At 60.1% G+C, this 226,963-nt stretch carries 212 protein-coding genes and 3 pseudogenes (2 of these 215 cut by a window edge); 105 read left to right on the top strand and 110 right to left on the bottom strand.

The window, feature by feature from the left end:
- The 7 genes from xerD to ffh all read right to left on the bottom strand — a co-directional run.
- Positions 1-141, bottom strand: the start of a protein-coding gene (gene xerD / locus AC1Z1G_RS05440) for a site-specific tyrosine recombinase XerD (protein ID WP_483625499.1). Its footprint begins 756 nt before the window's first position; 141 of the gene's 897 nt are visible here — the first part of the coding sequence; it begins with the start codon at positions 139-141; the stop codon falls past the left edge of the window.
- A 238-nt stretch (positions 142-379) separates the two neighbouring features.
- A complete protein-coding gene (locus AC1Z1G_RS05435; protein ID WP_483625497.1) occupies positions 380-793 on the bottom strand; it encodes an acyl-CoA thioesterase in 414 nt (137 codons plus the stop codon).
- A gap of 91 nt (positions 794-884) precedes the next feature.
- The gene (gene rplS, locus AC1Z1G_RS05430; RefSeq protein WP_003175895.1) at positions 885-1,235 is read right to left on the bottom strand and encodes a 50S ribosomal protein L19; all 351 of its coding nucleotides are present in this window, start codon (positions 1,233-1,235) and stop codon (positions 885-887) included.
- A 45-nt stretch (positions 1,236-1,280) separates the two neighbouring features.
- Positions 1,281-2,033, bottom strand: coding sequence for a tRNA (guanosine(37)-N1)-methyltransferase TrmD (gene trmD / locus AC1Z1G_RS05425; protein WP_347904333.1), 753 nt, complete (start codon positions 2,031-2,033; stop codon positions 1,281-1,283).
- Between the two features lie 2 nt (positions 2,034-2,035).
- Positions 2,036-2,575 carry a ribosome maturation factor RimM gene (gene rimM, locus AC1Z1G_RS05420; protein ID WP_019692016.1) on the bottom strand — a complete coding sequence of 180 codons (540 nt, stop codon included), beginning with the start codon at positions 2,573-2,575 and terminating at the stop codon, positions 2,036-2,038.
- 5 nt (positions 2,576-2,580) lie between these two features.
- Positions 2,581-2,832 (bottom strand): 30S ribosomal protein S16, encoded by a 252-nt coding sequence (rpsP, locus tag AC1Z1G_RS05415; protein WP_003198088.1) that lies wholly within the window; start codon positions 2,830-2,832, stop codon positions 2,581-2,583.
- 251 nt (positions 2,833-3,083) lie between these two features.
- Positions 3,084-4,460 (bottom strand): signal recognition particle protein, encoded by a 1,377-nt coding sequence (gene ffh / locus AC1Z1G_RS05410; RefSeq protein WP_003209589.1) that lies wholly within the window; start codon positions 4,458-4,460, stop codon positions 3,084-3,086.
- 208 nt (positions 4,461-4,668) lie between these two features.
- Between ffh and AC1Z1G_RS05405 the strand changes: the two genes are divergently transcribed.
- The 3 genes from AC1Z1G_RS05405 to AC1Z1G_RS05395 all read left to right on the top strand — a co-directional run bounded on the left by AC1Z1G_RS05405 (position 4,669) and on the right by AC1Z1G_RS05395 (position 8,363).
- Positions 4,669-5,481, top strand: coding sequence for a cytochrome C assembly family protein (locus tag AC1Z1G_RS05405; RefSeq protein ID WP_483625495.1), 813 nt, complete (start codon positions 4,669-4,671; stop codon positions 5,479-5,481).
- 12 nt (positions 5,482-5,493) lie between these two features.
- A complete protein-coding gene (locus AC1Z1G_RS05400) occupies positions 5,494-6,741 on the top strand; it encodes a transporter associated domain-containing protein (protein WP_483625493.1) in 1,248 nt (415 codons plus the stop codon).
- Positions 6,742-7,049: 308 nt separating this feature from the next.
- The gene (locus tag AC1Z1G_RS05395; RefSeq protein WP_483625491.1) at positions 7,050-8,363 is read left to right on the top strand and encodes an MFS transporter; all 1,314 of its coding nucleotides are present in this window, start codon (positions 7,050-7,052) and stop codon (positions 8,361-8,363) included.
- Between the two features lie 118 nt (positions 8,364-8,481).
- On the opposite strand, the gene purT is transcribed toward AC1Z1G_RS05395, so the two are convergent.
- The 5 genes from purT to AC1Z1G_RS05370 all read right to left on the bottom strand — a co-directional run bounded on the left by purT (position 8,482) and on the right by AC1Z1G_RS05370 (position 11,742).
- Entirely contained in the window at positions 8,482-9,663 is a 1,182-nt protein-coding gene (gene purT / locus AC1Z1G_RS05390; protein ID WP_483625490.1) for a formate-dependent phosphoribosylglycinamide formyltransferase, read from the bottom strand.
- A 96-nt stretch (positions 9,664-9,759) separates the two neighbouring features.
- Positions 9,760-10,227, bottom strand: a complete 468-nt coding sequence (locus tag AC1Z1G_RS05385) for a preQ0 transporter (RefSeq protein WP_483625488.1) — start codon at positions 10,225-10,227, stop codon at positions 9,760-9,762.
- Positions 10,228-10,335: 108 nt separating this feature from the next.
- A complete protein-coding gene (locus AC1Z1G_RS05380) occupies positions 10,336-10,551 on the bottom strand; it encodes a DUF1289 domain-containing protein (RefSeq protein WP_483625486.1) in 216 nt (71 codons plus the stop codon).
- Positions 10,548-11,072: a gamma carbonic anhydrase family protein gene (locus AC1Z1G_RS05375; RefSeq protein WP_483625484.1), complete on the bottom strand. Its 525-nt coding sequence runs from the start codon at positions 11,070-11,072 to the stop codon at positions 10,548-10,550. The genes AC1Z1G_RS05380 and AC1Z1G_RS05375 overlap by 4 nt, the downstream gene beginning before the upstream one ends.
- Positions 11,073-11,142: 70 nt before the next feature.
- A complete protein-coding gene (locus AC1Z1G_RS05370) occupies positions 11,143-11,742 on the bottom strand; it encodes a CoA pyrophosphatase (protein WP_483625482.1) in 600 nt (199 codons plus the stop codon).
- Positions 11,743-11,888: 146 nt separating this feature from the next.
- Between AC1Z1G_RS05370 and AC1Z1G_RS05365 the strand changes: the two genes are divergently transcribed.
- From AC1Z1G_RS05365 to nagE, 7 genes are all read left to right on the top strand, one after another.
- Positions 11,889-12,440 (top strand): NUDIX hydrolase, encoded by a 552-nt coding sequence (locus tag AC1Z1G_RS05365; protein ID WP_483625481.1) that lies wholly within the window; start codon positions 11,889-11,891, stop codon positions 12,438-12,440.
- Between the two features lie 39 nt (positions 12,441-12,479).
- Entirely contained in the window at positions 12,480-12,983 is a 504-nt protein-coding gene (locus AC1Z1G_RS05360; protein ID WP_483625479.1) for a L,D-transpeptidase family protein, read from the top strand.
- A gap of 466 nt (positions 12,984-13,449) precedes the next feature.
- Complete coding sequence (locus AC1Z1G_RS05355) at positions 13,450-14,181, top strand: GntR family transcriptional regulator (RefSeq protein WP_483625478.1); 732 nt, start codon at positions 13,450-13,452, stop codon at positions 14,179-14,181.
- Between the two features lie 16 nt (positions 14,182-14,197).
- The gene (gene nagA / locus AC1Z1G_RS05350) at positions 14,198-15,304 is read left to right on the top strand and encodes an N-acetylglucosamine-6-phosphate deacetylase (protein ID WP_483625476.1); all 1,107 of its coding nucleotides are present in this window, start codon (positions 14,198-14,200) and stop codon (positions 15,302-15,304) included.
- Positions 15,297-16,307 (top strand): SIS domain-containing protein, encoded by a 1,011-nt coding sequence (locus AC1Z1G_RS05345; RefSeq protein WP_483627755.1) that lies wholly within the window; start codon positions 15,297-15,299, stop codon positions 16,305-16,307. The genes nagA and AC1Z1G_RS05345 overlap by 8 nt, the downstream gene beginning before the upstream one ends.
- A gap of 24 nt (positions 16,308-16,331) precedes the next feature.
- Complete coding sequence (ptsP, locus tag AC1Z1G_RS05340; protein WP_483625474.1) at positions 16,332-18,848, top strand: phosphoenolpyruvate--protein phosphotransferase; 2,517 nt, start codon at positions 16,332-16,334, stop codon at positions 18,846-18,848.
- A gap of 43 nt (positions 18,849-18,891) precedes the next feature.
- A complete protein-coding gene (gene nagE / locus AC1Z1G_RS05335) occupies positions 18,892-20,607 on the top strand; it encodes an N-acetylglucosamine-specific PTS transporter subunit IIBC (protein ID WP_483625472.1) in 1,716 nt (571 codons plus the stop codon).
- Between the two features lie 72 nt (positions 20,608-20,679).
- Here nagE and AC1Z1G_RS05330 read toward each other — a convergent pair whose 3' ends face one another.
- The 3 genes from AC1Z1G_RS05330 to purL all read right to left on the bottom strand — a co-directional run bounded on the left by AC1Z1G_RS05330 (position 20,680) and on the right by purL (position 26,266).
- Entirely contained in the window at positions 20,680-21,054 is a 375-nt protein-coding gene (locus AC1Z1G_RS05330; protein WP_483625471.1) for a DUF6124 family protein, read from the bottom strand.
- Positions 21,055-22,052: 998 nt separating this feature from the next.
- Positions 22,053-22,364 carry an NGG1p interacting factor NIF3 gene (locus AC1Z1G_RS05325; protein ID WP_483625469.1) on the bottom strand — a complete coding sequence of 104 codons (312 nt, stop codon included), beginning with the start codon at positions 22,362-22,364 and terminating at the stop codon, positions 22,053-22,055.
- Between the two features lie 5 nt (positions 22,365-22,369).
- Complete coding sequence (gene purL, locus AC1Z1G_RS05320; protein ID WP_483625467.1) at positions 22,370-26,266, bottom strand: phosphoribosylformylglycinamidine synthase; 3,897 nt, start codon at positions 26,264-26,266, stop codon at positions 22,370-22,372.
- A gap of 286 nt (positions 26,267-26,552) precedes the next feature.
- Here purL and mltF point away from each other — a divergent pair, with 286 nt between their 5' ends.
- Complete coding sequence (mltF, locus tag AC1Z1G_RS05315) at positions 26,553-28,013, top strand: membrane-bound lytic murein transglycosylase MltF (protein WP_483625465.1); 1,461 nt, start codon at positions 26,553-26,555, stop codon at positions 28,011-28,013.
- A gap of 127 nt (positions 28,014-28,140) precedes the next feature.
- Here the strand turns inward: mltF and pdxJ are convergent, their stop codons facing one another.
- From pdxJ to lptF, 8 genes are all read right to left on the bottom strand, one after another.
- Positions 28,141-28,884 (bottom strand): pyridoxine 5'-phosphate synthase, encoded by a 744-nt coding sequence (pdxJ, locus tag AC1Z1G_RS05310; RefSeq protein WP_483625463.1) that lies wholly within the window; start codon positions 28,882-28,884, stop codon positions 28,141-28,143.
- A gap of 49 nt (positions 28,885-28,933) precedes the next feature.
- Entirely contained in the window at positions 28,934-29,623 is a 690-nt protein-coding gene (gene recO, locus AC1Z1G_RS05305) for a DNA repair protein RecO (RefSeq protein ID WP_483625461.1), read from the bottom strand.
- A 172-nt stretch (positions 29,624-29,795) separates the two neighbouring features.
- The gene (gene era / locus AC1Z1G_RS05300) at positions 29,796-30,698 is read right to left on the bottom strand and encodes a GTPase Era (protein ID WP_007944847.1); all 903 of its coding nucleotides are present in this window, start codon (positions 30,696-30,698) and stop codon (positions 29,796-29,798) included.
- On the bottom strand, positions 30,691-31,380 hold the full coding sequence (rnc, locus tag AC1Z1G_RS05295; RefSeq protein WP_483625460.1) for a ribonuclease III: 690 nt from the start codon (positions 31,378-31,380) through the stop codon (positions 30,691-30,693). Before rnc ends, era begins: the two co-directional genes overlap by 8 nt.
- Positions 31,381-31,556: 176 nt before the next feature.
- Positions 31,557-32,411, bottom strand: coding sequence for a signal peptidase I (gene lepB / locus AC1Z1G_RS05290; RefSeq protein WP_483625458.1), 855 nt, complete (start codon positions 32,409-32,411; stop codon positions 31,557-31,559).
- A 5-nt stretch (positions 32,412-32,416) separates the two neighbouring features.
- The gene (gene lepA, locus AC1Z1G_RS05285) at positions 32,417-34,216 is read right to left on the bottom strand and encodes a translation elongation factor 4 (RefSeq protein ID WP_347904307.1); all 1,800 of its coding nucleotides are present in this window, start codon (positions 34,214-34,216) and stop codon (positions 32,417-32,419) included.
- A gap of 172 nt (positions 34,217-34,388) precedes the next feature.
- A complete protein-coding gene (gene lptG, locus AC1Z1G_RS05280; RefSeq protein WP_483625457.1) occupies positions 34,389-35,450 on the bottom strand; it encodes an LPS export ABC transporter permease LptG in 1,062 nt (353 codons plus the stop codon).
- Complete coding sequence (gene lptF, locus AC1Z1G_RS05275; RefSeq protein ID WP_483625455.1) at positions 35,443-36,564, bottom strand: LPS export ABC transporter permease LptF; 1,122 nt, start codon at positions 36,562-36,564, stop codon at positions 35,443-35,445. The genes lptG and lptF overlap by 8 nt, the downstream gene beginning before the upstream one ends.
- A gap of 306 nt (positions 36,565-36,870) precedes the next feature.
- Between lptF and AC1Z1G_RS05270 the strand changes: the two genes are divergently transcribed.
- The 5 genes from AC1Z1G_RS05270 to rlmF all read left to right on the top strand — a co-directional run bounded on the left by AC1Z1G_RS05270 (position 36,871) and on the right by rlmF (position 43,615).
- The gene (locus AC1Z1G_RS05270) at positions 36,871-38,361 is read left to right on the top strand and encodes a leucyl aminopeptidase (RefSeq protein ID WP_483625454.1); all 1,491 of its coding nucleotides are present in this window, start codon (positions 36,871-36,873) and stop codon (positions 38,359-38,361) included.
- Positions 38,362-38,420: 59 nt separating this feature from the next.
- On the top strand, positions 38,421-38,849 hold the full coding sequence (locus tag AC1Z1G_RS05265; protein ID WP_483625453.1) for a DNA polymerase III subunit chi: 429 nt from the start codon (positions 38,421-38,423) through the stop codon (positions 38,847-38,849).
- Between the two features lie 7 nt (positions 38,850-38,856).
- Entirely contained in the window at positions 38,857-39,276 is a 420-nt protein-coding gene (locus tag AC1Z1G_RS05260) for a DNA polymerase III subunit chi (protein ID WP_483625451.1), read from the top strand.
- 200 nt (positions 39,277-39,476) lie between these two features.
- A complete protein-coding gene (locus AC1Z1G_RS05255; RefSeq protein WP_483625449.1) occupies positions 39,477-42,323 on the top strand; it encodes a valine--tRNA ligase in 2,847 nt (948 codons plus the stop codon).
- Positions 42,324-42,592: 269 nt separating this feature from the next.
- Positions 42,593-43,615, top strand: a complete 1,023-nt coding sequence (gene rlmF, locus AC1Z1G_RS05250; RefSeq protein WP_483625447.1) for a 23S rRNA (adenine(1618)-N(6))-methyltransferase RlmF — start codon at positions 42,593-42,595, stop codon at positions 43,613-43,615.
- Between the two features lie 198 nt (positions 43,616-43,813).
- On the opposite strand, the gene AC1Z1G_RS05245 is transcribed toward rlmF, so the two are convergent.
- Positions 43,814-44,095, bottom strand: coding sequence for an HU family DNA-binding protein (locus AC1Z1G_RS05245; protein WP_007905514.1), 282 nt, complete (start codon positions 44,093-44,095; stop codon positions 43,814-43,816).
- A 395-nt stretch (positions 44,096-44,490) separates the two neighbouring features.
- Here AC1Z1G_RS05245 and yejK point away from each other — a divergent pair, with 395 nt between their 5' ends.
- Positions 44,491-45,495: a nucleoid-associated protein YejK gene (gene yejK / locus AC1Z1G_RS05240; protein WP_483625444.1), complete on the top strand. Its 1,005-nt coding sequence runs from the start codon at positions 44,491-44,493 to the stop codon at positions 45,493-45,495.
- Complete coding sequence (locus AC1Z1G_RS05235; RefSeq protein ID WP_483625442.1) at positions 45,495-45,845, top strand: glutaredoxin family protein; 351 nt, start codon at positions 45,495-45,497, stop codon at positions 45,843-45,845. The genes yejK and AC1Z1G_RS05235 overlap by 1 nt, the downstream gene beginning before the upstream one ends.
- 171 nt (positions 45,846-46,016) lie before the next feature.
- Here AC1Z1G_RS05235 and AC1Z1G_RS05230 read toward each other — a convergent pair whose 3' ends face one another.
- The 5 genes from AC1Z1G_RS05230 to AC1Z1G_RS05210 all read right to left on the bottom strand — a co-directional run bounded on the left by AC1Z1G_RS05230 (position 46,017) and on the right by AC1Z1G_RS05210 (position 49,937).
- On the bottom strand, positions 46,017-46,952 hold the full coding sequence (locus AC1Z1G_RS05230) for a glutathione S-transferase family protein (protein ID WP_483625440.1): 936 nt from the start codon (positions 46,950-46,952) through the stop codon (positions 46,017-46,019).
- Between the two features lie 88 nt (positions 46,953-47,040).
- Positions 47,041-47,361, bottom strand: a complete 321-nt coding sequence (locus AC1Z1G_RS05225; RefSeq protein ID WP_483625439.1) for a GIY-YIG nuclease family protein — start codon at positions 47,359-47,361, stop codon at positions 47,041-47,043.
- 40 nt (positions 47,362-47,401) lie between these two features.
- Positions 47,402-47,872, bottom strand: coding sequence for a nuclear transport factor 2 family protein (locus AC1Z1G_RS05220; RefSeq protein ID WP_483625438.1), 471 nt, complete (start codon positions 47,870-47,872; stop codon positions 47,402-47,404).
- Positions 47,873-47,974: 102 nt separating this feature from the next.
- On the bottom strand, positions 47,975-49,288 hold the full coding sequence (locus AC1Z1G_RS05215; protein ID WP_483625436.1) for a CynX/NimT family MFS transporter: 1,314 nt from the start codon (positions 49,286-49,288) through the stop codon (positions 47,975-47,977).
- Positions 49,278-49,937 (bottom strand): FadR/GntR family transcriptional regulator, encoded by a 660-nt coding sequence (locus tag AC1Z1G_RS05210; RefSeq protein ID WP_483625434.1) that lies wholly within the window; start codon positions 49,935-49,937, stop codon positions 49,278-49,280. The genes AC1Z1G_RS05215 and AC1Z1G_RS05210 overlap by 11 nt, the downstream gene beginning before the upstream one ends.
- 167 nt (positions 49,938-50,104) lie before the next feature.
- On the opposite strand from AC1Z1G_RS05210, the gene AC1Z1G_RS05205 reads away from it, so the two are divergent.
- Both AC1Z1G_RS05205 and AC1Z1G_RS05200 read left to right on the top strand, forming a co-directional pair.
- The gene (locus AC1Z1G_RS05205) at positions 50,105-50,416 is read left to right on the top strand and encodes a type II toxin-antitoxin system MqsR family toxin (RefSeq protein ID WP_483625432.1); all 312 of its coding nucleotides are present in this window, start codon (positions 50,105-50,107) and stop codon (positions 50,414-50,416) included.
- On the top strand, positions 50,413-50,901 hold the full coding sequence (locus AC1Z1G_RS05200) for a type II toxin-antitoxin system MqsA family antitoxin (RefSeq protein ID WP_483625431.1): 489 nt from the start codon (positions 50,413-50,415) through the stop codon (positions 50,899-50,901). The genes AC1Z1G_RS05205 and AC1Z1G_RS05200 overlap by 4 nt, the downstream gene beginning before the upstream one ends.
- 64 nt (positions 50,902-50,965) lie before the next feature.
- On the opposite strand, the gene AC1Z1G_RS05195 is transcribed toward AC1Z1G_RS05200, so the two are convergent.
- The 4 genes from AC1Z1G_RS05195 to AC1Z1G_RS05180 all read right to left on the bottom strand — a co-directional run bounded on the left by AC1Z1G_RS05195 (position 50,966) and on the right by AC1Z1G_RS05180 (position 55,144).
- A complete protein-coding gene (locus AC1Z1G_RS05195; RefSeq protein ID WP_483625429.1) occupies positions 50,966-51,730 on the bottom strand; it encodes an amino acid ABC transporter ATP-binding protein in 765 nt (254 codons plus the stop codon).
- A 30-nt stretch (positions 51,731-51,760) separates the two neighbouring features.
- A complete protein-coding gene (locus AC1Z1G_RS05190; RefSeq protein ID WP_483625427.1) occupies positions 51,761-52,858 on the bottom strand; it encodes an amino acid ABC transporter permease in 1,098 nt (365 codons plus the stop codon).
- A gap of 10 nt (positions 52,859-52,868) precedes the next feature.
- On the bottom strand, positions 52,869-54,050 hold the full coding sequence (locus AC1Z1G_RS05185) for an amino acid ABC transporter permease (RefSeq protein WP_483625425.1): 1,182 nt from the start codon (positions 54,048-54,050) through the stop codon (positions 52,869-52,871).
- A 65-nt stretch (positions 54,051-54,115) separates the two neighbouring features.
- Complete coding sequence (locus AC1Z1G_RS05180) at positions 54,116-55,144, bottom strand: amino acid ABC transporter substrate-binding protein (RefSeq protein ID WP_483625424.1); 1,029 nt, start codon at positions 55,142-55,144, stop codon at positions 54,116-54,118.
- A 468-nt stretch (positions 55,145-55,612) separates the two neighbouring features.
- Here AC1Z1G_RS05180 and AC1Z1G_RS05175 point away from each other — a divergent pair, with 468 nt between their 5' ends.
- From AC1Z1G_RS05175 to AC1Z1G_RS05155, 5 genes are all read left to right on the top strand, one after another.
- A complete protein-coding gene (locus AC1Z1G_RS05175; RefSeq protein ID WP_483625422.1) occupies positions 55,613-56,269 on the top strand; it encodes an alpha/beta hydrolase in 657 nt (218 codons plus the stop codon).
- A 96-nt stretch (positions 56,270-56,365) separates the two neighbouring features.
- The gene (rhlB, locus tag AC1Z1G_RS05170) at positions 56,366-57,853 is read left to right on the top strand and encodes an ATP-dependent RNA helicase RhlB (RefSeq protein WP_483625421.1); all 1,488 of its coding nucleotides are present in this window, start codon (positions 56,366-56,368) and stop codon (positions 57,851-57,853) included.
- 127 nt (positions 57,854-57,980) lie between these two features.
- Positions 57,981-58,934, top strand: coding sequence for an ornithine cyclodeaminase family protein (locus tag AC1Z1G_RS05165; RefSeq protein WP_483625419.1), 954 nt, complete (start codon positions 57,981-57,983; stop codon positions 58,932-58,934).
- A 188-nt stretch (positions 58,935-59,122) separates the two neighbouring features.
- The gene (locus AC1Z1G_RS05160; protein ID WP_483625417.1) at positions 59,123-60,250 is read left to right on the top strand and encodes an NAD(P)/FAD-dependent oxidoreductase; all 1,128 of its coding nucleotides are present in this window, start codon (positions 59,123-59,125) and stop codon (positions 60,248-60,250) included.
- An 88-nt stretch (positions 60,251-60,338) separates the two neighbouring features.
- On the top strand, positions 60,339-60,965 hold the full coding sequence (locus AC1Z1G_RS05155; protein ID WP_483625416.1) for a helix-turn-helix transcriptional regulator: 627 nt from the start codon (positions 60,339-60,341) through the stop codon (positions 60,963-60,965).
- 151 nt (positions 60,966-61,116) lie between these two features.
- On the opposite strand, the gene AC1Z1G_RS05150 is transcribed toward AC1Z1G_RS05155, so the two are convergent.
- The 6 genes from AC1Z1G_RS05150 to AC1Z1G_RS05125 form a co-directional block, all read right to left on the bottom strand.
- Positions 61,117-61,893 (bottom strand): ABC transporter substrate-binding protein, encoded by a 777-nt coding sequence (locus AC1Z1G_RS05150; protein ID WP_483625414.1) that lies wholly within the window; start codon positions 61,891-61,893, stop codon positions 61,117-61,119.
- A gap of 309 nt (positions 61,894-62,202) precedes the next feature.
- A complete protein-coding gene (moaE, locus tag AC1Z1G_RS05145) occupies positions 62,203-62,655 on the bottom strand; it encodes a molybdopterin synthase catalytic subunit MoaE (RefSeq protein ID WP_483625413.1) in 453 nt (150 codons plus the stop codon).
- Between the two features lies 1 nt (position 62,656).
- On the bottom strand, positions 62,657-62,899 hold the full coding sequence (locus AC1Z1G_RS05140; RefSeq protein ID WP_483625411.1) for a MoaD/ThiS family protein: 243 nt from the start codon (positions 62,897-62,899) through the stop codon (positions 62,657-62,659).
- On the bottom strand, positions 62,896-63,369 hold the full coding sequence (gene moaC, locus AC1Z1G_RS05135) for a cyclic pyranopterin monophosphate synthase MoaC (protein ID WP_483625409.1): 474 nt from the start codon (positions 63,367-63,369) through the stop codon (positions 62,896-62,898). Before moaC ends, AC1Z1G_RS05140 begins: the two co-directional genes overlap by 4 nt.
- A 235-nt stretch (positions 63,370-63,604) precedes the next feature.
- Positions 63,605-64,999 (bottom strand): PhoH family protein, encoded by a 1,395-nt coding sequence (locus AC1Z1G_RS05130; RefSeq protein WP_483625408.1) that lies wholly within the window; start codon positions 64,997-64,999, stop codon positions 63,605-63,607.
- Between the two features lie 325 nt (positions 65,000-65,324).
- The gene (locus tag AC1Z1G_RS05125; protein ID WP_483625407.1) at positions 65,325-66,449 is read right to left on the bottom strand and encodes a polysaccharide deacetylase family protein; all 1,125 of its coding nucleotides are present in this window, start codon (positions 66,447-66,449) and stop codon (positions 65,325-65,327) included.
- 311 nt (positions 66,450-66,760) lie between these two features.
- Between AC1Z1G_RS05125 and yaaA the strand changes: the two genes are divergently transcribed.
- From yaaA to AC1Z1G_RS05060, 13 genes are all read left to right on the top strand, one after another.
- Positions 66,761-67,540 (top strand): peroxide stress protein YaaA, encoded by a 780-nt coding sequence (gene yaaA, locus AC1Z1G_RS05120; protein WP_483625405.1) that lies wholly within the window; start codon positions 66,761-66,763, stop codon positions 67,538-67,540.
- Positions 67,541-68,366: 826 nt separating this feature from the next.
- Positions 68,367-69,683 (top strand): nucleotide sugar dehydrogenase, encoded by a 1,317-nt coding sequence (locus AC1Z1G_RS05115; RefSeq protein WP_483625403.1) that lies wholly within the window; start codon positions 68,367-68,369, stop codon positions 69,681-69,683.
- A 102-nt stretch (positions 69,684-69,785) separates the two neighbouring features.
- A complete protein-coding gene (alg8, locus tag AC1Z1G_RS05110; RefSeq protein ID WP_483625401.1) occupies positions 69,786-71,255 on the top strand; it encodes a mannuronan synthase in 1,470 nt (489 codons plus the stop codon).
- 35 nt (positions 71,256-71,290) lie between these two features.
- Positions 71,291-72,463 carry a PilZ domain-containing protein gene (locus tag AC1Z1G_RS05105; protein ID WP_483625399.1) on the top strand — a complete coding sequence of 391 codons (1,173 nt, stop codon included), beginning with the start codon at positions 71,291-71,293 and terminating at the stop codon, positions 72,461-72,463.
- 9 nt (positions 72,464-72,472) lie between these two features.
- Positions 72,473-73,984 (top strand): alginate biosynthesis TPR repeat lipoprotein AlgK, encoded by a 1,512-nt coding sequence (gene algK / locus AC1Z1G_RS05100; RefSeq protein WP_483625397.1) that lies wholly within the window; start codon positions 72,473-72,475, stop codon positions 73,982-73,984.
- On the top strand, positions 73,981-75,480 hold the full coding sequence (locus AC1Z1G_RS05095; RefSeq protein WP_483625395.1) for an alginate export family protein: 1,500 nt from the start codon (positions 73,981-73,983) through the stop codon (positions 75,478-75,480). The genes algK and AC1Z1G_RS05095 overlap by 4 nt, the downstream gene beginning before the upstream one ends.
- A 26-nt stretch (positions 75,481-75,506) precedes the next feature.
- Positions 75,507-77,099 (top strand): mannuronan 5-epimerase AlgG, encoded by a 1,593-nt coding sequence (algG, locus tag AC1Z1G_RS05090; RefSeq protein ID WP_483625393.1) that lies wholly within the window; start codon positions 75,507-75,509, stop codon positions 77,097-77,099.
- A gap of 10 nt (positions 77,100-77,109) precedes the next feature.
- Complete coding sequence (locus tag AC1Z1G_RS05085; RefSeq protein WP_483625391.1) at positions 77,110-78,558, top strand: alginate O-acetyltransferase; 1,449 nt, start codon at positions 77,110-77,112, stop codon at positions 78,556-78,558.
- Positions 78,559-78,566: 8 nt separating this feature from the next.
- Positions 78,567-79,688, top strand: coding sequence for a mannuronate-specific alginate lyase (locus AC1Z1G_RS05080; RefSeq protein ID WP_483625389.1), 1,122 nt, complete (start codon positions 78,567-78,569; stop codon positions 79,686-79,688).
- A gap of 213 nt (positions 79,689-79,901) precedes the next feature.
- Positions 79,902-81,458 carry an MBOAT family O-acyltransferase gene (locus tag AC1Z1G_RS05075; protein WP_483625388.1) on the top strand — a complete coding sequence of 519 codons (1,557 nt, stop codon included), beginning with the start codon at positions 79,902-79,904 and terminating at the stop codon, positions 81,456-81,458.
- An 11-nt stretch (positions 81,459-81,469) separates the two neighbouring features.
- Positions 81,470-82,645, top strand: coding sequence for an alginate O-acetyltransferase (locus tag AC1Z1G_RS05070; RefSeq protein WP_483625386.1), 1,176 nt, complete (start codon positions 81,470-81,472; stop codon positions 82,643-82,645).
- A gap of 14 nt (positions 82,646-82,659) precedes the next feature.
- On the top strand, positions 82,660-83,313 hold the full coding sequence (locus tag AC1Z1G_RS05065; RefSeq protein WP_483625384.1) for an alginate O-acetyltransferase AlgF: 654 nt from the start codon (positions 82,660-82,662) through the stop codon (positions 83,311-83,313).
- A gap of 213 nt (positions 83,314-83,526) precedes the next feature.
- A complete protein-coding gene (locus AC1Z1G_RS05060; RefSeq protein WP_483625382.1) occupies positions 83,527-84,978 on the top strand; it encodes a mannose-1-phosphate guanylyltransferase/mannose-6-phosphate isomerase in 1,452 nt (483 codons plus the stop codon).
- Positions 84,979-85,069: 91 nt separating this feature from the next.
- On the opposite strand, the gene AC1Z1G_RS05055 is transcribed toward AC1Z1G_RS05060, so the two are convergent.
- The gene (locus AC1Z1G_RS05055) at positions 85,070-87,856 is read right to left on the bottom strand and encodes an RHS repeat domain-containing protein (RefSeq protein WP_483627753.1); all 2,787 of its coding nucleotides are present in this window, start codon (positions 87,854-87,856) and stop codon (positions 85,070-85,072) included.
- Between the two features lie 181 nt (positions 87,857-88,037).
- On the opposite strand from AC1Z1G_RS05055, the gene AC1Z1G_RS05050 reads away from it, so the two are divergent.
- Together AC1Z1G_RS05050 and AC1Z1G_RS05045 are read left to right on the top strand one after the other, a co-directional pair.
- Positions 88,038-88,502, top strand: coding sequence for a multidrug transporter (locus tag AC1Z1G_RS05050; RefSeq protein WP_483625380.1), 465 nt, complete (start codon positions 88,038-88,040; stop codon positions 88,500-88,502).
- 39 nt (positions 88,503-88,541) lie between these two features.
- Entirely contained in the window at positions 88,542-89,366 is an 825-nt protein-coding gene (locus tag AC1Z1G_RS05045; RefSeq protein ID WP_483625379.1) for an SDR family oxidoreductase, read from the top strand.
- Between the two features lie 50 nt (positions 89,367-89,416).
- On the opposite strand, the gene AC1Z1G_RS05040 is transcribed toward AC1Z1G_RS05045, so the two are convergent.
- The gene (locus AC1Z1G_RS05040) at positions 89,417-90,298 is read right to left on the bottom strand and encodes a LysR family transcriptional regulator (protein ID WP_483625378.1); all 882 of its coding nucleotides are present in this window, start codon (positions 90,296-90,298) and stop codon (positions 89,417-89,419) included.
- 110 nt (positions 90,299-90,408) lie between these two features.
- On the opposite strand from AC1Z1G_RS05040, the gene AC1Z1G_RS05035 reads away from it, so the two are divergent.
- The 3 genes from AC1Z1G_RS05035 to AC1Z1G_RS05025 all read left to right on the top strand — a co-directional run bounded on the left by AC1Z1G_RS05035 (position 90,409) and on the right by AC1Z1G_RS05025 (position 93,516).
- The gene (locus tag AC1Z1G_RS05035; protein WP_483625376.1) at positions 90,409-91,788 is read left to right on the top strand and encodes an MFS transporter; all 1,380 of its coding nucleotides are present in this window, start codon (positions 90,409-90,411) and stop codon (positions 91,786-91,788) included.
- Positions 91,785-92,183, top strand: coding sequence for a DUF4440 domain-containing protein (locus AC1Z1G_RS05030; RefSeq protein ID WP_483625374.1), 399 nt, complete (start codon positions 91,785-91,787; stop codon positions 92,181-92,183). Before AC1Z1G_RS05035 ends, AC1Z1G_RS05030 begins: the two co-directional genes overlap by 4 nt.
- Positions 92,184-92,502: 319 nt before the next feature.
- Positions 92,503-93,516 (top strand): SEL1-like repeat protein, encoded by a 1,014-nt coding sequence (locus AC1Z1G_RS05025; protein ID WP_483625372.1) that lies wholly within the window; start codon positions 92,503-92,505, stop codon positions 93,514-93,516.
- A gap of 155 nt (positions 93,517-93,671) precedes the next feature.
- Here AC1Z1G_RS05025 and AC1Z1G_RS05020 read toward each other — a convergent pair whose 3' ends face one another.
- From AC1Z1G_RS05020 to AC1Z1G_RS05005, 4 genes are all read right to left on the bottom strand, one after another.
- Positions 93,672-94,535, bottom strand: coding sequence for an efflux RND transporter periplasmic adaptor subunit (locus AC1Z1G_RS05020; RefSeq protein WP_483625370.1), 864 nt, complete (start codon positions 94,533-94,535; stop codon positions 93,672-93,674).
- A gap of 10 nt (positions 94,536-94,545) precedes the next feature.
- Positions 94,546-94,746 carry a DUF1656 domain-containing protein gene (locus AC1Z1G_RS05015; protein ID WP_483625369.1) on the bottom strand — a complete coding sequence of 67 codons (201 nt, stop codon included), beginning with the start codon at positions 94,744-94,746 and terminating at the stop codon, positions 94,546-94,548.
- Positions 94,736-96,922, bottom strand: coding sequence for an FUSC family protein (locus AC1Z1G_RS05010; RefSeq protein WP_483625367.1), 2,187 nt, complete (start codon positions 96,920-96,922; stop codon positions 94,736-94,738). Before AC1Z1G_RS05010 ends, AC1Z1G_RS05015 begins: the two co-directional genes overlap by 11 nt.
- A gap of 130 nt (positions 96,923-97,052) precedes the next feature.
- Positions 97,053-98,564 (bottom strand): efflux transporter outer membrane subunit, encoded by a 1,512-nt coding sequence (locus tag AC1Z1G_RS05005; protein ID WP_483625365.1) that lies wholly within the window; start codon positions 98,562-98,564, stop codon positions 97,053-97,055.
- A gap of 310 nt (positions 98,565-98,874) precedes the next feature.
- Between AC1Z1G_RS05005 and AC1Z1G_RS05000 the strand changes: the two genes are divergently transcribed.
- From AC1Z1G_RS05000 to AC1Z1G_RS04990, 3 genes are all read left to right on the top strand, one after another.
- On the top strand, positions 98,875-99,843 hold the full coding sequence (locus tag AC1Z1G_RS05000; protein WP_483625363.1) for a LysR family transcriptional regulator: 969 nt from the start codon (positions 98,875-98,877) through the stop codon (positions 99,841-99,843).
- Positions 99,844-100,075: 232 nt separating this feature from the next.
- Complete coding sequence (locus AC1Z1G_RS04995) at positions 100,076-101,050, top strand: 2-hydroxyacid dehydrogenase (RefSeq protein WP_483625361.1); 975 nt, start codon at positions 100,076-100,078, stop codon at positions 101,048-101,050.
- 246 nt (positions 101,051-101,296) lie between these two features.
- Positions 101,297-101,806, top strand: a complete 510-nt coding sequence (locus tag AC1Z1G_RS04990; RefSeq protein ID WP_483625360.1) for a DUF2165 family protein — start codon at positions 101,297-101,299, stop codon at positions 101,804-101,806.
- A 14-nt stretch (positions 101,807-101,820) separates the two neighbouring features.
- On the opposite strand, the gene AC1Z1G_RS04985 is transcribed toward AC1Z1G_RS04990, so the two are convergent.
- Complete coding sequence (locus tag AC1Z1G_RS04985; RefSeq protein WP_483625359.1) at positions 101,821-102,723, bottom strand: DMT family transporter; 903 nt, start codon at positions 102,721-102,723, stop codon at positions 101,821-101,823.
- Positions 102,724-102,861: 138 nt separating this feature from the next.
- Between AC1Z1G_RS04985 and AC1Z1G_RS04980 the strand changes: the two genes are divergently transcribed.
- Positions 102,862-103,737: a helix-turn-helix domain-containing protein gene (locus AC1Z1G_RS04980; RefSeq protein WP_483625357.1), complete on the top strand. Its 876-nt coding sequence runs from the start codon at positions 102,862-102,864 to the stop codon at positions 103,735-103,737.
- A 3-nt stretch (positions 103,738-103,740) separates the two neighbouring features.
- On the opposite strand, the gene AC1Z1G_RS04975 is transcribed toward AC1Z1G_RS04980, so the two are convergent.
- From AC1Z1G_RS04975 to AC1Z1G_RS04925, 11 genes are all read right to left on the bottom strand, one after another.
- Positions 103,741-106,182 carry a TonB-dependent siderophore receptor gene (locus AC1Z1G_RS04975; protein ID WP_483625355.1) on the bottom strand — a complete coding sequence of 814 codons (2,442 nt, stop codon included), beginning with the start codon at positions 106,180-106,182 and terminating at the stop codon, positions 103,741-103,743.
- Between the two features lie 175 nt (positions 106,183-106,357).
- Complete coding sequence (locus AC1Z1G_RS04970; RefSeq protein WP_483625353.1) at positions 106,358-108,061, bottom strand: bifunctional metallophosphatase/5'-nucleotidase; 1,704 nt, start codon at positions 108,059-108,061, stop codon at positions 106,358-106,360.
- A 122-nt stretch (positions 108,062-108,183) separates the two neighbouring features.
- Entirely contained in the window at positions 108,184-108,828 is a 645-nt protein-coding gene (locus AC1Z1G_RS04965; protein WP_347904223.1) for a MotA/TolQ/ExbB proton channel family protein, read from the bottom strand.
- A gap of 36 nt (positions 108,829-108,864) precedes the next feature.
- Positions 108,865-111,108: a TonB-dependent receptor family protein gene (locus tag AC1Z1G_RS04960; protein WP_483625352.1), complete on the bottom strand. Its 2,244-nt coding sequence runs from the start codon at positions 111,106-111,108 to the stop codon at positions 108,865-108,867.
- A gap of 57 nt (positions 111,109-111,165) precedes the next feature.
- Positions 111,166-111,906, bottom strand: coding sequence for an energy transducer TonB family protein (locus AC1Z1G_RS04955; protein WP_483625351.1), 741 nt, complete (start codon positions 111,904-111,906; stop codon positions 111,166-111,168).
- A gap of 4 nt (positions 111,907-111,910) precedes the next feature.
- Positions 111,911-112,318: an ExbD/TolR family protein gene (locus AC1Z1G_RS04950; RefSeq protein WP_347904217.1), complete on the bottom strand. Its 408-nt coding sequence runs from the start codon at positions 112,316-112,318 to the stop codon at positions 111,911-111,913.
- Positions 112,319-112,483: 165 nt separating this feature from the next.
- Positions 112,484-113,473, bottom strand: coding sequence for a FecR family protein (locus AC1Z1G_RS04945; RefSeq protein ID WP_483625349.1), 990 nt, complete (start codon positions 113,471-113,473; stop codon positions 112,484-112,486).
- On the bottom strand, positions 113,470-114,042 hold the full coding sequence (locus AC1Z1G_RS04940) for an RNA polymerase sigma factor (protein ID WP_483625347.1): 573 nt from the start codon (positions 114,040-114,042) through the stop codon (positions 113,470-113,472). The genes AC1Z1G_RS04945 and AC1Z1G_RS04940 overlap by 4 nt, the downstream gene beginning before the upstream one ends.
- Before the next feature lie 15 nt (positions 114,043-114,057).
- Positions 114,058-114,384, bottom strand: coding sequence for a DUF3325 domain-containing protein (locus AC1Z1G_RS04935; protein ID WP_483625345.1), 327 nt, complete (start codon positions 114,382-114,384; stop codon positions 114,058-114,060).
- Positions 114,385-115,971 (bottom strand): PepSY-associated TM helix domain-containing protein, encoded by a 1,587-nt coding sequence (locus AC1Z1G_RS04930; protein ID WP_483625343.1) that lies wholly within the window; start codon positions 115,969-115,971, stop codon positions 114,385-114,387. It abuts the gene before it with no gap.
- A complete protein-coding gene (locus AC1Z1G_RS04925) occupies positions 115,968-116,273 on the bottom strand; it encodes a DUF3649 domain-containing protein (RefSeq protein WP_483625341.1) in 306 nt (101 codons plus the stop codon). The genes AC1Z1G_RS04930 and AC1Z1G_RS04925 overlap by 4 nt, the downstream gene beginning before the upstream one ends.
- Positions 116,274-116,439: 166 nt before the next feature.
- Between AC1Z1G_RS04925 and AC1Z1G_RS04920 the strand changes: the two genes are divergently transcribed.
- From AC1Z1G_RS04920 to fecA, 3 genes are all read left to right on the top strand, one after another.
- Entirely contained in the window at positions 116,440-116,976 is a 537-nt protein-coding gene (locus AC1Z1G_RS04920) for a sigma-70 family RNA polymerase sigma factor (RefSeq protein WP_483625339.1), read from the top strand.
- Positions 116,973-117,935, top strand: coding sequence for a FecR domain-containing protein (locus AC1Z1G_RS04915; protein WP_483625337.1), 963 nt, complete (start codon positions 116,973-116,975; stop codon positions 117,933-117,935). Before AC1Z1G_RS04920 ends, AC1Z1G_RS04915 begins: the two co-directional genes overlap by 4 nt.
- Positions 117,936-118,052: 117 nt before the next feature.
- Positions 118,053-120,395: a TonB-dependent Fe(3+) dicitrate receptor FecA gene (gene fecA / locus AC1Z1G_RS04910; RefSeq protein ID WP_483625335.1), complete on the top strand. Its 2,343-nt coding sequence runs from the start codon at positions 118,053-118,055 to the stop codon at positions 120,393-120,395.
- 418 nt (positions 120,396-120,813) lie between these two features.
- Here fecA and AC1Z1G_RS04905 read toward each other — a convergent pair whose 3' ends face one another.
- Positions 120,814-121,221, bottom strand: a complete 408-nt coding sequence (locus AC1Z1G_RS04905) for an HPF/RaiA family ribosome-associated protein (protein WP_483625333.1) — start codon at positions 121,219-121,221, stop codon at positions 120,814-120,816.
- Between the two features lie 212 nt (positions 121,222-121,433).
- The gene (locus tag AC1Z1G_RS04900) at positions 121,434-122,381 is read right to left on the bottom strand and encodes a LysR substrate-binding domain-containing protein (RefSeq protein WP_483625331.1); all 948 of its coding nucleotides are present in this window, start codon (positions 122,379-122,381) and stop codon (positions 121,434-121,436) included.
- Between the two features lie 135 nt (positions 122,382-122,516).
- Here AC1Z1G_RS04900 and AC1Z1G_RS04895 point away from each other — a divergent pair, with 135 nt between their 5' ends.
- The 3 genes from AC1Z1G_RS04895 to AC1Z1G_RS04885 all read left to right on the top strand — a co-directional run bounded on the left by AC1Z1G_RS04895 (position 122,517) and on the right by AC1Z1G_RS04885 (position 125,932).
- The gene (locus tag AC1Z1G_RS04895; protein ID WP_483625329.1) at positions 122,517-123,893 is read left to right on the top strand and encodes an L-serine ammonia-lyase; all 1,377 of its coding nucleotides are present in this window, start codon (positions 122,517-122,519) and stop codon (positions 123,891-123,893) included.
- 207 nt (positions 123,894-124,100) lie between these two features.
- Positions 124,101-125,393, top strand: a complete 1,293-nt coding sequence (locus AC1Z1G_RS04890) for an HAAAP family serine/threonine permease (RefSeq protein ID WP_483625327.1) — start codon at positions 124,101-124,103, stop codon at positions 125,391-125,393.
- A gap of 221 nt (positions 125,394-125,614) precedes the next feature.
- Positions 125,615-125,932 (top strand): DUF3509 domain-containing protein, encoded by a 318-nt coding sequence (locus tag AC1Z1G_RS04885; RefSeq protein ID WP_483625325.1) that lies wholly within the window; start codon positions 125,615-125,617, stop codon positions 125,930-125,932.
- Here the strand turns inward: AC1Z1G_RS04885 and AC1Z1G_RS04880 are convergent.
- On the bottom strand, positions 125,929-126,429 hold the full coding sequence (locus AC1Z1G_RS04880; RefSeq protein WP_483625323.1) for a phosphate-starvation-inducible protein PsiE: 501 nt from the start codon (positions 126,427-126,429) through the stop codon (positions 125,929-125,931). The genes AC1Z1G_RS04885 and AC1Z1G_RS04880 overlap by 4 nt on opposite strands.
- Positions 126,430-126,715: 286 nt before the next feature.
- On the opposite strand from AC1Z1G_RS04880, the pseudogene AC1Z1G_RS04875 reads away from it, so the two are divergent.
- Positions 126,716-126,955 (top strand): annotated as a pseudogene (locus AC1Z1G_RS04875) (YebG family protein); the annotation flags it as partial.
- Positions 126,956-127,109: 154 nt separating this feature from the next.
- Here the strand turns inward: AC1Z1G_RS04875 and AC1Z1G_RS04870 are convergent.
- The 4 genes from AC1Z1G_RS04870 to AC1Z1G_RS04855 all read right to left on the bottom strand — a co-directional run bounded on the left by AC1Z1G_RS04870 (position 127,110) and on the right by AC1Z1G_RS04855 (position 131,447).
- Positions 127,110-128,219 carry a dihydrolipoamide acetyltransferase family protein gene (locus AC1Z1G_RS04870; RefSeq protein ID WP_483625321.1) on the bottom strand — a complete coding sequence of 370 codons (1,110 nt, stop codon included), beginning with the start codon at positions 128,217-128,219 and terminating at the stop codon, positions 127,110-127,112.
- Between the two features lie 28 nt (positions 128,220-128,247).
- Positions 128,248-129,237, bottom strand: a complete 990-nt coding sequence (locus AC1Z1G_RS04865) for an alpha-ketoacid dehydrogenase subunit beta (protein ID WP_483625319.1) — start codon at positions 129,235-129,237, stop codon at positions 128,248-128,250.
- On the bottom strand, positions 129,230-130,324 hold the full coding sequence (gene pdhA / locus AC1Z1G_RS04860) for a pyruvate dehydrogenase (acetyl-transferring) E1 component subunit alpha (RefSeq protein ID WP_483625318.1): 1,095 nt from the start codon (positions 130,322-130,324) through the stop codon (positions 129,230-129,232). The genes AC1Z1G_RS04865 and pdhA overlap by 8 nt, the downstream gene beginning before the upstream one ends.
- Positions 130,325-130,427: 103 nt before the next feature.
- Positions 130,428-131,447 carry a Leu/Phe/Val dehydrogenase gene (locus AC1Z1G_RS04855; protein ID WP_483625316.1) on the bottom strand — a complete coding sequence of 340 codons (1,020 nt, stop codon included), beginning with the start codon at positions 131,445-131,447 and terminating at the stop codon, positions 130,428-130,430.
- A 183-nt stretch (positions 131,448-131,630) separates the two neighbouring features.
- On the opposite strand from AC1Z1G_RS04855, the gene AC1Z1G_RS04850 reads away from it, so the two are divergent.
- Together AC1Z1G_RS04850 and AC1Z1G_RS04845 are read left to right on the top strand one after the other, a co-directional pair.
- Entirely contained in the window at positions 131,631-132,434 is an 804-nt protein-coding gene (locus tag AC1Z1G_RS04850; RefSeq protein WP_483625314.1) for a SirB1 family protein, read from the top strand.
- A 57-nt stretch (positions 132,435-132,491) separates the two neighbouring features.
- On the top strand, positions 132,492-133,316 hold the full coding sequence (locus AC1Z1G_RS04845; protein ID WP_483625312.1) for a class I SAM-dependent methyltransferase: 825 nt from the start codon (positions 132,492-132,494) through the stop codon (positions 133,314-133,316).
- 21 nt (positions 133,317-133,337) lie between these two features.
- On the opposite strand, the gene AC1Z1G_RS04840 is transcribed toward AC1Z1G_RS04845, so the two are convergent.
- From AC1Z1G_RS04840 to hmgA, 4 genes are all read right to left on the bottom strand, one after another.
- Positions 133,338-134,708 (bottom strand): MFS transporter, encoded by a 1,371-nt coding sequence (locus tag AC1Z1G_RS04840; protein ID WP_483625310.1) that lies wholly within the window; start codon positions 134,706-134,708, stop codon positions 133,338-133,340.
- A 177-nt stretch (positions 134,709-134,885) separates the two neighbouring features.
- The gene (gene maiA, locus AC1Z1G_RS04835; protein WP_483625308.1) at positions 134,886-135,521 is read right to left on the bottom strand and encodes a maleylacetoacetate isomerase; all 636 of its coding nucleotides are present in this window, start codon (positions 135,519-135,521) and stop codon (positions 134,886-134,888) included.
- A 12-nt stretch (positions 135,522-135,533) separates the two neighbouring features.
- A complete protein-coding gene (fahA, locus tag AC1Z1G_RS04830; RefSeq protein WP_483625306.1) occupies positions 135,534-136,838 on the bottom strand; it encodes a fumarylacetoacetase in 1,305 nt (434 codons plus the stop codon).
- 3 nt (positions 136,839-136,841) lie between these two features.
- Complete coding sequence (gene hmgA, locus AC1Z1G_RS04825; protein WP_483625304.1) at positions 136,842-138,146, bottom strand: homogentisate 1,2-dioxygenase; 1,305 nt, start codon at positions 138,144-138,146, stop codon at positions 136,842-136,844.
- Positions 138,147-138,310: 164 nt separating this feature from the next.
- On the opposite strand from hmgA, the gene AC1Z1G_RS04820 reads away from it, so the two are divergent.
- Positions 138,311-139,105: an IclR family transcriptional regulator gene (locus AC1Z1G_RS04820; RefSeq protein ID WP_483625302.1), complete on the top strand. Its 795-nt coding sequence runs from the start codon at positions 138,311-138,313 to the stop codon at positions 139,103-139,105.
- Positions 139,106-139,604: 499 nt separating this feature from the next.
- Here the strand turns inward: AC1Z1G_RS04820 and AC1Z1G_RS04815 are convergent, their stop codons facing one another.
- From AC1Z1G_RS04815 to AC1Z1G_RS04795, 5 genes are all read right to left on the bottom strand, one after another.
- Complete coding sequence (locus tag AC1Z1G_RS04815; protein WP_483625300.1) at positions 139,605-140,516, bottom strand: SDR family oxidoreductase; 912 nt, start codon at positions 140,514-140,516, stop codon at positions 139,605-139,607.
- A gap of 131 nt (positions 140,517-140,647) precedes the next feature.
- Positions 140,648-141,550 carry an alpha/beta fold hydrolase gene (locus AC1Z1G_RS04810; RefSeq protein WP_483625298.1) on the bottom strand — a complete coding sequence of 301 codons (903 nt, stop codon included), beginning with the start codon at positions 141,548-141,550 and terminating at the stop codon, positions 140,648-140,650.
- Positions 141,550-142,332 (bottom strand): class II aldolase/adducin family protein, encoded by a 783-nt coding sequence (locus tag AC1Z1G_RS04805; RefSeq protein WP_483625296.1) that lies wholly within the window; start codon positions 142,330-142,332, stop codon positions 141,550-141,552. Before AC1Z1G_RS04805 ends, AC1Z1G_RS04810 begins: the two co-directional genes overlap by 1 nt.
- Before the next feature lie 130 nt (positions 142,333-142,462).
- A complete protein-coding gene (locus AC1Z1G_RS04800) occupies positions 142,463-143,149 on the bottom strand; it encodes an LrgB family protein (RefSeq protein ID WP_483625295.1) in 687 nt (228 codons plus the stop codon).
- Positions 143,139-143,525 (bottom strand): CidA/LrgA family protein, encoded by a 387-nt coding sequence (locus AC1Z1G_RS04795; RefSeq protein WP_483625293.1) that lies wholly within the window; start codon positions 143,523-143,525, stop codon positions 143,139-143,141. Before AC1Z1G_RS04795 ends, AC1Z1G_RS04800 begins: the two co-directional genes overlap by 11 nt.
- A gap of 95 nt (positions 143,526-143,620) precedes the next feature.
- Between AC1Z1G_RS04795 and AC1Z1G_RS04790 the strand changes: the two genes are divergently transcribed.
- On the top strand, positions 143,621-144,517 hold the full coding sequence (locus AC1Z1G_RS04790; protein WP_483625291.1) for a LysR family transcriptional regulator: 897 nt from the start codon (positions 143,621-143,623) through the stop codon (positions 144,515-144,517).
- Here the strand turns inward: AC1Z1G_RS04790 and AC1Z1G_RS04785 are convergent.
- On the bottom strand, positions 144,498-144,953 hold the full coding sequence (locus AC1Z1G_RS04785; RefSeq protein WP_483625289.1) for a flavodoxin: 456 nt from the start codon (positions 144,951-144,953) through the stop codon (positions 144,498-144,500). The two genes, AC1Z1G_RS04790 and AC1Z1G_RS04785, sit on opposite strands and share 20 nt — an antisense overlap.
- A gap of 153 nt (positions 144,954-145,106) precedes the next feature.
- Here AC1Z1G_RS04785 and AC1Z1G_RS04780 point away from each other — a divergent pair.
- Positions 145,107-145,580, top strand: a pseudogene (locus tag AC1Z1G_RS04780) (PAS domain-containing protein).
- A gap of 54 nt (positions 145,581-145,634) precedes the next feature.
- On the top strand, positions 145,635-146,240 hold the full coding sequence (locus tag AC1Z1G_RS04775) for a hypothetical protein (RefSeq protein WP_347904160.1): 606 nt from the start codon (positions 145,635-145,637) through the stop codon (positions 146,238-146,240).
- Positions 146,241-146,243: 3 nt separating this feature from the next.
- On the opposite strand, the gene AC1Z1G_RS04770 is transcribed toward AC1Z1G_RS04775, so the two are convergent.
- Positions 146,244-147,203 (bottom strand): MerR family transcriptional regulator, encoded by a 960-nt coding sequence (locus AC1Z1G_RS04770; protein ID WP_483625287.1) that lies wholly within the window; start codon positions 147,201-147,203, stop codon positions 146,244-146,246.
- 211 nt (positions 147,204-147,414) lie between these two features.
- Here AC1Z1G_RS04770 and AC1Z1G_RS04765 point away from each other — a divergent pair, with 211 nt between their 5' ends.
- The 6 genes from AC1Z1G_RS04765 to AC1Z1G_RS04740 all read left to right on the top strand — a co-directional run bounded on the left by AC1Z1G_RS04765 (position 147,415) and on the right by AC1Z1G_RS04740 (position 150,471).
- A complete protein-coding gene (locus AC1Z1G_RS04765; protein WP_483625285.1) occupies positions 147,415-147,984 on the top strand; it encodes an antibiotic biosynthesis monooxygenase in 570 nt (189 codons plus the stop codon).
- 80 nt (positions 147,985-148,064) lie between these two features.
- On the top strand, positions 148,065-148,775 hold the full coding sequence (gene folM / locus AC1Z1G_RS04760; RefSeq protein ID WP_483625283.1) for a dihydromonapterin reductase: 711 nt from the start codon (positions 148,065-148,067) through the stop codon (positions 148,773-148,775).
- 21 nt (positions 148,776-148,796) lie between these two features.
- The gene (folE, locus tag AC1Z1G_RS04755; protein ID WP_483625281.1) at positions 148,797-149,372 is read left to right on the top strand and encodes a GTP cyclohydrolase I FolE; all 576 of its coding nucleotides are present in this window, start codon (positions 148,797-148,799) and stop codon (positions 149,370-149,372) included.
- 2 nt (positions 149,373-149,374) lie between these two features.
- Positions 149,375-149,746, top strand: coding sequence for a dihydroneopterin triphosphate 2'-epimerase (folX, locus tag AC1Z1G_RS04750; protein WP_105340102.1), 372 nt, complete (start codon positions 149,375-149,377; stop codon positions 149,744-149,746).
- 97 nt (positions 149,747-149,843) lie between these two features.
- Positions 149,844-150,140 carry a DUF1244 domain-containing protein gene (locus AC1Z1G_RS04745; RefSeq protein WP_483625279.1) on the top strand — a complete coding sequence of 99 codons (297 nt, stop codon included), beginning with the start codon at positions 149,844-149,846 and terminating at the stop codon, positions 150,138-150,140.
- Positions 150,133-150,471, top strand: coding sequence for a HopJ type III effector protein (locus AC1Z1G_RS04740; protein WP_483625277.1), 339 nt, complete (start codon positions 150,133-150,135; stop codon positions 150,469-150,471). The genes AC1Z1G_RS04745 and AC1Z1G_RS04740 overlap by 8 nt, the downstream gene beginning before the upstream one ends.
- Positions 150,472-150,663: 192 nt before the next feature.
- Here AC1Z1G_RS04740 and trxB read toward each other — a convergent pair whose 3' ends face one another.
- Entirely contained in the window at positions 150,664-151,620 is a 957-nt protein-coding gene (trxB, locus tag AC1Z1G_RS04735) for a thioredoxin-disulfide reductase (protein ID WP_347904150.1), read from the bottom strand.
- Positions 151,621-151,935: 315 nt separating this feature from the next.
- On the opposite strand from trxB, the gene cysZ reads away from it, so the two are divergent.
- Together cysZ and AC1Z1G_RS04725 are read left to right on the top strand one after the other, a co-directional pair.
- A complete protein-coding gene (gene cysZ / locus AC1Z1G_RS04730) occupies positions 151,936-152,691 on the top strand; it encodes a sulfate transporter CysZ (protein WP_483625275.1) in 756 nt (251 codons plus the stop codon).
- A 40-nt stretch (positions 152,692-152,731) separates the two neighbouring features.
- A complete protein-coding gene (locus AC1Z1G_RS04725; protein ID WP_483625273.1) occupies positions 152,732-153,931 on the top strand; it encodes a glycosyltransferase family 4 protein in 1,200 nt (399 codons plus the stop codon).
- Positions 153,932-154,051: 120 nt separating this feature from the next.
- Here the strand turns inward: AC1Z1G_RS04725 and AC1Z1G_RS04720 are convergent, their stop codons facing one another.
- The 3 genes from AC1Z1G_RS04720 to AC1Z1G_RS04710 all read right to left on the bottom strand — a co-directional run bounded on the left by AC1Z1G_RS04720 (position 154,052) and on the right by AC1Z1G_RS04710 (position 156,408).
- The gene (locus AC1Z1G_RS04720) at positions 154,052-155,155 is read right to left on the bottom strand and encodes an NADH:flavin oxidoreductase (protein ID WP_483625272.1); all 1,104 of its coding nucleotides are present in this window, start codon (positions 155,153-155,155) and stop codon (positions 154,052-154,054) included.
- 160 nt (positions 155,156-155,315) lie between these two features.
- Positions 155,316-155,798 carry a glutathione peroxidase gene (locus tag AC1Z1G_RS04715; RefSeq protein WP_483625270.1) on the bottom strand — a complete coding sequence of 161 codons (483 nt, stop codon included), beginning with the start codon at positions 155,796-155,798 and terminating at the stop codon, positions 155,316-155,318.
- A 124-nt stretch (positions 155,799-155,922) separates the two neighbouring features.
- Entirely contained in the window at positions 155,923-156,408 is a 486-nt protein-coding gene (locus AC1Z1G_RS04710; RefSeq protein ID WP_095169371.1) for an FKBP-type peptidyl-prolyl cis-trans isomerase, read from the bottom strand.
- Between AC1Z1G_RS04710 and AC1Z1G_RS04705 the strand changes: the two genes are divergently transcribed.
- The 3 genes from AC1Z1G_RS04705 to AC1Z1G_RS04695 are packed head-to-tail and all read left to right on the top strand — an operon-like array spanning position 156,377 to position 159,781.
- Positions 156,377-156,715: a DUF3565 domain-containing protein gene (locus tag AC1Z1G_RS04705; RefSeq protein ID WP_483625268.1), complete on the top strand. Its 339-nt coding sequence runs from the start codon at positions 156,377-156,379 to the stop codon at positions 156,713-156,715. The two genes, AC1Z1G_RS04710 and AC1Z1G_RS04705, sit on opposite strands and share 32 nt — an antisense overlap.
- A gap of 60 nt (positions 156,716-156,775) precedes the next feature.
- Entirely contained in the window at positions 156,776-158,875 is a 2,100-nt protein-coding gene (gene pta, locus AC1Z1G_RS04700; protein ID WP_483625266.1) for a phosphate acetyltransferase, read from the top strand.
- Complete coding sequence (locus tag AC1Z1G_RS04695) at positions 158,876-159,781, top strand: acyltransferase (protein WP_483625264.1); 906 nt, start codon at positions 158,876-158,878, stop codon at positions 159,779-159,781.
- Between the two features lie 192 nt (positions 159,782-159,973).
- On the opposite strand, the gene cysN is transcribed toward AC1Z1G_RS04695, so the two are convergent.
- From cysN to AC1Z1G_RS04680, 3 genes are all read right to left on the bottom strand, one after another.
- The gene (cysN, locus tag AC1Z1G_RS04690; RefSeq protein WP_483625262.1) at positions 159,974-161,872 is read right to left on the bottom strand and encodes a sulfate adenylyltransferase subunit CysN; all 1,899 of its coding nucleotides are present in this window, start codon (positions 161,870-161,872) and stop codon (positions 159,974-159,976) included.
- Positions 161,873-161,881: 9 nt separating this feature from the next.
- Complete coding sequence (gene cysD / locus AC1Z1G_RS04685) at positions 161,882-162,799, bottom strand: sulfate adenylyltransferase subunit CysD (protein ID WP_347904139.1); 918 nt, start codon at positions 162,797-162,799, stop codon at positions 161,882-161,884.
- A gap of 250 nt (positions 162,800-163,049) precedes the next feature.
- A complete protein-coding gene (locus AC1Z1G_RS04680; RefSeq protein WP_483625260.1) occupies positions 163,050-163,808 on the bottom strand; it encodes a Nif3-like dinuclear metal center hexameric protein in 759 nt (252 codons plus the stop codon).
- A gap of 102 nt (positions 163,809-163,910) precedes the next feature.
- On the opposite strand from AC1Z1G_RS04680, the gene algW reads away from it, so the two are divergent.
- The 3 genes from algW (at position 163,911) to AC1Z1G_RS04665 (ending at position 167,998) form a co-directional block, all read left to right on the top strand.
- Positions 163,911-165,065, top strand: coding sequence for a Do family serine endopeptidase AlgW (algW, locus tag AC1Z1G_RS04675; protein WP_483625258.1), 1,155 nt, complete (start codon positions 163,911-163,913; stop codon positions 165,063-165,065).
- 86 nt (positions 165,066-165,151) lie between these two features.
- Complete coding sequence (locus tag AC1Z1G_RS04670) at positions 165,152-167,257, top strand: TonB-dependent siderophore receptor (protein WP_483625256.1); 2,106 nt, start codon at positions 165,152-165,154, stop codon at positions 167,255-167,257.
- A gap of 12 nt (positions 167,258-167,269) precedes the next feature.
- The gene (locus AC1Z1G_RS04665) at positions 167,270-167,998 is read left to right on the top strand and encodes a DUF4198 domain-containing protein (RefSeq protein ID WP_483625254.1); all 729 of its coding nucleotides are present in this window, start codon (positions 167,270-167,272) and stop codon (positions 167,996-167,998) included.
- A 193-nt stretch (positions 167,999-168,191) separates the two neighbouring features.
- Here AC1Z1G_RS04665 and hisC read toward each other — a convergent pair whose 3' ends face one another.
- The 10 genes from hisC to AC1Z1G_RS04615 form a co-directional block, all read right to left on the bottom strand.
- A complete protein-coding gene (gene hisC, locus AC1Z1G_RS04660; protein WP_483625252.1) occupies positions 168,192-169,244 on the bottom strand; it encodes a histidinol-phosphate transaminase in 1,053 nt (350 codons plus the stop codon).
- Between the two features lie 2 nt (positions 169,245-169,246).
- The gene (gene hisD, locus AC1Z1G_RS04655) at positions 169,247-170,584 is read right to left on the bottom strand and encodes a histidinol dehydrogenase (RefSeq protein ID WP_483625250.1); all 1,338 of its coding nucleotides are present in this window, start codon (positions 170,582-170,584) and stop codon (positions 169,247-169,249) included.
- 123 nt (positions 170,585-170,707) lie between these two features.
- Entirely contained in the window at positions 170,708-171,343 is a 636-nt protein-coding gene (gene hisG / locus AC1Z1G_RS04650; protein ID WP_007941260.1) for an ATP phosphoribosyltransferase, read from the bottom strand.
- A 168-nt stretch (positions 171,344-171,511) separates the two neighbouring features.
- Positions 171,512-172,777 (bottom strand): UDP-N-acetylglucosamine 1-carboxyvinyltransferase, encoded by a 1,266-nt coding sequence (murA, locus tag AC1Z1G_RS04645; protein WP_347904132.1) that lies wholly within the window; start codon positions 172,775-172,777, stop codon positions 171,512-171,514.
- Between the two features lie 22 nt (positions 172,778-172,799).
- Positions 172,800-173,051 (bottom strand): BolA family protein, encoded by a 252-nt coding sequence (locus AC1Z1G_RS04640; protein WP_347904131.1) that lies wholly within the window; start codon positions 173,049-173,051, stop codon positions 172,800-172,802.
- Positions 173,052-173,165: 114 nt separating this feature from the next.
- On the bottom strand, positions 173,166-173,471 hold the full coding sequence (locus AC1Z1G_RS04635) for an STAS domain-containing protein (protein WP_483625247.1): 306 nt from the start codon (positions 173,469-173,471) through the stop codon (positions 173,166-173,168).
- Positions 173,468-174,121, bottom strand: coding sequence for an MlaC/ttg2D family ABC transporter substrate-binding protein (locus AC1Z1G_RS04630; protein WP_483625245.1), 654 nt, complete (start codon positions 174,119-174,121; stop codon positions 173,468-173,470). The genes AC1Z1G_RS04635 and AC1Z1G_RS04630 overlap by 4 nt, the downstream gene beginning before the upstream one ends.
- Before the next feature lie 11 nt (positions 174,122-174,132).
- Positions 174,133-174,600, bottom strand: coding sequence for an outer membrane lipid asymmetry maintenance protein MlaD (gene mlaD, locus AC1Z1G_RS04625; protein ID WP_347904126.1), 468 nt, complete (start codon positions 174,598-174,600; stop codon positions 174,133-174,135).
- Complete coding sequence (gene mlaE, locus AC1Z1G_RS04620; RefSeq protein ID WP_347904125.1) at positions 174,600-175,397, bottom strand: lipid asymmetry maintenance ABC transporter permease subunit MlaE; 798 nt, start codon at positions 175,395-175,397, stop codon at positions 174,600-174,602. Before mlaE ends, mlaD begins: the two co-directional genes overlap by 1 nt.
- Complete coding sequence (locus tag AC1Z1G_RS04615) at positions 175,397-176,206, bottom strand: ATP-binding cassette domain-containing protein (RefSeq protein WP_347904124.1); 810 nt, start codon at positions 176,204-176,206, stop codon at positions 175,397-175,399. Before AC1Z1G_RS04615 ends, mlaE begins: the two co-directional genes overlap by 1 nt.
- Before the next feature lie 275 nt (positions 176,207-176,481).
- On the opposite strand from AC1Z1G_RS04615, the gene AC1Z1G_RS04610 reads away from it, so the two are divergent.
- The 10 genes from AC1Z1G_RS04610 to AC1Z1G_RS04565 all read left to right on the top strand — a co-directional run bounded on the left by AC1Z1G_RS04610 (position 176,482) and on the right by AC1Z1G_RS04565 (position 183,637).
- Positions 176,482-177,456, top strand: a complete 975-nt coding sequence (locus AC1Z1G_RS04610; protein ID WP_483625243.1) for a KpsF/GutQ family sugar-phosphate isomerase — start codon at positions 176,482-176,484, stop codon at positions 177,454-177,456.
- A complete protein-coding gene (locus AC1Z1G_RS04605; RefSeq protein ID WP_483625241.1) occupies positions 177,456-177,980 on the top strand; it encodes a KdsC family phosphatase in 525 nt (174 codons plus the stop codon). Before AC1Z1G_RS04610 ends, AC1Z1G_RS04605 begins: the two co-directional genes overlap by 1 nt.
- Positions 177,981-177,987: 7 nt before the next feature.
- On the top strand, positions 177,988-178,560 hold the full coding sequence (gene lptC, locus AC1Z1G_RS04600; RefSeq protein WP_483625239.1) for an LPS export ABC transporter periplasmic protein LptC: 573 nt from the start codon (positions 177,988-177,990) through the stop codon (positions 178,558-178,560).
- Positions 178,547-179,092, top strand: coding sequence for a lipopolysaccharide transport periplasmic protein LptA (lptA, locus tag AC1Z1G_RS04595; protein ID WP_347904119.1), 546 nt, complete (start codon positions 178,547-178,549; stop codon positions 179,090-179,092). The genes lptC and lptA overlap by 14 nt, the downstream gene beginning before the upstream one ends.
- Entirely contained in the window at positions 179,092-179,817 is a 726-nt protein-coding gene (gene lptB, locus AC1Z1G_RS04590) for an LPS export ABC transporter ATP-binding protein (RefSeq protein ID WP_347904117.1), read from the top strand. Before lptA ends, lptB begins: the two co-directional genes overlap by 1 nt.
- A 273-nt stretch (positions 179,818-180,090) precedes the next feature.
- Positions 180,091-181,584 (top strand): RNA polymerase factor sigma-54, encoded by a 1,494-nt coding sequence (locus AC1Z1G_RS04585; protein WP_483625236.1) that lies wholly within the window; start codon positions 180,091-180,093, stop codon positions 181,582-181,584.
- Positions 181,585-181,706: 122 nt separating this feature from the next.
- On the top strand, positions 181,707-182,012 hold the full coding sequence (gene hpf, locus AC1Z1G_RS04580) for a ribosome hibernation-promoting factor, HPF/YfiA family (protein ID WP_347904115.1): 306 nt from the start codon (positions 181,707-181,709) through the stop codon (positions 182,010-182,012).
- A 12-nt stretch (positions 182,013-182,024) separates the two neighbouring features.
- Entirely contained in the window at positions 182,025-182,489 is a 465-nt protein-coding gene (gene ptsN, locus AC1Z1G_RS04575) for a PTS IIA-like nitrogen regulatory protein PtsN (RefSeq protein WP_483625234.1), read from the top strand.
- A gap of 2 nt (positions 182,490-182,491) precedes the next feature.
- Positions 182,492-183,349, top strand: coding sequence for an RNase adapter RapZ (gene rapZ / locus AC1Z1G_RS04570; RefSeq protein ID WP_483625232.1), 858 nt, complete (start codon positions 182,492-182,494; stop codon positions 183,347-183,349).
- A 15-nt stretch (positions 183,350-183,364) separates the two neighbouring features.
- Positions 183,365-183,637: an HPr family phosphocarrier protein gene (locus AC1Z1G_RS04565; protein ID WP_483625230.1), complete on the top strand. Its 273-nt coding sequence runs from the start codon at positions 183,365-183,367 to the stop codon at positions 183,635-183,637.
- 173 nt (positions 183,638-183,810) lie between these two features.
- On the opposite strand, the gene AC1Z1G_RS04560 is transcribed toward AC1Z1G_RS04565, so the two are convergent.
- The 6 genes from AC1Z1G_RS04560 to pmbA all read right to left on the bottom strand — a co-directional run bounded on the left by AC1Z1G_RS04560 (position 183,811) and on the right by pmbA (position 189,208).
- The gene (locus AC1Z1G_RS04560) at positions 183,811-184,704 is read right to left on the bottom strand and encodes a ZIP family metal transporter (RefSeq protein ID WP_483625229.1); all 894 of its coding nucleotides are present in this window, start codon (positions 184,702-184,704) and stop codon (positions 183,811-183,813) included.
- Between the two features lie 31 nt (positions 184,705-184,735).
- Positions 184,736-185,347 (bottom strand): superoxide dismutase, encoded by a 612-nt coding sequence (locus AC1Z1G_RS04555; protein ID WP_483625227.1) that lies wholly within the window; start codon positions 185,345-185,347, stop codon positions 184,736-184,738.
- Position 185,348: 1 nt separating this feature from the next.
- On the bottom strand, positions 185,349-185,816 hold the full coding sequence (locus AC1Z1G_RS04550; RefSeq protein ID WP_483625225.1) for a hypothetical protein: 468 nt from the start codon (positions 185,814-185,816) through the stop codon (positions 185,349-185,351).
- A gap of 27 nt (positions 185,817-185,843) precedes the next feature.
- Positions 185,844-187,226 carry a class II fumarate hydratase gene (locus AC1Z1G_RS04545; RefSeq protein ID WP_483625224.1) on the bottom strand — a complete coding sequence of 461 codons (1,383 nt, stop codon included), beginning with the start codon at positions 187,224-187,226 and terminating at the stop codon, positions 185,844-185,846.
- On the bottom strand, positions 187,213-187,614 hold the full coding sequence (locus AC1Z1G_RS04540) for a FagA protein (RefSeq protein WP_483625223.1): 402 nt from the start codon (positions 187,612-187,614) through the stop codon (positions 187,213-187,215). The genes AC1Z1G_RS04545 and AC1Z1G_RS04540 overlap by 14 nt, the downstream gene beginning before the upstream one ends.
- A 247-nt stretch (positions 187,615-187,861) precedes the next feature.
- A complete protein-coding gene (pmbA, locus tag AC1Z1G_RS04535; RefSeq protein WP_483625221.1) occupies positions 187,862-189,208 on the bottom strand; it encodes a metalloprotease PmbA in 1,347 nt (448 codons plus the stop codon).
- A gap of 108 nt (positions 189,209-189,316) precedes the next feature.
- Here pmbA and yjgA point away from each other — a divergent pair, with 108 nt between their 5' ends.
- Positions 189,317-189,841, top strand: a complete 525-nt coding sequence (yjgA, locus tag AC1Z1G_RS04530; RefSeq protein ID WP_483625219.1) for a ribosome biogenesis factor YjgA — start codon at positions 189,317-189,319, stop codon at positions 189,839-189,841.
- A gap of 62 nt (positions 189,842-189,903) precedes the next feature.
- Here yjgA and tldD read toward each other — a convergent pair whose 3' ends face one another.
- From tldD to mreB, 8 genes are all read right to left on the bottom strand, one after another.
- Positions 189,904-191,346 carry a metalloprotease TldD gene (tldD, locus tag AC1Z1G_RS04525; protein ID WP_483625217.1) on the bottom strand — a complete coding sequence of 481 codons (1,443 nt, stop codon included), beginning with the start codon at positions 191,344-191,346 and terminating at the stop codon, positions 189,904-189,906.
- A 17-nt stretch (positions 191,347-191,363) separates the two neighbouring features.
- Complete coding sequence (locus tag AC1Z1G_RS04520; RefSeq protein ID WP_483625215.1) at positions 191,364-192,212, bottom strand: carbon-nitrogen hydrolase family protein; 849 nt, start codon at positions 192,210-192,212, stop codon at positions 191,364-191,366.
- Positions 192,213-192,282: 70 nt separating this feature from the next.
- A complete protein-coding gene (locus AC1Z1G_RS04515) occupies positions 192,283-196,086 on the bottom strand; it encodes a YhdP family protein (RefSeq protein ID WP_483625213.1) in 3,804 nt (1,267 codons plus the stop codon).
- 75 nt (positions 196,087-196,161) lie between these two features.
- Positions 196,162-197,619 (bottom strand): ribonuclease G, encoded by a 1,458-nt coding sequence (gene rng, locus AC1Z1G_RS04510; RefSeq protein ID WP_483625211.1) that lies wholly within the window; start codon positions 197,617-197,619, stop codon positions 196,162-196,164.
- A 45-nt stretch (positions 197,620-197,664) separates the two neighbouring features.
- Positions 197,665-198,282, bottom strand: a complete 618-nt coding sequence (locus AC1Z1G_RS04505) for a Maf family protein (protein WP_483625209.1) — start codon at positions 198,280-198,282, stop codon at positions 197,665-197,667.
- A 43-nt stretch (positions 198,283-198,325) separates the two neighbouring features.
- On the bottom strand, positions 198,326-198,808 hold the full coding sequence (mreD, locus tag AC1Z1G_RS04500; protein WP_483625208.1) for a rod shape-determining protein MreD: 483 nt from the start codon (positions 198,806-198,808) through the stop codon (positions 198,326-198,328).
- The gene (gene mreC / locus AC1Z1G_RS04495; protein ID WP_483627751.1) at positions 198,808-199,932 is read right to left on the bottom strand and encodes a rod shape-determining protein MreC; all 1,125 of its coding nucleotides are present in this window, start codon (positions 199,930-199,932) and stop codon (positions 198,808-198,810) included. Before mreC ends, mreD begins: the two co-directional genes overlap by 1 nt.
- Positions 199,933-200,217: 285 nt before the next feature.
- Entirely contained in the window at positions 200,218-201,255 is a 1,038-nt protein-coding gene (mreB, locus tag AC1Z1G_RS04490; protein WP_002555108.1) for a rod shape-determining protein MreB, read from the bottom strand.
- 210 nt (positions 201,256-201,465) lie between these two features.
- Here mreB and gatC point away from each other — a divergent pair, with 210 nt between their 5' ends.
- The 6 genes and pseudogenes from gatC (at position 201,466) to AC1Z1G_RS04460 (ending at position 206,840) form a co-directional block, all read left to right on the top strand.
- Positions 201,466-201,753, top strand: a complete 288-nt coding sequence (gatC, locus tag AC1Z1G_RS04485; protein ID WP_007901429.1) for an Asp-tRNA(Asn)/Glu-tRNA(Gln) amidotransferase subunit GatC — start codon at positions 201,466-201,468, stop codon at positions 201,751-201,753.
- A 16-nt stretch (positions 201,754-201,769) separates the two neighbouring features.
- A complete protein-coding gene (gene gatA / locus AC1Z1G_RS04480; RefSeq protein WP_483625206.1) occupies positions 201,770-203,221 on the top strand; it encodes an Asp-tRNA(Asn)/Glu-tRNA(Gln) amidotransferase subunit GatA in 1,452 nt (483 codons plus the stop codon).
- A gap of 146 nt (positions 203,222-203,367) precedes the next feature.
- Positions 203,368-204,816 (top strand): annotated as a pseudogene (gene gatB / locus AC1Z1G_RS04475) (Asp-tRNA(Asn)/Glu-tRNA(Gln) amidotransferase subunit GatB); the annotation flags it as partial.
- 148 nt (positions 204,817-204,964) lie between these two features.
- Entirely contained in the window at positions 204,965-205,339 is a 375-nt protein-coding gene (locus AC1Z1G_RS04470) for a septal ring lytic transglycosylase RlpA family protein (protein ID WP_483625204.1), read from the top strand.
- A 50-nt stretch (positions 205,340-205,389) separates the two neighbouring features.
- Positions 205,390-206,460: a calcium/sodium antiporter gene (locus tag AC1Z1G_RS04465; RefSeq protein WP_483627749.1), complete on the top strand. Its 1,071-nt coding sequence runs from the start codon at positions 205,390-205,392 to the stop codon at positions 206,458-206,460.
- Positions 206,457-206,840 carry a carboxymuconolactone decarboxylase family protein gene (locus AC1Z1G_RS04460; RefSeq protein ID WP_483625202.1) on the top strand — a complete coding sequence of 128 codons (384 nt, stop codon included), beginning with the start codon at positions 206,457-206,459 and terminating at the stop codon, positions 206,838-206,840. Before AC1Z1G_RS04465 ends, AC1Z1G_RS04460 begins: the two co-directional genes overlap by 4 nt.
- Before the next feature lie 83 nt (positions 206,841-206,923).
- Here the strand turns inward: AC1Z1G_RS04460 and AC1Z1G_RS04455 are convergent, their stop codons facing one another.
- Complete coding sequence (locus AC1Z1G_RS04455) at positions 206,924-207,865, bottom strand: AEC family transporter (protein WP_483625200.1); 942 nt, start codon at positions 207,863-207,865, stop codon at positions 206,924-206,926.
- A 261-nt stretch (positions 207,866-208,126) separates the two neighbouring features.
- Here AC1Z1G_RS04455 and AC1Z1G_RS04450 point away from each other — a divergent pair, with 261 nt between their 5' ends.
- From AC1Z1G_RS04450 to AC1Z1G_RS04440, 3 genes are all read left to right on the top strand, one after another.
- Positions 208,127-209,758 (top strand): phospholipase, encoded by a 1,632-nt coding sequence (locus AC1Z1G_RS04450; RefSeq protein WP_483625198.1) that lies wholly within the window; start codon positions 208,127-208,129, stop codon positions 209,756-209,758.
- A gap of 14 nt (positions 209,759-209,772) precedes the next feature.
- Positions 209,773-209,964, top strand: a complete 192-nt coding sequence (locus AC1Z1G_RS04445) for a hypothetical protein (RefSeq protein ID WP_483625196.1) — start codon at positions 209,773-209,775, stop codon at positions 209,962-209,964.
- Between the two features lie 186 nt (positions 209,965-210,150).
- Positions 210,151-210,378: a hypothetical protein gene (locus AC1Z1G_RS04440; protein ID WP_483625194.1), complete on the top strand. Its 228-nt coding sequence runs from the start codon at positions 210,151-210,153 to the stop codon at positions 210,376-210,378.
- A 108-nt stretch (positions 210,379-210,486) separates the two neighbouring features.
- Here the strand turns inward: AC1Z1G_RS04440 and AC1Z1G_RS04435 are convergent, their stop codons facing one another.
- On the bottom strand, positions 210,487-212,214 hold the full coding sequence (locus tag AC1Z1G_RS04435; protein ID WP_483625192.1) for an ABC transporter ATP-binding protein/permease: 1,728 nt from the start codon (positions 212,212-212,214) through the stop codon (positions 210,487-210,489).
- A 272-nt stretch (positions 212,215-212,486) separates the two neighbouring features.
- On the opposite strand from AC1Z1G_RS04435, the gene AC1Z1G_RS04430 reads away from it, so the two are divergent.
- On the top strand, positions 212,487-212,813 hold the full coding sequence (locus AC1Z1G_RS04430) for a hypothetical protein (protein ID WP_483625190.1): 327 nt from the start codon (positions 212,487-212,489) through the stop codon (positions 212,811-212,813).
- A gap of 71 nt (positions 212,814-212,884) precedes the next feature.
- Here AC1Z1G_RS04430 and AC1Z1G_RS04425 read toward each other — a convergent pair whose 3' ends face one another.
- Together AC1Z1G_RS04425 and AC1Z1G_RS04420 are read right to left on the bottom strand one after the other, a co-directional pair.
- Complete coding sequence (locus tag AC1Z1G_RS04425; RefSeq protein WP_483625188.1) at positions 212,885-213,445, bottom strand: response regulator transcription factor; 561 nt, start codon at positions 213,443-213,445, stop codon at positions 212,885-212,887.
- A complete protein-coding gene (locus AC1Z1G_RS04420; protein ID WP_483625186.1) occupies positions 213,438-214,700 on the bottom strand; it encodes an ATP-binding protein in 1,263 nt (420 codons plus the stop codon). Before AC1Z1G_RS04420 ends, AC1Z1G_RS04425 begins: the two co-directional genes overlap by 8 nt.
- Positions 214,701-215,080: 380 nt before the next feature.
- Between AC1Z1G_RS04420 and AC1Z1G_RS04415 the strand changes: the two genes are divergently transcribed.
- The 10 genes from AC1Z1G_RS04415 to AC1Z1G_RS04370 form a co-directional block, all read left to right on the top strand.
- On the top strand, positions 215,081-215,797 hold the full coding sequence (locus AC1Z1G_RS04415) for an SIMPL domain-containing protein (protein ID WP_483625184.1): 717 nt from the start codon (positions 215,081-215,083) through the stop codon (positions 215,795-215,797).
- Positions 215,798-215,963: 166 nt separating this feature from the next.
- Positions 215,964-216,302: a hypothetical protein gene (locus AC1Z1G_RS04410; RefSeq protein WP_483625182.1), complete on the top strand. Its 339-nt coding sequence runs from the start codon at positions 215,964-215,966 to the stop codon at positions 216,300-216,302.
- A gap of 609 nt (positions 216,303-216,911) precedes the next feature.
- Positions 216,912-218,537, top strand: a complete 1,626-nt coding sequence (locus tag AC1Z1G_RS04405; protein WP_483625181.1) for an ABC transporter substrate-binding protein — start codon at positions 216,912-216,914, stop codon at positions 218,535-218,537.
- Positions 218,538-218,840: 303 nt separating this feature from the next.
- Positions 218,841-220,442: an ABC transporter substrate-binding protein gene (locus tag AC1Z1G_RS04400; RefSeq protein WP_483625179.1), complete on the top strand. Its 1,602-nt coding sequence runs from the start codon at positions 218,841-218,843 to the stop codon at positions 220,440-220,442.
- Positions 220,443-220,612: 170 nt separating this feature from the next.
- Positions 220,613-222,019, top strand: coding sequence for an OprD family porin (locus AC1Z1G_RS04395; protein ID WP_483625178.1), 1,407 nt, complete (start codon positions 220,613-220,615; stop codon positions 222,017-222,019).
- Between the two features lie 76 nt (positions 222,020-222,095).
- Positions 222,096-223,691, top strand: a complete 1,596-nt coding sequence (locus tag AC1Z1G_RS04390; protein WP_483625176.1) for an ABC transporter substrate-binding protein — start codon at positions 222,096-222,098, stop codon at positions 223,689-223,691.
- A gap of 73 nt (positions 223,692-223,764) precedes the next feature.
- A complete protein-coding gene (locus AC1Z1G_RS04385) occupies positions 223,765-224,775 on the top strand; it encodes an ABC transporter permease subunit (RefSeq protein WP_483625174.1) in 1,011 nt (336 codons plus the stop codon).
- A gap of 10 nt (positions 224,776-224,785) precedes the next feature.
- Positions 224,786-225,697, top strand: coding sequence for an ABC transporter permease subunit (locus AC1Z1G_RS04380; RefSeq protein ID WP_483625172.1), 912 nt, complete (start codon positions 224,786-224,788; stop codon positions 225,695-225,697).
- Positions 225,698-225,707: 10 nt separating this feature from the next.
- Complete coding sequence (locus AC1Z1G_RS04375; protein ID WP_483625170.1) at positions 225,708-226,676, top strand: ABC transporter ATP-binding protein; 969 nt, start codon at positions 225,708-225,710, stop codon at positions 226,674-226,676.
- Positions 226,676-226,963: the 5' portion of a peptide ABC transporter ATP-binding protein gene (locus tag AC1Z1G_RS04370; protein WP_483625168.1), read on the top strand. The gene runs 684 nt beyond the window's last position; the window shows 288 of its 972 coding nt (coding positions 1-288); its start codon is at positions 226,676-226,678; the stop codon falls past the right edge of the window. Before AC1Z1G_RS04375 ends, AC1Z1G_RS04370 begins: the two co-directional genes overlap by 1 nt.

Genomic DNA, 226,963 nt, shown 5'->3' with positions numbered 1-226,963 from the left:
CTCCAGACCTTTTTCCTGCACCCAGCCGTTAAACAGCGCCAGGTCACTGCGATAGGCGTCGCGGGTGTTATCGGAAAGGCCTTTCTCCAACCAGAGGGCGTCGAGAAACTGATCAATCAAGGGGTGGTCGATGGCAGGCATGGGCACTCAAGACACGCAGGCTCAGGGCCTGCGTTTAAAAATAATGGGCTGGAGGAAGCGCCACTAGTCTTTCATAGCCTGCGGGATCAAGGAACAGAGAGCGTGAATGAACGGACAGCAAATTTTGTTGGCCTTTGGCGGTATTGGCGCAACAGCACTGGATTGCCAACGGCTGGCGGATCACATCGCAAGCAGGCGAAGCGGCGCCTGCTCGCGATGGCCGCAACCCGGTCTTGTGTCAGGCAGAAAACCCTGGAAGTACCGGCACCGGTCGCTTGTCGTCGTCAATCGCGACAAAGCTGAACTGCCCATGAATGGCCTTTTCGCGACCGTCACAACTCATGCTCTCGACGAAGACCTCAACCTCGACCTTGAGGCTGGTGTTACCGACCTTGATCACTCGCCCGACCAACTCAACGATAGAGCCGGCCGGGATCGCGTGATTGAAGTCGATACGGTCGGTGGACACGGTCACCAGCGGCAAACGGCAGAACCGAGTGGCGGTGATGAAGGACACTTCGTCCATCCACGCCAGCGCAGTGCCGCCAAACAGCGTGTTGTGGTGATTGGTGGTCGGCGGAAAAACAGCCTTGGTCACGCGGGTCACCGAAAGTTCGGTACGGCGTTCGATTTCCTGGTCACGGGGTGTCATGAGTCTGGCCTGAAACAAAAATGCTGTGGATAAATGACGGGCAACAAAAAAGCAGCCCGTAGGCTGCTTTTTTCTGCATCGGAAGCTGGACTTAAGCCAGTTTTTCCTTGATGCGAGCTGCTTTACCCGACAGGTCACGCAGGTAGTACAGCTTGGCTTTACGTACGTCACCGCGACGCTTGACAGCCATGCTGTCGATTTGCGGGCTGTAGGTCTGGAAAGTACGCTCTACGCCAACACCGTTGGAGATTTTACGAACAGTGAAAGCACTGTTCACACCACGGTTACGCTTGGCGATTACAACGCCTTCGAACGCTTGCAGACGCGAACGGTCGCCTTCCTTCACTTTCACCTGAACGACAATGGTGTCGCCCGGGGCAAAGGTAGGGATCTCTTTGGTCATCTGCTCTGCTTCGAGTGCAAGGATGATTTTGTTAGTCATGCTGTGCTCCTAAGGTAAATCGTCGGATCTACCATCGATACGTTGTTAACTATCGTCCCGCTCGCGGATGTATTCCTCGAGCAGCTTCTTCTCTTCTCCAGAAAGCGAGCGGCTTTCCAGAAGATCGGCGCGTCGTTCAAAGGTCCTACCAAGGGACTGCTGTAAACGCCAACGCCGGATATGCGCGTGATTGCCACTTAGCAACACGTCGGGAACACGCTGATCCGCATACACCTCCGGTCGGGTGTAGTGCGGGCAATCCAGCAGACCATCCGTAAAGGAATCTTCCTCGGCGGAGTCCGCATGCCCTAAAGCTCCAGGCAGCAGTCGTGTAACCGCGTCAATCAGGACCATCGCCGGCAGCTCGCCACCAGACAGTACATAGTCACCAATCGACCACTCTTCATCGACATGAGCATCAATAAAACGCTCGTCAATGCCTTCATAGCGGCCGGCAATCAGGATTAGTGCACCCTCATTCGCCAACTCGCGTACCGCCGACTGAGTCAGTTGACGGCCTTGGGGCGACAGGTAAATTACCTTCGCCGCCTCCCCGGCTGCTGCCTTGGCCTGAACCAGAGCGTCTTCCAGGGGCTTGATCTTCATCACCATGCCCGGGCCACCGCCAAATGGGCGATCGTCCACAGTGTGATGTCGATCCGTTGTGTAGTCTCGCGGATTCCAACAGGTCAGCTGCAAGAGCCCCTGTTTCACCGCGCGACTGGTGATGCCGTAGTCGCTGATGGCGGAAAACATCTCGGGAAACAAACTGATCACTTCTACGCGCAAGTTAGCCACGCTTAGAAGTCCGCGTCCCAATCCACCTTCATCTCGCCTGCTGCGAGGTCGACAGCCAACACGCATTGCTCCGTATAGGGCAACAGGCGTTCGCGATCATCCAGGCTGCCAGCGCAAGGCTTGACCACCATGACATCGTTCGAGCCAGTCTCCAGCAGGTGATCGATCTTCCCGAGCAATTGCCCGAGGTGGTCGATAACCTTCAGACCTTCCAGCTGGTACCAGTAGTACTCGCCGTCGGTCAGATCAGGAAACAGGTTACGCGGCACGCAGATTTCAAAACCGGCCAGAAGACGAGCTTCTTCACGGTCATCGAGACCTTTGAGCTTTGTGACCAGGAACTTGCCGTTATGTACACGGCCGCTGACCAGCTCTACCTGCCGTACGTCGCCTTCGCGCTTGAGCGTCCAGGTTTTGTAGTCCAACAGGTTTCCAATCGGATCAGTAAAGGAAAAGACCTTCACTTCGCCGCGAACGCCGTGGATCGAATAAATCTTGCCGATAACGATCAAATCATCAGCATTGGCGGGCGTGGCGTTCATATTGCTCAGGCCGCAGCCTTAGCAGATTCCTTCAGCAACTGAGCAACGCGCTCAGAAGGTTGTGCACCAACGCTCAGCCAGTAGGCTACGCGCTCTTGGTTCACGGACAGACGGACTTCTTGACCACGAGCAACAGGGTTGAAGAAACCAACCTGTTCTTTGTGCGAACCGTCGCGCGGGTTGCGGCTGTCGGTTACGGTCAAGTGGTAGAACGGGCGCTTTTTGGAGCCGCCAAGGGCAAGACGGATTGTTAGCATGTGAACATAGTTCCTGTAGTCGGTGCTGCAAATCTAAATGCACAGCGGGCATAGGTGCCCGAAAGGCCGCATATTCTAAGGAATATCCGGACTTTTGCAAATGTCTTTTTCCGGCGCCTATCGGCGTGCCATCCAGATTTGCTATAGAGCCGTTGCGAACAACGGCGAGTCAGCGCCCCGCCAATGCGGGCCTGCTGTGTGCCCCACGTCCGTGTGGGGACCGCGTCGACATGACTGCCAACGCGAAATCTTTACATTTTCGGCATGCCGCCGCCGGGCAACATACCGCCCATGCCGCGCATCATTTTGGCCATTCCGCCCTTGGCGGAGAATTTCTTCATCATCTTCTGCATCTGCTTGTGCTGCTTGATCAAGCGACCGATGTCCTGCACCTGGGTGCCGGAACCCATGGCGATCCGGCGTTTGCGCGAACCGCTGATCAGCTCAGGGTCGCGCCGCTCGGCCGGGGTCATGGAGTTGATGATGGCTTCCATCTGCTTGAACTGTTTCTCTGCCGCGCCCTGGGCATTGCCCATTTGCGCCAGGTTCACGCCACCGATGTTCGGCAGTTTGTCCATGAGCCCGCCGAGGCCGCCCATGTTCTTCATTTGTTGCAACTGATCGCGGAAGTCTTCGAGGTCGAAGCCCTTGCCCTTTTTCAGCTTCTTGGCCAGTTTGTCGGCCTTGTCCTTGTCGAGCGTCGCCTCAGCCTGCTCGATCAGGCTGAGCACGTCGCCCATGCCCAGGATGCGCGAAGCGATACGCTCAGGGTGGAACGGTTCGAGCGCTTCGCTCTTCTCGCCCATACCGATGAACTTGATCGGCTTGCCGGTGATCGCACGTACCGACAGCGCGGCACCGCCACGGGCGTCGCCGTCGACCTTGGTCAGGATCACACCGGTCAGCGGCAACGCATCACCGAAGGCCTTGGCCGTGTTGGCGGCGTCCTGGCCGGTCATGGCGTCGACCACGAACAGCGTTTCAACCGGGTTGATCGCCGCATGCAGGGCCTTGATCTCGCCCATCATCTCTTCGTCGATGTGCAGGCGACCGGCGGTATCGACGATGACCACATCGATGAATTTCAGCTTTGCTTCTTTAATAGCCGCTTGTGCGATGTCGACCGGCTTCTGGCTCAGGTCGGACGGGAAGAAGGTAACGCCCACTTCACCGGCCAGCATTTCCAGCTGCTTGATCGCCGCTGGACGGTAAACGTCCGCGGAAACCACCATGACCGACTTCTTCTTGCGCTCTTTAAGGAAGCGCGCCAGTTTGCCGGCAGTGGTGGTTTTACCCGCACCTTGCAGACCGGCCATCAAAACGACGGCCGGCGGCACGGCGCTCAGGTTCAAATCTTCGTTGGCCGCGCCCATCAGGCTTTCGAGTTCGGCCTGGACGATCTTCACGAAGGCCTGGCCCGGTGTCAGGCTGCGCGACACCTCGGTGCCGACAGCGCGCTCCTTGACCGAATTGACGAAGTCTTTGACCACCGGCAGGGCGACGTCGGCTTCGAGCAACGCCATGCGCACTTCACGCAGGGTGTCTTTGATATTGTCCTCGGTCAGCTTGGCCTTGCCGGTGACATGGCGCAGCGTCTGCGAGAGACGGTCGGTTAAGTTTTCAAACATGCGCGATCCTTTCAGGCCCTATGGAGACCGAGGTAATGGCGGCCCAGACCGTGAAAAACATGTGCTCGGCGAGCCTGCGGCGTGGGCAGGTCGCGGATTATAGCGAAGACTGCGTCTGGCGCACACCCGCCGTCTGGTTCTACAGTCTTTCGTGCTGCGCCGGTTCTATGCCAAACTCAGCCCCTTTCGGGTCTGCCTAACAGGATTTATGCTCCCCTTGTCACCCAGCTTGCTCACCACCCTCGCCGCCGCCTGCTTGTATGCCGCTGCGACTGTCTACCAAGGCACACGTCTGGCCAAAGGCGCCAAGGCGAACAAACGCCTGCTGGTCACGCTTGGCGTTCTCGCCTTGCTGGCCCACAGCGCCAGCCTTCTCACGCACCTGATGATGCCTGCGGGGCTCGGTCTGGACTTTTTCAACGCCGCCAGCCTGATCGCCGTCGCAGTGATTGCCCTGACGTTGCTGGCCTGCTCGCGCATCCCGGTGGAGAACCTGCTGGTGTTGCTATTCCCGCTGGGATTGGCGACGGTGCTGCTGGCGCAGTTCGCGCCGACGGGCACGGTGCAGGTAATCGACGAGGAACCGGGCATTCTCGCCCACATCCTGTTGTCGATCCTGGCCTACGGCATGTTCACTATCGCGGTGTTCCAGGCCTTGCTGCTGCTGGTGCAGGATCATCAGCTCAAGCACAAGCACCCGTCCGGGCTGATCAAGAACTTTCCGCCGCTGCAAACCATGGAAAGCCTGTTGTTCGGCTTCCTATGGGCCGGCTGGACGTTGCTCTCACTGTCGCTGATCTCCGGCTGGTTGTTCGTCGAAAACCTGTTTGCCCAGCATCTGGTGCACAAGACCCTGCTGGCGTGCCTGGCCTGGATCGTGTTCAGCGTGCTGCTGTGGGGGCGTAATCATCTTGGCTGGCGCGGCCACAAGGCGATTCGCTGGACCCTCGCCGGTTTCTGCCTGCTGATGCTGGCCTATTTCGGCAGCAAGCTGGTCCGCGAATTCATTCTGCACATCTGACGGGCGTTTGTTATGGATAACTTGCCCCTGGGGCCGCTCCTCGCCGTGCTGGCCCTGCTGATTTTATGGTCGGGGCTGTTTACCGCCATCGAAACCGCCCAGCAACTGCTGCTGGCCCAGCGCACCGCATCGCGCTCTGGCGACAAACCGGTCGCCAGGCTGAGCTTCCCGCTCAATAGCCTGATCCTTTGCAATACCTTGTGCCGCACGCTGGTGGTGGTCATCAGCACGTTGCTGGCGGTATTCAGTTGGGCCGAAAACGGCCCGTGGCTGGCCTGCCTGAGCGCGGGTAGCGCGTTGCTGGTGTTTGCCGATTACCTGCCCCGAACCCTCGCCAATCGTTACCCGGAAGCCATTCTGGCGCTGGGCAACGGCCTGCTCGGCGTTCCGCTGAAAATCATCTACCCGGCCGCATGGCTGTTCAACGGCATCAGCCAGTTGCTGCTCAAGCCGCTGGCGCGCAAGGCCAAGGTCGTCCAGCAAAGCGACGACGAGCCGCCAGCCCCTCAAGGCAACGAGGCCGATCACGAACACGCGAGCTGCCGCCCACACGCCCTCTCGGGCATACATGCGCTGGACAACATCACGGTCAACGACATTCTAGTGCCACGCAGCGAAGTGGACGGCATCAACCTTGATGACCCGATCACCGAAATCATCGAGCAACTGCGCGCCACCAAACGCACGCGGCTGCCGGTGTTTCACAGTGACATCAACCAGGTCGAAGCCGTGCTTAACACCCGGCAGATCCGTCACTTGCTACCCGACGCCAGCCTGACCCCGCAAGCCTTGCTCGCAGCCTGCCACGAACCGTATTTCGTGCCTGAAAGCACGCCGCTGCAACTGCAATTGCTGAACTTCCACAAGCAGCAGCGGCGCCTGGGCATGGTGGTCGACGAATACGGCGAAGTACTGGGCATCGTGACGCTGGAAGACATTCTGGAAGAGATCGTCGGCGAATTCGAAAGCGAGCACAGCCTCGACAACCCGCACATTCACCCCCAGGCCGACGGCCGACTGGTGATCGACGGCGCGGCGTCCATTCGCGAGCTGAACAAGAGCCTTGGCTGGCACCTGCCCAGCGACGGCCCGAAAACCCTCAACGGGCTGGTGACCGAAGCACTGGAAACCATCCCCGATTGCGCGGTTTGCCTGAAAATTGGCCGTTATCGTCTGGAAATCCTCGAAACCGAGGACAATCGTGTCAGCCGGGTGCTGATCTGGCATACCTCTTCGGTGCCGACCGCCTCCAAAATCTGACACCGTTTTCTGTGGCAAGGGAGCTTGCTCCCGCTGGGCTATCACAGACACCGCGACGCCCTTCAAAGAACGCATTCAACCGCTTTGCCGCCGCTGCGCGCCCGAGCGGGAGCAAGCTCCCTCGCCACACAATCCATCGCCATTCCTTGCCCCTTGTTGAATCGTTAGCCGCCTTCCTATAATCGAGCTGCTTACCCAAGCCCCGCCCTACCCCGTGCTACCCGCACGATGCGCCAAACCCACATCCCTGGGTGTTTCAACCATAATAATTCGCTCCACGGGAGCACATGACTGTCAGGGATAACTGCATGACGACGAGCACTTACAGCGACACTGCGCCCACCCAACCGACAAACTCCGCCACGCGCGTCGCCACGGCGAGTTTTATCGGCACCGCCATCGAGTTCTACGACTTCTATGTCTACGCCACCGCCGCTGCACTGGTGATCGGCCCGGTGTTCTTCCCCCAGACCTCCGGCACCGCCCAGATGCTCTCGGCCTTCCTGACCTTCGGTATCGCCTTCCTGGCTCGGCCATTGGGCTCAGCCCTGTTCGGCCACTTCGGCGACCGCATCGGGCGCAAATCGACCTTGGTCGCGTCCTTACTGTTGATGGGCGTCTGCACCACATTGATCGGCGTACTGCCGGGTTACGACAGCATTGGCGCCTGGGCCCCGATCCTGCTGTGCGTGCTGCGTTTCGGCCAAGGGCTTGGACTGGGCGGTGAATGGGGCGGCGCAGCATTGCTCGCCACCGAAAACGCCCCCAAGGGCAAACGCGCCTGGTTTGGCATGTTCCCGCAGCTCGGCCCTTCGATCGGTTTTCTCGCCGCCAACGGGCTGTTCCTGACCCTGGCCATGACCCTCGACGACGAGCAGTTCCGCTCGTGGGGCTGGCGGATTCCGTTCCTGCTCAGCGCGGCGCTGGTGATGGTTGGCCTGTATGTGCGCCTGAAACTGCACGAAACCCCGGTGTTCGCCAACGCAGTGGCCCGTCAGGAACGGGTGAAAATCCCGCTGGTCGAGCTGTTCAGCCAATATTGGGCGCCGATGCTGCTGGGCGCAGCGGCGATGGTGGTGTGCTACGCACTGTTCTACATCTCGACGGTATTTTCCCTGAGCTACGGCGTTTCAACCCTGGGTTACAGCCGTGAAACCTTCCTCGGCCTGCTGTGCTTTGCGGTGTTGTTCATGGCAGCGGCCACCCCGTTGTCGGCCTGGGCCAGCGACCGTTTCGGGCGCAAACCGGTGCTGATCATCGGTGGTGTGCTGGCGATTCTCTCGGGCTTCACCATGGAACCGCTGCTGACCCATGGTTCGACCTGGGGTGTGGCGCTGTTCCTGTGCATCGAGCTGTTTTTGATGGGCGTGACATTCGCGCCGATGGGCGCACTGTTGCCGGAACTGTTCCCGACCCACGTGCGGTATACCGGCGCATCGGCGGCCTACAACCTGGGCGGTATTGTCGGGGCGTCGGCGGCACCGTTCTTCGCGCAGAAACTGGTGGCGATGGGCGGCTTGAGTTGGGTAGGCGGGTATGTGTCAGCGGCAGCGGTGCTCAGCTTAATTGCTGTGCTGTGCCTGAAAGAAACGCGGCATAACGATCTGAATCGGGTGGCCTGAAGTAAAAGCAAAAGCTTCGCGAGCAAGCCCGCTCCCACATTTGACCGATGTGAACACAGATTTTGTGTACCACTGAAATCCAATGTGGGCGAGCTTGCTCGCGATAGCCGCGACGCGGTTAGAGCTCTACAACGACAGCTTGCGAGGCACGGGTCGCCTTGGCGCGGGCGGCCTCGATGGATTCGTCACGCGCCAGGGCAACACCCATGCGGCGCTGACCGTTGACTTCCGGTTTGCCGAACAGACGCAACGCCGTATCCGGCTCGCTCAACGCTGCCCCCAGGTTGGCAAAAGCAGTCTGGGTCGACTTCCCTTCCACCAGAATCACTGCCGACGCCGACGGGCCGAACTGACGGATCAGCGGGATCGGCAAACCGAGAATGGCGCGTGCGTGCAAGGCGAACTGCGACAGGTCCTGAGAAATCAGGGTCACCAGGCCAGTGTCATGCGGGCGCGGGGAGACTTCGCTGAACCACACCTGATCGCCCTTGATGAACAACTCCACGCCAAACAGACCACGACCACCCAGGGCCTCGGTCACGGCTTTAGCCACGCGCTCGGATTCCGCCAGGGCAATCGGGCTCATGGCTTGCGGCTGCCAGGATTCCTGATAGTCGCCCTTCTCCTGACGATGGCCGACCGGCGCGCAGAAGGTGGTGCCGCCGACATGACGAACGGTGAGCAAGGTGATTTCGTAGTCGAAGTCGATGAAGCCTTCGATGATCACCCGGCCTTTGCCGGCACGACCGCCTTCCTGGGCGTAATCCCAGGCCTTCTGCACATCATCGACGCTGCGCAGCAGGCTCTGGCCTTTGCCCGAGGAACTCATGACCGGTTTGACCACGCACGGGAAACCCAGGTCATCGACCGCCTTGCGGTAGTCCTCGAAGGTATCGGCAAAGTGGTACGGCGAGGTCGGCAGGTCCAGCTCTTCAGCGGCCAGACGACGAATGCCTTCACGGTTCATGGTCAGCAACGCAGCGCGGGCCGTCGGAATCACGGTGAAGCCTTCGGCTTCCAGCTCGACCAGCGTGGCGGTGGCGATGGCTTCGATTTCCGGCACGATGAAGTGCGGCTTCTCGGCTTCGATGACGGCACGCAGGGCCGCGCCGTCGAGCATGTTGACCACGTGGCTGCGATGCGCCACCTGCATGGCCGGCGCGTTGGCGTAACGATCCACGGCAATCACTTCAACGCCCAGGCGTTGCAGTTCGATCACCACTTCCTTGCCCAACTCACCACAGCCACAGAGCAAAACGCGGGTCGCGGTTGGCGACAATGGAGTTCCGATACGGGTCATCTCAGGTCCTCAGAAGGAGCGGATCATCAAGGGCAGCCAAGCGGGCGACCCATGGGGAGAAAGCGCGGCATTTTACATGAACCCGAGGGTTTGGCTTCAGCTGACGATGGCCTGTTTACGCAAACGCCAGGCCATGATCAGCCACACGGCGGTCACACCGGCGAACTTCGAACCCAGGGCCGTCAGGATCACGCCCGGTGTCAGAGCATCGATCATGCCGAAAAAGATAAAGGTATCCAGCGGAATACTCAGCGCCGAACTGATCCATAAACGGTCATGCAGCGGGCGCTTGGTAATGCTGAACACCAGCCAGTCGATGCACTCCGACACCGCGAACGCCGTGGCGCTGGCCAGGGCGATGGACGGATCAGACGTAATGTAGGACAGCGCCAGCGCTGCCAGCATGGCGACAATCGAGCCGTGACCGAAGCGGATTTGCACCATGTCGCGCAGCACAAACACCAATCCACCCCAGGCTGACCAGATGATGTCCAGGTGCGGAGCGGTGGAAAAGGCGTAGTTGATCAGCACGACGCTGCCGATGTAGGAAATCAGGAAGAACATGGGGCGTGGGGATACCTGTCAGATTGGCGCACAGATTACTTCATCTCGGGTTTACAAATAACCTGTGGCGAGGGAGCTTGCTCCCTCACCACAAAAGCCCCGCACTATTCAATTATTGGATTTAGACGGCAACATCCAAAGCAACCCACTCGATTTGGCCCGTTCATGGCACAACCCCAACACCTGGCGGCGTTCGTCGTTGTCCATGCGGCTCCAACGGGTAATTTCCTCCACCGTGCGCTGGCACCCCGTACAGATATCATCCTCATCCAGCGCGCAAATGCTCACACAGGGCGAGGGCACCGGTCTTTCGATGACGTTCATTCTGCCTGCTCGACCAGATCGCGGGCATAGCGCTGGGAGTTATGCACGTAATGGGCGGCGCTGGCCTCGAGCATTTTCTTTTGCGCCTCGGTCAACTCGCGCACGACTTTGCCCGGCGACCCCATGACCAGCGAGCCGTCCGGAATTTCCTTGCCTTCGCCGATCAGCGAATTGGCGCCGATGATGCAGTTCTTGCCGATCTTTGCGCCGTTGAGGATCACTGCATTGATACCGATCAGGCTGTAATCGCCCACCGTGCACCCGTGCAGCATGGCGTTGTGGCCGATGGTCACGCCGGTGCCGATGGTCAACGGGTAGCCCATGTCGGTGTGCATCACGGTGCCGTCCTGTACGTTGCTGTTCTTGCCGATCAGAATCAGCTCGTTGTCACCGCGCAATACCGCGTTGAACCAGACGTTGGCGCCCTCCTCCAGTTTGACCTTGCCCACCAGCACGGCGTTGGGTGCAACCCAGCTCTGCGGGTGGGTTTCGACGCGGGCGTCGCCCAGGCGATATTTCATCGTTATTGTCCTCACGGCTCAGGCAGGCTTTCAACTGCAACAACAGGTTCACGCCATACGAGCGATGGCTTCAAATATTGATAAAGCTTTTGGGCGGGTGGTGCAGGCTGATCTTCGCGTCATAGAGCAGGTTGATCAACTCGACGATCATGATCGCCGTCAGGCCCCAGATCTTGTACTCGCCATAACGGTAGCTCGGCACGTACCAACTGCGGCCCTGGTAATCGATGCGGTGGGTATGTTCACGCGGGTCTTTGCGGAAGAACTCCAGCGGTACATTGAACACCGCGGCAATCTCGGCGTCATTGGCCTGGTATTCGACGAAGTCCGGGATCACCCCGACGTAAGGCGTGACCTTGATGCCATGCAGGGAGATCAACGGGCTGAGCGGGCCGATGATTTCCACCAGCCCCGGCGGCAGGCCGATTTCCTCTTCGGCTTCGCGCAGCGCGGTGAAGATCAGGTCCGGGTCCTCGGGATCACGGCGCCCGCCCGGGAAAGCCACTTCGCCGCCGTGGGTCGAGAGCCCGCTGGCGCGCAGGGTCAGGACAAGCTCCGGCTCCTCACTGCGAGTGATCGGCACCAGCACCGCGGCCTCCGGAAAGCGTTGGTCGGTCTCCAACGTACGCGGTATGTGATTGCTTACCCGATGCAGTAGCTCATCCAGCATGAGTGATCTCGATGTGTTCACTGTCTTGCATCATGCACCAAACCCATCGACCGCCCAACCCCCGAACTGCTGCGTGTCGCTAAACGACAACTTGCCGACAGACACCGCTGCACGCCAAGATAGGCGCAGCCTTCAGGAATCCCAGCATGAAATTCTGCAGCCACTGCGGTAACCCGGTCTCCCAGCGTATTCCCGAAGGCGATTCGCGCCTGCGGTTCGTCTGCGACACCTGCCACACCGTCCATTACCAAAACCCCAATATCGTCGCCGGGTGCGTCCCGACCTGGGGCACTCGGGTGCTGCTGTGCCGACGCGCCATCGAGCCGCGCCGCGGCTTCTGGACCTTGCCGGCCGGCTTCATGGAAAACGGCGAAACCGTCGAACAGGCCGCCATCCGCGAAACCGCCGAAGAAGCCTGCGCCCGAGTGCGCAACCTGAACCTCTACACGCTGATCGACGTGCCGCACATCAGCCAGGTGCATGTGTTCTTTCGTGCGGAGCTTGCGGACCTGGACTTTGCAGCGGGCGAAGAGAGCCTGGAAGTGCAGCTTTTCGAGGAAGCCGACATCCCTTGGTCAGAGCTGGCTTTCCGCACGGTCGGGCGTACCCTAGAATGCTTCTTCGCCGACCGCCGGACAGAGGACTACCCGGTGCGTTGCGAATCCATTCCCCCACTCGCTCAGCCTGCGATCACTTAAACAATAAAAGTACGCCGTACTCTCAGGGATATCGTTTCAATGCGTTGGTTGCTCGCGTTCCTCTGCCTGTCGTTTGTTGCTGTATCACAGGCCTCCACGGTAGAAACCCTGGACGGCAAAATCATCGAAAAAGTGCTGGTGCTCAAATCCGCTCATCAGTTGCAACTGATCAATGACGGCAAGCCCCTCAAGACCTATCGCATTTCACTGGGCAAAAAGCCTGTCGGCCCAAAACTGATGGAAGGCGACAAGCGCACCCCCGAAGGGCTGTACTGGCTGGACTGGCGCAAGACCAGCGACCGCTTCAACCTGGCGATGCACATCTCCTACCCGAACATCAGCGACTCTGCCCGTTCGCGCCGCGAAGGCGTGGAGCCCGGCGGCATGATCATGATTCACGGCACGCCGGATTCCGAAGACTACCCCGAGCAATACTTCCACACCCTGGACTGGACCGACGGCTGCATTGCCATGCGTAACGTGGACATGCGCGAAGTCTGGGGCCTGGTGCCCGACGGCACGATGATCGAAATCCGCCCATAGCCCGTAAACACACCACTCACTATCTGTAGTGAGGGAACTTTTGTGGCGAGGGAGCTTGCTCCCGCTGGGCTGCGAAGCGGCCCAAAACCCTCTGCAAATTGGTTTACCTGATAAACCTCGACAACCGACATCAGGGCCGCTTCGCGCCCCAACGGGAGCAAGCTCCCTCGCCACAAGGGCTGCTTTGCCTGAAAGATCGAAAATATTTTAAAAAAATTGTCGCCGTCAGCAGCCCCCCAGCTTGAATACCACTTCACACCACGAGCACTGTCGCAGACTGCGATTTCAACTTCAGCCCCCACCTCCCCTAATACCACTTCAAACCCAGCACCGCTGCGCTTTCCAGCAAGGCTCGCTTTCGCTCGTCCCGGGCAGACCACCGCCGTTGACATGGTATTTAAGTGGTATTAGTTTTGCGCCATTACCGGGCGACAACATTCCAATATCCGCATCGGAACCTCATCAGATGAACCACATCCTGGCCCTGCGCCCTGACGACACCCAACCCACGCCTTTGTACCTGCAACTGGCACGCAACCTGGAAGCGGCGATTCATGCCGGCCTCTGGAAAGCCGAGCAGGCGCTGCCATCGGAACGCAACCTCAGTGAAACGCTGAACATCTCCCGCGTGACCGCCCGCAAAGCCCTGGAAGTGCTGTTCGATCAAGGCCTGATCCGTCGCAGCCAAGGCTCCGGGACGTTCATCACCCCACGCCTGGAACAACCACTGTCACGGCTCTCCGGGTTCAGCGAAATGCTTCGCCTCAAGGGCTTTGTGCCGAGTTCGCAATGGCTGGAACGGGAAATCACCCAGCCGACCCACGAAGAATTGATCCGTCTCGCGCTCTCGCCCTACGACAAAGTCGCGCGCCTCAAGCGCCTGCGTAAAGCCGATGACACCGTCATGGCCATCGAGATGAGCACCCTGCCCGCCTCGATCATCACCCAGCCGCAAGCCATCGGCGCCTCGCTGTACGAATACCTAGACGGCATCGGCAAACCGGTGGTGCGCGCCCTGCAACACATCCAGGCAATCAACGCCTCGGACGAATTCGCCGCGCTGGTGGGCATCGCTCCCGGCACCGCCATGCTGCGCATGACCCGGGTCGGTTATCTCGAAGACAACACCCCGATCGAAGTCACCGACACCTATTGCCGCAACGACTACTACGACTTTGTCGCAGAGCTTCGACGCTGAAGCCGGAGAACCCTTCATGTCCGAAAACAACATCCTCACCGCCCAAGGCTGGGTTCGCGGCCGACTGGTCCATGAACACGGCAAGATCGTGCGCATTGAAGGCCAGGCGTGCGACCCGGCAGACAATGACCTGCCTTACCTGCTACCGGGTTTCATCGACTTGCACGTCCACGGCGGTGGCGGCCGGGACCTGATGGAAGGCACGCCAGCCTTCGAAACCATCACCAGAACCCATGTGCGCTTCGGCACCACCTCGCTGCTGGCCACCACCATGACCGCGCCGAGCGAAGAGATATCCCGCGTACTGGAACAGGTCGGCGAGTTCTGCGAGCGGCGCCCTCAAGGCTGCGCCAGGGTACTTGGGGTGCACCTCGAAGGGCCGTACATCAACCCCGGCAAACTCGGCGCCCAACCGAACTTCGCCCACACCGCGTTGATGACGGAAGTCGAAGCCTACATGGCATTGGCGCCGATCCGGGTGATCACCATTGCCCCGGAAATCGCCGGTCACGACAAACTGATCCGCGCCCTGAGCGAGCGTGGCGTGCGCATGCAGATCGGCCACACCCTGGGCAGTTACGAGGAAGGTGTCGCGGCGCTTGAGGCCGGGGCCACCAGCTTCACCCACCTCTACAACGCCATGAGCCCGCTGCATCACCGCGAACCCGGGATCGTCGGCGCGGCACTGGCCCACGCCAAATACGCCGAACTGATTCCGGACTTGCTGCACGTACACCCCGGCGCCATCCGCGTAGCCCTGCGTTCGATCCCGTGCCTGTATTGCGTCACTGATTCCAGCGCCGCCGCCGGTATGCCGGACGGTGAATACAAGCTCGGCAGCCACACCGTGACCAAATGCCTGGGCGGCGTGCGCCTGCCCGACGGCACGCTGGCCGGCAGCACCCTGACCATGGATCAAGCGCTGCGCAACCTGGTGAAAATCGGCCTGCCACTGTGCGACGCCTCCCAACGTCTTTCGCAATTCCCTGCCGACTACCTCGGCCTCAACGAGCGCGGCCGTCTGCAACCCGGCGCCTGGGCCGACTGCGTGCGCCTGGATCGCTCACTCACACTGACCGCCGTGATGGTCGAAGGAGAAGACATTGACTTCAAAAATGCTTGAAGAGGCGCTGTCCTCGTACAAAGCCGTCGAGACCCAATTGCAGCAACTCGACCCACAGATGATCGAGATCGCCGGGCGCCTCAACCGTCAGCCCCCCCAAGTGGTAATGACCGTCGCCCGTGGCAGCTCTGATCACGCCGCGAGCTACTTTGCCTACCTGACCATGCAACACGTGGGCGTTCCGGTGGCATCGCTGCCGATGTCAGTGGTGACCATGCAGCAAGCGCCGCTGAAGGTCAGCGGCCAGGTGGCATTTGCCTTCTCGCAGTCCGGGCAAAGCCCTGACCTGGTCAACAGCCTGCGCCTGCTGCGCAAACGCGGTGCCCTGAGCATTGCCATGGTCAACGCCGAAAACTCGCCACTGGAGGCCGCGTGCGAGTTCAGCCTGCCATTGTGTGCCGGGACCGAAAGCAGCGTCGCCGCGACCAAAAGCTTCATCGCCACCCTCAGCGCCAGCGCACGCTTGATTGCCCACTGGAAGCAAGACCCCGAGTTGCTGGAAGCCGGCCTCGCCTTGCCGGAAGGCCTGCGTGAAGCTGCGAAACAGGACTGGAGCCTGGCCATCGACGTCTTGCGTGATTGCCAGCGGTTGATGGTGATCGGCCGTGGCGCAGGGTTCGCCATCGCCCAGGAAGCAGCGCTGAAACTCAAGGAAACCTCGGCGATCCAGGCCGAAGCGTTCAGCAGCGCCGAAGTGAAACACGGGCCCATGGCCCTGATTAATAACAACTACCCGCTGCTGGTATTCGCCCCTCGCGGCGCCGAACAGGCAGGCCTGCTGAGCCTGGCGACCGAAATGCGTCAACGCGGCGCCCGTGTGTTGCTGGCCGCCCCCGATGACGTAGCCGAACGCGACCTGACGCTGAGCCGCGCCGAACACCCGGCGCTGGACCCGATCCTGGCGATCCAGAGTTTCTACGTCATGGCTGCCGGCCTCGCCGAGGCACGCGGCATGGACCCGGACCAGCCGCGTCACCTGAGCAAAGTGACCCGCACCCACTAACGCACCCGAATCGAGTACCGAGCCATGCATAACAACAATAATGACCTGACTCTCAGCGCCCCGCTCAGCGGCCCGGTGCTGATACTCGCCAAGGTGCCCGACCCGGTGTTCGCCAGCGGCGCCATGGGCGACGGGATCGCCATCGACCCGCTCAACAACACCTTGCACGCGCCGTGCGCCGGAGTGGTGGTGCATGTCGCCCGCACCGGCCACGCCGTGACCCTGCGCGCCGACAACGGCGCCGAACTGTTGCTGCATCTGGGCCTGGACACCGTCGACTTGCAGGGCAAAGGGTTCTCGATGCTGGTCAAGGAAGGCACCCGCGTCAGCAATGGCCAGGCGCTGGTGCGTTTTGACCTGGACACGGTCGCCCTGGGCTGCAAAAGCCTGGTCAGCCTGCTGATCCTGACCAATAGCCAGGACTTTCAGGCGCGGCCGATCACCCTCAAATCGGTCAAGGTTGGCGAGCCGCTGCTGCACATCGTGCCAAGAGCCGCGAACGGCGCGCAGGTCGAGGTGGATCACTCGACCACCGAAGCCCACGGGCAGATTCGCATCAACCATCACGGGGGCTTGCACGCACGGCCAGCAGCACTGATCCGCCAGACCGCGCAACGGTTCACCAGCCAATCGCGACTGCATTTCGCCGGTCAATCGGCGTCGTGCGACAGCTTGATCGGGTTGATGGGCCTGGGGATTGGCGAGCAGGACGAAGTTCAAGTCAGTTGCCGTGGTGCAGACGCCGACGCGGCGCTGCACGCCTTGCTCAACGCCCTGTCCACAGCGCTCAACGACGACAGCCACAGCGACGCACCGACGCCGATTGCCCAGCGCCCGCGCGTCGCTGAAGCCGGCGTGTTGCACGGTGTCTGCGCCGCACCTGGGCTGATCGGCGGGCCGTTGTTCCAACTGGCCGCCATCCACCTGCCCGACGACACCGGCAACCACCACCCCGAAGAACAACTGCAAGCGCTGGACCGGGCGCTGGAGCAGGTGCGTGGCGAAATCCGCGTCACCCTCGCCCACGCCCAAAAGCACAGGCACACCGACGAAGAACAGATCTTCGCCGCCCACCTCGCCCTGCTCGAAGACCCGGCGCTGCTCGACACGGCCAGCCAGTCAATCGATCAGGGCAGCGCGGCGACCCACGCCTGGAGCCAGTCGATAGAGGTCCAGTGCACAGTTCTGCAAACACTCGGCAGCCCGCTGCTGGCCGAACGCGCCAACGACCTGCGAGACCTCAAGCAACGGGTGCTGCGTGCCTTGCTCGGGCAGGATTGGCACTACGACGTACCGGCCGGCGCCATCGTCGCGGCCCATGAACTGACCCCCTCCGATTTGCTGCAACTGAGCCTGCAAGGCGTCGCGGGCCTGTGCATGGCCGAGGGCGGCGCGACTTCCCACGTGGCCATTCTGGCTCGCGGCAAAGGCCTGCCGTGCATCGTCGCCCTCGGATCATCGCTGCTTGATCAACCTCAAGGTCAGTCGGTGGTACTGGACGCAGACGGCGGACGCCTCGAACTGACACCCGACAGCGACCGTCTGGAGCAAGTGGCGCAGGCCCAACGTGAACACCTGCAACGCCGCGAGCGTCAGCAAGCGCAAGCCCACAACCCGGCGCACACCCGCGATGGCCTGCGCATCGAAGTCGCCGCCAACGTCGCGTCCAGCAGCGAAGCCGCCGACGCCTTGAAAGGTGGCGCCGATGGCGTCGGCCTGCTGCGCACCGAGTTTCTGTTCGTCGATCGCCAGACCGCGCCGGACGAACAGGAACAGCGCCAGGCCTACCAAGCCGTGCTCGATGCCATGGGCGACAAGTCAGTGATCATCCGCACCATCGACGTCGGGGGCGACAAACAGCTCGACTACTTGCCGCTGCCCGCCGAAGCCAACCCGGTGCTGGGCCTGCGCGGGATTCGTCTTGCACAAGTACGCCCGGAGCTCCTCGACCAGCAACTGCGGGCGCTGTTGCAGGTCAGCCCGTTGCAGCGCTGCCGGATTCTGCTGCCGATGGTCAGCGAGGTCGATGAACTGCTGCACATCCGCCAACGCCTCGATGCCCTGTGCGCCGAGCTTGAGCTAACGCAGCGCCCGGAGCTGGGAGTCATGATCGAAGTCCCCGCCGCCGCGCTGCTCGCCGAGCAATTGGCCGAGCACGCGGACTTCCTGTCCATCGGCACCAACGACCTGTCCCAGTACACCCTGGCCATGGACCGCGACCACGCAGGCCTCGCCGCCCGGGTCGATGCCTTGCACCCCGCGCTGTTGCGGCTGATCGCCCAGACCTGCGCCGGTGCCGCCAAACATCAGCGCTGGGTTGGCGTGTGCGGGGCGCTGGCCTCCGATCCGCTGGCCACGCCGGTACTGATTGGCCTGGGCATCAGTGAGCTATCGGTCAGCCCGCCCCAGGTCGGAGAAATCAAGGAACGCGTCCGCCAACTGGACGCCACCGAATGCCGACGCCTGAGCACCAGCCTGCTCAACCTGAGCAGTGCAGCCGCAGTACGTAACGCCTGTCATCAACATTGGCCTCTGAGCTGAATAACAACAGCGCTAAAACAAAAAGAACACAAGGAGAACCGCCATGTACCAACTCTTCATCGAAGGCTTGCAGCGTCTCGGACGGGCGTTGATGCTGCCCATCGCGATCCTGCCGATTGCCGGCCTGTTGCTGCGCCTGGGCGATACCGACCTGCTGAACATCGCGATCATCCACGACGCCGGGCAAGTGATCTTCGCCAACCTGGCGATGATCTTCGCCATCGGCATCGCGGTCGGTTTCGCCAGGGACAACAACGGCACCGCAGGCCTCGCCGGGGTCATTGGTTACCTGGTGATGATCTCCACGCTCAAGGTGCTCGACGCGAGCATCAATATGGGGATGCTCGCCGGGATCGTCAGCGGCCTGACGGCCGGTGCGCTGTACAACCGCTTCAAGGACATCAAACTGCCCGAATACCTGGCGTTCTTCGGCGGTCGGCGCTTCGTGCCGATCATCACCGGGTTCGTCGCCGTGGGCCTGGGCGTGATCTTCGGTTTGATCTGGCCGCCGATCCAGCACGGCATCAACAGCTTCGGCGCAATGATGCTCGACAGCGGCCCTATCGGCGCCTTCATCTTCGGCACACTCAACCGCCTGCTGATCGTCACCGGCCTGCACCACATCATCAACAACATGGCGTGGTTCGTCTTCGGCAACTTCATCGACCCGACCACGGGCGCCCTGGTGACCGGCGACATCTCGCGCTACTTTGCCGGCGACCCGAAGGGCGGCCAATTCACCACGGGCATGTTCCCGATGATGCTGTTCGGCCTGCCGGCCGCGTGCCTGGCGATGTACCGCAACGCCCTGCCGGAGCGACGCAAGGTGATGGGCGGGATCTTCCTATCGATGGCCCTGACCTCATTCCTGACCGGCGTTACCGAACCGGTCGAGTTCGCCTTCATGTTCCTCGCGCCGTTGCTCTTTGTGCTGCACGCCCTGCTGACCGGCCTGTCGCTGGCGGTCACCAACGCGCTGAACATCCATTTGGGCTTCACCTTCTCCGGCGGCGCCATCGACATGGCCCTGGGCTGGGGCAAGTCCACCAACGGCTGGCTGGTGTTCCCGGTGGGCCTGGCGTATGCGGTGATCTATTACACCGTGTTCGACTTCTGCATCCGGCGCTTCAACCTGAAAACTCCGGGGCGCGAAGACATCGCGGTCGGTGAGAAAACGGTCATCGCTGAAAACGAACGGGCCGGGGCTTACATCAAGGCGCTGGGCGGGGCCGAGAACCTGATCACGGTCGGCGCCTGTACGACACGGCTGCGGCTGGACATGGTGGATCGCAACAAAGCGTCGGATGCGGACTTGAAGGCGCTGGGCGCCATGGCCGTGGTTCGCCCCGGCAAGGGCGGCAGTTTGCAGGTGGTGGTCGGACCACTGGCCGACAGCATTGCCGACGAAATTCGGCATGCGTTGCCGACGGCCGGAAAAGTCGTGGCAGCCGCCGCTGTGGTTGCCGAGGCAGTGCCTGAAGTAACGCCGGTGTCCACCTCGCTGGCACACAAATGGCTGAGCGCCCTGGGCGGCAGCGACAACGTACTGCAACTGGATTGCGTAGCGATGACCCGGATTCGCCTGCAACTGGCAGACGGCAAAGCCCTGTCGGAGTACCAACTCAAGGCACTGGGTTGCCAGGGTGTGAGTGCGCTGGACGGTGGCGTTTGGCACCTGTTGATCGGCGACAATGCGCCGAGTTTGAGTGAGGCGCTTGAAGGGTTGGTGAGTCGCAGCGAGGCCAGTGTGAAGGTCTAAAACCGCCCTCAATTCCACAGTTCGACAAAAAACCGCTGACCGTTTTCGGCCCAGCGGTTTTTTTGTTGCCCGTTACTCAGCCGAATCGGGCGGATCGAGCTGATCCAGCACACGGTTCACCGACAACTGCGCCAGGGAAATCATCTGCTGGATCGCCAGCGCCATGTTGCATGCAGGACCAGTCAGGTCGAACGCCAGATCACTGGCCATGACATTGGCCGACGCCAGGGTTTCACAGGCATGGGCCAACAGGCTTTCGGACTCGACACCGGGGACAATCATGAAAATCGTACCGGGACGCCGATCAGGCAGCGCATGACGATTGCCGGGCGGCGTCAGGTAGTGATCGAGGGCGCGATGGGCTGCGTCGTGGAGCTTTTTTGAGTTGAGGGATTGGTAGGGGGAGACGTCGTCGTGCTTTGGGGGATCGGGGATCAACTTATCCATGCTTTTGCTCCTACTGTAGTGGGAGCCACGACTTGCCGGTCTCACTCGGCGAAGAGGTGGCAGCTGTGAACGGGGTGAGAATACCGGTAGTAGGGACCCGGCCAGACCGAAGTCTGCCCGCACACAGCCGCCATAACACATGGCGCCGACGAAAAACGTCGGCGAGGATTATGGTAGAGCTAGCGCGTAGCGCCTACTAAATTTCCAGGGTTCTCACACCCGGTCGCTGTTTTATTTGCAGCGACGGGCAAAGACTAGGCCCGACCGAAAATCGCCGCAACCGCCGCAACTTGTCAGAGAATTCCTCGTATTTCCAAGATCTGTAGGCTGTCAGCAAGGGAATTGCTGGCCTGAAAGATCCACCCCTCACCCTAACCCTCTCCCCAAGGGGTAGAGGGGACTGACCGAGGTGTTTATACGAAGTACCGCGACCTGAAAGAGCGCGTTGAACTCAGGCCATGAAAGCGACGACTCCCCACCAATCCAAAGCCGTACACGCCCCAACCACTCAGGCCGACCGGCAGGTCGCCGTGCTTTAGCTTTTGACTTTGATCCACCCGCCCCTTCGGGAGGCCGAGTGGAGGTGTTCAGCAGGGGGTGGGCGCGCAGCGCCGTACGGCGCAGCCGGACACATCGAGAGGAGGTCGTCGCGAAGCAGACCGTAGGCGATGCCCCCTGATGGACACCGGAGCGAGGGAACGCCGAGCCTTGGCGAGGTGCCGTACGCTTGGGGCGAGACTTTTTGGTTCCTTTTGTGGCGTCTGACAAAAGGGACTCGCTGTAAGAGCGAAACCCTAAGCGGCCGTGACCGCAGAAATGGATATGTACACCTGAAAAAGATTGGTCGGCTGTCAGGCCGCCTTCGCGAGCAAGCCCGCTCCCACAGGTGAACTGTGTACATCTACAAGAGATAGGCCGGCTGTCAGGCCGCCTCGCCATAAAAAAACCCGCAGAACCAATAACGGTTCTGCGGGTTTCTCACTTCAACGGCGGGAAAATCAGAAATCCTCCAACCGCCACACCTCATAAGCCGGCGTTTCATAGGGATGGCTCTGCTTCAGAGCCTCCACCACCGCACGAATCAACTCATCGCTGACCACCAGCTCAACCTTCCACTCCTCCACCTGCTCGACCAGCCCCGCCTGCCCAATGAACGGCTGACTGCCGTCCAACGGACGAAACTGGCCCAAGCCAAGCACCTGCCATGCGCAGTGATCATAAGCACCGATCCGTCCACCACCGGCGGCGAATACGGCACTTTTGACCTGTTCCACATGACTGGCCGGAACAAAAAAACTGAGCTTGTACACAGCGCTTAGTTCACCCACACACGAGCGTTACGGAACATGCGCATCCAAGGAGCGTCTTCGTTCCAGTCTTCCGAACGCCACGAGTTCTGCACCGCGCGGAACACCCGCTCCGGGTGCGGCATCATGATGGTCACGCGACCGTCACGGCTGGTCAGACCGGTGATCCCGCGCGGCGAACCGTTCGGGTTGGCCGGGTAACGCTCGGTGACCTTGCCGTGGTTGTCGACGAAACGCATCGCCACGCAACCCGACAGATCGGCTTCCAGCAGTGCTTCTTCGCTTTCGAACTCGGCATGACCTTCACCGTGCGCGATGGCGATTGGCATGCGCGAACCGGCCATGCCCTGCAGGAAGATCGAGTTCGACTCCTGAACCTGAACCATCGCCACACGGGCTTCGAACTGCTCGGAACGGTTACGCACGAAGTGCGGCCAGAACTCGCTGCCCGGGATCAGCTCGTGCAGGTTGGACATCATCTGGCAACCGTTGCACACGCCGAGGGTGAAGCTGTCGGTACGTTCGAAGAAGCCCTGGAACGCATCGCGAGCGCGGCTGTTGAACAGCGCCGACTTGGCCCAGCCTTCACCGGCACCCAGTACGTCGCCGTAGGAGAAACCGCCGCACGCTACCAGGCCTTTGAACTCGTTCAGGTCGACACGGCCGGCCAGAATGTCGCTCATGTGCACGTCGATCGCGTTGAAACCGGCGCGGTCGAACGCGGCCGCCATTTCCACCTGACCGTTGACGCCCTGCTCACGCAGTACGGCAACCTGTGGGCGAATGCCTTTCTTGATGTAAGGCGCGGCGACGTCCTGGTTGACGTCGTAGCTCAGCTTGGCGCTCAGGCCCGGGTTGTCTTCTTCCAGCAGCACGTCGAATTCCTGGTCGGCGCAGTCGGCGTTGTCACGCAGACGCTGGATCTGGTAGCTGGTTTCAGCCCACTGACGTTGCAGCAGACCACGCTGACCTTCGAACACGGTTTCGCCGTTGAAGGTGATGCTGATTTCACTGTTGTTCATCGGCTGACCGACCACCGACACGCAGTCGCCCAGGCCAGCGGCGCTGAATTGCGCGAGGATGTCCGGGGTGGCGTCCTGACGAACCTGGATCACCGCACCCAGTTCTTCGTTGAACAGGATCGCGGCGATGTCGGCCGAGGTTTCTGCCAGGCCGTCGAGGTTCAGGCTCAGACCGCAGTGGCCGGCAAAGGCCATTTCCACCACGCTGGTCAGCAAACCACCGTCGGAACGGTCGTGGTAAGCCAGCAGGTGACCATCGGCGTTGAGGCCCTGGATCACCGCGAAGAAGGCTTTCAGGTCTTCAGCGTCATCAACGTCCGGAGCCTGTTTGCCGAGCTTGCCGTGAACCTGTGCCAGGATCGAGGCGCCCATGCGGTTCTGGCCACGGCCCAGGTCGATCAGGATCAGGTCAGTGGTGCCCTTGTCCATGCGCAGTTGCGGGGTCAGGGTCTGACGGATGTCAGCCACTGGCGCGAAACCGGTCACGATCAGGGATAGCGGCGAGGTCACGCTCTTGTCCACGCCTTCGTCGTTCCAGCGAGTGGCCATGGACATCGAGTCCTTGCCCACCGGAATGGTGATGCCCAGTTCCGGGCACAGCTCCATGCCGACCGCTTTGACGGTGTCGTACAGACGCGCGTCTTCGCCCGGGTGACCAGCCGCCGACATCCAGTTCGCCGACAGTTTGATGTCGGAGATCTTGTTGATGCGTGAAGCGGCGATGTTGGTCAGGGTTTCGCCGATGGCCATGCGGCCCGACGCCGGGGCGTCCAGCAAGGCCAGCGGAGTGCGCTCGCCCATCGCCATGGCTTCACCGGTGTAAACGTCGAAACTGGTGGCGGTGACGGCAACGTCAGCCACCGGAACCTGCCACGGGCCAACCATTTGGTCACGGGCCACCAAGCCTGTGATGGTGCGGTCGCCAATGGTGATCAGGAAGCTTTTGCTCGCGACAGCCGGGTGATGCAGAACACGCTCGACGCAGTCGGCAATGGCCAGCGTCGACGGGTCGAAGTCGTCGCCCAGTTCGTTTTCACGAACGGCCGAACGGTGCATGCGCGGGGCTTTGCCCAGCAGCACTTCGAGCGGCATGTCCACCGGGCTGTTGCCGAAGTGGCTATCTGTGACAGTAAGCTGTGGCTCGGCGGTGGCTTCACCGACGACGGCGAACGGGCAACGCTCACGTTCGCAGATCGCTTTGAAACGCTCGAAGTCGGCCGGGCCGACCGCCAGAACGTAGCGCTCCTGGGATTCGTTACTCCAGATTTCGTGCGGGGCCATGCCCGGCTCGTCGTTTGGAATGTTGCGCAGTTCGAAACGGCCACCACGGTCGCCGTCGTTGACCAGCTCCGGGAAGGCGTTGGACAGACCGCCCGCGCCGACGTCATGGATGAAGCTGATCGGGTTGTGCTCACCCAACTGCCAGCAACGGTCGATGACTTCCTGGCAACGGCGCTCCATTTCCGGGTTTTCGCGTTGTACCGATGCAAAGTCCAGGTCTGCCGAGCTGGTGCCGGTGGCCATGGAGGAAGCCGCGCCGCCGCCCAGGCCGATCAGCATCGCCGGGCCGCCGAGCACGATCAGCTTGGAGCCAACGAGGATTTCGCCTTTCTGTACGTGTTCGGCGCGGATGTTGCCCATGCCGCCCGCCAACATGATTGGCTTGTGGTAACCGCGCACTTCATCGCCACGCGGGGTGGTGATCGATTGTTCGAAGGTCCGGAAGTAACCGGTCAGCGCCGGACGGCCGAATTCGTTGTTGAATGCAGCGCCGCCCAATGGGCCTTCGATCATGATGTCCAGCGCGGTAACGATGCGCTCAGGCTTGCCGTACGGCACTTCCCACGGTTGTTCGAAGCCCGGGATCTGCAGGTTGGACACGGTGAAGCCGGTCAGGCCAGCCTTCGGCTTGGCACCGCGACCGGTGGCGCCCTCGTCGCGAATCTCGCCACCGGAACCGGTGGATGCGCCCGGGAACGGGGCAATCGCGGTCGGGTGGTTGTGGGTTTCGACTTTCATCAGGATGTGCACCGGTTCCTGCACCGCGCCGTACTGGCGGGTTTCAGGGTCCGGGAAGAAACGGCCGGCCACGTTGCCGACGATCACCGAAGCGTTATCTTTATAAGCCGACAGAACGCCTTCGCTGTGCATCACGTAGGTGTTCTTGATCATGCCGAACAGGCTTTTTTCCTGGCTTTCGCCGTCGATGTCCCAACTGGCGTTGAAGATTTTGTGACGGCAATGCTCGGAGTTCGCCTGGGCGAACATCATCAGTTCGATGTCATGCGGGTTGCGCTTCAAACCGACAAAGGCGTTGACCAGGTAATCGATCTCGTCTTCGGCCAGGGCCAGGCCCAATTCGACGTTGGCTTTTTCCAGCGCGGCGCGACCGCCACCCAATACGTCGATAGCGGTGAGCGGCTTGGGCTCGGCGTGACTGAACAGGCCAGCCGCCTGCTCGAGGTTTTCCAGCACGATCTGGGTCATGCGGTCGTGCAGCGCTTCAGCAACAAGCCGGGCCTGCGCGTCGGTGAATTCACCGGTCACGTAGAAAGCGATACCGCGCTCCAGGCGCTGGATTTTCGCCAGGCCGCAGTTGCGGGCGATGTCGCTGGCCTTGCTCGACCATGGCGAGATGGTGCCAAACCGCGGCAACACCAGGAACAGACGGCCGGTCGGCTCTTGTACCGGAACGCTTGGGCCGTACTTCAGAAGGCGCGCAAGCACCTGCTGTTCATCGCCGGTCAGGACGCCGGTGACTTCGGCGAAGTGAGCGAATTCAGCATACAAGCCAGTGACAGCCGGAACCTTTTGGCTCAGTTGCTCAAGGAGTTTGCTGTGGCGAAAGGCAGAAAGGGCAGGAGCGCCGCGCAGGATCAACATCTTCGGGACAGCCTCGGGAAGGGGTGTGCTTTGAGGCCGTGCATTCTAGCCTAAACCGCCCGCGACATCACTCGAAACGCTACGCCTGGCTGCGGCCGAACGTCGGCCGGGGGGCCAGAGCCTATAACCAGGGGCGATCAAGGCCAGTGCAAAGGGTTATTTGAAGTGTCACACAAAGGGCTGAACGCCCATTCCTGAGGGCTTGGCGGCGGTTTTGAAACCTCTAGCAGACAAGCCCTTTGCTGTCGAGATATGGCGGCCGTGGTCCTTTGCGTATACTGCGCAGATGTTTTCCCCAACGGCTTTGCGTCCGCGATACGCCAAATGGCTCTTCGCAACCGGACTCTTCCTGATGCTCAGTGGCTGTGTTGATAAACCCAACACACTGGAGCGCGTAAAGGAGGATGGCGTGCTGCGGGTGGTTACCCGTAACAGCCCCGCCACCTACTTCCAGGATCGTAACGGTGAAACCGGCTTCGAATACGAGCTGGTGAAGCGCTTTGCCGAAGACCTGGGGGTGGAGCTGAAAATTGAAACCGCCGACAACCTGGATGACCTTTATGGTCAGCTCGGCAAACCCAACGGCCCGGTGCTGGCTGCTGCCGGTCTGGTCAGCAGCGAAAAACGCAAGGCACAAGTCAGGTTTTCCCACCCGTACCTGGAAGTCACCCCACAGATCATCTACCGCAACGGTCAGTCGCGGCCTACCAAACCCGCCGACCTGGCGGGCAAAAAGATCATGGTGCTCAAGGGCAGCACCCACGCCGAACAATTGGCGGAGCTGAAACAGAAAAATCCCGGCATTGAATACGAAGAGTCCGACGCGGTTGAAGTCGTCGACCTGCTGCGCATGGTCGATGAAGGTCAGATTGATCTGACACTGGTCGACTCCAACGAAGTGGCGATGAACCAGGTCTACTTCCCTAATGTGCGGGTCGCCTTCGACCTGGGTGACGCCAGCAACCAGAGCTGGGCCGTCGCCGCCGGTGATGACAACAGCCTGCTCAACGAGATCAACACCTACCTCGACAAGGTGCAGAAGAACGGCACCCTGCAACGGCTCAAGGATCGCTATTACGGGCACGTCGATGTACTCGGCTACATGGGCGCCACCACCTTCGCGCAGCACTTGCAGCAACGGCTGCCCAAGTACGAACAGCACTTCAAGACATTCGCCAAGAAAGAACAGGTCGACTGGCGCCTGCTGGCGGCGATTGGTTATCAAGAGTCGTTATGGCAACCGGCGGTTACCTCCAAGACCGGTGTTCGTGGCCTGATGATGCTGACCCAGAACACCGCGCAGGCCATGGGCGTGTCCAATCGACTGGACGCCAAACAAAGCATCATGGGCGGCGCAAAGTACCTGGCGTACATGAAGGATCAACTGGACGACTCGATCCAGGAACCGGATCGCACGTGGTTTGCACTGGCAGCCTACAACGTCGGCAGCGGTCACCTGGATGACGCACGCAAACTGGCGGCCAAGGAAGGGCTGAACCCGAACAAGTGGCTGGATGTGAAAAAGATCCTGCCGCGCCTGTCGCAGAAACAGTGGTACAGCAAAACGCGCTACGGTTATGCCCGTGGCGGTGAACCCGTGCACTTTGTGGCGAACATCCGTCGCTACTACGACATTCTGACGTGGGTTACGCAGCCGCAGCTTGAAGGCAACCAGGTGGCCGAGGGCAGCCTGCATGTGCCGGGCATCGACAAGACCAAGCCGCCGGAAGAAAACCGACCGCTTTAAAACCCGACACCAGTCAAATGTGGGAGCGGGCTTGCTCGCGAAGGCGGTCTGACAGTCACCATCAATGTTGACTGAAAGGCCCTCTTCGCGAGCAAGCCCGCTCCCACAGTAGTTTTGTGTTTGGTGCTTAGGCTTTGGCAGCGGCGAGAATCAGCGCTTTCATCTCCGAAACAGCCGACTTGAACCCGACGAACAATGCGTGCGCCACCAGCGCGTGGCCGATGTTCAGTTCGTTGATGCCCTTGATGGCCGCGACTGCTTCGACGTTGTGGTAGTGCAGGCCATGGCCCGCGTTGACGATCAAGCCTTGAGTCAGGCCAAACGCCACACCATCCGCCACACGCTTCAACTCTTCAGCCACGTCAGTCGGCGTTTGCGCGTCTGCGTAGCGGCCGGTGTGCAGCTCGATAGCGGGTGCGCCGACACGGCGGGAGGCTTCGATCTGCCGCTCATCAGCGTCGATGAACAGCGACACTTCGCAACCGATTTTCGCCAGACGCTCCACCGCTGCCTTGATCCGCGCTTCCTGCCCCGCCACGTCCAGACCGCCTTCGGTGGTCAGCTCCTGACGGGTTTCCGGAACCAGGCAAATGTGCGCTGGACGGATGCGTTCAGCGAACACCATCATTTCCTCGGTGACACCCATTTCGAAGTTCATGCGGGTTTGCAGCACGTCCTTGAGCAACAGTACGTCGCGCTCCTGGATGTGCCGACGGTCTTCACGCAAATGCACGGTGATGCCATCGGCACCCGCCTCTTCCGCGTCCAGCGCTGCCTTGACCGGATCAGGGTAACGAGTACCCCGGGCCTGACGCAGGGTGGCAACGTGGTCGATGTTCACGCCAAGAAGAATGCGATTGCTGGTGGTCACGGAAGCGCTCCTGAAGAAGAGAAAGTTCGGTGCACAGCATACGGGGTGATCAGGGCTTGCGAAACAACTCGCGACTGACCAGAGGGCGGCCACCCAGGTGAACGGCCAGTGCCTGGCGCATCAAACGCTTGGCGGCAGACAATGCGCCCGGCGCGCTCCAGTCAGCGTCGGCCATGGCCAACAGCTCGGCGCCGTTGAACAGGCCGGGTTGCAGCAGGTAGACCCGCTCCAGGCCCGCATCCACTTGCAAACGGTACAGACCGTCCGGGGCAATCGGCTCGTCGTGGATATCTGCGTTTAATGCGAAGCCGTAACCCAGGTCATCAAGCAAGCGCCATTCGAACGATCGCAACAACGGCTCCAGCGGTCGTCCTTCGGCGAGGGCCAGCAAGGTCGCAGCGTAGTGATCGAACACAGCGGGGTGAGGATCTTCGGCGGGCAACAGGCGAATCAGCAGTTCATTGAGGTAGAGACCACTGAACAGCGCTTCGCCATTGAGCCAGGTCGAGACGCCAGCACTTTCCATGCGGCCGACGTTCTTCAGTTCACCCCGACCACGAAACTCGACTTCGAGCGGCACGAACGGTCGCGCCAGCGTCCCGGCCTTGCCCCGCGCACTGCGCAACACCGCCCGCAATCGACCTTGCGGTGTGAGGAAATCCACCAACGCGCTGCTTTCGCGGTAGGCGCGACTGTGGAGCACGTAGGCGGGTTGGCCAGGGGGTGGCGATTGGGGCATGGGAATCGCAGTTCTCAATGAGGGGGCGCGGTTTTACAAACAACCCAAAACCAATGTGGGAGCGTGCTTGCTCGCGAAAGCGGTGTGACAGTCAACATCAATGCTGAATGTTACATCGTCTTCGCGAGCAAGCCCGCTCCCACAGTTGATCCATGTACAACCGGATTCCTGATTACAGGTCGCCATAACCCAGCGAACGCAAGGCGCGCTCGTCATCGGACCAGCCGCCTTTCACTTTGACCCACAGGTTGAGCATGATCTTGGAGTCGAACAGCAGCTCCATGTCCTTGCGCGCCTCGGTGCCGATACGCTTGATGCGCTCACCCTTGTCGCCAATGATTATTTTCTTCTGGCCGTCACGTTCGACGAGGATCAAGGCATGGATGTGCAGGGTTTTGCCCTGCTGCTTGAACTCTTCGATTTCGACAGTGATCTGGTACGGCAGCTCGGCGCCCATCTGACGCATGATTTTTTCGCGCACCAGTTCAGCGGCGAGGAAACGGCTGCTGCGGTCGGTGATCTGGTCTTCAGGGAAGAAGTGATCGTTTTCTGGCAGGTAACCGGCGATCACTCGCTCCAGCGCTTCGAGGTTATGCCCGTGCTGGGCCGAGATCGGCATGATTTGCGCGTTCGGCAGCTGCTCCTGCAACCAGGTCAGGTGCGGCATCAGCTCGGCTTTGTCTTCGATGCGATCGGTCTTGTTCAGCGCCACGATCAGCGGGCCGGTCACGTACTGGACGCGCTCGAGGACCATCTGGTCTTCGTCGGTCCACTTGGTGCGGTCAACCACGAAAATCACCACGTCGACGTCTTTCAACGCCGCCGAAGCGGTCTTGTTCATGTAGCGGTTCAGCGCTTTCTCGCCACCTTTGTGCATACCGGGGGTGTCGACGTAGATCGCCTGAACGGCGCCTTCGGTCTTGATCCCGAGCATGTTGTGACGGGTGGTTTGCGGCTTGCGCGAGGTGATTGCCAGCTTCTGACCCAGGATGTGGTTCAGCAGCGTGGATTTGCCCACGTTCGGACGGCCGACGATGGCGACATAGCCACAGCGAGTTGCAGTTGAATCAGTCATGGCCATTCTCCACGCCCAGGGCTATCAGTGCTGCGGCGGCCGCTACCTGTTCGGCAATACGACGACTCACACCCTGACCTCGGCTTTTTTCGTTCAGTAAGGTGATTTCGCATTCGACGAAGAACGTCCGGCAATGCGGCTCACCCTGGATATCCACCACTTCGTAACGCGGCAGCTCACAGGCACGCGACTGCAAGAACTCTTGCAGGCGGGTCTTTGGATCCTTATTGGTGTCGACCAGCGTCAGGCTGTCGAACTCGGACGTCAGCCAGGCCAGCACGCGTTCGCGCGCCATGTCCATGCCGGCGTCCAGATAGATCGCACCGATCAGCGCTTCAAGGGCATCGGCAAGAATCGACTCGCGGCGGAAACCACCGCTCTTCAACTCACCGGAGCCAAGGCGCAGGTACTCACCCAGATCGAAACCACGGGCCAGTACGGCCAGCGTCTCACCTTTCACCAGGCGTGCGCGCAAACGCGACAACTGACCTTCGCGGGCCAGCGGGAAGCGATCAAACAACGCTTCACCGGCGACGAAGTTGAGAATGGCATCACCGAGGAACTCCAGGCGTTCGTTGTTGCGCCCGGCAAAGCTGCGGTGAGTCAGGGCCAGGATCATCAGTTCCTGGTCCTTGAAGGTGTAACCGAGCTGACGCTCGAGACGGCTTAAGGAGTCGCTCACGGTTTACCCACGCTGAGTTCGTGGTCGACGCCCAGCACAGCCATGCTGCTAGGTTCTGGGACAATTAACGCTGTGTTCAAAAATTACATCCTGAATATCGTGGCAAATGCTACCCGGCGACCTTATGCAGGCTCCAGAAATGCATTCGGCGCTGTGTTCAACAGCGCCGTGTGTGATTACTTGATCAGGCCAACCCGCGAGAAATTCGGCAGGTGGCTGAGTTTGGGTTCCGGCCAGCTCATCCAGACTGCGAAGGCCTTACCGACGATATTCTTGTCGGGAACCATGCCCAGCATGTCTTTGGGAATACTTGGATCATCCCAGTAGCGACTGTCGTTGGAGTCGTCGCGGTTGTCGCCCATCATGAAGTAGTGCCCGGCAGGCACGGTCCATTGATGGTCCGGGATTGCGCGGTTACGGCTCATTTCCTTGCGGATCATGTGCTCGACAACGCCGAGTTTTTCCTTGTAGAGCTCGGCAGTTCCCAGCATTCCCGGCTCGGAGCCAACCAGCAACTCGGCAACCGATTCGCCATTGACGAACAAACGCTTGTCGACGGTGTAGCGAATCTGGTCACCCGGCAGGCCCACCACACGCTTGATGTAGTTGATGTTCGGGTCGCTTGGGTAGCGGAACACCATCACATCGCCGCGCTGCGGATCACCGACTTCGATGACTTTCTTGTCGATCACCGGCAAGCGGATCCCGTAAGAAAACTTGTTCACCAGAATAAAATCGCCAACGTTCAGGGTCGGTTTCATCGAGCCGGACGGAATCTGGAACGGTTCCACCAGGAACGAACGCAGCACCAGCACGATGAACAACACCGGGAAGAACGACTTGCCGTATTCAACCAGCATCGGTTCTTTGTTGAGTTTCTCGATCACCATCCCGTCCGGCTGGCTGACGCTGCCCTGATAAGAGGCAATGGCGGCACGCCGACGTGGCGCCAGGAAAATCAGATCGAGCAACGCCAACGCACCACAGACGGCGACGGCGATAACCAGCAACAGCGGGAAATTTAGTGACATAGGACCTAACTATCCAACCTGAGCACAGCGAGGAAGGCTTCCTGTGGAATTTCCACGTTACCGACCTGCTTCATGCGTTTTTTACCGGCCTTCTGCTTTTCCAACAGCTTGCGCTTACGGCTAACGTCACCACCGTAGCATTTGGCCAATACGTTCTTTCTGAGTGCCTTGACGGAGGTTCGCGCAATAATCTGCCCGCCAATGGCGGCCTGGATTGCGACGTCGAACATCTGACGCGGAATCAGTTCTTTCATCTTCTCGGTCAACTGGCGACCTTTGTAGTGCGCATTGTCACGGTGCACGATCAGCGCCAGGGCGTCGACCTTGTCACCGTTGATCAGCACATCCAGTTTCACCAGACTAGCCGATTGATAACGATCGAAATGATAATCCAGCGAAGCATAGCCGCGACTGGTGGATTTCAGACGGTCGAAGAAGTCCAGGACCACTTCGTTCATCGGTATATCGTAGGTCACCTGGACCTGGGAACCGAGGAACAGCATGTCGTGCTGTACGCCACGCTTTTCGATGCACAGGGTAATGACGTTACCCAAGTGCTCTTGCGGCACAAGAATGTTGGCCCGCACGATCGGCTCGCGCATGTCTTCGATCGAGGACACGTCCGGGAGCTTGGACGGGTTGTCGACGTAAATCGTTTCACCGGTTTTCAGCACCAGCTCGAAAATAACCGTCGGCGCGGTGGTGATCAGGTCCAGGTCGTACTCGCGCTCCAGGCGCTCCTGGATGATTTCCATGTGCAGCATGCCGAGGAACCCGCAACGGAAGCCGAAGCCCAGGGCGTCGGAGCTTTCCGGGGTGTACTGCAGCGACGAGTCGTTCAGGGTCAGCTTTTGCAGGGCTTCACGGAAGTCTTCGAAGTCGTCGGAGCTGACCGGGAACAGACCGGCATAGACCTGCGGCTGAATGCGCTTGAAACCTGGCAGCACATCGACGTCCGGCGTCGAGCTCAAGGTCAGGGTGTCACCCACTGGCGCACCATGAATGTCCTTGATGCCAGCGATGATGAAACCTACTTCGCCTGCTTTCAGGTCAACGGTGGCGGTGTGTTTCGGGTTGAACACACCGACGCTGTCCACCAGGTGGATCTTGCCGGTGGATTTGACCAGAATCTTGTCGCCCTTCTTCACGCGACCATGGCGCACGCGAACCAGGGAGACAACGCCCAGGTAGTTGTCGAACCAGGAGTCGATGATCAACGCTTGCAGCGGATCTTCGATGTTACCGGTCGGCGCAGGAATGGTCTTGACTAGGCGCTCAAGCACTTCGTCAACGCCCAGACCGGTCTTGGCACTGCACTCGACCGCGTCGGTGGCATCGATGCCGATGATTTTCTCGATTTCTTCCTTGACGCGGTCCGGGTCGGCCTGTGGCAGGTCGATCTTGTTCAGGACCGGCATCACTTCCAGGCCCTGCTCGATGGCCGTGTAGCAGTTGGCAACGGATTGCGCTTCAACGCCTTGACCGGCATCGACCACCAGCAACGCACCTTCACAGGCCGCCAGCGACCGGCTGACTTCGTAGGTGAAGTCAACGTGGCCTGGGGTGTCAATGAAGTTCAGCTGGTACTTGATGCCATCTTTGGCGGTGTAATACAGGGTAACGCTATGCGCCTTGATGGTGATCCCGCGCTCACGCTCAAGGTCCATGGAGTCCAGCACCTGGGCTTCCATCTCGCGCTCGGCCAGGCCGCCGCACATCTGGATGAAGCGATCGGCCAGCGTCGACTTGCCATGGTCAATGTGGGCGATGATGGAGAAATTGCGGATATGACTCAAATCACTCACGGATCAACACTCAAAAAGGCTGCAGGCATAGCCCGCCGAAAAATAGCCGGGAATTGTACCTGATACACGACGCAAGCGTCACGTTTGCAGGTCACCGACATTGAATACGAAAACGCCCCGATCTTGCGACCGGGGCGTTTTTACTGAGCGAACAACGCGAAAATACTCGCGATCAACCCGCCCGACGCAAGAGCCAGACCCCTGCCAATGCACAGATACCCGCTGGAACCAACACCGCAAACAGTGGCGAGAAACCGAACACCAGGCTCGACGGCCCCAGCAAATCCTGAACAATTCGGAAAGTGAAGCCCACCAGCACGCCGGTAAACACTCGCTGCCCCAAGGTCACCGAGCGCAGCGGGCCGAAGATGAAGGAGATCGCCATCAGAACCAGCGCCGCCGTGACCAGCGGCTGCAATACCTTGACCCAAAAGGCCAGCCAGTAACGGCCGTTGTTCAGACCCTGGTCAGCCAGGTAGTGGATATAACCCCACAGGCCGGTAATCGACAGTGACTCAGGCGCCATCACCACGGTATTGAGCAATTCCGGGCTCAAGGCGACATCCCAACGCACTACCGGCTCGCTGACCAGCTCGGTGCTGCGGCCATGGAACAGCGTGGTGCTGACGTCGGTGAGCTGCCAGTGATCCTGCTCGAACTGCGCGCGCTTGGCGAAGCTCGAAGACAGCATGTGCCGCTCATTGTCGAAACGATAACGGGTCACGCCATACAGCACACCGTTAGGCTGCACCGAATTGACGTGAATGAACTCGTCACCCTGGCGGTGCCACAAACCATGCTTGGCACTCTGGGCCTCCCCGCCCCCCTGAGCCAGCGAGCGATTGGCCTGCGCCTGGTTTTCCGTGGCCGGGGCGACGTATTCGCCGACCAGCACGCCGGCCAGCATCAGCACCAGCATCGGCTTCATGACCGCCCAGACGATCCGACCGATGGACACACCGGCGGCGCGCATGATGGTCAGCTCACTGTTGCTGGCCAGGCTGCCCAGACCGATCAGGCAACCGATCAGTGCAGCCATCGGCAGCATGTCGTAGACACGACGCGGCGCGGTCAATGCAACGAAGCTCAAGACGTCGACCAGCGTATAAGTATCGCTGACATCGCCCATTTCATCGATGAAGGCAAACAGCGACGCCAGGCCCAGGATAATCCCCAATACCGCGACAATCGCCATGAAAACACTGCTACCAATGTAGCGATCGAGCTTAACCACGGGTCACCTCCAGCGCACTGCGGCGACTCGCCATCTTCAAGCGTAACGGTTCCCAGTAGAGCAAGCCCAGGCCAATGGCCAGGAATATCCCGTGAACCCACCACAAGCCCAGGGCCGGCGGGATCGTGCCTTTCTCCAGCGCGCCACGGGCGGCGATCAGGATGGTCAGGTAAGCCATATAAAGAAGAATCGCCGGCAGCAGCTTGAGGAAACGCCCCTGACGCGGGTTGACCCGCGACAGCGGAACGGCCATCAGCGTGACGATGAATACCAGAAGCGGCAGCGACAGACGCCATTGCAGCTCGGTACGTGCACGGATGTCATCGCTTTCAAGCAGGGAACGGGTGGTCATCGCATCGCGATCAGTCACTTCATCGCTGACATCGGGCTTGGGCAGCAGCACGCCATAGGTGTCGTATTTGATCGCCCGATAGTCCGCCTGCCCCGGATTACCGTCATAACGGTAGCCGTTGTCGAGGATCAGGTAGCGGTTGCCGTCTTCGCGGACTTCCTGACGGCCCTTTTCAGCCACCAGCACAGAAATCCCGCGATCCTTGCTCTTGTCGCCCGACAAGCGTTTTTCCGAAATGAACACGCCCGCCAGGTTGATCCGGTCATCGGAGAGCTGCTCGGTGTAGGTCACCCGAGTGCCGTCGCGCAACGCCTGGAAGCGTCCTGGCACCAGGGTGTCGAATTCGGTCATCGCGTCTTGCTGGTTGATCAGCAACTGGAAGCGGTTGGCGCCCTGAGGCGCCAGGCTCAAGGCCAGCCAGGCCACGAGCAGCGCAACCAGCGTGGCCGGAAACAGGGTCATGCCCAGCAGCCGTTGCTGGCTCATGCCGGTGGCCGACAGCACGGTCATTTCGCTTTCAAGGTAAAGCCGACCGTAAGCCAGCAGGATCCCGAGAAACAGCCCCAAGGGCAGGATCAGTTGCAGGAAACCCGGCAGGCGAAAACCCATGATCAGGAACAGCGAGCCTGGATCCAGGGCGCCGGAGGCAGCCTGAGCCAGGTACTTGATGAAGCGTCCGCTCATGATGATGACCAGCAGCACAGCGCTGACGGCGCTCAAGGTCAACAGGACTTCGCGGGATAGATAACGGAAGACGATCAAACCAGACACTCCAGGGTTGTCAGGCTAAGGCGGCCAAACAAGCAAACATATCGAGCGGCCCATAGGGCTGGGCCACCGAAAAAGATGTCGCATTATCCTGTGATTGCACGCGCCTGTCACTGCGCACGCTCAAGCGGGTGCGTAATGGCGCAAAGATCGTCCATACAAGGGTTGTCAGCCTCGACCGGCGAGGTTCAAACTGCGGCCTTTGTCGCTGCACCCAGCAGCGTCTGCCGCTCTTGTAAGCAAGCTTGCGCAAGCCCCTTTGGCGCGGCGTACTTTGACTATTTATTCAGGGACCCGGACATGGAACTGGTTGTAAAAAGCGTCAGCCCAGAAACGTTGAAAACCGCCACTCTGGTGGTCGCCGTCGGCGAAGACCGCAAGCTTGGCACCGTTGCCAAACAGCTCGATGAACTCAGCGGCGGCGCGATCAGCGCGGTCCTCAAGCGCGGCGACCTGGCCGGTAAAGTCGGCCAGAGCCTGCTGCTGCATAGCCTGCCAAACCTCAAAGCCGAACGCGTGCTGCTGGTGGGCACCGGTAAAGAAGCAGAACTGGGCGACCGCCCCTTCCGCAAAATCATTGCCGGCGTACTCAATACCCTCAAAGGCCTGGGCGGCACCGACGCCGTGCTGGCGCTGGACGAAGTGGTGGTCAAGGGTCGCGACAGCTACGGCAAAACCCGCCTGCTGGCCGAAACCCTGGTGGACGGCGAATACACCTTCGATCAGTTCAAGAGCCAGAAAGCCGAACCCCGCACCCTGAAGAAAATCACCCTGGTGACCATCAAGGCCGCGCAAGCCGAAGTCGAACGCGCCGTGACCCACGCCACCGCAATCGCCAACGGCATGGCGTTCACCCGCGACCTGGGCAACCTGCCGCCAAACATCTGCCACCCAAGCTTCCTTGCCGAACAGGCGAAAAACCTCGGCAAGGAATTCAAGGGCCTGAAAGTCGAGATCCTTGACGAGAAAAAAATCAAGGAACTGGGAATGGGTTCCTTCTACGCCGTCGGCCAGGGCAGCGCCCAGCCGCCACGCCTGATCGTCATGCAGTACAACGGCGGCAAGAAATCCGAGAAGCCGTATGCGCTGGTCGGCAAGGGCATTACCTTCGACACCGGCGGCATCAGCCTCAAGCCGGGCGCCGGCATGGATGAAATGAAGTACGACATGGGCGGCGCCGCCAGCGTGTTCGGCACCCTGCGCGCCGTGCTCGAGCTGAAGCTGCCGATCAACCTGGTGTGCATCCTGGCCTGCGCCGAGAACATGCCGAGCGGCAATGCTTCGCGCCCCGGCGACATCGTCACCACCATGAGCGGCCAGACCGTGGAAATCCTCAACACCGACGCCGAAGGCCGCCTGGTGCTGTGCGATGCCCTGACCTACTCCGAACGCTTCAAGCCACAGGCCGTGATCGACATCGCAACCCTGACGGGCGCCTGCGTCGTTGCCCTGGGGGCTCACACTTCGGGCCTGCTGGGTAACAACGACGATCTGATCGGCCAACTGCTGAGCGCCGGCCAGGCCGCCGACGACCGCGCCTGGCAATTGCCGCTGTTCGATGAATATCAGGAGCAACTGGACAGCCCATTCGCCGACATCGCCAACATCGGCGGCCCGAAAGCCGGCACCATCACCGCTGCGTGCTTCCTGTCGCGCTTCACCAAAAACCTGAACTGGGCGCACCTGGATATCGCCGGTACTGCCTGGACCAGCGGCGGCAAGGACAAGGGCGCCACTGGCCGTCCGGTTCCCTTGCTGACCCAATACCTGCTGGACCGCGCCAAAGCCTGAAACCGATGACCCAGGCAGCGTCACTCACGAGTGACGCTGCTTGAGGCTCAGGAACCGCAATGACCAAAGTCGACTTTTACATCTTGCCGAGCGCCGACCCCGCCGCACGGCTGGATTTTGCCTGCAAACTCACCGAGAAAGCCTGGCGCATGGGCCACCGGATCTACCTGCATTGCAGCGATGCCGCCCAGCGTGATGCCCTTGATGCACGCCTGTGGGCGTTCAAAGGTGAAAGCTTCGTGCCTCACGGCCCCGCCGAAAGCGAGCCGGACGGCTTGATTGTACTGGGCCTGGGCGACGACCCTGGCCAACACCAGGACTTGCTGGTCAACCTTGACCTGAAGGTCCCCGCGTTTGCCCAACGCTTTGCCCGAATAGCCGAAGTGGTGGTCGAAGACCCTGCCATTCGACAGGCTGCGCGGGAGAGTTTCCGTTTCTACCGCGAACAGGGCTATCCTCTGCAAGATCACCGTCTACAGCGACTCTGAATTCACGATGGACACGCCAAAACCGCAGCAAAAGTCCGCGCACCTGCTGGATGACCTGGAGTCGATCCGCCAACTGCTCGGCGATGACAACCTGCAACCGCCCCTGCTGACGGACACCGTCGAGCAAGCGCGTGATGAAGGCCAGATTCCGATGTTGTTCGATCAGGTCGGCGGCAAACCGCAAGCCGACGTCATCGAGCCGCCAGCCCCCAAACCTGCTCCCGCCCCGGCGCCTGTCGTCGAACCGGTGCCGGCCGCTTCCGTCCAGCAAGGCGCTGATGTGATGTTGCACCTGGACAGCGAACTGCGCGCCGCCGCGCAACTGATCATGCAAGACGTGATCGACGACTTCGCCCCGCACATCGAAACCGAAATCAAACGCCGCCTCGATGCACGCATGGAACGGTTGTTGAGTCAGTACGAGTAACACCAATCTCCTGTGGGAGCGGGCTTGCTCGCGAAGGTGGTTCAACATTCAACATCTCTGTCGACTGCCCTGCCGATTTCACGAGCAAGCCCGCTCCCACATTTGATCTGCGCCCGGTCTGCGTCTGCTCGCCCTCCGCCCCATGCCCCGCTATACTTGCCGGCTTTTCCTGAATAAATGCCAATAGGGTCCCGCCGCGCATGGATAAGACCTACCAGCCGCACGCCATTGAAACTTCCTGGTACAACACCTGGGAGTCCGAGAACTACTTCGCCCCGCAAGGCGCGGGCGATTCCTACACCATCATGATCCCGCCGCCGAACGTCACCGGCAGCCTGCACATGGGCCATGGCTTCAACAACGCGATCATGGACGCCCTGATCCGTTTCCGCCGCATGCAGGGTCGCAACACCCTGTGGCAGCCGGGCACCGACCACGCCGGTATCGCCACGCAAATGCTGGTGGAGCGTCAACTCGAAGCCAAGGGCCAGAGCCGCCATGATCTGGGCCGCGAAAAATTCCTCGAAAAAATCTGGGAATGGAAAGATGAGTCCGGTGGCAACATCAGCCGCCAGATCCGCCGCCTCGGCTCGTCTGTAGACTGGAGCCGCGAACGCTTCACCATGGACGACGGCCTGTCGGAGTCCGTGAAAGAAGCCTTCGTGCGCCTGCACGAAGACGGCCTGATCTATCGCGGCAAGCGCCTGGTCAACTGGGACACCAAGCTGCACACGGCGATTTCCGACCTCGAAGTGGAAAACCACGACGAGAAAGGCTTCCTGTGGAACCTGAAGTACCCGCTGGCTGATGGCGCCAAAACCGCTGAAGGCAACGACTTCCTGATCGTCGCGACCACCCGTCCGGAAACCATGCTCGGCGACTCCGCCGTGGCCGTTAACCCGAACGATGAGCGCTACAAAGCCCTGATCGGCAAGTTTGTCGAGCTGCCGCTGGTTGGCCGCCGCATCCCGATCATCGCGGACGATTACTGCGACCCTGAATTCGGCACCGGCTGCGTGAAAATCACCCCGGCCCACGATTTCAACGACTACGAAGTCGGCAAGCGCCACAACCTGCCGCTGCTGAACATCTTCGACAAGAACGCCGAAGTGTTGGCGGCCGCCCAGGTGTTCAACCTCGACGGCAGCGTCAACGAAGAGATCGACGGCACACTGCCCGCCGAGTACGCCGGCCTCAATCGCTTCCAGGCCCGTAAAGAAATTGTTGCCGCCTTCGACGCCGCCGGCCTGCTGGTCAGCGTCGACGATCACGCCCTGAAAGTTCCGAAAGGCGACCGTTCTGGCACCATCATCGAGCCGTGGCTGACCGACCAGTGGTACGTGTCCACCAAGCCATTGGCCGAGCCTGCCATTGCCGCCGTTGAAGACGGGCGCATCCAGTTCGTGCCAAAACAGTACGAAAACATGTACTTCTCGTGGATGCGCGACATCCAGGACTGGTGCATCAGCCGTCAGCTGTGGTGGGGCCACCGAATCCCGGCCTGGTACGACGAGTCGGGCAAAGTCTATGTGGGCCGCGACGAAGCCGAAGTGCGCGCCAAGCACAACCTGGGCCCGGACGTTGCACTGCAACAGGACAACGACGTACTCGATACCTGGTTCAGCTCGGGCCTGTGGACCTTCTCCACCCTCGGCTGGCCGCAACAGACCGAATTCCTGAAAAAATTCCACTCCACCGACGTACTGGTGACCGGCTTCGACATTATTTTCTTCTGGGTTGCCCGGATGATCATGCTCACCATGCATTTGGTGAAAAACGAAGACGGCACGCCACAGGTTCCGTTCAAGACCGTTTATGTACACGGTCTGGTGCGCGATGGCCTGGGCCAGAAGATGTCCAAGTCCAAGGGCAACGTCCTCGACCCGCTGGACATCATCGACGGTATCGAGCTTGAAGCGCTGGTGGAGAAACGCACCTCGGGCATGATGCAGCCGAAACTGGCGAAGAAGATTGAAAAGCAGACCCGCGACGAGTTCGCCGACGGCATCGCCAGCTATGGCACCGACGCCCTGCGCTTCACCTTCTGCTCGCTGGCGTCCACTGGTCGCGACATCAAGTTCGACATGGGCCGCGTCGAAGGCTATCGCAACTTCTGCAACAAGATCTGGAACGCTGCGCGCTACGTGCTGGACAAGGGCGAAGACTGCGGCCAGAACGGCGAAGCCTATGAGCTGTCGCTGGCCGATCGCTGGATCATCTCCCAGTTGCAACGCACCGAAGCCGAAGTGACCCGTCAACTCGACCAGTTCCGTTTCGACCTGGCCGCACAAGCCTTGTACGAGTTCATCTGGAACCAGTATTGCGACTGGTATCTGGAGCTGTCCAAGCCTGTGCTGTGGGACGAAAACGGCCCGATCGAGCGTCAGCGTGGCACCCGTCGCACGCTGGTTCGCGTGCTGGAAGTTGCCCTGCGCCTGGCTCACCCGTTCATGCCGTTCATCACCGAAGAAATCTGGCAGCGCATCGCGCCGCTGGCCGGTATCGAAGGCAAGACGATCATGCTGCAACCTTGGCCAGTGGCCAATGAAGCGCGCATTGATCAGGCTGCCGAAGACGACATCGAATGGCTCAAGGGCCTGATGCTTGGCACGCGTAACATTCGTGGCGAGATGAACATCGGCCCGGGCAAACCGCTGCCGCTGTTCCTGAAAAACGTCAGCGCCGAGGACCAACGTCGCCTGAGCGAGAACGAAGTCCTGCTGAAGAAGCTGGCCAAGCTCGAGTCGATCACCGTATTGGCCGCAGGCGAAGAAGCACCGCTGTCCGCCACCGCCCTGGTCGGCGAGATGGAAGTGCTGGTGCCAATGGCCGGCCTGATCGACAAGAACGCCGAACTGGCGCGCCTGGACAAGGAAATCCAGCGCCTGCAAGGCGAAGTGCAGCGTGTGGGCGGCAAGCTGTCCAATGCCGGCTTCGTTGACAAGGCCCCCGCCGACGTCATCGAGAAAGAACGCGCCAAACTGGCTGAAGCCGAACAGGCTCTGGGCAGGTTGGCCGAGCAACATGCGCGGATTGCCAGTTTGTAACGGCAACTCCAGCGATTAAAAAGGGAGGCCTGCGAAGGCCTCCCTTTTTTTGCCTGCCGCATTCTCCCCAAACACCGAAATTCCAATGTGGGAGCGGGCTTGCTCGCGAAAGTGGAGTGTCAGCCAACATGAATGTTGAATGTTAAACCGGCTTCGCGAGCAAGCCCGCTCCCACACTTGATCGGTGTTATCTGCACTTTTGTCATCAATCCTGAGCTGATGTGGGACAATGCCCGCCACTTTGAGCCAAAACCCTGAATCGACTTCCCATGACCGCCCCTAGCAAACCCAAAGCCCCGCGCCAAAAGCCAAAACCTGCGACCCCGGCCAAAGCCGTGGAGCCGCGCGAGAAGGCCAGTCTGCACCCGCGCAATCGCCATCAGGGTCGTTACGACTTCCCGGCGCTGATCAAAACCACGCCAGAACTCGCGAAGTTCGTGATCATCAATCCGTACGGCAAGGAAAGCATCGACTTCGCCAGCCCGGACGCGGTGCGTGTGTTCAACCGGGCGCTGCTCAAGTCGTTCTACGGCGTCGCCCATTGGGACATCCCGGCTGACTACCTCTGCCCACCGGTTCCGGGCCGTGCCGACTACGTGCACTTCCTGGCCGACCTGCTGGCCAGCGTCAACGACGGCGAGATCCCTCGCGGCGCGCCGGTCAAGGTGCTCGATATCGGCATGGGCGCCAACTGCGTCTATCCGCTGATCGGCTACAGCGACTACCGCTGGCACTTCCTGGGCTCGGAAATCGATCCGACGGCCGTGGCTGCCGCTAAAGCCATCGTACAGTCCAACGGGCTGAACAAAGCCATCCAGTTGCGCCAGCAAAGCAATCCCAAGCACATTCTGCTGGGCCTGCTCGAACCCGGCGAACGCTTTGACCTGACCATGTGCAACCCGCCGTTCCACGCCTCGATGGACGAGGCTACCCGGGGCAGCGAGCGTAAATGGCGCGCCCTGGGCCGCGCCGATCCAAAACGCAAACTGCCGGTGCTGAACTTTGGCGGTCAGTCGGCAGAACTGTGGTGTGAAGGCGGCGAAGCACGATTTGTGACACAACTGATCGCCGAGAGTGCGCATTTCCAACACAAAGTGCTCTGGTTCAGCACCCTGGTCTCGAAGGCGTCAAACCTGCCAGCGATTGAGACGGCCCTGAAAAAGGCCGGCGTCCTGGAAAGCCAGGTGGTGGAAATGTCTCAGGGCCAGAAGAAAAGCCGCTTCGTGGCCTGGACCTTCCAGACCAAGTCCGAGCAGCAAGTCTGGCGCGAGCGCTGGGTCCGTAAAAGCTGATTAACTGACCGACGCAGATCAACTGTGGGAGCGGGCTTGCTCGCGAAGGCGGTGTATCAGTCACCATTGAAGTCGACTGGCACGCCGCCTTCGCGAGCAAGCCCGCTCCCACATTGGTTTGCAGCATTTGCTGAATCGCAGGTACAAAAAAACCGTGCCCGGGTTGTCCCGGCGCACGGTTTTTTTATTACTGCGGTCTTACTTGTTAACAGCGTCGGTCAGGCCTTTGGCCACAACCAGCTTGATAACTTTCTTGGCAGCGATTTCGATGGCAGCGCCAGTCGAAGGGTTACGGCCGGTACGGGCAGGACGCTCGGTCACTTTCAGCTTACCGATACCTGGCAGGGTGATTTCGCCGCCGTTTTCCAGTTGATCAGCAACGATTTGGCCCAGTTGGTCCAGAGCGTTACGCGCGGTAGTTTTCGGCGCGTCGATGGCTTCAGCGATATCGGCGATCAGTTGGTCTTTAGTAAGAGCCATTTAGTGTTCCTTCCCTATCAAATTCATTTGGATTGCAGAGTGCAGTGTCAGCCATCGAGCCCGATCTTCTGGATCTGGCACCCCCGGCTAGAACCACGACGGATCGGGGTTATAGATACCGAAATCAGGGTTTGGTTCGACCTGACAAATGCTGAATGCACGCTTAACGCAGTGACTTCGCGTAAGACGGGGCAAAACTAGCACAGAGACGGGGAAATATCCGCCTCTACCTACCCATTTGGTCAGCTTTATCGCTCTAAAACGGCAAAAACCCCCATAAGGTCGCTCGGACCACCGCGAAACACCCTTCCACCCGCTCCAAAACCAGTGGTTGCGGTACACTGGGCACTTTTTCGGGGAGCGCGCCCTCCCCCCTTCAACCAGCCGAGAAGCCTATGCCGATCCGTCATTGCATCGTCCACCTGATCGACAAAAAACCCGACGGCACCCCTGCAGTTCTCCACGCTCGCGACTCGGAACTGGCAGAGTCCACAGCCATCGAGAACATGCTCGCCGACCTCAACGAAAGCTATAACGCCAAACAGGGCAAAGCCTGGGGTTTGTTTCATGCCGAATCCGGCGCGCACCCGTTCAGCGGCTGGCTGAAGGAATACCTCGACGGCGGGAAGGATTTCACCGCCTTCAGCCGCGTTGCGGTGGAACACCTGCAAAAACTGATGGAGGAATCGAACCTGTCGACCGGTGGTCACGTGCTGTTCGCCCACTATCAACAAGGCATGACCGACTACCTGGCCATCGCCCTGCTGCACCACAGCGAAGGTGTGGCGGTGACCGACCAGCTCGACGTGACCCCGTCGCGGCACCTGGACCTGGGCCAACTGCACCTCGCCGCACGAATCAACGTGTCCGAGTGGCAGAACAACAAGCAGTCCAAGCAATACATCTCGTTTATCAAAGGCAAGAACGGCAAGAAGGTTTCGGAATACTTCCGCGACTTCATCGGCTGCCAGGAAGGTGTCGACGGGCCGGGCGAAACCCGCACCCTGCTCAAAGCCTTCAGTGACTTCGTGGAAAGCGAAGACCTGCCGGAAGACTCTGCCCGCGAAAAAACCAAGACCCTGGTCGACTACGCCAGCAGCCAGGCCAAGCTCGGTGAGCCGATGGGCCTGGAAGAGCTGTCGGAACTGATTGATGAAGAACGCCCAAAAGCCTTCTACGACCACATCCGCAACAAAGATTACGGCCTCTCGCCCGAGATTCCGGCCGACAAACGCACCCTCAACCAGTTCCGCCGCTTCACTGGGCGCGCTGAAGGCCTGTCCATCAGCTTCGAAGCGCACCTGCTGGGCTCCAAGATCGAGTACGACGAAGAGGCCGGCACCCTGATCATCAAAGGCCTGCCCACCCAACTGACCGATCAGTTGAAGCGTCGCAACTGATGCTGGGCGGCGTACTGAAGAAATTCCTGCTGATCCTGCTGGTGGTCGTGGTCTACCAGAACTGGGGCAAGATCGAGCGGGTGTTCAACCCCTCGCAAGGCGTGTCCGAGCAGACCCAGGCCAACGCCAGGGTCACGCTCTACGCCACCGATTGGTGCGGCTACTGCAAGCTGACGCGGCGTTTTCTCGACCAGAAGGGTATCCCGTACAAGGAATTCGACATCGAGAAAGATGCCCAGGCGCGCAAGGCGTACGAAGCGCTGGGCGGGCGGGGCATTCCGCTGATTGATGTGAACGGTACGTTGATTCGCGGGTACGACCCGGATGAGATTCTCGCCGCATTGAAATAACCACTGACTCACTCAATCCCTGTGGCGAGGGAGCTTGCTCCCGTCGGGCTGCGTAGCAGCCCCAGACTCTTCGCAATGAACACCTGTTTTGTGAGCACTGCGCACTGGGTCAGGCGGGAGCAAGCTCCCTCGCCACAGGTTCAGCCCCGTTCAAACATCTGCGGTGTAAAGCTACTTCGCTTCAATCCGAAACCCGAACCGCGGAAAGTGCACATGCACCACGCCCGCACGCTCGTCTTCACGCCGCAGGATCAGCTCTTCGCTGCCGGCAAACAGCAACTCGCCCACCACTGGGTCAACGCCGTAATCCGTCGCGGCAATCGACACCTGCTGACCCGCCTCGAATCCGTTAGGCTCGCTGAACACTTCATCCGGCAAGGCAGCCGGCGCGCAATGGCGAGCAACGTCCAGCGCTTCTTGTGAGGCCATCTCGCTGAACGCGCCGTGCCCAAACCCCATCACCCGCCCCAACCAGGCCGACACAGCCGGATAAACATCGACCAACGGTGATGTCACCGGCGTACCCTTGAGAAACCATAGCGGGTGAGCCATGGAGAAGTCGGCAATCGACGGCTCACCAAACAGGAAGTCGCCATCCTCGCGCTGCAATTGCTGCTCGAGACGCGCCATGATCGTCGGCCATTGATGCTTGGCCAGCTCGGTCGACAACCGCGTCGCGCTGCCTCCGCTGAACAACCCGGCACGGTCAGCGACAAAGGCCTTCACCGCCTCGGGCGGCAACGTGGCAAACCGCACCGCTACCGATTCCGGTTGGAACACCAGGCTCACAGCATGCTGAAACACCACCGAATCGGCCCAGGCCGCAAACGTCGCGGTGATCATTTCCCGCCCTTCCGGGAAGAGCGCGGGCGAGGCTTTTTCCTGCTCCAGGCGTCGGGCAATCAGCGCCGTATCACAGTAGATATCAGCGCCAACCTGCAAGACCGGAGTCTTGCGATAACCGCCAGTCAGCGCCGTCAGGTCTGGTTTTGGCATCACCGGCGAGATTTTCACAGAACGCCAGGACAAGCCCTTGAAACCCAGCAGCAGCCGGGCCTTTTCCGCAAAGGGAGAAGTCGGGTAATGGTGAAGAATGATCTCTGACATGCTCGAACCCGCCGCTGGTGTAAGGAATCAGCAGCTTAGCGCGCAATCGGTTGGCAGCCCACCTGTCTGCCTGATGGGAACTGGTCAATCAGCGTGACAAGCCCGCAACAGCAGTCGCCACCAGACATTCCTTGGCGCTTTTCTTGAGTTTTTTGATCAGCCGTTCCTGGCGCAACGCTTCGCTTTTGTCGCGGCAGGCTTCGGTGTAGACCAGCGCCACGGCCGGGCTGGAGAGAAAAAAACGGGCGCCTTTACCGCTCTGATGCTTTGCAAAGCGCTTGATCGGGTCGTCGCTGATCCCGCAATACAACGAACCGTTGGCCGCACGAACCAGATAGACGAACCAGGGTTTGCTGATCGCAATCATGGTTTCATCATTGCTGGCGGAAGTTTCGCTAAGGGTGTTCACGTGACGATCAAGGCTTGTAGGAAAACAAGCCGCGATCTTATCAGCGACTGGCCTGGAATGCCTTCAGCCCCTTCAAGGCCTGGGCGCGAACAGCGTTGCCCACCAAAGGCGTCCACCCCAGCAACAGACCTTTGAAACCCAGGGCCTGACGCGACCAGCGCCACAGATCGAAATAATCGTGGTGCTCGCAGATCTTGCCGTCACGGAAAACGAAACGCGCCTGGATGTCGTTGACCACAGTGTTGCCGGTTTGGCTGAACAGGTAGGTCGCGACCCAATGGGCGCTGCCGGTGCGCTCGTCCGCACAAACGTTATCAAAGGTCAGGGAGAAGTCTTTGGCCCGGCTGGCCAGCATGCGCCACATGTCGCCGGCATCGCGCCCGCGCAGCTCGCCAAAGGCTGGATCACTGAACACCACGTCCTCGGTGTAGCAGGCGCTCATGGCCTCGGCATCCAGACGCTGGAACGCTTGATAGAACTCAGTGATCAATGCGCTGTGGGCATCACTCATGGACAGGCTCCCTGCATTTGCAAAAATGGCTTCGACAGATGCCTGCACGATAGTCTGCAAATGCCGGCAAGACTACCGGCATTCACGGTGGGAATAGTCGTCTCAGACCCTTTCGCTTTTGACCTGTACATACAGCGAACGCCCGGCGCCGAGGCCAGCGATGATCGCGCCAAGGCCGATGACCCCGAAGATCCAGCCCAGCGCGGTCCAGCCGCCTGTCCAATCGTGCACCAGACCGACCGCGAACGGCCCCATGGAGGCCAGGGTGTAACCAAAACCCTGGGCCATGCTCGACAGGTTGGCCGCGACGTGGGCATCACGCGAACGCAGCACAATCAGGGTCAACGCCAGGCTGAACGTCCCGCCCTGCCCTAGTCCGAGCAAAATTGCCCAGCCCCACAGGCCTTCAATCGGCGCATACAGGCAACCGAACAGACCACCCAGCGTCAGCAGCATGACGATGACAATCGCCAGCCGTTGATCCTTGCCACGCGTCGCCAACCACGGCGCCGCCAGCGAACTGGCCAACTGGACGATCACCGAACCGGACAGCACCAACCCGGCCTGGGTTGGGGTCAGGCCGCGACCGATCAGGATCGATGGCAACCAGCCGAAGACGATATACGCCAGCGAGGATTGCAGGCCCATGTACAAGGTCACTTGCCAGGCCAGCGGATCACGCAGCAAACCGCGCACCCGATACGCCACGTTGTGCGCACCGTGTTTTTGCCCGACTTGCGGCAACCAGAAGATGGCCGCGATCAAGGCCGGTACCACCCAAAAGCCCAGGCCCAATGCCCAGCGTTTGTCGAAATGCTCGCTCAAGGGCACGGTTGCCCCGGCCGCCATGGCCGCGCCGAGGCACAGCGCCATCGTATAGACACCGGTCATGGTGCCGGCGTGTCTGGCGAAGTCGCGCTTGACGATGCCCGGCAGCAATACACCGATCACACCAATGCTGGCACCGGCCAGAATGCTCCCGGCAAACAGGCCGATCTCACCAAACGAGCTGCGCAGGATGATCCCGCCAGCCAGCGTCAGCAAAATCCCCAGCACCACACGTTCAGCACCAAAACGCCGCGCCAGCACCGGCGCCAGCGGAGCAAACAGACCGAGGCAAAGCACCGGCAAGGTAGTCAGCAACCCCGCCTGCGCCGCCGACAGGCCTAGGTTTTTCGATACATCACTGAGCAGCGGCGCCATGCTCGACAGCGCCGGACGCAAGTTCAACGCAACCAGAATCAACCCCAACAGCAACAGCCACGGGCGGCGCAAGACCGGATGGCTTTGCTGGACCTGTTCGTCATCGGCCTCGGCGTCGATCAGCAGCTCTTCAAGCTCTGCCTCGCGCTTGGGTTGCAGCGCGAGGGAGCTCGCCGTTGGGCTGGGCATGGCGTTCTCGGTTTCAGGGTTCATTGATTAACTGCCTCGACAGGGCCTTGGCCCGCTCCGGGTCGCGCTGCTCGACGGCCTCAAGCAGTTCGATGTGCAAATCGAAGACTTCCTGGCGTCGGGGCGTGATGCTGAGGGTCTGGCGCAATTGCGCGCTGACGATGCTGGAAAAGTAGCGATACAGCTCACTGAGGGTGGGATTGTGCGCAGCGTCCACCAAACGACGGTGAAACACCAGGTCGCAGGCGATGTAGCTGTCGAGATCGCCATGATAGTGACTGCCGCTCGCCCCCAGAGCTTCGTGTAACCCCTTGAGGTCTTCGTCGGTACGTCGCAATGCTGCCAGGCCAATCGCCTCGACCTCAAGGATGTGCCGGGTTTCCCGAGCCTGCTCATGGGAACAACGGGACAGGGCCTTCATCGTGTCGAGGGGATCGACGACTGCCCGCAGATAACTGCCATCCCCCTGGCGAATCTCGATCAATCCGGAAAACGCCAACACACGCATGGCTTCACGCACGGTGTTGCGGCTGATGCCCAGCTCAGCGGCCAGCTCGGGCTCGGTGGGCAAGCGCTGCCCTACCTGCCAGACACCTTCATTGATGCGCAGGCGCAGCTGCTCCAGGGCTTGATCGACCAGGGAGCGTTTTATCAAGGGAGCTATGTCTGTCATGGAATTCGCCCTTTCATCCAATCATAGGATGAATTTTCCGACATGTTAGTCAGCATCATCCGAGAGGACAAGCACCTAGTGTTTAAGAGCAAGAAAAGGAGCGGGATTTTCGATTGGTCAAAATTACCCTTTAAGGGTAATTTCAGGGACAGGGTTCGTGGTTTCTTATGGAAAAGAGTACGCCTCACTTCGACTTGTCGGTCATCAAGGCTGAGGTCCGGAGACAAGGGGCCAAAGCTTTTACTCAAACCGCACTGAGGTCTGGGAAGAAAATGGGATGGACCCTGCGAGATATGGAACTCGCCATTTGCTCACTGGAACGGCGAATGCTCTACAAGTCGATGACTTGCTACACCGATCACCGAAACTGGCAGGACGTTTACCACACAATATTTCATGACCTTGAGCTTTACATCAAAGTGACCTACTGCCCCAACGGCGGACCTCCGGTGATCTCTTTCAAGGAGAAGAACTTATGAATACGCGGCAATGCATGAGCTGCGGCGCTCAAGACGCAATGCAACATTTCCAAGGTCGCAGTCTCTGTGTCGACTATAAGAACGTCTCACGATGGGTACACGACATTGCCGGCTGGGAATGCAGAGATTGCGCTGAAATCATTTTTGATAATGACACCGACAGCGCCGAGCGCTACTCCGATGCAGGCGATAAGTTGCTCGAAGATTGCTTTGAGATCATGGGTTCTGAGATGAAACGTATCCGCCGTAAACTGCACCTCACGCAGAAGGAAGCGGTAAAACTACTTTCCGGTGGCGGTCACAATGCATTTTCGCGATACGAGCGCGGTGAACTTCAACCTCCTCAAGCTTTGTTCACGCTGATGCGTCTGCTGGATCGTCATCCTCACCTACTGGCTGAAATACAAGCAATGAACAAAGGCACTGACTTGAAGCGGCTGCTGGCCACACGCTTCCCGGAAGAGGAAACAGTGCTGGCATCCTGACCCAGAACATCAGGCAAAAATAAACCCGGAACACGTCCGGGTTTATTTCACTGCCTGGCTTCGATCAATGCAGGATCTGGCTCAGGAACAGCTTGGTGCGTTCATTCTGCGGGTTGTCGAAGAAGTCGTTCGGCGCGGCTTGCTCGACGATTTCGCCCTTGTCCATGAAGATCACGCGGTTGGCCACGGTCCGGGCGAAACCCATTTCGTGGGTCACGCAGAGCATGGTCATACCGTCTTCGGCCAGGCCGATCATGGTGTCGAGTACCTCTTTCACCATCTCCGGATCGAGGGCCGAGGTCGGCTCGTCGAACAGCATGATTTTGGGTTTCATGCACAGTGCACGGGCAATCGCCACACGCTGTTGCTGGCCGCCAGACAGTTGCCCCGGAAACTTGTGCGCCTGTTCCGGGATGCGTACGCGCTCCAGGTAATGCATGGCAATTTCTTCAGCCTTGCGCTTGGGCATCTTGCGCACCCACATCGGTGCCAGCGTGCAGTTTTGCAGGATGGTCAGGTGCGGGAACAGGTTGAAGTGCTGGAACACCATGCCAACCTCACGACGAATTGCCTCGATCTGCTTGAGGTCGTTGGTCAACTCCACGCCATCGACCACAATGCGGCCCTGCTGGTGCTCTTCCAGACGGTTGAGGCAGCGAATGGTGGTCGACTTGCCCGAACCCGACGGCCCGCACAGAACAATACGCTCGCCCTGCTTGACGTTCAGGTTGATGTCTTTCAACACGTGGAACTGGCCGTACCACTTGTTCACACCCTGCATCTGAATAATGCCTTCAGGGCTCGACGGCTTTTTGATTGCTTCGCTCATAGCAGAACTTCCTAAATTAGGTACGGCGCTTTAGCGCTTGTGGCCAGTGTCCAGCTTGCGTTCCAAATGCATGGAATAGCGGGACATACCAAAACAGAAAATCCAGAACACCAGGGCCGCAAACACATAACCTTCAGTGGCCATACCAAGCCATTTCGGGTCGGCGGCGGCTTGCTTGACACTGTTGAGCAGGTCGAACAGGCCGATGATGATCACCAGGCTTGTGTCCTTGAACAGCGCAATGAAGGTGTTGACGATGCCAGGGATCACCAGTTTCAGGGCCTGCGGTAAAATCACCAGGCCCATGCTGCGCCAGTAGCCCAGCCCCATGGCGGCAGCCGCTTCGTACTGACCTTTGGGAATCGCTTGCAGACCGCCGCGCACCACTTCAGCCACGTAGGCCGACTGGAACAGGATCACACCGATCAAGGCTCGCAGCAGTTTGTCGAAGTTCATGCCTTCGGGCAGGAACAGCGGCAACATCACCGAGGACATGAACAGCACCGTGATCAACGGCACGCCGCGCCAGAATTCGATGAAGGTCACGCAGACCACACGAATCGCCGGCATGTTCGAGCGACGGCCCAGCGCCAGCACGATCCCCAGCGGCAAGGCGCCCGCAATACCCACGGTGGCAATGACCAGGGTCAGCATCAAGCCGCCCCATTGACTGGTCGCAACGTTGCTCAGGCCAAAGACGCCGCCATGCAGCAGGCAGTAGGCAATGATCGGGTACAGCACCAGAAAACTCAGGCCGTAAACCGCCTTGTGGTGGAAGCGCGAGATGAACAACGGTGCAATGCCGATCACCGCCAGCCACACGGTCAGGTCCACGCGCCAGCGCAGTTCGGGTGGGTAATAGCCATACATGAACTGGCCGAAACGCTGCTGGATGAACACCCAGCACGCGCCTTCCTTGGTGCAATCGGCACGGGTCGTCCCGACCCAGTTGGCATCCAGAATCGCCCAGTGCAGGATCGGCGGCACCACCAGATAAATCAGGTAGAACGCGAACAGCGTGAGCAGCGTGTTGATCCAGCTGGAGAACATGTGCTCGCGCATCCACGCCACGACACCGATGCTGCTCTTGGGCGGTGGCATGTCAGGTTTGAAAGTATGAATCGTCATGCGCGTTTCCTCACCGCTCGATCAGCGCAATGCGCTTGTTGTACCAGTTCATCAGCAGGGAAATGCTGATACTGATCGCCAGGTACACGCTCATGGTGATGGCAATAACCTCGATGGCCTGCCCGGTCTGGTTCAGCACCGTGCCGGCAAACAACGACACCATTTCCGGGTAACCGATACCGGCCGCCAGCGAAGAGTTTTTCGCCAGGTTCAGGTATTGGCTGGTCAGCGGAGGAATGATCACACGCAGGGCTTGCGGGATGATCACCTTGCGCAGGGTCGGCCCGTTGCGCAGCCCCAATGAGCGGGCTGCTTCGGTCTGGCCATGGCTGACCGACTTGATCCCCGAACGTACGATCTCGGCGATGAACGCCGCGGTGTACACCGTCAGGGCCAGGGTCAGGGCCAGCAACTCGGGAATCAACACCCAGCCACCGACGAAGTTGAAGCCCGCAAGCTTCGGCATTTCCCAATGCAGTGGCGCGCCGAAGATCAGCGCGCACAAGGCTGGAATCACTATGAACAGTGCCAGCCCGGTCCAGAATTTGTGGAAGGGTACACCCGTTGCTTCGAAGCGTTTGTTGGCCCAGCGGCACATCAGCACGATGGCGACAATTGCCACCACGATGCTGACCACAAACGGCCAGAAACCTTCACCTTTCAAGGCCGCTGGCATATTCAGGCCACGGCTGCTCATGAAGAACGTATCGGCGAAGTTATGACTGTTACGCGGCCCTGGCATGGTCAGGAACACCGCGAAGTACCAGAACAGGATTTGCAGCAGCGGTGGAATGTTGCGGAAAACCTCGACATAGATGGTCGCCAGCTTGCTGATGATCCAGTTATGCGAGAGCCGTGCGACGCCGATGATGAACCCCAGGATCGTCGCCAGAATCACGCCGATGAAGGTCACCAGCAACGTATTGAGCAAGCCGATGACAAACACCCGGGCATAGCTGTCCGATTCGGTGTAGTCGATCAGGTGTTGCGCGATACCGAACCCTGCACTGCGCTCCAGAAAGCTGAAGCCGGAAGTAATACCCCGGTGTTGCAGGTTGGTTTGAGTGTTGTTGAACAAGTACCAGCCCATCGAGATCACCGCGACAACCGTGATGATCTGGAATAGCCACGCACGCACTCGCGGATCGCTGAGGCTGAGCCTCTGCTTTGGTGCGCCGATTGATTTTTGCATGAAGTGCCCCGCAAAGAATGGAACAGAACATCACCCGGTGGTTGGCCCACCGGGTGACAGAACCATCAGCGCACTGGTGGTGCGTATTGAATGCCGCCGTTGTTCCACAGGGCGTTCAGGCCGCGGTCGATTTCCAGCGGAGTGCTCTTGCCGAGGTTTTTCTCGAACACTTCACCGTAGTTGCCGACCTGGCTGACCACCTTGACGACCCAGTCCTTCGGCAGTTTCAGGTCTTTGCCGTATTCACCGTCGCCACCCAGCAGACGGGCGACGTCCGGGTTCTTGGTCGACTTGGCTTCTTCAACCACGTTTTTCGACGTGATGCCTGCTTCTTCGGCGTTGAGCATGGCGAACAGGGTCCAGCGCACGATGCTGAACCACTCGTCGTCGCCGTTACGCACCACCGGCCCCAAAGGCTCCTTGGAGATGGTTTCCGGCAGCACGATGTAGTCTTTCGGCGAGGCCAGCTTGCTGCGCTGGGCAAACAGTTGGGACTTGTCGGAAGTCAGTACGTCGCAACGACCGGACTCCAGTGACTTGGCGCTTTCATCGGAGGTGTCGAACGTGATCGGGGTGTACTTCAGGCCGTTGGAGCGGAAGTAGTCGGAGACGTTCAGTTCAGTGGTGGTACCGGCCTGGATGCAGATGGTTGCACCGTCCAGCTCCTTGGCACTTTTCACGCCCAGCTTGTTGTTGGCCAGGAAACCAACGCCGTCGTAGTAGGTGACGCCGGTGAACTTCAGGCCCATGCCTGCATCACGGGAACTGGTCCAGGTGGAGTTGCGCGACAACATGTCGATTTCGCCCGATTGCAGCGCGGTGAAGCGCTCCTTGGCGTTCAACTGGCTGAACTTGACCTTGGTCGCGTCACCAAACACCGCAGCCGCCACGGCGCGGCAGACGTCAGCGTCGATACCGACGATCTTGCCGGTGGAGTCCGGCACCGAGAAACCTGGCAGACCGTCGCTGACGCCACATTGCACGAAGCCTTTTTTCTGCACCGCATCCAGGGTTGCACCCGCCTGAGCGAACCCGCTGACACCGAGTACGGCTGCAGCCGTCACGACGGCCAGGGTGGATTTCAACATCTTCATTCAAACCTCCAGTTTTGCTCTTGTTGTGTCGGAGCTTGAGTCCTGCCGCACCCTTATGAGGTGCTGTTGACCCGTGTTGGCTTTTTATAGGGTCAAGCGGCGTAAGACATTAGCTATGAGTCTAGTAGGAGAAAATCCACATCATGGAAAACTCACCTCCCGCCAATCGGCCGAACGGGCTGTAGCCCTTTCACATTCGCGAAGCCCGTAGCGGCCATTGGCGAACATCCATCACCGGATTCTTTGCTATCCCACCGCCCGCCGTAGCCTGATAGTGTTACCGGCCGGCGCAGGATTACTTGCACAGGTTTACTCATAGCAAAGCCCGTACCACCCCAGCCGCTCAAGCGATTCAGCCAGCGGTCAAGAGCAAAACGTGCAAGCGTGCGACAACTTATTAACTGATCGACCTGACACGCCCCCTGATCTCGCACTCAATGGGCGCGTGCGCACAATTTTGGAGCAACCATGACCCAGCCCTTGATTCTTCAGCCCAGCCAGCCCGTGGACGCCTGCGTAATCTGGCTGCACGGCCTGGGCGCCGATCGCTACGACTTCCTGCCGGTTGCCGAAGCCCTGCAAGAGAACCTGCTGAGTACGCGTTTCGTCTTGCCTCAGGCGCCGACCCGCGCCGTGACCATCAACGGTGGCTACGAGATGCCGAGCTGGTACGACATTTTGGCCATGAACCCGGCCCGGGCCATCAGCCGCGAACAGCTCGATGAGTCGGCAAACATGCTCACCGGCCTGATTGAAGAACAGCGCACCAGCGGAATAGACGCTTCGCGGATTTTTCTCGCCGGGTTTTCCCAGGGCGGTGCAGTGGTCCTGCACACCGCGTTCCTGCAATGGCAAGGCGCACTGGGTGGCGTACTTGCCCTCTCCACCTACGCACCGACCTTCAGTGATGAACTGGAATTATCGGCCAGCCAACAGCGGATTCCGGTGTTGTGCCTGCATGGCCAGTACGACGATGTGGTCCAGAACGCCATGGGGCGCACGGCCTACGAGCACCTGAAGACGCGTGGTGTCACCGTGACATGGCAGGAATACCCAATGGGTCACGAAGTGTTACCTGAAGAAATTCGGGATATCGGTACCTGGTTGGCCGAACGTTTGCGCTGATTTCAAAACTTCCTGCCGCTGTATGACCAACACACTACGCCGCGCCCGTTTCTTGCATTACACTGGCCGGCGTACATTCCTTAACCAACTGATGAGATGACCGTGCTCAGAGCACTCAAGAAAATGTTCGGTAAAAGCGAGGCTGAGCAGCTCGCGCCAGGCTCCAGCGCTCCTTCTCATACCCCCAGCCACCGTACCGACGGTAATCAGCCTGGCCGGACCGCAACCATAGCGGCACCGAAGCACGAGCCGGTGACCACACCGACCGCCCCATCTGCCCCGGCCATTGCCTCTGAACAACCGCGCAGCGAAGCCCCGAAACCTGCGAAACCACGCCGCGAACCGAAGCCAAAGGCGCCGGTCATACCCTGGAAACTCGAAGACTTCGTCGTCGAACCCCAGGAAGGCAAAACCCGCTTTCACGATTTCAAACTCGCCCCGGAACTGATGCACGCCATCCAGGACCTGGGCTTCCCGTACTGCACACCGATCCAGGCACAAGTGCTGGGCTTTACCCTCGCAGGCAAGGACGCCATTGGCCGTGCGCAGACCGGTACCGGTAAAACCGCCGCGTTCCTGATTTCGATCATCACCCAGTTGCTGCAAACCCCACCGCCGAAAGAGCGCTACATGGGCGAGCCGCGAGCACTGATCATCGCGCCGACGCGCGAACTGGTGGTGCAGATCGCCAAGGACGCGGCGGACCTGACCAAGTACACCGGCCTCAACGTCATGACCTTCGTGGGCGGCATGGACTTCGACAAGCAACTCAAGCACCTCGAAGCCCGCCACTGCGACATTCTCGTGGCCACTCCGGGTCGCTTGCTCGACTTCAACCAGCGCGGTGACGTGCATCTGGACATGGTCGAAGTCATGGTCCTGGACGAAGCCGACCGGATGCTCGACATGGGTTTCATCCCACAAGTGCGTCAGATCATTCGCCAGACTCCACCGAAAAACGAACGTCAGACCCTGCTGTTCTCCGCAACCTTCACCGAAGACGTGATGAACCTGGCGAAGCAATGGACCACCGACCCGTCGATTGTCGAGATCGAAGCGCAGAATGTGGCCAGCGAAAACGTCGAGCAGCACATCTATGCAGTGGCGGGTGCCGACAAGTACAAACTGCTCTACAACCTGGTCAACGACAACGGTTGGGAGCGGGTGATGGTCTTCGCCAACCGCAAGGACGAAGTGCGACGCATCGAAGAACGCCTGGTACGTGACGGCGTCAACGCAGCCCAGCTTTCCGGCGACGTTCCGCAGCACAAGCGCATCAAGACCCTGGAAGGTTTCCGCGAAGGCAAGATTCGCGTGCTGGTGGCCACCGATGTCGCCGGTCGGGGTATCCATATCGACGGCATCAGCCATGTGATCAACTTCACCCTGCCGGAAGTGCCGGACGACTACGTCCACCGCATTGGCCGTACCGGCCGTGCAGGCGCCGATGGCGTGTCCATCAGCTTCGCCGGTGAAGACGATTCCTACCAGTTGCCGTCCATCGAGGCGTTGCTGGGTCGCAAGATCAGTTGCGAAACCCCGCCGACCGAGTTGCTGCGCCCTGTAGAGCGCAAACGCCCTTAAACTCGAGTCGCACCCCAAAAAGCGCAGTCACAAACGGCTGCGCTTTTTTTACGCCCGGATATTGCCAAACAGAACAATAAGTCCACAATGGACAAATTAGTTTACCGGCAAGCCACGGAGCATTCCCATGTCCCACGCCCCTTTTGTGATCGACGCTGTTCAGGCCCGACAACTGCTCGAACAGGTCGATGTGCCGCAGATCCTGCGCAAGCTGTTCCGTGACCTTGCCGCAGGCCAAGCCGTGCAACCGGCCCAGCAACTGGTCGAATTCCCCCAAGGGGGCGGCGACTTCATCAACTACCTGGGTGTGCTGGCCCAAGAGCACGTGTATGGCGTAAAGACCTCACCCTACATCGTGCGCAAGGAAGGTCCGCTGGTGACGGCCTGGACGCTGCTGATGTCGATGCAAACCGGTCAGCCATTGTTGCTCTGCGACGCTGGCGAACTGACCACCGCCCGCACCGCTGCGACAACCGCAGTCGCCGTGGATGCCCTCGCCGCGCCGCAGGCCACGCGCCTGGCAATTATCGGCAGCGGCCCGGTGGCCCAGGCGCATTTGCGCTATGTCAAAGGCCTGCGGGACTGGCACGGCATCACCCTGTATTCCCCTGGCCTGACACGCAAAGACCCTCAGGCCCTGGCATCCTTGAAAGCCCTCGACCCGCGCCTGTACATTGCCAATAGTGGCGAGGAAGCCGTTCAGGGTGCTGATGTAATCATGCTCTGCACCTCGTCTGCCGGCCCTGTCATCGACCCACGGACCTTGAGCAAACCGGCGCTGATCACTTCCATCAGCACCAACGCGGTGCGCGCCCACGAAGTCCCACCTGAAACGCTGAGTGAAATGCAGGTTTATTGTGATTACCGCAAGACCACACCCGGTTCGGCCGGGGAAATGCTGATTGCCGGTGAACAGCATGGCTGGGACAACAACACGATTGCAGGCGACCTGGCTGAACTGTTGAGCGATATTGCGCCACGCCCGGAGTATGACCGCCACGTGTTCTTCCGCTCCATCGGTCTGGGCCTGGAGGACATTGCACTGGCCAATGCCATTTACCAGTTGCAAAGAAACCGATAAGTGCACCTGCCCTACTGTGGCGAGGTAGCTTGCTCCCGCTGGGTTGCCAAGCAACCCTAAAATCAGCCACCGCAGGTATTCAGATGGAACGCGACTGCCGGATTACGACCGCTTCGCGGCCGAGCGGGAGCAAGCTCCCTCGCCACAAGAGCCCACCGGTCCCAGACCGACAATGACAGGAGACGTTCATGACCCAGGCAGATTTCATCATCATCGGCGGCGGTATCGCCGGCGCGTCCACCGGCTTCTGGCTGTCGCAGCATGCCCGGGTGATTGTGCTCGAACGCGAATCCCATCCGGCCTACCATTCCACCGGACGTTCGGCGGCACTCTATTCCGCCGCTTATGGCACACCGCAAGTGCGCGCATTGACCCTGGCCAGCCGCAACTTCTTCGATGCGCCGCCAGCCGGTTTCTGTGAGCACCCGCTGCTGACACCACGCGGCGAAATGACCGTCGACTTCATCGGTGACCCGGCTGAGTTGAACAACCAGTACCTGAGCGCCAAGGCGACGGTGCCGCAGATGCTGATGCTCAGTGCTGACGAGGCCTGTGCGCGCATGCCGATCCTGCGACGCGAGAAGGTTCACGGTGCAATCTACGACCCGAGCGCCTCGGACATCGACACCGATGCCCTGCACCAAGGTTACCTGCGCGGTATCCGCCGCCATCAGGGTGAAGTCCACACCGACAGCGAAGTCCTGAGCCTTGCCCGGGACACTCAAGGCCTGTGGCACGTCGAAACCGCACAACAGACCTTCACCGCCCCCGTGATCATCAATGCCGCCGGGGCCTGGGCTGACACCCTCGGTGCAATGGCCGGGGCCAAGCCGCTGGGCCTGCAACCCAAACGCCGCGCCGCATTCATCTTCGCCGGGCCCGAAGGTCTGGACAGCCACGACTGGCCAATGCTGGTCAGTCTCGACGAATCGTTCTACATGAAACCCGACGCCGGAATGTTCCTCGGCTCCCCAGCCAATGCCGACCCGGTCGAACCTCATGATGTGCAGCCTGAAGAGCTGGACATTGCCATGGGTATTTATCAGATCGAGGAAGCCACCACGCTGACCATCCGCCGTCCGGTGCGGACCTGGGCCGGGTTGCGTAGTTTTGTTCACGATGGTGACCTGGTCAGCGGTTTCGACCCGCAGGTGCCGGGTCTGTTCTGGGTCGCGGCCCAGGGCGGTTATGGCATCCAGACGTCGCCCGCCATGGGCCAGGCCAGTGCGGCGCTCGTTCGCGGCGAGGCCCTGCCTGAACACCTCGCCGGGTTTGGCCTGTCGAGCGACATGCTCTCACCTGCACGTTTGGGTTAGCGCCTGACTTCGGATGACGACCTGCCTCGATTGCGGCACACTCGCAGCGCCCTTTTCTACAGGGCGCTGACTGCCTGGAGTTCCACCGATGACCCCACCTCTTCAAGACCCTGCACTGGATAACTTCCGGGCGATCGCCGATGCCATTGCCACGCTGTTTTTCCCCCACGCCGAGGTGGTACTGCACGACCTGCGTACACAGAAAATCGATTACATCGCCAACAACATTTCCAAGCGCGAAGTGGGTGATGATGCGGCCCTAGAGGACATGCTCAGCGAAGGCACTCTTGAGCGGAACATCGGCCCCTACGAGAAACTCAACTGGGATGGTCAGAAGATTCGCAGCCTCAGCAGCGTCTTACGCGACAGCGACGGCCTGCCGATCGCAATGTTGTGCATCAACCTGAACATTTCACTGTTCGAAAACGCCAAGGCTGCACTGGATCTGTTTCTCTCGCCGAGCAAACTGATCCCTCAACCAGACGCCTTGTTTCGCGATGACTGGCAGGAAAGGATCAACACCTTCCTGCACAACTGGCTGCGCGAACGGCAATTGGGCCTGAATATGCTGACCCGCGAACACAAACGCGAACTGGTGCTGGCGCTGCACGCCGAAGGCGCCTTCAAGGGCAAAAGCGCCTCCAACTATGTGGCCAATGTGCTGAACATGGGGCGGGCAACGGTGTACAAGCATTTGAAGGAATTGAAGGGCTGATACTTACCTTTGTGGCGAGGGAGCTTGCTCCCGCTCGACTGCAAAGCGGTCGTAAACCCGGCAAGCGCTTTGCACCTGGCAGAGCGCATCGCCCGAGTTCAGGGCCGCCTCGCACCCCAGCGGGAGCAAGCTCCCTCGCCACAAGTCATCATCAGTCGCCGTAGATATCCGACTTGAAGTATTTGTCTGAGATCTTCTGGTACTCGCCATCGGCCCGAATCCCGTCGATGGCCTTGTTCAGTTCGGCAACCAATTCGGCATTGCCCTTGCGCACGGCAATCCCGGCGCCCTCACCGACGTATTTCGGATCCTTGAGCTCCGGCCCGACAAAGGCATACCCCTTGCCTCGCGGCATCGACAAAAAGTCAGCCAGTGGAATGGTGTCGGCAAAAATCGCATCCAGGCGCCCGGCCGCCAGGTCCATGTAAATCTCTTCGTTGTTGCTGTAGCGCTTGACGATGACGCCTTTGGGCTCCAGGACTTCGATGGCATAGCGATCCGTGGTGGTCGCTCGTTGAACGCCAATGGTTTTGCCCTTGAGGCTGACGTACTGATCATCCACCACCGCACCTTCCTTCATCACCAATCGCGATGAAGTGAAGTAGTACTTGTGGGTGAAGTCCACCGACTTTTTGCGGTCTTCGTTGATGGTCATGGACGACAGTGCTGCGTCGATTTTCTTCACCTTGAGGGACGGAATCAAACCGTCGAACTCGCCCTCGACCCACTCGCATTTGACCTTCATCTGCGTGCATAACGCATTGCCGATGTCATAGTCGAAACCAGTGATTTTGCCATCAGAGGTCTTGGAGGCAAACGGCGGATAGGCCGCTTCGATACCAATACGCAGGGTTTTCTCAGCGGCGAACAGGCTGCCACACGCCAACAGACTCAAGGCCAGGCCAGTGACAAGGGGAAGTTTCTTCATATTCGTTCTCTCGCAGGTTGTTGTTGGTTTGGCAGGAGAAGATCAGTTGCAAGCAAGTGGCTGTCTTGTACTTATAAATCCATACTGGACTTTTATGTATTTTCCGTCAATCAGGCACGCGCAGTTCTTTCGCCCTCTGGTCGGGAGGTGGACTTGAGAGGAATCGGGGGAGAAATTGGACGTAACTGATGGCCCTATCGCGGGCAAGCCTTGCGCCTACGGCTTTAAATCGTTCGCCAATTCGCGGTCGACTCAATACCTGTAGGAGCAAGGCTTGCCCACGATGACGTACTCAAGAGTGCTGAGGGACTACCTCTTCCAGCGATCAGCCGCTGCGTGATCGCTGTCACGCCCTTCCACCCAGCGGGGGCCGTCGGCAGTGGTTTCTTTTTTCCAGAACGGTGCACGGGTTTTCAAGTAGTCCATGACAAAGGCACAGGCCTCGAATGCCGCCTGGCGGTGGGCACTCGCCGCGCCGACAAAGACGATGGGTTCGCCCGGCTCCAATGCGCCGATGCGGTGCAGCACTTCCAGCTTGAGCAGCGGCCAGCGCTGTTCGGCCTCAACGGCGATTTTGCCAAGGGCCTTTTCGGTCATGCCCGGATAATGCTCCAGAAACATCCCGGCGACGTCGAGGCCGTCATTGAAGTCGCGCACATAGCCGACAAAACTCACCACCGCGCCCACACCGACATTTGCCGCGTGCATCGCGTTGACTTCAGCGCCCGGATCGAACGCTGTGGGCTGCACGCGAATCGCCATTTCAGCCTCCGGTGACCGTGGGGAAAAACGCCACTTCGTCGCCATCGACGAGCGGTTCGTCGAGCTGGCACAGGTCTTCATTGCGAGCGCACATCAGGTTCTGCTCACTCAGCACTTCGGCGCCTTCGCGTTGCGCCAACAGCACACGCACATCGTCGATCGTGGCGAAGTCGCCTTCAACGCTCAACGCATCCACGCCCAGCGCCTCGCGGTAGCGGGCGAAAAACTTCACCGTCAGTTTCATTGATCGGCCACCTGATAATGCCCGCTCTTGCCACCCAGTTTTTCCAGCAAGCGTACGGTTTCAATGACCATGCCCCGGTCCACGGCCTTGCACATGTCGTAAATCGTCAGCGCGGCGATGCTGGCGGCAGTCAGCGCTTCCATTTCCACCCCGGTCTGCCCGGCCAGTTTGCAACGAGCGACGATGCGCACGGCGTCAATGCCTTCGGCACTGAGTTCGACCTTGACGCTGGTGAGCATCAGCGGATGGCACAACGGGATCAGATCAGAGGTTTTCTTTGCCGCCTGAATACCGGCAATGCGCGCCACAGCGAACACGTCACCTTTGGGGTGACCACCGCTGACGATCATCTGCAGGGTTTCAGGGCGCATACGCACAAGTGCTTCGGCCGTGGCTTCACGGGACGTCACGGCTTTTTCGGTAACGTCGACCATGTTGGCGCGACCTTGGGAATCGAGATGAGTCAGCACAGCCTTACTCCTGATCAGGAGCACCGATTGTAAACCCGTGGGTCAATTTTTCGCGAGTTTGATTGCAAGACCACCACAAACCAATGTGGGAGCGGGCTTGCTCGCGAAGGCGGTGTGTCAATCAACGTAAATATTGGATGTTAAGCCGCCTTCGCGAGCAAGCCCGCTCCCACAGGGGGTTATGTGTCAGACACAAAAAACCGGGCGGCTTGGGGGCCGCCCGGTTTGGGTGGGGTTACAAATGAGATTCGGCGTATTCGGCCAGAATCGAACGCGGTACCCCTTGCAGGGTGATGTGTACACCGTTGGGGAAATCCTTGAAGCGTTCAGTCAAGTACGTCAGCCCGGAACTGGTCGCGGACAGGTAAGGGGTGTCGATCTGCGCCAGGTTGCCCAGGCACACCACTTTGGAACCGGCGCCAGCACGGGTGATGATGGTTTTCATCTGGTGTGGTGTGAGGTTCTGGCATTCGTCGATCAGGATCAGGCTCTGCTGGAAGCTGCGGCCCCGGATGTAGTTGAGGGATTTGAACTGCAACGGCACTTTGCTGAGGATGTAATCGACGCTGCCATGGGTGCTTTCGTCATCCATGTGCAAAGCTTCGAGGTTGTCGGTGATAGCCCCCAGCCACGGCTCCATTTTTTCCGCTTCGGTACCCGGTAAAAACCCGATCTCCTGGTCCAGCCCCTGCACGCTGCGCGTCGCGATAATGCGCCGGTAACGCTTGCTGACCATGGTCTGCTCAATCGCTGCGGCCAGGGCCAGGATCGTTTTACCCGAACCCGCCGCCCCCGACAGATTGACCAGGTGAATGTCCGGGTCGAGCAAGGCGTACAGCGCCAGGCTCTGATAGATATCACGCGGTTTCAGGCCCCAGGCTTCCTGGTGCAACAGGGGTTCCTGATGCAGGTCGAGGATCAATAGTTTGTCGACCTGGATTTCCTTGATCCAGCCGACAAAACCCTGTTCGTCGATGATGAATTCGTTGATATGCACAGCCGGCAAGTTGTCGATCAGTTGTACCTGATGCCAGGTACGGCCGTGGTCCTGGCGAGTGTCGACCTTGCTCACACGGTCCCAGAACGAACCGGTCATGTTGTGGTAACCATTGGGCAGCAACGAAACGTCATCGACCAACTGGTCCGTGCTGTAGTCCTCGGCCGCGATCCCACAGGCGCGGGCCTTGAGGCGCATGTTGATGTCTTTGGTCACCAGCACCAGGCGCAGTTCCTTGTCCCGCGCATGCAGGTCGATCAACTGGTTGATGATGATGTTGTCGTTCAGGTGTTCGGGCAGAACAATGTTTGGCTCGGTGCGCTTGCTCATCAGAATCGACAGCAACCCCTTGGGCCCGCTTTTTCCGCGCTGGATCGGCACCCCCAGCTCAACGTCCTCGGGCGAGGCATCGCCCAGGGTCTTGTCGATCAGGCGAATGGCCTGACGGCATTCGGCCGCCACGCTGTGATGGCCACTCTTGAGCTTGTCCAGCTCCTCAAGGACGGTCATTGGAATGGCAACGTGGTGTTCTTCGAAGTTCAGGAGGGCGTTCGGGTCGTGAATCAATACGTTGGTATCGAGTACATAAAGGATTGGCTGGTTGGAAGAAGGGCTACGTCCGTGATCATCCATACTCGGTCACCTTTGTGGGAGCCAGTCGACGCAATACGCTGCGCCTCGAAGTGGCCACCGAATTCACCTGCCGTACTCAAGTGAACTGCACACGCGGGGGTCTTGGAAGACGCCACCTGTGTTGCAGGTTTCGGCGGTCTGTCTTCGTAATACTCCAAAAACCATGACAGGAAAAAGTACTTTGACGTTTTTTTGAAGTTTATTTTTCAGAGTGACGAATAGCCCTTGGCGAGTCGCCGCTACGCCGTTAAAGTCGAAAGTCCGCCTGCATCGAAATCTCGCTCAAAAAGCCCTCTCGCCCAACGTTTCCTGGCCTTTACCGGTTTCAGTGAAACGCGTCCTGGCAATCTTCCCAGCCGATCCCGCTTTCCCGGGTCTTCGAAAAAATCCACGGCATCGCTTCTTTCACCCCATCCTGCTTGGCGTTGAAGTTGATCACCCCGTGACGCCACAACAGCATCAGGGTCAACACCCGCTGAGCGCTCTGCTCGGCGCTGAGGCGACCGCCGACGTCCTGCGGGTCGATGTCCCACAGCGCCACCTGCAAACCCTGCGCCTTGAAAAAACCTTCCGCGTCCGCACGGCGCTGGCCATTGGGCGGGCGCACCAGCGGCACGAAGTTCTCCGGCAATTTGTTTTTCACCAGGTCGACACTGCGTGTGATCGAGTACTGCCAGTCCTGCCAATGGCTGTGGGAACGGAACTCCCAGCCTTGTACGCCGATGCACTGCTGTGAATAAAGCGCTTGCAGGCTGGCCACCGAACGCTGGGCCAGGCGCGCCTGAATGTCGCTCCCCAACACGAAGAATGTCGCGCTCAGGTTCGATTTACGCAGGTACTCGGTCAGCCACGCGGTGTTGTCGGGCGTGGCGTTGGCGGCGCTGTCAAAGGTCAGCAAAAACAGCCGGTCGTTGAGTTCGTCACCGTTGCGCTCGTAATCGCCATAGCGTTCGATCTCGCTGCTGGCCTGGGGAAACAATGCGGCCTTGCGCAATTGCTCATCCAGGTAGCGCTCATGGAACAACCGGCTCGGTCCGGCCCACTTTATATAGTAGGAGTCTTCACTGAGCTGAAATTTGCCCGCCTGCTGACGCAGGGTGTCGAGGTCTTCGACCAGGAAACAGAACGATGCGTCCTGATCGCAGCTCTGTTGGGCGAAGTTGTAGTTGGCCAGCAAGCGCTGCCACATCCGCTGGCGCACGGTGTTGATCGAGTCCAGATTGATCATGCGCAGCCCCAGGCGTTGTTTCAGCCCGGCCTCATCCAGTGCCTCGCTGGCCAGCAAGGCGCGCGCGAAGGTGAGGATTTCCGCCCGCGACGCAACGTCGAACAGGGTCGGGGTGGTCAACTGCTCAGGCCAGGTACTGCGGTCCAGCGTGGCCACGTCATTGGGGGCGGCGAGCGCGCCACAACTGAACAACAAGGCCGAGAAAAGCAAAACAATGCGCAATGGGATGTCTCCGTAACAAAACCCGCGCGGCACTATAGCTGATCCGACTCAAATTCCCGCAGCAGCGCCGAACTCATCGTGGCGAGGGAGCTTGCTCCCGCTGGGCTGCGAAGCGGCCCCAAAAGCTGCAATCTCACTCTTCCAGATAAAACCAGCCTATCAATTTACGACCGCTTCGCGCTCGAACGGGAGCAAGCTCTCTCGCCACAAAAGCCCATCCAGTCAAACCACCGATCACCTATGGACTTGATAGCTGGAGTCAAACCGTCCAAGTCCCTAGAATCCCCCGCACGATTACAGGAGACGACTTCATGCTGATGGTGATTTCCCCCGCCAAGACCCTCGATTACGAAACACCGCCGGCCACCCAGCGTTTCACTCAACCGCAGTACCTGGACCACTCCCAGGAACTGATCCAGCAACTGCGCGAACTCAGTCCGCAGCAGATCAGCGAATTGATGCACGTTTCCGACAAGATCGGTGGCCTCAACGCAGCACGTTTCGGCAGCTGGACGCCCGCCTTTACCCCGGCCAATGCCAAGCAGGCGCTGCTGGCGTTCAAGGGTGACGTGTACACCGGCATGAACGCCCAGACCTTCAGCGAAGCCGACTTCGACTATGCCCAACAACACCTGCGCATGCTCTCGGGCCTGTACGGCCTGCTGCGCCCGCTGGACCTGATGCAGCCGTATCGGCTGGAGATGGGCACCAAACTGGCCAATGCCCGTGGCAAGGACCTGTACGCCTTCTGGGGCACACAGATCAGCCAATGGCTGAACGAAGCCTTGGCTGAGCAAGGTGATGACGTGCTGCTCAACCTGGCCTCCAACGAGTACTTCTCGGCGGTCAAGCGCAATGCCCTGAACGCCCGGATCATCAATACCGAGTTCAAGGACCTGAAAAACGGCCAGTACAAGATCATCAGCTTCTACGCCAAGAAAGCGCGGGGCATGATGAGCCGTTTCATCATTCAGGAACGCATCAACGACCCGGCCATGCTCAAGCAATTTGACGTGCAGGGTTACCGCTACAGCAGCGAGCAATCCAAGCCCGACTCTCTGGTTTTCCTTCGCGATCACGCCCCCGAATAGCCCTCCCTCCCGGCGCACGTCATGAACACGGCACGTGCGCCGGAGCGTGATCCACCTCACACTTTCCCCGCCTGATCCGCCATTATTATGGCGTCAATTTTAAGTCCGTCCGATTTATAACTTTTCTTTCACTCGACATCCGTGATTTTTTTCACTAGTGGCACTCAATTTTTTTATGCGTAGTGGCATAAAACCATATAAGCCGATTATCGCCCCGTTAATAAAGGCCCAAATGGAAAGTGCTATCAATATGAAAGCAGTGCCATCTTTTGCATTATTTCAAGAAATTTCAAATTTCAGGATGAGCGGACAGGAACTATGTCCAAATGCACCGCTCATACCACCGGTAACGATTATCACCGTAGTTGTACGAGATAACTTACACAGAGACGAGAGTCGGTAGCCAAGTTGTCATATTCAACTTAAGCCCGGACTCTATTATTTGGAATAACCGTATAAGGACAGGAGATAACGCACCATGACTCTCCCTTACAGGGCCAAGGCTGCGCCCCAATAAAAATGCTCATCTGAGCATTGAAGTACCTGGTTTTACTGGATCAAAGCCCAAGTTCCAGTGCACAAAACCATTGCACGAATATCTTCCCGATGAAGATTGGCTGCATATCAGGGCAGGTCATAACAACAAGACCTCGTTACGCACAGCTTGAGTGCATGTCGTTAGACACTCGGAACTTAGTATGCCTGCACACGGCATTGTGGCGCCTATTGCCCACACTTTCGAGTGCACCATGACCGCTGAACACTATTAACTCCGGCCACCTAATGGCTTGGTGAATACCGGTTCCATTACAGAGAGGTAAATGCGATGCGCATCAGCATATTTGGTTTGGGTTACGTCGGTGCAGTCTGTGCCGGTTGCCTGTCTGCACGGGGTCATGATGTGGTTGGCGTCGATGTCGCCAAAGACAAGATTGACCTGATCAACGCCGGTCGCTCTCCCATCGTCGAACCTGGCCTGGGCGAACTTCTGTCCCAAGGTATCCAGACCGGCCGCCTGCGGGGTACCACCAACTTCGCAGAAGCGATTCGCGATACAGACCTGTCGATGATCTGCGTCGGTACGCCGAGCAAAAAGAACGGCGACCTGGAACTCAACTACATCGAGTCGGTGTGCCGCGAGATCGGTTTCGTCCTGCGCGACAAGACCACCCGCCACACCATCGTGGTACGCAGCACCGTACTGCCGGGCACGGTGAAAAACGTGGTGATCCCGATCCTCGAAGACTGTTCAGGCAAAAAGGCCGGCGTCGACTTCGGTGTTGCGGTGAACCCGGAGTTCCTGCGCGAGAGCACCGCGATCAAGGACTACGACCTGCCACCGATGACCGTTATCGGCGAGTTCGACAAAGCCTCGGGTGACGTTCTGCAAGCGCTGTACGAAGAACTCGACGCACCGATCATCCGCAAGGACATCGAAGTCGCCGAGATGATCAAGTACACCTGCAACGTCTGGCACGCCACCAAAGTGACCTTTGCCAACGAGATCGGCAACATCGCCAAAGCGGTCGGTGTCGATGGTCGCGAAGTGATGGAAGTGGTTTGCCAGGACAAGACCCTCAACCTGTCCCAGTACTACATGCGCCCCGGTTTCGCCTTCGGCGGTTCGTGCCTGCCCAAGGACGTGCGCGCCCTGACCTACCGCGCCAGCACGCTGGATGTGGAAGCGCCGCTGCTCAACTCGCTGATGCGCAGCAACGTGTCCCAGGTGCAGAACGCCTTCGACATCGTTTCCAGCCATGACAAACGCAAAGTCGCCCTGCTGGGCCTGAGCTTCAAGGCCGGCACCGATGACCTGCGCGAGAGCCCGCTGGTGGAGCTGGCGGAAATGCTGATCGGCAAGGGCTACGACCTGAGCATCTACGACAGCAACGTCGAGTACGCCCGCGTCCACGGTGCGAACAAGGATTACATCGAGTCGAAGATCCCTCACGTCTCGTCCTTGCTCAACTCGGACTTCGACTCGGTGATCGACAACTCCGACGTGATCATCCTCGGCAACCGCGACGAGAAGTTCCGCGCACTGGCCGAGCACGCGCCGGACGGCAAACAGATCGTCGACCTCGTCGGGTTCATGTCCAAAGCCACCAGCGTGAGTGGCCGAACCGAAGGTATCTGCTGGTAAGGCAGCCACACGTTTCAAGCTGCAAGCGGCAAGTTAGAAGCTCTTCACTTGAGGCTTATAGCTTGTCACTTGCAGCCTCCTCCTACTCCGACGGATACGATTATGCAAAGGCTAAACCAAGCCGCCGGCTGGATGCTGTACTTAGGGCTTTTGATGGTCATCGCCCTGGCGCTACCTGCGTCCACGTTCGACTCCGAGTCGAAGGACTTCATCTTCCTGATTGGCGCCGTGGGTATCTGGCGCTACTCGATGGGTGCCACGCACTTTTTGCGCGGCATGCTGTTTCTGTACGTGGTGTACCCGCACCTGCGGCGCAAAGTGCGCAAGCTCGGCAAAGCGGCTGACCCGTCCCACGTATTCCTGATGGTCACCAGTTTTCGCATCGATGCGCTGACCACTGCTCAGGTCTATAGCTCGGTGATCCGCGAAGCCATCGACTGTGGCTTCCCGACCACCGTGGTCTGCTCGCTGGTGGAGATGTCCGATGAGCTGCTGGTCAAAAGCCTCTGGGCGAAAATGAACCCGCCGGCCCACGTCAAACTCGACTTCGTGCGCATCGCCGGCACCGGCAAGCGTGACGGCCTGGCCTTTGGCTTTCGCGCCATCTCCCGTCACCTGCCGGACGACCGCGCCGTGGTGGCCGTGATCGATGGCGATACCGTGCTCGCCGAAGGCGTGGTGCGCAAGACCGTGCCGTGGTTCCAGCTGTTCGGCAACGTCGGCGGCCTGACCACCAACGAATTTTGCGAAGTGCGCGGCGGCTACATCATGAGCGAGTGGCACAAGCTGCGCTTCGCCCAGCGCCACATCAACATGTGTTCGATGGCCCTGTCCAAGCGCGTGCTGACCATGACCGGCCGCATGTCGGTGTTCCGCGCCACCGTGGTCACCGACCCGGACTTCATCGCCGACGTCGAAAGCGACTCGCTGCAACACTGGCGCCTGGGTCGTTTCAAGTTCCTCACCGGCGATGACAAGTCGAGCTGGTTCAGCCTGATGCGCCTGGGCTACGACACCTTCTACGTGCCGGACGCCGCGATCAACACCGTTGAACACCCGCCGGAAAAGAGCTTCATCAAGGCCAGCCGCAAACTGATGTTCCGCTGGTACGGCAACAATCTGCGGCAGAACTCCCGGGCATTGGGCCTGGGGATGAAACGCCTGGGTCTGTTCACCTCGGTGGTGCTGTTCGACCAGCGGGTGTCGATGTGGACGTCCTTATTGGGCCTGACCGTCGCGCTCATCGCCAGTTTCAAGTACGGCACCGCGTTCATCCTGGTGTACCTGCTGTGGATCGGCATCACCCGCCTGATCCTGACCCTGTTGCTTTCCTGCTCCGGGCACCGGATCGGCCCGGCCTACCCGGCGATTCTTTATTACAACCAGATCGTCGGTGCGCTGGTGAAGATCTACGTGTTCTTTCGCCTCGACCAACAGTCCTGGACCCGCCAGGACACCAAACTGACCCGTGATCTCGCCAGCTTTCAACGTTGGTTCAACACCTGGTCGTCTCGGACCATGACCTTCTCCGCCGGCAGCATTTTTGTCGCCGTGCTGCTGATGATGGTCTGACCTGCCCTGCCTGAATTAACTAGGAAATCGCCCTTATGAATACCGCCGTGAACGTCAACGTAGTGCATGAATCCGAAGCCCAGCGCCAACACGCCCGGGTCAGAATCCCGGCCAGGCTGCGCTTTTTCGGGCCCACCGGCGCGCCGCTCGAAGCGCGGGTGGAAGACCTGTCGGCCGGTGGCCTGTGTTTCAACGCCGGCGCTCAAAAAGCCCTGACGGTGGGCGAAGTGCACAAGGGCCGTCTGCAATTCGTGATCGACAACCTCGGCCTGGCCATGGATGTCGAACTGCAGGTCCGCTCCTACGATCGCCAGACCGGTCGTGCCGGTTGCCAGTTCCAGAACCTCGAACCGCAGGACATCTCGACCTTGCGCCACCTGATCACCTCGCACCTGTCCGGCGACATCGTGAGCATGGGCGACGTACTGGCGACCCTGCAACGCGACAACTTCACCAAGGCGCGCAAGGTCAAGGACGGCGGCCACGGCATGACCCCGTTCGGGCGTTTGAAAGCGGTGACCTTCAGCGCCGGGATCTTCATTGTTGGGCTGGCGGCGTTCGGCTTCATTTTAAAATCGGTGTACGGCATGTACTTCGTCAGCCACGCCCAGGCCGGGCTGGTGAGTGTGCCGGGCATGAACATCACCATGCCGCGCGACGGCACCGTGCAGAGCCTGGTGAAAACCGATGGCGTCGCTGCCAAGGGTGCACCGCTGGCGACGTTCAGCACCAGCATGCTCGACGTGCTCAAAGGGCATCTGGACGAAGACCAGCTGCAACCGGCCAAGGTTGAAGAACTGTTCGGCAAGCAAATGACCGGCACCCTGACCTCGCCGTGCGATTGCACCGTGGCTCAACAGTTGGTCGCCGACGGCCAGTACGCCAGCAAGGGCGACGTGATCTTCCAGTTGGTGCCCCGTGGCAGCCAGGCCACCGTTGACGCACGCTTCTCCTATCGCCAGTTCGGCGACGTGCTGCCAGGCAGCCCGGTGCGCTTCCAGATTGCCGGCGAAGACAAAACCCGCACCGGCAAAATCGTCAGCAGCACCAGCCTGAAAAGCGCCGACCTGTCTTCCGACATACGCGTGCTGATCCAGCCGGACGAACCGCTGGACAGCACGTTCGCCGGTCGCCCGGTAGAAGTCAGCAGCGACCGTGGCCCCTCCGTGAACTGGCTGATCAACAAAGCCATGGCCGCCGGTCTTTAAGCGGAGGACATGCCTGTGACTACTCCACATATCCCTGTTACACCGCAACCCCTGTGGGAGCGAGCTTGCTCGCGAATGCGGTTTAACATTCAGCAACAATGCTCGCTGACACACCGCTTTCGCGAGCAAGCCCGCTCCCACATGGGTTCATTGTGCGCAGTTGCACTGGCTGTAAGCCTGGCCGGTTGCGCCGGCCTGCCCGACCAGCGTCTGGCCAACGAAGCGCTGAAACGCGGCGACACCGCGCTCGCGCAGCAGAACTACAAGCAACTGGCTGACCTGGGCTACAGCGAAGCACAGGTCGGCCTGGCCGATATCCAGGTCGACAGCCGTGACCCGGCGCAGGTCAAGCAGGCCGAAGCGACTTACCGTGCTGCGGCCGACGTCTCGCCACGGGCTCAGGCTCGCCTGGGTCGTCTGCTGGTGGCCAAAACCGGTTCAACTGAAGCCGAACAACACGAAGCCGAAGGCCTGTTGAAGAAAGCCTCTGCCCATGGCGAAGGCAACACGTTGATCCCGCTGGCGATGCTGTACCTGCAATACCCGCACAGTTTCCCCAACGTGAACGCGCAACAGCAGATCAGCCAATGGCGCGTCGAAGGCAAACCGGAAGCGGGCCTGGCCCAGGTGCTGCTCTATCGCACCCAAGGCACTTACGACCAGCACCTGGATGAAGTGGAAAAAATCTGCAAAGCCGCACTCAACACCACCGACATCTGCTACGTCGAGCTGGCCACGGTCTATCAGAAAAAAGCCCTGCCTGAACAACAGGCCGAGTTGATCAGGCAGCTGCAAGCCGCCCACACCCGTGGCACGGTTTCCGCGCAACGGGTGGACAGCGTCGCCCGTGTGCTGGGCGATGCGACCCTGGGCAAGACCGACGAAAAAACCGCCCAGGCCCTGCTCGAGAACATCGCCCCTGGCTACCCGGCGTCCTGGGTCAGCCTGGCCCAGTTGCTCTACGACTTCCCGGAGCTCGGTGACGTCGACACGATGATGAAGTACCTGGACAACGGCCGCGCTGCCGACCAGCCGCGCGCCGAACTGTTGCTGGGCAAACTCTACTACGAAGGCAAATGGGTGCCGGCCGACGCCAAGGTTGCCGAAGAACACTTCCAGAAAGCCGTCGGCAAGGAAGTCGCCGCCGACTACTACCTCGGCCAGATCTACCGCCGTGGCTACCTGGGCAAGGTCTATCCGCAAAAAGCCCTGGAGCACCTGCTGACCGCTGCGCGCAATGGCCAGAACAGCGCCGACTTCGCCATCGCCCAGCTGTTTTCCCAAGGCAAGGGCACCCAGCCCAACCCACTTAACGCCTATGTCTTCAGCCAGTTGGCCAAGGTTCAAAACACCCCGCAAGCCACTGAACTGGCACAAACACTTGAAGCCCAACTGCCACCCGCGCAACTGGCCGAGGCCCGGCGCCTGTTGCAACAGGAACAGGCCAGCCGTGGCGCCTTGAGCCAGAACACGTTGCCACTGCACGCCCTGCAAGCAGAAGACGGCGAGGAATCCCTATGAAGTTGAACCCATTCATGAAGGCCGGTATCGGTTTGACCTTCGCCCTGCTGTGGTCCTGCCCGACGCTGGCCGCCATGACCGACACCAAGAATTTCGGCCTGGATGTGAAAATCACCGGTCAGTCCGAAGACGACCGTGACCTGGGCACGATGAGCGGCGGCGACGTCAACGGCGTCGGCCTCGACCTGCGCCCATGGGTCTACGGCGAACGCGGCGCGTGGAGCGCCTACGCCATGGGGCAAGCGGTGACGGCCACCGACATCATCGAGACCGACACCCTGCAACAGGCCGACGACGCCAACCAAACCACCAACAGCGGTGATCGCACGTCGAAGAAAAACTACCTGGCCATGCGCGAGTTCTGGGTCGGCTACAGCGGCCTCACGCCCTACCCCGGCGAACAACTGAAGCTCGGTCGCCAGCGCCTGCGCAACGACGACGGCCAATGGCGCGACACCAACATCGAAGCGCTGAACTGGACCTTCGACACCACCCTGTTGCGCGCCAATGTCGGCGCTGCCGAACGCTTCAGCGAATACCGCACCGACCTCACGGAGCTGGCGCCCAAGGACAAGGATCGCCTGCACGTTTACGGCGATGCTGCCTACCAGTGGACACCGGGCAACTGGGTCGGGATTCGTGGTCATCACACCCATGACGACGGCAAACTCGACTACCCGACACCTGGCGTTGCCGGCGACTCGCTGGACAAAAAGCAGAACGGCGACATCAGCTGGCTCGGCCTCACCGCCGACAGCGACGCTTTTAACTGGCGCAACACCAACACCGTCAATTACTGGGGCAGCATCACCGGCATGAGCGGCGACCGTGACACGGTCAACCCGCTCAACGCCGATGGCACGCGCCCAGCCCAAGCCAAACGCGGTGAAGACCTCAATGGCTGGGCCACTGATATAGGCGTGCGCCTGCGCCTCGATCCGCAATGGCAAGTCGGCGCGGCCTACGCCCGAGCCAGTGGCGATTACGAACAGAACGGCCTGGAAAGCAACCGCTCGAACTACACCGGTACGCGCTCGCGGGTCCACCGTTTCGGCGAAGCCTTCCGGGGTGAAATGAACAACCTGCAGACCGCCACGCTGTTCGGCTCCTGGATGCTCAACGACGAATACGACGCCAGCCTGATCTACCACAAGTTCTGGCGCGTCGACGGTAACAAACCGGTCGGCAGCAACGGCATCAACGCCGTCCAGAACAACTCGGTTAACAACAGCTCTGACGACGTGACTGGCGCACTGCTCTCCAGCACCTCCCTGCCCCTGGAAGACGGCAATAAAGACCTCGGCCAGGAAGTGGATCTGGTGGTCACCAAGTACTTCAAGCAAGGCCTGCTGCCAGCCGCTTTGAGTCAGTCCATCGATGAGCCGTCGGCGCTGGTGCGCTTTCGTGGCGGGGTGTTCAAACCGGGCGATGCCTATGGCAAACAAGTCGACTCGTACATGCACCGCGCCTTCGTCGACGTGATCTGGCGCTTCTGATGCGGGCCGCCAAGGGAGTGCACGACATGACCACTCAAGCCGTCAAAGGCCCGATCAGCCTGCTGGCCGCCGCACTGTTGCTGGCCAGCACTGCGGTGCTCGCCAACGTTGAGCCGCTGGCGCCTGTCCAGAAAGGGCAGCAGGCAACCGTCGCCAAAGGGCTGCAACAGGCCAGGACCTACACCGTCAGCAGCGCACCGACCGCACCGCTGGAGCTGGCCGCACCGACGTTGCCCGACCTTTCCGGCTACACCGCGCAAGCCGTTGAGGCGAAGATCGTGCGCAGCAAAGCCGCCAAGGTCAGCGTGCGCCGGATGATGCAGGAAAACGCCCTGAAGGACTTTATCGGCGGAGACAACAAGATGGCCGAGTGGGTGGTGCGCCAGCACGGCATCCCTCAGGCGATCTTCATCGACGACGGTTACCTCAACCTCAAGGACCTGGCCAAAACGCTGCCCAAGCAGTACTTCAGCGAAACGTCGCCGGGGGTATTCCTGGCACGCCTGCCTATTGTGGTCGGTGAAAAAGGCATCCTTGAAATCGACAAACAAACGCAAGAGCTGCGCTTGTCTGAAGAGGCCGGTTCGTTCCTGGTCAACGACGGCCAGCTGTTTGTGACCGACACCCGAATCACCGGCTGGCGCGAGAAGGCCAACGGCCCGGCGACCTTCCGTTCGCCCAAGGAATTTCGCCCGTTCCTGCTGGCCTGGGGCGGCACCGAGACGTACATCGTCAACAGCAAAATGGCAAGTTTCGGTTACTCCAACAGCAAGTCCTACGGCGTGAGTATTTCCCAATACACGCCGAACATGGCCAAGGTGCTCAAGCGCCCGGAACCGACGGGCTGGATCGTCGACTCCGAGTTCTCGGACATGTGGTACGGCTTCTATTGCTATGAAACCCAGGGCTTCGTGGTCAAGGGCAACACCTACCGCGACAACATCGTCTACGGCATCGACCCCCACGACCGTTCCCACGGGCTGATCATCGCCGACAACACCGTCTTCGGTACGAAGAAGAAGCACGGGATCATCATTTCCCGTGAAGTGAACGACAGCTTCATCTTCAACAACCGCAGCTACGACAACCACCTCTCAGGACTGGTGATCGACCGTAACAGCATCAACAACGTGATTGCCTACAACGAGATCTACAAGAACCACACCGACGGCATCACCCTCTACGAGAGTGCCGACAACCTGTTGTGGGGCAACAAGGTGATCAGCAACCAGCGCCACGGCATCCGCATTCGTAACAGCGTGAACATTCGCCTCTACGAAAACGTCGCCATGGCCAACGGCCTGACCGGGATCTACGGGCACATCAAGGACCTCACCGACACCGACCGCGACATCAAGCTCGACCCGTTCGACGCCCAGGTGTCGCTGATCGTGGTCGGCGGTGAACTGGCGGCCAACGGCAGCGGGCCGATGTCCATCGACTCGCCCTTGAGCGTCGAGCTGTACCGGGTGTCATTGCTGGCACCGACCAAAGCCAGCGGCATCAGCTTCTCGGGAATTCTTGGCGAACGTCAGGACGAAATCCTCGACCTGTTGGTGCGCCAGCAAAAAGCCGTGTTGATCGACCCCGTCGAACGCCAGACCGAAATGCGCGACTGAGGATAACGTTATGCACCCACACTTGATCAAATTACTCAGCCTGTCGGCCCTGACGGCAGGCATTCTCGCCGCCAGTACCGGCGTGCGTGCCGACGATGTCAAAGCCCCGAGCTTCACCGCCGACCCGTGCTGCAACCTGTGCCCGCAAGCTCATGACGCGAAGAACTACACCACGCGCTATCAGCAAAACTTCACCACGCTGGTACAAGCGCAAGGCGACTGGCTGTTCCGTACGCAGGAAGACCTGCGCACCGAATTCAACACCACGGCCGAAGGTTATCGCCGCCTCAAGCAACTGCACGAAGCCTTCAAAAGCAAAGGTGTGGAACTGGTGGTGGTGTATCAGCCAACCCGTGGCCTGGTGAACCGCAACAAGCTCAACCCGCAAGAGAAAGCCGCGTTCGATTACGACAAGGCCCTGAAAAACTACCAGACCATGCTCGCTCGTTTCGCCGAGATGGGTTACGTGGTGCCGGACCTGTCGCCGCTGGCCAACGAATCGTTGCCGGACACCTTGCCGGCCCACGATTTCTACTTCCGTGGCGACCAGCACTGGACCCCTTACGGCGCCCAGCGCACGGCGAAAATCGTCGCCGAGAAGGTCAGGCAACTGCCGGAGTTTACCGACATCCCCAAACGCGAATTCGAGACCAGAAAGTCCGGGCGCATGGGCAAGACCGGCACCCTGCACAACATGGCCGGGCAACTCTGTGGCACCAGTTACGCGATCCAGTACATGGACCAGTTCACCACCGAGCCCAAAGGTGAAGCGGCGGATGGCGACCTGTTCGGTGATGCCGGCAACCCGCAGATCACCCTGGTCGGCACCAGTCACAGCGGCAAGAACTACAACTTCGCCGGGTTCCTCGAAGAGGCCATCGGTGCTGACATTCTCAACGTCGCGTTCCCCGGCGGTGGCCTGGAAGGCTCGATGCTGCAATACCTGGGCAGCGACGAATTCCAGAAAACCCCGCCGAAAATTCTCATCTGGGAGTTCTCGCCGCTGTACCGCCTCGATCAGGAAACCATCTACCGCCAGATGATGGCGCTGCTCGACAACGGCTGCGAAGGCAAGGAGGCGCAAATGTCCGGCAGCAGCACCCTCAAGCCAGGCAAAAACGAGTTGATGGTCAACCGCAATAACCTCGACCTGCGTAACAGCAATCATCAGGTCGACATTCGGTTCGCCGACCCGTCGGTGAAAACCCTGCAAGCCACCCTCTGGTACATGAACGGCCGCCACGAGGACATCAAGATCGACAAACCGCAAACCTCCGACACTGACGGGCGTTTCGCCTTTGAGCTGCGCACGGACGAAGACTGGGCCTCGCAAAACTTGCTGGCCGTTGAAATCCAGGGCCCTGAAGCAGGGGCCGCGCCGCAGAAAGTCGAAGCAAAAATCTGCAAACGCAACGTGTTCCCGAGTGCCGGGCAGCGTACTGCTTCGGTCGGGCAATGAGGTCTGCCATGCAAAATTCGACACTGAAAACTGTACTTGCGCCTGCCCTGTTAAGCCTGGCGATGTTCGCCGGGGCCACTCAGGCGGCCGCGCCCTTGCGTCCACCCCAGGGCTATTTCGCGCCAGTGGATAAGTTCAAGACGGGCGATGCCAGCGAAGGCTGTGACGCGATGCCGACGCCGTACACCGGCGCCCTGCAATTTCGCAGCAAATACGAAGGCTCCGACAAGGCACGCTCAACACTGAACGTGCAGTCGGAAAAAGCCTTCCGCGACACCACCGCCGACATCACCACGCTGGAGCGCGGCACCAGCAAACGGGTGATGCAGTTCATGCGCGACGGTCGCCCGGAACAGCTGGAATGCACGCTGAATTGGCTGACTACGTGGGCTCGGGCAAATGCACTGATGTCCAAGGACTTCAACCACACCGGCAAGTCGATGCGCAAATGGGCGCTGGGCAGCATGGCCTCGGCGTACATCCGCCTGAAGTTCTCCGACTCCCATCCGCTGGCCACCCATCAGCAGGAGGCGCAACTGATCGAGGCCTGGTTCAGCAAGATGGCCGATCAGGTGGTCAGCGACTGGGACAACCTGCCGCTCGAGCAAACCAACAACCACTCGTACTGGGCTGCCTGGTCGGTGATGGCGACCTCGGTCGCGACCAACCGCCGCGACCTGTTCGACTGGGCCGTGAAGGAATACAAGGTCGGCGCCAATCAGGTCGACGCCCAGGGCTTCTTGCCCAACGAACTCAAGCGCCAGCAACGCGCCCTCGCCTATCACAACTACGCCCTGCCACCGTTGGCGATGATCGCCAGTTTTGCTCAGGTCAACGGTGTGGATGTGCGTCAGGAAAACAACAGCGCACTCAAACGCCTCGGTGACCGGGTGCTGGCGGGGGTCAAGGACCCTGAGCAATTCGAGCAGAAAAACGGCAAGGAACAGGACATGACCGACCTGAAAATCGACTCGAAATTCGCCTGGCTCGAACCGTTCTGCACGCTCTACACCTGTACGCCGCAGGTGCTGGAACAGAAGCACAAGATGCAACCGTTCAAGACCTTCCGCCTCGGCGGGGATTTGACCAAGGTCTACGACCCGGCCAATGAAAAGGGCAAGGGTTCTTAGAGACAAACACACACCCAGTGGGAGCGGGCTTGCTCGCGAATGCGGTCTGGCACTCACCAATGATGTCGACTGATACACCGCTTTCGCGAGCAAGCCCGCTCCCACACTGGGTCAGTGCAAGACGTTAGTTGAGTGTTTTACCCCCCGGTTTTTCACGGGGGGTTTGGGGGGGCCGTTGGCCCTTGACTGTTGGTTAAACAAGGAGAGATCGGGATGGTATTTTCATCCAATGTGTTCCTGTTTTTGTTCTTGCCGGTCTTTCTCGGCCTGTACTACCTGAGCGGGATTCGCTATCGCAATCTGCTGCTGCTGATCGCCAGCTACGTGTTCTATGCCTGGTGGCGCGTGGACTTCCTGGCGCTGTTCGCCGCCGTCACGCTGTGGAATTACTGGATCGGCCTCAAAGTCGGCGCAGCAGGAGTGCGGACCAAACCGGCCCAGCGCTGGCTGCTTCTGGGCGTGGGCGTCGACCTGTGCATCCTCGGCTACTTCAAGTACGCCAACTTCGGCGTCGACAGCATCAACGCAATGATGACCTCGGTCGGTCTGTCGCCGTTCATCCTGACCCACGTGCTGTTGCCGATCGGGATCTCGTTCTACATCTTCGAGTCCATCAGCTACATCATCGACGTCTACCGCGGCGACACCCCGGCGACCCGCAACCTGATCGACTTCGCGGCATTCGTGGCGATCTTCCCGCACTTGATTGCCGGCCCCGTGTTGCGCTTTCGCGACCTGGCCGACCAGTTCAACAACCGCACCCACACCCTCGACAAGTTCTCCGAGGGCGCGACGCGGTTCATGCAGGGTTTCATCAAGAAGGTGTTCATCGCCGACACGCTGGCGGTGGTCGCCGACCATTGCTTCGCCCTGCAAAACCCGACCACGGGTGACGCCTGGCTCGGCGCGCTGGCCTACACCGCGCAGCTGTACTTCGACTTCTCCGGCTACAGCGACATGGCCATCGGCCTGGGCCTGATGATGGGTTTCCGCTTCATGGAAAACTTCAAACAGCCGTACATCAGCCAGTCGATCACCGAGTTCTGGCGCCGCTGGCACATCAGCCTCTCCACCTGGCTGCGCGACTACCTGTACATCACGCTGGGCGGTAACCGTAAAGGCACGCTGATGACCTATCGCAACCTGTTCCTGACCATGCTGCTGGGTGGTCTGTGGCACGGCGCGAATATCACGTACATCGTCTGGGGCGCCTGGCACGGCATGTGGCTGGCGATTGAAAAAGCCATCGGCCTAAATACTTCGCCGCGCCGCTTCAACCCGATCCGCTGGGCGCTGACCTTCCTGTTGGTGGTGATGGGCTGGGTGATCTTCCGCGCCGAAAACCTGCATGTGGCGGGCCGCATGTATGCAGCGATGTTCAGCTTCAGCGAGTGGTCGCTGTCGGAACTCAACCGCGCCAGCCTCACCGGCCTGCAAGTGGCAACACTGGTCGTGGCGTACGCCACGCTGGCGTTCTTCGGCCTGCGCGATTTCTATCGCAATCAGCCACCGGTCAAGAGCCAACCCGTCGAAGCCGATGGTCCTGCCACCGCGCAACCCGGCCTGATCAAAGCCGTACCGGGCGATAACCCGGCGAGCATTCACGAACCCGGTTACAGCGTCGGCATCGATGCCCAGGTGCAACCGGCCTACTGGGTCGCGGACTGGCCGCGCTACGCCATGCGGACGCTGGTGCTGCTGCTGTTCATCGCCTCGATCCTGAAACTCTCGGCGCAAAGTTTCTCGCCGTTCCTTTATTTCCAGTTCTGAGGGATCTGACCATGACCCGCTCATTACGTCTGTTCTACATCGCCCTGTTCCTCGTGACCCTGTTGGTGCTGGGCCTGTGGTCGGTGCGCAGCTTCTTCGGCTTCAACACCAACCCCGACGCAACCGTGCTCAACGGTCGCTGGGCCAAAGCCGTAGAAACCCATTACGACGACCAGTTCCCGATCAAGCGCCTGGGCACCAACCTCTGGGCTCTGCTTGACTTCAAGCTGTTCAACGAAGGTCGTCCGGGCGTGGTACTCGGTCGCGATCAGTGGTTGTACAGCGATGAAGAATTCAACCCGGTGGTCAACGAAGAGTTGAGCCTGCAAGGCAACTACGCGCTGGTCGAAGGCGTGCGCCAAACGCTCAAGGCCCGTGGCGTGCAGTTGGTGATGGCGATTGTCCCGGCCAAGGTTCGCCTGTACCCCGAACACCTCGGTGAGGTGAAACCGGCGCGCATCCACGCCGACCTCTACAAGGACTTCCACAACCGGGTAGCCGCCGACAGGATCCTCGCTCCCGACCTGCTTAGGCCCCTGCAACAGGCCAAGCAGAACGGTCAGCAAGTGTTCCTGCGCACCGACACGCACTGGACGCCGGAGGGCGCGCAAATCGCCGCCGAGCAACTGGCCAAAACCATTGCCGAGAAAGCCCCACTGAGCGGCCAGCCGCAGCGTTATGTCACCCACACCGCAGAAAAAGTGACCCACAAGGGCGACCTGCGGCTGTTCCTGCCACTTGATCCGCTGTTCGAAAACCTGATGCCAGCCACCGAGCCGTTGCACAAACGCACCACCGTTGCGGTGGATAACCCGCCTGGCGGTGACGATGCGTTGTTCGCCGACAGCGAAGTCCCCGTGGCACTGATCGGCACCAGCTACAGCGCCAACCCGAACTGGAACTTCGTCGGGGCGCTCAAGCAAGCGCTGCACAGCGACGTGGTCAATTACGCCGAAGACGGCCACGGCCCGATCCTGCCGATGCTCAGCTACCTGAAAAGCGAAGCCTTCAAGAACAGCCCGCCCCAGGTGCTGATCTGGGAGTTTCCTGAACGTTATCTGCCTGTGAACAACGAAATCGGCGACGCCGACCCGCAGTGGGTCGCAGAACTCAAACAAGCCGGTGCTCGTCAGCAAAACGTAGCGATTAACCGTAAATCCGAGACGCCCGACCGGGCGCAAAACTGAAAGAGGTAACTCCGATGACTTTCACTACGACTCCTCGTCGTCTCGCCAAGACCTTTGTCCTCGTAGCCGGTATGGGATTGCTGTCCCAGGCCTTCGCCGCTGGCGACGCCGCGCTCTACGGCCCGACCGCACCGAAAGGCTCGAGCTTTGTGCGCATCTACAACGCCAGCAATGCCGAAGTCAGCGCCAGCGTTGGCAGCACTAACCTGAACGACGTCGCGCCGCTGGCCAGCAGTGATTTCAGCTTCTTGCCCGGTGGCGACTACAGCGCCAAGGTCGGCAGCCAGACTGTGCCGGTGAAACTCGCCGCCGATCACTATTACACCCTGGTCAACACTGCCAGCGGCCAGCCACAACTGATCGAAGAGCCGCCATTCAAGAACAAACAGAAGTCGCTGGTGCGGGTGCAAAACCTCAGCAACACCGCCGTGACCCTGAAGACCGCCGACGGCAAGACCGAAGTGGTCAAGAGCGTCGCGGCCAAGAGCCGTGGCGAGCGCGAAATCAACCCGGTGAAGGTCAGCCTGGCGCTATACGACGGCGACAAAAAAGTCGGCGACGTGAAACCGGTCGCCCTGGAGCGCGGTGAAGCGGCCGTGCTCTACGTCACCGGCAACGGCAGCAGCCTGTCGCCGGTCTGGGTGAAACGCCCGGTCTCGACGCGCTAATTAATTTTCCTGATTGACCCATTTCCCTGTGGGAGCGGGCTTGCTCGCGAAAGCGGTGTGCCAGGCGGCATTAATGTCAACTGACACTCCCTCTTCGCGAGCAAGTCCGCTCCCACAGTGGACCGAGGTGTCAGTTGGGACACGAAACAAAAACAAGAGTGAAACGACAGAACGTTCGTGCTCTAACCCAATCGATTCTCAAGGAGTAACACCATGATTCCAGTGATCTTGTCAGGTGGTAGCGGCTCACGTCTTTGGCCGCTTTCGCGCAAGCAATTTCCCAAGCAATTTCTCGCCCTGACCGGCGAGCACACGTTGTTCCAGCAAACCCTGGAGCGCCTGGTGTTCGAAGGCATGGACACCCCGATCGTGGTCTGCAACAAGGACCACCGTTTCATCGTCAACGAGCAGTTGAGCACCCGTAAGCTGCAAACCCAGCGCATCCTCATGGAGCCGTTCGGGCGCAACACCGCACCAGCCGTGGCACTGACCGCGATGATGCTGGTCAATGAAGGCCGCGACGAACTGATGCTGGTGCTGCCGGCCGACCACGTGCTGGAAGACCAGAAAGCCCTGCAACGCGCCCTGGCCCTGGCCACCGTGGCCGCCGAGCGCGGTGAGATGGTGCTGTTCGGCGTACCGGCGACCAAACCCGAAACCGGTTACGGCTACATCAAGTCCACCAACGATGCCCTGCTGCCCGAAGGCGTCAGCCGGGTCTCGCACTTTGTGGAAAAACCCGATGTGAAACGCGCCACCGAATTTGTCCAGGCCGGTGGTTACTTCTGGAACAGCGGCATGTTCCTGTTCCGCGCCAGCCGCTTCCTCGAAGAGCTGAAAAAGCACGACCCGGACATCTACGACACCTGCCTGCTGACGCTGGAGCGCAGTGAACAGGACGCCGACACCATCACCTTCGACGAAGCCACGTTCGCCTGCTGCCCGGACAACTCCATCGACTACGCCGTGATGGAAAAAACCCAGCGCGCCTGTGTGGTGCCACTGTCGGCCGGCTGGAGCGACGTCGGTTGCTGGTCGTCGCTGTGGGAGGTCAACGAAAAAGACGCCAACGGCAACGTCACCAAGGGCGATGTGGTGATCCAGGACAGCCGCAACTGCATGATCCACGGCAATGGCAAACTGGTGTCGGTGATCGGTCTTGAAAACATCGTGGTGGTCGAAACCAAGGACGCCATGATGATCGCCCACAAGGACAAGGTCCAAGGCGTGAAACAGATGGTCAACACCCTCAACGAACAGGGCCGCAGCGAAACCCAGAACCACTGCGAGGTCTATCGCCCATGGGGTTCCTACGACTCGGTGGACATGGGCGGCCGTTTCCAGGTCAAACACATCTCGGTCAAACCGGGCGCGTGCCTGTCGTTGCAGATGCACCATCACCGCGCCGAACACTGGATCGTGGTCAGCGGCACGGCCGAAGTGACCTGCGACGAAAACGTGTTCCTGCTGTGTGAAAACCAGTCGACGTACATCCCGATCGCCTCGGTCCACCGCTTGCGCAACCCCGGCAAGATTCCACTGGAAATTATTGAAGTGCAGTCGGGAAGTTACCTGGGTGAGGATGATATCGAGCGGTTTGAGGATATTTATGGTCGCTCGACGCCGATTGAGCGTGGAGTGTCGGTGAAAACCATCGCGCAGTGATTGATCGGTAAAACAACAAGCCCTCGTCCAGCCCACTGCGTTCCCTATCCGCAGTGGGTTGGGTGGGGGCTTATTTACATGTGGAAGTTCATTAAGGAAATGGTACCCATTTATCGCTTCCTGCTTTTCTGGAGGCGACAATGTAGGCGTTCGGAATCGGGGTTACGAAAGTCATTTCCACAGTCCTGGGCGGAATCATCGCAACGAATTCGGACTGATCAAGCGTGCCACCACTCATCAAAAGTCTGGCATCTAACCCATTTTTGGGAGTGAATCTGAAAGACGACCCGAGCCCCAGTGTCTGCTCATTAATGTCTCGTTCTTTCAAACCTGGGATTTCCATCCGGTACAGATAGGCTCTGGTGTCACCATATCCACCTGATGATTCATCCATGCCAGTAGATACATAACCAGCAACGGGGCTTCTCACGTGTTCGTTGGCGTGGGTGTTAATACCTTTGGCGACCACTGCCTGAGTGAATTCCTGTTTGATTTTGGGTCCCCTGTTGTCCCTCGGGTAAAAACCGCCTGCTTTATGGATATCCTCGGGTGGACGATTATCCCCCCTCATGGCCACAACACTCCCCGTTTGGGCAAGCAACAATGAATGCGAGCCGACAACCATTGAGCCGGTAGCGTATGAAGGGAGCGGTCCTGCCGAATGATCCGCTTGGGGTAACACAACAGGCGGCGGTCTCTTAGATGCTTCCACTTTCGCTGGCGCGGCTGTATTCGCCTGGACCGGGCTGTCGAGGCGAGGTGGAGCAAACTGAAGTGCTGCCGATCTCGCCGGGATCGGCGGGCGTAAACGTGCCGGTACCTGGGGTGCACTGGGTGCATTAAAATGCTCCCTGAGTCGTGAAACACTACCTAGCGGACCGTCTTTGGGATCAGGTGCGAGCCCATTTTTATCAACCAATCCCACCGGATTGTTCCGAACCATCCGGTACAGATTTAGACCATCTACGTCTCCTGCGGGGTCAGGGTTGACCCAACGCTGCAACCACGGCATGTAGTAACGAAAACCGTAGTAATAAAGCCCCGTTGCATCGCGCTCCTTGCCTGAGTAACGCACCGTTTTATAACTGACCTCAATTACATCGTCACCGGCAAAACAGGCGGTCTCGCCAAAGGGGTAGTAGGTTTCCCGGCTGATAATCCTGGCGTCATCGGCAAGTTCGAGGATGCAGGAGTTCAGGTGATCGACGAGGTTGTAACGGTATTGATCGTTGCTCAGACCGAGCGGCGGATCGGTTTCCCAGTGCAGCACCCGCACGCTGTTCAGTCCCGCCTGGGCGGTGACGACCTGCCACACCTGCCCCGTGCCGTTATCGGTGCGCAGTTCAAGCCCCGGCAAATAACGTACTTCAGCGACGACCGTTCGAGCATTGGTTTGCAGCGAGCGGATTTTGCGAACGCGCTGTCCGCTGCCATCGTAGACATAGGACTCCCGATCATTGAGCCCGGAGGCGCGTTCCACCGGGCTGACCGAGCGCAGTTGGTTACGCAGATCCCACGTCAGGAGCCGTCCTTGATCCAGCTCCAGCAAATTGCCATTGGCGTCAAAAGCGCCGGCGATTTCTTCTTCGGTAGGCGGGCGGCCATTGCGCTCGGGCAGGCAACGATTGCTATAGCGGGCGGAGGTCAATGTGCGCCCCGGATTTTGTGCACCAACATGCGTCAGCTTTAGCAAATTGCCGCCCTTGTCATAACAGTACGTCTGGCGGTAGTTGCTGACCGCAGCCGGATCGGCCCGCCCCACGAATTCCGGCCCCCGGTTGGGACCTCCCCTCTCCCAGCCGGTGGCCTCGATCAACTGATAAAGGCTGTCGTAGACAAAGCAACTGATAGGCTCGATACGCTGATTACTGAAGTAACGCACCGACAGCGCCTTGTCCTCGATGCTCAGGACGTTGCCCATTCGGTCGTAGACGTAGATCAGGTGCTGCAACAAACCGGCATGATCGCTCCACGCCCGTCGTTCCATCAGGCGTCCGTCCTCAGGGCAATAGGTCAGGCTTGTCACCACATCATTGCCGGCCGTTTCCCTCTCCACCTGCCCATCGGCGTTGTACTGAATGTCACTGACCAGGGTTTGCCCGGAGGTCTGCCCTCTCAACGCCAGGGCGCTGCCACGCAATCGACCCTCCAGGGTCAACCGGAACGACTGGCGATTTTCTTTGGCATCGGTCTGTTCCAGCACATCCCCCAAAGGACCGTAACGCCACTTCGTTGTCGCCCCCACACCTGGCTCCAATAGCAGGTTGCGCTCGGTTTCCTCCTCTGGCCAATCCGCAAGGGCATCAGGGTTGCGGGTGAAGTGACGGATGTGTTCAAGACTTGCGCCGGTAATCGCAAACGATTCGAACAACACTGTACCCGCCGGGTCATCGTGGCGAATCAGTTGCCCGCACTGATTATGGTTCTGACTGGCTTGATCAGGCCCACCATATTGCAATCGCTCGAGGCAACGCCGTGGCTCTCCTGAGCCTTGCTCGAACACCGTCAGTGGCCGCAGAAGCTCATCGTATTCAACTTCGTGTCGGGTACCACAACCGTCCCAGCTCAACAAAGACTCATTGGCAAGACCGGGCAGGTTGATGCGCCATCCGGCATCGAGGCTGACAGTATGTAATGCGTTACCGGACAGCGAATACAGCGTAGTGACGTTGGGCGGGGCCTGAAGATCGTCCTCTTGCAGCCCCCAAAGCCGTGGGTCCCACTGTTTGACCGGATAACCTGCAGCATCGTGGAACGTGCGGTTGATGCGTGCCTGGGCCGGATCGCCTTCGCCCTCGCGCCAATAATCAACCGAACGGATCGGCAGCCCCCGGGGATCGACGACGGAGAGTCGTGGGGTTTTGTGATGCATTCCCATCGTCAAGTCATGCATACCGGCGGCTCCCTGTTTACCAGCGGTCATCTAACCGTTCGCGGACAGGCGTGGCTACTGGTAGAAATTACAGTACCGACCAACGGCAAAGTACCTTGATCGCCGAATGTCTATTCCCGCAACCCTTCGGTAGGATGGTGATCATAAGTTCAAGGAGCGTTCAAGCATGTTCATCGGCGTCCTGCTGGTCATCACTTGGCTCATTCTTTTGCTGCGCTACCCGTCCCGGGCCTTGCCGGTTTCGCTGGCAGCGGCCATCGGGTTGGGGCTCGTGGCGACCTGGGTGGTCTGGCTCGACAACCGCGAAGCCAAGCAACTGGCGCGGCTGGAACTGCGCATCACCTATGCGCCGGAGCACTGCCCGGCGGATCGGCCCTTGCAGTTGAAAATGAACAACGGCAACGACGTGCCGCTGACCGAGTTGCGCTGGCGGATCGCGGCCTATGCGCCGGGCGACACCGTGAACCTGGCCGACAACCTCTACGCCGCCCCGCGCTATCGCGGCCCCGGCGAATTACAGGCTGGCGCCAGCTGGGAAGACTGTTTGCCGATGCCACCGCTGCGTCCCGGCTATCGCCCGCAAACCCTGGAGTTTCGCGCCGAGCGTTTGCAGGGTAGTTTCTCTGACTGATTCCTCACTTCCCCCCTCTTCTTGCACAAGGACCGCGCCATGCCCCTCGCGTTAATCACCGGTTGTTCCAGCGGCATCGGCCGCGCGTTGGCCGACGCTTTCAAAAACGCCGGTTACGAGGTCTGGGCCACGGCGCGCAAGGCTGATGACGTGGCGATACTCGCGGCAGCCGGGTTCACGGCGGTACAGCTGGACGTCAACGACGAGCCGGCGCTGGAGCAATTGAGCGAACGCATCAATCAGCAACACGGCGGCCTCGATGTGCTGATCAACAACGCCGGTTACGGCGCCATGGGACCGCTGCTCGATGGCGGCGTACCAGCGATGCAACGTCAATTCGAAACCAACGTGTTCGCAGTGGTCGGCGTCACTCGCGCGTTGTTTCCGGTGTTGCGCCGCAGCAAAGGCCTGGTGGTGAATATCGGCAGCGTTTCCGGGGTGTTGGTCACGCCATTCGCGGGCGCCTACTGTGCTTCGAAAGCCGCCGTGCATGCCTTGAGCGATGCCTTGCGCATGGAACTGGCGCCGTTCGGCATCCGGGTGATGGAAGTCCAGCCCGGCGCCATCGCGTCCAGTTTCGCCAAGAATGCAGGCGCTGAAGCTGAGCAACTGATCACCGAACAATCGCCCTGGTGGCCGTTGCGTGAAGGCATTCGTGCGCGGGCCAAGGCCTCGCAGGACAACCCGACCCCGGCCTCGGTGTTCGCGGCAGGGTTGCTCAAAGCCGTGCAGCAGAGCAAACCGCCGCGCTTGCTGCGCCTGGGCAATGGCAGCCGGGCGTTGCCGCTGCTGGCGGGGTTGCTGCCAAAAGGGTTGCTGGAGTCGGGGTTGATGAAGCGGTTCGGGTTGCGCGGGCAGCTCTGACGCCGCGTCGACGCCTGCTCGCGAAGGCGGTCGAACAGTCAACGATAATCTCAGCTCCAGCCCTTCAAGAAATCAATAAACGCCCGCACCTTCAGCGGCAAATGCCGGGTGTCCGGGTACAGCGCGTACACCCCTTGCCGAGCAAAGGAATGATCAGGCAACAACCGTTGCAAGCGTCCTGAATCCAGGTCTTCCTGAACCAGCCATTGCGGCAAAATCGCCACGCCGTGCCCCGACAGCGCGAACGCTCGCAGCGTGGACGAGTTGTCCGCGACAATGGCGGTTTTCCCCGGCCCCGGTTGGTAAAGATGCTCGGCACCCTCGGGGTCCGTCACCGTCAACTCACTCACCCGTCCATGCCCCAGCGTCGGCATTAGTTGCAGCGCCGCCAACGTGTTGGCGGCCTCATGGCGCTCGATCAGGCTCGGCGCCACCACCGCGAAAATCTCGAAGGTCGACAACTGCACCGCCCGCAGATTGGAGTCGAGCATTCGCCCCAACCGGATCGCCAGGTCAAACCGTTCGGAAATCAGATCGGCATGGGTCGAGGACGTGGACAAGTGAATGTTCAGCTGTGGGTGCAACTCACGAAACACATCCAGCGCGGGCACCAGCCGGGCCAGCGCGTATTCCACCGTGGTGGTGATGCGCAGCGTGCCCCGCAACTGAGTGTGTTCGGAGCGGGCCTCCTCAATCGCCAGTCGGGCTTCGTCCAGGGTCCGCAGGCAACGCAGGTAAAAACGCTCGCCGGCATCGGTCAGCGCCAGTTGCCGGGTGTTGCGGGTCAGCAAGGTGACGCCAAGTTCGGCTTCCAGCCGCTTGAGGTTGAAACTCACCACGGCGCGGGTTTGCCCGAGCAAGTCGGCGGCAGCGGTCAATGACCCCGCCTCGACCACGGCTTTGAAGGTGTCGAATCGATCCAGACTGACCATGGTTGCACCGAGAGTTTGTCAAAATAATTTTGACAAACTAGCAGCCAAACCGCCGTTTCTCCAGCAGCGCAAACGCCCTACCCTGCGCCTCTGTCTACCTGGAGGCTGCCATGGCCTATCGCTCCAAAGTCGCGCTGGTGTATCTGCTGGGGTTCGCCCTCGACCTGCTGAACATGTTTGTCGCCAGCATTGCCTACCCGGACATCGCCCTCGAACTGCACGCCTCGGTCACCGAACTGGCATGGATCAGCAACGCCTACATGCTCGGGCTCACGCTGATTATCCCGTTGAGCGTCTGGCTGGCGGCGCGGCTCGGTGAACGGCGGCTGATCCTCGGTTCATTGCTGCTGTTCGGCCTCGCTTCGATGCAGGTGGCCGGGGCCGGTTCGATTGAAACACTGATCGGCTGGCGACTGGTTCAAGGGTTGAGCGGTGGGCTGTTGATTCCCATCGGCCAGGCCTTGGCCTTCCGTCATTTTCCACCGGAGCAGCGCAGCCGCTTGACCACCTGGGTGATGTCGGTGGCGTTGCTGGTGCCGGCGCTGTCGCCTGCTGCGGGAGGGCTGATTGTTCAGGCCCTGTCCTGGCGCTGGGTGTTTTACCTCAACGTACCGCTGACCCTGCTCGCGTGGGCGCTCGGCGCGCTGTGGCTGAAGGCCGAGGCCCCGGCAACCGAACGCCCGACACTGGACATCCGTGGCCTGCTGCTCGCCGCCTCGACCCTGGGCTTGCTGCTGATTGCCTTGAGCCTGCTGAGCGAAACCGAAAACCGCCGCCTCGGCATGCTCGTACTGATGCTGAGCGCCGTCGCACTGTGGTTGTACCTGCGCGACGGCTGGCAAAAACCGGCGGCCGTCCTCGATTTGCAGTTGCTCAACAGCCCGTCACTGCGGCTGGCGATGCTGGTGTATTTGCTGATACCCGGCGTGTTCATCGGCACCAGCCTGATTGCGGTGCTGTACCTACATCAGCTCGGTTTGGGGACGGCGAAAATTGGCGCGTTGATGCTGCCTTGGGCACTGGGTTCAGCGGTGGCGATTGTCACGGGCAAACGCTGTTTCAACCGCTTCGGTCCCAAGCCTTTACTGGTTGTCGGCATGCTGTTGCAGAGCCTCGGCATTGGCCTGCTGACATTGATCGAGCAGCCGCAAGACTGGTTGCCGATCATCGCCTACACCCTGATGGGCCTGGGCGGCAGCCTGTGCAGCAGCAGCGCGCAGACCCTGGCGTTTCTCGACATTCGCCCTGAACGCATGGGCCACGCCAGCGCGCTGTGGAACATCAATCGGCAACTGAGTTTCTGCCTCGGGGCGGCGGTGTTGAGTTCCTTGCTGGGCGCCCTCGGCCCTCAATCACCCCTCGCATTCGAACGATGCTTCCTCGTCGCAGCCCTTCTCTCGTTGCTGCCGATGTTCGCCGTTTTGCGCTTCGATTCAACAACCGTACGGGCGCTACTCAGCCCTTATCCCTCTCAGGAAAAAACCTCATGAACAACTACCGCGAGTATTTTGATGAAGTGATCCAGGCCCATCAGTTGATCGAGCAATGGTTTGCCAGCCATCAGAATGACGGGACGCTGGAGCATCTGTTGTCGCGCTTTTCGCCTGAATTCTCGATGATCACGCCGATGGGCAAAGCCCTGGACTTCATGACCCTGACTGCACTGTTCCAGCAGGCTGGCGGCAAGCGACCGGGCTTCACGATCCAACTCAGCGAGTTGCGCGGCCTCGATCAACACGCCAGCGGCGCCACCGTCAGCTACCGCGAGGCGCAGACGGATGACACCGGGCTGAACACGGACCGACGCTCAACGGTAATCTTTGAAAGGCTGCCGTCGGGGCAGTTGAAGTGGCGACACCTGCACGAAACATTCTGTAACGAGTAAGCGGGCGACAAGCCCGGATGAAATTGCCAATCCATTCGATGTCAGTAAAATGCCCGCTTTTGAAGCGCCCAGCGCGCTTCACTCAGGATTTAGCCGTACGCAAGGAGAATGGATGCCTCAGCGATAAACGCCAGGTAAGGGACTGCCAGCGACTCACGCAACCGGTATTACCCTGCCTGCCCCTGATAAAGCAACGATCCGTTCGCCTGTCACGCGCTTTCGCCTTCAACCATTATCCGCCCAATCCGAACACCTGGCCTTGAGTGCATCACTCGGGCCTTTCGTCGCACCGTTTTTAATACAGATCAGGGAATATCCGTTGAAACTCTCCAACCTTCTACCTTTGGCCGTCGCAACGTTGCTCATCGGTTGCGCTACCCCACCGGCAGATAAAGACCAAAGCCTGAACGACACACTGCCCAAACTCACCTTGCAGGACGTATTGCCTGCACCGGTCGCCAATGAATACTGCAACGCGAGCATGGACAGTGACATCTTGTATGGCATTGGCAGCCGACTGTTTAACGACGATGAACTTCAGGAAGCCAAGAGTTGCTTCATCATGGCTGCTGCGAAACACGACCGTGCTTTCTGCTTTCTGGCGACCATCACCGAACAGGATGAGTCCAAAACCGAAGCCCAGCGCAATACCGAAGCGTTTAACTACATCGCTTACTCGGCCGCCAAAAATGACTGGTGCGCCGCGTTCGGCATGTACCAAAGCTACTCGTACCCAAGCCGCGGCGCCAAACAGGACAAAGCCCTCGCCCTGCGCTGGCTGGAACGCTCCGCCCGCCACGGTAGCCCGGACTCACAGCACATGCTCATGAGCCTGTATGAAAACGAAGGCAAGTTGGTCGACAGTTACGCCTGGTCGAGAATCAAGAGCACCGCGGATGACACGTCAGACACCGACGACCTGAAAAAAGAAATGACGCCTGAGCAAATCGCGCAAGGCGAAGCCCTGTATGCCGAACTCCGCAAAACCGTGACCACTCAAAAAGCCATGTACGACGAAGCCCGGGAAGAGGACATCGGCCTGTACTCGGCGAATATTCATCTGGACTTCCCGGACACCTTCAAAGGCATGCCGTCGGCTGAGCGCTACAACTTCGTCAAGCAATCCATCGCCACCGTACTGGCTTATCCGGGCATGGAAACACGCGGCCAAGTGCTGAGCTACATCATCATCGCCAGAAAGGCACAACTGAAAAACCCGACCATCGACATTCTGCAGAACAAACAAATCGTGGCCATCTTGAAAGACGACAACCTGACCATGGGCCAAACCATCGATCAGGCCACCAGCATCCTGAACACCGCGTACAAATAACCACTTGGTCTAATGCCGGTCAGTTAAGAAAACTCAGCGTCTGAATGCTCTGTTCTGATCCGACCCCCCCTCTCCCCCAAAGGGGCGAGGGGGCAGAATGTGGATTCCTGAGGATATTCTGCGACCTGAAAAGGGCAAGCCCCCTAGCCACAGGGTTAATCCTCGCGATCCTGCTTCACCACCACCGTGCACGTAATCCCCGCCGCCAGCAGCACGCCATCCGGCACTTCGTCGATGTGAATCCGCACTGGCACCCGTTGCGCCAGGCGTACCCAGTTGAACGTCGGGTTGACGTCGGCGATCAACTCGCGGCTCTCGGGGTTGTCGCGGTCGTAGATGCCACGCGAAACACTCTCGACATGGCCCTTGAGCACTTCGCCGCTCATCAGTTGCATATCGGCCTTGTCACCCACCTTCACACGCGGCAGTTTGGTCTCTTCGAAAAAGCCGTAGACCCAGAACGAGTGCATGTCGACCACGGCCATTTTCGCTTCGCCGATGCGTGCGTAATCACCGCGATGAACGTTGAGGTTGGTGACGTAACCGTCCACCGCCGCCAACACTTGGGTGCGTTTGAGGTTCAGCTCCGCCGCTTCCAGTTGCGCCTGGGCGTGCTGATAGTCGGCCAGTGCCGAGTCGGCGATGTTGCTGGCGTCGTCACGGTTTTCCTTGGAGATCACCAGGTTGTCGAGGTCGGCGCGGCGGTGCGCGTTGACCTTGCGCATCTCCCAGGTGGCTTTGCGTGACGCCACCAGCGACTGCGCCTGTTTCACGGCGATCTGGTAGTGCTCGGGATCAATCTGCATCAGCAGGTCGCCCTTTTTCACCAACTGGTTGTCACGCACCGGCACGTCGACCACCTCGCCGGTGACGTCGGCGGCGACGTTGATGATGTCGGCGCGCACCCGGCCGTCGCGGGTCCATGGGGTGTTCATGTAATGCACCCACAACGTGCGGCCAATCCACATCGCGAGGGCCAGCACCAACAAGGTTGCGAGCAGGCTGAAGAGCTTTTTCATCGAATCGGTCTCACTGATAAACAGTCAGCGCCAGGGCGCCGAACAAACAGGTAAAGAGGCTCAGGCGCAGCAACGCCGGGTGCCAGAAGAAGCGGTACAGATCAAAGCCCGAGAGGAACCGGTCCAGCGCCCAGGCCAATACTGCTGCGATGAAAAACATCAGGGTCATGGTCGGCATGTACACGCCGTGGAAGGCGATTTCACGAGGCATGGTCAGGTCCTTGAGCGGCGGCGAGTGCCGCCAGCGGCGATTGCGGGTCGAGCAACGAGGTGCGGATGAAATGCAGGTAACTCTTCACCCGGCGCAACGCCGAGGTGTCGAAGTGCGGGGCAAAGGGTTCGTCGGTGGCCTGGACGCGGCTGATGGCGTGGTCGACCGCAATCAAGCAGCGCTCCAGGTTGCTTTGGCTCGGTTGCAGGAACAACCGCACCAGCGAGCGCCCCATGACCCGGATCGCCTGGCGCCACGGTTGGGACTCGGCATACGCCGGATGCACCGGAAGGATCGCCTGCTCCTTGCGCAACTCGATGATCGCGTGGCCGACCTCCAGCACCACGAACATCCAGCGCAGCAGGTCGCTCTGTACCTGCGGTTGCCCCGCCGCCAGCCCATACGCCTGATGCACCAGGTCACGGGTGCTGCTTTCAAAACTTGAGGCCAGCCCCTTGAGTTTGCCGCTGATGGCATACACCACTTGCCCGCGCAGGTCCTGTTCCAGGCGACGCCACAACCAGCGACTGTTGGGCGGCAGAATGATCGCCCCGGCCGCCGCGCACACCAGCATGCCCAGCACCATGGCGATGTAGTCGTTGATGAAGGTGTAAGGGTTGTAGACGGTCAGGTTATCCGGCACCGAACCGGTGCTGAAAAAGATCAGCAAGCCAAGGCCCACGCCCGCGTACTGCGGCCGAGAGGTGAGGAACGAACCCAGCACAATCACTGGCGCGAGCATCACGCACAACAGGGGAAAACCATCGATCCAGGGGAAGATGAAGAACATCTCGACGAAGCCGATCAGCGCCCCCAAGAACGTCCCGCAGGCCATTTGAAACGCCATGCGCTTGGGGTTCGGCGTCGCGGCCGACAAACCAACGGTGGCCGCCGCAATCAAGGTCATGGTGGCGCCGCTCGGCCACGCCGTGGCGACCCAGTAACTGCCCAGCACGATCAGGATGAACGCGGCACGAATCCCCGAAGCGGCGGACGCCAGCCCGTTGGTTTTCGGGGTGTAGGGTTCGTCCCATTGCTCGCGTTCGTGGCTGTGCTCGGCCAGTGAGGCGTGAGTCTGTGCATAACTGTGCAACTCATCGACGAAGCGATACAGCAACTCGTACGCCGTGTGGAAGTCCAGTTGCTCGGCGTCGCTCGGCCCGGTCTCTTGAAAAGTCGCCCGCAAGCTACGAACCCGCGCCGGCAACCCTTCTTTATAGGCTGCCAGTTGCGCGGCCAACCGTGCGGCGTCGGCATGGGTCAGGGCGCGGCCAGAGAACCCGTCGAGCAGTTCGGCCAGGTCCTGCAAACCGGGTTTGATCGCCGCCACCACGTGATCGGCGCCACTGCTGCGCAGGCGTTCGAGCAACTGGTGCAAGGCATTGAAACGGGTGGTGATGCCCATGAACTCGCTGTTCAAGCGGCTGAGCCGGCCGTTGCGCCGGCGCATGTGCGGGTCCTCGAACACGGTGACGCTGCGCAAGCCTTCCAGGCCCACGGCTTCAGCGATGAAGCCCACGTTGCGCCGTTCAAAGGTGTCGCGCTGACTGCGCCCGCGCAAGCCGTCGGTGACGAACAGCGCGAACACGCCGAAGCGTTGGTACAACGCGTTGCGCATCGCCGCACTGGCGGTTTGCGGCAGGATCGCAGCGCTGACCAGGGTCGCACAGAGAATCCCCAAGGAGATTTCCAGCACCCGCCAGACCGCCGCCATGAACGCGCCGTCCGGGTGCGCCAACGCAGGCAAACCGACCATCGCGGCGGTGTAGCCGGCCAGCACAAAACCGTAGGCGCGAAAGTTGCGGTTACGCGCCGCGCCCGCCGAGCAGATACCGACCCAGATCGCCAGCGAGCCGAGAAACAGTTCGGTGTTCTGCGCAAACAACGCGATCAGCGCGACCATCACCGCCGAGCCGGCCAGGGTGCCCAGGAAGCGATAGAAACTCTTGGCAAACACCTGGCCGCTCTGCGGCTGCATGACGATGAACACGGTGATCATCGCTGTGCGCGGTTGCGGCAGCTCCAGGCGCATGGCCAGCCACAGGGTCAGGAACGCCGCGATCAATACCTTGAAAATGTAGACCCAGGTCACGCCGTCGCTGCGTGCCCAGTCGAAAAAACCGCGGCGCCATTCAAGGGAATGCAACCAGCGCAGCGGTGCAGGCAAAGGAGTCATGAAATCCAGCTCATTGGTCGATGCGGGACCTGTGGGAGCGGGCTTGCTCGCGAAGACGGTGTGTCAGGTGACATCAGCATTGACTGACACACCGCTTTCGCGAGCAAACCCGCTCCCACAGGGTTTGCGTTCAATTCACGATGCTCTTGAGAAGAGCCGGGGGTTTCGGTGCCTGGACTTTGCTGTTGGCCGGCACGTCATTACCCGCGCCGAGGCCACCACCAAGCGCCGTCACCAATTCGGCATGGGCGCTCAACCGTGCGGCCTGGACCTGCTGCTGCACCTGCTGCTGTTTGAACAACAGGCTCTGGGCATTCAGCACGTTGAGGTAATCGGTGAGGCCGCGTTGGTAGGCGATCATCGCAATGTCGTAGGTCTTCTGTGCCGCGGCCACCGACTCGGCGGCGAAGGTTTGCTGCTTGTCCATGGACGCGCGGCGGATCAACTGATCGGAGATGCTTTTCAGCGCATCGACCAGGGTCTGGTTGTACCTGGCCACGGCAATGTCATACCCGGCCGAGGCTTCGCCCAGTTCCGAACGCAAGCGCCCGCCGTCGAAGATCGGCAGGGAAATTGCCGGGCCGACGCTGTAGTTGAGTTTTTTACCGGTCAGAAACTCCAGCGCGCCACCGCCCGTGGCCATGTAGCCGAGGCTGCCGACCAGATCGACGTTGGGATAAAAACCGGCGTGCGCTACGTCGATACCGCGCGCCTGCGCCGCCACTTGCCAACGGCTGGCGACCACGTCCGGACGCTGACCGAGCAACTGCGCCGGCAACGCCGAAGGCAGTTTCAGCGCGGCCCCCAGCGACAACGACGGCCGCTGCAAGTGCGCGCCCTCCCCCGGTCCTTTGCCTGCGAGCGCGGCGAGCTGGTTGCGGCTCAAGGCGATTTCTTCGTCCAGTGCGTCCAGCTGCCGATGGGTTTCCGGCAGCGGGGTTTGTGCCTGGCTGACGTCGAAATGGGTGCCGATGCCGCCGTCCAGGCGCTTTTGCGCCAGGTCGAGAATCTGCTGTTGCTGAGTGAGGGTTGCCGCCACGATGTCCCGTTGCGCGTAATGCAACGACAACTGGATGTAGGCGCGCACCACGTTGTTCTGCAATTCGAGCTGCGCCATGCGGGCTTCGGCGGCGCTCATGTGGGCCATGTCCACGGCGCGCTCGGTAGCATTGCTTTCGCGGCCCCACAGGTCGAGGGCGTAGCTGAAACCCAGCGCGGCGTTGTTGTCCCAGGTGGTGGTGTTGGCCAACTCGCCCGGCCCATAGAACTGGTCGGTGGGCCAGTTGTGACGCTTGAGGGTGGATTGGCCATTGACCTGCAACGACTCGGCCGACTCGGCGATACCGGCCATGGACTTAGCCTGACGCACGCGAGCCGCGGCCATGGCCATGCTTGGGCTACCCTGTATGGCATGTTCGACCCAGGCGTTGAGTTGAGGGTCGCCATAGGCCTGCCACCAGTGGGCGGTGGGCCACTGTGCGTCCTGTGCGGCGCTTTGGATAGCGTCGTCTGTGGCCAAGGTATTGGCGGCGAGTGTCTTGCCTTGTGGGGCAATTCCTCCGGTTCCGATGCAGCCGCTGATTGCTAACGATAAAGCCCAGACACTGAGAGTCTTCAGCTCTCTGATGATGCGACGCGGCACTGCTGCAAATTCCTGGAAGTAGGGGGGAGGTACGAGGTCCTGTGGACACTGACTTATCTATGGGAGCGAGCCTGCTCGCGATGGCATCGGCACGATGTACCTGATGCACCGGGTTGTTTGCATCGCGAGCAGGCTCGCTCCCACACACCAGTAACGGCGCAATTCTAGGGGGCGGCCCGAATGGCGATAAGCCGGGATTCCTGTGAATCTTTGTTACCGTTAACGCGATAATCCCTAATCCCATCTTTAGTCGCCTGTAAAGACGCAGCAACTTCGTGTCACAATTTGTTATCGCCCCCGAGAGCACCCCATGGACACTTTGCAAAACATGCGCGCCTTCAGCTGTGTCGCCGAGGCCGGCAGCTTCACTGCCGCCGCTGTGCAGCTTGATACAACGACAGCCAACGTCTCGCGCGCGGTCTCCAACCTGGAAGCCCACCTGCAAACCCGCTTGCTCAACCGCACCACCCGTCGCATCGCCCTGACCGAGGCCGGTAAACGCTATTTGCTGCGCTGCGAACAGATCCTGGCTTATGTCGAAGAAGCCGAAGCCGAGGCCAGCGACGCCCATGCGCGGCCGGCCGGTCAGCTCAAGGTGCATACGATGACCGGGATCGGTCAGCACTTCGTGATCGACGCCATCGCCCGTTATCGCAAGACCCACCCGGACGTCACCTTCGACCTGACCATGGCCAACCGCGTGCCGGACCTGCTGGACGAGGGTTACGACGTGTCGATCGTGCTCGCCAGCGAACTGCCGGATTCGGGGTTCGTCTCGCAACGGCTGGGCATCACCTACAGCATCGTTTGTGCGTCCCCGGCCTACGTCAAAGCCAATGGCTGTGCGCACAAACCCAGCGACCTGCTGAACCACGCCTGCCTGCGCCTGGTGAGCCCGGTGATTCCGCTGGAGAAATGGCTGTTCGACGGCCCGGAAGGCCAGGAAATGGTCACCATCAACAGTTCACCGTTTCTGGTGAACTCGGCCGATGCGATGAAAACCGCGATCATCAGCGGCATGGGGGTTGGCGTGCTGCCGGTGTATGCCGCCATCGAAGGCCTGCGCAACGGCACGCTGGTGCGGGTAATGCCCAAGTACCGTTCGCAAGAGTTGAACCTGTACGCCATCTACCCTTCGCGCCAGTACCTGGACGCGAAGATCAAGACCTGGGTCGAATACCTGCGCGGGTCGCTGCCAGAGATCCTGGCAGCCCATCAGGCTGAACTGACGGCCTATGAGCTGAGTGGCAGTTTGAGCGGGGCGCGGCTGGCGAACTGATCGCAAGGATTGATGTGATCCAGTGTAGCGAGGGAGCTTGCTCCCTCGAATGCGCAGCGCTCGCAATCGCGTCAATGAGCTATGGAAGACTGACGACTGCTTCGCAGCCGAGCGCGAGCAAGCTCCCTCACCACAGGTTATGTGTGCGCCCAAATAGTGTGACCCTCGCAAAACCCCGACAGGGAGTGTTAGGTTGCCTGGCATCCCCCTCCGCCTGACGAGCCTTCCAGCGATGAAAAAGACCGTACTTGCCTTCAGCCGTGTCTCGCCCGAAATGGTCGAGCGCCTGCAACAGGATTTCGACGTGATCGTGCCCAGCCCCAAGCACGGCGACATCCATGCGCAGTTCAACGAGGCCCTGCCCCATGCTCACGGTTTGATCGGTGTCGGTCGCAAACTCGGACGCGCCCAGCTGGAAAACGCCAGCAACCTGGAGGTGGTCTCCAGCGTGTCGGTGGGTTATGACAACTACGACCTGAACTATTTCAACGAGCGCGGGATCATGCTCACCAATACCCCGGACGTGTTGACCGAGAGCACCGCCGACTTGGCCTTCGCCTTGCTGATGAGCAGCGCCCGACGCGTGGCTGAACTGGACGCCTGGACCAAGGCCGGACAGTGGCAGGCCAGTGTCGGCGCGCCACTGTTTGGCTGCGATGTGCATGGCAAGACGCTGGGCATCGTCGGCATGGGCAACATCGGTGCGGCCATCGCTCGGCGCGGTCGGCTGGGCTTCAACATGCCGATTCTCTACAGCGGCAACAGCCGCAAGAGCGCGCTGGAACAAGAGCTTGGCGCTCAGTTGCGCAGCCTCGACCAGTTGCTTGGCGAAGCCGATTTCGTTTGCCTGGTGGTGCCGCTCAGCGACAAAACCCGGCACCTGATCAGCCATCGCGAGCTGGCCTTGATGAAGCCCGGCGCCATCCTGGTGAACATTTCCCGAGGGCCGGTGGTGGATGAACCGGCGCTGATCGAAGCCTTGCAAACCCAGCGGATTCGCGGGGCGGGGCTGGATGTCTACGAGCAGGAGCCGCTGGCGGAGTCACCGTTGTTCCAGCTGAAAAACGCTGTCACCTTGCCGCACATCGGCTCGGCCACCTTTGAGACCCGCGACGCCATGGCCCACCGCGCAGTGGCGAACCTGCGCAGCGCGCTGCTGGGTGAGCGGCCACAGGACCTGGTGAACCCGCAGGTGTGGAAGGGCTGATTAACCCGCGGCATGTCCCAACCGACGTGCCGCTTCTTGCCGTGGAATCAACACCCACACTTCATGACGGCTGCCAATAAACTTGGCACTCGACAATACCGTCCATTAGTTATCAACGCTTCATCTAACTTGTTGCGTGTCGACATAACTTGCAATTCAGTCCCCGCTCACGGCCAGCACCCGCACTATAAACTCCAGACCCTGTTATTCGCCCCTCGCGAACCTTACTTCCGGAGAAGTCACAACATGCGCATCTTGACCACAGCCCACCTGATAAGGTGGTGCAAACTAACCCTTGTTTTCATGGTGGGTATATTTGGAGCACTGGTTGTATTCAGCAACTTGACCGACTATCCCTCCAACTATGAATTCGTCGGGCACATCCTCAGCATGGACACCACGCGAGGAACTGGCTCACTGATGTATCGCGCCATTACTTCCGAGATGATGCACCATCGGTTCTATTGGATGATCATGACCCTGGAAAGCATCTTCACGGTCTGTTGCCTGCTGGGAACCTATCAGCTCTACCGTAAAATCAATGCCCCCCGCAAAGAGTTCCACGAGGCAAAAAAGTTTGCCGTCGTGGGTTTTATGATTGCGATCTTTATTTACTACTTCATCTTGCAGGTTATCGGTAACGAATGGTTCGACATGGACTCTTCCCCGCAATGGAACGCCATGGGGTGGTCGCGCGGCATCGTTGAGTTCCTGATGCCCGCGCTGTTCTTTCTGGCCATGAAGAACGATCACTGAGACGCATTGTTCAATCAGGCCATTTTGCTGTTTGCCGGTATCACGGCCGGTTTCGGTTTGCGGAACACCAGTACGTTCCCCAGCATCACCAGTACCAGCCCGGCGAGTGCGGGCGCAGTCCATTGATACCCCTCGGCAAACGCCGACACGTTCAACGCCACCACCGGGAACAGCACCGTGCAATACGCGGCGCGCTCTGGGCCCATGCGCCCGACCAGCGTCAGGTAGGCGGTAAACCCGATGACCGAGCCGGGAATCACCAGGTACAGCAACGAACCGATGTAGCGGGTGTTCCATTCCATGTCGAAGGGAATGCCCTTGACCAGGCAATACACCGACAGCATCGCGGCGCCGTAGGCCATGCCCCAGGCATTGGTGGTCAACGGTTTGAGGCCGGCTTTCTGTTGCAGGCTGGACAGCATGTTGCCCGCCGAGAAACACAAGGTGCCCAACAAGGCCAGGCCAAGGCCCAGCAGGGTTTGCGGGCTCGCGGTATGCCCCGCCAGCTCCGGCCAGAACAGCAGGCCCAACCCGAACAACCCCAGCGCCCCGCCCATCAACACATTGCGGGCGATTTTCTGACTGAAGAACACCCGTGCGTTCAAGGCGTTCCACAACGTCGCGGTGGAAAACACCACCGCCACCAAGCCACTGGGAATCCACTGGCTGGCGGTGAGGAAACACATGAAGTTGATACAGAACAGGCACAGCCCCTGGGCCAGACAGATCAAGTGCCCGCGCCGGTTCATCACTTGCAGGCGCCGGCTGAGCAGCAACATCACGAACAGCACCAGCGCCGCGAGGCCGAAGCGATAGACGATCGACACCGGTATCGCCACCACCCCCAGTTGCAGTTTCAAGGCAATCCAGGTGGTGCCCCAGATCAGCACGGTGAGCAGGTATAACGAGAGGTTCATGACGGCAACTCCTGAGTAATGCCTGCAGTCTCCCCCGCCCACCGTGCCACGCGCTTGCATAAACTTGCGCTTTTGCAGGTGCACAGGCTGGCAGCGCGAAGGTGACAGGGTAGGATGCAAGGCGTTGGAGAAACGATCATGCCCGCACTGGAAACCCTGCAAGTCTTTCAAGCCCTCAACCGCTCGCCCAATGCTCGCCTGGAGCACAGCGCCGAGCTCGGTGACGGCATGGCCGCAGCCTTGTGGAGCAACCATCACGACGCCCAAGAGTATGAAGCGCCGGGCCATCACACCCTGTCCTGCTACATCGCCGGGGGCACCGGGACCTTTCGCCGCGAATCACCCGGCACCAAGGGCGGCCCGGACAAACTGTGCATCCTGCCCGCCGAACACCAGTCCGCGTGGGTGATCAACGGCGAAATCCGCCTGGCGCACCTTTACTTCAGCCCCGAGCACTTCGCCCTCGGCTGCGTAACCTTGCTCGACCGCGAACCCCGCGAGCTGCAACTGCGCGAAAGCACATTCCTTGAGGACGCACAGCAAGCCTGGCGCTTTCGTCAGTTGATTCAGTTGAACTGGAACGAGCCCGGCGAACGCCTGCTGACCAGCAGCCTGGCCCATGAAATGCTCAGCCATACCTTGCTCAGCCAGGTTGGCCTGCGCCAGGGTTTACGTTTGAGGGGTGGCCTGGCCGCCTATCAGCGCCGGCATCTGATCGAATACATCGACAACCATTTGGCCGACCCCATCAGCCTGGGTCAGTTGGCGGGCCTGTGTGCGTTGTCGGAATATCACTTCGCCCGGATGTTTCGCCAGAGCTTTGGCCTGCCGCCCCATCAATACCTGTTGGCCCGGCGCCTGTCTCATGCGCGGCAGTTGCTGCGCAGCACTGCCCAGCCGTTGGGCGACATCGCACTGGCCTGCGGCTTTGCCAGCGCCAGCCATTTCACTAACCGTTTTAAGCAAGCCATGAAAGGAACGCCCGGCGAATACCGCCAGGCGTTTTTGCGCTAACCGTCAGAACTCCAGGGTACTGGACAACGACACCTGCCGCGAATCGCCCATCGACACAAAGAACCGGCTCGCCGCCGAGGTGTAATAGGTGCGATCAAACAGGTTCTTCACGTTGAGCTGGAACTTGACCTTCTGCCCGTCGAGTTGGGTGTCGTAGGTAGCGAACGCGTCCGCCACGGTGTAGCTCGGCAACTGGAAATCGTCCACCGCGTTGCCGGCCCGCTCACCGACATACCGCGCGCCCGCCCCCACTCGCAATTGATCACCGCCGATGAGGCTGCCGAAGTCGTAGACCGCCGACAGCGCGCCGGTGTTCTTCGCCACGTTTTGCAATGGCTTGCCTTTGAGGACCGGGTCCTGGGTGACTTCGGCATCGGTGTAGGCGTAGCTGCCGATCAGGCTCCAGCGCTCGCTCAACTGGCCCATCAGGTCCACTTCCAGGCCCCGGGAACGTACTTCGCCGGCCGCGCTGTAGGCGATGTTGTTCGGGTCGGCGGAGTTGGAGACCATCACGTTGCGCTTCTTGATGTCGAACAGGGCGATGTTGCCAGTCACACGGCCCGGCATGTCGAGCCTGGCTCCCAACTCCCAGGACCTGGATTCTTCCGGCGCCACGCTGCCATCCAGCACCTGGGTACTGCCGCTCAACGGAGCAATGGTCGAGTTGGGTTTGAAGGACTCGGTGTAGCTGCCGTAGAACGACAACTCATCGGTGTAGCGATACACCAGGCCGGCACGCGGCACCCACTTCTGGCCGTTGCTGTCGGTGTTGGCCTTGAACGGTCGCCCCTTGCCCGCGTACTGGTCGTACGCCTGGAAGCGGGCGCCCGCCACCAGGATCCATTGCTCGTTCAAGTGAATCGAGTCCTGCAGGAACAGCGAGTCACTGCGCAGCAGGTCGGTCTGGGCGCTGTCGGCCGGGCTGACCGTGCTGCCCGCGACTTCACGACCGTAAACCGGGTTCAGGTAACTGAAGGTCGGGTACTTGCTCTTCTGCCGGATCAAATCTGCGCGGTAATACTTGCGGTATTCGTCATCTAAACCGAATACCAGATCGTGCTGCAGGCTGGCGACGTCGACCTTGCCTTCCAGGCTGACGGTGGCAAAACGGTCGGTGCTGATGGCGCCCTGAGTGCCGTCCATGCTGCGGGTCAGTGTGCCCTTGGCGGGGTTGATCGACACGAGCCGGACCTGGCTGGCGTCGTAGGTTTCGCGGTTCCAGCTGTAGCCGAAATGGGCTTTCCAGTTGTCATTGAGTTCGTGGTCGGCCTGGAAGTGGTACAGGTCCGAACGGCCTTCCAGATTATTGAACGGTTCATCAAGCCGACGCTCGCTCGGGATATTCAGCGGGTGATGGGTGCGCGGGTCAATCGCGGTTCCACGGTCGAACGGCGTGAGGAATTCACGGTGCTCATAAGCGAGTAACAGTTGGGTGTTTTCGCCAAACCAGGCCAGGGACGGTGCGATCAGCGTCTGGCGGTTGGTGCCGAAATTGCGCCAGTAATCTTCATCCTCGTGGTCGAGCACCATGCGGTAGGCCAGGCCGGAGTCCCCGAGCGCGCCGGTGCTGTCGAGCCCACCGCCGCTGCCATGCTTGCCGTTACCGTAAGTCGAACCCCGCAGGGTCACGGCGTTGTAGGCCTGCAATTGCGGCTGCTTGCTGACCAGGTTCACCACACCGCCCGGGTCCTGGATGCCGTAGAGCAAGGACGCCGGGCCCTTGAGCACTTCAACCCGGTCCACGGTGGCATCCAGGCTTCGACCCTGCACCAGCGGCATGCCGTCGCGCATGATCGAGCCGTTTCGGTTATCGCCAAAGCCGCGAATCATCACCGCATCCAGGCTGTTGCCCAAGGTGTTGCCCTGGGTGATGCCGCTGACATTGGCCAGCGCATCGTCCAGATTACGCGGCACCTGGTCGCGCAAGACCTGGGCCGGCACCACGTTGATGGTCTGCGCAATTTCCTGAAGCGACGCCGACGAGCGCGCCACCGAGGTGGTGGACGGCGGTTGATACGTCATCGGTTGCTGTGCGACCGAGGTGATGGTGGTCGCGCCAAGGTTCAAGGTGCCCGCCGTAGGCATCGGCTCCAGGGCCAAGGTTCGGGCGTCGGTACGGCGGAAGGTGAAACCGGACGCGCTCAGCAACCGTTGCATGGCCTGCTCGGCGCTCATCTGACCGTTGACGGCCGGCGCGTTGAGGCCATACGGCGCCTCGTCGGTGTAGACCACGCTAATACCGGTAACCCGGCTGAAGTCGCTCAAGGCTTGAGGCAGCGGCTTGGCCGCGATGCTGAAGGTAAACAGTGCGCTGTGTTGTTCGGCGGTCTGCGCCGCAAGCGCCACGTTCAGCGGTAACAAGGCCAGCGCCGAAATGGCCACTGCCCAAACACCGAACCATTGTTTGACCGAACTGCCTGCCACCGAGTTTGCCCTGGACTTCATTGCTCACGACCTGTGTGTAGAACCGCTACGGATGCGAATCACTCGCACTTTCAAGCACTACACGGATGTCGCCCGGGTTTACCTCATCGTTTTTTTGAAATTATTTGCCGTTAGCCCGCAGAGCGTCACCGGATGCCTTCCCATGTGGGAGCGTGGGAAGGCTCCCGCGACCGGGTTAGTTGACCTTCACAATCCGCCCGGCACTGAGCGCCGCGCCTATCGGTTTGCCCTGCTGATCCATGCGTTGCAGGTAATCGATCAGGCCATCGAGGTCGGTCACACCGAGGTCGCTACGGTTGACGCCTTGCTTGAACACCGTGAAGCGGTCGCCGCCATCCGCGAGAAACGCGTTCACCACCACGCGATAAACGCGCTGGGGCTGCAAGGCCTTGCCGTCGAGACGAATGCTGCCCGGCACGACACGGCTGGCCAGCGGGCGCGTGGCGTCCCAGCGGTAGCTGAACCCCTTGGACACTTGCAGCACATTGACGTCGTCTTCGGCCTTCCATTGCTGGTTGAGCAGTTGCTCGATCTGCCGGCCGCTGAGGTCGAACGCGATCAGGTTGTTGTTGAACGGCTGCACGGTCGCCACTTGCCCGTAGTTGAGGCGCTGCTGGCCAGGCAGCAGGGCGAAGTCGCCGCGAATGCCGCCGTTGTTCATGAACGCGACATGCGCCCCGTGTGCAGCGCCCGTGGCCAGTTGCGCGTCGGCAATCAGGTCACCCAGTGGTGTCGCGCCGCCCGCATCTGCCGCACGGGTGATGGGGGACGCGGCAATGGCGCCCACCGGTTTGAGCAGCACCGTGTTGCTGCGGGTTTGCACTTCCTGCTCCAGGGCGGCCATCTGCGGATCGGCCGGGTACTGCGCCGGATCGGCCAACAAGTTAGTCGCCTGAACCCGCGTGACCTGATGCTTTCCGGGGGTGATGTCGAGGGTCAGGTGGGTCATCAGGTGCCCATACGAATTGCCCTGGGTGACCAGCAACGGACCGACCTTGCACAGGTAGCCTTGGTGGGAATGCCCGGTAATCAACACATCCACCGCCGGGTCCAGACGCTTGGCCACGTCCACGATGTCGCCACTCAGTTGCGAGCAATCCTGCTTGTCGAACGGCTCGGGCGTCGCGCCGCCCTGGTGCACCACCGCGACAATCGCGTTGACGCCCTGCCGGTTGAGTTCGGGAATCAGCCGGTTGATCGACTCGGCTTCGTCCTCGACGCTCAAGCCCCGCATGCCCTTGGCGCTGACCACCGAGGCCACGTCGCGCAGCACCGCGCCGACAAACGCGATTTTCTGGCCCTTGACCTCTTCGATGCGGTACGCCGGCAACAACGGCTTGCCGGTGTCGGTATCCATCAGGTTCGCCGCCAGGTACGGGAAGCCGCTGCCCGGATAGGTGGGGCGAAACTGGCAAGCCTTGGTCGGACGCGAAGACTCGCAGCCGCCCTTGAGCTGGCGCAGGAATTCGGCCTTACCGTTGTCCAGTTCATGGTTGCCGATGGCGCTGAGTTTCATGTTCATATGCCGCAGCGCTTCGAGCGTCGGTTCGTCGGCCCACATCGCCGACAACGGCGGGCTGCCGCCCACCAGGTCGCCAGCGCCGATGAACAGCAACTGCGGGTCGTCCTTGCGCAACTGCGTCAGCATGCCGCCGAGGGTCGCCACGCCACCGGCCTGCATCCGGCGTACGCCACCTTCGGCGTTGGCATCACGAAAGGCGTAGGGGTTGGCCTGTAAATAACCGTGCAGGTCATTGATCGCCACGATGTTCACGGCGACCGGTTGCGCGGGAGGTTGAATGTGGGCGCAACCGCCCAGCACAGCGACAGCCAATGCAACAGCACCGACCTGCCGTGGGAATGAGGCGAAACGGGACATCCGAAAATCCTTTTCTCTGTAAGCGAAAGACCTGCCCATCGCGCGCGATGAAATTCACCCATCGCATGCGCAAAAAGAACGGCCCCGGGTAAAACCCGAGGCCCCTGCCCAACCCAACGGGGTCAGGCCGGTTGCAACTGCCCGTTTATGGCACGAGGCGTCTCGACCACCTTGAGCGCCGTGCCCATGCCGGCGCGCAGCAACAGGATTTTCAGGTGGTCGGTAATGCGCTCCACCCGGTCCTGAAAGTGGTTATGGAAAATCATGCTGCCCAGGGCAATCGCGATCCCCAGTGCCGTGGCGTACAACGCGGTGCCGATGCCTTTGGAAACCTCGCCCGGATCGGACACACCGGTCTCGGCCAAGGCCTTGAAGGTGTCGATGATCCCCAGAATGGTGCCCAGCAAGCCCAGCAACGGCGCAGCGGTAACCACGGTTTCGAGCAGCCACAAACCATGCATCAGCTTGCTGCGGGTTGCAATGTAGATCGACTCGCTGAGGTCCTCCAGGTCCTTGTGGCTGGCCAGCCCCTGCTTATGTGCAAACAGGCTGTCGAGCATTTCCAGCGGCAGGCTGTTGCGCTGACGCAAAGCGGCGGGCAAGTCCTCGACCGCGTGCATGGAAGGGTTGAGCACCGCTTCGAGTTTTTTTGCCTGACGCAGGCTGAAACTGAAGTAAATGCCACGTTCCACGGCGATGAAAGCAGCAATCGCGGCCGCGCCGTACATGGTGTAGAAGGTGATGTCGTGCAGCAGATTCATGTCCATCGGTAAACCCTCGTGTAGGGACGAATTCAGCAGAAATCAGAACGCCGCTTCCAGCGAAACCACGGCCGTGCGTTCTTCGCCGACGTTGTAGTACGCAGTGCTCGGCGCCAGGCCATTGGTCTTTTGCGAGTTGAACGACACCGTGCGCGTGGAGGACAAATATTCCTTGTCGAACACGTTGAGCATCGAGAAACGTAGGGTCGCGGACTTCAGCAGTTTTTTGTCCACTGGCAGGCGCACGCCGCTATTGAGGTCGACCACGGTACGCCCGGCAATCTTCTCGTCGTTGGTCAAATCACCGTAGTAACTGCCCACGTATTTGCCCGCGACGTTGCCGTAGTAACGGCCATCGTCATAACCCAGGCTCAGGTTGAACATGTTCTGCGGCACGTTGGCCAGTTGCTTGCCGGAGGTGGGCAACAACACGCCCTTGTTGCGCAAATCGTCCTGCTGCTCAGACTCGGTGTAGGTGTACGAGGCGTAGTAGTTGAAGTTGTGCGGCAGCAGGCCGCTCCACTCCAGTTCCAGGCCTTTGTTGGTCACGTCGCCGACGTTGGTCACCACGTAGTCGCCATTCAGGTCGGTACTCGACAGCTGCCGTTCCTTGAAGGTGATGTAGAACAGGCTCGCACTCAGCGCCATGGCGTCTTCGCTGTAGCGCCAGCCCAGCTCCTGGTTCCAGCTCAACTCAGGCTTGAGGCTGAACGAATCACCCTTGTTGTACAGCACGTAGTTGGGCGGTGTGCGCATGTTGCGGGTGACGTTGTAGAACGCCTGGTTGGCCGCATCGACCTGATACTTGGCGCTGAAGCTGGGCAGGAACTGATGGTAGCGGGCGTCTTTCTTCTCCGGTTTGTCGGTGAGGCTGCCCAGGTTGTTGCCATCGCGCTCGACGTACTGATACGCCAGGGCACCGGTCAGGGTCAGGTCCGGGGTCGCCAGCCAGGTGTCCTGCACCCAGAGTTTCTGCGCCGGTGTCACGGTGTACTGGTGACGGCCCTGAACGGTCTTGCCGTTGCGGTCCACCAGTTGATTGGAAGCACCATAGTCACCCCAGATGTCCACCGGGCTGCCACCCGGATTGATCGCGATGAACGGCTGGGTCTGGCGCTGGCGTGCGCGCTCGTACCAGTAGCCGACGTCCAGGCTGTGTTCCTCGTTGATGTCCCATTTCAGTTTGCTGGTCATGCCAGGGCGCCAGGTCTCGGTCCATGACGGCCGATAATAGGTGTTGGCGCCCAGCCCCTTGAGGTCGTAGTTGCCCGCCTTGCTTGAGGTGCTGGTGACGGTGCTCGCGGTCTGGCCGCTGAAACTGCCGCCGCTGGACCAGACGTAATAGGGGTTGAACGTCAGCGTCAGGTCATCGCGCAGTTGAAAGCGCTGGGTCACGGACGCGGTCACGCTTTCGAACGGGTTGCGGTTGAGCTTGTAGGATTGCAGCACCTGACCGGCCTTGTTGTAGACAGTCTTTTCAGCGTAATCCAGGCCCCGGCCCTGGTTCTCGAACTGGGCCTTGCTGAGGGTGTTGTAGTTGTAGTTTTCCTGGCGGTTGTATTTGACGATGGCGTTGGTCGAGTTGCCGTTGTCGTCTTCAAACAAGGTGTTCCATTCCACCTTGTCAGCCAGCAACGAACCTTTACCGCGCCACTTGTCGCCTTCGGTATGGGACGCCGACACCCAGGTCTTGAAGCCGCCCAGATTGCCGGTGTTAACCCGTGCGAACGTTTTTTGCAGGTTGTTCGAGCCCAGGGATTGCTTGGCGAAGATGCCAAAATCCTGTTCCGGGCGAATCGTCACCATGCCGATGTTGCCGCCGCTGGAACCGATGTGCGGGCCATCGGCTTCGGAAGAACCTTGGGTCACGAACACTTCGGCAAGGTTTTCCGGGTCGCCCAGCAAGTTGGGGTAAATGCTGTAGTCGCCCGAGTCGTTAATCGGAAAACCATCGGAAGAAAGGCCGACCTGATCGGAGTTCATCCCGCGCATGGTGAAACTGGTGCCACTCAAACCAGTGGCGTCAGTGCTGGAAACGTTAATCCCGGGGGTGTACTTGAGTTTGTCGATACCATTGGAAGTGGGCGCCATTTCATCCATGGCTTCCTTGGTCACGGTGGAACGCGACTTGGCACTTTCTTCCTTGATCATATGGCCGTTGCCCAGGGTTTGTTTGCCGGCCACATTCACCGCGCCCACATCCACCGAGTCGTCAGCCAGTACAAACGGCGCAAAGCCGCCCAGGCCCGATGCTAATAGCAGGGCATAGAGTTTATTGATTTTCACGGGTAGTCCCTTACTTACATCTATTGAGAGTTGAGGGCGGGTTATTCCACGCTAGTGCTATTCCACGTTGTAACTGAAGGTCGCGGTAAACCGTTGTTTGTCTTTGCCGGAGAATGCCTCGGAGGGAAACGGCGAGACTTTCTCCACGCGGCGCAAACTGGTTTGTGCGGCCCGGTTGAGCAACATGTTCGGCGCCTTGCTTTCGATGCCGCTGTTCAACACGTTGCCGGAGCGGTCAACTTCCAGCCAGATCACCACATCACCGTGGGGGCGTTGCAATGACGCTTCGCGGCCGCTGGGGTATTGCTTGTGTTTTTCCAGTTCCCTGCGCAATGCCACGGTGTAGGCACTTTCCTGGGTGGCGTTGCTCGGCGCCGGGTTGGGGGCCGCCGGTTTTGGCGCGGCGCTCGCAACCACAGCAGCGGGTGACGCCGTGGGCGCAACCGGGGCCGGGGCAGCGGGTGCAGGGGGCGCAATCGTTTGCTTCACCACCACAGGTTTAGGCGCGGGAGGGCGTGGCTTGACCACCGGTTTGGGTTTGGGCGGCTCGATGACCACCGGTTCAACCATTTCCGGCTCGATCACCGGGGGCTCAGGCTCGGGTGGCGGTGGCTCGGGCGTGGGTTCGACGGTGGCCAATAAATCAGCGGCATCGATCAGCGCGATTTCGACCGTGCTCTCGTCGTACACCGGTTTGATCTGCAAACTCTGCAGGCGGCTGGCGTAGACAACGAGAACCACCAGACAAGCCGGCAGCAGGCACGCGATCAACTTGCGAGCGTTATAAAGTCTGAACATGGCGTCAGGTCTTGCGCGTGGCGATAGAAACGGAAGAGAAGCCATTGCCCTTGAGCAGGTCCATCACCGACACCAGCCGTTTGACTTCAACACCCTGGTCGCTGTTGATAATGATCACCAACTTTTCGGCGCTGTTGTTCAGCACTTTAAGTTGGCTCAGCAAGGCACTTTCATTAATGTCCAGGCCGTCCAGTTGCAGACGCTCTTCAAGACCCAGGGTAATGATGGCTTTGTTTTGCGGTTTTAATTGTTGCGCCTGACTGGCGACGGGCAGTTGGGTCTTGATGCCCACTGCGGGAATGACGTTGAGGCTGATTAATACGAAGAACACCAGCAGAAACATCATCACATCGATCATCGGGATGATTTCGATATGAGCTTTCTTCTTGTGGGTGACATCCCAACTGCGCATTGCACACCTCCCTTTTATTCAATCATCTGAATGACGAAAGAGCCCTCCGGCTGTTCCTGACCATTTGTTCAGGAATGCGCAGATCATCCTCGGGAGTTGTAACGGTTTAGTGACAGAACAGTGGAATTGAGATGAAGGTTGGATGACGAGCCTGCAAGGCCCGGCTCAGCGCAGGATAATCAACCGCCCCAGCACGCTGTGTTGTTCGAAGCCGAGCACGCCTTGCAGGGAATTGAGCACCGCTTGCGGGTCCTGATGGGGGAAACTGCCGCTGACCCGGCGGGTGGCCAACGTGTCGCCGAGCAGCAGGATACGGCCGGGGTAATACCGGCGCAGGTCATTGACCACCTCGCCCAGTGGTGCCTTGGCGTAATTCAACCAGCCCTGACGCCAGGCCAGTCGGACCTCGCTGTCGACGGCGTGCAACGGTTCGGCGACACCGGCGCCATAGGCCACTTGCTGGCCCGCCGTGAGAATCTGCTGTGCGGCGCCCTGCCCGGCCGTCACCCCGACGCGCCCCGACAACACGGTCACCTGCGCCCCGGCCGGTTGCAAACGAACTTCGAACTGCGTGCCCAACACCCGCGCTTCGCCTTGTTCGGCCTGCACCACGAAGGGCTCGCCGGTGTGGGTCACGCTGAAAAAACCGGCGCCGCGCCGTAACTCGATGTGCCGCTCACCGTGGCTGAAGTCCACGGCAATCGCGCTGTCGGCATCGAGGGTCACGCGAGATTGATCGGCCAGGGTTACAGTGCGAATTTCGCCCGGGGCCGAGACGTAGTCGGCGCCCAGGTCATCGACCCAACGCAACGGCTGCCACCCGGCCCCCATCGACACCATCAACAGCAAACACGCAGCCATCGCCAACGCCCCTGACCAGCGCCGCACACGGGAGCGCCGGGGACGGTTCATCGCAGCGAGGAAACCCTGCAAGGCCAAGGCGTCTTCGTCGGCGAGGGTGCGGGCCGGCACCTCGCTCAACTCCCACACGACCTGCGCCTGGGCATACGCCTCGACATGGGCCGGGTCGGCCTGCAACCAACGGCTGAACGTGAGCTGATCGCCGCTGCTCGGCTGGTCATGCAACAGGCTCAGCCAGGCCAGCGCGGCTTGCTCCTGATCGGGCGTCGGGATGACGCGGGCGGTGTGATTCACGGTGCTTTCCCTGGCGTGCGCGACGGTGGTTCTCGCAGGCTGGCCTTGCAGGCTTCGAGGGCGCGCATCATATGTTTTTCCACGGTGCTTTGCGAAAGGCCCATGGCCTTGGCAATTTCGGCGTACTTGCGGCCGTGAATGCGATTGAGCAAAAAGATCTGCCGCGTGCGCTCGGGAAGGCTGCGTAACGCGGTTTCGACATGGCGTAAATCGTTGCCCGCTTCCAGCGCCGCTTGCGGTTCACTGCCCTGGTTGTCCTGTTGCTCCGGCAACCAGCCTTCGTTGACCCGCACCCGCGCGCCTTCGCTGCGCAAGTGGTCGATGGCGATGTTGCCGGCGCAACGCAACAGGTAAGTGCTGAGCTCTTCAACCTGCACCAGCGGTCGACGCCAGAACCGCAGGAACAAGTCCTGCACCAGGTCCGCCGCCGTCGCCCGACACCCTACGCGCCGACTGACCAGCGCTTCCATCTGCGAGCGCTGGGACAGAAACACCTGCAGAAAGTGCGCACGACCGCCCCGCACTTCGGCGTTGTCCAGGTCAGGTAATTCGGGCGGCGTGCCAATCATCAAACGTTGCCTGAACTACAGCGACGCAAACGCGGCGACCGGGCTGGCAAGCAGACCCAACACAGCCATCGCCAACGCCCAACGCGGTCGATACGCCAACAACCAGACCAGCAGCAAAGCGCTGATCATCAGCACCGCGCACCACTCCACCAGCCCTCGGCTCCAACCGAACGTCACCACCGCCACCCACAACGACAGCACCAGCAGCGACCCGCCGCCAAGGCGCAAACCCAGCCGACGCCGAACCGACGTTTTTTTCCCGAGCACCTCGGCGTGGTGCCGATCCAAGGAGAGGCACAATGCAGTGAAACCCGTGTAGCAGAGCAGCAGCGCCAACAGCATTCAGCTCACCTTCTGTTCAAGCGTCAACGGCCGAGGCCGTTCGGCGCGGGGTTTCGCGGCGGTTTGAGTCGTGGCCAAGCGCTGCATTTTCCACGCGGCCCAGGCCAGAAATACACCACTGCCCAGGCACGTCAGGTCGAAACCGGCCATGGCCCAGTCCCCCTGAGGGATGGAGGCACCAAGGTGTTGCGCGGTGGTCAGTGCGTTGAGCACCGGCACGCCGGCAAACAGCAGCGCCGCCAAGGTCAGTTGCTCGACCCACGCCACGCGACCGCGCCGAAGCATCGCGTGCAACACGCTCAGGCCCCAGGCAATGAAGAAACTGTTCACTTCCCATTGCGCACGTTCGGCCAGCGCCAGCGGCAACAGGCGATTGGCCCAGAAGAACGTCGCCACCGCCAGCAACAGCCCCGACATGCCGGCGACATTCAACACCTGCACCAGCCGTAACTCGAACGGCATCACGCCACTTTTGGCGTGTTTCAACTGACGTTTTCCGAGCCACAGCACCAGCCCGGTGCCGATCATCGCGGTGCCCGCCAGGCCAAAGATGAAATACAGCCAGCGCAGCACCGGTTCGGCAAAACGCCCCATGTGCAACCCGTAGAAACTTCCGGCAACCGCCATGGGCAGCGATTGCCCCGGCGATACGTTCAGCACCTGGCCACTGACGCCGTTGAACGACACCAGGTTGCCGAATTCATGCACCACCCGGTCGGACCCGTCGCGATACACATTCACCGACGCATTGAGATCGCCAGGGTTGTTCACCTCCACTTGCGCCACGCGGCCACCCGACCATTGCTCGCGCACCTGCGCCATCAACGACCCCAAGGGCATCAACGTTCCTGGCTTGCCGGCCGCAGGCACGGTTTCAGAGTCCGGGAAAATGTCGTTGAAAAAACCTCGGGTATTGCCGTCATAGGAAACGAGGATGCTCGCCGGCATCACCATCGTCATGAAAATCACCAGGCTGCTGTAGGTGATCATCAGGTGAAACGGCAGCACCAGCACACCCAGTGCGTTATGCCCGTCGAGCCACGAACGCTGCCCCTTGCGCGGACGGAAGGTGAAGAAGTCCTTGAAGATTTTCTTGTGGGTGATGATCCCGCTGATCAGCGCAACCAACATCAACATCGCCGCCGAGGTCGATAACCAGCGGCCCCACGGGTGCGGCATTTGCAGCTGGAAATGGAAGCGGTAGAAGAATTCGCCGCCTCGGGTTTCGCGGGCGTGAAGCTCGGTACCGGTTTGCGGGTCGAAGAGTTTTTCGGTGAAGTTGCCGCGCTCGCCTTCGGCGGCCGGGTCCTGCCACATGACCGAGAGCGCCGGCTCACGAGCGTTGGGTAAAGTAATGAACCAGCGTGAGGCACCACTGGCGTGTTGCTGCAAATAATCCTGCGCCAGCACCAGGCTGGCGTCGGCGCTCACCGCACGCATGGGCACTTCGGGTTGCATCCAGTGGCTGATCTCGTCCTTGAAATACGACAGGGTGCCGGTCAGGAAAATCGCGAACAGCAGCCAGCCGAAAATCAACCCGGTCCAGGTGTGCAACCAGGCCATGGCCTGGCGAAAACCCTCTTTCATCGGTGGCCCATCCCGTAGGCGAGCCCGGCCAGCGCCGCCAGCACCAGGCTCGGCACCATCAGCCCGAACCAGGCCTGCCACGCGGTGCGGCAGGCAAAGCACCAGAGCACCGCCACCAGGTACACCAGAAACGACATCATCATCCCGCTGACCACGGCTTCGGCACGCGGGATCGGCAACCACACACTCAGGCTGACACTGGCCAGCGCCGCAACGGCATAGCCGCCGAACACCGCCGCGAAGATCCGCGACGTGACAGCCAGGCGATAGGAGACGGGAAGCGCGCCGAGTTTGCTTTTCATGTTTCGACCTTGAAACGAGGGGAATCCAGCACGGTGCGACACCTGCACCGGGGCAACGAGGCGCCAATACTAATGATAAATATTCTCATACGCAAAGCAGACTGATGAGACACACGCCGTTCTATCGGTCACAGGCGATTGCCCAAAACCAGCACTCACCTCTACAATGCGAACAATTCTTGTTCTCTTAAGCATCCCCAGGTTGCCCGGAGTGTTCGCGGTGAGCAGTACCGTCGAAGTCCTTTATCACGCCCATCACAACTGGCTCACCGGCTGGTTGCGGCACAAACTCGGCTGCCCCCACAGCGCCGCCGACCTGGCTCAGGACACCTTCATGCGGGTGCTGACCGCCCGTGAAACGCCGCAGATCATCGAACCGCGCGCGTTTCTCACCACGATTGCCAAGCGTGTGCTGTTCAACCATTACCGCCGCCAGGACCTCGAGCGCGCCTACCTGCAAGCGCTGGCGCAGTTGCCGGAAATCGTCGCTCCGTCGGAGGAAGACAAGGCAATCATCCTGCAGACGTTGGTGGAGCTCGATCAACTGCTCGATGGCTTGCCGCGACCGGTCAAGCGCGCCTTCCTGCTCGCGCAGGTCGATGGCCTCGGTTACGGCGAGATCGCCCAGACGCTGGGGATTTCCATCGCCACGGTCAAACGTCATCTGAACAAGGCAGCCCTGCGCTGCTACTTTGCCCTGTGAACGCCGCGATCAACGGCACTCAGCCGGGCTTTTCTTCGCAAGTCGCCGAACAAGCGGTGCACTGGCTGATCGAAATGCAGGAAGCGCCCCTCAGCCCACGTCAGCAACTGGCCTGGCAACAATGGCTGGACGCCCACAGCGAACACCAACGGGCGTGGGAGCATATTCAGCGGGTCAACCAGCGTTTTCGCGGTGTGTATTCACCGCTGGCCCATGCAACGCTCAATGCACCGGCCTCCAGCAGTCGTCGTCGGGCACTGAAACTGATGTTGATTCTCGGGGCCGGTTCCGCCGCGACCTGGGGCCTGCGCGAGCACAGTCCACTGACGCCGATGCTTGCGGATTACCGCAGCCCGATCGGTCAGCGTCGTACCTGGCAGCTCAGCGATGGCAGCCAGTTGCAGCTCAACACCAACAGCTCGGTGGACGTGCGTTTCGATGGGCAGCAGCGGTTGATCCGCCTGCTCGAAGGCGAGATCCTCCTGACCGGCGCCGCTGACAGCCGACCGCTTCAGGTGCAGACCGCCCAAGGCCTGTTGCAGGCTCAAGGTGCTCGATTGAACGTCCGCCAGTTCAGCACCCGCACGCAAGTGTCGGTGTTCGACGGCAGAGTGGAATTACTGCCGGAGCACGGCGCGTCGCTGCGCATCGAAAAATCCCGGCAATTGAGCTTCAGCGCCCAGGGTGCAGAACCTTCGCGAGCCCTGGACGCCAACAGCGGCGCGTGGGCCGACGGCATGCTGGTGGCGGCGCACATGCGCTTGGCGGACTTCCTCGACGAACTCGGTCGCTATCGCCGTGGCCAACTCCATTGCGACGCCAAGGTGGCCGACCTGCTGATTTCCGGCAGTTATCCGCTGGATGACAGCGAACGCATTCTCGACCTGCTGGAAATCAGTTTGCCGGTAACCGTGAAGCGCTTTACCCGCTATTGGGTGACCGTTGAGGCGAGGGCCTGAACCCTCGCCACAGAAAGCGATCATCGAAATTAATTCGTACTACGTGAGCCGTTTTTCAGATCTGGCGTGACAGAGAAGGAAAGCCACCTTGATTCCCTCCTTCTCAGGATCGTCCGCATGCCCGCTCAGCCCTCTCGCCTCACCCCGCTTGCCCGTTCACTGCGCCACCTTCTGCTGGGCGCCAGCCTGGGCCTTGCCATACTGCCGCAAGCCTTTGCCGGCGAGGCCAAGCCGTACCAGATCGCGCCGGCCTCGCTGGAAAGTGCCCTGAACCAATTCGGGCGTGAAGCAGGCGTGCTGATTTCCTTCGGCTCGCAGGTCACCAGCGGTGTGCAAAGCCATGGCCTGAACGGCAACTTCGACGCCGAGGAAGGCCTGAAAAAACTCCTCGAAGGCACCGGCCTGCAAGCCCGCGCCGAAGGCAACAACGCGTTCAGCCTGCAACCGGCCAGTGCGGGGGCTGCCGTCGAGTTGGGCGCATCCAACGTGGTCGGCGACTGGTTGGGCGATGCGGCGCAAACCAATGTATTCGAACACCCCGGTGCCCGTGACGTGATCCGTCGCGAGGAATTCGAACGCCAGGGCGCGACCCAGGCCCGTGACGTCCTGAACCGGATCCCCGGCGTCAACGCACCGGACAACAACGGCACCGGCAGCCACGACATGGCGCTGAACTTCGGGATTCGCGGCCTCAACCCTCGCCTGGCCTCGCGCTCCACAGTGCTGATGGACGGCATTCCTGTACCGTTCGCGCCGTACGGCCAGCCACAGTTGTCGTTCGCGCCGATCAGCATGGGCAACATGGACGCGGTCGACGTGGTACGCGGCGGTGGCGCAGTGCGTTATGGCCCGCAAAACGTTGGCGGGATCGTCAACTTCGTAACCCGGGCTATCCCGGATGCGCCCACCGTCAAAGGAGGGTTCCAGACCGAAACCAGCCCGTCTTCCAGCCATGACGGCTTCAAGACAACCGGCAATCTGCTGGCCGGTGGCACCGCCGACAATGGCCTGGGCGGCGCGCTGCTGTATTCCGGCACACGCGGTGGCGACTGGCGCGAACACAGCGACACCGAAATCGACGACCTGATCCTCAAGGGCAAGTACCAGCTCGACGAGGCGAACAGCTTCAACGCCACCGCCCAGTATTACGAAGGCAAGGCTGACATGCCGGGTGGCCTGAACGTCGCCGACTACAAGGCCGACCCGTACCAGTCGACACGCCCGAACGATCAGTTCTGGGGGCGCAGGACGATGTTCAATGTCGGCTATCGTTACCAGGAAGATCGCCGCGAATTCACGGTCAACAGCTTCTTCACCAAGACCCTGCGCAACGGTTACCTGGACCAGACCAAGTTCCTCTCGCTGTCACCTCGCGAATACTGGGTACGTGGCCTGGAAAGCCGTTTCGCCCAGGGCTTCGATTTGGGCGAAACCGTGCACGAAGTAGGCCTCGGTTACCGTTACATCAACGAGGCCGGCCACGAACAGCGCTTCACCACGCCCATCGCCGCCAATGAATTACCGACCACCGGCAGCAAGCGTGATCGCAATACCCGTGGCAGCACCGAGGCCCACGCGATTTTCCTCGATGACCGCATCGATATCGGCAAGTGGACCATCACGCCCGGTATCCGCTACGAAATGATCGACTCGCAGCAAACCGACCACCTCGCCAACGCCAAATACCAGGGCAGCTACAACACCGCCCTGCCGGCCTTGAACGTCTTGTACCACCTAAACGACAGCTGGAACCTCTACGCCAACACCGAAGGCTCGTTCGGCAGCGTGCAGTACAGCCAGATGCGCAAACGCGTCGACAAGGGTGAAGTCAAACCGGAAAAGGCTCGCACCTGGGAGCTTGGGACCCGTTACGACAACGGCAACCTGCGGGCCGAAATCGGTGCGTTCCTGATCAACTTCGACAACCAGTACGAAAGCAATCAAACCACCGATACGGTGATCGCCCGTGGTGAAACCCGCCACCAGGGCATCGAGTCCAGCATCAACTATGCACTCGACGGTTTGAACCCGGCACTGGCCGGCTTCGATGTCTATGCCACCTACGCGTTCGTTGACGCGAGCATCCGCGAAGACGGGCCAAACAAGGGCAACCGCGTGCCGTTCTCTTCCCGACACAAAGGAACGCTGGGCATCGGTTACACCGAAGGCCAGTGGAAACTGAACCTGGACAGCAGCTACCAGAGCGACCAGTTCGCCGACAACGCCAACACTGTCAAGGAAAGCAAGGCCGGCAACGCAGGCAAGATCCCTGGCTACATGCTGTTCAGCAGCCGGGCGGCCTATGATTTTGGCCCGCAACTGTCGGACCTGAACGTCGCCGTAGGGGTGAAAAACATCCTCAACCACCAGTACTTCACGCGCTCGTTCGATGACAACAACATGGGCAAATACGTGGGCGAACCACGGACCTTGTATGTGCAGACATCGGTGGCGTTCTGAGTGACATCAATGCCCGGCACACACCAGAAAGGAAGCGATAGCTGACACTCCCCGCCTCTATTGCCGATCAAAACCCAGCCCCATTATCTCGGGGCTGGGCCGGTTGACTTATATCGGTTTGGGTCCAGGCGTTGTTTCCAACGGTGCAGGAACAAGTCGTCCCTTCACGGTCTGTTCGTAGTCAAATGCATAGGCCAGTAACTGGCCCTCGCTCCACAAGCGCCCGACAAGGAACGCCGGCCAGCAGCCCTAGCGTCTCTCCGACTTTACGCCGGCGATCTATATCGCGGGCTTCATCAAGTGCCTTTGGGTTCATCGCCGTAAAGCTGGTTGCGCTACGCGCCATGCCTGGGCACAAACAAAACGGGCCTGCAATGGCAGGCCCGTTTTCATTGGGGTGGTAAAGGTATGTCAGGCGTCAGCTATTGAGCGCGGCCTGTTCGTTCTCGAGAAATTCTTCTTCAAGCAGCGCATCGGCATGAGCGCCTGTCGGCAGTGGCGTCACTGTGGCGCGTTTACCGCGCAGTTTGCCAAACAGGTGTTCCAGCGCGTGTTCGAGCTTGGTGGCCGCCCCTTCGATGGCCTGTTCCAGGGTGTCGGCTTTATGAGTCACGGAAACCGGTTGGTGGCCTTTTGGCCGCGCTTCAAGCTGGCAGCGCATGTCGTGTGGTCCGGGTTTATCGCCGTTCTCGTCCCGCAGGTGGACTTCGATCCGTGTCAGGTCCTCTTCATAACGTTCGAGCGTGCTCTCAATGGTAGTACGTACCCACTCCTCCAGTCGGATGCTGCTTTGAATATGGTTGTCGCTATTGACTTGGATTTGCATAGTTCTTCCCTTATTTCAGCTAGCTCGCGAGAGGTCCGGTGCAGTGTTTGAAACCGGGTGTCCGTGACCTCTTGACTACAGAGTTGGGCAGACGGAGAAACAATTCAACCCCTAAAAAAAGATAATTTTTCAGACGCAAATAAAGCCGGACAACCGACAAAAGCGCTGTTAAGGTCGGGAGTTGGGTCGCCCTGCTCTACTGCAACAATTCCTCACAACTGCCCCTCGCCCAAAGGGTGCAAACCGCGAAATATTTCCGCTTCTTCCACCAGCCAGTCATGCACCGCGCGTACGCCCGGATGGCTTAATGCGCCCGGCGAATACAGCAGCACATAACGTTTGTAATTGGGCACCGCGACACCGAACGGCACGATCAAAGTACCGCGTTCCAATTCATCGTTGAGCAGCGTGCGCCGGGCAATCGCCACGCCCATGCCGGCAATCGCCGCCTCGATGGTCAGGTGATTACGATTGAAGGTATGCCCGCGTCGCACCTCTGCCCCGTCGAAACCGATGGCATTGAGGTAGAACTCCCATTCCGCATATTCATAGCTGCCACGCCAGGCGGTGATGTCGTGCAACAACGGAAAATGCACCAGGTCCGCCGGCCCATGCAGTGGCGGGCGACCACGCAGCAGACCCGGCGCACACACCGGGAAAATCTGCTCATCGAGCAAGGCTGTGGATAACAGCCCCGGATAGCTGCCGTCGTTCAGGTCGATGGCCAGGTCGAAGTCACCTTCGTGCAGCGCCACGCTGCTGTCCTCGGCCACCAACCGCAACTGGATATCCGGAAACCGTTGCTGCAAACGCGGCAGGCGCGGGGTCAGCCACTTGCCCAGAAACGAGGGGATCGAACGCAAACGCAACGTGCCGCTGATCATCCCGGCGTCCAGCCGACTCAGTTCGGCGTCGATGCTGCCGTAGGCTTCGTTGACGGTAATCGCCAGGCGCTGGCCTTCGGCGCTCAACTCGACGCCTCGGGCACGTCGATGGAACAGTCGAAAACCCAGGCGTTCTTCCAACTGGCGGATCTGCTGGCTCACTGCGCCAGGGGTGATGTGCAACTCTTCGGCACACCGCGTGAACGACAAGTGCCGCGCCGCACAAGAAAACACATGCAGCCAGACATAGGTCTGGGCATGAAATTGACGACTCATCGTTTAGTCCTGCTAAAGCCTGTCTTAGGAAATTTCGTTGGTCACTGCTGACCGACGTAGGCAGTATCGCCGACATTGCGCTTGTCCTACAAAAAATGGCAGCGATTCCTACTCCATTGCTTGTAAGGCTTTAGCATGGCTATCAGTGTTTTTGATCTATTCAAGGTCGGTATCGGTCCGTCCAGCTCCCACACCGTCGGCCCGATGCGCGCCGCCGCCACCTTCGCCCAATCGCTGTTTGACCAAGGTTTGCTGGGCGATGTCAGGCGCGTGGAAGTCCGGCTCTACGGCTCTCTGTCCGCCACCGGCGTCGGCCATGCCACCGACCGCGCCTGCGTCATGGGCCTGATGGGCGAATGGCCCGACAGCGTCGACCCCACCAGCATCGGCCCGCGCATTCAGCAGTTACGTGAAAACGGTGAACTGCTGCTGGCCGGTCGCATGAGCATTGCCTTCGACTGGCAGCGCGACTTGCTGCTGCTCGACGAAAGCCTGCCTTACCACCCTAACGCCATGTCGCTGACAGCCTTTGGCGAAAACGGCCTACTGTGGGAACAAACCTACTACTCGGTCGGCGGCGGTTTCATCGTCGAAGCGGCCGAAGCCGAGTCGGGCGTGCCGGCCGCCAGCGACGTAGTGTTGCCGTACGAATTTTCCAGTGCCGTGGAATTGCTGTCGCTGTGCAACCAGCACGGCCTGCGGGTTTCCGAGCTGATGATGGCCAACGAACGCGCCTGGCGCAGCGACGCGGAAATCCGCCAGGGCTTGCTGCACATCTGGTCGGTAATGCGCGAATGCGTGGAGCAAGGCCTGCGCCATGAAGGCGTGTTGCCCGGTGGCCTCGATGTGCCACGACGTGCCGCGAAACTGCACCGCAGCCTGCTGGAAATCGGCAAGCCGAACGTCATCAGCTCGACCCTCTCGGCAATGGAATGGGTGAACCTGTTTGCCCTGGCCGTGAACGAAGAAAACGCCGCAGGCGGACGCATGGTGACCGCACCGACCAACGGCGCAGCGGGGATCATTCCCGCAGTGCTGCACTACTACATGAAATTCAACCCCGAGGCCACGGACGACGACGTGGTGAATTTCTTCCTCGCCGCCGCGTCGGTGGGCATCCTGTGCAAGAAAAACGCCTCGATCTCCGGTGCCGAAGTCGGCTGCCAGGGTGAGGTCGGCTCGGCCTGCGCCATGGCAGCGGCCGGTTTGGCCGATGTGCTGGGCGCGACGCCCGAACAACTGGAAAACGCCGCCGAAATCGGCCTGGAACATAACCTCGGCCTGACCTGCGACCCGGTCGGCGGGCTGGTTCAAGTGCCGTGCATCGAGCGCAACGCGATTGCCGCCGTGAAGGCGATCAACGCCACCCAGATGGCCCTGCGCGGCGACGGTAAACACTTCATCTCCCTGGACCGGGTGATCCGCACCATGCGCGATACCGGTGCCGACATGCACGACAAATACAAAGAGACTTCACGGGGCGGCCTGGCTGTCAGCTGGGTGGAGTGCTGACGAGCACTCCTTGACGACTGCCTCTGACAGGCCGTTTGAAACGTAGCGAGCGAAGGCAAGACAAGGCAAAAACAGGCGAGGAAGCGGAGTTTACTGGCTGTAAATGAGCATTCCGAGCCTGTTTTTAACGCAGTATTGCCGAGTGTAGTAGTTTCAAACGGTCTGTCCAACGTGAGCCCGAGCAAGAACAATAACGAGGCAATACCGATGACCGATGTACGTACACCTGCTGCCGAAAATCCTGCTGTAGACCTGACCCGCGACACCGCGACACGCTGGAGTAAACACGACACCACCTGGATGCTTGGCCTCTACGGCACGGCGATTGGCGCAGGCACGCTGTTCCTGCCGATCAACGCCGGTGTCGGCGGTTTCTGGCCGTTGCTGGTGCTGGCGCTGCTGGCCTTTCCGATGACCTTCTTCGCCCACCGTGGCCTGACCCGCTTCGTGCTGTCCGGGCGTTCCGGGGACATCACCGAAGTGGTGGAAGAACACTTCGGCATTGGCGCCGGCAAGCTGATCACCCTGCTGTACTTCTTCGCAATCTTCCCGATCCTGCTGGTGTACAGCGTGGCGCTGACCAACACCTTGACCAGCTTCATGGAGCACCAGTTGCACATCGCCCCGCCGCCCCGCGCGGTGTTGTCGCTGGCACTGATCCTCGGCCTGATGGCCATCGTGCGGTGTGGCCAGGGCGTGATCGTCAAGGCCATGAGCGTGCTGGTGTATCCGTTTGTCGCCGCGTTGCTGTTGCTGGGCGTGAGCCTGATTCCTAACTGGAACGGCGCGTTCTTCGCCTCGGCCAGTGAAGGCATGCCGCTGCCGCTGTTCTTCAAGACCCTGTGGCTGGCGATCCCGGTAATGGTGTTTTCGTTCAACCACTCGCCGATCATCTCGGCGTTCGCGGTTGATCAGAAACAGCGTTATGGCGCCCAGGCCGAATCAAAAAGCAGCGGGATCCTCGCGGTCGCCCACACCATGATGGTGCTGACGGTGATGTTCTTCTGCTTCAGCTGCGTACTGGCCCTGTCGCCGGCCGACCTGGCCGCCGCCAAGGCGCAGAACATCTCGATCCTGTCGTACCTGGCCAACCACTTCCAGACCCCGGTCATCGCCTATGCCGCGCCGTTGATCGCGCTGGTGGCCATCACCAAATCCTTCCTCGGCCATTACATCGGTGCCAGCGAAGGCTTCCAGGGCCTGATCGTGAAAAGCCTGCGCGGCCGTGGCCGGGTGATGTCGGCGAGCTGGTTGAACCGTGCCACCGCGCTGTTCATGATCCTCAGCTGCTGGGCCGTGGCGACCTTCAACCCGAGCATCCTGGGCATGATCGAAACCCTCGGCGGGCCGGTCATCGCCTGCCTGCTGTTCCTGATGCCGATGTACGCGATCCGTCGCGTGCCGTCGTTGCGCCAGTATTCGGGGCAAGCCTCGAACGTGTTCGTGGTGCTGATCGGCTTGATCGCACTGTCAGCGATCATCTACTCCGTCATGCCCTGAAAAGGACCATGAATGAAAAAGGCGGGCCACCGGGTGCCCGCCTTTTTATTGCCTGTTTATTGACCCGGAGCAGCACCGGCATGCCCCTTGCTTCGTCAGACTTGAGGAATACGGACGTTAGTGAAACCTCAGCGAACAGCCTGCCGACGGTCTGGAAAACCGAACCAATCCCGATCACGGCCGGTCAATGACTGCACGATCCAATCAGGCGGTGACGCATTATGGACAACCCTTTCCAACTGATTACCGACACGTTTGCGCCGGACTATCAGATCAACCTGAGCATTCAGGGCCCCGACGGCAGCATCATGCTGACCCTCTCCAACGCCGGGCGAATCGTCGCCAAGCGAATGATCAGCCCCGAGCAACGCAATGACCCGCAACGCTTGCAACGGCTGGTGCAAAGCATTCAGTTCGGCATCGCCATCGAACAGGGTCACAGCGCCATGGCAATCCTCGAAGCCATGACCGACGGCGACAGCCTCAAGCTGCCGCCCCCCTCAGGCAAGAATCCGGTGCCCTTGCCGGCCAGGCTTTAGAGCTCGCCCTTCTCGACTTCCGGGTGCTCGCTGGAACCCGCACCGACCTTGCGTTGCGGGTGCTCGATCTTCACCGACGGAAATTGCGAAGAAGCGTAGCGCACCACCAGAATCGCAAACGCCAGCAGCAGAATCCCGCCGCACAGGTAAATAATGCCGATATCCGGCGGGTTGTGGTGCGAGACGTTGGAGATCAGCAGGCGGGTCAGTGCGGTGATCGCCACATAGATCAGAAAACGCACGGGCATGTGGTTGGTCTTGAAGTAAATCCCGACCATCGCCCCCAGTTCCAGGTAGATGAACAGCAGCAAGATGTCATCGATCTTGATGTGCCCGGCTTCGATCATCTGCAAAAACTCCATCACCGCCGCCCATGCGGTGACCGCACCAATGGCAAACAACGCCAGGTAGTGGAAGGTCTCGACGAAGAGATTGCCCAGTGACTCGGCCAACTGATGGACGTTCTGGCGAAGGTTCTCGGCCCAATTTATTTTCACAGTGGTACTTCCTTAGGTCGATGTGACCGAATCATGCGATTTTGACGTGACGGTTGTTCTGCATGCAGAAAAAAGGCCAGCGGCTATTGGGTAAGATGGTCATGGATTGTGACTGGACACTTTTGTAATGCTTTGGCGGCCCCATCGCGATCACGCTGACAAACCCTGAATTCGGTCTACATTAAAAAGCCACTACCCAAAGCGCAGGGATTCGCTTATCCTTTTCGCTGTATATAAATACAGTAGTCGCAAACGACAACCAATGTGAAGGCATGTGAGGTGGTGAATGGCCGTCGAAGTGGTATACCGCAGCAGCCGAGATCTGGAGCGCTTGTTCATGGATAAAGCCGAAGCTGACCGTCATGACAAAATGCTCGAGCTGGCCGAATTGCTGGCCGAAGTGTTGCAAAAAGCGGTTCCGTCGCTGAGTGAGCAACAGGTGGAAGAGGCTGGGATCTACATGGCGAAAAACCGCGATGTGTTCGCCAAGGCGTTCAAGAGCCAGCCAGACGCTCTTTCAGAATTGCTCAATGTGCCTGTTGAGGCAGTTGAGTCGACTGAATCGGTTGAACCCGATGAACCGACCAAGCCCGCCAAGGCTGCCAAACCAGCCAAGTAAGCAACGCACGAATTGAATAGGCCCTGAGTCCCGGACTCTGGGCCTTTTTCATGCCTGGATTTCAATGCTCCGGCTGCTCCAGCGCCTCGACCAACGCCTTGAAGAACCGCGCCGCCTCGCCGCCCGTCACCACCCGGTGATCGAACGTCAGGGACAGCGGCAGTATCGGATGCACCAGCACTTTGCCGTCCATCGCCACCGGCTCCTCGCGAATCTCCCCGGCCGCCAGGATGGCCACTTGCGGCGGCATCACCACCGGGTTGGCGTAACGCCCGAACAAGGTGCCAAAGTTGGACAAGGTCAAAGTCGCCCCCATCATCTCTTTGGCCGGAATCGAACGCGCCTGCACGTCGGCGCGTAAACGGGTCACGCCTTCTTTCAGATCAGCGGATGAACGATTGCCAACATCGCGCAGCACCGGCACGAACAAGCCGTCGGGGGTGTCCACAGCAATGCCCAGGTCCAGCGTGTCATGGTGTTTGATCGACAGTGACGGGCCATCAAAACCACTGTTGAGTACCGGTTCCACGGCACACGCCGATGCCAACGCCTTGGCCAGACGAATCAGCGGCTCACGCGCATGGCCCCAGCGATGCAGATCGGCGTCGGCGAAGATCGTCACCGGCACCACTTCGGCGTGGGACCTGGCCATGTTCAGCGCCATGCTGCGGCGCACTCCACGCAGCTTCTCCCCACCGAACGTATCACAAGCGGTTTGCGATGCCCGTTCGACGTCGCTGCGGGTAATCGGCCCGTCATGAGCGACGCCTGCGAGTGCACTCAAGTCGACGCCCAATTGCCGCGCCAGTTGCCGCACGGCGGGCGTTGCACGGGCGCTCAGGTGTTCGCGGGTCGACGGCGCCGCACCGATAAAAAAACGGTCGTCGTGAGTGCCGCCACCGCCCTCGAGCCGGCCCACCACCGTACCGGCATCCGCCTCGCCTTCATATCCGAGCAACGGCTCACCGACATGCAGAATGTCACCGGCATCGCCGTAGGTCCTGGCCACCACCCCGTCGTAAGGCGCCGGAATGTCCACCAGTGCCTTGGCGGTTTCCACCGAGACCAGCAACTGATCGGCCTTCACCGTGTCGCCGACCTTGACGTGCCACTCGACGATTTCCGCTTCTTGCAGCCCTTCGCCCAGGTCCGGCAGTTTGAAATATTTCATCGCAGCCTCCCACGCCTCAGGCGCCTCTTTAAAAGTGGTGCAGCAGCACGCGATCGCAGGCATCCAGAATGTCTTCGACACCCGGCATGTACAGCGACTCCAGCCGATACAGCGGTGGCGGAATGTCAGGTGCGGTGACCCGCAGAATCGGTGCCTGTAGATCGAGCAGCACCCGTTCGTAGAGACTGGCGGCGATTTCCGCGCCGACGCCGCAGGTGCGCGGCGCTTCGTGGACGATTACGCAGCGGCCAGTCTTGCGCACTGACGCTTCAAGGGTGTCGAGGTCCAGAGGCTTGATGCAGGCGACGTCGATGACCTCTGCCGATACGCCCCGCACGGCCAGCGCATCGCCAGCCTGCAAGGTTTCCAGGACGCTCGCGCCCCAACTGATCAGGGTGATATCGCTGCCCTCGCGCAAGGTGAAACAGGTATCGAGCGGCAGGCGTTTACCGTCGTCGATTAACGGCTGTGGATTCATCCGATAGAGCCGCGTCGGTTCAAGGAAAACCACCGGGTCCGGGTCGTCGATGGCCGCCAGTAACAGGCCATAGGCCCGTGCCGGTGAAGAAGGAATCAGCACACGCACTCCGGGAATGTGTGCGAACAACGCCTCGGTGCTTTCGCTGTGATGTTCCGGTGCGCGAATCCCTGCGCCCATCGGCGTGCGCAACACCATCGGGCAGGTGATGCGCCCCCGTGTGCGGTTGCGCATGCGGCTGGCGTGGGACACCAGGTGTTCCATGGCGGCGTAGATGAAGCCCATGAACTGGATCTCCAGCACCGGTTTCAAACCCTGCGCCGCCATGCCCACCACCAGCCCGCCGAGCATGGTCTCGGCCAGCGGCGTGTCAATCACCCGCTTGAAGCCGAAACTGTCGCGCAGCCCCAGGGTGGCGCGAAAGACACCGCCGTTCACGCCCACGTCTTCACCCAGCACAATGACGTTTTCGTCTTCGCGCATGGCCCGGTGCAACGCCAGGTTGACCGCCTCCAGCAACGTCGCCTTACCGTTACTCATGGTCGGCCCCTCCCACGTGCCGCGCCGCACGCTCGAGCAGCCACTCGCGCTGCTCGGCCAGGGCTTGCGGCCACCGGGCGTACACGTGATCCATCACTGCCCCCGGAGGCTGAAGGCCGGCGGCCTCGAAGTTATCCACCGCCACTTGCACCTGCCCCTGGCACTCGGCAATCAGCGCCTGTTCGCGCCCCTCATCCCACACACCCTGCCCCACCAGAAACCGTTGCAGGCGTTTGATCGGCTCTTCAAGCCAGGCCTGCTTGACCTCATCGGCGGGGCGATAGCGCGTTGCGTCGTCCGCCGTGGTGTGATCGCCGAGGCGATAACTCACACACTCAAGCAATACCGGGCCTTTGCCGTGGCGCGCGCGTTCGAGGGCGATTTGCATCCGGTCATAGACCGCAAGTATGTCGTTGCCGTCGACCTGTTCGCCATGGAACCCGGCACCGATGGCTTTCTGGGCCAGGGTCGGCGCGCCGCACTGAATCCGCCGTGGCACCGAGATTGCCCACTGATTGTTGTTGACCACGAACACCACCGGCAACTGCCACGCCCCGGCGACATTCAGCGCTTCAAGGAAATCGCCCTTGCTGGTGGCACCGTCGCCGCAGGTCGTAACGACGACGCGATGCTCGCCGCGAATCCTGAACGCACTGGCCACCCCGCAGGCATGCAACGCCTGGGTGGCAATCGGCACACAGATCGGGAAGTCCTCGGCCGCCGCCGGGTCGGCAAAGTCGCTGCCGCGCTCGTCACCGCCCCAGTACAACAGAATCTCCTCCATGCGCACCCCGCGCATCAATTGCACGGCGGTGTCGCGGTAATACGGTACCAACACGTCTTCTGGACGCATCAGGCTGCCGACCGCCACCCCGATCGCCTCTTGGCCGAGGGTGGGCGCGTAGGTGCCGATGCGCCCGGTGCGTTGCAGGGCGACGGCTTTCTGGTCGAACAGACGGGTCAGCACCATCTGCCGATAGAGGCGGGTCAAGGTATTGAAGTCATCGGCCCAGGCCGGCAAATCGCCGAGCAACTGGCCATCAGGGGATAAAAAACGGGTATAAGGCAGCTCCACCTTGTGGGGCATCACAGGGCTCCTGGCACGCCGGATAAGCGCGCAGTGGTCGGGCCCCGCGCTTGTGGCGCAAGGCTCTAGGGGAGCACGTTTGCCGGTTCGGGCCTGCGCTCCTTCAGCGATACAGCACGCGTTCCGCCAGGTCGTCCGCGACCCGTGCCGGTGAACGCTTTTCCGCCTGGGCGTGGGCAAACACCTCAGTCAACCGCGAGCTGATCTTCGAAAGGTGCGCGGTGATGGTCGGCAAGTCCTCGCCACGGTGTTTGAGCGAGACATAAATCAGCCCGCCGGAATTGATCACGTAATCGGGCGCGTAAAGAATTCCGCGATTCTCCAGTTGATCGGCCACATGCAGGTTGGTCAGTTGATTGTTGGCCGAGCCCGCCACCGCCGAGCAGCGCAACTGCGTGACGCTATGGCTGTTGAGCACGCCGCCCAGGCCGCACGGCGCGAGGATGTCGCACGGGGTGCTGAGCAGCGCATCGTTGGCAATCGGGTGTGCCCCCAGTTGTTCCATGGCCAATTGGACTTTGCCGTGGTCGATGTCACTGACCAGCAACTCGGCGCCCGCCGCATGCAATTGCTCAGCAAGGGCGAAACCGACATTGCCCAGGCCCTGGATCGCCACGCGCAACCCTTCCAGGTTGTCGCTGCCCAGGCGCGCCATGGCCGTGGCCCGAATACCGGCGAACACGCCCATGGCCGAATGCGGCGACGGATCGCCCGACGCCGTGGTACTGGTGACATGCTGGGTTTGCTGGGCAATGCAATCCATGTCGGCAACCGACGTGCCGCTGTCGATGGCGGTGATGTAGCGACCGTCGAGCTGCTCGACGCAGCGGCCGAACGCTTCGAACAAAGCCCCGCGATTTTCGACGTGAGGCGGGCGAACAATCACCGCCACGCCGCCGCCCTGAGGCAGGCCGGCCAGCGCAGCCTTGTAGCTCATGCCCTGGGCCAGGCGCACAGCGTCCATGACAGCGCTTTCGTCGTCAGGATAGGCAAGGTAACGACAACCTCCCAGGGCGGGCCCCAGACGGCTGCAATGAATGGCAATCACCGCCTTCAACCCCGTGACCGGATCAACGCTCAGGTGCAGCGATTCAAGGCGAGTGCTTTGCATGAGAGCGAACATCGTAAGGCCCTCGAAACACTTCTTGTAGTCGCCAGTATAGGCTTGCGCCAAAATATTGCTGGAGCGCGCAGGCATAAGCCGCCCACCGATTCAGGCTTTAAGACATAACCTGCAACACGCTATGTCCGGCACTGGACGAATGCCGGCCACGGGGCTAAAACGAGGCATTCGCCGGAGATTTTAATGAAACCCCGCCAAGCTTTTTTCGACTGCCTGCAACGCTCTCCCCCCGCGCTCCTCGAGGCTGCGCTGTGGATCGCTGCCGAACACGATCCCGAGGTCAAACCCGAAGCGCTGCTGGCGGGCTTTAAAGACTTGCAGCAACGGGTCAGCGTCGGGCTACCGATGCTGCCGGTCAGCGAGTTGGGTCAACCCTTGCTGCGGCGCATGAACGACTTGGGTTTCCAGCAGGACGAGTACACCCCACTGCGCCCTCAGGCGGCCCTCCTCCACACAGTACTGGAACGTCGGCGCGGCCAACCCCTGGCGCTCGGGTTGATTGCACTGGAACTGGCCCGACGGCTGGAGATCCCGCTGGTCGGGGTGAACTTTCCGGGGCACTTTCTGTTACGGGTGCCGGGCGCCGACCATCTGCTGGACCCGTGCGGCGGCCGACGCCTGTACCCCGGCGATTGCCGTGAACTGCTGCAACGCCAGTACGGCCCGAACATGCAACTCAATGCTGATCACCTGCTCACTGCCGAACCGGTGCAGATGCTCCAGCGACTGTCGCGCAACCTGCGCCAGTTGCACCTGGCCAACGAGGACAACATCGGCGCACTGATCGACGCCGAACGGGTGCTGGAACTCGGTAACGCCAGCGCCAGCGACTACCTGGCCCGCGCCAGCCTGTACCAACGGCTCGACTGCCCGAATGCCGAGCGCTATGACCTCGAACATGCCCTGCTACTCAGCGACGACCCGATTCAGCGGATCCGCCTGACCGAACGGCTCGGGCACCTGCCTCCCAATTCGATTGTGCATTGACGCCCCAAATGCTCCACTCCCGTTCGACCTTTTTGCGCCACCAAGGATGAGGCTGTCATGAGTTCCCCGTCACCCGCTGAACGCTTCCTCGAAGACTTCCATCAACGCAAGCCCGGCACCACCAGCGCTGCGTTCGCCCATTTGCGCAGCGAGCGCCATGAGTCGTCCTATGCCGCGCTGACGGCCACCCTCGCCACCCAGGCCGCACCCGTGACCGTGCTGGACCTGGCCTGCGGCAACGGTTACTTGCTCAAACTGCTCGAGGAACGCGACCCCGGCAGGCTCAACCTGATCGGCGTGGACATGAGCCAGGCTGAACTGGACGCGGCACGTTCAGCCCTGCCGCCCACTGTGCGCCTGCTCAAGGAACGCGCCCAGGCCTTGTCGATTGCCACCGCCAGTGTCGACGTCGTGGTGTCGCATCTGGCGCTGATGTTAATGGATGACATCGAACAGGTGCTCGGCGAGATCCACCGCGTGCTGCGCAAGCACGGCAAGGTCGCGGCCATTGTCGGTCGCGGCTTTCTGAGGGGGCCGTTGGGCGAAGCGTATTTTCAGGTATTTCGCCAAGTGGCCGAACAGGATGCGCTGGCGCGTTTGCCGATGGGTGACCCACGCATGCGCACCGAGGCCGGTTGGCTGGCGCTGTTCAGCAAGGATTTTGACCGCGTGACGTTTGAAGACATCGACGTGGCGTGGCACCCGGACTTCACCGAACTCTGGGGTTCACTCAGCCAAACCTACGACGTCGACCGGTTGACCCCGGCCGCCAGGGTGCAATTGGAGGAGCGCTTCAAGGGGTCGATCTTCCACCTGGAGCAACCGGATGGCCGCTATTCGACCGGTTGGGGGCTGCGCCTGATCCAGGCCCGCGCCCGCTGACGGGGCCTGGAGCGAGGTGCCTCAGGGTTTGGCCGTTACGCCCAGGTCCTTGCGGGCATCAGGTGCAACACTTGCAACGTCCACCGGCGAACGCACCTGAATGATCAGCAACGCAGCGATCACGGCCGGGATCGCACAGAAGAAGAAAATCTGCTGCACCGGGATGTGCATCGCCAGCAGCATGCCGCCAAACAACGGCCCGAGGATCGAACCGAACCGGCCGACACCCAACGCCCATCCGGTGCCGGTAGCGCGGACGTGGGCCGGGTAGAAGTTGCTGGCAAACGCATTGAGGGTCAATTGACCGCCGATGATGCAGAACCCTGCGGCAAACACGAACGCCACCAGATAACGCGGATTGTCGTGGTTCAACCCCAGCAGAATCGTGCACACCGCCGCCGCGGTCAGCACCGCCGACAACAGGCGCACCTTGCGCTTGAGACGGTCGGCAAACCAGGCCATGCCAATTGCGCCAAGGGTGCCGGCAAACAGGAACATAGAGGTCACAAGGTTGGCTTCGTTGAGCGTCAGGCCGCTTTCGAGCAACAGCGTGGGCAGCCAGCTGATCATGAAATACAGCAGGATCAGGCTGACGAAAAAGGTCGACCAGATCAGCAATGTCGGCCGCGCATAACCATGGCGAAACAACTCGATTACGGTCAGTTTACTGCCCTGCTCCTGCGCATTCTGTTGCACTGAGGCCAGGGGCGGCTGCCAGTCTGGCAGCATGCGTGCGGTGACATTGCGCAGCCGTGCGTACGGCACCGGGTCACGCAGCAAACGCGGCAGGGATTCAGGCAGGAACCAGACCAGAAACGGGAACAACAGCAACGGCGTGACGCCGCCCGCGAGGAACACCGCTTGCCAGCCAAAGCTGTCGATAAACCCTGCGGCGACAAAGCCACCCGCAGCGCCGCCAAACGAGAAGCCGCAGGCCGCGAGCGTGACCATCAGCGTGCGCAGGCGCGGCGGCGAATACTCGGACATCAACGCCATGGCGCTGGGCATCGCGCCGCCCATGCCAATGCCGCAGATAAACCGTGCCGCCATCAGCGTGTTCAGTGAGTCGGCGAACACCATCAGCACTGTCAGGCTGGCGTAGATCAGCACGCAGCCCAGCAAAATACGCCGCACGCCAAAGCGATCGGCCAACGGCGTGACCGCCAGTGAACCGAGGGTCAGGCCCAGCAGGTTGGCGCTGAACACCGGGGCGAACGCGGCTTTTTCCAACCCCCAATCCTGCGCCAGCGCGGGCACCACATAACCCAACACCTGCGCGTCATAGCCGTCAGTCACCAGCAACAACGCCAGGAGTAAAAGGAGCAGCCACTGATAACGCGACACCGGACGGGCGTCGAGTGCCGCCCGAAAGCTGGCAATCTGATTGTGCATCGCAAGGTACCTTTTTTGTTTTTATGGTCGGTTGAAAGCTGTGACGCCCATGATTCAAATGATCACTTGTGGCGAGGGAGTTTGCTCCCGCTGGGCCGCGAAGCGGCCCCAATAGAGGACTGCTGCTCATGTGGCGGGAACAAGCTCCCTTGCCACACAAGCAATCAGTACTCTTCTTTAAGGAGTGTCGGGTTGGTTGGATGGATGGGCCTTGATGAAGGCAGGGTGTGTCGCGGCCAAAGCCGCAACCCGGCGAATGCGGGGGTACGCCTCAAGGGAGATATTGAAGCGCTCGGCCGCATATAGCTGTGGGATCAAGTACACATCGGCCAGCCCCGGCGCGCTGCCAAAACAGTAACCCTCATCGCCAATCAACTGCTCCACCGTCGCCAGCCCCTGAGTGACCCAGTGACCGATCCACTGCACCACCTGCGGCTCGTCGTGACCGAGTTGGCGTAGCTGATTGAGCACGCTGACGTTGTGCAGCGGATGGATGTCGCAACCGATCAACGCCGCCACCGCGCGCTCGTGCGCACGTTTGGCGAGGTCCTTGGACAACAGCGGCACCTGTGGATAACGTTCCTCCAGGTACTCGATGATCGCCGGGGACTGGATCAACAAATCACCCTCATCGGTACGCAAGGCCGGCACCCGGCCTTGCGGGTTGATCTGCAAATAGGCCGGTTGCTTGTGCTCGCCACCCTGCGCTGCGATCAGGTTGATCGGCAGCGCCTGGTAGTCCAGCCCTTTGAGCGCCAGGGCAATGCGCACCCGAAAGGATGAGGTCGAACGGTAATAGGTAAAGAGTTCCATGGCCTGAACCTCTCAGCGTGCAGGCAGGATCTTGCCGCGGCATTCACCGAAACCGATGGAGGCAAAACCTTCACGGTTGCAACGGGCCCGCAGGATGATTTCGTCGCCGTCTTCAAGGAACTTGCGCACCTCGCCCGACGCCAACTCGATCGGCTTTTTGCCGCCTTCGGTGATTTCCAGCAGGCTGCCGAATTGACCGTTCTCAGGGCCCGACAAGGTGCCCGAACCGAACAGGTCACCGGCCTGCAACTGGCAACCGTTGACGCTGTGGTGCGCAACCATTTGCGCCACGGTCCAGTACATGTGGCGAGTGTTGCTCAAGGTCAAACGATGCGCCGGCAGGTTTTGCTCGCGCATGGTTTCGGTGAGCAGCAGCACTTCCAGTTCGATGTCGAAGGCACCCGCTGCCTGATCGCGTTTGTCGAACAGGTACGGCAGTGGCTGCGGGTCACCTTCCGGGCGCGCCGGTTGGGCACGGCGGAACGGCTCCAGGGCTTCAGCGGTGACAACCCACGGCGAGATACTGGTGATGAAGCTTTTCGACAGAAACGGGCCCAGCGGCTGGTATTCCCAGGCCTGGATGTCGCGCGCCGACCAGTCGTTGAGCAGGCAGAAACCGGCGATGTGCTCGGCAGCGTCGCCGATGGCAATCGAATCGCCCATATCATTGCCCTGACCGATCCAGATCCCCAGCTCCAGTTCGTAGTCCAGACGGGCGCAAGGACCAAAGGTCGGTTCGGTCTGACCGGCTGGCAGGGTCTGGCCTTTCGGACGGCGCACGTCAGTGCCGGATGGACGAATGGTCGAGGCGCGGCCGTGGTAGCCGATCGGCACATACTTGTAGTTAGGCAGCAGCGGGTTGTCCGGGCGGAACAGCTTGCCGACGTTTTGCGCGTGCTCGATACCGACGTAGAAGTCGGTGTAATCGTTGATTTTCGCCGGCAGGTGCATCACGCAATCCGCCGCCAGTGGCAGCAGTTTCGCGCCTTGGGCTTCGATCTTGCCGTGCAGGGTGCTGCCTTCGGCGAGCAACTCCAGCAGACGCTCGCGCAGGGCCACGCGGGCACCACGACCGAGGTCGAAAAAGGCGTTCAACTGACCGCCACGGGTCGCTTCGACGGCGGCGCGTGCGGCCCCGTCAAACAGGCCCACGTCCAGCGCCGCTTCCAGATCGAAAATGTGCTCGCCGATGGCGACACCGCTGCGTGGCACCGAACCCTGGGTGCTGAACACGCCCAGCGGCAGGTTTTGCAGCGGGAAATCAGCGTGGCCATTGGCGGAGGTCACCCAACTGCGAGTGGGGGTGGTCTGAGTCATGGGTTATCTCCGGTTCGGGTTGAAAGTGGCAGGCAGCGAGGCCCAGCAAGCATCGTAGTTGTTTTGCAATTGTGGGCAATCCAGGGCGAAACGACTCGGGCGCAGGACCTGGCTGGTTTCGAACATGAACGCCATGGTGTTGTCGATCTTCGCCGGGGCGAGTTCGACGTTGATGGCCTTGGTGCAGGTTTCGCCGTCCGGCCCGTGAGCGCTCATGCAGCTGTGCAGCGACGCGCCGCCCGGCAGGAAACCTTCGGCCTTGGCGTCGTAGGCGCCCTGGATCAGGCCCATGAACTCGTTCATCAGGTTGCGGTGGAACCACGGTGGACGGAAGGTGTTTTCGGCCACCATCCAGCGTGGCGGGAAAATCACGAAGTCGAGGTTGGCCAGGCCATGAACACTGGTCGGCGACGTCAAGACAGTGAAAATCGACGGGTCCGGGTGATCGTAGCTGACGGTGCCGATGGTGTTGAAACGACGCAGGTCATATTTGTACGGCACGTTGTTGCCGTGCCAGGCGACCACGTTCAGCGGTGAATGATCGAGCTCGCAGCCCCACAGTTCACCGAGGAATTTCTGCACCAGGGTGGTCGGTTGCGCAAGGTTTTCATAATGGGCGACCGGGGTCAGGAAGTCCCGTGGATTGGCCAGGCCATTGCTGCCGATCGGCCCGAGGTCCGGCAGGCGCAGCGGCGCGCCATGGTTCTCGGCGATGTAGCCGCGAGCCTGCGGGTCGAGCAACTCGACGCGAAACTTCAGCCCGCGCGGCAGCACGGCGATTTCCAGCGGCTCGAGGTCCAGCACGCCCAACTCGGTGGCAATGCGCAAACGCCCCAGCTCCGGCACCAGCAGCAACTCGCCGTCGGCGTTGAAGAACACCCGCTCCATCGAGCGATTGGCGCGGTAGTGATAAATGCTGATCCCGGCCGGTTTTTCCGAACCCGAGTTGGCGGCCATGCTGACCAGACCGTCGATGAAATCGGTCGGTTCGGCAGGAATGTCCAGCGGGTTCCAGCGCAGGCGGTTAGGCGTCACTTCGCCCAGCGGGCCACCGGCCAGTTGCCGCTCCAGCTTGACGAACGCCGGGTGATTGGCCGACGGCTGGATGCGGTACATCCAGGTGCGTCGCGCTTCACTGCGGACCATGGTGAACGCAGTGCCGGAGAACAGTTCGGTGTAAAGACCGTAAGGGGCTTTTTGCGGGGAGTTCTGGCCGACGGGCAGTGCGCCGGGCAACGCTTCACTGCTGAATTCGTTACCGAAGCCTGACTGATAAGCCAGCGCTGGCGCCGTTGAATCGAGGTTCATGGAGCCTCCTGAACAGGGAGTAGGCCGTGGCCACGGCTCCCTTTTCGAAAGTCTCGGCACGCCTGGGTTATTTTTATCGTAATTCGATTACGCATAACGTAATTTGATTGGTATTGACCGTCAAGCTATAAAGGCGCCCATTCATCTCCCGATATGACTGAACCATGGCAACCAGCGACAGCAACGGTAAACAGAAAGTCCGCTCGGCCGAGGTCGGCACGGACATCCTCAAGGCGCTGGCCGAGTTATCGCCGTCGACATCCTTGTCACGGCTGGCCGAACACGTGCAGATGCCGGCGAGCAAGGTTCACCGCTATTTGCAGGCGCTGATCGCCAGCGGTTTTGCCGAACAGAACACCGCCACCAACCACTACGGCCTGGGCCGCGAAGCCCTGCGTGTGGGGCTCGCTGCGCTCAACAGTATGGACGTGCTGAAAGTCGCCGCCCTGCCCTTGGCGGAGTTGCGCGACGAGTTGAACGAAACCTGCTTCCTGGCGGTATGGGGCAATCAGGGCGCGACCGTGGTGCATATCGAACCTGCCGTGCGGGCGGTGACGGTGGTGACACAACTGGGGTCGGTGTTGCCGCTGCTCAGTTCATCGACCGGGCTGGTGTTCAGCGCATTTTTGCCAAGCCGCGAAACCATCGATCTACGCGAACGGGAGATCCAGGCCAGCACGTCCCATGCGCTGGCCGATGACCAAGCGTATGCCGCGATGTGCGAACAAATCCGCGCACGAGGCCTGCACCACGTACATGGCTTATTGATGCCGGGGGTGGACGCGCTGTCAGCGCCGGTGTTCAACGCCGTCGGCAATGTCGCTGCGGTGCTGACCATTGTCGGGCCGACATCGCTGTTCCACGCCGATGAAAACGGCCCGGCGGCCCAGCGATTGCTGGCGGCGACACGGGCCGTGAGTTGGCGGATGGGGTTTGATTCGGGCGCGCCCGGCGCGTGATCTGATCACCGAGCCGCCCTTTCGCGCGCCACTGACGCGCTCCCGTCATCGCGGCCTCGCAGCCGACAACACTCAACTCATTCCCCCCTATGAGCCCACGTCTGCGCGAAAGAACAAACGCAGACTCGCTGGCTGCATGACGGTGAGTGCAAGAAATGGATAACCCGAAAACACCTGCTACCGTTACGGGGCAGGCCGACCGGCACACTGTTGCTCAGGCTGTAAAAGTCCTTGTCCTGATTGGCTATTTTTCCTGTGGGAACAAGGCCTTATTCTTGCCTGGCTTTCACGGCAAACCGCCCTGCAAGCGCCAGCGCAGACCGTGTGCTGCGCACTGGAATTCAGACTGATTGGCCGCACCGTTTCAATCCGTCGCCCTGTGTTCACTGACGTTGATTGGTAGCTCCTGGATCTAACGTCTTACCTTGGCCGCTGCGTTTGCAGCGGCCTTTTTTATGCCGTTTGATAAACCAAAGGGGTCAATGCCCAAGCGCAGCGTTCAAACCGAATACCTCTGCAAATTCCCCATCATTTCCTTCAACGCTTCAATGTTGTCCCTAGGGTGCGCTGCGCCTTCGAAGTCGCAGATCTGCTGCCAGTGCGCCGCGACCTCTTCCGGGGAGAATCCGGTTCGTGGATCGAATCCGGCACCGAGGCTGCGTTCCCAGCGCACTTTGCCCATCCAGCCACCGCCGACTTCGAACAGGCCTGCGGTTTCCTGGCACTGTTCGCTGGCCAGGTACACCACCAGAGGGCTGACCAGTTCCGGCTTGAGTTGATCGAACACCTGCGGCGGGATCAGGCCTTCGGTCATGCGCGTGCCGCCAGTGGGGGCAATCGCATTGACCAGGATGTTGTGCTTGCGACCTTCGATGGCCAGGGTGCGGGTCAAGCCATACAGACCGAGTTTGGCCATGCCGTAGTTGGACTGGCCGAAGTTGCCATAGATGCCGGACGTCGACGCGGTGAAGATCACCCGGCCATAGTTTTGCTCACGCAGGTGCGGCCAGGCGGCGCGGGTGACTTTGTAGGCGCCTTCGACATGGACGCGATAAACCTGGTCCCAGTCGCTATCGTCCATTTTGTGAAAGGTCTTGTCCCGCAGAATGCCCGCGTTATTGACCACCACATCGACGCGGCCAAACACATCAAGGGCATGCTGTACCAGTTTGTCACCGTCGGTGACCGAGTCGTAGTTGGCCTGCGCCGTGCCGCCCGCCTCGCAGATCTGCGTCACCACCCGGTCTGCCGCACTGGCGTTGGCGCCTTCACCTTGCGCCGAACCACCGAGGTCGTTGACCAGCACCTTGGCGCCCTGCCTTGCGAACAACAACGCGTGGGCCCGTCCCAGACCGCCGCCTGCACCGGTGATAATCACGACTTTATCTTCGAAGCGTACAGACTCATTCATAGGGAACTCCAGCAGGCCAGGGACAAGGAACCCGAGTGTCAGGCACTGCACGGTGGCTCACAATGAACAGCCGTGGGGCTGAATGCTGTGCGATAAGGCGAGGGGATGATGAGGGCGTTCACCCTGACTAATCAGGAGCAGGCGGCCCTGCGCGGGGGAGACACCAAGTCATCGCGAAACGTCAGGTAATGCATGAGCACCTGCACCGGCGCTTCAATCTGCGGGTAATGGCCAATGTCCGGCAACAGCACAGTGTCAGGGGTGGGAATCAACTGCCGATACCGCTCGACCATGTGCCCGCCGGAAATCGGGTCGACCTCGCCATCGATCACCCTCAGCGCAATATCGCCGCGCTGCATGGCGCTCACCCAGCGTTCCCGATGGGTGCGGCGCTCGGGAATGTAACCGATCAGCTTATGCATGATCCGGGGGCCGTGGTTACTGTCGATCAGGCTCCAGAAGTCATCCAGTTCACTCTCGCTCGGCCGGGTTTGCGGACCGAAGATCTGCCGGAAACTTTTCACCAACCCCTCACGGCTGAACGCCCGGCCGATCATCCAGCCCAATGGGCTAAGCAGCAATTTCTGGGTCAATACCGGGCGATGGGTTTCGGGGAACAGGCCACCGTTGAGGAACACACAACTGGCAATCTCGACACTCGCTTCGTAGTGCCGGGCCAGTAATTCCTGGGCCACGCTGTCGCCGTAATCGTGAGCCAATAGATGCAGCGGTTGATCGACGCCCAGATGGGCCAGCAACGCCTGTTGCAAATCGGCCTGTTCCAGCAGGCTGTAGGCATGGTTCAGCGGTTTGGCCGAATCGCCGAAGCCGAGCATGTCGCAGGCGATCACCCGATACCGTTGCGCCAAGGGCTGCCACAGGTAATGCCAATCCCAACTGGCGGTGGGAAAGCCATGGATCAACAGCAACGGCTCACCCTGCCCCGCCACCCAATAGCGGATGTTCTGGCCGCGGAACACAAAGTCCTGCCCGCGTTTGCGCCAGACGCACAGCGGGATTTCGGCGAGTGGCATTAGAGTTTGAAACCCGGGTCTTGTTGATCGAGTTTGCGCAGCAGCGCCGGCCAGGCCAGCGCACCGCCCATGCCTTGAGCGCTTTTGGTCACACCGGCAATCATTGCTTTGGCGCCCGCCAGAATCTGCGGTGCGATGGCGATCAGTTCGGCACCACCGTTCTGCGCCAGGACCTGGATATCGCAGGCGCGCTGGAAGGTGAACATCATCAGAAAAGTGTCGGCGATGCTGCCACCACAGGTCAGCAGACCGTGATTGTGTAGCATCAGGAAATTGTTTTCGCCGAGGTCGGCTTGCAGCCGGGCCTTTTCCTCATGGTTCAGCGCGACACCTTCGTACGCGTGATAGGCCAGGCTGGACAGCACAAACAGTGATTGCTGGCTGATCGGCAGCACGCCCTGCTTTTGCGCCGAGACCGCGACACCCGCTGCGGTGTGGGTGTGCAGCACGCAGGCTACGTCATGCCGCACCTCATGCACGGCACTGTGAATGGTGTAACCGGCCGGGTTGATTTCGTAAGGACTGTCCATCAGTTTGCGGCCGCTTTGATCGACCTTGACCAGGCTCGATGCGGTGATCTCATGAAACATCAGCCCGAACGGATTGATCAGGAAGTCTTCAGTCCCCGGCACCTTGGCGGAGATGTGCGTGAAGATCAGGTCGTCCCAGCCATGCATCGCTACCAACCGATAGCAGGCGGCAAGGTCAACGCGGGTCTGCCACTCGGCGGCGCTGACCTGGTCTTTCACACTCGGTGTCGATTGGACGGGGGCTACGCTCACGGCAATGACCTCTGTTCTTATAGTTTTAGGCGGGTTCTGGCAGTTTAGTCAGCCGTTGCCCCAAGCGGAGTTTCATTGACAGCCAGCTTACTGGCCGAGCGAGTCAGCCCCTCGCCTGCACGACTGACTGTCAAAGCACAGACGCCAGTAAAGGGGCGGCGAACAGGTTCAGCAACCCGGTCAGCACCATCACCAATCCGGCCACCGAGCCTTCTTCACCGCCCACTTCATGGGCACGGCTGACCCCGGCGCCATGGGCGCCCACCCCGAACAACGCGCCACGGGCCAAGGCACTGCGCAACGGCAACCACTTGAGCAGCACGCCACCGAGCAGGGCCCCGAACACGCCGGTGAACATCACAAACACGGCGGTCAGCTCCGGTACGCCACCCAAGTCGTGGGCCAGCGGCATGGCAAACGGTGTGGTGATGGAGCGCGGCACCAGCGACATCGTCACCGAGGTGTCCAGTGCCAGCAGCTTGGCCAGGCCGAATGAGCTGCCAATCGACGCCGCGCTACCCGCGACCATCCCGAGTAACAACGCCGACCAATGGCGCACCAGCAATTGCCGCTGCTGCCAGATCGGCACGGCGAAGGCGACCGTCACCGGCCCCAGAACCAGCATCAGCCAATGGGTGTTGCTGGAATACTCGGCATACGCGGTGTGCAGCGGCACCGCCAGTGCCAGCAACAGTGCTGGCACCAGAATCAGCGGCGACAGCAAGTACCGGCCGGTGCGCCGGTAGAGCCAGCGGCTGAACACATAGGCGCACAGGGTGAACACCAGCCAGAACATCGGCATCAGCTCAAGCTTCATGGCGCAGCCTCCAGCGACAGACCCACTCGACGGTGAACGCTGTGACCAGCATGACCGTCAGCGTGCTCACACCGATCACTAACAGAATCCGCCAGCCGTCCTCACGCAACAGGTGGCCATAATCGAGCAGGCTCATCAGCGCCGGGATAAAAAACAGCAGCATCTCGGCCATCAGCAACCCGGCGCCCAATTGCAGCGCCGCCGGTTTAACCCAGCCGAAAGCGAAGGCCAGCAGCAACAACGCCAATCCGACCACACCGCCCGGAATCGGCCAGGGCAACCACAGTGCCAACTGACAACCGCACTCATAAATCGCCAATAGCACCGTTAGTTCAGCCAACAGGCGACCCACGTATTTCATCGTTGAAGCGTTCATTTTTCGGTCCTCGCAGGCGCTCATTTTAAGGAGCCCACTGCCATCCCCGAAGCGAATTGTTAGACTCGTCACCATTCCAAAATGGAATCAGGCACATGGAATTCAAACAGCTGCGCAGCTTCGTCGAAGTGATTCACCAGGGCGGTTTTACCCAGGCCGCCAAAACGCTGCACATCAGCCAGTCGGCGGTGAGCAAGCAGGTCGCCCAACTCGAACAGAGCCTGGGCACGTTGCTGCTCGAACGCCTGGGCTCACAGATTCGCCTGACCGCCGCTGGCAGCGTGGTGCTGCAACGCGCCGAAGGCATGCTGCGCCTGCGCAACGAACTGCTCAGCGAACTGGACGACTTGAGCCAACTGGCACGCGGGGAATTGCGCCTGGGCCTGCCGTTGCTGGGCAGCGACGCGCTGTTTGCGGGCCTGTTCGCCGAGTACCGACGGCGCTACCCGAACATCAGCATTCAGTTACTCGAAGGCGGGAGCCTGAACATCGAACAGGCAGTGTTGAGCGGTGAACTGGAACTGGGTGGCAGCCTGTTGCCCAAGGATCCGCAGTTCGCGTTCCAGCCGTTTTGTGATGAGCCTCTGGACGCGTTGCTGCCCGCCGACCATCCCTTGGCGATGCACAGCGAGGTTCGGCTGGAGGCCTTGGCGGACACGCCGTTTCTGCTGTATCAGCGCAGTTTCGTGCTCAACGACCGGTTGCTTCAGGCGTGCCAGCAACTGGGCTTCACGCCCAAGGAAGGCGGACGCAGCGGTCAGGCGGATTTTCTGGCGGCGCTGGTGGCGGCCGGTCAAGGCGTGGTGTTGCTACCCAGCGTAGTGGCGCGGGGGCTGGTCAGGCCCGGGGTGGTGCGCCTGACCTTGCAGGCGCCCGACTACTTGCGCTGGGACATCGCGTTCATCTGGCGCCAGGGCGCCTACCTGTCCAAAGCCGCGCAAGCCTGGCTGGCGCTGCTTCGCGAGCGTCCGGTCAACCGCGCAGTGCGGTGATCAACTCTGCCAGCCAAGGCTCGGCATCGGCCTCCGGGGTAACGCTTTCGCTGGCGTCCAGGCGCAGCATGGGCAGTACTTCGCGCAGGCCCAGCTCAGCGAACAACTCTCGCATCTGCTCCCCGCCACCGCAGAACGTATCGCCATAACTGGCATCGCCCAGGCCGATGACTGCACCCGGCAAACCACGCCAGGCAATAGGCAGTTGATCGCGAATCGTCGAATACAGCGGTTGCAGGTTGTCCGGCAGCTCGCCCATGCCGGTGGTCGACGTCACGGCCAGAAAGGCCTGCGGGCCAAACGCCTGGACATCGACGAGAGTGGCGCGGGCGTTGTGCCACGCCTCGAAACCTGCGGCGTTGAGAAGTTTGGCAGCGTGCCGGGCGACTTCTTCAGCCGTGCCGTACACCGAGCCGGAAAGGATGGCGACTTTCATCAATCTGATCCTGAAGCTGACTAAAAGCCTGGGATATTAACAGCTGAGGCTGAAAAACTGCGATTGCCTCTCAATTACCGCTAGTGGCCAGTGGACAGCCTGCAACCATGTCTTAAAATGCAGCGCACCTGACAGCATTGAAAGGATTCTCTGATGATCAATGCCCAACTGATGCAAATGGTGATCAACGCGTCAAACGACGCAATTGTCATCGCTGAAAAAGAAGGCGAAGACAACATTCTGATTTACGTGAACCCGGCGTTTGAAAAACTGACCGGCTACACCATTGAAGAAATCCTGTATCAGGACTGTCGCTTTTTGCAGTCTTAAGATCGTGACCAAGCGGCCTTGAAACCCATTCGTGACGCATTGAACAGCGGCAAGTCCTGCCGCGAGACCCTGCGTAACTATCGCAAGGATGGCACGCACTTCTGGAGTGAACTGTCACTCTCGACGGTGTACAACAAGAGCGACAAGCAGACCTACTTCGTCGGCGTGCAAAAAGACGTCACCGTTCAGGTCAAGGCCCGACAGCGTGTCGAGCAACTTGAGGCCCAGGTCGCCGAACTGCGGGCTGAACTCCAGGCGCTCAAAGCGACAAACGGTTTAAACAACCCAACGAATTAAGTGTCATTAACTACAATCACCATTAACTTTGTAATTATATCTTTCGAGCAGATCATGCACCGCGATGCCCTTCTGACCCAGGATGAGCTGGATTTCATCCAGACGATGCAGCACAACCCGCAACTCAATGTGCGGGATGCCACGTCGAGCCTGCTGGTCAACGGTGGTTCGCAAATCCGCGACTTGCTCACACGCCTGGCTGCCCATGAGCAAGTCACCATCCAGGCCCACTTCGAAAATCAGCAAATCACCTTTCCACTGCACTTGGTGGAAGATGAATTTCATGCCCTGCATTTGCGCCTCGGCGTGCCGAGCATCTACGAAGACGGCCCGATGATCCGCCCCTGGCGGCTGACGCTTGAAGAACCCGTCGCACTGGAAAACGCCAAAGGCCAGCCCGGGACGTTCTGGGTTCACGAAGTGTCGTTCAAAGGGGTGCTGCTGGAAGTGCGCAACCGCACCAAACCGCCAAAACACTTTGCCCAGTGGTTCAGCCCGTCAGGGTATGAGCGAATTGCGTTGCGCGGCACGCTCGAACGAGAAACCCAGCCAGGTTTCTACGCCTATCGGTTGAACCAGAGCGACAAGGACGAAACCGAGCGCCTGCGCCAGTTCATCCTGCAACAACACCGCCTGACGCACCCCGCCCTGCACGCCTGAGTCTCAAGTATCGAGCGTTGCGACCAGAAACTGCCGCAGACGTTGTTGCATCAGCACGCCATCGTTGCCCAGGCAGCCAATCGACGAACCCGCCAGGCTTTCCTGTGCCATGTCCGCCGTATCGCCTGCCAGCATCAGCGGGCAATTCAGGCTCATGGCCAGGCGACTCAAGCGGCGCGGCAACTCGGACGACGGCGCCTGGTTGGAATACAGCACCAACGCTTGTGGCCTGATCTTCTCGCAGACCAGCGTCATCTCATCAAGGGGCAAGCCGATGGTCAGCATCCTCACCCCCACCTCCGTACTGCCCATGAACAGCGCAGCCAGCAGCACCTCAAGCTCGCGGCACTGATCGGCCAGGGGGGCGACAATCACAAGCTGCGACTGGGCAGCGCGCATGAGAAGCAGGCGCTGCGCGACCCTGGAGCGCAAAAAACCGTCGTAAAACAGCCACTCACTGGTCAGGCCGAACACATGCTGCTGTTGCAGCAACTGCCACCATAAGGGCATGAGGATGTCCTGGAACACGACCGCGAGCGAGTAACTGGAAAAGACCTGACCGTAGATTCGCTCCAACTGAACATCGTTGTAATTGCTGACCGCTACTTTCAGTTGGGCCTGCCACTGAGCGTAGTCAGCCTGGACGAATTCATCGGGAATGATCCGCGCCAGCACCTCAGTCGTCTCGGACCGGGCCAGAATTTTTCCGACCTTGCTCACCGCGACACCGCGCTCGATCCAGCCGAGGATGCTGCGAACACGCTCAACATCGGTCATGGAATACAGTCGATGCCCACTTTCGGTGCGTACTGGCTGAATCAACCCGTAGCGACGCTCCCAGGCACGCAAAGTGACCGGGTTTATGCCCGTGAGCCGAGCCACTTCGCGGATCGGAAACAACTGTTCCTGCTCCAGAGTACGGGCAGGCTTCAAATCGGTGGAAAGCTGCGTCATGACTGGCATCTTGGGCTTCTACGTCCATGTCCGATTTGTCGGCATTCTACTACTCAAGAACCGTTTTCATCCAAGTAGATCTCAGGCGACGAACGTCTCTGGCGCATTGTGCAGAATCAGGAATAATCCTTGCTTGTTTTTGAACGCAGCCCCCCACCCCGGGCTGCGTTTTTGCATGCCTCCTATCCGGACCGGCGTGCCTGTCTTACGGAGATACACAATGTCTACCTCCCCGGTCACCCTCATGGTGGCGCGCCGCGTTGCCGATGGGCGCTATCAGGATTTGATCGCCTGGCTGCGCGAAGGCGAACAACTGGCCACTGACTTTCCCGGCTACCTGGGTTCAGGCGTGCTCGCACCACCGCCCGGTGATGACGAATTCCAGATTATCTTTCGCTTTGCCGACGAACCGACCCTCCATGCCTGGGAGCATTCGGCTTCGCGCACAGCCTGGCTGGGGCGCGGCAGCGATTTGTTCGCCCACCCTTCCGAACATCGGGTCAGCGGCATCGACGGCTGGTTTGGTGCTGCCGGGCAACGTCCGCCACGCTGGAAACAAGCGGTGGCGATCTGGCTGGCGTTCTTCCCGGTTTCCTTGCTGTTCAACCTGGTGCTGGGCCCGCTGCTCAGCGACATGGGGGTGCTGAGCCGAGTGTTCATCAGCACCCTGTGCCTGACGCCACTGATGGTCTACTTCTTCATTCCGCTGTCGACCCGTTTGCTGGCCGGCTGGTTGAACAGTGCACCGGCGCGGCCATTACCCGCCGAGCCCTCCACACAAAATCACTGACCTCCTGTAGACGCACTTGGTAGAGGTGCACAACTCGGGTCGCTGGTATAGTTTTGCCATACCCGCGACCCGAGTCCTTCATGACCGTTTCCTCTGCTCCGATACTCATCACGGGCGCCGCCCAGCGCGTCGGCCTGCACTGCGCGCAGCGGTTACTGGAAGACGGCCATCGCGTGATCTTCAGTTACCGCAGCGAACGCCCCGGCGTCCAGCAACTCAGAGACCTGGGCGCCATTGCACTGTTTGCCGACTTTGCGACTGAAGCCGGCATTCTCTCGTTCATCGATGAACTGAAAAGCCACACCGACAGCCTGCGGGCGATTGTCCACAACGCGTCCGCGTGGCTGGCGGAGGAGCCCGACACAGAAGCGGCAGCCTTTGCCCAGATGTTCAGTGTGCACATGCTCGCGCCCTACCTGATCAACCTGCACTGCGCCGAATTGCTTGAACGCTCGAGCCCCGCCGACATCGTGCACATCAGTGACGACGTCACGCGCAAGGGCAGCAGCAAACACATCGCCTACTGCGCCAGCAAAGCCGGGCTCGACAGCCTGACCCTGTCCTTCGCCGCGAAATACGCGCCGAAGATCAAGGTCAACGGCATCGCCCCTGCCCTGCTACTGTTCAACCCTGACGACGACGCGCAGTACCGCGCCAAGGCCCTGGCCAAATCCGCATTGGGCATCGAGCCCGGCAGCGACGTGATCTACCAGAGCCTGCGTTATCTACTCGACAACCCTTATGTCACCGGCACGACCCTGACCGTCAACGGCGGACGGCACGTCAAGTAAGCCGTCCTGCGAGGATGTTCCATGACGTTATCCCTGTCCCAGAACAACTTATCCCAGAGCTATCGCGAAATCCTCATCGGCCTCGGAGAGAATCCCGACCGCGAAGGCCTGCTCGATACCCCGGTGCGCGCCGCCAAGGCCATGCAATACCTGTGTCATGGCTACGAACAATGCGTCGACGACATCGTCAACGGTGCGCTGTTCGCGTCTGACACCGACGAGATGGTCATCGTTGCCGACATCGAGCTCTACTCATTGTGCGAACATCACCTGCTGCCCTTCATCGGCAAGGCGCATGTGGCTTATATTCCTACCGGCAAGGTACTGGGGCTGTCGAAGATCGCGCGAATCGTCGACATGTTCGCCCGACGCCTGCAGATCCAGGAAAACCTCACCCGGGAAATCGCCGACGCCGTACAACGGGTCACCGATGCCGCTGGCGTCGCGGTGGTCATCGAAGCCCGGCATATGTGCATGATGATGCGCGGCGTCGAGAAACAGAATTCGACCATGAACACCTCGGTGATGCTCGGCGCCTTTCGCGAGTCGAGCAACACCCGCCAGGAGTTCCTGCAATTGATTGGACGGAGCAAGTAGCAATGCCACAACTTCAGCCAGGAATGGCACGCATCCGGGTCAAGGACCTGTGCCTGCGGACCTTCATCGGAATCAACGAGGACGAGATCCTCAACAAGCAGGATGTGCTGATCAACCTGACCATCCTGTACGCCGCGCAGGACGCCGTGCGCGACAATGACATCGACCACGCGTTGAACTACCGCACCATCACCAAGGCGATCATCGCCCACGTGGAGGGCAATCGTTTCGCGCTGCTCGAGCGCCTGACCCAGGAATTGCTGGACTTGGTTATGGCCAATGAATCGGTGCTGTACGCCGAAGTCGAAGTCGACAAACCCCACGCCCTGCGTTTCGCCGAGTCGGTGTCGATTACCCTCGCGGCGAGCCGCTAAGCTTCAAGCAGTAAGCCTCAAGCGGTAAGCTACAGGCCACCGCAATCCAACTTGCAGCTTGAAGCTTGCCGCTTGACGCTGCCTCACAGAGCCCCCCATGACCGAACAACAACGCCTGGAACTTGAAGCCGCCGCTTTCCGTCGACTGGTCGCGCACCTGGACAGCCGCAAGGATGTGCAGAACATCGACCTGATGAACCTCGCCGGTTTCTGCCGCAACTGCCTGTCCAAGTGGTACAAGGCCGAGGCCGACGAGCGCCAGATCGATGTCAGCCTCGATGACGCCCGCGAAGTGGTGTACGGCATGCCGTACGCGCAGTGGAAAGCCCAATACCAGCAAGAAGCCAGCGCCGAACAGCAAGCAGCGTTCGCCAAAGGAAAAACCCATGACTGACCTGAACACCCTGCGCGCCAGCCTCAAGAGCGGTGAACATGCCTTCGCCGAAACCCTGGCCTTCATCGCCGCGGGCTACGATTACCAGCCACTGGCCTTTAACAACGGTGGCGTGGAAAACGCCGCCGGACAGAACGAAGGCTCGTGCAAAACCCTGGGCCTGGCCTTGCTGGAAGGCTTGAGCGATGAAGAAGTACTGCTGGCCTTCGGCGAGCATTACCGCTCGGTGGTTGCTACGCCGGATGGCAGCGACCACGGCAACATCCGGGCATTGATTGCGCATGGTTTGGCCGGGGTTAAATTCACAGCTCAGCCACTGACCCGCCGCTGATCCTTGTTTGAAGTGCAACACCCTGTGGGAGCGGGCTTGCTCGCGAAGGCTGTTTTACATTCAACAGCAATGTCGACTGATGTACCGCTTTCGCGAGCAAGCCCGCTCCCACATCTGAGCTTCATCACCCGTGAAATCGCGGGCACAAAAAAACCGGCCAAGGCCGGTTTTCTCATTTCAATGCTCGCAGATTCAAGCGTTCTGCAAGCCGTCCAGGTAACGCTCGGTGTCCAGTGCCGCCATGCAACCTGCGCCGGCCGAGGTGATCGCCTGACGGTACACGTGGTCAGCCACGTCACCGGCCGCGAAGATACCTTCCAGGCTGGTCGCCGTCGCATTGCCGTCACGACCGCCCTGTACCACCAGATAACCGTCTTTCAAGGTCAACTGGCCTTCGAACAGCGAGGTGTTCGGGGTGTGGCCGATGGCGATGAACACGCCGTCGACTTTCAGCTCGTCAAAGCTGCCGTCGTTGTTCTTCAGACGTGCGCCGGTCACGCCCATGTTGTCGCCCAGCACTTCATCCAGCGTCGAGTTCAGCTTCAGGACGATTTTGCCTTCGGCAACCCGTGCGTGCAGCTTGTCGATCAGGATTTTCTCGGCGCGGAAGGTTTCGCGACGGTGAATCAGGGTCACTTTGCTGGCGATGTTGGCCAGGTACAGCGCCTCTTCGACAGCGGTATTACCGCCACCGACCACAGCCACTTCGCGGTTGCGGTAGAAGAAACCGTCGCAGGTCGCGCAGGCCGAAACGCCTTTGCCCATGAAGGTTTCTTCCGACGGCAGGCCCAGGTAACGGGCACTGGCGCCAGTGGCGATGATCAGCGCGTCGCAGGTGTAGGTGGCGCTGTCGCCGGTCAGGGTGTAAGGCTTGGCGGCGAAATCGACTGCGTTGATGTGGTCGAAAACGATTTCGGTTTCAAAGCGCTCGGCGTGCTCTTTCATCCGCTCCATCAACGCAGGGCCGGTCAGGCCGTGGACGTCGCCCGGCCAGTTGTCGACTTCAGTGGTGGTGGTCAGTTGACCGCCAGCCTGCATGCCGGTGATCAGCAGCGGCTTGAGGTTGGCGCGGGCGGCATAGACGGCAGCGCTGTAACCGGCAGGGCCGGAACCGAGAATAATCACTCGCGAATGACGTACATCAGACATGACTCACTCCTATCGACCGGCCCGTTCAAACTGGCGCGGAACGCCGGATGACCGGCTGGAATAAAAAAAGGACTGCACAAGCACTTGGGGAAGTGCCGTCGTTGGACAGCCCTGAAAAATAATGGGTGCAGCGTATCGAGGGGGCGAAGATTAAGGAAATACGGTTTAACAATCCAGCTCATAGGCAGTCTCTATCCTCGCAAGTCCAATTTAAGGACGCCTTTGTTACAGTTAATGTCGACGTCATTACCGGGCTTTCGCCCATCCGGCAAAGCCGATAAGGTCGGCGAGTTTTCTCACCGCAAGGAACCCGTTATGCCCGCACCCGCTCTCTCTGGCCCGCAATACCTGCTCCAGGGCCTCAAACTGGTCTTGAGTCCCGGCCTGCGTTTGTTTGTGCTGTTGCCACTGGCAATCAACCTGGTGCTGTTCGTCGGATTGATCTACCTGGCAGGCCATCAGTTCAGCCTGTGGGTCGACACACTGATGCCTTCACTGCCGAGCTGGCTGAGTTTTCTCAACTATTTGTTGTGGCCGCTGTTCGTGGTGCTGGTGGCGTTGATGGTGTTTTTCAGCTTCACCCTGCTCGCCAACATCATCGCCGCGCCGTTCAACGGGTTTCTGGCAGAGAAGGTCGAAGTGGTGGTGCGCGGCACCGACGATTTCCCGTCCTTCAGTTGGGGCGAACTGGTCGCCATGGTCCCGCGCACCCTGGCGCGCGAGATGCGCAAGCTCGGTTATTTCCTGCCCCGGGCCCTGGCGCTGTTTGTGCTGTCGTTCATTCCGGTGGTCAACCTGATCGCCGCGCCGCTGTGGTTGATTTTTGGTGTGTGGATGATGGCCATCCAGTACATCGACTACCCGGCCGACAACCACAAACTGGGCTGGAACGAGATGCTCGCCTGGCTGCGCGAGAAGCGCTGGCAGAGCATGAGCTTTGGCGGGATCGTTTATCTGGCGCTGCTGATTCCGGTGGTCAACATCCTGATGATGCCGGCGGCGGTGGCGGGTGCAACGTTGTTCTGGGTGCGTGAGCGTGGTGCCGAGAAATTGGGGGGCAATCAAGGCTGACCTCGTCACAAATCCATCATCCCACCGTCACAATGACGACATGGCCTCAGCCGACACTGAGGCCATGACGACAGCTCTGCATATCACCCTGATCACCGAAACCTTCCCTCCGGAAATCAACGGCGTGGCCAATACCCTTGGCCGGTTGTGCGAGGGCTTGCGCGCGCGTGGGCATCAGGTGGAACTGGTGCGCCCACGTCAGGGCGACGACCAGAGCCGCCGCAGTGACGACCAGTTGCTACTCTGCCGTGGCTGGCCGCTGCCGGGGTATCCGGGGCTGCAATGGGGGCAGTCGTCAATGCACAAACTGCTGCGGCGCTGGAAACGCCAACGCCCGGACGTGCTCTACATCGCCACCGAAGGTCCCTTGGGGTTGTCGGCGCTGCGCGCGGCACGTCGACTGGGCATCTCGGTGGTCAGCGGTTTTCATACCAATTTCCAGCAGTACTCCAGCCAGTACGGGCTCGGTTTGCTGACCCGGATGCTCACGCATTATCTGCGTTGGTTTCACAATCGTTCGGCACTGACGCTGGTGCCAAGCGTCAGCCAGCGCCTGGAACTCGAGCGTCGGCATTTCGAGCGTTTGGCGTTGTTGTCCCGAGGCGTGGACAGCCAGTTGTTTCATCCCGCCAAACGGCTGAACGCCTTGCGTGAGCAATGGGGACTGAGCGAGCGCGACATTGCCGTGATCCACGTAGGACGGCTGGCCCCGGAGAAAAACCTCGGCTTGCTCAAGCGCTGCTTCGACAAACTGCGCAGCACTTATCCACAGCGCAATCTGAAACTGATCGTCGTCGGCGATGGTCCTCAACGTACGGCACTGGAAAACGAGTTGCCCGAAGCGATTTTCTGCGGCCCGCAGCGCGGTGAAGCACTGGCGGCGCACTACGCGTCGGGGGACGTGTTTCTGTTTCCGAGCCTGACCGAAACCTTCGGCAACGTGGTGCTCGAAGCGCTGGCCTCAGGGCTTGGTGTGGTGGCTTACGATCAGGCAGCGGCGGCGCAACATATTCGCCACGGCTACAACGGGGTGCTGGCGATGCCCGGCGATGAACAGGCGTTTTGCGACGCGGCGGGGTGGTTGCTGGAGGAGGATGAAACGTTGCGTTCCGTGCGGCTGAATGCGCGGCAGCATGCAAGTCGTCAGGGCTGGCCGGCGGTCATTGAGCAGTTTGAGTGTCATTTGCGTGGAGCATGTGTGGGGGAGTTGGTGGTGCCGAATGCACCGACCTTGCCCTGAGTCTTGGGTGCTCTTGAGTCCGTCTTCGCGAGCAGGCTCGCTCCCACAGGTGACCGAGCACTATCAAACAACGCGATCGAATGTGGGAGCGAGCCTGCCGGCGAAAAAGCCAGTCGCAGCTTAAACCAGCGTCATCAACGCCTCACGGCTGAACGGCAGGATATCTTCCTCGCGGCCTTCGCGGACTTTGTGCGCCCAGTCCGGGTCCACCAGCAGTGCACGGCCGACCGCCACCAGGTCGAACTCTTCGTTGTTCAGTCGCTCCAGCAACTTTTCCAGGCTCGCTGGCTGCGCGACCTTGTCGGTGTTGACCATGAACTGCAAGAACTCGCCGTCCAGGCCCACGCTACCCACAGTGATGGTCGGTTTGCCGGTGAGTTTGCGGGTCCAGCCTGCCAGGTTCAGTTCGCTGCCCTCGAACTCAGGCTCCCAGAAACGCCGCGTCGAGCAATGGAAAATATCCACACCCGCCTCCACCAACGGCTTGAGAAACTCCGCCAGCGCCTCCGGTGTTTGCACCAGGCGCGCGGTGTAGTCCTGCTGCTTCCATTGCGAGAACCGGAAGATGATCGGGAAATCCGCCCCCACTGCCGCTCGCACAGCCTGAATCAACTCGACACTGAAACGTGAGCGGTTGGCCAGGCTGCCGCCATACTCGTCCGTGCGCTGATTGCTGCCTTCCCAAAAAAACTGGTCGAGCAAATAACCGTGGGCACCGTGGATTTCCACACCATCCATGCCGATGGCTTGGGCATCTTTGGCAGCTTGGGCAAAAGCACCGATCACGTCCTGGATGTCCTGGTGGGTCATGCCATGGACCACGACCTTGCCGTCCTTGAGTTTTTCCATCGGCCCGTAGCCCGGCACACTGGCGTCCGGCTCGGTGCCAATGCGTCGCACACTGCCGACGTGCCACAGCTGCGGAACGATCTTGCCGCCCTCGGCATGCACCGCATCGACGACTTTTTTCCAGCCGGCCAGCGCGGCCTCACCGTAGAAATGCGGAACGTTCGGGTAGCCATTGGACGCCTTGTGGCCAACGGTGGTGCCCTCGGTGACGATCAACCCGACGCCGCCGGCGGCACGGCGACGGTAGTACTCGATCACCTTCGAATTCGGCACGCCACCGGGGGAAAAAGAACGGGTCATCGGCGCCATCACCACACGGCTCGGCAGCTCGAGGGACCCGAGATGAAACGGTTTGAACAAGGCTTTGACAGGCATACGGAACTCCACGGCGCGCAAGATTTATGACGACGATAATATGGAGTGCGCAAGACCGTGCACAGCACTATTGATAGCAGTGATCAAGCGCTAAAAGTGTCTGGGGGCAGGAAAAAAATCGCCGCCCTTGCCAGTTGCAAGGGCGGCGATGATTCAAACGTCAGGCCAGGGCTTTTTCGATTGCCTGAACCACCGTCGGATCATCTGGGGCGGTGCGTGGCGAGAAACGCGCCAGGACGCGACCGTCCTTGCCGAGCAGGAACTTCTCGAAGTTCCAGGTGATGTCCCCCGGGAACTCCGCGCCCTCACCCGCCAGCAGACGGTACAGCTGATGGCGATCATGACCGTTGACTTCCAGCTTGCTGGACAACGGAAAGGTCACGCCATAGTTGAGGCTGCAGAACGCTTTGATTTCTTCTTCAGTGCCTGGCTCTTGCCCGGCAAACTGGTTGCACGGCAAGCCCAGTACACTGAAGCCTTTACCTTTGAATTGCTGGTAAAGGTTTTCCAGCGCCGCATATTGCGGGGTCAGACCACACTTGGAGGCGACGTTGACCACCAGCACGACGTGCCCTTTGAAAGGCGCGAGAGGCAGGTCCTGGCCATCCAAAGTCTTCAGATTAAGGTCGTGAAAAGCACTCATGACGAACTCCAAATTTCCCGTGTTCTTCTCGAAACAGCCACTTGGCGATGTCGCCAAGGACAGCCGCGGACTAAAAAGGCGCCCTCAGGCGCCTCTCCAGTTCTCGAAAGCTTAGCGCAGAAAATCAGTGGTGATGACCACCTTCGCCATGGACGTGACCATGAGCGACTTCTTCTTCGCTGGCGTCACGGATGTCGATGATCTTGACCTGGAAATTCAGGCGCTGGCCGGCCAACGGGTGGTTGCCATCAACGGTGACGTCGTCGCCGTCCAGATCACGGATGGTCACGATCTGCATTTGGCCGTCCGGCGCGGAAGCGTGGAACTGCATGCCCACTTCCAGTTCATCGACACCTTCGAACATGCTGCGGCTCAGGGTGCTGACCAGTTCGGCAGCGTATTCGCCGTAGGCATCTTCAGGTTCAACGGCGACAGTCAGTTCATCACCAACGGCTTTGCCTTCCAGAGCCTTCTCCAGGCCCGGAATGATGTTACCTGCGCCTTGCAGGTAGACCAGCGGCGCGCCGCCGGCGGAGCTGTCGATGACCTCACCAGCGTCGTTGGTCAGGGTATAGTCGATGGAGACAGCCTTGTTGGCGGCGATCAGCATGGGGCGAGACCTTTTGCATAAGAATGAAGAATGGGCAAGTTTAGCGAAGCAATCGCCCGAAAGCGAACGGAACCCGGACAAACGGCCCGCTTCGTCAGGCTCCACGATCACCGGTTTCCATCAGGACGAGGAAGGACACTGGGTGGCCGAGCTGTCCTGTGGCCATACCCAGCACCTGCGCCACCAGCCGCCATGGCAATTGCGGGCCTGGGTGCTGGACCCTGCCAGGCGTATTGAAAAAATAGGCCAGCCCTTTGACTGTGGTTGGTGCGCTCAAGGCTCGGTTAGCGATAACCTTGGGGCCTGATATCCGGTTGAAGGCCAGCCATAGGCCAAAACCGTTGCCATGCACCTCTAGAGAATCCGCATGCAAACTTTCTTTATCGCACCCACCGATTTTGGTGTGGGTCTGACCTCCATCAGCCTCGGGCTGGTACGCACGCTGGAGCGGGCCGGGCTGAAAGTCGGCTTCTTCAAACCGATTGCCCAGCCGCACCCCGGCGACACTGGGCCCGAGCGTTCCACCGAACTGGTGGCCCGCACCCACGGCCTCAAGCCGCCTCAACCACTGGGCCTGGCCCACGTCGAGCGGATGCTTGGCGACGGTCAGCTGGACGAGTTGCTGGAAGAAATCATCACCCTCTATCAGCAAGCCGCCATCGGCAAAGACGTGCTGGTGGTCGAAGGCATGGTCCCGACCCGCAGCGCGAGCTACGCCGCACGGGTCAACCTGCACTTGGCCAAGAGCCTGGATGCCGAAGTGATTCTGGTGTCGGCACCGGAAAACGAAGTGCTCACCGAGCTGTCCGGTCGGGTCGAGTTGCAGGCGCAATTGTTCGGTGGCCCGAAGGATCCGAAAGTCCTCGGCGTGATCCTCAACAAGGTCAAAACCGACGAAAGCATGGAGGCCTTCGCCGCGCGCCTGAAAGAGCACTCGCCGTTGCTGCGCAGTGGCGATTTCCGGCTGCTGGGCTGCATTCCGTTCCAGCCTGAACTGAACGCCCCGCGCACCCGCGACGTCGCCGACCTGATGGGCGCGCAGGTGCTCAATGCCGGTGACTACGAAACCCGGCGCATGACCAAAATCATCATTTGCGCCCGCACCATGCGCAACACCGTGGAGTTGCTCAAACCCGGCGTGCTGGTGGTGACCCCTGGTGATCGCGACGACATCATCCTCGCCGTCAGCCTGGCCGCCATCAATGGCGTACCATTGGCCGGGTTGCTTTTGACCAGCGACACCCTGCCCGACCCGCGCATCATGGACCTGTGCCGTGGCGCCTTTCAGGCCGGCCTGCCGGTGTTGTCGGTGAGCACCGGCTCCTACGACACCGCCAACCAGTTGAACGGTTTGAACAAGGAGATCCCGATCGATGACCGTGAGCGCGCGGAGATCATCACCGACTTCGTCGCCAGCCACCTCGACGCCCGCTGGCTGCACCAGCGTTGCGGTACGCCACGAGAGATGCGCCTGACGCCTGCGGTCTTCCGCTATCAATTGATTCAACGTGCCCAACAGGCCAACAAGCGCATCGTCCTGCCCGAAGGCAGCGAACCGTTGACCGTGCAGGCCGCCGCCATCTGCCAGGCGCGCGGCATCGCCCGTTGCGTGTTGCTGGCCAAGCCTGAAGAAGTGCAAGCGGTGGCACGCGCCCAGGGCATCGAGTTGCCCGAAGGCCTGGAGATTCTTGACCCGGACCTGATCCGCGAGCGCTACGTCGAGCCCATGGTGGCGCTGCGCAAAAGCAAAAGCCTCAATGCGCCGATGGCCGAGCAGCAACTGGAAGACACCGTGGTGATCGGCACGATGATGCTGGCCCTGGACGAAGTCGACGGGTTGGTGTCCGGCGTCATCAACACCACCGCCACGACCATCCGCCCGGCCCTGCAACTGATCAAGACCGCCCCTGGCTGCACGCTGGTGTCGTCGGTGTTCTTCATGCTGTTCCCGGATCAGGTTCTGATCTACGGTGACTGTGTGATGAACCCTCACCCAAGCGCCACCGAGCTGGCGGAAATCGCCCTGCAAAGCGCGGACTCGGCGCAAGCCTTCGGCATCACCCCGCGTGTGGCGATGATCAGCTACTCCAGCGGTGAATCGGACAGTGGCGAAGAAGTCGAAAAAGTTCGCGAAGCCACGTTACTGGCCCACGAAGCGCAGAACTCGCTGCTGATCGACGGCCCGTTGCAATACGACGCCGCCGCCAACGAAAGCGTCGCCCGGCAACTGGCGCCCAACAGCCTGGTCGCCGGCAAGGCCACCGTGTTTGTGTTCCCGGACCTGAACACCGGCAACACCACCCACAAAGCCGTGCAACGCAGTGCCGACTGCGTGAGCCTTGGGCCGATGCTGCAAGGCCTGCGCAAACCGGTGAATGATCTGCCACGCGGCGCTCAAGTCGACGACATCGTCTACACCATCGCCCTGACCGCGATTCAAGCCGCCAACCGACCTATGGATGTCTAAATGCTGGATTTTCTACCTGCCCCCCTGCGAGGCGTGATCGCCTCGCTGTTGTTGGCGCTGAACACTATTTTGCTGTGCTCGTTTCTGTTCTGCGTGGCGATCTTCAAGGCGCTGCCATTCGCCCTCACCCAGCGCTTCACCCATTGGCTGATGAACCATACCCACGAGGCCTGGATCAGCAACAACAACGCCTGGATGAAACTGGTGTGCCGCACCCGCTGGCACCTCACAGGCCTTGAGGGCCTGGACTATCAGCACTCCTACCTGGTCACCAGCAACCACCAGAGCTGGGTCGACATCATGGTGTTGCAATACGTGCTCAATCGTCGGATTCGCCCGCTGAAATTTTTCCTCAAGCAGGAACTGATCTGGGTGCCGGTGATCGGCCTGGCCTGGTGGGCACTGGGCTTCCCGTTCATGAAACGCTATTCCAAGGCGTATCTGGAAAAACACCCGGAGAAGAAAGGCAAAGACCTGGAAACCACCCGCAAGACCTGCGAGAAGTTTCGCAGCAACCCGGTCGGCATTTTCAACTTCGCCGAGGGCACGCGTTTTACCGAGGCCAAGCACGCGCAACAGCAATCACCGTTCCGTTACTTGCTCAAGCCCAAGGCCGGTGGCATTGCGTTCGTGCTCGATGCCATGGGCGAGCAACTGGAGGCCCTCGTCAACGTGACCATTCACTATCCGGGCGGTCGTCCGGGTTATTGGGACCTGCTGTGCGGCAACGTACGGGAGGTGGTGGTGCATTTCGAAGCGCTGGGCATCCCGCCGCAATTCATCGGCAAGAACTACGACCAGGACGGCGAGTACCGCCTCCAGTTCCAGGGCTGGATCAACCAGTTGTGGGAAGACAAGGATGCGCTGCTTGCGCAGATGCACCGTGAATTCCCGAATCGACGCTGATCCCCTGTGGGAGCGGGCTTGCTCGCGAAGGCGGACTGACATTCAACATTGATGTCGACTGAAACACCGCTTTCGCGAGCAAGCCCGCTCCCACACTTGAATATCATTGCACATGAAAAAGCCCGCAGGTGATTGCTCATCTGCGGGCTTTTTCTTGCAGCTTGAAGCTAGAAGCTTGTCGCTGCTTTTGCCTTAGATCGCGCCACGTTTACGCAGCAGGTCCAGCACTTGCTTGACGCTTTCATCCAGCGACAGCGTCTGGGTGTCGACCACCAGGTCTGCGTCCAGCGGCACGTCATACGGGAAGGAATCACCCGGGATATTGTCGCCACCCGCAGCGTACAACCCTTGCGGATCACGCGCAGCGCAGACCATCGGCGACGCCTGCACATAAACGGTCAACAAACGCTCGCCGCCGATCAACGCCTTGGCCTGCTCGCGGCCTTCGGCGTCCGGCGCAACGAACGCTGCCAGGGTCAGCAAACCGGCTTCGTTGAACTGACGTGCAACGTGAGCTGCACGGCGCCAGTTCTCGGTACGCCCGGCGCGATCCTGTGGCAGACCTTTGTTCAGGTCATGACGCAGGTTCTGGCCATCGAGCACAAACACCGCACGGCCCATGTCGAACAGTTTGCGTTCGACCGCATAGGCCAATGTGCTTTTGCCTGCGCCCGACAAACCGCTGAACAGCACGGTAGCCGGTTGCTGGCCGAAGCGCTGGGCACGCTCCTCGGTCGCTACATGGGCCAACTTGCCGTGGTGCGTGGCGCTGCCATGAGCCAATGGCTGGGCGACGATCATGCCGGCGCCGACGGTGCCGTTGGTCAAGCGGTCGATGATGATAAAGGCGCCCGTGGTGCGGTTGCTTTCATAACCGTCGAGGGCAATCGGCGCGTCGAGACTGATCTTGACCTTGCCGATCTCGTTCAGTTGCAAAGCACTGGCCGGGCCTTCTTCCAGAGTGTTCACGTCGACCTTGTTGACGATGCTGGCGATGGAGCCCGGCACATAACTGGTGGCGCGTTTGATGTCGTACTTCTTGCCCGGCAGCATCGGCTCTTCAGCCATCCACACCAGCATCGCTTCAAAGCTGTCGGTGACCGGTGGCACGCTGTCGGCGTGTACCAGCAGGTCACCGCGGGAGATGTCGATTTCGTCTTCCATGGTCAGCGTGACGGCCTGACCCGGACCTGCGTGCTCCAGTTCACCTTCGAAGGTGACGATGGATTTCACGCGGCTGCTCTTGCCCGACGGCAGTACCACGACCTCATCGCCCTTCTTGACGATACCGCTGGCCAAGGTGCCTGCGAAACCGCGGAAGTTCAGGTTCGGCCGGTTCACGTACTGCACCGGGAAGCGCAAGTCGGTGAAGTTACGGTCGCCCGCCACTTCCACGGTCTCGAGAATTTCCATCAGCGACTGGCCGGTGTACCACGGCGAGCGCTCGGACTTGTTCACCACGTTGTCGCCCTTGAGCGCCGACATCGGCACGAAGTGCATGCTGGTGGCCTTCATCTTCAGGCCTTCAGCGAACTTCAGGTAATCGGCCTTGATCGACTCGAACACGCCCTGATCGAAGTCCTTGAGGTCCATCTTGTTGATGGCGACGACGATGTGCTTGATGCCCAGCAACGAGGCAATGAAGCTGTGGCGACGGGTCTGGGTCTGCACGCCGTAACGGGCATCGACCAGAATGATCGCCAGGTCACAGGTGGACGCACCAGTGGCCATGTTGCGGGTGTACTGCTCATGGCCCGGTGTGTCGGCGATGATGAATTTGCGCTTGGCGGTGGAAAAATAGCGGTACGCGACATCGATGGTGATGCCTTGTTCGCGTTCGGCCTGCAAGCCGTCGACCAGCAACGCCAGGTCAATGTCGTCACCGGTGGTGCCGACTTTTTTCGAGTCGCGGGTAATGGCTTCCAGATGGTCTTCGTAGATCATCTTGGAGTCGTGCAGCAGGCGCCCGATCAGGGTGCTCTTGCCGTCGTCGACGTTACCGCAGGTCAAAAAGCGCAGCAGCTCTTTACGTTCGTGCTGGCCCAGGTAGGCGAGGATGTCCTCGCTGATCAAATCAGATTGGTGCGACATGACAACCCCTTAGAAATAACCCTGACGTTTTTTGTCTTCCATGGAGCCTGCGCCATCGTGATCGATGACCCGGCCCTGGCGCTCGGAAGTTCGCGTCAGGAGCATTTCCTGAATGATGTCCGTGAGGCTTTCGGCCTCGGACTCCACCGCGCCCGTCAACGGGTAGCAACCAAGGGTACGGAAACGCACTTTCTTTTTGACGATGCGGGCTTTGTCTTCATCGCTCAGGTGCTCGAGGATGCGCTCGTCGTCGATCATGATCAGCGTGCCGTTCTTCTCGATGACGTCGCGCTCGGCGGCGAAGTACAACGGAACGATCGGAATGCCTTCCAGGTAGATGTACTGCCAGATGTCCAGTTCGGTCCAGTTCGACAGCGGGAATACGCGGATCGACTCGCCCTTGTTGACCTTGCCGTTATAGACGTTCCACAGCTCAGGACGCTGGTTTTTCGGGTCCCAGCGGTGCTTGCTGTCGCGGAACGAGTACACGCGCTCTTTGGCGCGGGATTTCTCTTCATCGCGGCGCGCACCACCGAAGGCCGCATCGAAACCGTACTTGTCCAATGCCTGTTTCAGGCCTTCGGTCTTCATGATGTCGGTGTGCTTGGCACTGCCGTGGGTGAAGGGGTTGATCCCTTGCGCCACGCCGTCCGGGTTGACGTGGGTAATCAGGTCAAGGCCCAGCTCGGCGACCATCTTGTCGCGGAAGCTGTACATCTCCTGGAATTTCCACTGAGTGTCGACGTGCATCACCGGAAACGGCAGCTTGCCGGGGAAGAATGCCTTGCGTGCCAGGTGCAGCATCACGGCGGAGTCTTTACCGATGGAGTACAGCATCACCGGGTTGTCGAACTCGGCGGCCACCTCGCGGATGATGTGGATGCTTTCCGCCTCCAGCTGTTTCAGATGCGTCAGTTTGTCGACCATGGCTACTCACGAAAGCTTTCTTATGAACGGCCAGCGGGCCGTGTTCGAGCGAGGAATCCTAGCACAGCGACCTCTTCTAATCAGGACGCCAACTAGATCGAAAGGGCATATGAATATACCGCCGCGTTTGGGCGCCGCGGGCCCCTGTGGGAGCGGGCTTGCTCGCGAATGCTGACTCACATTCAACTGTAATGTTGACTGACCCGCCGCTTTCGCGAGCAAGCCCGCTCCCACAGTTGATTTTCGGTTATCAAATTGGGTTGGGGCAGTCGATGAAGATGTGCTCCAGGGCAAACCGTCGCGCCAGGTATTCGCCCAATGCCTGTACGCCGTAGCGTTCGGTGGCGTGGTGGCCGGCGGCAATGAAACTGATGTCGTTTTCCCGAGCACTGTGGAAGGTTTGTTCGCTGGCTTCGCCGCTCAGGTACAGGTCGACTCCGGCCAACACCGCCTGATCGATGTAGCCCTGACCGCCGCCCGTGCACCAGCCGACACGGCGGATCATCTCGCTACCCTCGATCAACAAAGGCTCGCGGCCCATGACGTCCTGCACATGGCGGGCGAAGTCGCGGGGTGTCATCGGCTCGGCGAGTGAACCGACCAGCCCCACCACTTTGGGGTTGTCCGGGTCCAGCGGGCCTTCGACGGTGATGTCCAGTTGGCGGGCCAATTGCACGTTGTTGCCCACGTCCGGGTGCAGATCCAACGGCAAGTGGTAGGCCAACAGGCTGATGTCGTGCTTGAGCAGGGTTTTGAGCCTACGCTGCTTCATACCGGTGACGCAGGGGCTCTCGCCTTTCCAGAAGTAGCCGTGGTGCACCAGCACCAGATCGGCCTTGGCCTCGACAGCAGCATCGAGCAGTGCCTGGCTGGCGGTCACGCCGCTGACGATACGCAGCACCTGCGGCCGGCCTTCGACCTGCAAGCCGTTGGGGCAATAGTCGGCAATCCGCGAACTGCCCAGGTAACGATCCGCTTCTTCAACCAGCGTACTCAAGGCAACGGCCATGAAAGACTCCTAAATATCCCGTTCAGAGGCGCGCGCGGCCTCGTATAATGCGCCACATTATGGGCCGTCTTCGGCCCTCCGTAACCTCCCAGGATTTGCTCAATGCTCAAGGGTCTGCGTTTTTTTGGCTGGCCGCTGCTGGCCGGCGTGCTTATCGCGTTGTTGATCATCCAGCGTTACCCGCAATGGGTCGGGCTGCCAAGCCTTGATGTGAACCTGCAACAAGCCCCGCAAACCACCTTGACCCAGCAGGGGCCGGTGTCCTATGCCGATGCCGTGCTCATCGCCGCGCCGGCGGTGGTCAATCTCTACACCACCAAAGTGGTCAACAAAACCACGCATCCACTGTTCGAGGACCCGCAATTCCGGCGTTTTTTCGGTGACAACCTGCCCAAGCAAAAGCGTATGGAATCGAGCCTCGGCTCAGGCGTGATCATGAGCCCGGAAGGCTACCTGCTGACCAATAACCACGTGACCACCGGCGCGGACCAGATCGTGGTCGCCCTCAAGGATGGCCGGGAAACCCTGGCCCGGGTGATTGGCAGCGACCCGGAAACCGACCTGGCGGTACTGAAAATCGACCTGAAAAACCTGCCGTCGATCACCGTCGGGCGCTCCGAGAGCATCCGCGTCGGCGACGTTGCGCTGGCCATCGGCAACCCGTTCGGCGTCGGCCAGACCGTGACCATGGGCATTATCAGCGCCACCGGGCGTAACCAGCTGGGCCTGAACAACTACGAAGACTTCATTCAAACCGACGCCGCGATCAACCCCGGCAACTCTGGTGGCGCGCTGGTGGACGCCAACGGCAACCTGACCGGCATCAACACGGCTATTTTCTCCAAATCCGGTGGCTCTCAAGGCATCGGGTTTGCGATCCCGATCAAACTGGCGATGGAAGTGATGAAGTCGATCATCGAACATGGCCAGGTGATTCGCGGCTGGCTCGGCATCGAAGTGCAGCCGCTGACCCAGGAACTGGCCGAGTCGTTTGGCCTGTCCGGGCGCCCGGGGATCGTGGTCGCGGGGATTTTCCGCGACGGCCCGGCGCAAAAGGCCGGCCTGCAATTGGGTGACGTGATTCTCAGCATCGACGGCGAACCGGCCGGTGACGGGCGGCGCTCGATGAACCAGGTGGCGCGGATCAAACCGACTGACAAGGTCAGCATTCAGGTCATACGTAATGGCAAGGAGCTGAAACTGACCGCTGAAATCGGCCTGCGTCCTCCGCCCGCACCGGTCAAAGAAGAAGAGTAAGCACTGGCCCGGGTGATACCGGGCTAAAGGCATACATTCTCATTGGACATGTTATATTGTTTCAATATCGCTATTGGAACGATCTCATGCCGTCTCGCAAAATGGTGTCTCTGGCAGGCCTGGCTCTGGGCCTGCTCGGGGATCCGGTCTTCGCCGAAGAACCCCAACCCCTTGAACTGGACGCTATCAGCGTCACCTCCGGCTACGAATCCGCCAGCGATCCGGTGAAAGGCTATCGGGCCACGCGATCTGCCAGCGCGACCAAAACCGACACCGCCATCCGTGGCATCCCGCAATCCATCAGCGTGATCCCCGCCAGCGTGCTCAAGGACCTGGGCAGCAGCAACGTCGAGCGCGCCCTGGAGTTTGCCGGTGGCGTATCGAAGCAAAACAATTTCGGCGGCCTGACGTTGTATGAATACAGCGTGCGCGGCTTCACCACCTCAGAGTTCTACAAGGACGGTTTCAGCGCCAACCGCGGTTACCCCAGCACCCCGGACGCCGCCAACATCGAGCGCATCGAAGTGCTCAAAGGCCCGGCCGCCAGCCTTTATGGGCGAGGCGATCCGGGCGGCACGGTGAACATTGTCACCAAGAAACCTCAGCCCGAGGCGTTCACCACCCTGCAAACCAGCGCCGGTAGCTGGGACCGCTACCGCACCGCACTGGACATCAACACCCCGCTCGACACCCAAGGCGAGCTGCTGTCACGGGTCAACCTGGCGGTCGAGGACAACCACAGCTTTCGCGATCATGTCGACAGCCAGCGTGTGTTCGTCGCACCGTCGCTCAGCTGGCAGCTCAATCCCGACACCCATCTGTTGGTGGAAAGCGAAATCGTCCGCCACAGCTCCACGTTCGACCGTGGCATCGTGGCGCCGAACAACACCTGGAGCGGCGTCTCGCGCTCGACCTTCCTGGGCGAGCCCAACGACGGCAACATCGACAACCACAACAACCTGCTTCAGGCGACCCTCGAACATCACCTCAACGACGCCTGGAAACTGCGCCTGGCCAGCCACTACAAGGAAGGCAAACTCTGGGGCAACGCCTCGGAAACCCGCCCGCTCAACGCGGATCAGCACACGGTCAACCGCCGCTACCGCGAGCGCGATACCCGTTGGCACGACAGCATCACCCAGCTTGAACTGCGCGGCCTGTTCGACCTTGGCAGTTGGCAACATGAGCTGCTGATCGGCGGTGAGTACGAGAATTTCCGCAAGAATGAGCGGGTCAGTGCGATTGCCGGTGGTCCTTATGCCATCGACATTTACCACCCGATCTACGGCCGGCCGAAACCTGACGGCAAACGCTCGGGCCCGGACTTTTTCGAACAGGTGCAAAGCCAGGCGCTGAACCTTCAGGACCAGATTGTATTTACCGACAAGCTGCGCGGCATGCTGGGTGCGCGCTTCGAGCACTTCGAGCAAACCATCGACGATCACAACCTCAATGCCCGCACCCGACAGAACCACGACGCGCTGACCCAACGCGCTGGCCTGCTCTACCAACTGACGCCGCAACACGGGCTGTTCGCCAACGCCTCAACCTCGTTCAAGCCGAACAACGGCCTGGACGCTAGCGGTAAGTCCTTCGATCCGGAAGAAGGCGTGGGTTACGAGGTCGGCATCAAGAGTGAATGGTTCGATGATCGCCTGAGCAGCACCCTCGCCGCCTTCCATATCGAAAAAGAAAACGTCCTCGCCCTCGACCTCGCCACCGATACCCGGCGCGCCATGGGCAAGGCCCGCAGCCAGGGATTCGACCTGCAACTGAGCGGGCAACTGACTGACGCGGTACGCGTCATCGGTGCGTTTGCCTACATCGACGCCGAGGTCACGCAAGGTGACAAGACCATCCCCACCGGCAGCCGGATACTTGGCGTGGCCAAGCACAGCGCCAGCCTGCTGGGTGTTTATGAGTTTCAGGATGGCCACCTGCGGGGCTCGGATGTCGGCGCGGCTTACACCTATGTCGGAGATCGCTCGGGCGAAGCCGGCAGTGATTTCGAGCTGCCGGCCTACCACACCGTCGACCTGCTGGCCCATTACAAGGCCAGTGACACCGTCACCGTGGGGCTGAACCTGAACAACCTTTTCGACGAGAAATACTACGAGCGCTCCTACAGCAACTACTGGGTAAACCCCGGTGAGCCGCGCAATTTCACCGTCAGCCTGACACTCAACCTGTAAAAGGACGTCACCATGCAACACGCTAAATCACTGGCCCTGCTGGGGCTGCTCAGCGCACTGTTCGCCGCTCAAGTCAGTGCCCATGGCCTGTGGACCGAGCATCGTCGCGGCAACATTGAAGTCATTTACGGCCACGGTGCCGAAGACAACGCCTACAAAGCCCGGAAGATCAGCGGTGCCTGGGCGTATGACATCAGCGGCAAGATGATTCCGGTCACCGTGCAACGTTTGGTGGATCACGCTCGCCTGCAACCGCTCAAACCACCGGCAGTCCTGGCGGTTGCGCTGGATAACGGCATGTGGTCACAGACCGCGGACAAGAAGTGGGTCAATCAGGGGCGCAGCAAAGTACCGGGGGCTATTGAGTCGACCCAGACCTTCAAGTACAGCCTGGCGATTTATCAACCGGGGGCGAAGTTGCCTGCGCTTGATCAAATCAAACTGCTGATCTTGCCGGAGGTGGACCCGCTGACGGTCGGCCCGGGCAAGTCGTTGCCGGTGCGGGTGCTGCTCGATGGCAAACCAGCGGCGGGCGTGAAGTTGATTGGCGACTATCGCAACGCGCCGAACACACTGAGCACCGAAACCGATGCTGAGGGTCGAGCGCAAGTGCTGGTGCGTAATGAGGGATTGAACGTGATTGCCGCGCAAGTCGAAGTGCCGGTGAAGGACAACCCGGATGTGGCGACCCGTGGGTTGTTCAGTTCGCTGACATTCCTGGGTGAACCGCATCACGAGTAAGTGTGGACGGGAATTTCTTTGCCCAGCCTGAAAACCACCCCTCACCCCAGCCCTCTCCCCAAAGGGGAGAGGGAGCCGATCTCTTTGTTTTTCAAATCCTGAGTTCGACTGGATTTCCCAGGTCGGCGTATAGCGAACAGGCAACTCGGTCAGTCCCCTCTCCCTCTGGGAGAGGGTTAGGGTGAGGGCTGCTTCAGAGGTCGCCCAAACCGTCGATCAATGCCTGATTCTGTTCCGGCGTACCGATGGAAATCCGCAGGAACTGGGCAATCCGTTCCTGTTTGAAGTGCCGCACGATCACGCCTTGCTCGCGCAACTTCGCCGCCAGGCCTGCCGCATCATGCTGCGGGTGACGAGTGAAGATGAAATTCGCCGCCGATGGCAGCACTTCAAAGCCTTTCGCCTGCAACTGCTTGACCACCTGCTCTCGGCTGTCGATCACGCGCTGGCAGGTCTTTTCAAAGTACTCGCGATCGTCAAACGCCGCCGCCGCGCCAACGATGGCCAGGCGATCCAGCGGGTAAGAGTTGAAGCTGTTCTTGATCCGCTCCAGCGCCTCGATCAGGTCCGGATGACCGACCGCCAGCCCCACGCGCAAACCGGCCAGCGAGCGCGACTTGGACAAGGTCTGGGTCACCAGCAGGTTCGGGTAACGGTCTACCAGGCTGATCGCCGTCTCGCCGCCGAAGTCGATGTAGGCTTCATCGACCACCACCACCGAGTCCGGGCTGGCCTTGAGAATCTGCTCCACGGCATCCAGTGTCAGCAGGCAACCGGTAGGCGCATTCGGGTTAGGGAAAATGATCCCGCCGTTTGGCTTGGCATAGTCCGCAACGCGAATCCGGAATTGATCATCCAGCGGCACCGCGTCGAATGAAATGCCGTACAAGCCGCAATACACCGGATAAAAGCTGTAGCTGATGTCCGGGAACAGCAGTGGCTTATCGTGTTGCAGCAAGCCGTGAAAAATGTGCGCAAGCACTTCATCGGACCCGTTGCCGAGGAACACCTGGTTGCCCTGCACCCCGTAATAACGGGCCACCGCCTGCTTGAGCAGGTCGCTGTTGGGGTCCGGGTACAGACGCAGGTTGTCGTTGAGTTCGGTTTGCATCGCCGCCAGCGCCTTGGGCGATGGGCCGTAAGGGTTTTCGTTGGTGTTGAGCTTGACCAGTTTTGCCAGTTTCGGCTGCTCGCCCGGCACATACGGCACCAGATCCTTGACGAACGGACTCCAGAATTTACTCATGCTCATTCCCCCTGCCCTTGAAGAAAGTCTTCGTCAACGATGCGGTATTCGGCGCTGCGGGCGTGGGCGGTCAGCGACTCGCCACGGGCCAGCACGGACGCAGTCTTGCCCAGCTCCGACGCACCCTGCTCGGAGCAGAAGATGATCGACGAACGTTTCTGGAAGTCATAAACCCCCAACGGTGAGGAGAAACGCGCCGTGCCGGACGTTGGCAGAACATGGTTGGGACCGGCGCAATAATCGCCCAGCGCCTCGGACGTGTGGCGCCCCATGAAGATCGCACCGGCATGGCGGATCTGCGGCAACCAGGCCTGTGGATCCGCGACGGACAACTCCAGGTGTTCCGGCGCAATGCGGTTGGCCACGTCGATGGCTTGTTGCATGTCGCGCACTTGAATCAACGCACCACGGCCGTTGATCGAGGTTTCGATGATCTCCGCGCGCTCCATGGTTGGCAGCAGTTTGGCGATGCTCGCCGCCACCTTGTCGAGGAACGCGGCGTCGGGGCTGACCAGAATCGCCTGGGCGTCTTCGTCGTGTTCGGCCTGGGAAAACAGGTCCATGGCGATCCAGTCTGGATCAGTCTGGCCGTCGCACACCACGAGGATTTCCGAGGGGCCTGCGATCATGTCAATACCGACCTGACCGAACACATGTCGCTTGGCGGTGGCGACATAGATGTTGCCGGGGCCGACGACCTTGTCGACTTTCGGCACGCTTTCGGTGCCATAGGCCAACGCCGCCACGGCCTGGGCGCCACCGATGGTGAACACCCGGTCGACACCGGCAATGCACGCGGCCGCCAGCACCAGTTCGTTAACTTCACCGCGAGGCGTCGGCACCACCATGACCACCTCGGTCACGCCGGCAACCTTGGCCGGAATCGCATTCATCAGCACCGAGGACGGGTACGACGCCTTGCCACCCGGCACATACAGGCCGGCGCGGTCCAGCGGCGTGACTTTCTGGCCAAGCACCGTGCCATCGGCTTCGGTGTAGCTCCAGGAGTCCTGTTTCTGTTTTTCGTGGTAGCTGCGCACGCGCGCGGCGGCTTTTTCCAGTGCCTCGCGCTGAGGCGCGGTGATCCGGGTCAAGGCCAGTTCGAGGCGCTCACGGGGCAGGATGAGGTCGGCCATCGAGGCCACTTGCAGGCCGTCGAACTTCTGGGTGAACTCGACCACCGCCGCGTCGCCACGCTCGCGCACTGCCTTGATGATGTCCAGGACCCGCTGATTGACCGAGTCGTCAGACACACTTTCCCAGCTCAGCAGATGATCCAGATGATGCGCGAAATCCGGGTCAGCAGCGTTGAGTCGGCGAATGGAAGTGGGAGCGGTCATAGCGGGCCTCATTAGATTGGCAAATGCTCAGGCGCCCTAAGCTACCAGTCCATTCGCGCGGGCACCTGAGAAAATTGGCTATGACACGGATAGACGGGCGCGGCTCAAGGCCGCGCAAGTGAATCAACCGCGGTGTCGCGACTCCACTGCTTTGCGCAGGGTGTCGATCAGTGCCTGGATACGGGCGTGCTGCATTTTCATCGAAGCTTTGTTGACGATCAGTCGGGAACTGATGGCAGCAATGAAATCCTGTGGCTCCAGACCGTTGGCCCGCAGCGTGTTACCGGTGTCGACCACGTCGATGATCTTGTCTGCCAGACCGATCAGCGGTGCCAGTTCCATCGAGCCGTACAACTTGATGATGTCGACCTGACGACCCTGCTCGGCGTAATAACGCTTGGCCACATTGACGAACTTGGTGGCGATGCGCAGACGCCCCTTGGGTTCGACTGCACCGACTTTACCGGCGGTCATCAGCTTGCACTGGGCAATTTGCAGGTCCAGGGGCTCGTACAGGCCCTGGCCACCGTATTCCATCAGCACATCTTTACCGGCGACGCCCAGGTCAGCGGCACCATGCTCGACATAGGTCGGCACATCGGTGGCGCGCACGATCAGCAAGCGCACATCGGCCTGGGTCGTGGGGATGATCAGCTTGCGGCTCTTGTCCGGATTCTCGGTCGGCACGATGCCCGCTTCAGCCAGAAGCGGCAGGGTGTCGTCAAGGATGCGGCCCTTGGACAGTGCGATGGTCAACATGGGAAACGTCAGTCCTTATCAAGGTACTCATGCCCGGTCGCAAACGGCGCCGGACACACATCGAGGGTGTAACCACCCTCGACTTTAAACAAATCCATCCCAGTGGCGTAACAGCGGCTGGGCTGTTATGCCACCGGGAGGGCGCTCCCTGCGCCCATGCAGCAGAAACTAGCCCGGTACGCGGCGGATTTTAGCGCCGAGCATCTGCAGCTTCTCTTCAATGCACTCATAACCACGGTCGATGTGGTAGATGCGATCGATCAGCGTGTCGCCTTCAGCGATCAGCGCCGAAATCACCAGGCTGGCCGAAGCTCGCAGGTCAGTGGCCATGACTGGCGCGCCTTTGAGTTTTTCGATACCGGTCACGATGGCGGTGTTGCCTTCGACCTGGATGTGAGCGCCCATGCGGTGCAGCTCATAAACATGCATGAAGCGGTTTTCGAAGATCGTCTCGATCACAGCGCCAGTGCCTTCGGCAATGGCGTTGAGGGAGATGAACTGCGCTTGCATGTCGGTCGGGAACGCCGGGTACGGAGCGGTGCGCACGTTGACGGCTTTTGGCCGCTTGCCGTGCATATTCAGCTCGATCCAGTCTTCACCGGTGGTGATTTCAGCGCCGGCTTCCTTGAGTTTTTCCAGTACGGCTTCAAGGATGGTCGGGTCGGTGTCCTTGACCTTGACGCGGCCGCCGGTCACGGCAGCTGCCACCAGGTAAGTACCGGTTTCGATACGGTCCGGCATCACTTTATAGGTGGCCGGATGCAGACGTGGCACGCCGTCGATAGTGATGGTGTCGGTGCCGGCGCCCGAGATCTTCGCGCCCATGGCGATCAGGAAGTTCGCCAGGTCGATGACTTCAGGTTCACGGGCCGCGTTTTGCAGCACGCTGCGACCGTTGGCCAGTGCGGCAGCCATCATGATGTTCTCGGTACCGGTCACACTGACGGTATCGAAGAAGAAGTTTGCGCCACGCAGGCCACCTTCAGGCGCCTTGGCCTTGATGTAGCCGCCTTCGACGTCGATGACCGCGCCCATGGCTTCAAGGCCACGGATGTGCAGGTCGACCGGACGCGAACCGATGGCGCAACCGCCAGGCAGTGCGACTTCGGCTTCACCGAAACGGGCAACCATCGGGCCCAGCACCAGGATCGAGGCACGCATGGTTTTCACCAGTTCGTACGGGGCGATCAGGGTCTTGATGGTGCGCGGGTCGATTTCGACGCTGAGCTTCTCGTCGATCACCGGCTCAATGCCCATGCGGCCGAACAGCTCGATCATGGTGGTGATGTCGTGCAGGTGCGGCAGGTTGGCAACCGTGACCGGGCCATCGCACAGCAGGGTTGCAGCCAGAATCGGCAGGGCAGAGTTCTTTGCCCCGGAGATGCGGATTTCGCCATCAAGACGAACGCCGCCGGTAATAATCAATTTATCCATAAGAATCTCGACGCCCTTGGGCTCAGGTGCGCTCGGCCCAGGCCGCGCTGCTGAAAAATTTCATAGTGACCGCGTGGATGCTGCCATCGGCGATCCATGGGTTCAAATGGGCATAGATGCTTTGCTGACGCTTGACCGGGCTCAAAGCCACCAGTTCGTCACTAATCACGTTCAGCTGAAAGTTGCAGCCTTCGCCCTCAACTTCTACCTGCACCTGTGAAAGAGTCTCAGACAGCTTTTCTTCAAGGAAACTCTTAACTTCGTTGGCCTGCATGCTCAACCTCAATCGGCGCCCTGTGCGCGCGGGTCGGACATCATACAAAAAAGCCCCGCGCCTGCGAACCCCGCATAGCAGGACTCTGACGGGGGGCTTCCCTGTTGATGACGGTTAGGAAGGCGTCAACAGCTCGGTCAACCCGGAAACCTGAGCGATTTCACGCATGTCTTCGGGCATCCCGCGGATGCTCAACGCCTTGTTGGCCACCTGGGCATCACGCATGAAGGCCAGCAGCAGCGAAAGGCCGACACTGCTGGATTTCTGGACCGCCGAGCAATCCACCACAAGAGCGGGGGCCTTGCTTGACTTGATCAGGGCCTGGCCCTGCTTGCGCAGGTCAGGCCCGGTGCGGTAATCCAGCACGCCACTGAGCAGCAGCTCGCCGGGTTCGCCCAGGCGGACGGCCGACTCACTCATTGGGCTGGCTTCTGGGCAGCGTGTTCGGTGCTTTCCTTGGCCTTGGCGACTTCACCGGCCCAACCATTGATGGTCTTGTCCAGGTCGTTGCCATTGCGCTGCATCGCGTCGGCGAACTGGTCACGGAACAGTTTGCCAATGTTGATGCCGTTAATGATCACGTTGCGCAGTTTCCACTCGCCATTGATCTTTTCGAGCGTGTAAGACACCGGATAGATCGCGCCATTACTGCCCTTGACGGTCATGCCGACGCTGGTACGGTCTCCTGATTCATCCTTGGCCGGCTCAACGACGATGCCCTGGTTGTTGTACTCCAGCAAAGCGTTGCCATAGAACTGAAACAGACCGGTCTTGAAGTTTTCTTCAAAGGTCTTCATTTGCGCAGGCGTAGCTTTACGCGAGTACTTGACCGTCATGATGCTCTTGGAGATGCCTTCGGCATCCACCACCGGCCCGACGATGCTGTTCAGCGCCGCATAAAAGTCTTTCGGGTCCTGCTTGTACTTCTCTTTATTGGCGGCCAGGTCGGCCAGCAAACGGGTCGTCGTGTCCTGGACCAGTTCATGCGCGGAAGGCGCCGCCACGGCGTTAGCCATCAACGGCAGGGCCGCGAGTAACACCAACAGGCCACGTCGCAAGGTAGAGATCATTCAAAAGCTCCTCATTTGGCGTCTTTGCTAACGGTATTGAGCAGGAATTTACCGATCAGGTCCTCGAGCACCAGCGACGACTGCGTGTCATGGATGGTTCCACCATCCTTGAGCAGGGTTTCTTCCCCACCCACGCTGAGGCCGATGTATTTCTCGCCCAACAGGCCAGCAGTGAGAATAGATGCAGTGGAGTCAGTCGGCAGATTATCTACGCGTTTTTCCAGCTGCAACGTCACTCTCCCTGTGAAGCTGTCACGGTCCAGATCGATAGCCGTCACCTTGCCAATCGTCACACCGGCCATGGTCACTTTTGATCTGACCGTCAAACCGGCGATATTGTCGAAATACGCATAAAGTTTATAGCTGTCGTTGCTCGAAACGGGGGACAGTCCACTGACCCGCAGGGCAAGCAACAGTAAAGCCAGGATGCCAGCCAGCAAGAAAAGGCCGACACCGATTTCCAGGGTGCGGTTTTGCATCAGAAATCTCCAAACATCAAGGCGGTCAGAATAAAGTCCAGGCCGAGGATGGCCAATGAGGCATACACCACTGTTTTGGTGGTGGCACGACTGATCCCTTCTGAGGTGGGCTCACAGTCATAGCCTTGGAATACGGCAATCCAGGTCACGACAAAGGCGAAGACAATGCTTTTAATGATGCCATTGAGCACGTCGCCGTTGAACGTCACGCTGTTTTGCATGTTCGACCAGTAGGAGCCTTCATACACACCCAACCAGTCGACCGCCACCCACGAACCGCCCCAGATACCCACCACGCTGAAAATCATCGCCAGCAGCGGCAGGGAAATGAAGCCGGCCCACAGGCGCGGGGCAATGATGTACTTGAGCGGGTCCACGCCAATCATTTCAAGGCTGGACAACTGCTCGGTGGATTTCATGTTGCCGATTTCCGCCGTCAGCGCCGAACCGGCACGCCCGGCGAACAGCAACGCTGTTACCACCGGCCCCAGTTCACGCAGCAGCGTCAGGGCAACCATCTGCCCCACTGCCTGCTCCGAACCATAGCTGGAGAGGATGTTGAAACCTTGCAGCGCCAGCACCATGCCGATGAAGATCCCGGAGACCACGATGATCACCAGGGACATCACGCCAACGGAATGCAACTGTTTGATCAGCAGGCCAAAACCGCCGCCAATGCCGCCACGGCCCAGCAAGGCGTGAAACAGGAACAGCGATGAACGGCCAAGCACCGCGACGCTGTCGATGGCCGCCTGGCCGAATCGACGAACACGTTCTATTAGTGAAGTCTTGCGCATCAGCGCTTCCCCAGAAGATCTGCGCGGTAATCCGTCGCTGGAAAGTGAAACGGCACCGGACCGTCCGGGTCACCGGTCATGAATTGACGAATGCGCGGATTGTCGGAGTCCATCAATTCGGCCGGTGTGCCCTGCCCCAGCACTTGCCCGTCGCCCACCACATAGAGGTAATCGGCAATGCTCGCGGTTTCGGCCAGGTCATGGGACACCACGATACTGGTGATACCCAATGCATCGTTCAGCAGGCGAATCAGGCGCACCAAGACGCCCATGGCGATAGGGTCCTGACCGACGAACGGTTCGTCGTACATGAGAATCTGCGGGTCGAGGGCAATTGCCCGCGCCAGTGCAACGCGGCGCTTCATGCCACCCGACAACTCGTCGGGCATCAAATCGAGGGCGCCACGCAACCCGACAGCCTGCAATTTCAGCAGAACGATGTCGCGGATCATTTCTTCGGGTAATTGGGTATGAACACGCAGCGGGAAAGCGACGTTCTCGAATACATCGAGGTCCGTGAACAGCGCACCGCTCTGGAACAGAACGCCCATGTGCTTGCGCGCATCGAACAAATCGCTGCGCGACAGCGTCGGCAGGTTCTGGCCGTTGACCCAGACCTCGCCGCTGCTAGGCCGCAACTGCGCGCCCATCAGGCGCAACAGCGTCGTCTTGCCGCAACCGGAAGGCCCCATGATACCGGTGACCTTTCCGCGCGGAATGCGGATATCGACGTTATTGAAAATGCTCCGCGCACCGCGCTTGAAGGACAATCCCTTCAGCTCGACCGCGTAGGCGTTATCGGCACTCATCTAAACTCCTTGCGATGCAGCCTCTCACTCGGACGCCAAGCTCCCTGTCGAGAGCACATGGATCCTGGGCAGGCCGAACTGGCGGCGAACTATAGCATTGCTCAGGTGAACCGCCCAAGGCCAAAGCCATGTCACATTCAGCAATCAGACAGGCAAAAAGCCTTCGTTTAAAGCCATTATGGAAGGGGTATTGCCCTGCATGACGAACATGCGTGAGGGAATTGCTCATTACCGCTATAATCGCCGCCTTTTCATCAGGCTATACGATTTCTGACATGAGCCAATCCAGCGACCTGATTCAATCGGCACAACGCACCATCCGCCTCGAACTTGAAGCCGTAGAAGGCTTGTTGTCCCATATCGACGCAGATTTCGTACGCGCTTGCGAGATGATTCTGAACAGCAAAGGCCGCGTGGTTGTCGTCGGCATGGGCAAATCCGGGCACATCGGCAACAAGATTGCCGCCACCCTGGCCAGCACCGGCACCACTGCGTTTTTCGTGCACCCGGCCGAAGCGAGCCATGGTGACATGGGCATGATCACCCGCGACGACATCATTCTTGCGCTGTCGAACTCCGGCTCGACCAATGAAATCGTGACATTGCTGCCGTTGATCAAGCGCCTGGGCATTCAAATGATCAGCCTGACCGGCAATCCCGAGTCGCCGCTGGCCAAGGCTGCGGAAGTGAACCTCAACGTTCACATCGAACATGAAGCCTGCCCGCTGAACCTGGCACCGACCTCCTCGACCACGGCCGCCCTGGTCATGGGCGACGCCCTGGCCGTTGCCCTGCTGGAAGCCCGCGGCTTCACCGCCGAAGACTTCGCTTTTTCCCACCCCGGTGGCGCGCTTGGCCGCCGGCTGCTGCTGAAAGTCGAAAACGTCATGCACGCCGGCGACGAACTGCCACGCGTACAGCGCGGCACCCCGCTCAAAGACGCGCTGATGGAAATGACCCGCAAGGGCCTCGGCATGACCGTCGTACTGGAAGCCGACGGAAAACTCGCCGGGATCTTCACCGACGGCGACTTGCGCCGTACCCTGGACCGGACCATCGACGTTCACAGCACCACCATTGATGACGTCATGACTGCTCATGGCAAGACCGCTCGCGCCGATATGCTCGCAGCCCAGGCCCTGAAAATCATGGAAGACAACAAAATCAGCGCGCTGGTGGTGGTCGACAGCGAAGATCGCCCGGTCGGCGCCCTGAACATGCACGACTTGCTGCGTGCGGGAGTAATGTAATGACTGCGGACCTTCTGCAACGCGGCAAACAGATCAAACTGGCGGTCTTCGACGTCGATGGCGTGCTGACGGACGGACGGCTGTACTTCCTGGAAGACGGCAGCGAGTTCAAAACGTTTAACACCCTGGATGGCCAAGGCATCAAGATGCTGATGGCGACCGGCGTGACCACCGCCATCATCAGCGGCCGCAAGACCCCGGTGGTCGAGCGCCGGGCGAAAAACCTCGGTATTCCTCACCTGTATCAGGGCCGAGAGGACAAACTGGTGGTACTTGACGAGCTTCTGGCGCAACTGGGCCTACGCTATGAACAGGTAGCCTACCTCGGTGACGACCTGCCGGACCTGCCGGTGATTCGCCGCGTCGGCCTGGGCATGGCCGTTGCCAACGCTGCCAGCTTCGTCCGCGAACACGCTCACGGAATCACCCAGGCTCGCGGTGGCGAAGGCGCGGCTCGCGAGTTCTGCGAACTGATCCTGCGCGCCCAAGGCAACCTTGAAGCGGCCAACGCCGCCTACCTGTGAGCCACCTATGCTGAGTAAAAAGATTCGCAATTTCCTGATGTTCGCCGTCATCGCTGCGCTGTTTGCAGCGGTGGGCTACTGGAACATCAGCCCGGAGCGCTTCCTCGACAAGCCTGTGGTGAAGGTCGATGAAAACGCGATCGACTATTACGCCATCAACGCCTACAGCCTGCAGTTCCTGCCCGACGGCGGCCTGCAGTATGAAATGACCTCCGACAAGGTCGAGCACGTTCAGGCCAGCGAGATCACCCTGCTGACCAAGCCCGACCTGCAGATGTACCGCGGAACCGTGTATCCCTGGCATGTCCAGAGCGAACGCGGCGAAGTCAACCCGGACGGTACCGAAGTCGAGCTGATCGACTCGGTGCGCATTGCGCGCACTGACGAAAAAAAGCGTGAAACCATCATTACCAGCAGTCGCATGACCGTATTCCCGCAACAGCAATATGCGCAGACCCAGCAAGCCGTTAGAATCGACGGCGCTGGTGGTGTATCGACTGGTAACGGAATGAAAGCGTATTTGAAAGAAAGCAGGATACACCTGCTATCGAACGTAAGAGGACAGTATGAGGCTCGTTAAAACCCTCCCTATTTTGCTCAGTCTGGGCGCAGCACTGGGAAGCGTGAGCGCCTGGGCTCTGCCGAACGATAGTCAGCAACCTATCCGCATTCAGGCTGACGATGCTCAGCTTGATGACAAGCAAGGTATCGCCACCTACAAAGGTGACGTCATCATCACCCAGGGCTCGATGAAGGTCACCGGCAACACCGTGACCATCACCCGCACCCCGGCCGGTGACATCGACGTCGTGACCTCGGTAGGCAACCTGGCCTATTTCGAGCAGTTGCAGAAGCCGACTGACACGAAACCCGTCCAGGGCTATGCGGTGACCATCCAGTACCACGCAGCGCAAAACCGCGTTGTACTGATCGACCGGGCCAAAGTGATCAACGACGGCAACACCACCGAAGGCGAGAAAATCGTCTACGACACGGTCAAGCAGGTCGCCAACGCTGGTCGTGCCAATGGCAGCGCCGTGACCGCGCCACGTCCGCGGATCGACATGGTCATCCAGCCGAAAAAGAAAACCGACGAGCAGAAGGCCCAGTAATGGCAACTCTGAAAGCTCAGCATCTGGCCAAGAGCTACAAGAGCCGCCAGGTCGTGCGCGATGTCAGCCTGTCCATCGACAGCGGCCAGATCGTCGGCCTGCTTGGCCCTAACGGCGCCGGCAAGACCACTTGTTTCTACATGATCGTCGGCCTGGTTCAGGCCGATCAGGGCCGCGTGCTGATCGACGACCTGGATGTCAGCCACCAGCCGATGCACGGCCGCGCTCGCGCCGGTATCGGCTATCTGCCGCAAGAAGCGTCGATCTTCCGCAAACTCTCGGTCGCCGATAACATCATGGCCATCCTCGAGACCCGCAAGGAACTCGATAAGGCCGGTCGCCGCAAGGAGCTGGAAAGCCTGCTGCAGGAATTCCACATCAACCACATCCGCGACAACCTCGGCATGAGCCTGTCCGGTGGTGAGCGCCGCCGCGTGGAAATCGCCCGCGCCCTGGCCACCGCCCCGAAATTCATCCTGCTCGACGAACCGTTCGCCGGCGTGGACCCGATTTCGGTAGGCGACATCAAGCAGATCATTCACCACCTCAAGGCAAAGGGCATCGGCGTCCTGATCACGGACCACAACGTCCGTGAAACCCTGGACATCTGCGAAACCGCCTACATCGTCAACGATGGCCAACTGATCGCCGAAGGCGACTCTGCGACCATCCTGGCCAACGAACTGGTCAAGGAAGTGTACCTGGGCCACGAGTTCCGCCTGTAAGCGCCGAGGTGTTTGACCTGTTACCGGAGCGCCAACCTCAATAAAATCAGTAGAATTTTATTGATACGGCGCTCAGGGCATTCCCACGCCCTCAGTTCCTCAGCCTTGGGCTGACGCAGCCTGGCGCAATAAAAATTTAAAACGTTTTAATTGTTACAGCGCTCTAGGCAAACACTTCAGTTTCGGGCATATAATTTGCTTAAGTTTGGCGCTCCGGCGCCCCTGTAGTGGATGGCGCATGTGCGCCGGCGAATAAGGTGTTAAGCCCCTGCCATGAAACCATCGCTAGTCTTGAGAATGGGCCAGCAGCTGACGATGACACCGCAGCTGCAACAGGCCATCCGCCTGCTCCAATTGTCGACCCTGGACCTGCAACAGGAAATCCAGGAGGCACTGGAGTCCAATCCTATGCTCGAACGCCAGGAAGAAGGCGACGATTTCGATAACGCCGACCCCATGGCGGACAACATCGAGCAAAAGCCCAATACCGACATTACAGAGCCCTCCTACCAGGAAACCGCCCCCACGGTGGACAACCTCGAGGAAGGCGAGTGGAACGAACGCATTCCCAACGAACTCCCGGTCGACACGGCTTGGGAAGATGTCTACCAGACCAGCGCCAGCAGCCTGCCCAGCAACGATGACGACGAGTGGGACTTCACCACCCGCACATCGGCCGGCGAGAGCCTGCAAAGCCACCTGCTCTGGCAATTGAACCTGGCGCCGATGTCCGACACCGACCGTCTGATTGCCGTCACCCTGATCGACTGCATCAACAATCAGGGCTACCTGGACGAAACCCTAGAGGAAATCCTCGAAGCCTTCGACCCGGAACTGGACATCGAACTGGACGAAATCGAAGCCGTCCTGCATCGCATCCAGCAATTCGAGCCGGCCGGCATCGGCGCACGCAACCTGGGCGAGTGCCTGTTGCTGCAATTGCGCCAACTGCCCGCCAAGACCCTCTGGCTGGCCGAGGCCAAGCGCCTGGTCAGCGACTACATCGACCTGTTGGGCAGCCGCGATTACAGCCAACTGATGCGTCGCATGAAGCTCAAGGAAGATGAACTGCGCCAGGTCATTGAGCTGGTCCAGAGCCTCAACCCTCGACCGGGTTCGCAAATCGAGTCCAGTGAAGCCGAGTACGTCGTCCCTGACGTGATCGTGCGCAAGGACAACGAGCGCTGGCTGGTGGAGCTGAACCAGGAATCGGTTCCGCGCCTGCGGGTCAATCCACAGTACGCAGGCTTCGTGCGCCGCGCCGACACCAGCGCCGACAACACCTTTATGCGCAATCAGTTGCAAGAAGCGCGCTGGTTCATCAAAAGCCTGCAAAGCCGCAACGAAACCCTCATGAAAGTCGCCACCCAGATCGTCGAGCACCAGCGCGGCTTTCTCGAATACGGCGATGAGGCCATGAAGCCGCTGGTCCTGCACGACATCGCTGAAGCGGTCGGCATGCACGAATCGACGATTTCACGGGTGACCACGCAAAAGTTCATGCATACCCCACGGGGTATTTATGAGCTGAAATACTTTTTCTCCAGCCACGTCAGCACCTCTGAAGGCGGCGAATGCTCGTCTACGGCGATCCGTGCGATCATCAAAAAACTGGTTGCCGCGGAAAATCAGAAAAAGCCGTTGAGTGACAGCAAGATCGCTGGTTTACTGGAGGCACAAGGCATTCAGGTAGCCCGCCGCACCGTCGCCAAGTACCGCGAATCCCTTGGGATCGCGCCTTCAAGCGAACGCAAGCGGTTGATGTAAGGGCCACGCCACCGCGTTCCAGGGTGTGTTCGAAAATTCGCCATCAGGCAGTTTCCGGACACAACCTAGTGGCAGGCTAACCAGCCTGCCGCCTTATGCACTGGCAACGAAGGAGAAGCTGTATGCAAGTCAACATCAGTGGACACCAACTGGAAGTGACCGAACCCCTGCGCGCCTACATCGGTGAGAAACTTGACCGACTGGAACGCCACTTTGACAAGATCACCAATGTGCAAGTGACGATGGCTGTCGAGAAACTGAAACAGAAAATCGAAGCCACGCTGCACATCCACGGTGGGGAAGTCGTCGCCAACGCAGAACATGACGACATGTATGCTGCGATCGACCTGCTCACGGACAAGCTGGACCGCCAACTGAAAAAGCATAAGGAAAAGCAACAGAGCCTGCTGCAAGGCACTGGTCGCTAACACTCTCCCCACATGATCCGACTTGAAAACATCCTGACCCCCGGCCGTTCACTTGTGAACGTGCCGGGCGGCAGCAAGAAACGCGCCCTCGAACAAATTGCCAACCTGATCGCCCGTGAAGTACCGGATCTGGAGATGCAAGATGTCTTCGAGAGCCTGATTGCCCGTGAAAAGCTCGGTTCCACCGGTTTTGGCAACGGCATCGCCATCCCGCACTGCCGCCTCAAAGGCTGCGAGTCGCCTATCAGTGCACTGATGCACCTGGACGCTCCTATCGATTTTGACGCCATCGACGGTGCCCCGGTCGACCTGCTGTTTGTATTGCTGGTCCCGGAAGCCGCCACCGATGCGCACCTGGAACTGCTTCGCCAGATCGCCAGCATGCTTGACCGCAAGGACGTGCGCGAAAAACTTCGCAGCGCCGCGACAAATGAAGCCCTGTACCAGGTTGTCCTGGAAGAGCAAAACGGTCCGTAACCATGCGCTTGATCATCGTCAGTGGCCGTTCCGGCTCAGGTAAAAGCACCGCCCTCGATGTACTCGAGGATAACGGCTACTACTGCATCGACAACTTGCCCGCCGGCCTGTTGCCTGAACTTGCCGAACGCGCACTGATCCACACCGAACTGGCCCAGCCGCTGGTGGCGGTTTCAATCGACGCACGCAACTTGCCCAGCCACCTGTCGCGCTTTCCCGAGTTACTCACGGAAGTGCGCAGCCGCCACATTCAGTGCGATGTGCTGTACCTGGATGCCGACGAAGAGACACTGCTCAAGCGCTTCTCGGAAACCCGCCGTCGCCACCCGCTGAGCAGCGCCAATCGCTCGCTCGCCGAAGCCATCAATGACGAAACCAACCTGCTGGGGCCGATTGCCGATCTCGCGGACCTCAAGGTCAATACCACCAACCTGAACCTGTACCAGCTACGCGATACCATCAAGTTGCGGCTGCTGAACCAACCCGAGCCCGGCACAGCGTTTCTGGTTGAATCCTTTGGTTTCAAGCGTGGAATGCCGGTCGATGCCGACCTGGTGTTCGACGTACGCTGCCTGCCCAACCCGTACTGGAAACCCGAGCTGCGCGACCAGTCGGGGCTGGACCTTCCCGTGGCCGAGTACCTGGCAGCCCAACCGGATGTCGAGGAAATGTTCCAGGACATCTCCAGCTACCTGCTGAAATGGCTGCCAAGGTTCGCCGCCAGCAACCGTGCCTACGTCACCATTGCCATTGGCTGCACCGGCGGGCATCACCGCTCCGTCTACCTGACCGAACGTCTGGGCCAGGCCCTGCAAAAAACCCTGAAGAACGTCCAGGTTCGCCACCGCGACCTTAGCTAAAGGATTCACACCGCGATGCCCGCTCTGGAAATTGAAATCATCAACAAACTGGGCCTTCATGCCCGTGCATCAGCAAAATTCGTCGGCGTCGCCGGTCAGTTTCCCTGCCAGATCAGAGCCGGGCGTACACCAGAAACAATGGTCGATGGCAAAAGCATCATGGCAATGATGATGCTGGCCGCCGGTAAAGGCACCCGAATCCACTTGAGCACCGAAGGCGAGCAGGAACAGGAAGCGCTGGATGCGCTGGCGGCATTGATCAATAACTTCTTCGACGAAGGCGAATAACCCCCGTTATCTTTCGGCAAGGCGGGCCTCCGTGGCGAGGGAGCTTGCCTCATCCAGGTTGCGAAGCAGCCCAAAACCTGCAACCGCGATGTATCAGATACGTCGTATACGCTGATCTGACGACTGCTACGCAGCCGAGCGGGGGCAAGCTCCCTCGCCACAAAAGCAGGCAATCAGCCCAACGCCGTGTCCATCACCATCATCAGGCAAAACCCGGCCATCAACCCAAGGCTGGCGAGTTTGTCGTGACCGTTGCGCCGCGACTCGGGAATGACTTCGTGAGTCACCACCAGCAGCATCGCCCCGGCCGCCAAGGCCAACCCCAGCGGCAAGAGCATCTCGGCCAGGCTCACCAGCCACGCGCACAGCAACGCGAATACTGGTTCAACCAAACCTGAGGCGGCGCCGATCAAGAACGCCTTGCCCCGCGACATCCCTGCCCCGGCCAACACCAGCGCAATCACCAAGCCTTCCGGCACATCCTGCAACGCAATGCCCATGGCCAGGCTATCGGCGTCCGGCATGCCGCCCCCAGCGGAAACACCCACCGCCATGCCTTCCGGAATGTTGTGAGCAATGATCGCGAAGACAAACAGCCAGATGCGCGCAGGGATCACCGGACGATCCGGAGTGCCAACCAGCATGGAGGGCGTGCCCCCCGAAACTTTACGGTCCACAAGAAACAGACCAAATGCCCCGAGCAGAATCCCGAAACAGATCAGCCCACTGGACGCCCAGGCAGACAGCCCAAGACTTTCGGCCGCTGCAATGCCCGGAACGATCAGCGAAAACGCGGTCGCCGCCAGCATCACCCCGGCACCGAAACCGAGCAACGTATCACTGAGCGCCAACGGCATGCGCCGGATGACCAATACTGGCACCGCGCCCAGGGCCGTGCCCAACGCACAAATCGCCCCGCCTTGCAGCGCCCGCATCATCCGTGGTTCAAGGTCCAGCCAGGCCAGCCCTTGGGCCACGAACAAGGTGATGCCCGCCAACAGCAACAGCGAACCCAACGCGTAACGAAACATTCGCCCACTGCTGATTGTCAGTGTTTCAGTGCCCATAGTCGGCCTTAGATCTTTTTTTGTGGGGGTCTTAAACCAGCGCTGCCTGATAGCGCTGAGCAACTTCCGGCCAATGGATCACGTTGTAGAACGCGTTGATGTATTCCGGGCGACGGTTCTGATAACGCAGGTAATAGGCGTGTTCCCAGACGTCGAGACCGAGAATCGGCGTGTTGCCATTCATCAGCGGACTGTCCTGGTTACCGCTGCTTTCCACCACCAGCGTTTTTTGCGGCGTCACGCTCAGCCAGGCCCAGCCGCTGCCGAAACGGGTCAGCGCGGCTTTGGTGAAGGTGTCCTTGAAGCTGTCGAAACCACCCAACTGCTCATCAATCGCCTTGGCCAGCGCGCCCTGTGGATTGCCTCCTCCCTTGGGTGCCATGACGGCCCAGAACAACGAGTGGTTGGCATGCCCGCCGCCCTGATTGATGACCGCTGCGCGAAGTTTTTCCGGCAATTGCTGAACGCTGGCCACCAGTTTTTCCACGGGCCATTCGGCCCACTCGGTGCCTTCGACCGCTGCATTGAGGTTATTGATGTAGGTCTGGTGGTGCTTGGTGTAGTGGATTTCCATGGTTTGCGCATCGATATGCGGCTCCAGGGCATCGTAGGCGTACGGCAAGGCAGGCAAGGTGTAAGACATCTCAATGTGCTCCATGTAGAGATCGGGGGGCTGTCGCAACGTCAGGGCTCAGGGTCGAAGCCGACGCCGACGCCACCACGGTGTTGTCGAGCAAACGGTGAGTCCGGGGATACTCGCCGTGCTCACCGATGAAATTCAATAACTCGACATAGGTCTTGCTGCTCTGGCGCAGTGCTGCTTCGCGCAGGGCCGGCGCAAGGCGGGTGTTCTGCAGGGTCTGCAATAGCCGCTGATGGATGGCGCACAAATACTCGGCACTCTCCTCTGGCTGGTTGAGGCGCAAGTGCAAATCCGCCAGGTTGTGGTGAGAAATCACGCAAGCCGCTACCGCTTCGTCGGCATCCGACCAGCGCTCGAACAACACCTGAGCCAGGGCCAATGCCTGCAAGTAGTGCTCGCGGGCATCGACCAGTTCGCCCTGCATGAAGCAGCGATTGGCCCTTTCGATCGTACGTTTCCAGTGCTCCATGGTGAGCCTCCAAAGCGGTATCGGTAATTACACGCCGCCGGCCGTGAGTTTCTCTGGGTTGAGCAACTCTTCCAGCTGGCTACGCGACAGGTCGGTGTGTTCCAGGGCGACGTCGATCACCGGACGACCCTGCTGATACGCCTTTTTGGCGATTTCAGCGGCTTTCTGGTAACCAATGATCGGGTTGAGTGCTGTCACCAGAATCGGGTTGCGCGACAGCGCTTCCTTGAGCTTGGCCTCGTTGACCTTGAAGGTGGCGATGGCTTTGTCACCCAGCAGACGGCTGGAGTTGGCCAGCAACTCGATACTGCTCAGCAGGTTCTGGGCGATGATCGGAAGCATCACGTTGAGTTCGAAATTGCCCGACTGGCCGGCCACGGTGATCACTGTGTCATTGCCGATCACCTGCGCGGCGACCATCGCCGTGGCTTCCGGGATAACCGGGTTGACCTTTCCCGGCATGATCGAGGAACCCGGCTGTAAACCTTCGAGCTCGATCTCCCCCAGACCGGCCAAAGGACCGGAGTTCATCCAGCGCAAGTCGTTGGCGATTTTCATCAGCGACACGGCGGTGGCTTTGAGCTGACCGGAGACCGCAACGGCGGTGTCCTGAGACCCGATCAAGGCGAACAGGTCCTTGCCGGGCGTGAACTGCACCTGAGTCAGTTTGCTCAACTGCTGGCTGAACCGCGCCGCAAACTCGGGATGGGCGTTGACCCCCGTCCCCACCGCCGTGCCGCCCTGGGCCAGGGACTGCAATGCTGGCAACAGGCCCTGTAAATGACCGATGCTGGCCTTGAGTTGCTGCCCCCAACCGTTGAGTACCTGGCTCATGCGCACCGGCATGGCGTCCATCAGGTGTGTACGGCCAGTCTTGATGAACGGATGAACCTGCCCGGCCTTGCGTTCAATCACCTGCACCAGGTGCAACAGCGCCGGCAGCAGCTGTTCATGCAGCGCCAGTGCGGCGCTGACGTGGATAGTGGTCGGGATGATGTCGTTGCTGCTTTGGCCACAATTGACGTGATCGTTCGGGTTGACCGGTTCGCCCAGTAAACGGCTGGCGAGGGTCGCAATCACTTCGTTGGCGTTCATGTTGGAGCTGGTGCCGGAGCCGGTCTGGAAGATATCCACCGGAAAATGCTGCATGAAATCGCCTTCCAGCAGGCCTTGGGCGGCATCGACGATGGCTTTGCCCTGAGCTTCGCTCAATTGCTTGAGCTCAACGTTGGCCTTGGCTGCCGCCGCTTTGGCGAGGATCAGCGCTCGAATGAACTGTGCCGGCATCCGCTGGCCACTGATTGGAAAGTTGTCCACCGCGCGCTGGGTCTGCGCGCCGTACAAGGCGTCGACCGGGACTTGCAACTCGCCCATGCTGTCACGTTCGATACGCGTTTTAGAGGCTGTCATCTGAAAATCCTTGCACCAGTTCTATGAGAGGAATGGAGGGTTGCAGCGAGCAGGTCGCCAGTTGCCAGGCGTAGCTTTGCCAGCGTTTGAGGCGGCAATTGCACAAAGAGAGGCGTTCGAGATCACGCAATGGGCGCCAGGCCTGGTCCAGACACTGGCTGCGCCAATGCCAGGGCAGTGCGGTATCGGCGGCGGTGTCGAGCAGAAGACGAAACGAGGTTTCGGCGATCGTCCACGAGGACGTGGCGGTGCAACACCCCAGATAACGGCCTTCAGCCAAGTAGTGGTCGATCAGGCGCGGCTCGTCAGGATCCAGCGCGCAACGGATCTGGCGACTCATCCAACGCCAGCTTTCAAGATAAGGCTGCTCGTGCAAGGCAGAACTCATGACCTGGGCTCATTCGATAATGAGATTTATTATTAGATGATAATGAGAACCAAAACAAGCACAGTAAAACACTCCGCTCTCATTGTGGGAGCGGGCTTGCTCGCGAAGGGGGGCATCACATTCAACATCTTTGTTGGCTGATAAGCCGCTTTCGCGAGCAAACCCGCTCCCACAAAGGGCCAGTGCAAGACGCAAAAAAGGCGCGCCACCTCAATGGTGGCGCGCCTTTGTGTAAACCGGCGAGGGTTTAGCTGCCCGCTACGGTCATGCGCTCGATCAGCACCGAACCGGTGCGGATGTTGCTGCGCAACTCCAGGTCATTACCGACCGCGACGATCTGCTTGAACATGTCGCGCATGTTGCCGGCGATGGTGACTTCCTGAACCGCGAACTGGATTTCACCGTTCTCGACCCAAAAACCCGCCGCCCCGCGTGAATAGTCGCCCGTGACCATGTTCAGGCCATGGCCCATCAGTTCAGTCACCAGCAAGCCACGTCCCATCCGGCGCAGCAACGCTGCCTGATCTTCGTCGCCGTGGGTGACGAACAGATTGTGCACGCCACCTGCGTTGGCAGTGCTTGGCATGCCGAGTTTGCGACCCGAGTACGTGCCCAACACATAGGACACCAACTCACCTTTTTCGACGAACGGTTTGGCATAAGTCGCCAGACCGTCGCCATCGAACGCCGAACTGCCCATGGCACGCATCAGGTGTGGACGCTCATCCAGCGTCAGCCATTCAGGGAACAGCTTCTGACCGAGTGCGCCTTCGAGGAACGACGACTTGCGGTACAGGTTGCCTCCCGAAATCGCACCGAGAAAACTGCCGAACAGACCACCGGCCAATTCAGCGGAAAACAACACTGGCACTTCACAGGTCGGCACCGGACGGGCGCCCAAACGGCTGGCCGCGCGTTGTGCAGCGCGCTGGCCGATGCTGGCCGGGTCCGCCAGCAACGTGCCCTGGCGATTCACGTCATACCAGTAATCACGCTGCATCTGGCCGTCGGCCTCGGCGATCATCACGCAGCTCAAGCTGTGGCGCGTGGACGCATAACCCCCGATAAAACCGTGGCTGTTGCCGTACACGCGGCAACCTTGATGGGTGCTAAGCGTGGTGCCGTCGGCATTCTTGATCCGGCTGTCGGCGGCAAATGCCGCCGCTTCACAGGCCAGCGCCTGTTCAATGGCTTGTTCGGGCGTGATATCCCAGGCGTGGAACAGGTCGAAGTCCGGCAAGTCTTTGGCCATCAGCGCGGCATCGGCCAGGCCCGAGCTTTCATCTTCGGAGGTGTGCTTGGCAATCGCCAACGCCGCAGCGACGGTTTCGCGAATCGCGTCCGGGCCACTGGCCGAGGTGCTCGCCGAGCCTTTGCGCTGCCCCACGTACAAGGTAATGCCAAAGCCCTGGTCGCGGTTGAACTCGACGGTTTCAACCTCGCGCTGGCGCACCGAGGTCGACAAGCCCTGCTCCAGAGAAACCGCGACTTCACAGGCACTGGCGCCCTGGCGTTTGGCTTCGGCGATGATCTGCTCGACCTGCTCTTGCAGTGCCGGCAACGCTTGTGGGCCGACGCTTTCAACTGCACTCATGCTGTTCTCCACTCAAATTCTGCTTTCGGCAAGGGCCTTCGAGCGACCGGGCCGGACAAGCGGCCCCCGACTGGTTATCATGGCGGCGTTTCTTTGCGGACGGCCACCATGGTTGATTCTTACGACGACTCCCTCGATACGGGAGAAAAAAGCAAATCCCAGGTCAAACGCGAGCTTCACGCTCTGGTTGACCTCGGCGAGCGCCTTACAACACTCAAGCCTGACTTGCTGGCAAAACTGCCATTGACCGACGCTTTGCGCCGGGCGCTGGGCGATGCCTCCAAGCACACCGCGAATATCGCGCGTAAACGGCACCTCATGTTCATCGGAAAACTGATGCGCGATCAGGACACTGACGCCATTCTGACCTTGCTCGATCAACTCGATGCCTCCACCAAGCAGTACAACGAACGCTTCCACGGTCTGGAACGCTGGCGTGATCGCTTGATCGCGGGCGACGATGCCGTACTGGAAAAGTTCGTCGTCGATTACCCGGACGCGGATCGCCAGCAACTACGCTCCTTGATCCGTCAGGCCCAGCACGAGCTCGCCCAAAGCAAGCCTCCTGCTTCCAGCCGAAAAATCTTCAAGTACATCCGTGAGCTGGACGAGACTCAACGCGGTCTGCGCTGATCCTCGTATCGGGTGAGTTGCCAAACAACTCACCCGAAGCTTCCCTGTTTCAAGAGCAGAAATCAGGATCCCGTGCCACCCACGGTGATCGCGTCGATTTTCAAGGTTGGCTGGCCGACACCCACCGGCACCGACTGTCCATCCTTGCCACACGTCCCTACCCCGCTGTCCAGCGACAGGTCGTTACCGACCATCGACACCTTGCTCATGGCTTCCGGCCCGTTACCGATCAACGTAGCGCCTTTGACCGGCGCGGTAATCTTGCCGTCCTCGATCAGGTACGCCTCGCTGGTGGAGAACACAAATTTACCGCTGGTGATGTCCACCTGGCCGCCGCCGAGGTTGGCGCAGTAGATGCCGCGCTTCACCGAGGCAATGATTTCGGCCGGATCGCTTTCGCCACCCAGCATATAAGTGTTGGTCATACGCGGCATCGGCAGGTGCGCATAGGACTCGCGACGACCGTTACCGGTACGCGCCACGCCCATCAGGCGAGCGTTGAGTTTGTCCTGCATGTAGCCTTTGAGCACGCCGTTCTCGATCAGCGTGGTGCATTCGGTCGGGGTGCCCTCGTCGTCAATGCTCAGCGACCCACGGCGACCGGCCAGCGTACCGTCATCAACGATGGTGCACAGCTTGGACGCAACCATCTCGCCCATGCGACCGCTGTAGGCCGAGCTGCCCTTGCGGTTGAAATCGCCTTCCAGGCCATGACCGACCGCTTCGTGCAGCAACACGCCGGACCAGCCCGAACCCAACACCACCGGCAACGTGCCGGCCGGTGCCGGAATGGCTTCCAGGTTGACCAGCGCCTGACGCAACGCTTCACGGGCGTAGCCCATGGCGCGGTCTTCCGTGAGGAAGTAGCGGTAATCGGTACGCCCGCCACCACCATGGCCGCCGCGCTCGCGGCGACCGTTCTGCTCGACGATCACACTGACGTTGAAGCGCACCAATGGCCGTACATCTGCTGCCAGGCCGCCGTCGGTGGACGCCACCAGAATGCGTTCCCACACACCGGCCATGCTTACCGTGACTTGCTGGATCCGTGGGTCGAGGGCACGGGTCGCGACATCAATGCGCTTGAGCAGCTCGACTTTTTCAGCGCGGCTGATGACTTCCAGCGGATTATCCGGCGCATACAGCTGGGCGACGTCCTGAGTGGTGAACGCCTGCACCGTGCCGTTCTGCCCGGCGCGGGAAATCGAACGCGCAGCACGAGCGGCTGCGCCCAGAGCCTCCAGGGTGATGGCGTTGCTGTAGGCAAAACCGGTTTTCTCACCCGACTGCGCCCGCACGCCAACACCCTGATCGAGGTTGAAGCTGCCTTCCTTGACGATGCCGTCTTCCAGCGCCCAGGACTCGGAAATCTGCCCTTGGAAATACAGGTCGGCGGCATCGATGCCTGGGCCGGCCAGATCACCGAGCACTGTTTGCAGGCTTTCAATGGTGACGCCGCCAGGTGCCAGGAGGTGTTCACTGACTGAGGACAACAACTCGCTCATAGGTTTTACGCCTTAATTCAACGTTCTGAGGCAGGCCGCTGCGCGCCCTGCGAGAAAAAGCGCCGGTGACTGGCCACCGGCATCCGCGCCCGAATGGACGCTTGTTCGCTGCTATCGCGTTCGGCCAGCAGCACGGCCTCGCCTTGATCCTGTTCAGCCAGCACGCGCCCCCAAGGGTCGACAATGGCGGCGTGGCCAAATGTCTCTCGCGGCCCCGGATGCGTTCCGCCCTGGGCCGCCGCCAGCACATAGCACTGGGTCTCAATGGCCCGGGCGCGAATCAGCACCTCCCAATGGGCCGCGCCGGTCACGGCGGTAAACGCCGACGGAGCGGTGATCAACTCGGCACCCGCTGCCCGCAACTCGCTGTAGAGCTCCGGGAAACGCAGGTCATAACAGACCGTCAAGCCCACTCGGCCGACCGGTGTGTTCGCCACCACCACGGCACTTCCATGAGCATAGTCATCAGATTCGCGGTAGCGCCCGCGATTGTCGGCCACGTCCACGTCGAACAAGTGCAGTTTGTCGTACCGCGCCACCGTCTCGCCGTGCTCATCGACCAGCAATGAGCAGGCGTTGGATTTCGCCCGGGGTTGATCCACCGGCGGTAACGGCAGCGTGCCGGCCACAATCCATAACTTGAGGTCACGCGCGGTCTGTTTCAACCACGGCAGGATCGGCCCTTCGCCCAGCGCTTCGGCGCGACCGATGTCAGCGACATCGCGACGGCCCATGGCAGCGAAGTTTTCCGGCAAAACCGCCAACCGTGCACCGCCGGCGGCCGCCTGCTCAAGCAGTTGCCGAGCGTGGGCCAGATTGGTCGGCACGTCGCTCTGGCTGACCATTTGAATCACCGCAAGAGACATGGCGCACTCCGTATCAGGTAAGCGGCCATGCTACTCCATAGGGCTGGACCGTGGCTTTTCAAAAGAAGTTTCAAAAAGGTTTGTCGAAGGTGATTTTCGGCTCTTTCCACGGACCTTTGATGGTGTATTTGACGCTGGCAAAACGAGCCACGCGATCACCGATCAGCTTGTCGATCAAAAACAGCGCGCCGCCAATGGCCGGCGCACCGACGATCAACGCGGCAATCGGCAGGTTGTTGGTCACCGGCAGGGTCACCAGCAACTTGGCGTCGACCCGGTCGGCGACCATGTCCAGGGTTCCGTTGAGTTCAAGGTTGCTCGACGGGCCGGTCAGGGTGATCGGTTCACGTGTCACGTAAACGCCGTTACTCGACACCAGCAACCCTTTGACCCGGTCGTAGCTCAGGCCTTTGCCGAACAGGTCGGAGAAGTCCAGGCGCAGGCGGCGGCCGATCGAGTTGAAGTTAAGCAAACCGAACACCCGCAACGCCTGGGCACCGCCCTCGACTTCAACGAACTGACCTTTGCGCAACGTGGCGTCCAGGCTTCCGGAAAAGCGCTTGAGCCCGACCCAGGCCGGCGAGCCTGGCCAGCGACCGTCGACATCCAGATGGAAATCTTCGCTGGTCACCGTCGGTGCGAACCCCCATCCCTTGAGCACATCACCGAGGTTCTTGCCGCCCAAGCGGCCCTTGTACCAACTGCTGGTGGCGCCGGGCGTTCCTTCCCAACTGCCCGCGCCCTGCAACAGCATGCCCTTGAGGCCCAGGTCCAGGTTGTTGAAGGCAATGCCCTTGGCGGTCGGACGGACTTTCAACGACCAGGCGCCCATCAGGTCTTTGCCCTGATACAACTGCTTGATCAAGATATCCAGTGCCGGAATCTTCGTCGGGTCGACATCGGCCAGCGGGTCCGGAGCGTTTTCATCGGCCTGGACCATGGGGTCGGGGGCAGGCAGTTTCACGTATTGAAGATTGATCGCAATCGGTGCGCCCTTGGTATCGGGAATGCTGACAGTACCTTTGGCCTGTTGGCTGTCGAGCTGCAACGCCCAGGCATCCGGTTTGCGGTTGAACAGCACCGAGGCCTGATCGAGGGTCGTGCCCATGGCCGTCAGCTTGCCGACCTTGAAATCGGCGCTGCTGAGCAATTGTTTGGCGCTGCCGCCCGGGTCTTGCCCGGCATACTGATTAACCAGCGCCTGCCAGGGTGCCACATCGAGTTCCGACAATACGCCACGAATACGCAGCCCCTTGGTGGCCGGCAACAAGGCATCGCCGTTGCCGAGAAACAACTCGCCCCTGCCATCGGCGAAGTTTGCGCCGGGGGCCGCGAACGTGAAGTTGGCAAGGTCACCGTAGTTGACCCAATAGCGTCGCTCCGGCCCTTGCAGGGTCATGCGAAACACCGTATCGCGCCCGACATTGGCGGGCAGGCCGAACGGTGCCGGCAGGTCGACCTTCACGCCCTTGAGGCTGGAGCTGACCATCATCTGGCTGTCGGCACCGTCCAGGTTGAGCTGAAGCTGATAGGGAATATCCCCGGAAACCGGCAGCGGCTGAGTGAATTTCAACCAGTCGGTGAGTTTCTTCACCGCGACCTGGCCCTTGGCGACCACACGGGTGTTCAGGCTGCCCGGCCGCCCGTCAGCGAAGATCTGCGCGGTCACCGGCCGGTCGAACGCCTGGGCGCTGATGCCTTGGCCACTCAGGCCCTTGGCGCTGTCAAAACGGAAATCGCCCTTGAGCTGAGTCAGCTCAAATTCGGGCTCACTCAATTTGAGGCGGGCCTTGGCGGTGCTGAAATCCACCACGATTTTCGGCAGGTCCCCCTTGGCCAGGGGGATATCGAGTTTCAGTTTGCCTTGCAGATCGCCGTCACCCTGCCAACCGGCGAAGGTTGTGCCGGTGCCAATCGGCGCGTCCTGAAGAATTTTCAGGCCATCGCCCAGCCCACCGGCGAACTCGCCATCAAGGAACATATGGACGTTCTGCCCGGTCGGTACATGGGGAATGTTGACGTAGACGTCACGCACCTGAGTGTCGAGCAATTGCCCCTTGCTGGCGAGGATCCGCACGCCGCTGTCTTCGATAAACACATCACCGGTAACCTTGCCGACATGGGGCCAGCCAGGCTGAAAGGCCAGTTCGGCATCATGCACCTTGAAAAACAGGCTGATGCTGCGGGCCGTTTCGGCGGCTCCGTGGTTCAGCGAACCCTGATACTGGAAGAAGCCTTCATCCACGGCGCCCTTGACTATCGCGGTACGCAGCCACTCGTCCAGCGCCGGGCTCAAGACTGCCGGCAAATACTTGGCGGTGTAGCGGCCATCCCCTTCGAGCAGACCGACCCGCAGGTCCATGTAGTCTTCCTGCGTGTGATCCAGGTGCAGGCGGATCAGGAAGTCACCGGCAATCTTGCCCTCTTCGCCGAGTACCTTGAGGTACGGGGCGACCAGCGTGAAGGCTTGTTTATCCAGCGTCCAGGTCAGGCGGGCGTTGGCCTGGAGGTACTGCCATGGCTTGGCGAAAATCGGGTCCAGGTGCAGGGAAAAGTCCTTGCTGTCCATGCGCAGCTCACCGTGACCGAGGTCACCGCTCAGGCTGCCGCTGACGTTACGGGCTGCCGGGGCGCCGTGATAGGCGTCAAAACCGACCCGGTCCAGGTTGGTGGCAAAGCTTACGCGCTGATCGCCGGTGTTCTGTGGCCGGTAATCGAGCAGCACATTACGCAGGCCACCGGTCACCTTGAGCCGCTCGATGGTGGTGGCGACGCCTTCGGGCAAGGGCGCCAGGGCATTGAGCAACGGGGTAAGCGGGGTCAGGTCGAGGCGGTCGGCCTGTACATGCCAAAGCTCTTCGGCCTTGTCGGTGGCGGCCGTTTGCTGCAGTTGCAGACGCGACTCCCAGCGGGTTTCACCCAGGTTCATCGACAACGAATCAAGGACGACGCTGAATCCTTGCGCGCTGCGCTGGAACCACGCACTGAGTGCCAGGTTGGTGAGGCTGACCGGTTTGCGTTCGGCATAGGCACCGCTGAACTGTGGCGCGTGCAGGCGCATGGCCGCGCTTTGCAATGTGCCCTCGCCCCACGTCAGCCAGAGTTCACCGCCCGCCTTGATTTCGGAGAGTTTCCATTGCTGGGTGAGGCGCGCGGGCAACCAGCGCGACCAGTCACTTTGCGGCAGGCTCAAGTAAGCCTCGGCCTCGGCGTCTTTCCACTGACTCGCCCGGATACGCGTGCGCAGGCTCAAGGCAACGGGCTGGCCGTCAGGCAGGCTCAGGCGTGCATCAAGACGCTGGCGCGCCGGGCCGGCTCTGAGATTCAAGCCGACGTAAGTCAGGGTCAGCGGCGCCTGATCCAGCGGCTGCAAGGTGACCTGACTGTCGAGCAACGACAACTGCGCCACCCTTTGCATACGATTGAGCAACTGCTCCGGGTCCAGCGGCTGATCCTGCCGGACCGGGAAACCTTCGAGGGCCCAATGCCCGTCCGCTCCCTCTTTGAGGCTCAGTTTCAGGCCGTTGAGTTCAAGACTGGCAATGCGCACCTCGCGCGCCAACAGGCTGGCCCATACATCCGGCACCACCCGCACCTGATCCAAGTGCAAGGCATTGGCGCCCTCACCGACCATCACATCACGCACGAACAGCGTCGGCGCCAGGCCATTCCAGGTACCTTCCAGGCTACCAATCTGCAACGGCATGCCCAACGCTTCACGGGCCTTGCCTTCGACTTCCACGCGATACTCGGCCACCAGCGGCGTCAGTTCGCGCCCCAGGCTGACGTAGAGCGCAGTCAGTACCAACAGCAACGCACACAGGCCAAGACCCCAGCGGGTCAGCGTAGCCAGAAGACGTATCAGACGATCCATGTCAGTTGGCTCCCATGGCAAATAGTGCGAAAAAAGCTGAAGCCAGCTGTCTGGGTTGAATTAAATCCCGGCGATTCAGAGCAGCACCACGTCGTATTGTTCCTGGGAATACATGGTTTCCACCTGGAACCGAATAGTCCGTCCGATAAATCCTTCAAGTTCCGCGACATTGCCGGACTCTTCATCAAGCAGGCGATCCACCACTTTCTGGTTCGCCAGCACCCGGTAGCCTTCGGCCTGATAGGCGCGGGCTTCGCGCAGGATTTCACGGAAAATCTCGTAGCACACGGTTTCCGGGGTCTTGAGCTTGCCCCGGCCCTGGCAACTGCTGCACGGCTCGCACAACACCTGCTCAAGACTTTCGCGGGTGCGCTTGCGGGTCATCTGCACCAGGCCCAACTCGGTGATACCGATGATGTTGGTCTTGGCGTGATCGCGCTCCAGTTGTTTCTCAAGCGTGCGTAGCACCTGGCGCTGGTGCTCTTCGTCTTCCATGTCGATGAAGTCGATGATGATGATCCCGCCCAGATTGCGCAGTCGCAATTGACGAGCAATGGCGGTTGCGGCTTCCAGGTTGGTCTTGAAGATCGTTTCTTCGAGGTTGCGATGACCGACGAACGCCCCGGTGTTGACGTCGATGGTGCTCATGGCTTCTGCCGGGTCGACCACCAGGTAGCCGCCAGACTTGAGCGGCACTTTGCGCTCCAGGGCCTTTTGAATTTCGTCTTCGACGCCATAGAGGTCGAAAATCGGCCGCTCGCCCGGATAGTGCTCCAGACGATCAGCGATTTCCGGCATCAGTTCAGCGACGAACTGTGTGGTTTTCTGGAAAGTTTCCCGGGAGTCGATACGGATCTTCTCGATCTTCGGGCTGACCAGATCGCGCAGGGTGCGCAGGGCCAGACCGAGGTCCTCGTAGATCACGTTCGGAGCGCCGATGGTTTTGATCTGCGTGCCGATCTGATCCCAGAGGCGGCGCAGGTAACGGATGTCCATCAGGATTTCGTCCGCACCGGCACCTTCGGCGGCGGTGCGCAAAATGAACCCGCCCGCTTCCTTGATACCCTCTTTGGCCACGCAATCGCTGACCACCTGCTTGAGGCGTTCACGCTCGGCTTCGTCTTCGATCTTCAACGAAATCCCGACGTGAGCCGTGCGCGGCATGTACACCAGATAGCGCGACGGAATCGACAATTGAGTGGTCAGGCGCGCGCCCTTGGAGCCGATCGGGTCCTTGGTGACCTGCACCACCAGGCTCTGGCCTTCATGCACCAGGGCACTGATGCTTTCCACGGCCGGGCCTTCGCGCAGGGAAATTTCCGAGGCGTGAATGAAGGCTGCACGGTCCAGGCCGATGTCGACGAACGCCGCCTGCATGCCAGGTAGAACCCGCACCACCTTGCCTTTATAGATATTGCCGACGATCCCGCGCTTCTGGGTGCGCTCGACATGGACCTCTTGCAGCACACCGTTTTCAACCACCGCCACGCGCGATTCCATCGGCGTGATGTTGATCAGAATCTCTTCACTCATGGCAGTGTCTCGTTCAGGCATGTTCACGATTATGGCCGCATCAAGTCAGTACGGCGCTGTGCGCACGATAGGGTTTTGCCAACAGGGTATGCCGAAATGGCCGAGCAGCTCGAAGGTTTCGCACAACGGCAGACCCACCACGGCAGAATAACTGCCTTCGAGCCCGGCAACGAACACCGCGCCCAGGCCCTGGATACCATAGCTGCCGGCCTTGTCCTGCGGTTCACCGCTGGCCCAGTAAGCACGGGCCTCAGCCGGTGAAATCAAACGAAAACGCACCCGGCTGCTGACCACCCGTGATTCACAACGCTGGCCGTCAAGCACCGCAATCGCGGTCAGGACTTCATGCTCACGGCCCGACAGGCTCATCAACATGGCCAACGCATCGGCCTCATCCCGGGGCTTGCCGAGTATCTGTCCATCGAGCACCACGGCGGTGTCGGCACCCAATACGCAAACGGCTACACCCGGATTGCGGGCCACCAACTGCGCACGACCGGCCTCGGCCTTGCCGCGCGCCAGGCGCTCGACATAGGTTGCGGGGGATTCGTCAGTCAACGGAGTTTCATCGATGTCCGCGCTGATGGCGGAAAACCCCACGCCGATTTGCGTGAGCAATTCACGGCGACGGGGTGAGCTTGAGGCGAGGTAAAGCGGGTTCATCCAGACATCTCCCTGTCGAGGTACGGGCCAATGCCTGACCGAATTAATTGATTTTGTAGCGTCGACGCAACCCACGCAAACCGAAGCTGACCCAAGGCCAAAGCAGCGCACTGACCAGCGCCGGCAACAACACGGCGAGGCTCTGGCGATTGCCGGTCAGGGCGCTGAGCCACAACTGGATCAGTTGCGCGAGGCCAAAGATCACCAGGATCACCAGGCTCTGCTGCCACATCGGAAACATCCGCAGGCGCTGTTGCAAGGTCAGGATCAAAAAGGTGATCAGGGTCAGGACCAGGGCGTTATGCCCCAGCAGCGTGCCGTAAAGCACATCGGCCGCCAGCCCCAGGCACCAGGCAGTGACCATGCCGACTTTATCGGGTAACTCCAGCGCCCAATACGCCAGCGGCAACGCCAGGAACAACGGGCGCAGGATCTCGACATGGGGAAACGGCACGACACTGAGCAGCAGACCGATGAAGAAGGTCAACCAGATCATCCAACCGTTCCTGGATTGAGTACCGGCCATTATTCTCTCTCCCGAGCCGGCGCTGCCGGAGCGACCGCCGGCGGTTTGGCGGCTGGTTTTACCGCCACAGGCTGGGCTGCTGGCGGTTTGGTAGCGGCCGGTCTGGCCGCCGCCGGATGAGCCCCGGGCTTGACCACCGGCGCAGTTGCGGGCGCAGCAGCGGCAGGTGCCACGGCAGCCGGTACCGGAACGGTCGCTGGAACAGGTTTTGGCACGGTGGCTGGAATCACTGGCGCAGCGTCACCATGCTGGTCTTGCGCTTCCTGGGCCTGAGCCGCGTCGTTGGCGCGCTCTTCGGCGGTGCGGCTGTCGCTGAAGACCAGCAGCAGGTAACGGCTGCGGTTCAGCGCGGCGGTCGGCACGGCACGTACGATCGCGAACGGCTGACCGGAGTCGTGGATCACTTCCTTGACCGTCGCCACCGGGTAACCCGCCGGGAAGCGTTGCCCCAGGCCGGAGCTGACCAACAGGTCGCCTTCCTTGATGTCCGCGGTGTCCGCAACATGGCGCAGTTCCAGGCGTTCCGGGTTACCGGTGCCGCTGGCAATAGCCCGCAGACCATTGCGGTTGACCTGGACAGGAATGCTGTGGGTGCTGTCTGTCAGCAACAACACCCGAGAGGTGTAAGGCATCAACTCGACCACCTGGCCCATCAGGCCACGGGCATCGAGCACCGGCTGACCGAGGACCACGCCGTCGCGCTCACCCTTGTTGATGATGATGCGATGGGTGAACGGGTTGGGGTCCATGCCGATCAACTCGGCCACTTCGACCTTTTCGTTGACCAGCGCAGACGAATTGAGCAACTCGCGCAGCCGAACGTTCTGCTCGGTCAGGGCGGCAAGCTTTTGCATGCGACCCTGCAACAGCAGGTTTTCGGTCTTGAGTTTTTCGTTTTCGGCGACCAGTTCCGTGCGACTGCCGAACTGGCTGGAAACACCTTGCCACAATCGCTCGGGCAAATCAGTGATCCAGTAGGCGTCCATCAGCACCAGCGCCATCTGGTTGCGTACCGGTTTGAGCACATTGAAGCGCGCATCGACCACCATCAGCGCGACCGATAGCACGGCCAGCACCAACACGCGTACGCCCAGTGAGGGGCCCTTGGCAAAAAGCGGTTTAATAAGCCGCTCCTCCCAGGCAATTGTTCTCTTTATTCATACGGCATCAAACCGGCCTGGATGCAGACTGACAGAAGATAAACGTCAACAGGCAGCACTGCAAAGTGCTGCCTGTGAGCGCAACAGCATAGAAGCTCTTGGCGACATCAGAGGGATGTGAAAGCGTAGCGAGCGAAGGCAGACAAGGCAAAAACAGGTGAGGAAGCGGAGTTTACGTGTTGTAAATGAGCATTCCGAGCCTGTTTTTAACGCAGTATTGCCGAGTGCAGTAGCTTTCACGCCGTCTGATTACTCGCTGGAGAGCAGGTCCATGGTGTGCTTATCCATCATTTCCAATGCACGACCACCGCCGCGAGCTACACAGGTCAGCGGGTCTTCGGCAACGATCACCGGCAGACCGGTTTCCTGGGCCAGCAACTTGTCGAGGTCGCGCAGCAAGGCGCCACCACCGGTCAGCACCAGACCACGCTCGGCGATGTCGGAAGCCAGCTCTGGAGGCGATTGCTCCAGCGCGCTTTTCACAGCCTGAACGATGGTGGCCAGGGACTCTTGCAGAGCTTCCAGCACTTCGTTGGAGTTCAGGGTGAATGCGCGTGGAACGCCTTCAGCCAGGTTACGGCCGCGAACATCGACTTCGCGAACTTCACCGCCCGGGTAGGCCGTACCGATTTCCTGCTTGATGCGCTCGGCAGTGGATTCGCCGATCAGGCTGCCGTAGTTGCGACGCACGTAAGTGATGATCGCTTCGTCGAAGCGGTCGCCGCCAACCCGTACGGATTCAGCGTAAACCACACCGTTGAGGGAGATCAGCGCGATTTCAGTGGTACCACCACCGATATCGACCACCATCGAACCGCGAGCTTCTTCAACGGGCAGGCCGGCACCGATCGCAGCCGCCATTGGCTCTTCGATCAGGAACACTTCACGGGCACCGGCACCGAGGGCCGATTCACGGATGGCACGACGCTCAACCTGGGTGGATTTGCACGGAACGCAGATCAGCACACGAGGACTAGGCTGCAGAAAGCTGTTTTCGTGAACCTTGTTGATAAAGTACTGCAGCATTTTTTCGCACACGCTGAAGTCGGCGATCACGCCGTCCTTCATCGGACGAATGGCAGCAATGTTGCCCGGTGTACGGCCGAGCATGCGCTTGGCCTCGGTGCCGACAGCCACGACACTTTTCTGATTACCGTGGGTCCGAATGGCCACAACCGATGGTTCATTCAGGACGATACCGCGCTCGCGCACGTAAATAAGGGTGTTGGCAGTGCCCAGGTCAATTGAGAGATCGCTGGAAAACATGCCACGCAGTTTCTTGAACATGGGAAAGGGACCCTAGGCAACGCGTGGGTAAAAAAGTGCGGCAAACTCTAACAACGACAGGGATTTTGGGCAAGGCGCCAATATGTTAAATTGGCCGCTTTTCTGTGCACCAACCCCCACAATCGCGGCCTTATGACCGTAGAAATGCGGTAGTGTTCCGACAATCTAACACACGGACGACGTCCGTTTTGTTTTCCACTGGAGAATCCCATGGCGCTTGAACGCTCCGACGTGGAAAAAATCGCTCATTTGGCCTGCCTTGGCCTCAATGATGCCGATCTTCCACATATCACTTCGGCCCTGAACAGTATTCTCGGGCTGGTCGACGAAATGCAGGCTGTGAATACCGACGGTATCGAGCCTCTGGCCCACCCACTGGAAGCCAGCCAGCGCCTGCGCGCAGACGTGGTGACCGAGACCAATCACCGCGAGGCCTATCAGTCCATCGCACCAGCGGTCGAAAACGGCCTGTACCTGGTTCCGAAAGTCATCGACTAAAGGGAAAGAGCCTGCAATGCATCAATTGACTCTGGCCGAGATCGCCCGCGGACTCGCCGATAAAAAGTTTTCCTCCGAAGAGCTGACCAAAGTCCTGCTGGCGCGTATCGTCCAGCTCGATCCGCAGCTCAACAGCTTCATCAGCCTCACCGAAGACCTGGCGCTCCAGCAGGCGAAAGCCGCTGACGCACGCCGCGCCAACGGTGAGAGCGGCGCCCTGCTCGGTGCCCCGATCGGTCACAAGGACCTGTTCTGCACCCAGGGCATTCGCACCAGCTGCGGCTCGAAGATGCTCGACAACTTCAAGGCTCCGTACGACGCCACCGTGGTCGCCAAACTGGCTGCTGCCGGTGCCGTGACCCTGGGCAAGACCAACATGGACGAATTCGCCATGGGGTCGGCCAACGAGTCGAGCTACTACGGCGCGGTAAAAAACCCGTGGAACCTGGAGCACGTGCCTGGCGGTTCGTCGGGCGGTTCAGCGGCAGCGGTTGCCGCTCGTCTGTTACCTGCGGCGACGGCCACCGACACTGGCGGCTCTATCCGACAGCCGGCAGCTTTCACCAACCTCACCGGCCTGAAACCGACCTACGGTCGCGTTTCGCGCTGGGGCATGATCGCCTATGCGTCCAGCCTCGATCAGGGCGGCCCGTTGGCACGCACGGCCGAAGACTGCGCGATCCTGCTGCAAGGCATGGCCGGTTTCGACCCGCAGGACTCCACCAGCATCGATGAACCGGTGCCGGATTACAGCGCCAGCCTCAATGGCTCGCTGCAAGGCCTGCGCATTGGCGTGCCTAAAGAGTATTTCAGCGCTGGTCTCGACCCGCGTATCGCCGAGCTGATCCACAACAGCGTCAAGGAGCTGGAAAAGCTCGGTGCCGTGATCAAGGAAATCAGCCTGCCGAACATGCAGCACGCGATTCCTGCGTACTACGTGATCGCCCCGGCGGAGGCCTCCTCCAACCTGTCGCGTTTCGACGGAGTGCGCTTCGGCCATCGCTGCGCAGACCCCAAAGACCTGACCGACCTGTACAAGCGCTCGCGCGGTGAAGGTTTCGGCCCGGAAGTACAGCGCCGGATCATGGTCGGCGCCTACGCGCTGTCGGCCGGTTACTACGACGCCTACTACCTGAAAGCGCAAAAGATCCGTCGCCTGGTCAAGAACGACTTCATGGCTGCCTTCAATGAGGTCGACATCATCCTCGGCCCAACCACGCCGAACCCGGCCTGGAAGCTTGGCGCCAAGAACAGCGACCCGGTCGCTGCCTATCTGGAAGACGTCTACACCATCACCGCCAACCTCGCGGGCCTGCCGGGCCTGTCGATGCCGGCCGGTTTTGTCGACGGTCTGCCGGTCGGCGTGCAACTGCTCGCCCCGTATTTCCAGGAAGGCCGCTTGCTCAACGTTGCGCACCAGTATCAGTTACACACTGACTGGCACACCCGCACTCCACAGGGGTTTTGAAACTGCTGCGCTCGGTAATGCTGCGTTGAAAACTGGCTCGTAATGCTCATTGACTACAGTCAACTCCGCTTACTCGCCAGTTTCCGCCTTGCCTTACCTTCGCTCGCGACGTTTCAAAATCCCCTGTTAAGGCTTCTGAGGAGAAACACATGCAATGGGAAGTCGTGATCGGGCTGGAGATTCATACCCAGCTCACCACCCGGTCGAAAATCTTTTCCGGTAGTTCCACCACCTTCGGCTCCGAGCCGAATACCCAGGCCAGCCTGGTAGACCTGGGCATGCCTGGCGTACTGCCGGTGCTGAACCAGGAAGCGGTACGCATGGCGGTGATGTTCGGCCTGGCGATTGACGCCCAGATCGGTCAGCACAACGTGTTCGCCCGTAAAAACTATTTCTACCCGGACCTGCCCAAGGGCTACCAGATCAGCCAGATGGAATTGCCGATTGTCGGCAAGGGCCACCTGGACATCGCCATGGAAGACGGGACGATCAAACGCGTCGGCGTCACCCGTGCGCACCTGGAAGAAGACGCCGGCAAGAGCCTGCATGAAGAGTTCAGCGGTTCTACCGGCATCGACCTGAACCGTGCCGGCACGCCGCTGCTGGAAATCGTCTCCGAGCCGGACATGCGCAGCGCCAAGGAAGCCGTGGCCTACGTCAAGACGATCCACGCGCTGGTGCGTTACCTGGGCATCTGCGATGGCAACATGGCCGAAGGCTCGCTGCGTTGCGACTGCAACGTGTCGATCCGTCCAAAGGGACAGGTCGAGTTCGGCACCCGCTGCGAGATCAAGAACGTCAACTCGTTCCGTTTCATCGAGAAGGCGATCAACAGCGAAGTGCGTCGTCAGATCGAGCTTATCGAAGACGGCGGCAAGGTGATCCAGCAGACTCGCCTGTACGATCCGAACAAGGACGAAACCCGTCCGATGCGCAGCAAAGAGGAAGCCAACGACTACCGTTACTTCCCCGACCCGGACCTGCTGCCGGTGGTCATCGAAGACTCGTTCCTCGACGACGTGCGCGCCACCCTGCCGGAATTGCCACCGCAAAAACGCGAGCGCTTCCAGGAGCAATTCGGCCTGTCGGTGTATGACGCCAGCGTCCTGGCCACCAGCCGCGAGCAAGCAGACTACTTCGAAAAAGTCGTGAGCATTGCCGGCGACGCCAAACTGGCAGCGAACTGGGTCATGGTCGAACTGGGCAGCCTGTTGAACAAGCAAGGCCTGGAAATCGACGAAGCCCCGGTATCGGCCGAGCAGTTGGGCGGCATGCTGCTGCGCATCACCGACAACACCATCTCCGGCAAAATCGCCAAGGTTGTGTTTGAAGCGATGGCCAACGGCGAAGGCAGCGCGGACGAGATCATCGAAAAACGCGGCCTGAAGCAAGTCACCGACAGCGGAGCCATTTCGGCCGTTCTCGACGAAATGCTCGCGGCCAACGCCGAACAGGTTGAACAGTACCGCGCGGCTGACGAAGCCAAACGCGGCAAAATGTTCGGCTTCTTCGTCGGCCAGGCGATGAAAGCCTCCAAAGGCAAAGCCAACCCGCAACAGGTCAACGAACTGCTGAAAAGCAAGCTCGAAGGCTGATTGCAATGGAGCCAGTTTCAAAGCCTGGCTCAAATCCCTGTGGGAGCGGGCTTGCTCGCGAAAGCGTCCTGACAGTCAACTCAGTGTTGAATGCCAAACCGCTTTCGCGAGCAAGCCCGCTCCCACATTCACGCGTGGGAATCATTAAATGAAGCGTCTGCTTGGCGCCTGCGCCCTGCTCTCCCTGCTGGCCGGTTGTGCCAGCACGGATGTCATCGATCCACACGGCTACGACAAGTCCGGCGTAGCTTCGTATTACGGTGCCAAACACCAAGGTAAACGTACCGCCAATGGCGAGCGTTTCGACAAGAATTCCCTGACCGCCGCCCATCGCCAGTTGCCCTTCGGCACACGGGTGAAGGTCACCAACCTGAACAACGACAAATCCTGCGTGGTCCGCATCAATGACCGTGGGCCACACACCCGTGGGCGCCTGATCGACCTGTCCCATGAAGCCGCCCAACGCTTGGGCATGCTCAAGAGCGGCACCGCACGGGTTCGCGTGCAAGCCCTCGACGACTGACAGACGGAGCCCAGGCCATTTTTGGATTAACCGACCTTCCCTTGCTCAGCGTGCTGCACCTGCTCAGTGGCCTGGTGTTGCTGATTGCCGGCGCCGAACTGCTGGTGCGCGCTGCCGTGCGCCTGGCCGCACGCTTGAAGGTCCGCCCGTTGATCATCGGCCTGACCATCGTCGCCTTCGGCAGCAGCGCGCCGCAAATGGCCGTCAGCCTGCAAGCGACCCTGGCCCATAACGCCGACATCGCCGTGGGCAGCGTCATCGGCAGCGGTATCTTCAATATCCTCGTTACCCTCGGGCTCTCGGCCCTGATCATTCCGCTGCGGGTCTCGCGGCAACTGGTGCGCCTGGACATTCCACTGATGATCGGCGCCAGCCTGCTGGTGTTCGCCCTGGCCTGGAACGAAACACTGACCCCACTCGACGGCGCCGTGCTGCTGACCGCGCTGGTGCTGTACCTGGCGCTCCTGCTGCGCCAATCGCGGCGCTCTGCCCGCCCGCAGGCGCATACCAACGACGGTGCGATCAAACCTCGGGCACCCTGGCTGAGCAGCCTGTTGCTGATGCTCCTGGGGCTGGCGTTGCTGGTCTTCGCCGGGCACTTGCTGCTGGGCGCCGCGGTATCGGTGGCGACGGACCTGGGCCTGTCGGAGCGGATTATCGGCCTGACCATCGTGGCCGTCAGCACTTCACTGCCGGAACTGGCGACCTCGCTGATCGCCGCCCTGCGCGGCCAACGTGACATTGCCGTGGGCAACGTGATCGGCAGCAACCTGTTCAACCTGCTCGGCGTACTGGGGTTCACCGCGCTGGTGGCGCCCACCCCGTTGTCGGTGTCGCCCAATGCGCTGAGTTTCGATTTGCCGGTGATGCTCGGCGTGGCGCTGCTGTGCTTGCCGGTAATCTATTCCGGCTACCGCATCACCCGAGCCGAAGGCCTGCTGTTTCTCGCCTTGTACCTGGCGTATGGGTTGCACGTGGTGTCGTTCACCACGGGAATGCCCCTGGCGGGCAAACTTGAACACCTGATGCTGTTTTTCGTCTTGCCGGCGCTGGTGGCGTTTTTGCTGTTTACCTCACTACGCGCCTGGCGCCGCCAACATCACAAGAGGGAATCGCCATGACCGACTCGAACAAAGCGACAGGCATTGAAATGCGCCGTCAGGTGATGGGCGATGCGTTTGTCGATCGCGCCATGGACACTGCCACCGAGCTGACCCAGCCGTTTCAAGCGTTCGTCAACGAACACGCCTGGGGCGCCGTGTGGAACCGCGGTGGCCTGGAACTGAAAACCCGCAGCCTGATCACCCTCGCGGCCCTGACCTCGCTCAAGTGTCCGCAAGAACTCAAAGGCCACGTGCGTGGCGCGCTGAACAACGGCTGTACGGTCGACGAGATCCGCGAAACGCTGATGCACTGCGCGGTGTACGCCGGCGTACCCGCGGCGATGGAAGCGTTTCGGGCGGCGCAGGAAGTGATCGACAACTACCAGAAGCCGGAGTAAGTAGCCGGTATTTGTGGCATCCGCACAATTGCTATCGCGAGCCTGCTCGCGATGAGGCCCTGCAGAACACCGATAATTCCGGGCTAAATCCAGCCGCCCCACTGCAACACGAAAATCCCCAGGTTGGTGGTCACTGCCGCCATCAGTGTAGTGATGACGATGATCGCCGCCGCCAGCTCATGATTGCCATTGGCCGCCCGGGCCATGACAAAACTGGCCGCGGCGGTCGGGCTGCCGAAGTACAGGAACAAAATCCCCAGCTCCGCCCCGCGAAAACCCCACATCCAGGCCCCGAGCGTCGCAAGGATCGGCAGGCCGATCATCTTTACCAGGCTTGAACTCAACGCCAGATCACCGCTCTTGCGCAACGCCGCCAGCGACAGCGTGCCGCCGATACAAATCAGCGCCAGCGGCAAGGTCATTTGCGCCAGGTAACCACCGGACGTCTCCAGCCAGCCAGGCAGGCCAATCTGAAAGTAAGCGAAGGGCGCGGCCGCAAGCACGCTGAGAATCAGCGGATTACTCACCACGCTTTTACAAATGCTCCACGGATCGGACTTGATCACCGGGCTGTACACCGCCAGGACGATAGTCGACAGGGTGTTGTAGAAGAGGATCACCAGCGCCGCGAGAATCGCCCCGAGGGAAATCCCGTAGTCGCCATACATGCTCGCCGCCAGCGCCAGGCCGATCACCCCGTTATTACCGCGAAACGCGCCCTGGGTGTAGATCCCGCGATCCTCCCGTGGGCAACGCCAGATTGCCCAGCCCCAGGCGATGGCAAAACACGCCAGCGTCGCAACCGCGAAATAGATCAGCAGCGCCGGTTTCAGTGCCGCGTGCAGGTCAGCGTGCAAAATCCCGAGGAACAACAAGGCCGGCATGTTGACGTTGAACACCAGGGACGACGCGGTGTGAATGAAGTTGTCATCGATCCAGCGGATGCGCTTGAGCAGCACCCCCAAAAACAACATGGCGAAGACCGGCGCAGTGATGTTCAGCGTTTCGAGAAAGATTGCCAGCATGCCTGGTGAACCTTGGAGGGCGTCGTTAGGGCGCTAATGATAAGCCAGTGCAACGCCTTGCAGATCAAAAGATCTGCTTGAGCGGCCCCTCTCCACTGAACGCTGCCCCCCCTCCAAAGGCCGATGACGTCGGTGTCGGCCCAATCACGGACCAGACAAAACCGTACCTTGACGTAGGAAGTTTCTCAGCTAAGCTCGAAAACAACTGTATAGATGTACAGTTATAAAAACCAAAACCTACGACATATCAAGGAGCTAGAAATGTCAGGTCTACACGCACGAGAGCTGGATAAACCCCAGCATGATCAAACGATCATTGCCGATCTGGAAAACCTGTTCAGCGAACAGGGCGTCGCCATTTCCGGTGATGGCGAACACCTGAAACTCATCATCGACGGCCATCACGGCATCAAGTATCACAAGCCAGGGCTATTGCCCAGCCATCCGAAAAACACCTCGAAGATCCAGCCGCCACTGCGCTTCGAGGGTGGTGAGCACACCGCCATCGGTGATGCGACGCTACTGCGTTTCGCCAAGGATGCGCCCCCCATTCCTGCCTGGCAGGTGGAGTTGCACCTGCCCAATGGCCTGGCCCTGAGCTACGGTCAGATCGTCGCCCTGGGCGGGGATTTTTATGGCATTCCCGACCAGCCGATCTGCGACGGTGTCACCCCGGTCGACCGCATCCAGCGCTTCAGCAACGCGTTCAATTCGATGGCCACGGTGCCCGCGGCAAAGGACGAAGCGCAGCGAATCCTGGCTGTCATGCAACAGGAAATCGTCGCCGCCAATCAGGCGATCAAGGATGGCAAACAACCCCATGAAGCCTACGATGCCCTTGGCGACACGCTGAACGCACAGTGGAATAAAATCACTGGCGGCGGCAGTTTTGTCTCGGACCTGTTCCCGCTGGGGCGCTACCTGAAACTGGCGGCGAACAACGCCGACCACTTTGGTGAATGGGCAATGCTGGCGTACAACGCCGGCCACACAGCTGCCTTGCAGCAAGCCGTGCTGGCACAAAAAAGTGGCGACGAAAAGCAACTGGAGCTGGCCTACGCCATGAACGCGTTTGCCGATCACTACCTGACCGACCTGTTTTCTGCCGGGCACCTTCGGGTTCCGCGTAAACAGATGGCCGCCGTGGTCACCCCCAGTGACCTGGGCTCGCTGATCACCCGCTTCATGCATGACGAGGACAGCAAGTTCGGCCTCAATGTCAGCAATGCCCAGGGCGATCACTGGCATGCCTATGGCGACAAGCGCTTCTTCGACACCGTCGACAGCGCCAACCGTCGGCGGGTTGGCCAAGCCGTGCAGCGCTCGGCGGACGAGGTCTTCGATACCTTCCTCAGTGGCACACTGCCTACCCCTTCCAGCTACGGTGCCTTGAAGCTGCTGCCCGACCTGAACGCCGCAAAGAAACCAGCGGGCAACTTCGCGGCGCTGTTTGTGCAGGAGGGAGACAAAGTGCTGCGGCGCAGCGACGTCAACAATCTCAACGACACCCAGCGCATCGACAACTGGTGGGGCTGGAGCACGTACCTGCTGCTCAAGAACTACTCGCCGAACAAACCGGCCGGCTACCTTGACTCACCCAGTGTCGCACCGTCCATCCTCAGCGATGGCTGGCAGAGCCATACGCCCTGCGTGCCCAATTGGCTGGCGGGCAATGCCGTGCGGTATGCCTTCAGCTACACCAACGGTTTGAACGAATCCTACATCGGCCCCTGGTCTGCCTACACAGAACTGACCGAACGCTTTCAACCCACGTTGACGGTGCCAACTGACGGCAACACACGAAACATCTTCCGGCAGTTTCGCGGCGGCTCGCCGGAGCTGATCGGCGCCATCGACCGGTTCGCCACCACCTTCATTGACCGCAACGCCTGACAAGGAGATCAACCATGACCATCAACCTGAAACTCGAACTGGCCTCGGGCCAATCCCTCCAGGGCGCACCGCTGGAACTGCTGGCCAATGGCGCACCCATTGCCAGGGCGACAGTGGATGACAAGGGGCACGTCGCATTCAACGCCACGCCTGGCTATGGGCAACTGGCGGTAAGGGTGGACCGTTCGATCCTCAAGAACGGCTGACAATCGCCAGCAACGTGTCAGCTACAGCCAGGAACGTTGTAGGCGCTTATCAATTGATCATTCCCGTATAACGAAGCGGGAATGATCAGCCGAGTCCGTCCGTCGGCACTGTTACTTCTTACAGTTACGCCAGACCTACGCAGAGTGGATTAATGGCCGGCCAGACCATGGCAAGGATGAAATTCTATGAACACGAAACACCGATTTACTTTTCCGGCTCAAGCCCTGCAAACCATTCATGAGATGCCAATGGAGTTTGATCTCCATGTAAACAGAGGCGATCTCGTTGAGTTTGAATGGATGCCCGGTGATGTCTGGGTGGTCATGGAGAAGAAATACACAGTGTCAGGCGACAACACCATCCGATACATCGATTACCGGGTGGAAAAACACATTCCCATCGAAACGCACTGAAAGAACATGACCCGTACGCCATGCCTGCACTCAGGCATGGCACGGTTTCAACCAGCGGACGCCACCGGTAACCTGCGAGCTTTTGATCGTCGAAAGAGCGCAGCCCCCTCATGCCGTCACGGTCTGCTCCACCAAATGCCCGCTCTCGATACGCACATGCCGTGGGTGGAAACGCTTGAGGCTGCTGCGATGGCCGACGCTGACGATGCTCAACCCCGGCAACTGATCGATCAACGCCTGATACAACGACGCTTCATCTTCTTCATCCATCGCTGATGTCGCTTCATCCAGGTACAACCAATGCGGCGCATACAGTAGCGCACGGGCAAAGCCCAGACGCTGCTGCTCACCCGGCGAGAGCATGCGTTGCCAGTGATTGGCCTCATCCAGGCGGGAAACCAGGTGCGGCAAGCGGCAGGTGTCCAGCACATGCACGTAGCGATCATGCGCATAGGTGTCGCCGGACTGTGGATAACTCAGGACTTCACGCAGGCTGCCAATCGGCAGATAGGGCTTTTGCGGCAGGAACAGGTAGCGCGCCGCCGGCAGGCGTATGTTGCCGTGCCCTGTTGGCCAGAGCCCGCCCATCGCCCGCAGCAAGGTACTTTTGCCGCTGCCGGAACGACCGCTGAGCATCAGGCGATCGCCTTCCTCCACGGTCATGTCGGCGTTATTGAGCAGGTGACGACCGTCGGCCAGGTCCAGCCCCAGATGCTGCACCTTCAACGCGGCGCCCTGAGTCTGCACATCAATGGCCGGCAAGCGGTCTTCGTTGTCGCTCATGGCCTGACGAAAACTCAGCAACCGGTCGCAGGTGGCGCGCCACGACGCGAGGTCGGCGTACGCACTGATAAACCAGCTGAAGTTCTCCTGGACGTTGCCGAATGCCGAGTTGATTTGCATCAGCTCACCCAGCTCGATTTTGCCGGCGAAGTAACGCGGCGCTGCAACCATGAACGGAAAGATGATCGCGATCTGGCCATAACCGGCGGTGAAGAAGGTCAGCCGCTTGGACACTTTCATGATGTCCCAGAAGTTGTGCCAGACCTTGCCGAACCGCGTGCTCAAGCGCTGTTGCTCATTCGGCTCGCCGTTGTACAGGGCAATACTCTCGGCGTTTTCGCGAACCCGGACCATGGAAAAACGCAGGTCAGCCTCGAACCGTTGTTGTTGGTTGTTCAGGCCGATCAAACGTCGCCCGATCAAGTGAGTGATCCAACTGCCCACCAGCGCATACACCAATGCACACCAGAACATGTAGCCGGGGATGGTGTAACCGAACACTTCGATGCTACCGGACACGCCCCACAGGATGATCGAGAACGACACCAGGCTGACCACGGTGCGTATCAGCCCCAGGCCCAGGCTCAAGGTGTTGGTGGTGAAATTGTTGAGGTCTTCGGAGATCCGCTGGTCCGGGTTATCGGTATAACCGCCCTGCTCCAGCTGATAGTAGTTCTTGTGCCCAAGCCAACGGGCGAAGTGTTGCTCGGTCAGCCATGCGCGCCAGCGGATCGTCAGCATCTGAGTCAGGTACAGCCGGTACACCGCCCCGAGAATCGCCACCGCAGCAATGCCGCAGAAATACAGAATCAGGCTCCAGAACGCCGCATCATCCTTTTTTTGCAGGGCGTTGTAGAAATCCTTGTACCAACTGTTGATCCATACCGAAATCGCCACGCTGAACAGCGACAGACCAATCACCGCAACCAGCAACAACCAGGCCTTGCCCTTCTCTTCACTACACCAGTACGGCGTGATCATGCCCCACACCCGGCGGAAAAACTCACCGCGTACCGTATCGTTGACCGCGCAATACTCAGCGTTCTGATTCATGGTTAAGGCCCGCGAGAGAAAGAACACACAAACCGATCATAGATGATCGGCCTGGGTTGTAACGCGGTGTGACAACAATTGTTCAGCACTGGTTCAGCGACGGAGCCAATGACAGTGGCGCCTTGCAAATCACTTCACGGCCGCCATTACCGTCGGTCGGCACTGTCAGATTTGACAGTAGAACAAGAGGCTTCAATTTGCATAAATCGGCTCACACCATAAGCGCGAGGTGTCAGGTCGACAAAGCGCTATAACGCAGAAGGAATTTTTACATGAGCAATGATGCAAATAATTATCTCCCCCCAATCGCCAAAGACGTGTATCAAGGTGCGTTTTACATAAAACTACTAATTGTAAAAGAAACCACGCCATTAACGTCGCCAATGCAAGTATATCCCGCCGGCGCGATGCTACAGTTCAAAGCCGTGATTCTAGGCACTGAGCCCTTGGATAAATGGGAGTCAGCCCCTACGCCCCCCCTCGACAAAGTTGACTTACCCGTAAGCTTCCTGACCAAGCACGTGCATAGAGAAGTCGAAATCAATTACAACATTAATGGCGTCGACTCCCAATCATTGAAAGTTCGTATCTTGCCGTAAAGCTTAACGGAACCGGAAAGCGACACTCGATAGAGTGCCGCTTTATTAGCCTCTTCATCAAAAATGTCAGCTCAACGACGAACCGGGCGCTTCTGCAATTTGCGCTGCAAGGTACGACGGTGCATGCCCAGGGCGCGGGCAGTGGCGGAAATGTTGCCTTCGTGTTCGGTCAGGACGCGCTGGATGTGCTCCCACTGCAAGCGGTCCACCGACATCGGGTTTTCCGGCACCAGGGTGTCGAGGTCGGCGTGTTCGGACAGCAACGCCGCCAGCACATCATCGGCATCGGCCGGTTTGCACAGATAGTTGCAGGCGCCGCGTTTGATCGCCTCGACGGCGGTGGCAATGCTTGAATAACCGGTGAGGATCAACACGCGCATTTCCGGGTCGAGCTCAAGCAGCTTGGGCAGCAGCACCAGACCGGAATCGCCGTCCATTTTCAGGTCCAGCGCGGCGTAGTCCGGCAGGTCGTGCTGGGCGATGATCAGGCCTTCTTCGGCAGAACCTGCGGTGCTGACGCGAAAACCGCGGCGGCTCATGGCGCGGGCCATGACGCGGGTGAAAGTAGCGTCGTCGTCTACCAGCAGTAAATGCGGCAGTTCTTCGCCTTCGACTTGGATCTCGTCACTCATGTTCGTCTCCTCGGGCGACACGGGGCAGGCGCAGCTCGGTGAGCGTGCCGCCTTCCTCATGACTGTAGAGTTTCACTGAGCCGCCAGCGCGTGTCACGCTGGCCTTGCTCAAAAACAGGCCCAGGCCGAAACCTTTGCCCTTGGTGGTAAAAAACGGTTTACCGATTTGCTCGGCAATCGCCAGCGGCACACCGGCACCGTGGTCACGAATGCTGATCGTCAGGTCCTCGGCGTTCCAGTCCAGCGTCACTTCCAGCCCTTCGGGACAGGCATCAGCGGCGTTGTTCAGCAGATTCAGCAAGGCCTGGGTCAGGTCCGGCGGCGGCGCCAGGCGCGGCTCTACGCCCTGGCCCAGGCGCTGCAAGCGGTAACTGGCTTCCGGCCGCATCAGGTGCCAACGGTTCAGGGCTTCATTGAGCCAGGCGCTGACATCCTGCATCTCCACCGCCAGCCGCCGATTGGCTTCTGCTGCGCGAACCAGTTGCTGCAAGGTCTCCTTGCAGAGTTTGACCTGGTCCTGCAACACGCTCAAATCGTCCTGCAACAATGGATCGGGGTGGTCCTGCTGCATTTCCTTGAGCAGCACGCTCATGGTCGCCAGCGGCGTACCGAGCTCGTGAGCAGCACCCGCGGCCTGGGTGGCCACGGCCAGCAGTTGCTGATCGCGCAGCCCTTCTTCGCGACGAATGGCGCGCAGTTCTTCCTGGCGGCGCAGCTCTTCGGCCATCCGTGCGGCGAAGAAGGTAATCACCGCAGCCGCCAGGGCAAAGCTCAGCCACATCCCGTAGATCTGCATCTTTTCCCGGTACATCGGGAACGTCTCCAGCGGGTAGAACTGCATCAGCAACAAGGTGTACATCGTCAGTGCGATGCCGGACAGAATCACCGAGAAACGCCACGGCAATGTCACGGCTGCAATGGTCAGCGGCACCAGGTAGTAGGAAACGAACGGGTTGGTCGAACCGCCGGAGAAATACAGCAGGGCACTGTGGATAAACAGGTCGCAGGCCAGTTGCACGGCGTATTCAAGCTCGGTCACCGGCCACGAAGTACGCAAACGGATCGCGGTGAACGCGCAGAGCAGCATTGAACAGCCAAGGGTCGCCGCCAGTTGCAGCCACGGCAGCGGCAGCAGCTCGAACCAGTAGGCGAGCCCCACCGAACCGGCCTGCGCGGCCAGTACCAACGTACGGATGAACGTCAGCCGCCAGAGGTTCTGGCGAGTTGCGGAAAGTAGTTGTACGGGGGCGAGCATGAGCTCTCCTGATGAGCGCTCCAGGCGAATCGCACGGAGTATAACCAAGCACGGGGGCTGACAGGCAAAAGTGCGGCAAAGCGCCACAGGGCAGTGAAAATCCATTGTGGCGAGGGAGCTTGCTCCCGCTGGACTGCGCAGCAGGCCCAAAACCTATCCGACCGGGAATATCAGGCAAACCGCGTATACAAGTTTTACGACTGCTTCGCAGCCGAGCGGGAGCAAGCTCCCTCGCCACAAAAGCTCTTCGCCAAGGAGGACGGTATGCGGTCAGATCTGTATAGAAGTTGTAACTGTGCGAACCAGACCACAAACGCTAGAGTCTGATGGGTTCACGCAGGCTCGGACCCTTACCCCTGCGCACCGTCCAAGGAGTTTTCATGCACACATTCAGCCGCAGCGCCGCCCTTCTCGCCCTCAGTGTCGGCACCGTTGCCAGCCTGCCGGCACTGGCCGCCGATGAACTTCACTACAACCAGGTTTCCCTGCGCGCCGAAGTCAGCCAGGAAGTGGCCCGCGACCTGATGATCGTGACCCTCTACACCGAAGAACAGAACACCGACCCCGCGAAACTCGCCGCCACTGTAAGCAGCACCATGAACAAGGCGCTGGCCCAGGCCAAACAGGTCAAGGACATCAATCTGCGCCAGGGCAGCCGCAACAGCTACCCGATCTACGACACCAAAGGCCAGAAGATCACCGGTTGGCGCGAACGTGCCGAACTGCGCCTGGAAAGCTCGGACTTTGCCGCGCTGTCCAAACTCACCGGCGAACTGCTCACCGACCTGAAAATGGGCGGCATGGACTTCGCCATCGCCACTCCGACCCGCAAGGCCAGCGAAGACGCGTTGCTCAAGGAAGCGGTCGACGCTTTCAAGGCCCGCGCCCAACTGACCACCGAAGCCCTGGGCGGCAAAGGCTACAAAATCGTCAACCTGAACCTCAGCAGCAACGGTTATCCACAGCCTTACCTGCGCGCGCCAATGATGATGAAAGCTGCGGGCATGGATTCGGCACCGGTCACCCCGGACGTTGAAGCCGGCACCAGCCAGGTCGGCATGACGGCCGATGGGTCGATTGAAGTCTTGATGCCCTGAAACCTCACGACGTCAGCCAGCCCTTGAGCTGGCTGACGTCGTTTACCTGCAGCCACAGACGCCCATCACAAGATAAATCCTACAGATCAAAAAGATACTTCCTGCATCCGCCATTGAAGTCTCTCGCCAAAATCGCCTCCTTTCCCACGACAACAAGGACGCGAACATGATCACGCTGATGACCCGAGAGGCACACACCGAGCAGAGCGGCCAGGCGCTTGCCGCCGATCAAGCGGTGTACGAAATGCGGCTGGCCCTGAGCTACCCTCATGATGTTCATGGTTTCGACGAATTACTCAATGCTGTCGGTGCTCACCGCTCAAACTACCTGCAAGCGGCCAATCGCAAAAAAATCGTCGCAGCACTGAGCAGCGGTGAATGGCTGATGCTCATGTCCGAGGATAGCGATGAAGCGCCACTCAACGTTTGCACAGCAGCGGCCGAGCCATCGACAGCGCCTGAATCGCCAGCCAACGCCCCACACAGCATTTTGTGCCCGACTTGAGCTCATTTGCCTGAACAAACGCTCTCTTCGGTCATCGGTGCAGAGGGGTACGATTCGATGCTCAACGACATCCCTGCGATCCGTCCAAGACAAAAGCGCTACTAAAAGAAGCAGAGGTTGCACTCGGTAGCACCTTTAACTTCCAGGGATGATCGTGCAAAGCGAGTTCCCCGTCATGCACAAATGTCGGCGCAAGTGATCCAGCAGGAACGGGTAATTCCTTAAACAACAAGTACCTGTTAACCCCCGCGCAAACACGTGGGTGTTTCAACCGTTGAGCAAGGAACCCGTCGGCTGCAAGAACAGCCCGATCAGCCTGACACCCATCCAGGAAACAGGTCTGAATAAGTAACACCCCGCCCCAACCGGGTGCGCCAGACACTTCAACCGCCCCTCTACGGTGCGTCGTTTGCACCGAAAAAAACCTTCGCAAACGGTCAAATGCGTCAAGTTTTATACATATGCGACATTAAGGTACGTTCGTGCCACTGTTTAAGGCTTGTAGCCGCTCTGGATCTTGCATTGGGTATGGGGCCTGCATAAGTATCCGCAGGTCGACTCACGAGGTCGCCCTCTAATTCCAAAAATGACAACAATCATGAGGCCAACATGCTTAAACACGCGGTCATTCCGTTTTTAGTCGGCGCAAGCTTGTTAGCTAGCGCACCTTTCGCCGTCGCTGCGACTAACCTGGTGTTTTGCTCCGAAGGGAGTCCGGCCGGTTTCGACCCTGGCCAGTACACCACCGGAACCGACTTCGACGCCTCAGCTGAAACCATGTTCAACCGTCTGAGCCAGTTCGAACGGGGCGGCACCGCCGTTGTTCCTGGCCTGGCCACCAGTTGGGACATTTCCCCGGATGGCCTGACTTACACCTTCCATCTGCGCGATGGGGTGAAGTTCCACACCACGTCTTATTTCACGCCGACCCGTAACTTCAACGCCGACGACGTGCTGTTCACCTTCGACCGCATGCTCGACAAAGACATGCCGTTCCGTAAGGCATACCCGACCGAATTCCCGTACTTCACCGACATGGGGATGGACACCAACATCACCAAGGTCGAGAAGCTCGACGACAAGACCGTCAAGTTCACCCTCAAGACCGTAGACGCCGCGTTCATCCAGAACCTGGCCATGAGCTTCGCTTCCATTCAGTCCGCTGAATACGCCGACAAGCTGCTCAAGGAAGGCAAGCCAGGTGACATCAACCAGAAGCCGATCGGCACTGGCCCGTTTGTGTTCAAGAGCTACCAGAAAGACTCCAACATCCGTTACACCGGCAACAAGGATTACTGGAAGCCTGAAGACGTGAAGATCGACAACCTGATCTTCGCCATCACCACCGACCCGTCGGTGCGTATCCAGAAGCTGAAAAAAGATGAATGCCAGGTCACCCTCTTCCCGCGTCCGGCCGACCTCAAGGCCCTGGGTGAAGACAAGAACCTGAAACTGCCGCACCAGGCCGGTTTCAACCTCGGCTACATCGCCTACAACGTCATGCCTGTACTCAAGGGCCGCACCGACGCCAACCCGCTGGCCAACCTCAAGGTCCGTGAAGCGCTGGACATGGCCGTGAACAAGCCGCAAATCATTGACTCGGTGTACCAGGGCGCAGGCCAACTGGCCGTCAACGCCATGCCGCCGACCCAATGGTCCTACGACACCACCATCAAGGATGCCAAGTACGATCCGGAAAAAGCCAAGGAGCTGCTCAAGGAAGCAGGCATCAAGCCTGGCACCGAGATCACTCTGTGGGCCATGCCGGTACAGCGTCCGTACAACCCGAACGCCAAGCTGATGGCTGAAATGCTGCAGTCCGACTGGGCGAAGATCGGCCTCAAGGTCAATATCGTCAGCTACGAATGGGGCGAGTACATCAAGCGCTCCAAAGGCGGCGAGAACCAGGCGATGATCATCGGCTGGAGCGGCGACAATGGTGACCCGGACAACTGGCTCGGCACCCTGTTCGGCTGCGACGCCATGAACGGCAACAACTTCTCGAAGTGGTGCGACAAGCCTTACGACGCACTGATCAAGCAAGCCAAATCCACCCCGGATGTGGCCAAACGCACCGAGCTGTACAAGCAGGCGCAACACCTCCTCAAAGATGCCGTCCCGATGACACCTATCGCTCACTCGACGGTGTATCAACCTATGCGCAACACCGTACAGGACTTCAAGATCAGCCCCTTTGGCTTGAACTCCTTCTACGGCGTCAGCGTCAGCAAATAAGGTGTAGCAACGGCGGCGTTATTTTTAACGGCGCCGTTGCTTTATCTGTCAGGACCGCAGGAACTCGCGAACCGAAAACCTACTGCATAACACAGCAGCGGTATCGGGACGTGTTGCCTTTTCCTACGTGTCTTTCAGGCCCTACGCATTTACTGCCCCACCTTCGGCTCATACCGTCGAGCCACGGCAGGACTGTGATCAGGGTTGGCGTTTGCTGCACGTGATGGTTTGAACTCAGCGAGGCCTGCACGTCCCCGGACGAGACGATGCCCCGCTGCAATCTATAAAAAGAGAGGGAGCGTCATGCGTCATACCTTGGTTTTATCCGCATTGCTGGGCACCGGCCTGTTGGCCGCCACCTCCATCAGCCAGGCCGCCAGTAACAGCCTGGTGTTTTGCTCTGAAGGCAGCCCGGCCGGTTTTGACACTGCGCAGTACACCACGGCGACCGACAACGATGCCGCGGAGCCGCTGTACAACCGACTGGCCGAGTTCGAAAAAGGCGCGACCACTGTCGTACCTGGCCTGGCAACGAGTTGGGATATTTCCGAAGATGGCCTCACGTACACCTTCCATCTGCGCGAAGGGGTGAAATTTCACACCACCAAATACTTCACGCCGAGCCGCGACTTCAACGCAGACGACGTGCTGTTCACCTTCAATCGCATGCTCGATTCCGAGCACCCTTTTCGCAAGGCTTACCCCACCGAGTTCCCTTATTTCACCGGGATGAGCCTGAACAAGAACATCGCCAAGGTCGAAAAGACCGGGCCACTGACCGTGACGATGACGCTCAACAGCGTTGACGCCGCGTTCATCCAGAACATCGCCATGAGTTTCGCCGCGATCCTTTCGGCCGAGTACGCCGACCAGTTGCTCAAGGCCGGCAAGCCGAGCGAGATCAACCAGAAGCCCGTCGGCACTGGGCCCTTCGTGTTCCAGCGCTACCAGAAAGACTCGCAAATCCGTTACGCCGGCAACAAACAGTACTGGGACCCGAGCCGCGTCAAGCTCGACCAGCTGATTTTCGCCATCAACACCGACGCCTCCGTACGCGTGCAAAAACTCAAGGCAGGCGAATGCCAGATTACCCTGCACCCACGCCCGGCCGACGTTGAAGCGCTGAAGAACGACCCGAAACTCAAACTCATCGAAAAGCCGGGGTTCAACCTTGGCTACATCGCCTACAACGTGCGGCACAAACCCTTCGACCAGCTCCAAGTGCGCCAGGCACTGGACATGGCGGTGAACAAGCAGGGCATCCTGAACGCCGTATACCAGGGCGCCGGCCAACTGGCGGTCAATGCCATGCCGCCCACGCAATGGTCCTACGACGACACTATCAAGGACGCCGCCTACAACCCGGAAAAAGCCAAGGAGCTGCTCAAGGCTGCCGGGGTCAAGGAAGGCACTGAAATCACCCTCTGGGCCATGCCGGTTCAGCGTCCGTACAACCCGAACGCCAAACTGATGGCCGAAATGCTCCAGGCCGACTGGGCCAAGATCGGCCTCAAGGTGAAAATCGTCAGTTATGAATGGGGCGAGTACATCAAGCGCACCAAGAATGGCGAACACGACATCAGCCTGATCGGCTGGACCGGCGACAATGGGGACCCGGACAACTGGCTCGGCACGCTGTACAGCTGCGACGCAATTGGCGGCAACAACTACTCCATGTGGTGCGACCCGCAATACGACAAGCTGATCAAGCAAGCCAAGGTTGTCACCGACCGTGATCAACGCACGGTGCTTTACAAACAGGCGCAGCAATTGCTCAAGCAGCAAGTGCCGATCACGCCTGTCGCCCACTCGACGGTCAACCAGCCGTTGAGCGCCAAAGTCGAAGGATTCAAGGTCAGCCCCTTCGGCCGTAACGTTTTCTCGGGTGTCGGCATAGACCAATAACCGTTTAGCCAAACCGCTGGGGGCGATTTACGCCCTTACGCAAACGTGTTGTCTGAAAACGGCAATCATGCTCCAAGCAAACGTTTGCGGTGCTTTGAATGAGTTCCAAACCGATAGCCGGATCACCAAAAAAGACCGGTACAAAAAAAAGAAAGAAAGGAGCTTTACCCATGAAACTGAGCAGCACCGCATTATTGGCTTTGGCCATCAGTAGCATTACGGCCACTGCGTACGCTGAGAACGTCAGCCAGGACTTCGTTCCGACCGGCCTGAACACCACCAGCGCCCAGGCTGAGGCCAAGGGGTTCGTTGAAGGCCAGAGCCTGAAGGGCAGCACACGTAACTGGTACTCCAACGAGATGAAGCGACGTGATAGCCGTTTCGCCTACAAGAAAGAAAAGACCGACAAAGATCCGACCAAGGTTTCCCGTCGTTACAACTGGACGCAAGGCACCATCCTCAACTACACCTCCGGTTTTACCGAAGGCACCGTGGGTGTGAGTACCGAAGTCGCGGCCTACAACGAAATTGCCCTGATCCGCGACCAGGAAGATATCGCCGGTGGCTCCAACCGTACACTCGCCGATGGTGGCCAGGATGCCGTGGGCCAGTGGAGCAAACTGGGCCTGGCCAACGTCAAGTTCCGCGTATCGAACACCACCCTGACTGCCGGTCGCCAGAACTACAGCACCCCGATTGTCGATGTCATCGGCAACCGTGCGCTGCCTTCAAGCTTTGAAGGGGTGAGCCTGCACAGCGAAGAATTCAACAACCTGTCGTTCGACGCAGGTGTCTTCGACCGCGTATCGCCACGTACCGAGCAAAGCCTGGCCAAGTTCCGCTCCGAGTACGCCAGCAACAAAACCGAAGCCGACAAAGTCAGCATCGTGGGCCTGGCCTATCAGCCATTCAAAAGCCTGAAAACCAGCCTGTACGGCTCCCAGGTTGAAGACCTGTGGAACCAGTACTACTTCGGCGCCACCCACGAACTGGGCGACAGCTCGGTCCTGAGCCTGACCACCGGCCTGAACTATTACAAGACGGTCGATAGCGGCAAGAAACTGATGGGCGACATCGACAACGATACCTACTCCCTGTCGTTCGGCCTGACTCACCAGGCCCACAGCCTGACCTTCTCGTACCAGGAAGTGAACGGTAACGAGTACTTCGACTACCTGCACGAAACCAACGGCATCTACCTGGCCAACTCCCTGTTGTCTGACTTCAACGGCCCGAACGAAAAATCGTTCCAGATCGCCTACGGTCTGAACATGGCCGAATACGGCGTGCCAGGCCTGAAGTTCAGCATCTACCAGGCTCGCGGCTGGGGCATCGACGGTACTCACTACACCGGCAACCGCGGTGTCGAGGGCAAAGGCTACGACGGTATCCAGACGCAGAACGGCGAAAGCCACTATGAATACGGCATCGGTTCGAGCTATGCCGTTCAAAGTGGTCCGCTGAAGGACACCACGGTTCGCGCGACCTACACCGCACACCGCGCCTCCAAAGAACAGTCTGACGGCAGCATCAACGAATTCCGTCTGGTTACCACCATTCCATTCAACATTCTTTAAGCACCAGGTGAACGGCTGATTCATGAGGAGTCAGCCGTTCAGCATTTCTGGTTCAACCGATTGCAGGGGGTTCTTGATGAAAATGCTTCCTTTACGAGCGGCCATCGCCGCCGCGCTGCTGAGTGTCGCCGTTGGCGCCTCGGCCAAACCCTTGGTGGTCTGTACCGAAGCCAGCCCGGAAGGCTTCGATATGGTCCAGTACACAACTGCAGTCACAGCCGATGCAGTGGCCGAAACCATCTTCAATCGCCTGGTCGACTTCAAGCCCGGCACCACCGAAGTGGTCCCTGCACTGGCCGAGTCCTGGGATATCAGCCCGGACGCCCTGACGTATACCTTCCACCTGCGCAAAGGCGTCAAGTTCCACACCACCGAATATTTCAAGCCGACCCGCGACCTGAACGCCGACGACGTGGTCTGGAGTTTCCAGCGTCAGCTGGACCCGAAGCACCCGTGGCATGACAAGTCCAGCGTGGGCTTCCCGTACTTTGAAAGCATGGGCTTCAAGGAACTGCTCAAAAGCGTCGAAAAAGTCGACGAGCACACCGTAAGGTTCACCCTGACCCGTCCCGAGGCACCGTTCCTGCCCGACGTGGCCATGGCGTTCGCCTCCATCTACCCGGCCGAGTACGCCGACCAGTTGCTCAAGGCCGACAAGACCGGCGACCTGAACAACAAACCTGTCGGTACCGGCCCGTTTGTCTTCCAGCGCTATGCCAAAGACGCCCAGGTCCGCTTCAAGTCCAACGCCGACTACTTCCGCGGCGCGCCACCGAGCGAAGCGCTGATCCTGGCCATCGCCACCGACAACAACGTGCGCCTGCAGAAACTCAAGGCCAACGAGTGTCAGATCGCCCTGTATCCCAAGCCCGATGACATCCCGAGCATCAAGAAAGATACCAACCTGAAGGTCGATGAAATCGAGGCCATGACCACCTCGTACACCGCGCTGAACACCACCCGCAAATACATGAGCGACGTGCGTGTACGCCAGGCGATCGAAATCGCCTTCGACAAGCAGGCCTACGTCAACGCACTGTTCGGCAAGGGCAACGCCAGTGTCGCCGTCAACCCGTACCCGCCAACCCTGCTGGGTTACAACCACACCCTGCAAAACCCGCCACACGACCTGGACAAGGCTCGTGCCCTGCTCAAGGAAGCCGGTGTACCGGAAGGCACGGTGCTCACCCTGTTCACCCGTAACGGCGGTGGCCCAACCAACCCGAACCCGATGCTCGGCGCACAAATGATGCAGGCCGACCTGGCCAAGGTCGGGATCAAGATCGACATCCGCGTGATGGAATGGGGCGAAATGCTCAAGCGCGCGAAGAACGGCGAGCACGATATGGTCTCGGCCGGATGGGCGGGAGATAACGGGGACCCGGATAACTTCCTGACGCCTATGCTCAGTTGCGAGGCCGCCAAGAACGGCGAAAATTACGCGCGCTGGTGCAACGAGAAATTCCAGGCGCTGATCGACCAGGCGCGTGAAAAAACCGACCCGGCCGAACGCGCCGCACTCTATGAGCAGGCCCAGGCGATTTTCCACCAGGACCAGCCATGGATCAGCATGGCGCACACGCGTATGTTCACGGCCATGCGCAACAACGTCGAGGGTTATCACATTAGCCCCCTGACCACTAACAACTTCGCTACCACCAAAGTGAAGTAGATAAGAAACGCCCGGCAACGTTGACCCCAACGCTGCCGGGAACGCCTAACCGGCTGATGAGGTACACCAGAAGATGTTTAGTTTTATTGCCCGCCGATTGGGACTGTTGATCCCCACGTTCTTCGGCATCACCTTGCTGACTTTCGCGCTGATTCGCATGATCCCTGGCGACCCCGTGGAAGTAATGATGGGCGAACGTCGGGTCGACCCCGAAATGCACGCCCAGGCAATGGAACGCCTTGGTTTGAACAAACCGCTGTATGCCCAATACCTGGACTACATCGGCAAACTGGCGCACGGCGACCTGGGTGAATCCCTGCGGACCCGTGAAAGTGTGTGGACCGAGTTCACATCCCTGTTCCCTGCGACCCTGGAACTGTCCATGGCTGCCCTGCTGTTCGCCGGCGTTCTCGGGCTGCTGGCCGGGGTGATCGCGGCGCTGAAGCGAGGGTCCCTGTTCGACCATGGCGTGATGGGCATCTCCCTTGCCGGGTATTCGATGCCGATTTTCTGGTGGGGCCTGATTCTCATCATGTTCTTCTCGGTTTCCCTGGGTTGGACCCCGGTTTCCGGGCGGATCGACCTGCTCTACGACATCGAGCCGAGAACCGGCTTCATGCTCGTCGACACCCTGCTGGCCGATGATACCGGTGCGTTCTTTGACGCCCTGCATCACCTGATCCTTCCGGCCATCGTGCTCGGCACTATCCCGCTGGCGGTGATCGCCCGGATGACCCGCTCCTCCATGCTCGAAGTGCTGCGTGAAGACTACATCCGCACCGCCCGGGCCAAAGGCCTGTCGCCGTCGCGCGTGGTGTTCGTTCACGGCCTGCGCAACGCCTTGATTCCGGTGCTGACCGTGGTCGGCCTGCAAGTCGGCACATTGCTGGCTGGCGCGGTCCTGACCGAAACCATCTTCTCGTGGCCCGGTATCGGCAAATGGCTGATCGAGGCTATTGGCGCCCGGGACTATCCCGTGGTGCAAAACGGCATCCTGCTGATCGCCTGCCTGGTGATTCTGGTCAACTTTGTAGTGGATATTCTTTATGGCTTCGCAAACCCACGCATCCGTCACCAGCGCTGAGACCCTACGAATGAGTACTCCAACAACGTCCGTAGCAGTCGATACCAGCCTGCTTTATCCATCGCCCTACAAAGAGTTCTGGCAGGCGTTCTCCAGGAACAAGGGCGCCGTCGCCGGCCTGCTGTTCATGACGCTGGTGGTCTTCTGCGCGATCTTCGCGCCGTGGGTCGCCCCACATAACCCGAGCGAGCAGTACCGCGATTTCCTGTTGACGCCTCCGGCCTGGCTGGAAGGCGGGCAGATGCAGTTTCTGCTGGGCACCGACGAACTGGGCCGTGACCTGCTGTCACGTCTGATCCAGGGTTCGCGCCTGTCCCTGCTGATCGGTCTTTCGTCGGTGGTCATGTCGCTGATCCCGGGGATCCTGATGGGCCTGCTGGCCGGGTTCTTCCCGCGCGTGCTCGGCCCAACCATCATGCGCCTGATGGACATCATGCTGGCCCTGCCGTCCCTGCTGCTGGCCGTGGCGATTGTCGCCATCCTCGGCCCTGGCCTGATCAACACCGTGATCGCTATCGCCATCGTGTCCCTGCCCTCCTATGTCCGTCTGACCCGTGCCGCGGTGATGGGCGAACTGAACCGCGACTATGTAACCGCTGCACGCCTGGCCGGTGCCGGCCTGCCGCGCCTGATGTTCATCACTGTGCTGCCTAACTGCATGGCACCGCTGATCGTTCAGGCCACCCTGAGTTTCTCCTCGGCGATTCTCGACGCTGCGGCACTGGGCTTCCTCGGCCTTGGCGTACAGCCGCCAACTCCTGAGTGGGGCACCATGCTGGCTTCGGCTCGCGACTACATCGAACGCGCCTGGTGGGTGGTGAGTCTGCCTGGCCTGACCATTTTGCTCAGCGTGCTGGCAATCAACCTGATGGGCGACGGCCTGCGCGATGCGCTGGACCCGAAACTCAAGAACGCCGCCTGAGGAGATTCCCATGTCACTGCTAGAAATCAAGAATCTCAATGTTCGCTTCGGCGACGCCACCGCCGTTCCCGTGGTCGATGGCCTGGACCTGACCGTAGACAAGGGCGAAGTGCTGGCCATCGTGGGCGAGTCGGGGTCCGGCAAGTCCGTGACTATGATGGCGCTGATGGGCCTGATCGAGCATCCCGGTATCGTCACCGCCGATTCCCTCAGCTTCGACGGCAAGGACATGCTCAAGCTCAGCGCCCGCCAACGTCGGCGGATAGTCGGCAAAGACCTGGCCATGGTTTTCCAGGACCCGATGACCGCGCTGAACCCAAGCTACACCGTCGGTTTTCAGATCGAAGAAGTGCTGCGCCTGCACCTGAAAATGTCCAGCAAAGCCGCTCGCAAGCGCGCCATCGAGCTGCTGGAAAAAGTCGAAATCCCGGGTGCCGCAAGTCGCATGGACGCCTACCCGCACCAGCTCTCCGGCGGTATGAGCCAGCGCGTGGCGATTGCCATGGCGATTGCCGGTGAACCGAAACTGCTGATCGCCGACGAACCGACCACCGCGTTGGACGTGACGATTCAGGCGCAGATCATGGACCTGCTGCTCGCCCTGCAAAAAGAGCAGAACATGGGCCTGGTGCTGATCACCCACGACCTCGCGGTCGTGGCTGAAACCGCCCAGCGTGTCTGCGTGATGTATGCCGGCCAAGCGGTAGAAGTCGGTCAGGTGCCACAGTTGTTCGACATTCCGGCGCACCCGTACAGCGAAGCATTGCTCAAGGCCATTCCGGAACACAGCCTGGGTTCATCACGCCTGGCCACGCTGCCGGGCATCGTTCCCGGCCGCTATGACCGCCCACAAGGCTGCCTGCTGTCCCCGCGCTGCCCGTATGTGCAGGACAGCTGCCGTCAACAACGTCCAGGTCTGGACCCGAAAAGCAACAGCCTCGCCCGCTGCTTCTATCCGTTGAATCAGGAGGTGGCGTAATGGCCGTCGTTCTCACCGCCCGTGACCTGACCCGTCACTACGAAGTTTCCCGCGGTCTGTTCAAGGGCCACGCACTGGTTCGCGCCCTCAACGGTGTTTCGTTCGAACTCGAAGCCGGCAAGACCCTCGCGGTCGTTGGCGAATCGGGTTGCGGCAAGTCCACCCTGGCCCGCGCCCTGACGCTGATCGAAGAACCGTCTTCGGGTTCGCTGAAAATCGCCGGGCAAGAAGTGGCCGGTGCCAACAAGGCTGAACGCAAGCAACTGCGCAAAGACGTGCAGATGGTG

Source organism: Pseudomonas sp. JL27(2026) (genome assembly GCF_056933555.1).
This window is presented reverse-complemented; position numbering and strand designations above follow the sequence as displayed.

What these genes read in the sequence shown, in the direction of transcription:
- AC1Z1G_RS05435 (WP_483625497.1), bottom strand. Translation starts at nt 793, where the DNA reads ATGACACCCCGTGACCAGGAAATCGAACGCCGTACCGAACTTTCGGTG.
- rplS (WP_003175895.1), bottom strand. Translation starts at nt 1,235, where the DNA reads ATGACTAACAAAATCATCCTTGCACTCGAAGCAGAGCAGATGACCAAA.
- rimM (WP_019692016.1), bottom strand. Translation starts at nt 2,575, where the DNA reads ATGAACGCCACGCCCGCCAATGCTGATGATTTGATCGTTATCGGCAAG.
- rpsP (WP_003198088.1), bottom strand. Translation starts at nt 2,832, where the DNA reads ATGCTAACAATCCGTCTTGCCCTTGGCGGCTCCAAAAAGCGCCCGTTC.
- ffh (WP_003209589.1), bottom strand. Translation starts at nt 4,460, where the DNA reads ATGTTTGAAAACTTAACCGACCGTCTCTCGCAGACGCTGCGCCATGTC.
- AC1Z1G_RS05405 (WP_483625495.1), top strand. Translation starts at nt 4,669, where the DNA reads ATGCTCCCCTTGTCACCCAGCTTGCTCACCACCCTCGCCGCCGCCTGC.
- AC1Z1G_RS05400 (WP_483625493.1), top strand. Translation starts at nt 5,494, where the DNA reads ATGGATAACTTGCCCCTGGGGCCGCTCCTCGCCGTGCTGGCCCTGCTG.
- AC1Z1G_RS05395 (WP_483625491.1), top strand. Translation starts at nt 7,050, where the DNA reads ATGACGACGAGCACTTACAGCGACACTGCGCCCACCCAACCGACAAAC.
- purT (WP_483625490.1), bottom strand. Translation starts at nt 9,663, where the DNA reads ATGACCCGTATCGGAACTCCATTGTCGCCAACCGCGACCCGCGTTTTG.
- AC1Z1G_RS05385 (WP_483625488.1), bottom strand. Translation starts at nt 10,227, where the DNA reads ATGTTCTTCCTGATTTCCTACATCGGCAGCGTCGTGCTGATCAACTAC.
- AC1Z1G_RS05380 (WP_483625486.1), bottom strand. Translation starts at nt 10,551, where the DNA reads ATGAACGTCATCGAAAGACCGGTGCCCTCGCCCTGTGTGAGCATTTGC.
- AC1Z1G_RS05375 (WP_483625484.1), bottom strand. Translation starts at nt 11,072, where the DNA reads ATGAAATATCGCCTGGGCGACGCCCGCGTCGAAACCCACCCGCAGAGC.
- AC1Z1G_RS05370 (WP_483625482.1), bottom strand. Translation starts at nt 11,742, where the DNA reads ATGCTGGATGAGCTACTGCATCGGGTAAGCAATCACATACCGCGTACG.
- AC1Z1G_RS05365 (WP_483625481.1), top strand. Translation starts at nt 11,889, where the DNA reads ATGAAATTCTGCAGCCACTGCGGTAACCCGGTCTCCCAGCGTATTCCC.
- AC1Z1G_RS05360 (WP_483625479.1), top strand. Translation starts at nt 12,480, where the DNA reads ATGCGTTGGTTGCTCGCGTTCCTCTGCCTGTCGTTTGTTGCTGTATCA.
- AC1Z1G_RS05355 (WP_483625478.1), top strand. Translation starts at nt 13,450, where the DNA reads ATGAACCACATCCTGGCCCTGCGCCCTGACGACACCCAACCCACGCCT.
- nagA (WP_483625476.1), top strand. Translation starts at nt 14,198, where the DNA reads ATGTCCGAAAACAACATCCTCACCGCCCAAGGCTGGGTTCGCGGCCGA.
- AC1Z1G_RS05345 (WP_483627755.1), top strand. Translation starts at nt 15,297, where the DNA reads ATGCTTGAAGAGGCGCTGTCCTCGTACAAAGCCGTCGAGACCCAATTG.
- ptsP (WP_483625474.1), top strand. Translation starts at nt 16,332, where the DNA reads ATGCATAACAACAATAATGACCTGACTCTCAGCGCCCCGCTCAGCGGC.
- nagE (WP_483625472.1), top strand. Translation starts at nt 18,892, where the DNA reads ATGTACCAACTCTTCATCGAAGGCTTGCAGCGTCTCGGACGGGCGTTG.
- AC1Z1G_RS05330 (WP_483625471.1), bottom strand. Translation starts at nt 21,054, where the DNA reads ATGGATAAGTTGATCCCCGATCCCCCAAAGCACGACGACGTCTCCCCC.
- purL (WP_483625467.1), bottom strand. Translation starts at nt 26,266, where the DNA reads ATGTTGATCCTGCGCGGCGCTCCTGCCCTTTCTGCCTTTCGCCACAGC.
- mltF (WP_483625465.1), top strand. Translation starts at nt 26,553, where the DNA reads ATGTTTTCCCCAACGGCTTTGCGTCCGCGATACGCCAAATGGCTCTTC.
- recO (WP_483625461.1), bottom strand. Translation starts at nt 29,623, where the DNA reads ATGCCCCAATCGCCACCCCCTGGCCAACCCGCCTACGTGCTCCACAGT.
- era (WP_007944847.1), bottom strand. Translation starts at nt 30,698, where the DNA reads ATGACTGATTCAACTGCAACTCGCTGTGGCTATGTCGCCATCGTCGGC.
- lepB (WP_483625458.1), bottom strand. Translation starts at nt 32,411, where the DNA reads ATGTCACTAAATTTCCCGCTGTTGCTGGTTATCGCCGTCGCCGTCTGT.
- AC1Z1G_RS05270 (WP_483625454.1), top strand. Translation starts at nt 36,871, where the DNA reads ATGGAACTGGTTGTAAAAAGCGTCAGCCCAGAAACGTTGAAAACCGCC.
- AC1Z1G_RS05265 (WP_483625453.1), top strand. Translation starts at nt 38,421, where the DNA reads ATGACCAAAGTCGACTTTTACATCTTGCCGAGCGCCGACCCCGCCGCA.
- AC1Z1G_RS05260 (WP_483625451.1), top strand. Translation starts at nt 38,857, where the DNA reads ATGGACACGCCAAAACCGCAGCAAAAGTCCGCGCACCTGCTGGATGAC.
- AC1Z1G_RS05255 (WP_483625449.1), top strand. Translation starts at nt 39,477, where the DNA reads ATGGATAAGACCTACCAGCCGCACGCCATTGAAACTTCCTGGTACAAC.
- rlmF (WP_483625447.1), top strand. Translation starts at nt 42,593, where the DNA reads ATGACCGCCCCTAGCAAACCCAAAGCCCCGCGCCAAAAGCCAAAACCT.
- AC1Z1G_RS05245 (WP_007905514.1), bottom strand. Translation starts at nt 44,095, where the DNA reads ATGGCTCTTACTAAAGACCAACTGATCGCCGATATCGCTGAAGCCATC.
- yejK (WP_483625444.1), top strand. Translation starts at nt 44,491, where the DNA reads ATGCCGATCCGTCATTGCATCGTCCACCTGATCGACAAAAAACCCGAC.
- AC1Z1G_RS05235 (WP_483625442.1), top strand. Translation starts at nt 45,495, where the DNA reads ATGCTGGGCGGCGTACTGAAGAAATTCCTGCTGATCCTGCTGGTGGTC.
- AC1Z1G_RS05230 (WP_483625440.1), bottom strand. Translation starts at nt 46,952, where the DNA reads ATGTCAGAGATCATTCTTCACCATTACCCGACTTCTCCCTTTGCGGAA.
- AC1Z1G_RS05220 (WP_483625438.1), bottom strand. Translation starts at nt 47,872, where the DNA reads ATGAGTGATGCCCACAGCGCATTGATCACTGAGTTCTATCAAGCGTTC.
- AC1Z1G_RS05215 (WP_483625436.1), bottom strand. Translation starts at nt 49,288, where the DNA reads ATGAACCCTGAAACCGAGAACGCCATGCCCAGCCCAACGGCGAGCTCC.
- AC1Z1G_RS05210 (WP_483625434.1), bottom strand. Translation starts at nt 49,937, where the DNA reads ATGACAGACATAGCTCCCTTGATAAAACGCTCCCTGGTCGATCAAGCC.
- AC1Z1G_RS05205 (WP_483625432.1), top strand. Translation starts at nt 50,105, where the DNA reads ATGGAAAAGAGTACGCCTCACTTCGACTTGTCGGTCATCAAGGCTGAG.
- AC1Z1G_RS05200 (WP_483625431.1), top strand. Translation starts at nt 50,413, where the DNA reads ATGAATACGCGGCAATGCATGAGCTGCGGCGCTCAAGACGCAATGCAA.
- AC1Z1G_RS05195 (WP_483625429.1), bottom strand. Translation starts at nt 51,730, where the DNA reads ATGAGCGAAGCAATCAAAAAGCCGTCGAGCCCTGAAGGCATTATTCAG.
- AC1Z1G_RS05190 (WP_483625427.1), bottom strand. Translation starts at nt 52,858, where the DNA reads ATGACGATTCATACTTTCAAACCTGACATGCCACCGCCCAAGAGCAGC.
- AC1Z1G_RS05185 (WP_483625425.1), bottom strand. Translation starts at nt 54,050, where the DNA reads ATGCAAAAATCAATCGGCGCACCAAAGCAGAGGCTCAGCCTCAGCGAT.
- AC1Z1G_RS05180 (WP_483625424.1), bottom strand. Translation starts at nt 55,144, where the DNA reads ATGAAGATGTTGAAATCCACCCTGGCCGTCGTGACGGCTGCAGCCGTA.
- AC1Z1G_RS05175 (WP_483625422.1), top strand. Translation starts at nt 55,613, where the DNA reads ATGACCCAGCCCTTGATTCTTCAGCCCAGCCAGCCCGTGGACGCCTGC.
- rhlB (WP_483625421.1), top strand. Translation starts at nt 56,366, where the DNA reads ATGACCGTGCTCAGAGCACTCAAGAAAATGTTCGGTAAAAGCGAGGCT.
- AC1Z1G_RS05165 (WP_483625419.1), top strand. Translation starts at nt 57,981, where the DNA reads ATGTCCCACGCCCCTTTTGTGATCGACGCTGTTCAGGCCCGACAACTG.
- AC1Z1G_RS05160 (WP_483625417.1), top strand. Translation starts at nt 59,123, where the DNA reads ATGACCCAGGCAGATTTCATCATCATCGGCGGCGGTATCGCCGGCGCG.
- AC1Z1G_RS05155 (WP_483625416.1), top strand. Translation starts at nt 60,339, where the DNA reads ATGACCCCACCTCTTCAAGACCCTGCACTGGATAACTTCCGGGCGATC.
- AC1Z1G_RS05150 (WP_483625414.1), bottom strand. Translation starts at nt 61,893, where the DNA reads ATGAAGAAACTTCCCCTTGTCACTGGCCTGGCCTTGAGTCTGTTGGCG.
- moaE (WP_483625413.1), bottom strand. Translation starts at nt 62,655, where the DNA reads ATGGCGATTCGCGTGCAGCCCACAGCGTTCGATCCGGGCGCTGAAGTC.
- AC1Z1G_RS05140 (WP_483625411.1), bottom strand. Translation starts at nt 62,899, where the DNA reads ATGAAACTGACGGTGAAGTTTTTCGCCCGCTACCGCGAGGCGCTGGGC.
- AC1Z1G_RS05130 (WP_483625408.1), bottom strand. Translation starts at nt 64,999, where the DNA reads ATGGATGATCACGGACGTAGCCCTTCTTCCAACCAGCCAATCCTTTAT.
- yaaA (WP_483625405.1), top strand. Translation starts at nt 66,761, where the DNA reads ATGCTGATGGTGATTTCCCCCGCCAAGACCCTCGATTACGAAACACCG.
- AC1Z1G_RS05115 (WP_483625403.1), top strand. Translation starts at nt 68,367, where the DNA reads ATGCGCATCAGCATATTTGGTTTGGGTTACGTCGGTGCAGTCTGTGCC.
- alg8 (WP_483625401.1), top strand. Translation starts at nt 69,786, where the DNA reads ATGCAAAGGCTAAACCAAGCCGCCGGCTGGATGCTGTACTTAGGGCTT.
- AC1Z1G_RS05105 (WP_483625399.1), top strand. Translation starts at nt 71,291, where the DNA reads ATGAATACCGCCGTGAACGTCAACGTAGTGCATGAATCCGAAGCCCAG.
- algK (WP_483625397.1), top strand. Translation starts at nt 72,473, where the DNA reads ATGCCTGTGACTACTCCACATATCCCTGTTACACCGCAACCCCTGTGG.
- AC1Z1G_RS05095 (WP_483625395.1), top strand. Translation starts at nt 73,981, where the DNA reads ATGAAGTTGAACCCATTCATGAAGGCCGGTATCGGTTTGACCTTCGCC.
- algG (WP_483625393.1), top strand. Translation starts at nt 75,507, where the DNA reads ATGACCACTCAAGCCGTCAAAGGCCCGATCAGCCTGCTGGCCGCCGCA.
- AC1Z1G_RS05085 (WP_483625391.1), top strand. Translation starts at nt 77,110, where the DNA reads ATGCACCCACACTTGATCAAATTACTCAGCCTGTCGGCCCTGACGGCA.
- AC1Z1G_RS05080 (WP_483625389.1), top strand. Translation starts at nt 78,567, where the DNA reads ATGCAAAATTCGACACTGAAAACTGTACTTGCGCCTGCCCTGTTAAGC.
- AC1Z1G_RS05075 (WP_483625388.1), top strand. Translation starts at nt 79,902, where the DNA reads ATGGTATTTTCATCCAATGTGTTCCTGTTTTTGTTCTTGCCGGTCTTT.
- AC1Z1G_RS05070 (WP_483625386.1), top strand. Translation starts at nt 81,470, where the DNA reads ATGACCCGCTCATTACGTCTGTTCTACATCGCCCTGTTCCTCGTGACC.
- AC1Z1G_RS05065 (WP_483625384.1), top strand. Translation starts at nt 82,660, where the DNA reads ATGACTTTCACTACGACTCCTCGTCGTCTCGCCAAGACCTTTGTCCTC.
- AC1Z1G_RS05060 (WP_483625382.1), top strand. Translation starts at nt 83,527, where the DNA reads ATGATTCCAGTGATCTTGTCAGGTGGTAGCGGCTCACGTCTTTGGCCG.
- AC1Z1G_RS05055 (WP_483627753.1), bottom strand. Translation starts at nt 87,856, where the DNA reads ATGGGAATGCATCACAAAACCCCACGACTCTCCGTCGTCGATCCCCGG.
- AC1Z1G_RS05050 (WP_483625380.1), top strand. Translation starts at nt 88,038, where the DNA reads ATGTTCATCGGCGTCCTGCTGGTCATCACTTGGCTCATTCTTTTGCTG.
- AC1Z1G_RS05045 (WP_483625379.1), top strand. Translation starts at nt 88,542, where the DNA reads ATGCCCCTCGCGTTAATCACCGGTTGTTCCAGCGGCATCGGCCGCGCG.
- AC1Z1G_RS05040 (WP_483625378.1), bottom strand. Translation starts at nt 90,298, where the DNA reads ATGGTCAGTCTGGATCGATTCGACACCTTCAAAGCCGTGGTCGAGGCG.
- AC1Z1G_RS05035 (WP_483625376.1), top strand. Translation starts at nt 90,409, where the DNA reads ATGGCCTATCGCTCCAAAGTCGCGCTGGTGTATCTGCTGGGGTTCGCC.
- AC1Z1G_RS05030 (WP_483625374.1), top strand. Translation starts at nt 91,785, where the DNA reads ATGAACAACTACCGCGAGTATTTTGATGAAGTGATCCAGGCCCATCAG.
- AC1Z1G_RS05020 (WP_483625370.1), bottom strand. Translation starts at nt 94,535, where the DNA reads ATGAAAAAGCTCTTCAGCCTGCTCGCAACCTTGTTGGTGCTGGCCCTC.
- AC1Z1G_RS05015 (WP_483625369.1), bottom strand. Translation starts at nt 94,746, where the DNA reads ATGCCTCGTGAAATCGCCTTCCACGGCGTGTACATGCCGACCATGACC.
- AC1Z1G_RS05010 (WP_483625367.1), bottom strand. Translation starts at nt 96,922, where the DNA reads ATGACTCCTTTGCCTGCACCGCTGCGCTGGTTGCATTCCCTTGAATGG.
- AC1Z1G_RS05000 (WP_483625363.1), top strand. Translation starts at nt 98,875, where the DNA reads ATGGACACTTTGCAAAACATGCGCGCCTTCAGCTGTGTCGCCGAGGCC.
- AC1Z1G_RS04995 (WP_483625361.1), top strand. Translation starts at nt 100,076, where the DNA reads ATGAAAAAGACCGTACTTGCCTTCAGCCGTGTCTCGCCCGAAATGGTC.
- AC1Z1G_RS04990 (WP_483625360.1), top strand. Translation starts at nt 101,297, where the DNA reads ATGCGCATCTTGACCACAGCCCACCTGATAAGGTGGTGCAAACTAACC.
- AC1Z1G_RS04985 (WP_483625359.1), bottom strand. Translation starts at nt 102,723, where the DNA reads ATGAACCTCTCGTTATACCTGCTCACCGTGCTGATCTGGGGCACCACC.
- AC1Z1G_RS04980 (WP_483625357.1), top strand. Translation starts at nt 102,862, where the DNA reads ATGCCCGCACTGGAAACCCTGCAAGTCTTTCAAGCCCTCAACCGCTCG.
- AC1Z1G_RS04975 (WP_483625355.1), bottom strand. Translation starts at nt 106,182, where the DNA reads ATGAAGTCCAGGGCAAACTCGGTGGCAGGCAGTTCGGTCAAACAATGG.
- AC1Z1G_RS04970 (WP_483625353.1), bottom strand. Translation starts at nt 108,061, where the DNA reads ATGTCCCGTTTCGCCTCATTCCCACGGCAGGTCGGTGCTGTTGCATTG.
- AC1Z1G_RS04965 (WP_347904223.1), bottom strand. Translation starts at nt 108,828, where the DNA reads ATGGACATGAATCTGCTGCACGACATCACCTTCTACACCATGTACGGC.
- AC1Z1G_RS04955 (WP_483625351.1), bottom strand. Translation starts at nt 111,906, where the DNA reads ATGTTCAGACTTTATAACGCTCGCAAGTTGATCGCGTGCCTGCTGCCG.
- AC1Z1G_RS04950 (WP_347904217.1), bottom strand. Translation starts at nt 112,318, where the DNA reads ATGCGCAGTTGGGATGTCACCCACAAGAAGAAAGCTCATATCGAAATC.
- AC1Z1G_RS04940 (WP_483625347.1), bottom strand. Translation starts at nt 114,042, where the DNA reads ATGATTGGCACGCCGCCCGAATTACCTGACCTGGACAACGCCGAAGTG.
- AC1Z1G_RS04935 (WP_483625345.1), bottom strand. Translation starts at nt 114,384, where the DNA reads ATGCTGTTGGCGCTGCTGCTCTGCTACACGGGTTTCACTGCATTGTGC.
- AC1Z1G_RS04930 (WP_483625343.1), bottom strand. Translation starts at nt 115,971, where the DNA reads ATGAAAGAGGGTTTTCGCCAGGCCATGGCCTGGTTGCACACCTGGACC.
- AC1Z1G_RS04925 (WP_483625341.1), bottom strand. Translation starts at nt 116,273, where the DNA reads ATGAAAAGCAAACTCGGCGCGCTTCCCGTCTCCTATCGCCTGGCTGTC.
- AC1Z1G_RS04920 (WP_483625339.1), top strand. Translation starts at nt 116,440, where the DNA reads ATGCGAACAATTCTTGTTCTCTTAAGCATCCCCAGGTTGCCCGGAGTG.
- fecA (WP_483625335.1), top strand. Translation starts at nt 118,053, where the DNA reads ATGCCCGCTCAGCCCTCTCGCCTCACCCCGCTTGCCCGTTCACTGCGC.
- AC1Z1G_RS04905 (WP_483625333.1), bottom strand. Translation starts at nt 121,221, where the DNA reads ATGCAAATCCAAGTCAATAGCGACAACCATATTCAAAGCAGCATCCGA.
- AC1Z1G_RS04900 (WP_483625331.1), bottom strand. Translation starts at nt 122,381, where the DNA reads ATGAGTCGTCAATTTCATGCCCAGACCTATGTCTGGCTGCATGTGTTT.
- AC1Z1G_RS04895 (WP_483625329.1), top strand. Translation starts at nt 122,517, where the DNA reads ATGGCTATCAGTGTTTTTGATCTATTCAAGGTCGGTATCGGTCCGTCC.
- AC1Z1G_RS04890 (WP_483625327.1), top strand. Translation starts at nt 124,101, where the DNA reads ATGACCGATGTACGTACACCTGCTGCCGAAAATCCTGCTGTAGACCTG.
- AC1Z1G_RS04885 (WP_483625325.1), top strand. Translation starts at nt 125,615, where the DNA reads ATGGACAACCCTTTCCAACTGATTACCGACACGTTTGCGCCGGACTAT.
- AC1Z1G_RS04870 (WP_483625321.1), bottom strand. Translation starts at nt 128,219, where the DNA reads ATGAAATATTTCAAACTGCCGGACCTGGGCGAAGGGCTGCAAGAAGCG.
- AC1Z1G_RS04865 (WP_483625319.1), bottom strand. Translation starts at nt 129,237, where the DNA reads ATGAGTAACGGTAAGGCGACGTTGCTGGAGGCGGTCAACCTGGCGTTG.
- pdhA (WP_483625318.1), bottom strand. Translation starts at nt 130,324, where the DNA reads ATGCCCCACAAGGTGGAGCTGCCTTATACCCGTTTTTTATCCCCTGAT.
- AC1Z1G_RS04855 (WP_483625316.1), bottom strand. Translation starts at nt 131,447, where the DNA reads ATGTTCGCTCTCATGCAAAGCACTCGCCTTGAATCGCTGCACCTGAGC.
- AC1Z1G_RS04850 (WP_483625314.1), top strand. Translation starts at nt 131,631, where the DNA reads ATGAAACCCCGCCAAGCTTTTTTCGACTGCCTGCAACGCTCTCCCCCC.
- AC1Z1G_RS04845 (WP_483625312.1), top strand. Translation starts at nt 132,492, where the DNA reads ATGAGTTCCCCGTCACCCGCTGAACGCTTCCTCGAAGACTTCCATCAA.
- AC1Z1G_RS04840 (WP_483625310.1), bottom strand. Translation starts at nt 134,708, where the DNA reads ATGCACAATCAGATTGCCAGCTTTCGGGCGGCACTCGACGCCCGTCCG.
- maiA (WP_483625308.1), bottom strand. Translation starts at nt 135,521, where the DNA reads ATGGAACTCTTTACCTATTACCGTTCGACCTCATCCTTTCGGGTGCGC.
- fahA (WP_483625306.1), bottom strand. Translation starts at nt 136,838, where the DNA reads ATGACTCAGACCACCCCCACTCGCAGTTGGGTGACCTCCGCCAATGGC.
- hmgA (WP_483625304.1), bottom strand. Translation starts at nt 138,146, where the DNA reads ATGAACCTCGATTCAACGGCGCCAGCGCTGGCTTATCAGTCAGGCTTC.
- AC1Z1G_RS04820 (WP_483625302.1), top strand. Translation starts at nt 138,311, where the DNA reads ATGGCAACCAGCGACAGCAACGGTAAACAGAAAGTCCGCTCGGCCGAG.
- AC1Z1G_RS04815 (WP_483625300.1), bottom strand. Translation starts at nt 140,516, where the DNA reads ATGAATGAGTCTGTACGCTTCGAAGATAAAGTCGTGATTATCACCGGT.
- AC1Z1G_RS04810 (WP_483625298.1), bottom strand. Translation starts at nt 141,550, where the DNA reads ATGCCACTCGCCGAAATCCCGCTGTGCGTCTGGCGCAAACGCGGGCAG.
- AC1Z1G_RS04800 (WP_483625295.1), bottom strand. Translation starts at nt 143,149, where the DNA reads ATGAAGCTTGAGCTGATGCCGATGTTCTGGCTGGTGTTCACCCTGTGC.
- AC1Z1G_RS04795 (WP_483625293.1), bottom strand. Translation starts at nt 143,525, where the DNA reads ATGAACGCTTCAACGATGAAATACGTGGGTCGCCTGTTGGCTGAACTA.
- AC1Z1G_RS04790 (WP_483625291.1), top strand. Translation starts at nt 143,621, where the DNA reads ATGGAATTCAAACAGCTGCGCAGCTTCGTCGAAGTGATTCACCAGGGC.
- AC1Z1G_RS04785 (WP_483625289.1), bottom strand. Translation starts at nt 144,953, where the DNA reads ATGAAAGTCGCCATCCTTTCCGGCTCGGTGTACGGCACGGCTGAAGAA.
- AC1Z1G_RS04775 (WP_347904160.1), top strand. Translation starts at nt 145,635, where the DNA reads ATGCACCGCGATGCCCTTCTGACCCAGGATGAGCTGGATTTCATCCAG.
- AC1Z1G_RS04770 (WP_483625287.1), bottom strand. Translation starts at nt 147,203, where the DNA reads ATGCCAGTCATGACGCAGCTTTCCACCGATTTGAAGCCTGCCCGTACT.
- AC1Z1G_RS04765 (WP_483625285.1), top strand. Translation starts at nt 147,415, where the DNA reads ATGTCTACCTCCCCGGTCACCCTCATGGTGGCGCGCCGCGTTGCCGAT.
- folM (WP_483625283.1), top strand. Translation starts at nt 148,065, where the DNA reads ATGACCGTTTCCTCTGCTCCGATACTCATCACGGGCGCCGCCCAGCGC.
- folE (WP_483625281.1), top strand. Translation starts at nt 148,797, where the DNA reads ATGACGTTATCCCTGTCCCAGAACAACTTATCCCAGAGCTATCGCGAA.
- folX (WP_105340102.1), top strand. Translation starts at nt 149,375, where the DNA reads ATGCCACAACTTCAGCCAGGAATGGCACGCATCCGGGTCAAGGACCTG.
- AC1Z1G_RS04745 (WP_483625279.1), top strand. Translation starts at nt 149,844, where the DNA reads ATGACCGAACAACAACGCCTGGAACTTGAAGCCGCCGCTTTCCGTCGA.
- AC1Z1G_RS04740 (WP_483625277.1), top strand. Translation starts at nt 150,133, where the DNA reads ATGACTGACCTGAACACCCTGCGCGCCAGCCTCAAGAGCGGTGAACAT.
- trxB (WP_347904150.1), bottom strand. Translation starts at nt 151,620, where the DNA reads ATGTCTGATGTACGTCATTCGCGAGTGATTATTCTCGGTTCCGGCCCT.
- cysZ (WP_483625275.1), top strand. Translation starts at nt 151,936, where the DNA reads ATGCCCGCACCCGCTCTCTCTGGCCCGCAATACCTGCTCCAGGGCCTC.
- AC1Z1G_RS04725 (WP_483625273.1), top strand. Translation starts at nt 152,732, where the DNA reads ATGGCCTCAGCCGACACTGAGGCCATGACGACAGCTCTGCATATCACC.
- AC1Z1G_RS04720 (WP_483625272.1), bottom strand. Translation starts at nt 155,155, where the DNA reads ATGCCTGTCAAAGCCTTGTTCAAACCGTTTCATCTCGGGTCCCTCGAG.
- AC1Z1G_RS04715 (WP_483625270.1), bottom strand. Translation starts at nt 155,798, where the DNA reads ATGAGTGCTTTTCACGACCTTAATCTGAAGACTTTGGATGGCCAGGAC.
- AC1Z1G_RS04705 (WP_483625268.1), top strand. Translation starts at nt 156,377, where the DNA reads ATGGAGACAGCCTTGTTGGCGGCGATCAGCATGGGGCGAGACCTTTTG.
- AC1Z1G_RS04710 (WP_095169371.1), bottom strand. Translation starts at nt 156,408, where the DNA reads ATGCTGATCGCCGCCAACAAGGCTGTCTCCATCGACTATACCCTGACC.
- pta (WP_483625266.1), top strand. Translation starts at nt 156,776, where the DNA reads ATGCAAACTTTCTTTATCGCACCCACCGATTTTGGTGTGGGTCTGACC.
- AC1Z1G_RS04695 (WP_483625264.1), top strand. Translation starts at nt 158,876, where the DNA reads ATGCTGGATTTTCTACCTGCCCCCCTGCGAGGCGTGATCGCCTCGCTG.
- cysN (WP_483625262.1), bottom strand. Translation starts at nt 161,872, where the DNA reads ATGTCGCACCAATCTGATTTGATCAGCGAGGACATCCTCGCCTACCTG.
- cysD (WP_347904139.1), bottom strand. Translation starts at nt 162,799, where the DNA reads ATGGTCGACAAACTGACGCATCTGAAACAGCTGGAGGCGGAAAGCATC.
- AC1Z1G_RS04680 (WP_483625260.1), bottom strand. Translation starts at nt 163,808, where the DNA reads ATGGCCGTTGCCTTGAGTACGCTGGTTGAAGAAGCGGATCGTTACCTG.
- algW (WP_483625258.1), top strand. Translation starts at nt 163,911, where the DNA reads ATGCTCAAGGGTCTGCGTTTTTTTGGCTGGCCGCTGCTGGCCGGCGTG.
- AC1Z1G_RS04670 (WP_483625256.1), top strand. Translation starts at nt 165,152, where the DNA reads ATGCCGTCTCGCAAAATGGTGTCTCTGGCAGGCCTGGCTCTGGGCCTG.
- AC1Z1G_RS04665 (WP_483625254.1), top strand. Translation starts at nt 167,270, where the DNA reads ATGCAACACGCTAAATCACTGGCCCTGCTGGGGCTGCTCAGCGCACTG.
- hisC (WP_483625252.1), bottom strand. Translation starts at nt 169,244, where the DNA reads ATGAGTAAATTCTGGAGTCCGTTCGTCAAGGATCTGGTGCCGTATGTG.
- hisD (WP_483625250.1), bottom strand. Translation starts at nt 170,584, where the DNA reads ATGACCGCTCCCACTTCCATTCGCCGACTCAACGCTGCTGACCCGGAT.
- hisG (WP_007941260.1), bottom strand. Translation starts at nt 171,343, where the DNA reads ATGTTGACCATCGCACTGTCCAAGGGCCGCATCCTTGACGACACCCTG.
- murA (WP_347904132.1), bottom strand. Translation starts at nt 172,777, where the DNA reads ATGGATAAATTGATTATTACCGGCGGCGTTCGTCTTGATGGCGAAATC.
- AC1Z1G_RS04640 (WP_347904131.1), bottom strand. Translation starts at nt 173,051, where the DNA reads ATGCAGGCCAACGAAGTTAAGAGTTTCCTTGAAGAAAAGCTGTCTGAG.
- AC1Z1G_RS04635 (WP_483625247.1), bottom strand. Translation starts at nt 173,471, where the DNA reads ATGAGTGAGTCGGCCGTCCGCCTGGGCGAACCCGGCGAGCTGCTGCTC.
- AC1Z1G_RS04630 (WP_483625245.1), bottom strand. Translation starts at nt 174,121, where the DNA reads ATGATCTCTACCTTGCGACGTGGCCTGTTGGTGTTACTCGCGGCCCTG.
- mlaD (WP_347904126.1), bottom strand. Translation starts at nt 174,600, where the DNA reads ATGCAAAACCGCACCCTGGAAATCGGTGTCGGCCTTTTCTTGCTGGCT.
- mlaE (WP_347904125.1), bottom strand. Translation starts at nt 175,397, where the DNA reads ATGCGCAAGACTTCACTAATAGAACGTGTTCGTCGATTCGGCCAGGCG.
- AC1Z1G_RS04615 (WP_347904124.1), bottom strand. Translation starts at nt 176,206, where the DNA reads ATGAGTGCCGATAACGCCTACGCGGTCGAGCTGAAGGGATTGTCCTTC.
- AC1Z1G_RS04610 (WP_483625243.1), top strand. Translation starts at nt 176,482, where the DNA reads ATGAGCCAATCCAGCGACCTGATTCAATCGGCACAACGCACCATCCGC.
- AC1Z1G_RS04605 (WP_483625241.1), top strand. Translation starts at nt 177,456, where the DNA reads ATGACTGCGGACCTTCTGCAACGCGGCAAACAGATCAAACTGGCGGTC.
- lptC (WP_483625239.1), top strand. Translation starts at nt 177,988, where the DNA reads ATGCTGAGTAAAAAGATTCGCAATTTCCTGATGTTCGCCGTCATCGCT.
- lptA (WP_347904119.1), top strand. Translation starts at nt 178,547, where the DNA reads ATGAGGCTCGTTAAAACCCTCCCTATTTTGCTCAGTCTGGGCGCAGCA.
- lptB (WP_347904117.1), top strand. Translation starts at nt 179,092, where the DNA reads ATGGCAACTCTGAAAGCTCAGCATCTGGCCAAGAGCTACAAGAGCCGC.
- AC1Z1G_RS04585 (WP_483625236.1), top strand. Translation starts at nt 180,091, where the DNA reads ATGAAACCATCGCTAGTCTTGAGAATGGGCCAGCAGCTGACGATGACA.
- hpf (WP_347904115.1), top strand. Translation starts at nt 181,707, where the DNA reads ATGCAAGTCAACATCAGTGGACACCAACTGGAAGTGACCGAACCCCTG.
- ptsN (WP_483625234.1), top strand. Translation starts at nt 182,025, where the DNA reads ATGATCCGACTTGAAAACATCCTGACCCCCGGCCGTTCACTTGTGAAC.
- rapZ (WP_483625232.1), top strand. Translation starts at nt 182,492, where the DNA reads ATGCGCTTGATCATCGTCAGTGGCCGTTCCGGCTCAGGTAAAAGCACC.
- AC1Z1G_RS04565 (WP_483625230.1), top strand. Translation starts at nt 183,365, where the DNA reads ATGCCCGCTCTGGAAATTGAAATCATCAACAAACTGGGCCTTCATGCC.
- AC1Z1G_RS04560 (WP_483625229.1), bottom strand. Translation starts at nt 184,704, where the DNA reads ATGGGCACTGAAACACTGACAATCAGCAGTGGGCGAATGTTTCGTTAC.
- AC1Z1G_RS04555 (WP_483625227.1), bottom strand. Translation starts at nt 185,347, where the DNA reads ATGTCTTACACCTTGCCTGCCTTGCCGTACGCCTACGATGCCCTGGAG.
- AC1Z1G_RS04550 (WP_483625225.1), bottom strand. Translation starts at nt 185,816, where the DNA reads ATGGAGCACTGGAAACGTACGATCGAAAGGGCCAATCGCTGCTTCATG.
- AC1Z1G_RS04545 (WP_483625224.1), bottom strand. Translation starts at nt 187,226, where the DNA reads ATGACAGCCTCTAAAACGCGTATCGAACGTGACAGCATGGGCGAGTTG.
- AC1Z1G_RS04540 (WP_483625223.1), bottom strand. Translation starts at nt 187,614, where the DNA reads ATGAGTTCTGCCTTGCACGAGCAGCCTTATCTTGAAAGCTGGCGTTGG.
- pmbA (WP_483625221.1), bottom strand. Translation starts at nt 189,208, where the DNA reads ATGAGTGCAGTTGAAAGCGTCGGCCCACAAGCGTTGCCGGCACTGCAA.
- yjgA (WP_483625219.1), top strand. Translation starts at nt 189,317, where the DNA reads ATGGTTGATTCTTACGACGACTCCCTCGATACGGGAGAAAAAAGCAAA.
- tldD (WP_483625217.1), bottom strand. Translation starts at nt 191,346, where the DNA reads ATGAGCGAGTTGTTGTCCTCAGTCAGTGAACACCTCCTGGCACCTGGC.
- AC1Z1G_RS04520 (WP_483625215.1), bottom strand. Translation starts at nt 192,212, where the DNA reads ATGTCTCTTGCGGTGATTCAAATGGTCAGCCAGAGCGACGTGCCGACC.
- AC1Z1G_RS04515 (WP_483625213.1), bottom strand. Translation starts at nt 196,086, where the DNA reads ATGGATCGTCTGATACGTCTTCTGGCTACGCTGACCCGCTGGGGTCTT.
- rng (WP_483625211.1), bottom strand. Translation starts at nt 197,619, where the DNA reads ATGAGTGAAGAGATTCTGATCAACATCACGCCGATGGAATCGCGCGTG.
- AC1Z1G_RS04505 (WP_483625209.1), bottom strand. Translation starts at nt 198,282, where the DNA reads ATGAACCCGCTTTACCTCGCCTCAAGCTCACCCCGTCGCCGTGAATTG.
- mreD (WP_483625208.1), bottom strand. Translation starts at nt 198,808, where the DNA reads ATGGCCGGTACTCAATCCAGGAACGGTTGGATGATCTGGTTGACCTTC.
- mreB (WP_002555108.1), bottom strand. Translation starts at nt 201,255, where the DNA reads ATGTTCAAGAAACTGCGTGGCATGTTTTCCAGCGATCTCTCAATTGAC.
- gatC (WP_007901429.1), top strand. Translation starts at nt 201,466, where the DNA reads ATGGCGCTTGAACGCTCCGACGTGGAAAAAATCGCTCATTTGGCCTGC.
- gatA (WP_483625206.1), top strand. Translation starts at nt 201,770, where the DNA reads ATGCATCAATTGACTCTGGCCGAGATCGCCCGCGGACTCGCCGATAAA.
- AC1Z1G_RS04470 (WP_483625204.1), top strand. Translation starts at nt 204,965, where the DNA reads ATGAAGCGTCTGCTTGGCGCCTGCGCCCTGCTCTCCCTGCTGGCCGGT.
- AC1Z1G_RS04460 (WP_483625202.1), top strand. Translation starts at nt 206,457, where the DNA reads ATGACCGACTCGAACAAAGCGACAGGCATTGAAATGCGCCGTCAGGTG.
- AC1Z1G_RS04455 (WP_483625200.1), bottom strand. Translation starts at nt 207,865, where the DNA reads ATGCTGGCAATCTTTCTCGAAACGCTGAACATCACTGCGCCGGTCTTC.
- AC1Z1G_RS04450 (WP_483625198.1), top strand. Translation starts at nt 208,127, where the DNA reads ATGTCAGGTCTACACGCACGAGAGCTGGATAAACCCCAGCATGATCAA.
- AC1Z1G_RS04445 (WP_483625196.1), top strand. Translation starts at nt 209,773, where the DNA reads ATGACCATCAACCTGAAACTCGAACTGGCCTCGGGCCAATCCCTCCAG.
- AC1Z1G_RS04440 (WP_483625194.1), top strand. Translation starts at nt 210,151, where the DNA reads ATGAACACGAAACACCGATTTACTTTTCCGGCTCAAGCCCTGCAAACC.
- AC1Z1G_RS04435 (WP_483625192.1), bottom strand. Translation starts at nt 212,214, where the DNA reads ATGAATCAGAACGCTGAGTATTGCGCGGTCAACGATACGGTACGCGGT.
- AC1Z1G_RS04430 (WP_483625190.1), top strand. Translation starts at nt 212,487, where the DNA reads ATGAGCAATGATGCAAATAATTATCTCCCCCCAATCGCCAAAGACGTG.
- AC1Z1G_RS04425 (WP_483625188.1), bottom strand. Translation starts at nt 213,445, where the DNA reads ATGAGTGACGAGATCCAAGTCGAAGGCGAAGAACTGCCGCATTTACTG.
- AC1Z1G_RS04420 (WP_483625186.1), bottom strand. Translation starts at nt 214,700, where the DNA reads ATGCTCGCCCCCGTACAACTACTTTCCGCAACTCGCCAGAACCTCTGG.
- AC1Z1G_RS04415 (WP_483625184.1), top strand. Translation starts at nt 215,081, where the DNA reads ATGCACACATTCAGCCGCAGCGCCGCCCTTCTCGCCCTCAGTGTCGGC.
- AC1Z1G_RS04410 (WP_483625182.1), top strand. Translation starts at nt 215,964, where the DNA reads ATGATCACGCTGATGACCCGAGAGGCACACACCGAGCAGAGCGGCCAG.
- AC1Z1G_RS04405 (WP_483625181.1), top strand. Translation starts at nt 216,912, where the DNA reads ATGCTTAAACACGCGGTCATTCCGTTTTTAGTCGGCGCAAGCTTGTTA.
- AC1Z1G_RS04400 (WP_483625179.1), top strand. Translation starts at nt 218,841, where the DNA reads ATGCGTCATACCTTGGTTTTATCCGCATTGCTGGGCACCGGCCTGTTG.
- AC1Z1G_RS04395 (WP_483625178.1), top strand. Translation starts at nt 220,613, where the DNA reads ATGAAACTGAGCAGCACCGCATTATTGGCTTTGGCCATCAGTAGCATT.
- AC1Z1G_RS04390 (WP_483625176.1), top strand. Translation starts at nt 222,096, where the DNA reads ATGAAAATGCTTCCTTTACGAGCGGCCATCGCCGCCGCGCTGCTGAGT.
- AC1Z1G_RS04385 (WP_483625174.1), top strand. Translation starts at nt 223,765, where the DNA reads ATGTTTAGTTTTATTGCCCGCCGATTGGGACTGTTGATCCCCACGTTC.
- AC1Z1G_RS04380 (WP_483625172.1), top strand. Translation starts at nt 224,786, where the DNA reads ATGAGTACTCCAACAACGTCCGTAGCAGTCGATACCAGCCTGCTTTAT.
- AC1Z1G_RS04375 (WP_483625170.1), top strand. Translation starts at nt 225,708, where the DNA reads ATGTCACTGCTAGAAATCAAGAATCTCAATGTTCGCTTCGGCGACGCC.